The sequence below is a fragment of the Streptomyces sp. NPDC015171 genome, assembly GCF_043079545.1.
In the GTDB taxonomy this organism is placed as follows: domain Bacteria; phylum Actinomycetota; class Actinomycetes; order Streptomycetales; family Streptomycetaceae; genus Streptomyces.
This window is the reverse complement of sequence record NZ_JBIBUO010000004.1, coordinates 173,638-401,139: the sequence shown is the minus strand read 5'-3', so window position 1 is coordinate 401,139 and position 227,502 is coordinate 173,638. Positions and strand designations below refer to the sequence as shown.

Here is a 227,502-nt window from a genome sequence, read left to right as displayed (position 1 = left end):
CAGCACGTGCGGGACCTGCTCGGCGAGCCGGGCCAGCAGGCCGTCGGGCGCGTGCAGGGCGGGGGTGTCGGCGACGGAGTCGACCACGGCGACGACGGCGTCGAAGCCGCCGCCCGCCACGTTGTAGGCGTAGCGCTCGCCGGGGCCGTCGGCCGGGTCGTCATGGGCGGGGAAGGCCAGGCGGGTGCGGATCGCGTACCCGGGGTCGTCGACCGCGAGGACGGGCGAGCGGGTGGTGGTGGAGAAGCGGACCTCGGCCGGTGTCAGCCGCTCCAGCTCGCCGGCGAGGCGCAGCGGGGCGTACATCAGCTCCTCGGAGCCGAGGACGAGGACGCGGCGGGCGCCGGCGGGCAGCGCCTCGGCCAGGCGGTGGCCCAGGGCGGGCAGCGCGGCCTCCAGCCGGGCCCGGTGGGCGGGGGTGAAGCCGTGCCGGCCGCCGTCGGGGAGGGCGCGGGGCCAGTCGAGGCCGACGCGGACCACGGGGGCCGGGGCGACGGCCCCGCTCCCGGCGGCCGGGCCGTCGGCGGCGGGCGCGTAGCGCGCGACCAGTTCCTGCCCCTTCTCCAGGACGCCCTCCGGCAGGAGCACCGTCCCGGAGGCGGTGGCGATCACATCGATCCGCGCCCCGGTCCGCGCCGCGAACCGCTGGAGGCGTGCCGTGTCCCGCGGCGAGCGCATGTCGATCAGCGCGACCACCACATAGCGCCCTCGCGGATACCGTCCGTGCAGGTCGCGGATGGTGTTGAGGACGGTGTTGCCGGTGGAGAACTCGTCGTCGACCAGGACCAGCGGCCCGTCTCCGGCCAGCAGGGCGGGGTCTTCCGGCAGCAGCAGATGGGAGGTGGCGTGGGAGTGCGACTCCTCGAAGCCGCCCGCGGGGGTGACCCCGGCCACCGGGCGCCGCGTGGAGTGCAGGTACGGCGCCGTGCCGAGGCCGTCGGCGACCGCGTGGCCGAGACCGGTGGCGGTCTCCGCGTAGCCGAGGACCACCGCGGTGTCCGCGTCCTCGCCGAGCAGCGCGGCGACCTCCCGGCCCAGGCGGAACCCATGGCCGTAGACCACGGACGGCGACTGGGGGACGTGCTTGCCGAGGACGTTCGAGACCAGCAGGTGGGCCCGCTTGGGGTTGCGCCGCAGCGCGAGCCCGAGCAGGGCCGGCAGTCCGTCGTCGCCCACCAGCTCGACCCCGAGTCGCTCGGCGACCCAGCTGCCGGACCAGACCCCGTCGTTCACTGCGTTGTTCATGCGTTCCTTGGAGAGGTGGAGGAAGGTCAGCCGGGTATTCCGGCGGCGAGCAGTTCCACGAAGCCGACGTCCTCGTGGGCGACACCGAACGCCTCGGCGCGCAGCAGGGTGCGCGCCGCCCAGGCGCGGTGCGGCTTCACCTCGTTCATCTTGTTCGTGTAGGCCGACCGGAGTACACCCCCGCCGCCGCGTTCCGGCCGCAGGATGTCCTGGGCATCGCTGTACTCCTCGTGGCTGACCACGGAGAGCGCGTGCACGGGCAGGACGTGGGAGGGATGGATGCAGGTCTTGCCGAGCAGGCCGTTGGCCTGGTCGAGGGAGATCTCCCGGAGCAGCCCGTCCATGGCGTGTTCGATGAGCTTCTCGCGCAGCTCGACGGCCTGCACCTCCAGGAAGGGGCTCTGCCTCAGCTGCGGCTTGAACATGCGCTCGGAGACGCGGAAGTACTCCCAGACCGGGCCGGTGACGGTGTAGCCGGTGCCGTCGGCCCGGCCGAGCATGTTCACGACGTCGGCGATCACGGAGGCCACGACCTGGACGTCGTAGGCGGTCATGTCGGGGGCGCGGCGCAGGCCGTAGGAGGAGCAGAAGTCGGTCACGCCGAGGCGGAGGGCGAGCACCCGGTCGCGGTACTTGCCGACCGCGCGGGAGATGCCCTCCAGGGTGTCCACGCGCGATTCGCGGTAGAGCAGCTCGGGGGATTCCAGGACGGGCATGGCGAAGAGCCGCCGGCCGCTCGCCTTCTCGGCCGCGGTCAGGGCCTCCAGGAAGGGGATGCCGCGTTCCTCGGTGAATTTGGGCAGCACGAATCCGGACAGCAGGCGCACGGCCGGGCCGAGGCGGCGGACCAGGTCCGGGATCTGCTCCGGGGTGCGCACCCGGACGAACAGCAGGGGCGGCTCGGCTCCTGGGCGGTCGGCGAGGTCGGCCAGCTGCCGGACGAGGTTCTCCTCGCCCGCGACGACGTCCGCGTCGTCGATCGAGTCCTCCAGGCACAGCACCATCGAGACCACGCCGCCGCCGGCCTGTTTGACGATGTCGTCGGCGAGCCGCGGCCGGGTCGCCGGGCTGTACAGCGTGGCGCCCAGGGCCGTGGCGAGCAGCCGGGCCGGGGCATCGGCGGTGAACGCACACGGCTCCCGGTGGAAGAGGCGCTGCCGCGCCTCGGGGGCGATGTGCCCGAAATGACGCATAGGACTCCCTCGGAGAGCGAGCCGAACCTCTGGGTTCGGTAAAGGGTGGCCGGTAATAGTACGTATGGATCCATGTCCGGGGTTCCCGGCGGGCATGAATTTCCGGTGACCCGCCCATGTCGGCGGCATCACCGCCCTGCATTGTCGTGACCAGGACCGAGAGGGCAGGATGACCGCATGACGCACGCGATGCTGAAGGGGTCGAACGTCCCGCTGGAGGCCACCACGGTGCGCGCCGTGCTGCGCTGGACACCCGGCCAGGAGGTGCCGGACGTGGACGTGTCGGCGCTGCTGCTCGGCGCCGACGGCCGTGTGCGCTCCGACGAGGACTTCGTCTTCTACAACCAGCCCCGGCACCCCTCGGGGAAGGTGTGGCGCCTCGGCAAGAAGCGGGTCGCCGAGGGGCTGACCGACACCGTCCAGGCGGACCTCACCGGTGTGGAGCCCGGCGTCGGCCGCATCCTGCTGGTGGCCTCGGCGGACGGGGTGCCCTTCGACCAGGTGCCGGCGCTGTGCATCCAGCTGTACGACGCGGCGGACGCGGGCGGGGAGCCGCTGGCCCTCTTCGAGATCACGCCGGAGACGGGCGCGGAGACGGCGCTGATCTGCGGCGAGCTGTACCGGCGCGGGGAGGGCTGGAAGTTCCGGGCGCTGGGCGAGGGCTACTCGAACGGGCTGAAGGGCCTCGCCACGGACTTCGGCATCTCGGTGGACGAGTCGGAGGCGGCTCAGGAGGAGCGGGCGTCGTTCGCGTCGTTCGACCCGACGTCGTCCCAGCCGCTGCCGCCGGAGCAGCCGACGTCCGTGGTGCCGCAGCAGCCGCCCGCGTACGGCTATCCGCAGCCGGCGTCCGCCCAGCCGTCGTACGGGTACCCGCAGCCGGCGTCCGCGCCCGCCTACGGGTATCCGCAGCCGGTGCCCGTGCCGGTGGGGGCGGATCCGCATTTCCGGCTGCCGCCGCAGGGGCCGCAGTTCCTCGGGCGGTAGCCCCGCCGGACGGTCCGGGCGGGCCGCCCCGCGGGGTGCCTAGCGGTCCGCCTTGCTCTTGTATCCCCTGCCCCACTGCAGGCCCCAGCCGTACAGGCGGTCCAGCTCGCCCTGGAAGCCGTAGACGAACTTCACCTCGCGGCGGACGATCAGTTCGCCCTTGATGTTCTCGATCATCACCACGGCGCAGGAGCGGGCCTGGGGATGGCGTTCGTCCAGTCCTATCTCGATGCGGGGGCCGTTGCTGGGGTAGAGCGTGACGATGGCATGCGTACGGTCGAAGGCGGGGGTCTGGTCGTAGATGTAGACGAAGACCAGCATCCGCTTGATGGCATCCCGGTGGTCGAGATTGACGTACATCGTCTCGCCGGAGCCCGAGCCGAACCGGTCGTCCCCGCTGAGCTTGATGTACGGCGGTGCGTTGACGTCCCCGAGATAGCCGCCGAGCGGCTGTACGACCCCCTTGGTGCCGTCGGTCAGCTCGTACAGGCAGCCGAGGTCGAGGTCGACGTTGACCATGCTCTGCCCGTGGCCGAGCACCTCCGGCGGCTTCAGCGCCTTGAAGGGGTGCCGGAACAGGCTGGTGCGCTGGGTGCTGTCGAAGTCGGAGGTCCGCATCCGCCAGGCGAGATTGACGCGCAGATTGCCGGTGGCCGCGTCCTGCTTGGTCAGCGACACCGTCTGGTGCCGCTTGGTCAGCTCGATGGCGTTGGTGGACGCGCTGCCCGAGTCGAAGTCCGCGGCACGCCCGCCCAGCAGTCCGTCGAAGAAACCCATTCCCGCCCCCAGGTACCCGTTGTGACGCCGACGGGGCGGCCGACCGTGTCCGCCGCCCCGCTCAGAGCGTTCCTCGCCGCCGGGGGTGTCACACCCCGGAGGAGACCTCGGCCTTCTCGCCGGTGCCCTCGCCCGACGCGGCGAGCGCGCGGTTGCGGCGGACCGAGGACAGGAAGGACCAGCCGATCAGGACGACACCGATGAGACCGGTGATGACCTCGTGGATCTCGTACTGGATGGTGATCATGAGGATCACGGCGAGGGCGCCGATGGCGTAGTGGGCGCCGTGCTCCAGGTAGACGTAGTCGTCCAGGGTGCCCTGGCGGACCAGGTACACGGTCAGCGACCGCACGTACATCGCGCCGATACCGAGGCCGAGGGCCATCAGGACGATGTCGTTGGTGATGGCGAAGGCGCCGATCACACCGTCGAAGGAGAAGGACGCGTCCAGGACCTCCAGGTAGAGGAACATGAAGAACGCGGCCTGCCCGGCCAGGACGATCGCCGGGCGCTGCTTGCCGCTGCGGGCGGCCTCTTCCTCCTCCTCGTGCTCCCGCTCCTCCTCTTCCTCCAGCTTGTCCTCGAAGTATCCGGAGAGACCGCCGACGATCATGTAGGTGATCAGGCCGGCGATACCGGCGATCAGCACCGTCTGGGCCTTGTCGGCATGGCCGCCGCCGTGCTGGTGGGCGTGGGTGGCGAAGGTGAAGGACGTGATCAGCAGGACGATCAGGGCGATGCAGACCGACAGCATGTCGACCTTGCCGAGCTTGGCCAGGGGCCGCTCGATCCAGCGCAGCCACTGGATGTCCCGGTCCTCGAAGATGAAGTCGAGGAAGATCATCAGCAGGAACATGCCACCGAAGGCCGCGATCGCCGGGTGGGCGTCCGTGACCAGCTCCTGGTAGCGGTCCTTGTTGTTGAGCGCGAGGTCGACGGCCTCGACCGGGCCCATCTTGGCGCTGATCGCGACGATGACGACGGGGAAGACCAGCCGCATGCCGAAGACGGCGATGAGGACGCCGACGGTGAGGAAGATCTTCTGCCAGAAGGCACTCATCTTCTTCAGGATCCCGGCGTTGACCACCGCGTTGTCGAAGGACAGCGAGATCTCCAGGATGGCCAGGATCGCCACGACTCCGAAGGCGGTCCACCCCCCGTAGAACGCGGCAGCGACCAAGCCGAGCGCGGTGACCGCGAACGACCAGCCGAAGGTTTTGAGAAGCACTGGCTACCCCATCGTGTTAGGGGGGTACCTCCCAGACGAAGTCTGGGGGAGGGTCTCCCCCGCGCCGTACTCGGCTTTACGAAACGTTGACTCCGAAGTCTAGAGCGATGCCCCGCAGCCCCGACGCGTACCCCTGACCCACCGCACGGAACTTCCACTCCCCCTGGTACCGGTACAGCTCGCCGAAGATCATCGCGGTCTCGGTCGAGGCGTCCTCGCTGAGGTCGTAGCGCGCCAGTTCCTGGCCGTCGGCCTGGTTGACCACACGGATGAAGGCGTTGGAGACCTGGCCGAAGGTCTGGCCGCGCTCGTCCGCCATGTGGATCGAGACGGGGAAGATGATCTTCTCGCACTGCGGGGGGACCTTGGCGAGGTCCACCAGGACCGACTCGTCGTCTCCCTCGCCCTCACCGGTGAGGTTGTCACCGGTGTGCTCCACGGAGCCGTCGGGGCTCTTGAGCTGGTTGTAGAACACGAACCACTCGTCGCCCAGCACCCGGTTCCCGGCGTCGCACAGCAGGGCGCTGGCGTCCAGGTCGAAGGGGGCGCCGGTGGTGGAGCGCGCGTCCCAGCCGAGCCCGATCAAGACGTTGGTGAGGTTCGGTGCGGCCTTGGAGAGGGAGACGTTGCCTCCCTTGGCGAGTGTGACGCCCATGATGCTGGTCCTCCCCTGGTGGTGCTTCCCTGGTTGTCCTGCGCGTCCGGCGCCGCCCCTAAACGGGACGGCGCCGGACTCGAAGGCCGTGCCGCGTCAGACGTTGACGCCGAAGTCCTGCGCGATGCCGCGCAGGCCCGAGGCGTAGCCCTGGCCGATGGCGCGGAACTTCCACTCCGCGCCGTTGCGGTACAGCTCGCCGAAGACCATGGCGGTCTCGGTGGACGCGTCCTCGCTGAGGTCGTAGCGGGCGATCTCCGCCCCGCCGGCCTGGTTGGCGACGCGGATGAACGCGTTGCGGACCTGGCCGAAGGACTGCTGGCGGTTCTCCGCGTCGTAGATCGACACCGGGAAGACGATCTTCTCGACGTCGGCCGGCACGCCGGCCAGGTCCACCTTGATCTGCTCGTCGTCGCCCTCGCCCTCACCGGTGATGTTGTCGCCGGTGTGCTCGACCGAGCCGTCGGGGCTCTTGAGGTTGTTGAAGAAGACGAAGTGCTGGTCGCTGATGACCTTGCCGGCGGCGTTCAGCAGCAGCGCGCTGGCGTCGAGGTCGAAGTCCGTGCCGGTCGTCGTGCGCACGTCCCACCCCAGGCCCACGATGACGGCGGTCAGGCCCGGGGCCTCCTTCGTCAGCGATACGTTGCCGCCCTTGCTGAGGCTGACTCCCACGGGTCCTCCATGTGGTGTTCAGGGGCGGGGAGCCCCGTCGTGCTTCGGATATGGGATCAACGTGCCGATCCTAGTGACGGGTTCCCGCGCCCCGCAGACCCTGGAGCCGAAGAATCACAGGTGTCGGCGCGCGGCCGGCTCACAGGGTGTCGAGCGCCTTCACGTACTCGCCGAGGTCGCGGGCGTCCGGCAGGCCGTTGACCACGGTCCACCGCACGACGCCGTCCTTGTCGATGATGAAGGTGCCGCGCACGGCACAGCCCTTGTCCTCGTCGAAGACGCCGTACGCGCGCGAGACGTTGCCGTGCGGCCAGAAGTCGCTGAGCAGCGGGTACTCCAGCCCCTCCTGCTCGGCGAAGACGCGCAGGGTGTGGATGGAGTCGTTGGACACGGCGAGCAGCTGGGTGCCGCGGTCCGCGAACTGCGGCAGGTTGTCGCGCAGCTCGCACAGCTCACCGGTGCACACACCGGTGAAGGCGAAGGGGTAGAAGAGCAGGACCACGTTCTTCTCGCCGCGGAAGTCCGAGAGCTTCACGGAGCGGCCGTGGTTGTCCTTCAGTTCGAAGTCGGGTGCCTTCTCGCCGACCTGGATCGCCATTGTCGTGCATCCCTTCGGTGGGCCGTTCGGAGAGGAACAGCCTACGGCGGCGGGAACGGCGGTCCTCCGGAGGGGACCACCGCCCCCGATGCACTCACCGGCAAAGGGAAGTCACCGCTTGGACGCCTTGGGCGTCAGCAGCCTGCTGCCGTTCCAGTCCTTGCCCACGGTGATGCTCTTGGTCTGCGACAGGCCGGCCGTCCGTGCGGCGTCGTTGATGTCGCTGGGCTCGATGTACCCGTCCCGGCCGGTCTTCGGCGTGAGGAGGAGGATCTGGCCCGACTCTTCGAGGAAGCCGATGGCATCGACCAGCGCGTCCGTCAGGTCGCCGTCCTCGTCACGGAACCACAACAACACGACGTCAGCCACGTCGTCGTAGTCCTCGTCCACCAGCTCGCTGCCGGTGGTTCCCTCGATGGACTCGCGGAGTTCCTGGTCCACGTCTTCGTCGTAGCCGATCTCCTGGACCACCTGGTCGGGCTGGAATCCCAGCCTGACGGCCAGGCTCGTCTCCGCGTGGTCCGCGGTCGCGCTCACGGTCTGCCTCCTGATCATGTTTTCGGGAATAACTCGCCACGCGCGTGCGCGGGGCGCTTGGCCGTAGTCCACACGTGCGGGACGGATCGCGCAAGTACCCGGCCCTGCGGACCGTCGAAACGGTGACGATCCGGGCCGTGTCGTCGCAACTCCTGGCACCGTATCTCGTTTCCGCGCGGCCCACATCACACGCATGTGCCCGATTTGCCCGAATAAGAATCATCCGCTCTTACGTCACTCGAACACCTATGCCAAGCCCGTCACACCCCGGGCGTATCGTTGCGTTTTGACCGGAGCGGACGGCCCCGGCCAGGACGACCCGATGGAGATGACGTACACCTTCCCGAGGTGGACCATGGGGAACGGTGTAGGCAGGTGCAGAAAAAGCGGCCCTCTGACAGGTAAGGAACAGCGTGCCTTCCGGATCCGATCGCAACCCGATCATCATTGGCGGCCTCCCGAGTCAGGTTCCTGACTTCGATCCCGAAGAGACACAGGAGTGGCTCGACTCCCTCGATGCCATCGTCGACGAGCGCGGCCGGGAGCGGGCCCGCTTTCTCATGTTGCGCCTGATCGAGCGGGCCCGCGAGAAGCGCGTGGCCGTGCCCGAGATGCGCAGCACGGACTACGTCAACACGATCCCCACCAAGAGCGAGCCGTTCTTCCCCGGCAACGAGGAGATCGAGCGGCGGATCCTGAACGCGACCCGCTGGAACGCGGCCGTGATGGTCTCCCGCGCCCAGCGCCCGGGCATCGGCGTCGGCGGCCACATCGCCACCTTCGCCTCCTCGGCCTCGCTGTACGACGTCGGCTTCAACCACTTCTTCCGCGGCAAGGACGAGGGCGACGGCGGCGACCAGGTCTTCTTCCAGGGCCACGCCTCCCCTGGCATCTACGCGCGCGCGTACCTGCTCGACCGGCTCTCCGCCGAGCAGCTCGACGGCTTCCGCCAGGAGAAGTCGAAGTACCCGGAGGGGCTGTCCAGCTACCCGCACCCGCGCTCGATGCCGGACTTCTGGGAGTTCCCGACGGTCTCCATGGGCCTCGGCCCGCTCGGCGCGATCTACCAGGCCCGGATGAACCGGTACATGCAGGCGCGCGGGATCGCCGACACCGCGAAGTCGCACGTGTGGGCGTTCCTCGGCGACGGCGAGATGGACGAGCCCGAGTCGCTCGGCCAGCTCACCCTGGCCGCCCGCGAGGGCCTGGACAACCTGACCTTCGTGGTCAACTGCAACCTCCAGCGGCTCGACGGCCCGGTGCGCGGCAACGGCAAGGTCATCCAGGAGCTGGAGTCGGTCTTCCGGGGCGCCGGCTGGAACGTGATCAAGCTGATCTGGGACCGCTCCTGGGACCCGCTGCTCGCCCAGGACCGGGACGGCGTCCTGGTCAACAAGATGAACACGACACCGGACGGGCAGTTCCAGACCTACGCCACCGAGTCCGGCGACTACATCCGCCGGCACTTCTTCGGCGACGACCACCGGCTGCGCGCGATGGTCGAGAACATGACCGACGACCAGATCCTGCACCTGGGGCGCGGCGGCCACGACCACCGCAAGATCTACGCGGCGTTCAAGGCGGCCAAGGAGCACAGGGGCCAGCCGACGGTCATCCTGGCCAAGACGATCAAGGGCTGGACGCTGGGCCCGAACTTCGAGGGCCGCAACGCCACGCACCAGATGAAGAAGCTGACGGTCGACGACCTCAAGCGCTTCCGCGACCGGCTGCACCTGCCGATCTCCGACCGGGAGCTGGAGTCCGGCCCGCCGCCGTACTACCACCCGGGCCGGGACTCGGAGGAGATCCAGTACATGCACGACCGCCGCACCTCGCACGGCGGTTACGTGCCGACCCGTGTCGTGCGCTCCCAGCCGCTCGCCCTGCCGGGTGACGAGACGTACGCGACCGTGAAGAAGGGCACCGGCCAGCAGTCCATCGCGACGACCATGGCCTTTGTGCGTCTCCTCAAGGACCTCATGCGGGACAAGGAGATCGGCAAGCGATTCGTGCTGATCGCGCCGGACGAGTACCGCACGTTCGGCATGGACTCCTTCTTCCCGAGCGCGAAGATCTACAACCCGCTCGGCCAGCAGTACGAGTCCGTGGACCGGGAACTGCTGCTCGCGTACAAGGAGTCGCCGACCGGCCAGATGCTGCACGACGGCATCTCCGAGGCGGGCTGCACGGCCTCGCTGATCGCGGCGGGCTCGGCGTACGCCACGCACGGCGAACCGCTGATCCCGGTGTACGTCTTCTACTCGATGTTCGGTTTCCAGCGCACCGGTGACCAGTTCTGGCAGATGGCCGATCAGCTGGCGCGCGGATTCGTCCTGGGTGCGACCGCCGGCCGTACGACCCTGACCGGTGAGGGGCTCCAGCACGCGGACGGCCACTCCCAGCTGCTGGCGTCGACCAACCCGGCGTGCGTGGCCTACGACCCGGCGTACGCCTACGAGATCGCGCACATCGTGCAGGACGGCCTGCGCCGGATGTACGGCGGCTCGCAGGAGCACCCGCACGGCGAGGACGTCTTCTACTACCTCACCGTCTACAACGAGCCCATCCAGCACCCGGCCGAGCCGGCGAACGTGGACGTCGAGGGCATCGTCAAGGGCATCCACAAGATCGGCGAGGGCACCGGCGGCGGGGTCCCGGCGCAGATCATGGCGTCCGGTGTCGCGGTGCCGTGGGCGCTTCAGGCGCAGAAGATCCTCGCCGAGGAGTGGAACGTCAAGGCGGACGTGTGGTCCGCGACCTCCTGGAACGAGCTGCGCCGCGAGGCCGTGGCCTGCGAGGAGCACAATCTGCTGCATCCGGAGGAGGAGCAGCGGGTGCCGTTCGTGACCCGGAAGCTCGGCGGCTCGGAAGGCCCGTTCGTGGCCGTCTCCGACTGGATGCGGTCGGTTCCGGACCAGATCGCGCGCTGGGTGCCCGGCACCTACCAGTCCCTGGGGGCCGACGGGTTCGGCTTCGCCGACACCCGGGGTGCCGCGCGCCGCTTCTTCCACATCGACGCCCAGTCGATCGTGGTGGCGGTACTGACCGAGCTGGCGCGCGAGGGCAAGGTCGACCGGTCCGTGCTGAAGCAGGCCATCGACCGGTACCAGCTGCTGGACGTCACGGCCGCGGACCCGGGGGCGGCGGGCGGCGACGCGTGACGCCGCGCCCGAGGTGAGCGGCGGCTGAGCCGTCGAGGGCGATGGAGGCGATCGGCGCAGGGCCGACCCTCCATCGCCCTTACGCTTTCTTTACGATTGCGTCATGGAGCGACTGTCGGCGCAGGCACGGTGGGAGCGGCGCACCCAACGGCCGCTGTTGGCGCTCGCGGTGGCCTTCGCCCTGGCGTACGCGGTGCCGATCGTGGAACCCTCCGCCGGCCACACCCTGACCGCCGTGTGCACGGCGGTGGAGTGGGTGGTGTGGGCGGGGTTCGCCGTCGACTACCTGGTGCGGCTGGCGCTCGCCCCGCGCCGCAAGGAGTTCGTACGGCGGCACTGGCCGGACCTGTGCGCGGTCGTCCTGCCCGTGCTCCAGCCGCTCCGGCTGCTGCGGCTGGTCTCGACGCTGCTGCTGGTGGGCCGGCGGGCGCGGATGGCCCCGCAGATCCGGCTGACCACGTATGTCGTCGGGGCCGTGGTCGGGCTGCTGATGTTCGGCTCGCTCGCGGTGCTGTCCGTCGAACGGGAGTCGCCGCACGGGAACATCAGGACGCTGGGTGACGCCGTCTGGTGGTCCTTCACGACGATGACGACCGTGGGATACGGGGACCACGCGCCGACGACCGGACTCGGCCGGATGATCGCGGTCGGGCTGATGCTGTCGGGGATCGCGCTGCTGGGTGTCGTCACCGCGAACATCGCCGCCTGGTTCATCTCGCGGTTCGAGAAGGACGATGTGGAGGAGCGGCGGCAGACGGAGGCGATCGCCTCGCTGACCGAGGAGGTCCGGCTGCTGCGGGCGGAGGTCGCCCGGCTGACCGGGGACCGGGAGGAGCAGCGCCGCTGACCGGGGACCGGGAGAAAGAGCGCCGGTGACCGGGGACCGGGAGGAGCAGCGCCGCTGAGCGGCGGCCCGGCGCCCGGCCGCGTTTCGTGCGGCCGGGCGCCGTCGGCTACAGCAGGCCGTTGCCCCAGGCGGCAGCTCCCGCCAGGGCGACGACGGCCAGCAACGTGTCGATCGCGCCCAGGACCAGCGCCACCACGGCCGGGATGTTCCGGTCACCGGACCACTTCCGGCCCAGCGACTGCCAGCCGCAGAACACCGCCACCGGGCCCAGCACGATGCCCAGCGCGAAGAAGCCCGCCACGGCACAGACCGTGCCGATGATTCCGAGCGTCGCCCGGTCCGGCCCGGTCCGCCGCCACGTCCGGCCGCGCGACCGGGGGTACCCGCGCGTTCCCTGCCCGAAGGCCGCCATCATCAACTCCCTGAGGTTCTCGGAAAGTTCGGCTTCGGTGTGCGGGTACCCCGGTTCGGCGCGGGCAGACCCGCGCGCGCCACCCCCCTCCAGCGGCGCGCGCCGCGGCCCCAGTGGCCCTCCCATGCCCTGCGGAGGACTTGACCCACTGTGACCTGCGGCGCGTGCCGAGGGCGAGGAATCTTTAGCGGAGTCACCCTGATAGGGGAACTCCGCCGGAGAACGGCGGGAAACGCGGCGTCAGATGTGACCCACGCCGGCGCCGGCCTCCGCGTTCGCGCCCCGCTTGGTGAACAGCGCGACGAGGACGGCGGCCAGGGCCACGCCGGCCGCCACCAGGGAGGCCAGGCTCATACCGGAGATGAAGGTGTCGTGGGCGACGGCGGTGACCTTCGCGGCGATCGGCTCCGGCATGGCCTTCGTCACCGGGGCCACACCGACCTGGACCGCCTCGGAGGCCTGGTCCAGCTGAGCGGGGGTCAGCTTCGGCAGCCCGGCGTCCTTCCAGTTGCCCGGCAGGTCGCTGTCGACCTTGGAGGCCATCACGGCGCCCAGCACCGCCGTGCCGAGGCTGCTGCCGATCTGCATGCCCGCCTGCTGGAGGCCGCCGGCCACACCGGACAGCTCGATCGGGGCGTTGCCGACGATGACCTCGGTGGCGCCGACCATGACCGGCGCGAGGCCGAGGCCGAGGAGGACGAACCAGAGGGACAGCAGGCCGCTGCCGGTGTCGGCCTCCAGCGTGGACATGCCCCACAGTGCGACTCCGGTCACCGCCATGCCGAAGGCCAGCGGGATGCGCGGGCCGAGCCGGGTGATCGCGGAGCCGGCCAGCGGTGAGCCGACGATCATCATGCCGGTGAGCGGCAGCAGGTGCATGCCGGCGTCGACCGGGCTCATCCCGTGCACGTTCTGCAGATAGAAGGTGACGAAGAACAGGCCGCCCATGAAGGCGATGGCCATCAGGACCATCAGCACCACGCCCGCCGACAGCGGGACCGAGCGGAACAGGCCCAGCGGGATCAGCGGTTCGGCGACCCGCGTCTCCCAGAAGGAGAAGACCGCGAAGAGCACGACGGACCCGGCGATGAACATCCAGGTCTTGCCGTCGCCCCAGCCCCAGCTCGGCGCCTTGATGAGCGCCCAGACCAGGCAGAACATCGCACCGGACAGCAGGGCGATGCCGAGGATGTCGAAGGAGCGCGGGGCGTTCTCGGCCCGGTGGTCGAGCAGGATCAGCCAGCCGAGGACCAGCGCGAGCGCGCCCACCGGCACGTTGATGAAGAACACGGACTGCCAGTTGACGTGCTCGACGAGGACACCGCCGAGGATCGGGCCGCCCGCCGTGGACGCGCCGATCACCATGCCCCACACGCCGATGGCCATGTTGAGCTTCTCGGCCGGGAAGGTGGCCCGCAGCACACCGAGCGCGGCCGGCATCAGCAGCGCGCCGAACAGGCCCTGGAAGACCCGGAAGGTGACCACCGAGGCGATGCTGCCGGACAGCCCGATGGCGCCGGAGGCGACGGCGAAGCCGGCCACTCCGATGAGGAAGGTCTGCCGGTGGCCGAAGCGGTCACCGAGCTTGCCCGCGGTGATCAGCGTGACCGCGAGGGCGAGGAAGTAGGCGTTGGAGACCCACTGGACGTCGGCGAAGGAAGCCTTCAGGTCGTCGCGGATCGCCGGGTTGGCGATGGCCACGATGGTGCCGTCCAGGGCCACCATCATGACCCCTACGGCGACGGTGATGAGGGTGAGCCACGGATGGCCGCGCAGGCCCGAGGCGCGCCGCGGGCCCGACGGGGCTCCCGGCGCTTTGTCCCCCGGCCCCGTCGCGTCGATGGTCTGACTAGTCATAATCTCAGGTTAGTGACAGCCGCTGACAATTGACAAACTGATTCACAAGTCGGTTACTGACACGACCACGGGGCCCGGGCCGGGCCGGCCGGACACGCACAGGAGAGAGGCCATGGAGACGCTGCGCGAGCGCAAGAAGCGGCACACACAGGAGTCGCTGCTGCGGGCCGCTCTCGAACTGTTCACCACACAGGGGTACGAACGGACGACCGTCGACGAGATCGCCGAGGCCGTCGACGTCTCGCAGCGCACCTTCTTCCGCTACTTCGCCGGCAAGGAGGACGTGGCCTTCGCCGTGCAGCAGATGACGGAGGCGGCCTTCGTGGCGGCCGTACGCGCGCGTCCGCCGCACGAGGCGCCCATGGAGGCACTGCGGCAGGCGTTCCTGGAGGGCTGGGACGCGATCCGCGAGACCGTCGAGTCGGTCGTCCCGGTCGAGCTCCACCTCCGCATGTACCGGACGATCGACTCCACGCCCGCGCTGCTCGCCGCCCATCTGCGCCGCTCCACGGCGACGGAGGACACCCTCGCGCGCCTGCTGGCCGAGCGGGAGGGCGTCGACGTGGACACCGACCCGCGGCCGCGGATCGCGGTGGCCGTCTTCGGCGCGGTGATCCGCGTCACGGAACGGCAGTGGTGCATGGGCGAGGACCTCAGCCCGGAATCCATCCGGACGCTCACCGCCGCGTACCTCGATCAGGTGGGTTCCGCGCTCACGGGAAACTGGCGTACCGCCCGAGGTCGTTGACAGGGCGTCCGACGGACCGCCGGCGCCGGAGGTCAACCCCGCACCGAAACGTGATACCTGTCACTCGGTTACCCCGAGACCCGCTCGTTCTCCTAGTGTGTCCTCCCAGTGACTTCCTTCGACACCTCCCCGCAACTGAACGTCTGGCGCGCACTGCTGGCGCTGGCCGTCGTGTTCGTGATGCTCGCGACCACCGGCTGGACCGCCCTGCGCAGTCACCGGGAGTCGACCGCACTGCAGACCTCGCTCGCCAAGTGGGAGCACGGCCACCTCCACGGGCTGCGCCTGCCGGACCCCGAGTCGGCGCCGACCCTGCTGAGCCGCTTCTTCGTCTCGCTCTCCGCCCAGGACCGCGACCGCCTCGCCCACCGCTACCCGCTCGCGGTCGGCAACATGAACGGCGCTCCCGTCCCCCTGCGCTACCGCGCCAACCACATCGCGCTGGAGCAGGCCCGCAAGGCCGAGAAGAAACGGATGCACGACAACCGGCTCAGCACCGCCGGCCAGCAGGACGCCGGCCGCCGGATGCACCGGTACGAGTCCTTGCTGAGCCCCGGCCGGCAGATCCTGGCCTTCGACCCCGAGAGCTCGGGCCGGGTCGCCGAGGTGTTCGGCGACCTCCCCTCCGCCCAGCGGATCTCGGTCGTCGTCCCCGGCGTCGACACCGACCTGCTCACCTTCCAGCGGACGAACCGCAGGTACAGCGCCCCGGTCGGCATGGCCAAGGCCCTGCGGGCGGCGGAGCACACGGCGAGCCCGAAGACCCGGACGGCCGTGATCGCCTGGGCCGACTACACCTCACCCGACGGGCTCGGGGTGGAAGCGGCCACCGGGCTGCGCGCCGAGGAGGGCTCCGTCCGGCTGAACGCGCTGCTGCGCGCCCTGCCCGGCCGGGCCCCGGTGTCGATGTTCTGCCACAGCTACGGCTCGGTGGTCTGCGGCGTCGCCGCGCGCGGCATGCCCCGCCGGGTCGCCGACATAGCGGTGGCGGCGAGCCCCGGTATGCGGGTCCCCAGCGCCGCCCACCTGGGCACGACGGCCCGGGTGTGGGCGATGCGGGACGCCAGCGACTGGGTGCAGGACGTGCCCTATCTGGAGCTGGGCGGCCTCGGTCACGGCGCCGACCCGGTCTCCGCTGAGTTCGGCGCGCGGGTGCTGTCGGCCCGGGACGCCCAGGGGCACAGCGGTTACTTCCAGCCCGGCACGGACAGCCTGCGCAACCTCGCCGACATCGGCGTGGGCGCGTACGACGCGGTGACGTGCGCACGGGAGAACGACGCGTGCCGGTCCGGTCTGTCCGGCACAACGACGGCCGGACGCGCGTAGAGACAGCAGGAAGTGCGGTCTGCGCGGGTGGCGACGGAGGAGCACGTGCCGCATACGATGAGCCGCATGGGTGACGTACTGGCGGGTTTTCATGCCGTCTGGGAGTTCGAGTCCGACTCCGTGCTCATCCGCTACGAACGGGGGATCCGGACACCGAAGCTGTTCCAGGCGCTCGGCGAGCGGCGCATCCCGCTGGCCGCGGTCGAGGGCGTGACGCTCTCCCCCGGCAAGCGCGGCACGGTCGCCCTGCGTCTGGAGCCGCGGCCCGGCGCCGATCCGCTGATGGAGGCGGCCGACGGCCAGCTGAAGGAGGGCTCCGACCCCTACCGCCTGGTGCTGCCGGCGGAGCGGGAGACCCTCGCCGAGTACTACGCCGACGAGCTGAAGGGCCTGCTGACCGAGTCCGGGCCGGCCGAGCGCCACCTGGTGGCGGCCCCCGAGCCGCCGCTGCACTTCAAGGCGTACGACGGGAAGGCGTCCTTCGACGGGACGTCCGTGCAGTTCCGCTGGTCCTGGACGGGAGCGTCCTCGGCGAAGTGGAAGGCCGGCGACCAGAGCTTCCCGGTGTCCGAGCTGAGCGGTCTCGAGTGGCGGTCGCCGGAGATCTTCGAGGGGCATCTGCGGCTGGCGCGGCGCTCCACCGGCTCGGCCGCGCCCCTGCAGCCCGACCAGGACCCGGCGGCCGTCGTCTTCGGGCTCGGGTACGGGCCGGTGCACGAGTCGCTGCCGTTCGCCGCGGCCGTACTGGCGGCGGTGCGCGCCCGCGGGCCGGTGCCGGCGGCACCGGCCCCGCCCCGCCGCGACCCCGCCGACATCGCCGAGCGGATCCGGCACCTCGGCGAGCTGCACCAGGCCGGTCTGGTGACCGACGAGGAGTTCGCCGGCAAGAAGGCCGAGCTGCTGTCCGAGCTGTAGCGGGCCGCCGTGCGGCAGCGGGGCGCGGGTCCCGGACGGCCCCCGCGCCCCGGTGGGGCGGCCGCTACTCCCGGCCGGCGGAGGCGAAGCTCATGTCCGCGTAGCGGGTGCCCGCCACCTTGGCCGCGATCGGCTCCAGCCGGGCCAGTTCCTCTTCGCTCAGGGTGATCCGGGTCGCCGCCACGTTCTCGGTCACCCGGGACGGCTTGCGGGTGCCGGGGATGGGGACCACCGTCAGACCGGCGACCGTCGCCCGCTGCTGCACCCAGGCGAGGGCGATCTGGCCGAGGGTGGCGCCGCGGGCCTCGGCGATCGCGCGCAGCGGCTCCAGGAGGGCCGCGTTGGCGGTCGCGTTGTCACCGGTGAAACGGGGGTGCTGGCGGCGGAAGTCGCCGCTCGTGAGGTCCTGCTCGGCGTGGGTGAAGGAGCCGGTGAGGAAGCCGCGGCCGAGCGGCGAGTACGGCACCAGGGCGACGCCCAGGTCCCGCGCCGCCGGTACCACCCGGGCCTCGATGTCCCGGCTGAACAGGGACCACTCCGACTGCACGGCCGCGATCGGGTGCACGGCGTGCGCGGCGCGCAGCTCGTCGGCGGTGACCTCGCTCAGGCCCAGGTGCTTGACCTTGCCCTCGCGGACCAGCTCCGCCATCGTGCCGACCGTCTCCTCGATGGGGACGTTCACATCGCGGCGGTGCATGTAATAGAGGTCGATCACGTCGACCCCGAGCCGCTTCAGGCTGGCCTCGGCGGCCTCGCGGATGTACGGCGCGTCGTTGCGGATGATCCGCTTGGACGGGTCGTCCGGCGGGATCGCCAGGGCGAACTTGGTGGCGATGACCACCTCGTCGCGGTGCGCCGTGAAGAAGGGGGACAGGAAGCGCTCGTTCTCCCCGTCGCCGTAGGCGTCCGCCGTGTCGTACAGCGTCACGCCGAGCTCCAGCGCCCGCTCCAGCGCGGCGCGCGCCTCGCCGGCGTCCGTCGGACCGTAGGCGAAGCTCATGCCCATGCAGCCCAGGCCCTGTACGCCGGCCTCCGGTCCGTCCGTGCCCAGCCGTGCCGTCGGAATCCTGGCGTCGGTCATCGAGTGGTTCCCTCCGTTGCGTAGAAACTGATCTTCCGGTCGAGCACGGCGAGCGTGTCGCGGAGTTCGGCGATGCGGGTCAGTACGTCCCTGCGGGTCGACTCCAGCAGGGCCCGACGGTCCCCGTACGTGTCCTCGCCCTGCCTGACCAGCTCCGCGTACCGGACCATGTCCGCCACCGGCATGCCGGTCAGCCGGAGCTTGGTCACGAAGTCCAGCCAGTCCAGGTCGCGGTTGCGGTAGCGGCGCTGGCCGGTGTGCGAGCGGTCGATGTGCGGCATCAGGCCGATCCGCTCGTACCAGCGCAGGGTGTGCGCGGTCAGACCGGTGAACGCGACCACCTCGCTGATCGTGTAGCGGTCCTTGCCGTCGGGGCGCGGATGGCGCCGGGGCGGGGCGGAGCAGATGTCCGCGGGGGTGGCGTCCTCGATGGCCGCTGGTGGCGTGGTCTGCATCACCGTCATGCCTCCACGCTATGACCTTGGAGTGCACTCCAAGCAAGCCGCACCGGTGAGAAAACCGGGAGACGGGCCGAGAGCCGGTGACTAGCGTGCGGCGCATGAGTCTCGCACGCCGGGCCGGGCCCGAGGACGCCGCCGAAGTACTGCGGCTGCGCCAGGTGATGATCGATTCCCTGTGGAGCGCGGGAGGCTCCGGACCGACCGAGTGGCACACCGAGTCGCTGCGGACGCTGCGTGAGCGGCTCGCCGACGGGGACGGGGACTTCGCCGCGTTCGTCGTGGACCACCCCGACCGGCCGGGCGCGCTGGCGGCGCTGGTGGCGGGGACGGTGGACTACCGCATCGGCAAGGCCGGCAATCCGCGGGGCCGGGTCGGACAGGTCTTCAGTGTGGCGACCGACCCCGACGCCCGGCGGCGGGGGTACGCGCGCGCGTGCATGGTGGCGCTGCTGGACTGGTTCCGGGCGCGGGACGCCGGGCACGTGCTGCTCAACGCCTCGCCGGAGGCCGAGCCGCTGTACAGCGCGCTCGGCTTCACCCGGGATCCCGACCCGGCCATGCGGCTGCTGCTGTGAGCCGCATAGGCTCGGCCGCATGTCGTTGCAGAGCCTGGCGCTGATCGAGAACTGGCCCGTCCCCACCGCCGCGGCGGGTGTCGTACGAGCCGACGGGACCGTCCTCGGGACGCACGGCCCCGTCGGGCACCGCTTTCCGCTCGCCTCCGTCACCAAGCCGCTCGCGGCCTACGCGGCGCTGGTCGCGTACGAGGAGGGTGCGATCGAGCTGGACGAGCCGGCCGGTCCGCCCGGGGCGACGGTCCGTCATCTGCTCGCGCACACCTCCGGGCTCGCCTTCGACGAGCACCGGGTGACGGCCGCGCCCGGTGAGCGGCGGCTGTACTCCAACGCCGGGTTCGAACAGCTCGGGGACCACATCGCCGAGGCGACGGACATTCCGTTCGCGGAGTATCTGCGGCAGGCCGTGCTGGAGCCGCTGGGCATGACGGCGACCTCGCTGGCGGGTTCCCCGGCGAAGGACGGGGTGTCGACCGTGGCCGATCTGCTGCGGTTCGCCGCCGAGGTGCAGGCGCCGCGGCTGCTGGACCCGCGGACGGTGGCGGCGGCGATGACGGTGCAGTATCCGGGCACGAAGGGGGTGCTGCCCGGCTACGGCCACCAGAACCCGAACGACTGGGGGCTGGGCTTCGAGATCCGCGACGGCAAGTCGCCGCACTGGACCGGGACTTCGTCCTCGCCGCGCACGTTCGGGCACTTCGGCCAGTCCGGTACGTTCCTGTGGATCGATCCCGCCGCCGGGGTGGCGGGCGTCGCCCTGACGGACCGGGCGTTCGGGCCCTGGGCGGTCGAGGCGTGGCCGGTGTTCACCGACGCGGTGCTGGCCGAGGTGCGCGGCTGAGGTCCGCCGCTGCGGCTACGGCGCCATCTCCCACAGCAGCAGCTCCGCCGCGGTCAGCGCCGTCGCCTCCAGCCCCTCGGCCCCGGTGACGCGCGCCGCGTCCCCGGGGCCGAGCCGCTCCCGGCCCAGCCGGATCTCGCCGCGCACCACGTGCGCGTACACATGGGCCGCGTCGGGGACCGCCGTGCGTTCCCCGGGGGCCAGGCGGCGCACGTGCAGCATCGCGCCGGCTCCCGGCACCGCGTACGGGGTGGAGTCGGCGATGCCGGGGACGAGGTCGTACGAGGGGTCGCCGCCCGGTTCCCGCGGGGCCAGCCACGTCTGGACGAAGGTGAGCGGGGTGTCGCCGTCGTTGCGTTCCACATGGCGGACGCCCGCCGCCGCGCTGAGGTGCTGGACGTCCCCGGGGCGCACCCGCGTCTCGTGGCCCGCGGAGTCGCGGTGGGTCAGTTCGCCCTCGACCACCCAGGTGACGATCTCGGTGTGGCTGTGCGGGTGCTCGTCGAAACCGGCGCCGGGGGCGAGCCGCTCCTCGTTGCAGGCGATCATCGCGCCGAAGCGCAGATTGTCCGGGTCGTAGTGCGGGCCGAAGGAGAAGGCGTGCCAGGTGTCGATCCCGGCCCCCGGATCCCCTCCGCGGTAGCGCTCGCCGGCGTGCCGTACGTCCATCACGGGCACCACCGTAGACCGCCCGCCGGACCTGCCGCCGCCCCGCCCCCGGGGGCCGCCGGGCAGCTCAGCCCCCACCCCCGGCGCACGGGCACGTCCCGATAAGGCAGTCTTGTCCCCGTGCCCGAACCCGAATCCCACAGCGGCGGTCCCGCAGCCCGCGACGTCCACCCGCACTCCGCGACCCTGAAGCGGCTGGAGAAATCCTCCGGGAGTCTCGCCGCGCAGGCCATCGCCCGCATGGACGAGACCCTGCCGTGGTACCGGGCCATGCCCCCGGAGAACCGTTCCTGGATCGGCCTCGTCGCCCAGGCGGGCATCGCGGCCTTCACCGAGTGGTTCCGGCGTCCGGACGCGCCCCAGGCGATCTCCACCGACGTCTTCGGGACGGCGCCGCGGGAGCTGACCCGGGCCATCACGCTGCGGCAGACCGTGGAGATGGTGCGCACCACGATCGAGGTCATGGAGTCCGCCATCGACGAGGTGGCGGCGCCCGGGGACGAGAGCGTGCTGCGCGAGGCGCTCCTGGTGTACGCCCGGGAGATCGCCTTCGCCACCGCCCAGGTGTACGCCCAGGCCGCCGAGGCACGGGGTGCCTGGGACGCGCGCCTCGAGTCGCTGGTCGTCAACGCCGTACTGAGCGGGGAGGCGGACGAGGGGGCCGTGAGCCGGGCCGCCGCCCTGGGCTGGAACTCTCCCGAGCACGTGTGCGTGGTCCTCGGGACCGCGCCCGACGGCGACAGCGAGCTGACCGTGGAGGCCATCCGGCGGGCCTCGCGGCACGCCAAGGTCCAGGTGCTCACCGGGGTGCTCGGGGACCGGCTCGTCGTCATCGCCGGCGGCAGTTCGAATCCGCTCGCCGTCGCCAAGTCGCTGATCGGGCCGTTCGCCGCGGGGCCGGTCGTCGCCGGGCCCGTCGTACCCGATCTGCTGGCCGCCACCCGGTCCGCGCAGGCCGCCGCCGCGGGGCTGAAGGCGTGTTCGGCCTGGCAGGACGCGCCGCGGCCGGTACTGGCGGACGATCTGCTGCCGGAGCGGGCCATCGCGGGCGATCCGAGCGCGCGTGAGCAGCTGGTGGAGGAGATCTACAGACCGCTGGAGGAGGCGGGCTCCGCGCTGCTGGAAACCCTGAGTGTCTACCTGGAGCAGGCGAGCAGCCTCGAAGGCGCGGCGAGGATGCTCTTCGTTCACCCGAACACCGTGCGCTACCGGCTCCGACGTGTGACTGATGTCACCGGCTGGTCGCCTTCGGATGTACGATCCGCGTTCACACTGCGGATCGCGCTCATCCTGGGGCGTCTGGCCGATGGTGAAGCCCAGCCCTAGGGTTTTGTCGAGGGCCCACAAAAGCCCTTCGTGTTCTTCGTCCCTGTCCCCACGGGCGGCCGTGCCCGTCCCCAAGAGAGAGTGTGAGAGTGCTCGTACTCGTCGCTCCCGGCCAGGGCGCCCAGACGCCCGGCTTCCTGACTCCTTGGCTCGAACTGCCCGGTGCCGCCGACCGCGTCGCCCAGTGGTCGGACGCCCTCGGACTGGACCTGGTGCATTTCGGCACCCAGGCCGACGCCGACGCCATCCGTGACACCGCGGTGGCGCAGCCGCTGCTGGTCGCCGCCGGCGTCCTGTCCGCCGCGGCACTCGGTGACATCTCCGGGATCGGCCCCGGTGCCGTCGCCGGCCACAGCGTCGGCGAGATCACCGCCGCCGTCTCCGCCGGTGTGCTGGACGACACCGCCGCGCTCGGCCTCGTGCGCGAGCGGGGCAGGGCCATGGCCGAGGCCGCCAAGGTCACCGAGACCGGTATGGCGGCGCTGCTCGGCGGGGACCCGGACACCACCGTCGCGCACCTGGAGAAGCTGGGCCTGACCCCGGCGAACATCAACGGCGCGGGCCAGATCGTCGCGGCCGGTACCGCGGAGCAGCTGGCGGCGCTCGCCGAGGACAAGCCCGAGGGCGTGCGCAAGGTCGTCCCGCTGAAGGTGGCAGGCGCTTTCCACACCCGCCACATGGCGCCCGCGGTCGAGGCGCTGGCCAAGGCCGCCGCCGAGCTGGCGCCGGCCGACCCCAAGGTCACCTACGTCTCCAACAAGGACGGACAGGTCGTCGCGTCCGGTGCCGAGGTGCTGCAGCGGCTGGTCGGCCAGGTCGCCAACCCGGTCCGCTGGGACCTGTGCATGGAGACCTTCCGCGAGCTGGGCGTCACCGCCGTCGTGGAGGTGTGCCCGGGCGGCACCCTGACCGGTCTGGCCAAGCGCGCCCTGCCGGGCGTCAAGACGCTGGCCCTGAAGACCCCCGACGACCTCGACGCGGCTCGCGAGCTCATCGCCGAGCATGCCTGACAAGGAGCCCGAGAGCATGTCGAAGATCAAGCCCAGCAAGGGCGCCCCGTACGCGCGCATCCTGGGGGTCGGCGGCTACCGCCCGGTCCGGGTGGTGCCGAACGAGGTGATCCTGGAGACGATCGACTCGTCCGACGAGTGGATCCGTTCGCGCTCCGGCATCGAGACCCGGCACTGGGCGGGCCCCGAGGAGACGGTCGCCGCGATGTCGATCGAGGCCGCCGGCAAGGCGATCGCGGACGCCGGCATCGGCGCCGAGCAGATCGGTGCCGTGGTCGTCTCGACCGTCTCGCACTTCAGCCAGACCCCGGCCGTCGCCACCGAGATCGCCGACAAGCTCGGCACCGACAAGGCCGCCGCCTTCGACATCTCGGCCGGCTGCGCGGGCTTCGGCTACGGCCTGACGCTCGCCAAGGGCATGGTGGTGGAGGGTTCCGCCGAGTACGTGCTCGTCATCGGCGTGGAGCGGCTGAGCGACCTGACCGACCTGGAGGACCGGGCCACGGCCTTCCTGTTCGGTGACGGCGCCGGCGCGGTCGTGGTCGGCCCCTCCAAGGAGCCGGCGATCGGCCCGACCGTGTGGGGCTCCGAGGGCGACAAGTCCGAGACGATCAAGCAGACCGTCCCCTGGGACCGGTTCCGGCTCGGCGACGTGTCCGAGCTGCCGCTCGACAAGGACGGCAACATCAAGTTCCCTGCGCTCACGCAGGAGGGCCAGGCGGTGTTCCGCTGGGCCGTGTTCGAGATGGCGAAGGTCGCCCAGCAGGCGCTGGACGCGGCCGGCATCACCTCGGACGACCTGGACGTCTTCATCCCGCACCAGGCCAATGTGCGGATCATCGACTCGATGGTGAAGACGCTGAAGCTGCCGGAGCACGTCACGGTCGCCCGTGACATCCGCACCACCGGCAACACCTCGGCCGCCTCGATCCCGCTCGCTATGGAGCGGCTCCTGGCAACCGGGGAGGCGAAGAGCGGCGACACCGCGCTCGTCATCGGATTCGGGGCGGGTCTCGTCTACGCCGCCACGGTCGTTACCCTCCCCTAGGCACTCCGTGCCGGATCATGCGATCCGGAACGGACAGAACTGCCACAAACCGTCTGGAATATCGAAGAAGGAGCGCCTGACATGGCCGCCACTCAGGAAGAGATCGTCGCCGGTCTCGCCGAAATCGTGAACGAGATCGCCGGCATCCCGGTTGAGGACGTCCAGCTGGACAAGTCCTTCACCGACGACCTGGACGTCGACTCGCTGTCCATGGTCGAGGTCGTCGTCGCCGCTGAAGAGCGCTTCGACGTCAAGATCCCGGACGACGACGTCAAGAACCTCAAGACCGTCGGCGACGCCACCGACTACATCCTCAAGCACCAGGCCTGAGCCACCCTGTAGGCCGTAGGCCGCATGGCCCCGCCACCCGGCGGTGGCGCCGTAGAATCCCGCATCCGTTGGAGAAAGAATTCCCGTGAGCCCGACCAATCGCACCGTGGTCGTCACCGGTATCGGCGCAACCACACCGCTGGGTGGCGACGCAGCATCGACCTGGGAGGCCCTCGTCGCCGGCACGTCCGGCGTCAGCCGCCTGGAGCAGGAGTGGGCGGCGGACCTGCCGGTCCAGATCGCCGCGCAGATCGCCGTCGAACCCGGCGAGATCATCCCCCGTCCCAAGGCCCGCAAGCTGGACCGGTCCGCGCAGTTCGCGCTGATCGCCGCTCAGGAGGCCTGGAAGGACGCCGGTTTCACCGCCAAGGCCGGTGAGGACGCGTCCGTCAACCCCGACCGTCTCGGTGCGGTCATCGCCTCCGGCATCGGCGGCGTGACGACCCTCCTGGACCAGTACGACATCCTCAAGGAGAAGGGCGTACGCCGCGTCTCCCCGCACACCGTGCCGATGCTGATGCCCAACTCCCCGGCGGCCAACGTCGGGATCGAGCTGGGTGCCCGCGCCGGTGTGCACACCCCCGTCTCGGCCTGCGCCTCCGGCGCCGAGGCCATCGGGTACGCGATCGAGATGATCCGCACCGGGCGTGCGGACGTGGTCGTGGCCGGTGGCACCGAGGCGGCCATCCACCCGCTGCCCATCGCCGCGTTCGGCAACATGATGGCGATGTCCAAGAACAACGACGACCCGCAGGGCGCCTCGCGTCCCTACGACGCCGGCCGGGACGGCTTCGTGCTCGGCGAGGGCGCCGGTGTGATCGTCCTGGAGTCCGAGGAGCACGCGAAGGCCCGCGGCGCCCGGATCTACGTCGAGGCGGTCGGCCAGGGCATCTCCGCCGACAGCCACCACATCACGCAGCCCGAGCCGTCCGGCAACGGCATCGCGCACGCGCTGCAGAACCTGATGGACAACACGGACCTGAAGCCGGCCGAGATCGTGCACGTGAACGCGCACGCCACCTCGACGCCGCAGGGTGACGTGGCCGAGATCAAGGCGCTGCGGAAGGTGTTCGGCGACGACGTCGACCACATGGCCCTCTCCGCTACCAAGTCGATGACGGGTCATCTGCTGGGCGGCGCCGGCGGTATCGAGACCGTCGCGTCGATCCTCGCCCTGGTGAACCGTACGGCGCCGCCGACCATCAACGTGGAGAACCTCGACCCCGAGGTCAACGCGGACGTCGTGGTCGGTGAGGCGCGTCAGCTGCCCGAGGGGCGGATCGCCGCGCTGAACGACTCGTTCGGCTTCGGCGGGCACAACGTGGTGCTCGCGTTCCGCACCATCTGAGCAACGCGACGAAAGGGCCCCCGCCGGCAGGCGGGGGCCCTTTCCCGTGTCCGTGTCCTGGTCCGTCACACCACCTGGTGCAGCCAGCGCACCGGTGCGCCCTCTCCCGCGTAGCGGAACGGCTCCAGTTCGTCGTCCCAGGGCTTGCCCAGCAGCCGGGAGAGTTCCGCCGCCAGGTCGGTCTCGCCCTTCTGGCTGCGCAGCAGGGCGGCGCGCAGGCGGTCCTCGGGGATCAGGATGTCACCGTGCATGCCGGTGACGGCGTGGTAGATGCCGAGGTCGGGGGTGCAGCTGTAGCGCTCGCCCTCGGCGGTCGGGCAGGGCTCCGCGGTGACCTCGAAGCGCAGCAGGTGCCAGCCGCGCAGCGCGGAGGCGAGTTTGGAGGCGGTACCGGCCTCGCCCTGCCAGGAGAATTCCGAGCGCCAGGTGCCGGGGGCCGCGGGCTGCCTGATCCAGTCGAGGTTGACGCGCGTGCCGAGCACCCCCGCGACGGCCCACTCGACGTGCGGGCACAGCGCGCGCGGCGCGGAGTGCACGTACAGAACTCCACGTGTCGTCACCGGAACCTCCGGGCAGAGCGGGACATCTTGCGGACTGGCTGGGCGGCTGTGGCACGACGGCCGCGTTGATGGCGAGGCTACCCTGCGGCGGCGCAAGGAGTGTGACGTACCGTCGGTCCCGGTGCCAGGAAACCGCCGCCATTCACCCAGGGGGACGCTTGTACGGGGGTCCGCCGTTCCCGGGCGCCCGGCCGGGAACCCTCGCACGTTGTTATGTGAGGGAGTGCGGACCGTCGAGCGAGGGGAACAGCAGGGATGCTGAAGCGAAGCCACCGTGCGCGGGCCGTGCTCGCCGTCGTGGCGGCCGTGTTGCTGGGCGTCGCCGGCTGTGACGGCGGGGGCGGGGCGGCACCGGAGGCGACCAGGGCGCGGGGGGCCCGGCCGCCGGTGTGGGACCGCAGTCCGGACTCGATCGCCGCGGTGGGCGACTCCATCACGCGCGGCTTCGACGCGTGCACGGTGCTGTCGGACTGCCCGGAGGTGTCCTGGGCGACGGGTGTCGACGCCGGGGTGGACTCCCTGGCGGTGCGGCTGCTCGGGGTGACGGGCGCGGCGGAGCGCAGCTGGAACTACGCGGTGACCGGGGCCCGCGTGTCCGACCTGAACGGGCAGATGGAGCAGGCGGTGACGCGCCGCCCGGAGCTGGTGACGGTGATGGTGGGCGCGAACGACGCCTGCCGGTCCTCGGCGTCGGCGATGACCTCGGTGGCGCGGTTCCGCGCCGACTTCGAGAAGGCGATGGGCACGCTGCGCTCGGCGCTGCCGAAGACGCAGGTGTACGTGGCGAGCGTGCCGAATCTGAAGCGGCTGTGGTCCGAGGGCCGGACGAACCTGCTGGGCAAGCAGGTGTGGAAGCTGGGCATCTGCCCGTCGATGCTGGCCGACGCGGACGAACTGGCGGGCGCCGCGGCGGTGCGCCGGGACAGCGTGCAGCGCCGGGTGGTGGCGTACAACGAGGTGCTGCGGGAGGTCTGCGCGAAGGACCGCCGCTGCCGCTCCGACCGCAACGCGGTGTACGACTACCGCTTCGGCACGGGCCAGCTGAGCCAGTGGGACTGGTTCCACCCCAGCAAGGACGGCCAGGCGCGGCTCGCGGAGATCGCGTATCGGAGGATCACCGCGCAGGGCGGGTGACCTAGGGTTTCCCGCATGAACGAACTTTTCGGCACACTTTCCGACGGGACCCCGGTGCACCGGTGGACGCTGGAGCGCGCCGGGGTGCGGGTGCGGGTGCTGTCGTACGGCGGGATCGTGCAGTCGGCCGAGGTGCCGGACGCGGCCGGGCGGACGGCGGACGTGGTGCTGGGATTCCCCGGCCTCGACGGCTATGTGAAGCATCCGGAGCCGTATCTGGGTGCCGTGATCGGGCGGTACGCGAACCGGATCGCGGGTGCCCGCTTCCCGCTGGACGGCCGGACGTACGCGCTGGCGCCGAACGACGGCCCGCACGCGCTGCACGGCGGGGAGCGCGGCTTCGACAAGCGGGGGTGGGACATGGCGCCGGTGCCGCACGGGGTGCGCCTGGGCCGGGTGAGCCCGCACGGCGAGGAGGGTTTCCCGGGGCGGCTGGCGGTGACGGTGACGTACACGCTGACGGCCGCGGGTGCGCTGCGGATCGCCTACGAGGCGGTCACCGACGCGCCGACGGTCGTGAACCTGACCAGTCACTCGTACTGGAACCTGGGCGGGTCCGGCGACGCGGGCGGGCACGAGCTGCGGCTCGCCGCGTCCCGGTACACCCCGGTGGACGCCGGTCTGATCCCCGCCGGGCCGCCGGCGGACGTGTCGGGTTCGCCCTTCGACTTCCGTACGGCCCGGCGCACCGGGTCCGGCTACGACCACAACTTCGTGCTGGACAAGGGGGTGACCGAGGCCGCCGAGGAGGTGGCCGAGCTGTACGACCCGGGGTCCGGGCGGACCCTGACGGTGGCGACGACCGAGCCGGGCCTCCAGCTGTACACCGCCGACCACCTGTCCGCGCCGTTCGCGCCCGGCGCCGGGATCGCCCTGGAGACGCAGCACTTCCCCAACTCCCCGCACCGGCCGGACTTCCCGGACACGGTGCTGCGGCCCGGGGAGGTCTTCCGCTCCGAGACGGTGTACGGCTTCGGCGTACGGGACCGGCGGCCCGTCCCGTAGGGGCCCCGAAGCCCCGGTCCAGGGGTCAGGTCCCGGACCGGGGCTGCTCGCGGGGGCCTGTCCCCGGCGCTGGGGGACTTGTCCCGGATCAGACGTTAATCGGCGCGGTCAGCCTGCGGTCCGTGATCGAGCGTCCGGCGGCGATCTCGTACGAACCCTTCACACACACCCACGCCTTCGCCGTCTCGTCCCAGACCTCGAAGGCCCGGCGCGGGAGTTCGACGGTGACCTCGGCGCTCTCCCCCGGCCCGGCCTCGACGGACGCGAAGCCGGCCAGCCGGCGGGCCGGGCGCTCGGGGCCGGGTCCGGCCGGCGAGACATAGATCTGGACGACCTCACGGCCGGCCCGCTCGCCGGTGTTGCGGAGCCGGACCCGGACGGTGCCGCCGTCGGTGTCCAGCGACTCGTAGGCCCAGTCGGTGTAGCCGAGGCCGTGGCCGAAGGGGTACGCCGGGGTGCGGCCGGCCCGTTCCCAGGCGCGGTAGCCGATGAACAGGTCCTCGGTGTAGGCCAGCTCGCCGCCGGCCGGGACGACCTGGGTGACCGGGGCGTCGGCGAGGGAGCCCCAGGTGGTGGGGAGCCGGCCGCCGGGCTCGTGGGCGCCGGTGAGGACGTCGGCGAGGGCGGCACCGCCCTCCTGGCCGGGGAACCAGGTCAGCAGCACGGCGGCGACCTCGTCGCGCCAGGGCAGTTCCACCGGGGAGCCGGAGTTGACGACCACGACGGTGTTCGGGTTGGCGGCGGCGACCGCGCGGACCAGGTCGTCCTGGCGGCCGGGGAGCCGCAGGTCGCCGCGGTCGAAGCCCTCGGACTCCACGCGGTCGGTGGTGGCGACCACGACCACGGCGGTGTCGGCGCCGCGGGCGGCCTCGACGGCCTCGGCGATCAGCTCGTCCGGGTCGCGCTGCGGTCCGCGGTGGGCGAGCGCGAAGGTGATGACCTTCATGGGGAGGTCCTCGGAGAGCCGGACGACGTAGGAGAGGGAGACGTCGACCGTCTCCCCGGCGGTGAGTTCGGCCCGGGCGCGGGGCACGGGGGCGCTGAAGAGCGCCTCGAAGGGGCCTTCCTTGGCGGGGCGCTGGGCGTCGTCGAAGTAGGTCGTCCCGCCGACGGTGAGGGTGAAGGCGCCCGCGCCCTTGATGCCGAAGGTGTGCGGCCCGGACTCGCGCGGGGTGAAGGTGCCGGTCAGCTCGATGCTGTGGAGGGTGGCGGGGGTCTCCCCCGGCCGGGCGGAGCCGGGGGCCTCGGCGAGGGTGACGCCGTCGGGGAGGTCCGTGCCCGTCCACTGGATCAGGCCGTTCGGGGCGGAGCGGGTGCCGATGATCTCGCCGGCGGCGTCGCGGCAGACGGCGCGCAGGGTGAAGCCATGGTCGGCGACGGCCAGTTCGGTGGCCGGGTCGGCGCCGACGGCGTAGCGGAGGGCGCCGTCGGGGAGGGCGGCGGTGAGGCCGTCGAGCGGGGAGACGGTCCGGGCCGGGAAGACGGTGGCGGAGCCGCCGCCGAGCACCCGGGCGTCGCGGGCGGCGGCGCCGATCAGGGCCACGGTGCCGGGCTTCAGCGGGAGGGCGGCGCGCTCGTTGCGCACGAGGACGAAGGAGCGGCGGGCGATCTCGCGGGCCAGGGCCTCGCCGTCGACCGGGGCGGGGAGTTCGGCGACCGCCGGTTCGGCGCCGTCCAGGATGCCGACGCGGGCGGCGAGGCGCAGCACCCGGCGCACGGCCGCGTCGACCGCGGCCTCGGCGACCTCGCCGGCCCGGACGGCCCGGGCGAGGGCCGGGCCGTAGACGGTCCGCGGCCCCGGCATGGCGACGTCGAGGCCGCCTTCGAGGGCGGCGACCGTGTCCCGGGCGGCCATCCAGTCGGAGACGTTGAAGCCGTCGAAGCCCCATTCGCCGCGCAGGACCTCGTTGACCAGGTGGTGGTGCTCGGTCATGGTCGTGCCGTTGACCTGGTTGTAGGCGGTCATCACGCCCCAGGGGCGGGCGTTCGCGACGATCGCCTCGAAGGGGGCCAGGTACAGCTCGCGCAGGGCGCGTTCGGAGACCAGGTTGTTCACCGTGAAGCGGTCGGTCTCGGCGTCGTTGGCGACGAAGTGCTTGACGGTGGTGCCGACTCCGCCGGACTGGACGCCCGAGACATAGCCGCCGCCGATCACGCCGGTCAGGTACGGGTCCTCGCTGTAGCACTCGAAGTGGCGTCCGCCGAGCGGGGAGCGGTGCAGGTTGACCGTGGGGGCGAGCAGCACGTGGACGCCCTTGCGGCGGGCCTCCTGGGCGAGCAGCACACCCGCGCGGCGGGCGAGTTCCGGGTCCCAGGCGGCGGCCAGCGCGGTCGGCGAGGGCAGCGCGACGGAGGGGTCGTCGGCGGTCCAGCGCACGCCCCGGACGCCGATCGGGCCGTCGGACATGACCAGGGAGTCCAGGCCGATCCCGGGCAGGGCGGGCAGCGTCCACATGTCCTGGCCGGCCAGCAGCCGTGTCTTGGCGTCGAGGTCGAGGGCGGCGAGGGCGGCCTCCACGACCGTCTCTCGGGCCTCGTCGGCCGGGGTGCGCTGGGATCCCGCCATCGCGGTTCCTCCTCATCGAGTCCGTGCAGGTGCCCCCCATCGTGCATCGGTCACCTGTAGAGCGGTAGGTTTCGTTATCTTGCTGTTATATTCGGCTGCCCGGGATGTCGTACGGTGACGTCATGAACGCGAGGGTCAGGAGCGAGGAGCGGCGTGCCGAGATCGTCGGTGCCGCCCTCGCGGTGATCGCCGAGCGCGGCTACCGGGGGGCGAGCCTGGCCGCGGTGGCCGAGCGGGTGGGGCTGACCCAGCAGGGCCTGCTGCACTACTTCCCCACCAAGGACGCCCTGCTGGTGGCCGTGCTCCAGGACCGGGACCGGTGGGACGCGGTGCCGGACACCCGGTGGCGGATGGATCTGCTGGCCTCGCTGGTCGAGTACAACGCGATGCGCCCGGCGATCATCCAGACCTTCTCCGCACTGCTCGGCGAGAGCGTGACCGAGGACCACCCGGCGCGCGGCTACTTCGGCGAGCGGTACGCCCGGGTCCGGGAGTCCATGGCCGCGGTCCTGCGCGCCGAGTACGGCGACACGCTGCCGAGCGGCCTCACCCCGGAACGCACCGCCCCGCTGCTCGTCGCCGTGATGGACGGCCTCCAGTACCAGTGGCTGCTGGACCCGGAGTCGGTCGACATGCCGGGGGCGTTCCGGGACTTCCTGCGGCTGCTGGGCGAGCCGTAGCGGCCCGCCGGGCGGGGGGGAACGGCTCGATCAGGCAGGCCCCCGCCGCCCGGCTGCCGGGTACGGTGGCCCCCGTCACGGCACGCAGCACGGAGCGACACGGCACCACCGCGCCCACAGCGACGGAAGGACCCGAACTCCCTTGACCCGTTCACGTCTTCGCCTCGGCGCCCTCGGCCTGGCCCTGCTGACCGGCCTGTCCGCCCCCGCCACGGCCCGCGCCGCGCCGGGGCCCGCGCCCTCCGCAACCGTGGAGGAGCAGCGGCTCGACCAGGCCGTCCCGCGGGAGATCCTGCGGCGCTCCGGATTCGACGCCGCGGCCGCAAACTTCCATCGCGCGCTGGGGCGCGCGCACTCCGCGGCACAGGCCCGCCGTGTCGTCGTACGGGAGGGGTCCGCGCTGTGGCGGCGGGCCGTGGACCGGGCGCAGGGGCGGGGCCCGGCGGCGGCGGAACCGGCGGGCCTCTCCCGGGACGACGACCGGCCGCTGTACTGGGCGCGGCTCGCGATGACCCGGGAGATGCGCACCTGGGAGCCGGGGTTCGGGCTCACGGACGCCCAGCGCGCGGAACTGCTCGACCGGCTGGAGCGGACCTCGCGCGGCCAGACCGACATCCGCTACCCGGGCGGGCACCGGCTGCGCCGGGTCCTGCTCACCGGCTTCGACCCCTTCACGCTCGACCGGGACATCCGCATCTCCAACCCGTCCGGGGCGACCGCGCTCGCCCTGGACGGCACGGTGATCGAGACGGCCCAGGGGCCGGCGCGCGTGGAGACCGCCGTCTTCCCGGTGCGCTGGCAGGACTTCGCCGAGGGCACGGTGGAGCGGACGCTGCGGCCGTACCTGCCGGCGATCGACCTGTTCACGACGGTGAGCCAGGGCCGCGCCGGCCGGTTCGACATCGAGCGCACCAATGGCGCCTGGCGCGGCGGCTTCCCGGACAACGACAACGTCTCGCGGACCGGGACCGTGCCGGTCGCCGAGCCGGCGTCGCAGCCGCAGTGGACGGGCACGACCCTGCCGTACGCGGCCGTCGTGGCCGCGCGGACGGGGCGCTTCCCCGTCTACGACCACACGGAGGTCACCGAGATCCCGGCGCAGGGCACCGGTCCGGTCGTACGGCCGGACGGGCCGAGCCCCGGCTCCGCCGCGCGGGCCGGGGGCGGCGGCGACTACCTCTCCAACGAGATCGCCTACCGGGCCACCCTGCTGCGGGACCGGCTCGGGCTGCACGACACCCTGCCCGGCGGGCATGTGCACACGCCCGTCCTGCGGTTCGGCGAAGGCAACACGGACCCGGCCACCGGTACGGTCACCGACCCCGAGTTCGTGCGGAACCGGCTGGACATCATCGCCCAGGTGCGGTCGATCGTGACCGCCGCGCTCGGCGCGGGCCGGTGACGGCGGGGGTCCGGGTCAGGGGGTGACGTGCTCCGCGTCGGGCCGGTCGCCGCGGGCGGCGCAATCATCGCCCGCGCTCTCCTCGCCCAGCAGGTCGCGGGCGAGGAGCGTGGCGCCCGCGACCGCGCCCGGCATCAGGAAGACCGCCACGAACGGCACCAGGAAGGCCAGGCCGAGAGGCGTGCCGAAGCCCCAGACCAGGGTCTTGCGGGAGCGCAGCAGGGTGAGGCGGGAGCGCAGGTCGACGCCCCGGCGCTGCAGGGCCACGGCGGCGAGCTCCTCGGTGAGGAAGAAGCCGGTGACGAAGAAGCCGATCACGGGTACGGCGGTCTGCCCGACGACCGGCAGGAATCCGAGGGCGAAGAGCAGCACGCCCCACAGGCCGGCCCGGACCAGGACGCGCAGGCTGTCCCGGGCCGAGATCCACAGCTCGCGCCAGAGCGGGAGCTCGGAGTGCGGTGCGGTGCCGTCGGGCGAGACGTCGGCGTCGACCCGCTCCGAGAGGCTCTCGTAGAAGGGCTGGCCGACCAGCAGGGTGACGGCCGTGAAGGTCAGCACGGCCAGCAGCAGGCCGAGGGCGAAGAGGACGGCCGTCACGAAGCCCCGGAACAGGCCCTGCCAGGGGCTCGGCCAGTCGTCGGCGAACGGGGTCGCCCAGCCGACGAGGTCCTGGCCCCACACGGCGAGCGCGACCAGCGCCGCGGCGTACAGCACCAGCGTGATCAGTCCGGGCAGCAGCCCGAACCCGTACTGGCGCCCGTGCCGGGCCACCCATCGCTGGCCCTTCAGCAGATAACCGAAACCCACCCCGAGATCGCGCATGGCGAGGACTTTACTGGCACGGGGTGACGGGGCGGCCTCCCGCCCTTCGGCGGCCGGCGCTCAGCCGTCCAGCATGCGGCGCAGCAGGTCGCGCAACGAGCGGCGCTCCTCCTCGGACAGGCCGGCGAGCGGCTCGCGGGCGAAGTGCAGGCCCTCGCGCAGGTCCCGGGCCACCTCGCGGCCCTCCTCGGTGGCCGCGGCCACCTTCACCCGGCGGTCGGCGGGGTCCGGGCGGCGCTCCACCAGGCCGCGGGTCTCCAGACGGTCCACGATCCCGGTCACGTTCGACGGCTCGCACTTCAGCTTCTGCGCGAGCTTGCGCATGGGCAGCGGCTCCAGCGAGAGCAGGCTGAGGAGGCGGGCCTGCGCCCCGGTCAGCGTGTGCTCGCCCGCCGCCTTCTCGTAGTCCGCGTAGAAGCGGGCCACGACGTCTCCGATCAGCTCGACGACCTCCATGGTGAGGGCGTCGGGGCGGCGGGGCTTCGATGGGGTGGACATACCCGCCAGGATACCCGGTTACTTGACATCATGAAATATTCAGGCGCATGGTTGTTTCAGGTACTGAAGTAAATCTGAAAGGCACTGTCATGATCAACCGCGAGTGGCACCTGCTCAGCCGTCCCGTCGGCTGGCCGAAGCCCGAGGACTTCGCCCTCGTCGAGACGCCCGTCCCGACGCCGGGCGAGGGCCAGGTGCTGGTGCGGAACAAGTACCTCTCCGTCGACCCGTACATGCGCGGCCGGATGAGTGCCGCGAAGTCGTACGCCGCCCCCTTCGAGCTGGGCAAGGTCATGCAGGGCGGCGCGGTCGGCGAGGTGATCGAGTCGAACGCCGAGGGCATCGCGGCCGGCGACCACGTCCTGCACTTCTTCGGCTGGCGCGAGTACGCGGTCCTGGACGCGAAGCACGCCGTCAAGGTCGACCCGGAGGCCGCGCCCCTGTCGACGTACCTCGGCGTCCTCGGCATGACGGGCCTGACCGCCTACGCCGGCCTGCTGCGCACCGCGTCCTTCAAGGAGGGCGACGTGGTGTTCGTGTCGGGCGCCGCCGGGGCCGTGGGCAGCCAGGTGGGCCAGCTCGCCAAGCTCAAGGGCGCCTCCCGGGTCATCGGCTCGGCCGGCTCCGACGAGAAGGTCGCGCTGCTGGTGGACGAGTACGGCTTCGACGCCGCGTTCAACTACAAGAACGGCCCGGTCGCCGAGCAGCTGCGGGCGGCGGCGCCCGACGGCATCGACGTCTACTTCGACAACGTCGGCGGGGACCACCTGGAGGCGGCCGTCGGCTCGCTCAACCAGGGCGGCCGGATCGCCGTCTGCGGCATGATCTCGGTCTACAACAACACCGAGCCCGCCCCGGGCCCGAAGAACCTCGCCCGGCTGATCCAGACCCGCGGCCGGATCGAGGGCTTCCTGGTCGGCGACCACTACGACCTCCAGCCGCAGTTCGTCCAGGAGGTCGGCCCGTGGGTCGCCTCGGGCGCGCTGAAGTACCGGGAGACCGTGACCGAGGGCATCGACACCACCCTGGAGGCGTTCCTCGGGGTGCTGCGCGGCGACAACATCGGCAAGATGGTCGTCAAGCTCTGATCCTCTGGCTTGACTTTCCGGCATGCGGTAGCTTCTTTCCGAAATCCGTCGACGATCGCGGGCGCGAGTCGCGACGGACCGAGGAGGAAGAAACCGCATGCCCATCACGCAGTCCGAGGTCCTGTACACCGCCGTCGCCACCGCCGAGAACGGCCGCGACGGCCGGGTCGCCACCGACGACGGCAAGCTCGACGTCGTCGTCAACCCGCCCAAGGAGATGGGCGGCAACGGCGCCGGCACCAACCCGGAGCAGCTGTTCGCCGCCGGGTACAGCGCCTGCTTCCAGGGGGCGCTCGGTGTCGTCGCGCGGCAGGAGGGCGCCGACATCTCCGGCTCCACGGTCACGGCCAAGGTCGGTATCGGCAAGAACGACGAGGGCTTCGGGCTCATCGTGGAGATCTCGGCGAGCATTCCGAACGTCGACGCGGCCACGGCGCGGGAGCTGCTCGACAAGGCGCACCAGGTGTGCCCCTACTCGAAGGCGACCCGCGGCAACATCACCGTGACGCTCGTCTGACGTCCGTCGTTGCGCACAGCGGCAGCCGCATCCTAGGACGTGGGGTGCGGCTGCTCCGCTCTGTCCGGGGCCGGGGGCCCGCGCACCTTCAGCGCATGGCGAGCGCCGCCCGGTGGACGGCGGCCGCGAGCCGGCTGTTCTCCGGCGCCGCTCCCCGCGGGAACGCGAACCGCCGGCGTGTGTAGCCGTAGGCGAGCCGGCTGTGCGGGTCGGCGAAGGACTGGACGCCGTTGGCGCCGCTGTGGCCGATCGCGGCGGCGCCCAGGAACGGGTGCCAGATGTCGGCGGTCGCCTGGAAGCCGACGCCGAAGGACTTGTGGGTGCGGGCCACCACGTCGTACCCCACGGAGTGGATCTGGCCGAACTCCGCGAGCGTGTCCTCCTTGAGCAGCGGGGCCCTTCCGTCCACCTCGCTGATCATCGCCGCGTACATGCCCGCGAGGCCGCGTGCCGAGCCGACCCCGCCCACCGAGGCGGGCCCCTTGGCGCGGATCAGCCGCTCGTTCGTCAGGCTCTCCAGGTCGGTCGGCTCCGCGCCGTGCCGGTTGAAGGCGATCGACTCGAGCGTGTGCGGGCCGGCCGGCACGGCGTCGAGCTGGGCCTGCTGAGCGGGGGTCGGCCGCGCCGGCTGCACCGTGCGGAAGCGCGGCTCGTGCGCCTCCGGCAGGCCCAGATGCAGATCGAGGCCGTGCGGGGCGCGGACCCGCTCCTCGTACACCTCCTGGAGCGTGCGGCCCGTCGCGCGGCGGACCACCTCGCCGGTCAGCGCGCCGATCACCAGCGCGTGGTAGCCGAAGGCCGCGCCCGGCCGCCAGAACGGTCGCTGGTCGGCGAGGCGTTCGGCGACGACCCGGTCGTCCGCCAGCTCGGCGAGGCTGAACCCGCTGTCGGTGCCGATCAGCCCCGCCCGGTGGGCGAACAGCTCCCGCAGGGTCAGCGCGCCCTTGCCCTCGGCGGCGAACTCCGGCCAGTAGTAGGTGACCTTCCGGTCCAGCTCCAGGGTGCCCTCCTGCACGAGCAGCGCCGCGACCAGGTGGGCCGCGCCCTTCGTGGCCGAGTACACGCCGTACAGCGAGTCACCGGTCACCTCCGCGCCGGCCCACAGGTCCACCACCCGGCGGCCCTGGACGTACGCGCACAACTGGCCCTCGTAGTCGCCCCGTTCCCCGGCGACGAAGGCCGCGAACTCCTCGCGCACCGGCTCGAAGCCGTCGGCGACCGTGCCCTGGACGGTGATCTCCTGTGTCATCCGCTCTCCTCACTGAGCCGCTGTTCGCTGCTGCCCCTCGGCACAACGCCCCTCCCGACCCCGGACGTTCCCGGGATCGGTACGGCGAGCAGTGCCTGTTCGACTCAACCGCCGCGGCGTCCCGTGGATGTCATGGATGCCCCGGATGGCCGATGGCACGGGGTGGTACGGGGTGCGCCACGTGCGGATCCGGTGCGGATCCCGTGCGGATCCCGTGCGGATCGGGCCCGAAGCCGCTGCGGGAGGCCCGGGCCGGCCGCGGTGCGAGGAGGTCAGGTGCACCACCACAGGAAGCGGTCGCAGGTCTTGGTGGGCGACGGCTCGGGGGTGGGAACGGCGCTCGTCGGGGCCGCGGTCGCACTGGCGGGCGGGGTGGTGGCCGGGGCGGCGGGGGTCGTGGGGGCCGCACCGGATCCCGTCGTGGCCGACTGCTGGGCCGTGCCGGTGTCCTGGGCGGAGGGGGAGGCGGACTCCTCGTCCTCGGGGGACTTCGAGGCGGACGCGGAGGCCGAGGCGCTCGGGACCGCGGAGGCGTCCGTGCTCGGGAGGGCGCCGGTGGAGGCGGCTATCGGGTCGGCGGTGCGGTCCGGCGCGGGGGACGCCGCTCCGCCGTCCGCCGAGGTGTCCGCACCCGGGGCCGAGGCGTCCCCGGCGAAGGGCGAGAAGGGGGCGTCCGTGCCGAGTTCGGCGATGCTCAGCCCACCCGCCGCGAGCACGAGGCCGGCCGCGATCAGCACGGTGCGGCGCCTGCGGCGCCGGTGCACGGCGGCCTTGCGGTCCCGCCGGCTGCCCTCGGCACGGGCGCCGCGGCGGCCCGCGGGGGCGGCTTCCCCGGGCGTCCCGTCGTCGTCCTCGTCGGACTCCGCCGGCCGCTCGGGCCCGCCGGGAGCGTCCGGGCCCTCGTACGGCGCCGCGTATGACCCGTCGTACGTGTCGTCGTACGTCTCGTCATAGGGCTGCTCGTAGGGGGCGGCGTACGGCTGCTCGTACGCGGTCCGGTCCCCGTACCCGGCCGGTGGCCGGGGGTGGCCGTGGCCGGGCCCGTGCGCGTGCGGCGCCGCCGCCGCGGGGGCGGCGGTGGCGGCGGCCAGCCGGTCGGCCGGAGTTCCGCACCCCGGGCAGGCCAGGGCGCCGTTGAGGTGCCGTCGGCACGGGAGGCAGTAGTCCATGACGCGGGAAGACTAGAGTCCGTTCGAGTCGGGTTCCAGGCACGACTGTGAAGGTTTGGTGCGAGGTCGAGAGAGTTCTCCGCAAGCCTTGCCGAAACCGTTGTCTGTCGGACCCCATGGACACCGGCGCAGCGGCCTCCGGCCGCGTCAAGGCGTACGCCGGCGGGTGGTACACGACCGAGCGAACGCCACAGCCGGACCACAGGGCCGGGCGGGCGTTGAACGCCGCTGCCGGCCCCTCCGTATCCAAGGTCGGCCCGCGCTCCCCCGCGCGGGCCACCCGGAACGGAGGACCTCTTGGCCGGCAACGTCACCTCGTTGTTCCGCGGCACCGCCGCGCACAGCCCCTCCATGGCGGCGCTGACGCGAGAGGGCGGCGACGGAACCGGCCCGGTGGACTTCTGCATCCCGTGCAACCCCTACTTCCCGACCCCCGCCATGTTCGACGAGCTGGCGGCCCGGCTGCGCGACATCATCACGTACTACCCGAGCGGCGCCGACACGATCGCCAGCGAGCTGTGCGGCCTGCTCCAGCTGCCGCCCCAGTGCGTGGCGATGGGCAACGGCTCCACCGAACTGATCACCTGGATCGACCATCTGCTGGTCCGCGAGTCGCTGGCCGTCCCGGTGCCCACGTTCGGCCGCTGGACCGACCAGCCGATGGAGACGGGCAAGCGGGTCGACATGTTCCCGCTCCAGGAGGCGAGCGGCTTCGCCCTCGACCTCGCCCGGTACGCCGCGTTCATCCGCGCCCGCGGCACCCGGGTGGCCGTGATCTGCAACCCGAACAACCCCGACGGCGGATATCTGCGCCGCCAGCAGGTGGTGCAGTTCATGGACGCGATGGCGGACCTCGACCTGGTGGTGGTCGACGAGTCGTTCCTGGAGTTCGCCGACGCCGAGGCCGAGCCGAGTGTCGTCCAGGAGGCCATGCTCCGCCCCAATGTGATCGTGCTGCGCAGCCTCGGCAAGAACTTCGGCCTGCACGGCGTCCGCTTCGGCTATCTGGTCGCCAACCCCGCGCTGGCCGGCAAGGTCCGCTCGATGCTGCCGAAGTGGAACCTCAACTCCTTCGCCGAGTACGTGGTGTTCATGCTGAAGGAGCACGGTCCCGAGTACGCGCGGAGCCTCCAGCAGGTCCGCCGCGACCGGCTGGAGATGACCAGCCGCCTCTCCGCGCTCCCCGGCCTCACCGTCTACCCCTCGCAGGGCAACTTCCTCTTCGTGCGCCTTCCCGTCGGCGCCGAGGGCACGGTGGTCCGGGACCGGATGCTCACCGAGCACCGGATCCTGGTCCGCGAGTGCGGCAACAAGATCGGATCCTCCAGCCGCTTCCTGCGGCTCGTGGTGCGCCCCCAGGTCGACGTGCGTCGCCTGGTGTCCGGCCTGGAACAGGTGCTCTACGAGCCCAGGAGGGGAGCCGCCGTACCCGAGCTGGGCGCCGGGACCAGCTACAGCTCGGGTACGGCGGCGGTCGACCGGCTGGTCAGCGAGACCAACGGGGCCGGACTGCAGCTCACCGCCGCCGGCCCCGCCCCGGCCGCCGGCACCGGCATGCCGCTCCCCGCCGCCGTCACGCCGGCCGGCGGCGGGATGCCGATGCCGGCGGCAGCCCAGCCCCTGGCCGCTCCGGCCGCGCAGCCGGCGTTCCCCCGGATGCCGGCGCCCTCGCAGAATCCCCTGCCGAATCCCCCGCCGACTCCTGTACCGACCCCCGTACCGGCGCCTGCCGCCGTGGCCGTACCGCCGCCCGTTCCCGTACCGCCGCCCGCGCCCGTTCCGGTGCCCGTGCCGATGCCGCCCACGCCGGTGACGGCCCCCGCGCCCCCGCCGGTCGCACCCGCACCCGTGCCGATGCCGGCCATGCCGTTGGCGGCCCCCGTGCCGGCGTCCATGCCCGTACCCGCGTCGACGCCCGTGCCGGCCGCCGCCGTGTTCGACGCCCCCACCCCGCCCGGTGTTCCGGCCCGCGGCGGGCTCACCGCCGCCCAGGTCCGCGGGATGACGGCACCCGGCACCCCGGCTCCGCCCGCCGGACTGACCCCGGCACCGGCGACGGGCTGGCCCAACGCGCAGAGCTGGCCGAACGCGGCGGGCATGGGGCAGGCCGGATAGCGGCTGCCGGCCGCGCCGCGCGCGGGTGTCCGGTGCCGGGTCAGCCGGTCCAGTCCAGCTCGGGGTCGAGCACGCCCTCGCGCGTCAGCAGCCAGCGCTTCACGGCCATCCCCTCGGCGCCGCCGCCGAATCCGCCCAACCCGTCCGCCGCCACCACCCGGTGGCACGGCACGAGCAGCGAGATCGGGCAGGACCCGGCGATGGAGCCCACCGTCCGCGCCGGGGCCCCGGCCGGCAGCCCCGGCTCGAACGCCCCGCTCAGGTCGGCGAGTCCGCCGTAGGTGATGGTCCGGCCCCAGCCGACGGACCGGTGCAGGGTCCGCAGCACCGTCCGCTGCACTCCGGAGGTCAGCCGCCAGTCGACCGGGAGGTCGAGGTCCTGCCGCCGGCCCGCGAAGTAGTCGGCGAACTGCGCGGCGACGGCCGCCGCGCGCCGGTCCCCCGCCGGGTCGGCGAGTTCCGTGCCCGGCGGCAGCCCGACGGATTCCCGCGGGTTGAACGCGGCCGCCGCCACGCCCTGCGCGGTCACCGCCACGCGCATGCTCCCGGTGGGAAGCGGAGTGCTGACGGTGAACCACTCCAGTTCCATCATTCCGTCATACTGGCACGCCGCCCGGCGCCGGTCCGACGGCCGGGCGGCGAACTCACCTGCCGGGCCCGCTCACTTCGGCGGGCACTGCTGCCAGGCCAGGTGGTACACGGTGCTGATGTCCCCGTCGGTCGAGTCCATCGTCATGAAGCTGACCTTGTCCGGGGAGGTGGTCCCGGCGTTCACCCGCAGTTCGGTGTTGATGTTGAAGTTGCGCAGGACCCCGCAGGGCGCCCAGACGAGCTGGGCCCAGTCGGTGTCGTCGGTGGCCTGCCAGTCGTCGCTGTAGGGGCCGGTGAGGGGGTGGTTGCGGGGCACGGTGCTCGGCGAGCCCTGGAAGTAGTACGACGCCTTCTGCGTTCCGGAGGCGCCCTTCTGGAGCGAGGCGAAGCCCCGGTAGTCGGCGCTGGCGATCGCGTAGGTGAAGCCCTGGGGCACATGCACCACCAGGTTGAGCTGACAGTTCTTGCGGAAGGCCGTGGGATCGGAGCCGCCGCCGGCCTTGGCCATGTACTCGCTGTAGGTCACGGTGAAGGCCGTGTTGTCCGGGGAGACCGCCACGGCGGCCGTGCCCGCGGGGCAGCCCGAGCCGTTCACGGTCGCCACATCGATGACGATCTTGTCCGGGGGCGGGTTGTCGAAGACGGAGGAGGGACTCTGGGCGGGTAGCACGGTGGTGACGAGAGCGGCCACCGCGCCGCTCAGGAGGAGTCCGCCGGCCATGGTTTCTCCCGGTTGTCGAGTGGGGGGTGAACCTCCGCCGGAACCGTTCAAAGGTGAAGAACCTGTGTGCCACCTGTGAACCAGCGATGGAGGCGTGGGCATCGTAGGAAGCCGCGCACGGGCCCGGGAGGGGGAACTCCGGCCATTCACATCGGGGTTTTCACGGGCAGAGGAGAGAGGGTGCCGGGGGGGGACGGGGCCGGGGGCGTGCCTCAGGGGTTCTCCCAGGCCGCCGGTTCCGCCGCCAGCGCCCGGACCGGCTCCGGCAGCGCGTCCGCCGCGAGGTCGGCGATCGTGACGCCCTCCAGGATGCGCCGCACGTTCGCCCGCAGCGCGATCCACAGCGGCAGCAGCGGCTGGGCCGTGCCCGTGTAGGCGAGGCCCGTCGGGCGTTCGCCGCGCACCGACACGATCGGGCCGTCGACCGCCCGGATGACGTCCGCCACGGTGACCGAGGCCGCTTCCCGGGCGAGCCGGTAGCCGCCGCCCCCGCCACGCCGGCTGTCCACGATCCCGGCCCGCCGCAGATCGCCCAGGATGCCTTCGAGGAACTTGTGCGGGATGGCCTGCACGGCGGCGATTTCCTCTGCCTTCACCGGGCCGTTACCCTGCCGTACGGCCAGCTCGAGTACCGCCCGTACCGCGTAATCCGCCCGCGCCGAGATCCTCATGTGTCCATTGTGGGGCGTCGCGCCATGGAGAATGGCCGCGCCCGCGCCCCGTAAGATCGCCGGGAGGATCCACCTTGGCGCTCAGCAGACGTACCTTCAGTGCCCTGGCCGGCTCGGCCTCGCTCGGGCTCGCCCTGGGCGGCAGCGGCGGCCCCGGGGCCCCCTCGGCGTTCGCGGGGGGCAGTACGCCCACCGGTCCCGCGCCGGCCCCGCCCGGCGCCGACGGCGAGCGGCACACCATCGGGTACGACCGTTACTCGCTGCTCGTGGACGGGCGCCGGCTGGTGGTGTGGTCCGGCGAGATGCACCCGTTCCGGCTGCCGAGCCCCTCCCTGTGGCGCGACGCGCTGCAGAAGATGCGCGCCCACGGCTACAACGCCGTCAGCATCTACGTGGCCTGGAACTACCACTCCCCCGCACCCGGCACCTACGACTTCACCGGCGTCCGGGACCTCGACCTGTTCCTGCGCACGGCCGCCGAGACCGGTCTCTACGTCATCCTGCGGCCCGGCCCCTACATCAACGCCGAGGTGGACGGCGGCGGCTTCCCCGGCTGGCTCTCCGCCACCAGGGGCACGGCCCGCACCGACGACCCGACGTACCTCTCGCACGTCGACGCCTGGCTGACCCAGGTGAACCGGATCGTCCGCCGGCATCTGTTCACGCACGGCACCGGCACGGTCCTGCTGTACCAGATCGAGAACGAGTACGACGCCCATGTGCACGAGGCCGCCGGCCGCACCTACATGTCCCGCCTCTACAAGAAGGTGCGGGCCGACGGCATCGACGTCCCGCTGTTCCACAACGACAAGGGGCGCAACGGCTACTGGGCTCCCGGCTCCTTCGACACCGGCGGGGACAAGCGCGGCTGGCTGTACGGGTTCGACGGGTACCCCTCGCCGTCCAAGACCCCGCCGGACTGGGGCCACTACGGTCCCGGCGGGCTGACGGGCGGGGCCACCGCCTCGCCCGACACGCCCGGGTTCGTGCCCGAGTTCGGCGGCGGCTGGTTCGATCCGTGGGGCGGGGCCGAGTTCGACGGCAAGGGGTACGCCGAGTCGCGGCGCACCCGGGACGCCGCCTACGAGCGCCGCTTCTACCTCACCAACCTCGCCAACGGGATCACCCTGCACAACGTGTACATGACGTTCGGCGGGACCTCGTGGGGCTGGCTGCCCGCACCGGTCGTCTACACGTCGTACGACTACGGCGCCGCGATCGACGAGGGCCGGGGCGTCACCGCCAAGATCGCCCCGATGCACCAGCTAGGGCACATGCTCCAGCGCGTGCCGGACTTCGCCAAGCTGGACCGGGCGGCGGACGTGACGGCGCCGGGGCTGAAGGTCTACCACCTGAGCAACCAGGACACCGGCACCCACGTGTACATCGCCCGCAACGACGGCGACCGGGCGGTCACCGCCGATCTGCCGACCGAGGCGGGCGAGCTGCACGTCACCGTGCCGGGCCACGACGCCAAGCTGCTGACCACGGGGCTCTCGCTGGGCCGGCGGACGCTGAAGTACTCCACCGCCGAGCCCATGCTGGTCCTCACGGCGGGCCGGCAGGACATCGCCGTGTTCACCGGGCGGCGCGAGGAGATGGCCGAGCTGGTGCTGGCGTGCCCGGCCGAGCCGTACGTGCAGCGGCTGGACCCGGAGGGCGGCTGGGTCTACGACCGGGGCGAACTCCATGTGAACGCGCCCCTCGGGACGGCCGGTCTGACCCGGGTGCTGGTGCAGAAGGGCGAGACGGACACGCCGCTGCTGCTGCTCTTCGCCGACGACGCCACCGCCGTCCGCCTGTTCCCGTACGACACCCCGTCCGGGACCCTCCTGGTCTACGGCCCGGCGCTGCTGCGGCACGTCGAGCTGCGCGGCTCGCAGGTCCATCTGACCGGTGACGTCACCGAGGGGACGCCCCTGGAGGTGTGGGGCCCGCGCGGCATCGACTCCCTGGTGTGGAACGGACGCGAGGTGCCCACCCGGGTCACCCTCTCCGGCAGCCTGATGACCGCCGGGGACCTGCCGGGGGTGCCCGAGGTGCGGCTGCCCGAGCTGGGCGGCTGGCGGATGCGCACGGAGAACCCGGAGGCGGGCCCCGGCTTCGACGACTCGTCGTGGCGACGGGCCGACAAGACCTCCTCGTTCAGCACCACGGCGGTCCCGGACGGCCAGCCCGTGCTGTTCGCGGACGACTACGGCTTCCACTACGGCGACGTCTGGTACCGGGGCGCCGTCAGCGGCACGACCGGCGTCGAGGAGGTCTCGCTCGCCTACAGCACCGGCACCCAGGGCCTGCTGATGGCCTGGCTCGACGGCGAGCCGCTGGGCACGCACCGGATGCCCGTGCCGGACAAGCACACGGTCCGCCAGGGGAGCTGGACGGACACGGCGGTCTTCCCGGTGCGCGAGCGGCTGCGCTCCCCCGGCCGGCACGTGCTGTCGGTGCTGGTCCGGCGCATGCAGCACGACCAGGACGGCAAGGGGCTCGACACCCACAAGGCGGCCCGCGGCCTGACGGCGGTCACCTTCGGCGGGGCCGCTGTGCGGGTGAGCTGGCGCATCCAGGGCGAGGGCCCCGCGGACCCGGTGCGCGGGCCGCTGAACAACGGCGGCCTGTACGGCGAGCGGGAGGGCTGGCATCTGCCCGGGTTCCGGGACCGGGACTGGGAGCGGGTGAGCTTCCCGCGTGCCGAGCGGCGGCAGGGCGTGACCTGGTACCGGACCACGTTCCGGCTCTCGGTGCCCGGCGACGTCGACGCGTCGGTCGGGCTGACCCTGGACGACGACCCGTACCGGGCCTACCGCGCCCAGATCTTCCTCAACGGCTGGAACCTGGGCCAGTACATCAACAACGTCGGCCCCCAGCACACCTTCGTGCTGCCGAACGGCATCCTGCGCACCCGGGGCGGCAACACCCTCGCGCTGGCGGTCCTCTCGGAGTTCACCACGCTGTCGGGCCCCGGGACGGCACGGCTGACGCTGCTCGGCCGGGCGTCCGGCGGAGTGCCGGTCACGCCGGTCTGACCGCGTTCCAGGGGCCGGTGGCGGGGCCGCGGCGCACCGGTCGTTCCCCGTTGAACCACGGTCAGGGAACGCATGACGTGGGCACAACGTGGCGCGTACCCTCGGACCAGCCGTGACCGGCCCGACGTCGGCGGCGGAAAGGGGACCGATGAGCATCGCGGGCGCGCGACAGCGGGCCGCACGGCTCGCCTCGCGGCTGCGCCGCCCCCGCCCCGGCTCGGCGATGCGCACCCTGGCCGGCGATCTCGCCGCCGCCGTCCGCGGCAGGACCGAACAGCCCGACGGCGTACGGCAGGTGTGCCGGGCGCTGTGCGAGGAGATGAGCGCGCTGCGCGGCGGGCGGCCGGTGGAGCTGCGCTTCGAGCGGTTCCCTGACGAGATCGAAGTCACCGGCCTGTGGGTGGAGTTCGCCGACTTCGATCTGGTCATCGTGGAGGAGCGGGCGGAGGCCGTGCAGCAGCTCGTCATCCTGGGGCACGAGCTGTGGCACCTGCACGCCGGGCACCGGCACCACCACCTCGCCGGCGCCGCCGCCGCGCGCGCCCTCGCCGAGTCGCCGGGCTGGCGGGACGCGGCCCTCACGATCGCCGCCCGCAACGGCTCGCGGGAGGCCGACGAGGCCGAGGCCGACGACTTCGGACACCGCCTCGCCACCCTCTTCCGGGACCGGCTCTCCGGGCCCCGCCCCCTCGCGCCCGACCCCGTCCAGCGTTCCCTCGGCTACCGCGGACGCGAGCGGACCGGCCCCCCGAAGGCGCACCCGGCGCCCGGCGGATGAGGCACCGCGCGGTGACCCTGCTGGCGCTGGACCCGTCCGGATTCCTCGGCCAGCTCTACATCTCCTTCTGGATCCCCGCGGCCGTGCTCACCGCCGCCCTGCTGATCAAGCTGCCCTCGATCATCCGGCTGTGGCGGGACCCGCTGCTGCGCGCGGTCGGCGGACTGCTGCTGCTCGCCTGCGCGGTGTTCGTCTTCTGCGCCCCGTCCGTCATCGCCGGGGTCAACCGGCTGACCGGCGTGCCCAACATCTCGGCGCCCTGGTGCTATTCGCTGATCACCGCGTTCTGCGGCTCCGGTCTGCTGCTCATCATCACCTGGCGCAACGGCCTGTCCGGCCGCCCGGCCGCCACCCGGCGCGCGAGACGCTGGGTGATCTCGGTGTACTCGGGGGTGATCGTCGCCCTGTGGGTGCTGTTCCTGCTCGGCGACGCCGCCACGGAGCGGCTGCGGGACCTGGACACCTACTACGCCGGCACGCCGTTCCTCCGCGAGGAGATCCTGCTCTACCTCGCGGCGCACACCGCGGCCTGCGTGATCACCGCCCGGCTGATCTGGAGCTGGGTGCGCGCCGAGGGCCTCGACGCCTGGCAGCGCTGCGGCCTGAAGCTGCTGTACGCCGGGTACCTGCTGAACCTGGTCTTCGACGCGGCCAAGCTGACCGCGGTGGGGGCGCGCTGGTCGAGGCGGGACCTGGACTGGCTGAGCACCGATCTCGCGCCGCCCGTCGCCGCGCTCTCGGCCATCGTGATCGCCGCCGGCTTCATCCTGCCGCACGCCGGCCAGTATCTGCGCGACCGCTGGCGGATCCGGCTCGCCCACCGCGAACTGCGGCCCCTGTACCGGCTGATGCGCGCCGCGAGCGGCGCGGGCGTGCCGTTCGTGCTGCGGGCCGCGCCGGAACTGCGGCTCACCCGGCGCGAGACGTTCATCCGGGACGTGCTGCTGCCGCTGGTCCGGCACATCGACGCCGGCCTGCACGGGCGCGCGTACGACGCCGCGCTCGGGCTCGGCCACCCGCCGGAGCGGGCCCGGGCGCTGGCCGCGGCGGTGAGCGTCCTCGACGCCCTGGAGGGCGGGGCCCGTCCACCGGAGCCGTCCGTGCCGGCCGCCGGGCCCGACACCACGTGTCTGCTCCGGGAGATCGGGGCCGTCTCCCGGGCCCTGCGCAGCTCCGACGAGCTGCACGCGGTGCGCGCGCGGGCGGCCGTCCTCGCGGGAAGCGCCGCCGTTCACGAGTGATCACGGGCCCACCGCCGCCGTGCTCGGCGGCCGTCTCGCCGGGCCGCCGCCGGGCGCTGCCGGGCGTCTCCCGCGTCAGCGCAGCGCGGGCTCGCCGGTGCGGACGGCACGCAGGGCGCGCTCGACGGTCTCCTGGAGTTCGCCGACCGGGGCGACATAGCCGAAGACCTCGCGGACGGCGTCCTCGCCGAGCGTCCGGGCGATCACCCAGGTGGCCAGGTACTGGGAGGCCAGGCAGCCGCCCGCCGTGGCGATGTTCCCCTCGGCGTGGAACGGCGCGTCCAGCACGGTGACGCCCTCGGCCTCGACGAAGGGCCGGCTCTTGCGGTCCGTGCTGACCGGCATGGACCCCAGCAGGCCGAGACGGGCCAGCACCAGCGCGCCGGAGCACTGCGCGCCGATCAGCTGGCGCGCGGGGTCGAGGGGCAGCTGGGCGAGCATCCGGTCGTCGGCGGCCACGTCACGTGTCCTGACCCCGCTGCCGATCAGCACGACGTCGGCCTCGGTGACGAACTCCATCGGGCGCTGCCCGGTCACCTCGACGCCGTTCATGGACGTGATCACCGGCGCGGGTGTGGTGAGGAAGGCCTCCAGGCCGTCCTTGCGGCACCGGTTGATCAACGCGGAGGCGATGAAGCTGTCGAGTTCGTTGAACCCGTCGAAGGTGACCACGGCTACCTGCATCACAGCTCCTTGACCTAGGGCGACAGGCGCCCAGTGTCCCTCGCGCGCCGCTCCGGGTCGAGGGCAGGGCCGTGCGCACGGTGCCGTCCCCGGTCAGCCGGGACGGCGTGCCGCCGCCCGCACCGGGACCTCGTACCCCGTCTCATCCCGCGCCCCGGTGGCCCAGCCGCTCCGACAGCTCCGCCGCGCCCCTCGCGGCCAGCTGCTCCAGCTCGGCCCGGCGCTCCTCGCTCCAGCGGATCATCGGCACCGAGACGGACAGCGCGGCCACCACGAGGCCGGTGCGGTCGCGGACCGGTGCGGCCACGCAGGAGACGTCCGGGTTGGACTCGCGGCCCTCGACCGCGATCCCGCGCCGCCCGATCTCCGCCAGCGCCTCGCGCAGCGCGGCCGGGTCGGTGATGCTGTCCGGGGTCATCGCCACCAGCTCGGTCCCGTCGGGGATCCGTACGGCCAGCTCCGGTTCGGGCAGCGAGGCCAGCAGCATCTTGCCGACCGCGGTGCAGTGCGCGGGCAGCCGGCGCCCCGCGGCGGAGACCATCCGGACCGCGTGCGTGGAGTCGACCTTGGCGATGTAGATGACGTCGGTGCCCTCCAGGATCGCCACGTGCACCGTCTCGTCACAGGTCTCGGCGACCGAGCGGGCCACCTGCTCGCCCTCGGCGGCGAGGTCGAGCTGCTCGGCGTACCGGCTGCCGAGCTGGTAGGGGCGTACGCCGAGCCGGTACCGTCCGGGCCGGCCCGGCACCGCCACGATGTACGACCGCGCGGCCAGCGTGGTGACCAGCTCGTGCACGGTGGTGCGCGGCAGCTGGAGCGTGCGCACGATGTCGGGGGCGGAGAGCGTGCCGTCCCCGTCGAGGAACAGCTCCAGAATGTCGAGAGCGCGGGTCACGGCAGGCACGAGGCGTCCCACGTCCGGCCCCCTCCCTAGGATCTGAGCGCCCGTTCGCGATCCCGCCCGCGAGGCGTTCGGGATATCAGCGGGCGATCGGCATGGCGAACACACAGGCTAGTCAGGGAAGGGTGCCCCGGCAATGGCCGGCTACGGGCGGGGCGGCGGCCGGGCACCATGGTTGCCATGGACCTCGACTTCCAGCTGGTGCTGCTGCGCCGCATGGCCGACCACAACCCGGACCTCGTCGAGGACGCCCGGCGGCGGCTCGGCGCCTCGGTCGCGGACATGCGGGAGGCCAACAAGCGGTGGCAGGCCATGGTCCGCTCGCCGCGCGCCCGGGGTGCCGCGGCCCGGTACCGCTCGGTCCTCGGCGAGCCCGAGTCCGTCCTGCCCCGCCGCCTCGGCGACGCCGCCTGCGAGGCCCGGCGGTGGCTCCTGCCGCTCTGGCCCGACCTGCGCTTCGAGGTGCTCGTCGGGCCCGGCGGCGCGGTCTGGAACGAGTGGCTGGTGCGGGCGCCGGGCGCCCCCGCCCCGCGGCTGCGCACGCTGGCGGACCTGACCCCGTGGTCCTGCACGGTCGACGAGGCCGCCCGCGCCTTCGCCCCGGCCCGTCCGCTGGAGGGCACCGCCCCCGGCCGGTGGGGGCTGGCCCTCACCGCGCCCGGCCAGGACGGCGTACGGCGGGAGGTGGTCGCCGAGTTCACCTGGGGGCTGCTCCAGCGGACGGCGGTCGTCGGCTGACCCCTAGGGGGTGCCGAGCCCCTCCCGCGCCGCTGTCAGGATCGCCTCCGTCACGCGCGGCAGCGAGTCCGGGTGCAGCCACAGGAACAGGTTCGGCTCGACCAGTTCCAGTTCCATCAGCCGGGGCTCGCCGTCGGCGCCGTCCACCAGGTCCACGCGCGCGTACAGCAGCCCGGAGGTGCCGGGCACGGCACCCAACGCCTTCTCGGCCACCGCGAGTTCGGCGTCCGTGGGCCGCCAGCGCTCCAGGCCGGGGTGGGCCACCTTGTCGGCGTCGTACGGGGTGCCGGGCGCGAGGACGGCGCCCTTGCGGCTGGCGTGCAGCAGCCGCCCGCCGAAGAACTGCATCGCCCGCTCCCCGGTCACGTCTATGCCCGGCATGTACGGCTGCACCATCGCCGTGCAGCCCTCCGCGTGCATGCGCGCCAGCTGCCGCAGCGCCGTGTCGTGCTCGGCGGGCGTGTAGCGGGCGGCGAACCGGGCGCCCGCGCCCGAGGTCGGCTTGATCACGAACTCGTGCCCGGCGGGCAGGGCGGCCGGTTCACCGGGCGCGAGGTAGCGGGTGGGGACGGTGGGCACACCGGCCGCCGCCAGCTCGCCGAGGTAGCGCTTGTCGGTGTTCCAGCGCACCACGGACGCCGGGTTGGCCAGCCGGGTCAGCGCACCGGTCCGCTCGACCCAGGCGCCGAACTCGGCGGCCCGCCAGCTGTAGTCCCAGGTGGAGCGGATGACCACGAGGTCGTATCCGCCCCAGTCCGCCGCCGGGTCGTCCCAGTGCCGGGCCTCCGCCCGGGCACCGGCGTCCCGGAGCGCCTGGACCAGCACGGGCAGGTCGGCGTCCTTGCTCGGCGCGGCTCCGGGGTCGTAGGTGGCGAGGGCGATGCGGGGCACGGCGGGCTCCCTGTCGTACGACGGCACGGCGGTCGGTGCGCTGTGAGGCTAACAAGCGGCGCGCGGGCGGGGACAGTCCGTTTCGCCTGCCCGCCCGCCCGTCCCGGCCGGATAATCGAGGTGTCGTTCCCCGACAGCTTTTCCGACAGCCAAGGAGTACGCCGCGTGTCCTCTCTCTTTCCCGCCCTGGCGGACGGTCCGGCCGAGCGCAGCGCGACGGGGGTCCCCCCGGGCGACGTCCGGGGGAGGGTCGCCCTGCGGTTCGGCGAACGGTCGTTGACGTACGGCGCGCTCGCGGACGCCGCGGGTGCCGTCGCCGCCCGGGTCGCGGGTGCCGGCCGGGTCGCCGTGTGGGCCACCCCGGAGCTGGAGACCGCCGTCGCGGTGACCGGTGTGCTGCTCGCCGGGGCGGCGGCGGTGCCGCTCAACCCCAAGTCGGGCGAGAAGGAGCTGGCGCACATCCTCTCCGACAGCGCGCCGGCCCTCGTCCTCGCCTCGCCCGGCGCCGGACTGCCGCCCGTCTTCGGCGACCTGCCCCGCGTCGACGTGGACGCGTCCGCCGCCGCGCCCGCCCCCGAACAGCGGGCGGCCGACGGCGACCCGGCGCTGATCGTCTACACCTCCGGCACCACGGGGCCGCCCAAGGGCGCGGTGCTGCCCCGCCGGGCCCTCGCCGCCACCCTGGACGCGCTCGCCGACGCCTGGCAGTGGACCGCGGACGACGTGCTGGTGCACGGGCTGCCGCTGTTCCATGTGCACGGCCTGGTGCTCGGTGTCCTCGGCCCGCTGCGCCGCGGCGGCTCGGTGCGCCACCTCGGGCGGTTCTCCCCTCAGGGCGTGGCCCGCGAGCTGACCGACGGCGCGACCATGCTGTTCGGGGTGCCGACGATGTACCACCGGATCGCCGAGGCCCTGCCGGACGACCCGGAGCTGGCCAAGGCGCTCGCGCGGGCCCGGCTGCTGGTCTCGGGCTCGGCCGCGCTGCCGGTCCACGACCACGAGCGGATCGCGGCGGCGACCGGCCGGCGCGTGATCGAGCGGTACGGCATGACGGAGACGCTGATGAACACCAGCGTGCGGGCCGACGGGGAGGCCCGCGCCGGGACGGTCGGCGTACCGCTGCCCGGTGTGGAGCTGCGGCTGGTGGAGGAGGACGGCACGGAGATCGCCGTCCACGACGGGGAGAGCGTCGGCGAGATCCAGGTGCGCGGCGCGAACCTGTTCACCGCCTATCTGAACCGGCCCGACGCCACCGCCGCCGCGTTCACCGCCGACGGCTGGTTCCGCACCGGGGACATGGCCGTGCGCGAGAGCGACGGCTATGTGCGGATCGTCGGGCGCAAGGCCACCGACCTGATCAAGAGCGGCGGTTACAAGATCGGGGCCGGTGAGATCGAGAACGCGCTGCTGGAGCATCCGGGGGTGCGGGAGGCCGCGGTCACCGGGGAGCCGGACGCCGACCTGGGCGAGCGGATCGTGGCGTGGATCGTCCCGGCGGACCCCGGGGCCCGGCCCGGTGCCGAGGAGCTCGCGGACCACGTGGCCCGGCGGCTCGCCCCGCACAAGCGCCCCCGGGTGGTCCGCTACCTGGCGGCGCTCCCCCGCAACGACATGGGGAAGATCATGAAGCGGGCCCTCGCCGATGCCTGAGCGGCTCTCGGCGCGGGAGATACTCGCGCTGGTCGCGGACGCCGGCAGCTACCGCGACCTCCCCGGGCCCCCCGCCCCGCAAGCACCGCCGAAGCCTGACGGCCCGCTCGGCTGGCAGGGCTACGACGCCTCCCGCGCCCGCGCCGCCGAGCGCACCGGCGAGGGGGAGTCGGTCGTCTGCGGCACCGCGCGCGTCCAGGGCGCCCGGGCGGTGCTGATCGCCTTCGAGTTCGGCTTCCTCGGCGGCTCGCTGGGCGAGCGCACCGGGGACCGGCTGGTGGCGGCGTACACCCGGGCCCGTGAACTGCGGCTGCCGGTCGTGCCGTTGATCGCCACCGGCGGCAGCCGCATGCAGGAGGGCATGCTCGCGCTGGTCCAGTTGCAGCGGGTGGCCCGGCAGTCGGCGCTCACCCGGGAGGCGGGGCTGCCCCAGATAGCGGTCCTGCGGGACCCGACGACCGGCGGCGGCTGGGCCACGCTCGGCGCGGGCGCGGATGTCGTCCTGGCCCTGCCCGGCGCCCAGGTGGGCTTCGCCGGCTCCCGGGTCAGGCCGCCCGGCGCCGACCCGGCCGCGTACACGGCGGAGGCCCAGGTGGCGGCGGGCTCGGCGGACGCGGTGGTGGAACCGGGCGAGCTGAGGGAGGTGCTGGGCAGGTGGCTGCGGCTGCTGTCGCGCGGCACGGTGTCCGCGCCGCCCGCCGGCGGAACCGGTACGCGCGCGCCGCGCGTCGATCCCGTGCCCGTACCGGCGGCGCTCGGCGGTACCGGGCTGCCGGTGACCGGCTGGGACGCCGTGCGCCGGGCGCGGTCGGCCAGACGGCCGCGCGCCCGGGCCTATCTGGACGCCTTCCTCTCCCACCGGGTCGCCCTCAGCGGCGACCGGTGCGGCGGTGCCGATCCCGGCGGGATGCTCTGCGGGTTCGGCGAGCGGGACGGCCGTACCGTGGCCTACGCGGCGCAGACCGGGACGGCGACCCGCCCCGCCGGGTACCGCACCGCCGCCCGGCTGATCCGTCTCGCCGACCGGCTCGGCATCCCCGTGCTGACGCTGGTGGACACGCCGGGTGCCGCGAACGACGCGGAGGCGGAGCGGCAGGGGGCCGGCGCGGCGATCGCCGAGGTGTTCGGCGCGGTGGCCGCCGCCCGGGTGCCGGTCACCACCCTGGTCATCGGCGAGGGCGGCTCCGGCGGCGCCCTCGCGCTGGCCGCGCCCGGCAACACCTGGGCCACGCCCGACAGTTATTTCTCGGTGATCGCCCCGGAACTCGCCGCGGCCATCCTGAAGCGCCGGCCGCAGGAGGCGGAAGCGACCGCGGGGCAGCTGTGCATCCGGCCGCAGGACCTGGTGGAGCTGGGGGTGGTCCGCGGCATCGTGGACCACGCCCAGCCCGGGGTCACTTCACCGCCACCGCCCGGATGATCTCCTGGGTCACCGAGCCGCCCTTGTCGTCGCGGGCCGAGGCCCGCAGCGAGACATGGGCGGCGGCGCGGGGCACGGTCAGCGTGCCGTGCCAGGAGGTGCCCCGGCCGGCGGTCAGGGGCACCGCCCGCCAGGACGTGCCGTCGTCGTAGGACACCTCCAGCTTCGCGCCGCCGAGGGTGCCGGTGCCGGCCGCGCCCGCCACGTAGGCGGCACCGAGCCCGACCGGGATCCGCTGCCCGCCGCGCACCCGGCCCGCGAGGTCGGTGCCGATGTCGTAGGAGAGGTTGACCAGCGGCAGATACGTCCAGCGGTCCTCGGGGACGGCCGCCGAGCGGAAGGTCCACTCGGTGTGCCCCTTGGTCGCGGGCTGCCAGCTGCCGGCGTCCAGGGCGGTGTCGGTGACCACCTTGTAGGCGTGCTCGTCGGCGGGCGCGTCCCACACGTAGGCGGCGGAGCCGGTCCGCTTGTCGACGAGCGTGCCGTCCAGGTAGACGGCGGTGGTCTGGCTCATCCCGCTGTCCTGGCTCCACACGTCGCCGAAGCCGGTGTGGTCGGGCCCTGAGTCGCCCCAGCCGGGGGTGTTCAGCTGGATCTGGTTCCCGGACCGCTGCTGCCCCCAGCCGAGTCCGGTGCCCAGCCACGGGTGCCACACGGGACGGAACCAGTTCAGCTTCGGCCGTGACCCGCCGTCGTAGCGGACCAGGCCGCCGCGCTCCTCCAGCGCCCCGTCGCGGGCGGTGACGGACTCGTGCCACAGCTGGCCGGGGCCGGTGGAGACGTAGTCGGTGCGCTCGGCCGGGAAGTCGGCGCGCTGCGGGAAGCCGAGGCCGATCCCGAAGGTGTCGGTGAGCGAGTACCGGAACTCGCCGCCGCTCACCGGCCGTGCGGCGTGGAACCTGACGCGGACGGCGGCGAGTTCCCGCTCGCCGGGGGCGTAGGTGAGGTTCCGGTCCGGGATCGCGCCCCGGTGGCCCTCGGACAGGTCGTACACGTAGGGCGCGTTACGGGTGCCGGTCATGTCGACCCGGCGGGCCGCCCGCAGCCGCGCCGCGTCCGCCTTGTCCACGGTGGCGATCTGCAGGGGCCGGTCGGCGTTGTCGTCGGTGCCCCACCAGCGCATCAGCCGGCCGGGCGCGTCGTCCGTGACGAACAGCGCCCTTGCGCCCGCGTCCTGCGCGGCCCCGGCCAGCTCGGCCGGGTCGGTGCCGTCGGCGAGGTGTGCGAGGACCGCCTTGCCGGACACTCCGGTGAAGGGGCCGTCCCCGACGTCGACGAGCGGCAGCCGGGTCCGGCCCTCGATCGGCGTGCCGCCCGCCTGCACGGTCGCCTCGCCGATCCCCTCGACCTCCAGCAGCGGCTTGGCGAGGCGCCACACGGTCCGGTACTCGAAGGAGCCCTGGGTGACTTTCCGGGTGGGTGCGGCGAAGACGCTGTCGTAGGCGAGCGGGACCTGGACGGCGTCGAACAGGTCGGCGCCGTTCGCCTTCCGGTCGTACTCCATGATCAGCTGCCGGGTCTCGGTGCGCCGGCCGACGTCCGCCCCGACCTCGCGCAGTGTCCGGCCGTCCAGGGTGATCTCGCGGTCGCGGTCGAGGGTGACCTCGGGGGCGGCGAGGAGGCCGAGCCCCAGCGAGTCGGCGCCGCGGCTGCCGCGCACGTCGAGGAAGGAGGCGATGCTGTAGGTGCCCGGCGCCAGGCGCAGCTTGAGGGTGCCGGAGTCGCCGACCTGCGCCGGGACGGGGTCCTGGCCGGCGGCGAGCCGCTGCACGGCGAGGCCGGCGGCGGCGGGTGCGCCGTCGCGGTCCTTGACGTGGACGGTGAGCGTGTACCGCTCCTCCTCCTTCACCAGTCCGAACACGGTGTGCGCGAGCGGGGTGCCGTCCGCCCCCGCGGCCACGACCTGCCCGCTGCTCTCGCCGACCGGCGCCTTCGACCCGTCACCGGTGACGGTGGTGGACGCGGTGCCGTGCGCGGGCACGGTGAGGGAGGAGTCCGCGAGCGTGGCGACACCGTCCGGAGCGCCCTGGACGGAGAGGGCCAACCGCACCTCCCGGTCGGAGGAGTTGCGGTAGGCGAGGGTCCGGGTGACCGGCCGGTCCTCCTCGTAGGGCCAGCTGTGGAAGCCGAGGTCGGCGCTGCCGGTGGCGGTGATGTCCGCCGTCACGGCGCCGGGCACGCTCACCCGCCCCGCGCCCAGCTGGTAGGCGGACGCCGTGAGCTGCTTCGAGCTGGACATCAGGGCGTCCTTCAGCTGCGCGCCGGTCCAGTCGGGGTGCTCCTCGGCGAGCAGTGCCGCGACCCCGGTGATCTGCGGGGTCGCCATGGACGTGCCGCTCATCGAGGTGTAGTAGCCGGTGCCGGACAGCAGTTGGGAGCGGGCGGCGAGGATGTCGACGCCGGGCGCGGAGATGTCGGGCTTGAGCGCGTTGTCGCCGTACCGGGGGCCGGCGGAGGTGAAGTAGGCGGGCTGGTCGGCGGAGTCCACCGCGCCGACGGTGAGGGCGGCGTCGGCGGCGCCGGGCGAGCCGATCGAGGAGGGTGCGCCGGTGTTGCCCGCTGCGACGACGAACAGTGCGCCGGTCTCCTTCGAGAGGGTGTTCACGGCCTGCGCCATCGGGTCGGTGCCGTCGCTGGGCTCGGTCGACCCGAGGCTCATGGAGACGATGCGGGCGCGCACGTCCCGGGCCGCCCACTCCATGCCGGCGATGATCTGGGACTCGCTGCCCGAGCCCTGGTCGCTGAGCACCTTGCCGACGGCGAGCGCCGCGCCGGGCGCCACCCCCTTCTCCTTGCCGTCGGAGGCGGCGCCGCTGCCGCCGACGGTGGAGGTCACATGGGTGCCGTGGCCGTTGCGGTCGGCGACCGCCTGCCCCTCGACGAAACTCCTGGAGGCGCTCACCCGGTCGGCGAGGTCGGGGTGGCCGAGGTCGGCGCCGGTGTCCAGGACGGCGACGGTGACGCCCTTGCCGGTGAGTCCCGCGTCCCAGGCGGCCGACGTGCCGATCTGGGCGTTGCTCTCGGCCAGGTCGGCCGTGACCCGTCCGTCCAGCCACACCTTGTCGATGCCGGACGCCCGGGTGAACGACCGCCAGAAGGTGCGCCCCTTGTCCGCCTCGACCGCGGCGCCGCGCAGGCTGGGCAGCGTGCGGGTCTTCTCGGCCCCGGCCGGGGTCGCGGCCCGCGCGCTCCCGTCGTAGGTGACGATCAGCGGCAGCGCGCGGGCGTCGGCGTCGGCGAGCCCCTGCCGGATCAGCCCGCTGACGTCGAACAGCCGCCGGTCCAGCGTCCCCGCGCGCAGATACGGAAGCGCCTCGTCCGGTACGACGGTGAGGTCGCCGTCGCTCCGCCGGGTCCGTACGGCACCGGTGGCCCCGCGCGGGCGCCGCACGGTGACCGTCTGCTTCCCGCCCCCGAGATCGGTGACGGTCACCTTGTCGCCGGTGACCAGGGTGACGGTCGCGGCGGTGCCGGTTGCCGCGGTACTGGTCGTGACGGTGCCGGTCGCGGCGGTGCCGGTTGCCGCGGTGCCGGTCGTGACGGGGTCCGGGCCGGGGGCCGGGGAGGCCGTCCGCGCGGCTGCCGGGCCCGCCGGGAGCAGGGCGCCCACCAGTGCCGCCGCCAGCAGTGCCGTACCGCGTCCGACTGGTCTTCCTGTCCTCATCCACGCCTCTTCTCGTGTGTGTCGAGCGGGTCGCGTGCTGGGACGAGTGTGAGGTGCCGCCCGCCGTACCGGAGTTGACCGCTCCTGACGGAAAGTCGCCCTGGCGGGTTCTCGCCAGCCGTACACCGGGCGCCGGGCGCCGCCCCGCACGTCCGGCGATGTGACATCTGAAGCACCGTCCGTAACATGGGCGTTGACAGAAGTCGCGGACCACGGGGAGCGAGCATCGTCATGGACGGATTGGTCGAGTTCAGGACCGAGGACGGTGCGCTCGTCACGGTGGAGGGCGTCAGCACGAGGTCGGGCGCCCGGCTCGTCTCGCGCGGCGACGGCCCCGCACAGGCGGCGCGCACCTTCGAGAGCGCGCTGGACGGGGTGCGGGCGGCGGCGGAGGCCGCGCTGCGGGTCTTCCGGGACGGCAGCCTGCGCCCCGACGGGGTGGAGATCGAGTTCGGCGTACGGCTGTCCGCCGAGGCCGGTGCCGTCATCGCCAAGGGCTCGGCGGAGGGCCACCTGGTGGTCAAGCTCAACTGGAGCCCGGGACAGGACGGCCCTGAGCAGGGCACACCGGCGCGGGCCACTGCGGAACCGGCTGTTCCGGCCCAGGCCGCGCCGGGTCAGGAGTCCGCGGAGCGGTGAGGCGGAGCGCCGCCTGGCACGCCAGGATCGCCTGCGGCCCCGAGGTGGGTGCCGGATTCCTGGTCACCGCCCGCCGGGTGCTGACCTGTGCCCATGTCGTCGAGGGCAGCGACCGGGCGGCGGTGACGGTCTCCTTCCCGCACGCCAGGGAGCTGGGCGAGGTGCCCGCCCAGCAGCTCGGCCTCCGCTTCGTCGGCCACGCGCCCACCGCCGCCGGACGCCGTGCTCTCGGCGAGGGCGGCAGCGAGGTCACCGTGCCCTCCCTCGAACCGCTGTTGGAGGCCATCGCGGCCCTCTGACGCGTACGACACTCCGGTGAGGCCGGGAAATACGCCCGTTCAGCGGCACCCCGCCCGGCCGCCCACAGCGGGCGCCCGCTCCGGGCCCGGCGCAGGATTCCAGTGAGGCCGCCGACCCGGCGGGGAAGCTCAAGCCCGCGTACTCGGGAGGACCGCCGTGACCGTCAGTCTGGAGCAGTTGCGCCGCTGCCACTTCGCCGTCGACCTGGGTGCGGCCCGTACCCGGGTGTATGTGAAGGGCGCCGGCCTCGTCGTGGACCAGCCCTCGGTGGCCGCCGTGAACACGCGCACCGGCGCGCTCATCGCGGTGGGCGAGTTCGCGCAGAAGATGACGGGACGCACCCCCGACTACATCAAGGTCGTACGGCCCGTCTCCGGCGGCACGGTGGTCGACATCGAGCTGGCCCAGCGCATGCTGCGGCATCTGCTCGGCGACAAGATGCGCCGCAGCCTGCGCCGCAAGCCCCGGCTGCGCGCGGCGGCCTGTGCCCCGTACGACGCCGATCCGCTGGCCCAGCGGGCGACGATCGAGACGCTGGTGGGGCTGGGGGCGCGCAGGGTCGAGCTGGTGGACACGCTGATCGCCGCCGCGGTGGGGTGCGGGCTGCCGGTGGAGCGGCCCGAGGCCACCATGATCATGGTGTGCGGGGCGGCGGCCACCCAGGTCGCGGTGCTCTCGCTGGGCTCCATCGTCACCGCCGAGCGGATCCCGGTGGGCGGCGAGGCCGTGGACCACGCGATCGTGCAGCATCTGCGGCACCAGCACAAACTGATGCTGCCCAGCCAGTCGGTACGCCCGCTGCAACTGGCCCTGTCCGGCAACGGCCTCACCCCGCACGGCCCGGCGTCGACCGAGATCCACGGCCGGGACGTGGCCACCGGGCTCGCCCGCAGTGTGCGCGTGGACACCGCCGCCGTGCGCGACGCGATCCAGACCCCGCTGACGTCCGTGCTCGACGCCATCGGCAAGGTGCTGCGCGACTGCCCGCCCGACCTGGTGGCCGACCTCGGCGACCGCGGGATCATGATGGTCGGCGGCTCGGCGCTGCTGCCCGGCTTCGACCAGATGCTGCGGCAGGCCACCCGGATGCCGGTGCACATCGCCGAGCGGCCCGACATCTGCGCGGCCCAGGGCCTGGGCGCCATGCTGGAGGGCCGGATCGAGCCGCTGGTCCTGGACCCGCTGGCCGCCTGAGCCGGGCCGAGGACCGTCCCGCCGCATGACCGGCGATCCCGTACCCCATCTCCCGCCGCTGCTGGAGGCCGTCCTCGGAGTCGGCTCCGAGCTGGAGCTGCGCACCACCCTGCGGCGGATCGTGGACGGCGCCGCCGAGCTGACCGGCGCCCGGTACGCGGCGCTCGGCCCCGCGGACCCCGGCCCGGAGGGCCTCGCCGCGATCCGCACCACCGACGTGCCCCCGGCGGATTCCGAGAGCGTCCTGGACGTGCCGATCCTGGTCGGCGACGAGCCGTTCGGCCGGCTGCATCTGGCCGGAAAGCGCGGCGGCGGGCCGTTCACCGCCGAGGACGAGCAGCTGCTGCGGGTGCTGGCCACGCAGGCGGGCATCGCGATCGGCAACGCGCGGCTGTACGAGGCGGCCCGGCAGCGGGAGCGCTGGATCGAGGGCGCGGCGGCGGTGACCACGGCGCTGCTGTCCGGGGAGAGCGCGGCGGACGCGCTGATGACGGTCGCGGAACGGGCCCGGCTGCTCGCCGACGCCGCGGCGGGGGTGATCCTCCAGCCCACGCCGGAGGGCGGCATGGAGATCGTGACCGCGTCGACGTACGACGACCCCCGGGACCTCGTCGGTACGACCATCGCGCCGGGCAGCCCCGTGCTGGAGCAACTGCTCGGCGGCGAACCGGTGTTCATCGCGGACTCGGCGACCGACCCGCGGATGACGACGCGGGTGAGGCACCGGTTCGGGCCCAGCATGATGCTGCCGTTGCAGGCGGAGGGGCAGCTCATCGGCACGCTGGCGCTGCCGCGCAGGCGCGGCGGCCGTCCGTACACCGCCGTGGAGCGGCGCCTGGCCGGCCAGTTCGCCTCGCAGGCGGCGCTGGCCCTGGTCCTCGCGGGCGCCCGGCACGGCCGGGAGCGGCTCGCGGTGTACGAGGACCGGGACCGGATCGCCCGCGATCTGCACGATCTGGTCGTCCAGCGGCTGTTCGCGACGGGGATGATGCTCCAGGCGGCGGGGCGGCGGGCCCAGGTGGCGGCGGTGCGCGAGCTGCTGGGCAGGGCGGTGGACGAGCTGGAGTCGACCATCCAGGAGGTGCGCACGGCGATCTTCGCGCTCCAGCAGCCGCCGGCGGAGGCGCCGGCCACCGTGCGGGGCAGGGTGCTGCGCGAGACGGCCGGCGCTGCGGCGGTGCTCGGCTTCCCGCCGGCCACGCGGTTCCTCGGCCCGGTGGACAGCCTGGTCCCGGAGCGCACCGCGGGCCAGCTGCTGACGGCGCTGCGCCGGGCCCTCGCGACCGCGGCCCGCCGCCGCGGCATCACCCGCGTCACGGTCACCGTGGACGCGACGGCGGCCCTCCCGGACGGGCGGGCCGCGGTACGGCTGACGGTGTACGACGACGGCGAGAGCGGCACGGACCCCGCTGGTACGACGGTGACCTGGCAGGCGCCTCTGTGAGCCCCGGCCGCCGGTGCGGGCGGGGCCGGGCGGGCCCGCTCAGTAGGGCAGGATGCGGCCCGAGGGGGTCCTGCGGTCGATCTCCTGCCCGCGTGGGGCGGCGGGCCGCCGGCTGACACGTACCCGGATCCTGCGGTCCATGACGCCCTCCTGCTGCCGACCTCGTCCGGCTGGACGCCGGTAGGAGGTCCGTGCCCAGGACATGACCGGTTCAAGCCTGGGCGGGGGCAAGTCGTCGTCCGCGGCAGGGGCGTTGCCGCCCCCGGACCGCGCCCCGGAGGGTCAGGCCGGAGTCAGCCGGACCGGCAGTGCCCCGTGTCCGTTGCTGATCAGCGAGCCCACCGGCGTCAGCGCGTCGGCCGGGACCGCGAGGGCCAGGTCCGGGAAGCGGTCGAAGAGCTGCCGGAGGGTCTCGACGACCTCCAGGCGGGCCAGCGGGGCGCCGAGGCAGAAGTGGACGCCGTGCCCGAACGCCAGGTGCTCCTTGAGGGTGCGGGTGAGGTCGAAGGTGTCGGCGTCGGCGCCGTGCCAGTCGGGGTGGCGGTTGGCGGCGGCGTACGCGGCGAGGATGGCGTCGCCCCGGGCGATGGTCCGCCCGTCGGGCAGCTCGATGTCGGTGACGGCGTAGCGCAGCGGCAGGTACCGGACGGCGGGTTCGTGCCGCAGGGTCTCCTCGACCACGTCGTCCCAGCCCGCCTTGCCGGCGCGGACGAGGTCCAGCTGCCCGGGCAGGGTCAGCATCGCCACGATGGCCTGGTCGATGACGTTGACGGTGGTCTCGTACCCGGCGCTGATCATCAGCAGGAGCGTGTCGCGCAGCTCCTCGCCGGTGAAGCCGGTGCCGTCGCTCTCCTCGTCCCGGGCGGCTATGAGCAGCGAGGTCATGTCGTCGCCGGGCGTGGCGGTCTTGGCGGCGATCAGCTCGTCCAGGATGCCGTACAGGCGGACGGCGTTGGCCTGGGACTCCTCCGGGGTGAGCGTGGTGTCGAAGACGCCGTCCACGAAGTGCCGGAAGTCGGCCCGCTGTTCCTCGGGCACGCCCATCAGATGGCCGATGACGGCGATGGGCAGCGGGTAGGCCAGCTGTTCGCGCAGGTCCACGACCTCACCGGCGGGCCGGGCGGCGAGCGCGTCGACGAGGTCGGTGACGATGGCCTCGACGGCGGGCCGCAGATGGGCGATGCGCCGGGCGCTGAAGGCGGGGGCGACCATCCGGCGCAGCCTGCGGTGGTCGGCGCCGTACGCGGTGAACATGTTCTTCACCGCGATCCACAGGGCGAGCGGCCAGGTCGCGGCCCGCTGCTCGAACTCGGGCCAGTGGGCGCGGGCGTCCTTGGAGACGTCCGGGCTGGTCAGCAGCCGCTTGAGCAGGGCCGGGTCGGTGACGGCCCACGCCTGGACGCCGAGGATGTCCACCCGGGCGGCCGGACCCTCGGCGCGCAGTGCCCGGTGCTCCTGGTGCGCGGCGGCGCCGGTCGGGTCGAGGACGAGCGGGGTGTGCTGGGACATACCGGGGTCTCCTTCAGTCGACAGCGGGGAAGCGGACGGGAAGGGCTTCCAGGGCGCGGTGGAACGGGCCCGGCCGCCAGGCCAGTTCGGACTCGGGGCAGGCCAGGTCCAGTTCGGGCAGTGCGTCCAGGAGGCAGGCGATGGCCGTCTCGGCGATCAGGTAGGCGTGCGACCTGGCCGGGCAGGTGTGCGGGCCGATGCTCCACGACAGATGGGCGCGGTTGCCGCTCATGTAGGACGCGTCGGCGCCGACGGTGATGGCCGGGTCGTTGTTGCAGGCGGCCATGGAGATGACGACCGGCTGGTGGGCGGGGAGCAGCACACCCTCGACGTCGATGGCGTACGGCGGGTAGGAGATGCAGTAGTTGGCCAGCGGCGGGTCGGTGTACAGGACGGTGTCGAGCGCGTCCCGGACGGGCTGGCCGGCGTGCAGGCCGGCCGAGAACTGCTCGTCGGTGAGGATCCTGAGCACGGTGTTGCTGATCAGGTTGGTCAGCGGCTCGATGCCGGCGCCGTACATGGTGACGAGCTGGTGGGACATCTCGATGTCGTCCAGGGCCGCGGCGTGCGCGATCAGCCGTGATGTGACGTCCTCGCCCTGCTCCCGGCGGCGCAGCTGGACGAGTTCGGCGACGGCCAGGCCGAGGATCTCGTTGCCGAGGGCGGCCGTCTCGGCCTCCGCCTCGAAGATCTTGGCCATGCCGTCGGCGATGCGCTGCCCGATCTCGTCCGGGCAGCCCAGCAGCGCGCTGAGCACCCGGAAGGCGATCGGCCAGGAGTACTGCACGAGCAGGTCGGCGCGGCCGAGGGCGCTGAACTCGCCGATGGCCGCCGAGGCGACCTGCTCCACCAGGGCCCGCAGTTCGTGCTGGTCGACCCCTTGCAGGCTCGCGGTGTTGGCCGACCGGTAGCGGGCGTGCTCGACGCCGGCCGAGCGCAGCGCGTTGGGCCGCCACTCCATCATCGGCAGCACCGGGCAGGTCTGCGGCACGGACTGCTGCCAGATGCGCGGGTCGGCCGGGAAGTGCAGCGGGTCGTTGAGGATGCGGCGGGCCTGGTGGAAGCCGATGACCAGGGTCGCGGGCACGCCGGGCGCGAGGTCCACGGGTACCAGGGGGCCGTGCTCGCGGCGCATCCGCTCGTACGCCGCGTGCGGTTCTGCGGCGAACGCGGCGTCGTACAGGGCGGTACGGGCCGGGCTCGCGGTGTCCGCGCCGTTCGAGGTGGTCTCGGCGCCGGGGGCGGGGGAGGTCATGAACGGGGCTCCACAAGAGGGGCGGGGGCATGACGGGTGGTCAGGAACTCGGTGAGCGCGATCAGCGCGTACACGCAGGAACGGCGGTCCCGGGCGTCGCACTCGATCAGCGGGGTGTCGGGGTCCAGTGCGAGCGCCTGCCGTATCTCGTGCAAGGGGTAGGAGGGGGCGTCCGGGAAGACGTTGATCGCCACGGCGTACGGCGTCTGCTGCTCCTCCAGCAGGCTCAGCACCTCGTGGCAGCCGTCCAGGTCCCGGGTGTCGACCAGGACGAGAGCGCCGAGGGCGCCCTCGGTCAGCCCTTCCCACAGGGGCCGGAACCGGGTCTGGCCGGGGGTGCCGAACAGATAGAGCACCAGCCGGTCGCCGAGCAGGTGGATGCGGCCGAAGTCCATGGCGACCGTGGTGGTCGTCTTGTGCGGCAGGCCGCGCAGATCGTCCACACCGACGCTCGCCTCGGTGATCGGCTCCTCCATGCGCAGCGGTGTCACCTCGGAGACGCTGCCGACGAAGGTGGTCTTGCCGACGCCGAAGGCCCCGGCGACGACGATCTTCGCGGAGCGGGTGACCCCGGGGGCCAGGTAGTGGGGGGCGGGCCGGTCAGACCAGTTCGCGGAGTCCACGCAGCACCTCCTGTAGCAGATCGGGTCCGGGGCCCTCCTCGACGGGGGCCGGGCTGGTGAGGTGGCCGCTGTCCATCAGCGCGGAGACGATGATCCGGACGGTGGAGGGCGGCAGTTCCAGCGCGGCGGCGATGTCCGCCACGGCCAGCCCGCCGCGTCCGCCGCCGCCGAACAGGCGCATCACCCGGCGCGCGTCCGGCCCCAGCGTGTCGGTGGGCCCGGACGCGGCGATGACCACCGTCTCGAGGCGCACGTCCCGGCTGGGGCGGTTGCGTCCGCCGGTGCGCACATAGGGCCTGATCAGGTCCGGGTCGTGCCGCGGACCGCTCATGCCGGCAGGCCGCCTTCCCCGGCGGGACGGCGTTCGGCGACCTCCAGCTCGTGTCCGAGCCGGGTCGCGAGCCGCACCATGTGGTGGGTGATCAGGCCGACGTCGGCCTCCGGGCCGGTGGTGACCACCGACAGCATGGAGTTGCGCGCGGCCGCCGTGGTCAGGCCGATGCGGCCCTGCGACTCGATCAGCAGCTGGCACATGCCCTGTCCGCCGACGTGCTCGTCCCAGGCCTTGCCGGCGGCGCGCAGCGACGCGGTCACGGCGGCGAGCTTCTCGGCGCCTTCCTGGCCGATCGTCTGCGTGCGGGCCTGCAGCAGTCCGTCGCTGCTCATCAGCACCGCGTACGCGACGCCCGCGACGGAGCCGAGTTCCTGGTCGAGCAGCCAGCCCAGGCTGTTGCTGTGCGTGTCGCGCATGGTCACTGTCCTTCGGTGGATCCGGTGTTTTCCTCGGTCTGGCGTCCCAGGCGGGTGCCGGCCGCCCACGCGGCGGCGACGCTGGGCCGGCCCGGCACGGCAGGCGCCTCGCCCGGCGCCTGCGCCGGGGCGGTGCGCGTGCGGGCCGGACGGCGGCGCACGGCCAGACCGCTGGCGGTGGTCGTGGCGGGTGCCGGGGTGTCCGGCAGGGCCGCGGGCTCGGTCGGGGAGGCGGGCTCGGGCATGGCGGCGGGCTCCCGTACCGTGGCGGGTCCTCGGGCGGCGGCGGGTGCGGGAGCCGTGGCGTCGGCGAAGACCAGCAGGTTCTTCGGCAGGACGAGGACGGCCCGGGTGCCCTGGTAGATGTTCGGCGCGGTCAGCTCGACGCGGAAGCCGTAGTTCTCGGCGAGCTGCGAGGCGACGCGCAGGCCGGTCTGCGGGTGGGCGCCGAGCCGGGTGATGTCGTCGCGGTTCCTGCCGGACATGATGTCGCTGGCCCACAGCAGGCGTTCGTCGTCCATGCGCAGGCCGGCGTCGTCGACGATGAGGAAGCAGGCGTGATGCCCCTCCTCCACGGAGACGTGCACGCGCGCGGCCGGCGGGGAGTAGCGCAGGGCGTTGTCCAGCAGCAGCGCCAGGCTGTGGATGACGGCCTCGACGGCCCGGCTCTGTACGGTGATGCCGTCCTGCTCGGGGTGGACGACGCGCTGGTAGCCCTCGATCCGGCCCATGGCGGCGCGGATCACGTCGGTGAGGGAGGTGCGCGGCCAGCGCCGGGACAGCTTGTCGCCCGCCAGCACCGCGTAGCCCTGTGCGGTGAGCAGCATCTGCTGGGCGATGTGGTCGATGTGCACCAGGGTGGCGTAGGCCTCGTCGCCCTGGTGGGAGCGCACGCCCTGGCTGATCTCGCGGCTGAGCCGGGCCGCGCGGGCCACCACGTTGGAGGCGAAGCCGCGGACGGCGGCGCGGGTGGCGTCCTGCGACTCCTGGCGGGCCTTGGCGATCTCCTGCTCGGTGGCGGTCCGGACGCCGGCGATGTGCTGCTCGGCGGCGGACAGCGTGGTCTCGCGCACCTGGGCGACGGTGGCGGTCACCTGGCCGGTGAGGTCGCGCAGCCGGTCGGCGAGGGCCGTGTGGTTCAACGGCGGGGGCAGCGCGAGGGCTCCGCCGCGCGCCTCGCCGGGCCGGGCGGAGCCGGCGGCCAGCGCGGGCAGGTCGGCGACGAGTTGGCCCACGACGTACTCGGCGGCCCGCAGCTGCTGGGCGAGTTGGTCTCCCTGCCCGTGGAGCTGGTCGGCGCGGGCGCGCTCGCGCCGGTACAAGCGGTGGAAGCGCCAGGCGGTCCCGGCGGCCACGAGGGTGACCACGGCACCGACGGCCAGTATCAGATCGGTCATCAAGTCCTCTCCAAGGTGTCCGGCTCACGACCCGGCCGGCGCGGGGCGCCGGAGCCGGGCGGGGAGGTGCCCCCGGCTGTCGGGACGGCATCACTGTGGATGCGCGCACGACAGTAAGAGCGCCGGAAACCTCGCGAACCCGCTGTGCCGCGGGTGACGGTGGAAGGTGCCCGTACGGCGCGGTACGGACCGGCGGCGCCGGCTGGAGGGAGGGCCGCGGCGGCGGACACGACGGCGCGGGTACGGCCGTGGTGAACGGGCCTGCCGGGTAAGGCAGGGAGGGCGGCGGGCACTGTGTCCTCCGGGTACGCGGTCCTGTCGTCCTGCGTCACATCCGCGACGCCCGGTGGCCGTTTCCGGTCGCGACCGAGCTTATCCACAATCCACGAGCGTGTTCGACTGCCTCCCTGTGAAGGAACGATGACGGCCTGTACCGAAGCCTCTTCCAGGCCGGTCATTGCGCTCCGTGTGCCCCGAACACGCCTGATATGGAAGGGCCTTGGAGAATCGGGGAGGCAGGGGTAATAGGATTCCGGTCACATCCGCCGACCGCCCGGACACCCCGACGGCCTTGTGCGGTTCTGCCGGATATCGGCGCCCGCGCCGCGCCGCCCCACGGCGGTCCTACCGGGTCAGGTAGCGGGCGAGGACCGGGTCGAGCTGGGCCAGCCAGGCGGTGAGCCGGGCCCTGCGGCGGGCGTTCAGCTCGCAGGAGTAGACCCCGCCGTTCCACAGCCGCACGGTCAGGGTCAGCCGGTTGCCGTGCCAGACGCGTTCCACATGGGCGATCTCGTTCCACGCGAAGTCCGCGCTGGCGCCGCCGACTTCGAGCAGCACCCCGGCGGCGCCCACGACCACACCGGAGTCCGCGTCGGCGAGCACGGCCTCCGGGGCGCCGTAGGGCATCGGCGGCCCGAAGCCGTAGGGGGCGGCCTGCGCGGGCAGCTGCGGCGGGGTGGCGGGCTGCACCGGCAGCCGCGGGGGCGTGACGGGCGGCGGGGGCGCGGAAAAACCCTGCGGCGCGGCGGCGAGCGCCTGCGGCCGGGGCGGCACGGGGTACGCCTGCGAGGGCCCGGCGGGGGCCTGCGCGGGCGTGACGTGGCCCTGCGGAGGCGTGGCGGGGGCCTGCGGGAGTGGGGTGTGCGCGTGCGCGGGCGTGACGTGGCCCTGCGGAGGCGTGGCGGGGGCCTGCCGTGCGGTGTGCGCGTGAGTCGGGACGTGGCCCTGCGCGGGCGTGGCGGGTTCCTGCGGGGATGCGGTGTGCGCGTGCGGCGGCACGTGGCCCTGCGCGGGCGTGGCGGGTTCCTGCGGGGATGCGGTGTGCGCGGAAGGGGGTGCGGTGTGCGCGGGCGGCGGCGCGGGGTGCGCCTGCGGGTACGGGGGTGCCGGCTGCCACGCCGGCTCGGCCGCCGGGTCCGTCAGCCGGTCCAGCAGCGCGGTGGGGGTCGGCCGGCCGGCGGGCTCCTTCGCCAGGCACTCCTCGACCACTTCCCGCAGCCCGGCGGGTACGGCGGACAGGTCGGGCAGCTCGTGCACCGAGCGGTACATCAGCCCCATCGGCGTGCCCTCGCCCCAGGCGCTGCCGCCCGCCGCCGCGACCAGCACGGCTCCCAGCGCGAACACGTCGGCGGCGCCGGTCACATCGTTGCCGAGGGCCTGCTCGGGGGCGAGGAAGCCGGGCGTGCCGAAGGCGGTGCCGGTGGCGGTGAGACGGGTGGACTCGACGGCCCGGGAGATGCCGAAGTCGAGGACGCGCGGCCCGTCGGCGGCCATGATGATGTTGCCGGGCTTGAGATCGCGGTGCACGAGCCCGCAGGAGTGGATGGACTCCAGCGCCTCGGCGAGCGCGGCGGCCAGCGAGCGCAGCCGCCGCTCGTCCATCGCGCCCTCGGCGGCGAGCCGCTCGGCGAGGGTGGGCCCGGGTATATAGGCGGTGGCCAGCCACAGCGGATCGCCTTCGACGTCGGCGTCCACCACCGGTGCCGTGTGGAAGCCGCCGACCGCGCGGGCCGCCTCGACCTCGGTGCGGAACCGCTCCCGGAAGACCGGTTCGGCGGCCAGCTCGGCCTTGGCGACCTTCAGCGCGACGGCCCGGCCGCCGCGCGTACGCGCGAGATACACCGTCCCCATGCCTCCCTCGCCGAGCTTGCGTTCGACGAGGTACCCCCCGATACGTTCCATGCGGACCAGTATGGCCGCCGGGCACGACCCGCCCATGCCCGGCTTCCCGGTCCCGGCCGCCCGTCCGGGCCGTAGCCGCGGGCGGCGTGCCCCCGGTGGTCGGTGTGTGCTCACCCGGTACGTGCCCAGCATCGAGAGATGGGCCGAGCAGGTGGGCCCGGCGCCCCTTCTCGCCTACGGGGGGGAGGGGCCCCTTCGTCTCTGACAGCCCGTCGAGCACGACGTCAGCTCCCGCACCTCGTAGATCAGCCACTGAGGTACGACCGATGGCCACCGGTCTGTTTACTCCTCAGGGAACCAGCAGCCCCAACCGAACAACGACCGGCCGGGCCCGTCGGCCGTCCGCGATGATCGCCTGAACTTCGGTCGAGCCTCGGCTGAGCCAATGATCTTCAGAGACGCCGTAACCCCCTCCAGCCGGAGGGGGTTAACGCTGCGAAGCAGCTGAAAACGTATCTGCACCGAAGCGCTTCGGTGGGGCGGGTGGGACTCGAACCCACGGCCGACGGATTATGAGTCCGCTGCTCTAACCGGCTGAGCTACCGCCCCATAGCGGCGTGTCGCGTACATGTGTGCGCGCCGTCTGCCGCAGCATAGCCGCTCATACGATCTCCTGCCTCGGATGGTCGGCTTCCGCGCTGCTCATGACCTTGAGGACATCCGCGCAGGCACGGCGGTTCCCCCGGACATGAAAAAGGACCCCTGAGGGGTCCTCGTTCAGCGCTCCCCCGACTGGACTCGAACCAGTAACCTGCCGGTTAACAGCCGGCTGCTCTGCCAATTGAGCTACGGAGGACCGAAGCTCCCCCGACTGGACTCGAACCAGTAACCTGCCGGTTAACAGCCGGCTGCTCTGCCAATTGAGCTACGGAGGATTGCCTCGTTGCATCGAACGTACCTACCTGGGTATTCGCCAGGGGGCGTGCGCTCGCTGCGACACATACATTAGCGCAAGCAGGGGGGTGCTCCGCCAATCGGTTCCCTCCGGCGCCAGCGCCGCACCAACGACCTACGCACGGGAAGGGTGGCAGCCATGCGCTACCGGTTCACGTTCCTCGCCGGACTGGCCCTCGGTTACGTACTGGGCACGAAGGCCGGACGGGAGCGCTACGAGCAGCTGAAGAAATCGGCCCGGCAGATCGCGCAGAACCCCGCGGTCCGCAACACCGCCGAATCGGCCGCCCAGCAGGGCCGGGTCTACGCCGGCAAGGCCTTCCACACGGTCAGCGACAAGGTCGGCGACCATGTCCCGGCGTCCGTGGCCCAGCGGGTGCGATCCCTACGGGAGCGCGGGGTCAACGGCGCGGGCGGGGACGACTGGGGTACGAGCACCACCTGAGCGGCACCCGCAGGACCCTCCCTGCGCCGGCGTGCGGCGCCCCTCGGGCGGCTTGGGCCGACGCATGCGCAGGGATGCTGCAAAATTCTCCGTATGGGGATAGTCGCCGGGTTGGACAGCTCGCCCGATTTCACGCGCATCGTGGTCTGCGACACGGACACGGGAGCCGTACTACGGCAGGGGTACGCCCCGCACCCGGTGGAAGGTCGCCCGAGTGACGTGGACCCGCAGGCCTGGCTGCTCTCCCTCGGCGAGGCCGCGGGGGGCGGCCTGCTGGAGGGCGTGCAGGCCATCGGTGTCTCCGCGCAGCAGAACGCGCTGGTCCCGCTGGACGCCCAGGGCAACACGGTCCGCCCTGCCCTGACCGGCGGCGACAAGCGCGCCCAGGTCGCCGCCGCCGATCTCGTGGACGCGCTCGGCGGCCGGGAGGCCTGGGCACAGGCGGTCGGCAGCGTCCCGCAGGCGGCCCAGCCGGTCACCAAGCTGCGCTGGCTCGCGAAGAGCGAGCCGGAGAACGCGCAGCGCACGGCCGTCCTGCTGCAGGCCCACGACTGGCTCGTCTGGCAGCTGCTCGGGCGGCCCGTGCGCCGGACCACCGACCGCGGCGGCGCCTCCGGAACCGGCTACTGGTCGGCGGCCACCGGCGGCTACCGGCCCGATCTGGTCGAGCTGGCGCTCGGCCACCAGGCGATGCTGCCGGAGGTGATCGGCCCGTCCGACGCGGCCGGCACGACCCCGGAGGGGCTGCTGATCTCGGCCGGCACCGGCGAGACGATGGCCGCCGCCTTCGGGCTCGGGATCGGCCTCGGCGACGCGGTCGTGTCGCTGGGCGCCTCCGGCTCGGTGATGGCCGTGCACCCGGAGGCCCTCGCAGACCAGTCCGGGATGATCACCTCCCTCGCCGACGCCACCGGCATGCACCTGCCCGTCGTCACCACCCTGAACGCCGTACGCACCCTGCGCGGCACCGCCGAACTCCTCGGCCTGCCGGATCTGGAGAGCCTGTCCGAGCTGGCGATGAAGTCCACGCCGGGGTCGCACGGGCTGGTGCTGCTGCCGTACCTGGAGGGCGAGCGGACGCCGAACCTGCCGCACACCGCGGGGACCCTGGCGGGGCTGCGGCGGGAGTCGATGCGGCCCGAGCACCTGGCGCGGGCCGCGTTCGAGGGCATGCTGTGCGGGCTCGCGGACGCGCTGGACGTGCTGCGCGCACGGGGCGTGGACGTGCGACGGATCTTCCTGCTCGGCCCCGCGGCGGAGCTGCCCGCCGTGCAGGCAGCGGCGCCCTCGCTGTTCGGCGCGCAGGTCGTCGTGGTGCAGCCGGCGGACTACGCGGCGATCGGCGCGGCCCGGCAGGCGGCCTGGGCGCTCGGCGTGTCGCAGGGCACCCTCGATCCGCGCACCCCGCCGGCCTGGCAGGGCGCGGCGGCGCAGGTGCTGGAGCCGGGCGAGGAGCTGGCCGTGGGGCAGGCGGTACGGCAGCAGTTCACATCGGTGCGGGAGCAGGCCCACCCGGGAGCATTTCACTCGTAAGTTGACGCAGTGGGACGCAACACCGCGAAAGCGGGCAGCTGCGGGCGCGGGCCGGGCCGGGTAAATCGGTTGAGGTAACGCGGGTGGAGTGTCCGACGATAGGGGCCAGGGGCAACCGTTCCTGCCCCTGTCGCCGACTCCGAGAGACGTAGCGTGCTCATACGACTTCTGCGGACCTATCTCAGGCCCTACAAGAAACCCATCGCCCTTCTGGTGCTGCTGCAGCTCCTGCAGACCTGCGCCACCCTCTACCTGCCCACTCTGAACGCGGACATCATCGACAACGGTGTGGTGAAGGGTGACACGGGCTACATCCTGTCCTTCGGTGCCCTGATGATCGGCATCTCGCTCGCTCAGGTCGTGTGCAACATCGGTGCCGTGTACTACGGCGCCCGGACCGCCTCCGCGCTCGGCCGGGACGTGCGGGGTGCCGTCTTCGACCGGGTGCAGTCCTTCTCCGCGCGTGAGGTCGGTCACTTCGGTGCGCCCTCGCTCATCACCCGTACGACGAACGACGTCCAGCAGATCCAGATGCTGGCCCTGATGACGTTCACCCTGATGGTGTCGGCGCCCATCATGTGCGTGGGCGGCATCGTGCTGGCGCTCGGTCTGGACGTGCCGCTGTCCGGGGTGCTGGTCGCGGTCGTGCCGGTCCTCGGCATCTCCGTGACGCTGATCGTGCGCCGGCTGCGCCCGCTGTTCCGGTCGATGCAGGTCCGGCTGGACACGGTGAACCGGGTGCTGCGCGAGCAGATCACCGGCAACCGGGTGATCCGCGCCTTCGTCCGCGACGAGTACGAGAAGGGCCGGTTCGGCGGGGCCAACGCCGAGCTGACCGAGATGCAGCTGGCCACCGGCCGGATGCTCGCGCTGATGTTCCCGATCGTCATGACGGTGGTGAACCTGTCGTCCATCGCGGTGGTGTGGTTCGGCGCCCACCGGATCGAGAGCGGCGGCATGGCCATCGGCGACCTGACCGCGTTCCTCGCCTATCTGATGCAGATCGTCATGTCCGTGATGATGGCCACCTTCATGTTCATGATGGTGCCGCGCGCGGAGGTCTGCGCCGAGCGCGTCCAGGAGGTCCTGGACACCTCGTCGAGCGTCGTACCGCCGACGGCCCCGGTCACGGAGCTGCGCGCGCACGGGCACCTGGAGATCCGGGGCGCGGGCTTCCGCTACCCGGGTGCCGAGGAGGCCGTGCTGAAGTCCATCGACCTGGTGGCCCGGCCGGGCGAGACGACCGCCGTGATCGGCTCCACCGGCAGCGGCAAGTCCACGCTGCTCGGGCTCGTCCCCCGGCTCTTCGACGCCACCGACGGCGAGGTCCTGGTGGACGGCACGGACGTCCGGCAGGTCGAGCCGGGACTGCTCGCCAGGACGGTCGGGCTGGTGCCGCAGAAGCCGTACCTGTTCGCGGGCACCGTCGCCACCAACCTGCGCTACGGCAACCCGGACGCCACCGACGAGGAGCTGTGGCACGCGCTGGAGGTGGCGCAGGCCAAGGACTTCGTGCGGAAGCTGGAGGGCGGCCTCGACGCGCCGATCGCGCAGGGCGGTACGAACGTCTCCGGCGGTCAGCGGCAGCGGCTCGCCATCGCGCGCACGCTGGTGCAGCGCCCGGAGATCTACCTCTTCGACGACTCCTTCTCGGCGCTCGACTACGCCACCGACGCGGCCCTGCGCGCCGCGCTGTCCCGGGAGACCGCCGAGGCGACCGTCGTCATCGTCGCCCAGCGGGTGGCGACCATCCGGGAGGCGGACCGGATCATCGTGCTGGACGAGGGCCGGGTGGTCGGCTCCGGCCGGCACTCCGAGCTGATGGCGGCCAACGAGACCTACCGGGAGATCGTGCTCTCCCAGCTGACGGAAGCGGAGGCCGCCTGATGGCCGGTCCCATGGGACGCATGATGGCGCAGGGACCCGACCAGCGCTCGATGGACTTCAAGGCGTCGGGCAGGCGGCTCGTCGCCCGGTTCCACCCGGAGCGGCTCACGATCTACGGCCTGCTGCTGTGCGTGGTGGTCAGCGTGGGCCTGAACGTGGTCGGCCCGAAGATCCTCGGCAGGGCCACCGACCTGGTGTTCTCCGGCATCATCGGCCGGGGGATGCCGGCCGGTGCCACCAAGGACCAGGTGCTCGACTCGATGCGCGAGCGCGGCCAGGGCCGGATGGCGGACATGCTGGGGGGCACCGACTTCACCCCCGGCAAGGGCATCGACTTCGGTGCCGTCGGCGATGTCCTGCTCCTCGCGCTCGGCACGTTCCTGGTCGCGGGTCTGCTGATGGCGATCGCGACCCGGCTGGTCAACCGGGCCGTGAACCGCACGATGTACCGGCTGCGCGAGGACGTGCAGACGAAGCTGTCGCGGCTGCCGCTGTCGTACTTCGACAAGCGCCAGCGCGGTGAGGTGCTGTCCCGGGCGACGAACGACATCGACAACATCGGGCAGACGCTCCAGCAGTCGATGGGCCAGCTGATCAACTCCGTGCTGACCGTCGTCGGCGTGCTCGCGATGATGTTCTGGGTCTCCTGGCTGCTGGCGCTGGTCGCGCTCGTCACCGTGCCGCTGTCGTTCGTGGTCGCCACCCGGGTGGGCAAGCGCTCGCAGCCGCACTTCGTGCAGCAGTGGCGCACCACCGGCAAGCTGAACGCCCACATCGAGGAGATGTACACCGGGCACACCCTGGTGAAGGTGTTCGGGCGGCAGGAGGAGTCGGCGCAGCAGTTCGCCGAGCAGAACGAGGCGCTGTACGAGGCCGGGTTCAGGGCGCAGTTCAACAGCGGTGTCATGCAGCCGCTGATGATGTTCGTGTCGAACCTGAACTATGTGCTGGTGGCGGTCGTCGGCGGCCTGCGGGTCGCTTCCGGCTCCCTGTCCATCGGTGACGTCCAGGCGTTCGTCCAGTACTCGCGGCAGTTCTCCATGCCGCTGACGCAGATCGCGTCGATGGCGAACCTGGTGCAGTCGGGCGTCGCCTCGGCCGAGCGGGTCTTCGAACTCCTCGACGCCGAGGAGCAGGAGGCGGACCCGGTGCCGGGCGAGCGGCCGGCCGAGCTGCGCGGACGGGTGCGCCTGGAGCAGGTGTCCTTCCGGTACGACCCGGAGAAGCCGCTGATCGAGGACCTGTCGCTCACGGTGGAGCCGGGGCACACGGTGGCGATCGTCGGCCCGACCGGCGCGGGCAAGACCACGCTGGTGAACCTGCTGATGCGGTTCTACGACGTCTCCGGCGGCCGGATCACTCTGGACGGCGTGGACATCCGGAAGATGTCCCGGGACGAACTGCGCTCCGGGATCGGCATGGTGCTCCAGGACACCTGGCTGTTCGGCGGCACCATCGCGGAGAACATCGCGTACGGCGCCGCGCGCGAGGTCACGCGCGGCGAGATCGAGGAGGCGGCGCGGGCCGCGCACGCGGACCGCTTCGTCCGTACGCTCCCCGACGGGTACGACACCGTGCTCGACGACGAGGGCACGGGCGTCAGCGCCGGTGAGAAGCAGCTGATCACCATCGCGCGGGCGTTCCTCTCCGACCCCACGATCCTGGTGCTCGACGAGGCGACCAGCTCCGTCGACACCCGGACCGAGGTGCTGATCCAGAAGGCGATGGCCAAGCTGGCGTCCGGCCGTACGTCGTTCGTGATCGCGCACCGGCTCTCCACGATCCGGGACGCGGACACGATCCTCGTGATGGAGAACGGTTCCATCGTCGAACAGGGCGCGCACACGGAGCTGTTGGCGGCCGACGGGGCGTACGCCCGGCTGTACAAGGCCCAGTTCGCGCAGGCGGTGGCCGAGGTGGACTGAGCGGTTGCCGGGCATCGGGGTGCCACCGCCGACGGCGGCACCCCGATGCTCAGTCCAGATAGCCCCGCAGCTGGTCGGCGAAGGCGTGGTCCCTGAGCTTGTTGAGGGTCTTGGACTCGATCTGCCGTATCCGCTCGCGGGTCACCCCGAAGATGCGGCCTATCTCCTCCAGGGTGCGCGGGCGGCCGTCGGCCAGGCCGTAGCGGAGCTGGACGACCTTCCGCTCGCGCTCCCCCAGCGTGGACAGCACCGCCTCCAGGTGCTCGCGCAGCAGCAGGAACGCCGCCGATTCGACCGGGCTCGCGGCGTCGCCGTCCTCGATGAGGTCACCGAGGGCGACATCGTCCTCCTCGCCGACCGGGGCGTGCAGCGACACCGGTTCCTGGGCCAGGCGCAGCACCTCGCCGACCCGCTCGGGCAGCAGGTCGAGCTGGGCGGCGACCTCCTCGGCCGAGGGTTCGTGGCCGCGTTCCTGGAGCATCCGGCGCTGGACGCGGACGACCCGGTTGATCAGCTCCACCACATGGACCGGGACCCGGATGGTGCGGGCCTGGTCGGCCAGGGCGCGGGACATGGCCTGGCGGATCCACCAGGTGGCGTACGTGGAGAACTTGTAGCCGCGCGCGTAGTCGAACTTCTCCACGGCCCGGATCAGGCCGAGGTTGCCCTCCTGGACCAGGTCGAGCATGGTCAGGCCGCGGCCGACGTACCGCTTGGCGACGGACACCACGAGCCGTAGGTTCGCCTCGATGAGCCGGCGCTTGGCCATCCGGCCCATGACGACGAGCCGGTCGAGGTCGAGCGCCAGCTCGCTGTCCAGGTCGGGGGTGCTGCCGAGCTTCTCCTCCGCGAAGAGGCCGGCCTCCACCCGGCGGGCGAGGTCCACCTCCTCGGCCGCGGTGAGCAGCGGGATGCGGCCGATCTCGCGCAGGTACTGGCGGAAGAGATCGGCCGAGGGCCCGGCGGAGTCGGCTCGGGCCGCGGCCCGCCTCCCGACGGGCTCGGCGGCCTCGTCGATCTCCGCGGGGGCGTCGCCCTCCCCGGCTTCCTCCGCGAGGGCCTCGGCGGGCGGTTCCGCCGGGTCGCCGGCCGCGGTCTCCGGGTGCGCGCCGGCACGGCTCTGCGGGGGCACGGCCACGAGGACGTCCGTCTCCGCGTCCGGCTCGTCAGCGGCGGTGCCGGTGGTGCTCGTGGCGCTGGTGGTGCTCGTGGCGCTGGCGGTGCTCGTGGCGCTGGTGGTGCTCGTGGCGCTGGTGGTGCTGGTGGTGCTGTCGGTCTGAGTGAGGGTCTGGGTCTGCACGGGGGCGACCTCCAGGATGATCGCTGCTGAAGGTGTGCGGCAGCGGTACTTCGGGAGCGGAGAGTCGACGGCCTGCGCTCCGAGGACTCGGGCACCGCCCTCAGTGTGGGGTACGACACAACCCCGCCACGAGGGGCGTGCGGTGACTTTTTGCATCCGTTCCGTGACCGGCTGGTGGTCCGGGTCGGGAATCCGGGCGCGTCCCTCCGCTCTGATCTGCGATGATCCGGCGGATGTCCGGACTTCTGTACGAAACCCATGTGACCGTCCGCTGCGCCGACCGCGCCGAGGCGGAGCGGCTGCGCGGCTGGGCGGGCGCGGCCGGGCTGAAGCTGACGCACATCGTGCTGGCCCGCGGCCGGATGCGGGAGCAGCCGATGCTCACGCTGGCCGGCTCCGGGTCGTACGCCGAGCAGTCGGCGCGGGCCGCCGCGACGGCGGCCCGGCTGCGGTCGGCCGGGTTCGCACCGGTCCGGGTGAAGACCGAGTCGGTGCCCTGGGCGCCGGAGGTCCCGGCCGGGCCGTGCGGGGACGACGGCCGGTATTTCGAGCACCATGTGAAGCTGCTGCTCGACCCGGACACGGACCTCGGCGCGCTGGCCGCCCGGGTCGTCCCGCACGGCGCGCACCTGTCGTGGAACGCCCGCCGGGTGGGCGGGGACGGGCGGCACGAGCGGTTCGTGACACAGCGCTGCCGGGGCGTTCGCGCCGCGGAGGCCGGACGGGCGCTGGAGCGTCTGCTGGCCGGCCTGGACGGGCTGGAGGTGCTGGACGTGGAGCGGGAGTTCGTGCTGTACGACAGCGACGAGTCCGTGGACGACGGGTGGATCGAGGAACGGGAGGGGCACGGATGAGCGGGACGTGGGAGAGCTTCGGATGGCGCAGCGAGGAGATCCCGCACGGGCCGCTGGACGAGGCGACCCGGCGGGCGAACGACCTGCCGCGCACCCTGGCCCCGGTGCCCGGCGCCGACGTGACCCAGCGGCCCGTCTTCGAGCCCGCGCTCAAGCAGTACCAGAACGCGTACCGGGCCACCGACCCGGTCTTCGCCGACCCGGAGCGCGGCGCCGCCTGGCACACGGCCAGGCGCCGGGCCCTCGACACGGTCCTGGCCGCGACGGCCGGTTCACCATGGGCCGGTTCGCTGCTGCTGCGCGGCAGCGTGCTGATGGCGCTGTGGTTCGGTCCGGCCGCCCGCGAACCCGGTGACCTGGACTTCGTCGTCGTACCGGAGAGCTGGAGCATCGAGGAGGAGCGCACGGCCCGGATGCTCGACGGCATCGCGCGGGCCGCCCAGGCGCGTCCGGGCGAGGTCTCCTTCTCGGCGCGGGACGCGGTCGTGGAGGACATCTGGACCTACGACCGGGTGCCCGGCCGCCGGATGGTCCTGCCCTGGTCGGCACCCGGCCTGCCCGGCGGGCACGTCCAGCTCGACTTCGTCTTCAACGAGCGTCCCGCGCGGGAGCCGGAGCCGGTGGAGCTGCCGGGCGGGGGCGTGCTGCTCGCGGCCACGCCCGCGCTCTCGCTGGCCTGGAAGCTCATGTGGCTGATCGACGACGCGCACCCGCAGGGCAAGGACCTCTACGACGCCGTGCTGCTGGCCGAACGCCACGCCCTCCCCTACGACCTGCTGCTGCGCGCCTTCCGGCTCTCGGGCAGCGAGACCCTGGCCGGCCGGCACCGCGCGGAGATCACCCTCGCGGACGTGGAGCGGGCGGCGGAGTGGGTCGAGTGGGACCACTTCGTCACCGAGTACCCGCGGTTCGGCGGCCGGGCGCGGGAGTTCGCGGACCGGCTGGTCCGCGCGGTGGGCCCGACCTTCCGGGCCGGGGCCGCGCCCGCCGGGTGACCGGCCCGCGCGGGGCCGCCGCTACAGCGCTTCGGCGCCCCGCGCCCGCAGCGACTGGTCGTACTGCTGCAGGACCCACATCTCGTTCTGTACGGCCGCCAGTTGGGCCGGGTCGCCGCCGGTGGACAGGCGGGTCATCTGGAACTGGATGTCGTGGATGCGGCGCTCGACCGCGCGGCGGCGGATCTGGACCAGGACCGTGCCGGCGTAGGTCTCGTCCACCGAGCGGCGCAGGATCGGCTCGACGGCCAGTTCGGTGACCATGGCGCGGACGGCGTCGTCGGGCGCGGCCTCGCGGACCCGGACCAGGTACTCCTGCGCGTCCTGGACGCCGGACTCGGCGCCGCCCGCCTCCGCGATCGCCTGGCGCACGGCGGCGTAGGGCGGCGCGGTGAACTCGTCCATGCCGTAGGCGTCGAAGGCCGGGGAGACCAGCTCGGGCCGCTGCAGGGCGAGTTTGAGCAGTTCGCGCTCGGCGGCGTAGACGGGATTGCGCAGGGTCAGCGCCGGGCCGGAGGCGGCGCGGGGCGCGGCCCCCGCCCACTGCTGCTCCGCGCCGCGCGAGCGGTCCTGCTGCGGGCCGCCCTTGCCGCCGCGGTCCCGGGCCCAGCGGGCCAGCTGGGCGACCCGGCGGACCACGAACTGGGTGTCGAGGATGCCGAGCATGCCGGCCAGTTCCACGGCGACCTCGTGCTGGGCGCCGCTGTTCTTGATCCGGGCGACGATCGGGGCGGCCTCGTCCAGGGCGGCGGCGCGGCCCGCCGGGGTGTCCAGGTCGTAGCGGAGCACGATCTGGCGCAGCGCGAACTCGAACAGGGGCGTGCGGGGTTCCGCCAGGTCGGCGACCGCCTCGTCGCCCTTGGCCAGCCTGAGGTCGCACGGGTCCATGCCGTCGGGGGCGATGGCGATGTACGTCTCGGCGGCGAACTTCTGGTCGTCCTCGAAGGCGCGCAGGGCGGCCTTCTGGCCGGCCGCGTCGCCGTCGAAGGTGAAGATCACGCGGGCCGAGCCGTTGTCCATCAGGAGCCGGCGCAGGATCTTGATGTGGTCGGCGCCGAAGGCCGTACCGCAGGTGGCGATGGCCGTCGTCACACCGGCCAGATGGCAGGCCATGACGTCGGTGTAGCCCTCGACGACGACGGCCCGGCTGCTCTTGGCGATCTCCTTCTTCGCCAGGTCGATGCCGTACAGCACCTGGCTCTTCCGGTAGATCGCCGTGTCGGGGGTGTTGAGGTACTTCGGGCCGGTGTCCGCCTCGTACAGCTTGCGGGCGCCGAAGCCGACGACCTCGCCGCCGATGTCGCGGATCGGCCACATCAGCCGCCCGCGGAACCGGTCGATGGGGCCGCGGCGGCCTTCCTGGGAGAGGCCGGAGAGGATCAGTTCCTTGTCGGTGAAGCCCTTGCCGCGCAGATAGCGGGTGAGGTGGTCCCAGCCCTGGGGGCTGTAGCCGACGCCGAAGTGGACGGCGGCGGCCTGGTCGAAGCCGCGCTCGGCGAGGAAGATCCGGCCGGTCTCGGCCTCGGGGCCCGTGGCGAGCTGCTCCGCGTACCACTGGGCGGCGATCTTGTGTGCCTCGACCAGGCGGATGCGCTCGCCGCGCTGGTGGGCCGGGTTGTACCCGCCCTCCTCGTACCGCAGGGTGATGCCGGCCTGGGCGGCGAGGCGCTCCACCGCCTCCGAGAAGGAGAGGTGGTCCACCTTCATGACGAAGGTGATGGTGTCGCCGCCCTCCTGGCAGCCGAAGCAGTGGAAGAGTCCCTTGCTCGGGCTGACCTGGAAGGACGGCGACTTCTCGTCGTGGAACGGGCACAGGCCCTTGAGGTTGCCGCCGCCCGCGTTGCGCAGCTGGAGGTACTCGGAGACCACGGCGTCGATCGGGACCGCGTCCCGTACCGCCTTCACGTCCTCGTCGTTGATCCGTCCTGCCACGGGTGAATTCTACGGGGGTGCCGGGGCAGTGCCGGTGCGCGCGGGGGTCAGGGGACGAGGCTGTCGAGGGGGACGTGGGGCGCCGCGAGTGCCTCGGTGTTCACCCGGGCCCCGGAACGGATGAGGTTCTGGATCTGTTCTGTGACATCCCACACGTTCACGTTCATCCCGGCCAGCACCCTGGCTTCCCGCAGCCAGAACGCGATGAACTCCCGCTTGCCCGCGTCGCCCCGGATCACCACCTCGTCGTACGACCCGGGCGGCGCCCAGCCGCTGTACTCCATCCCCAGGTCGTACTGGTCGGTGAAGAAGTACGGCACCCGGTCGTAGACCACGTCCCTGCCGAGCATCGCGCGGGCCGCGGCCGGGCCGCCGTTCAGGGCGTTCGCCCAGTGCTCCACGCGCACCCGGGTGTCGAACCGGGCGAGCCGGGCGAGCGGGAAGCTCGCCACGTCACCGGCCGCGTGGATGTCGGGGTCGGAGGTGCGCAGCCGTTCGTCCACCACGATGCCGCCGCCGTGCGCCCGGTCGGCGATCTCCAGGCCCGCCGCCTCGGCGAGCGCGGTCCTCGGCGCGGCTCCGATGGCGGCGAGGACGTCGTGCGCCGGGTGCTCCTCGCCGTCGTCCGTGCGGACCGCGAGGACCATGCCGTCCTGGCCGACGATCTCGGTGAGCCGGGCGCCGAAGTGGAAGCGGACGCCGTGCTCGCGGTGCAGCTCGCGGAAGACGTTGCCCAGCTCGGGGCCGAGGGCGCCGTACAGCGGGGTCGGCTCCGGCTCGATCACCGTGACCTCGGCACCGTACTCCCGGGCCGCCGCCGCGACCTCCAGGCCGATCCAGCCGGCGCCGGCGATCACGAGGTGCCCGTTGTCCCGGCCGAGGTGCTGCAGGACGCCCTTGAGCCGCTCGGCGTGCGCGAGCCGGCGCAGGTGGTGGACGCCCGCCAGGTCGGTGCCGGGGACGTCGAGGCGGCGCGGTTCGGCGCCGGTGACCAGCAGCAGCTTGTCGTAGCGGACGATCGTGCCGTCGTCGCCGAAGCGGACGGTCTTCGCCGTGCGGTCGACGCGGTCCACGGTCTGGCCGAGGTGCAGCTCGATGTCGTTTCGCGCGTACCAGGCGGGCTCGTGCACGAAGACGCTGTCCCGCTCCTCCTTGCCGAGCAGATAGCCCTTGGACAGCGGCGGCCGCTCGTAGGGGTGGTCGCGTTCGTCGCAGATCAGTATCACCCGGCCGGTGAAGCCCTCCGCCCGGAGCGTCTCGGCCGCCTTGGCGCCGGCGAGACCTCCTCCGACGATGACGAACGTCTGATCCGCGTCGACCACTTGATGCCTCCTCGTAAGGGTGTCGCCACATGCGAGCGTCCCGCACGCGGCGTGCTGCGGGAAGAGGGAGTGACCCGATCAGGCCACGGCGGGTCACGTACCTCTCACATATGCCCCGTCAGTCTGTCGTGCAGGGAGAGGGCCGAGGCGTCGGTGAGCGAGGCGATCTGGTCGACGATCACCCGCTTGCGCGCCCGGTCGTCGCCCGCCGCGTCGAACAGCGCCCGGAACTGGGGTTCGAGTCCGTCGGGCGCGCGGACGGTGAGCGCCTCGGCCAGCTCCGCGACGATCACCCGCTGGTCGGCGCGGAGCTGCTCCTGCTCGGCGCGCTGCATCACATAGCGGTCGGCGACCGCCTTGAGGACCGCGCACTCCATCCGGGCCTCGCGGGGTACGACCAGCTCGGCGCCGTAGCGGGTGAGCCGGCCCGTGCCGTACGCGGCGCGTGTCGCGGTCTCGGCGGCCAGGCAGAAACGGCCGATGAGCTGGCTGGTGGCGTCCTTCAGACGGGCCTGGGCGCCCGCGGTGCCGTCGTAGCCGTGCGGCCACCAGTCCTCGTCCTGGAGGCGGTCGAGGGCCGCGGCCAGCTCGGCGGGGGCGGTGTCCGCGGGGACGTACCGGCCGACGGCGACCTCGAACACCGCCTGCCGCTCGGGTTCGGCGTGCAGGCAGTTGGGGTCGACGTGGCCGGCGTGCAGGCCGTCCTCGACGTCGTGCACCGAGTAGGCGACGTCGTCCGCCCAGTCCATGACCTGGGCCTCGAAGCAGGTGCGGGTGCCGGGGGCGTGCGCCCGGACCCAGTCGAAGACCGGGCGGTCGTCCTCGTACACGCCGAACTTCCGGGAGGCCGGGTCGGTGGGGTGCGTGCCGCGCCGCCAGGGGTACTTGGTGGCGGCGTCGAGGGTGGCGCGGGTCAGGTTGAGGCCGACGGACCGCTCCTCGGTGAAGCGCTTGGGCTCGATGCGGGTGAGGAGCCTGAGGGACTGGGCGTTGCCCTCGAAGCCGCCGCAGTCGTCGGCGAACTCGTTCAGCGCGGTTTCGCCGTTGTGGCCGAAGGGCGGGTGGCCGAGGTCGTGGGAGAGGCAGGCGGCCTCCACCAGGTCGGGGTCGCAGCCGAGGGCCGCGCCCAGCTCCCGGCCGACCTGGGCGCATTCGAGGGAGTGGGTGAGGCGGGTGCGGGGGGTGGCGTCCCAGGCGGGGCTGCGGGTGCCCGGGGTGACGACCTGGGTCTTGCCGGCGAGCCGGCGCAGGGCGGCCGAGTGCAGGATCCGGGCCCGGTCGCGCTGGAAGGCGGTGCGGCCTGGGCGTTTGTCGGGCTCGGGGGCCCAGCGTTCGACGGAGGTCGGGTCATATGCGGTGGTGAGTGCGGCGCCTTCCATGATGCGACAGTAATCCCAGTCGCCCGCCGCGTTCGGTTCCGGGTCGGCGGCGGGTGCGTTGGGGCCGGCCGAGCCCACGGCTCGGGGGATGTCCCGTTTCACATGGCGGCCTCGGCCGAGGAGGGGCGGGACGTGGTCGCGGCCGGGGCGCCTTCCGTGCCGTCGCCGGGGGCGGACACGGAGTGTGAGGCGAACCGGAAGGGTTCCGGTGACGTCCTCCTTGGTCGGAAGCCATCTCTGGGGGGCCGTATGAGGATCCGTCGACCGCGGTGGCCGCGGACGCGCACCGGGCAGCGGCGGCTGGTGCAGGCCGTGATGGCCGCGTGCGTGCTGGGCCTGCTGCCGGTGACCTGGCTGTACGTGTCCACGGCGGACCGGCTGCGCACGAGCGCGGACGTGCCGCGTACCGAGGTCGCGATGGTGTTCGGGGCCGGGCTGTGGAAGGGGGACGAGCCGTCGCCGTACCTGGCCCACCGGCTGGACGCGGCGGCCGGGCTGTACCGCGAGGGGCGGATCGAGGTCGTCCTGGTCACCGGGGACAACAGCCGGGAGGACTACGACGAGCCCGACGCCATGCGCGCGTACCTCACCCGGCACGGGGTGCCGGACGCGCGGATCGTCAGCGACTACGCCGGGTTCGACACCTGGGACTCCTGCGTCCGGGCCAAGAAGATCTTCGGGGTGGACCGGGCGGTGCTGATCAGCCAGGGCTTCCACATCCGGCGGGCGGTGGCGCTGTGCGAGGCGGCGGGGGTGGACTCCTACGGGGTCGGGGTCGACGCCGTGCACGACACGACCTGGTACTACGGCGGGACGCGCGAGATCTTCGCGGCGGGCAAGGCCGCGCTCGACGCGGTGTTCCGCCCGGACCCGCGATTCCTCGGCCCCAAGGAGCCGGGGGTGTCGCGAGCACTGGCGGCCGGACGGTGAGGGGTCCGGCCGCCGCACGGCGGCGGCGGGCGCCCGACGGCGGACACCACCGGTAACCGCGAGGGCGCCGCCTCACGGCGGGCGCGGCCGAGGAGGCGGCCCGGCGCCCGGCTCGGCAGGCGCACACCGGCGGCCGGGACGCACACGTCGGGGCCCGCCCCTGCCCCCCGTACCCCGCCCCGCAGTGAGCCGGGGTGCCCCCAGGGCCGCCGGGTCCGCCGCCCGCGCGGTGCCCGTGGGGGCCTAGGGCCAGAGGCGTAGCGCTGTTCCGTCCGCCGTACGCGGTGCGGGCGGGGCGGCTCGCGTAGGTTCGAAGGCATGTCCGACACCGAGCAGTACGACCTCGACGCCTATCTCGACCGCATCGGCTGGAAGGGCGAGCGCCGCGCCGACCTGGCCACCCTGCGGGGTGTGCATCTCGCGCACGCGCTGTCGCTGCCCTTCGAGAACCTGGACCCGCTGCGGGGCTCGGCCCCCTCCCTCGACCCCGCCGACCTGCTGGCCAAGATGATCCACGGCCGGCGCGGGGGCTACTGCTACGAGCACAACACCCTGCTCCGGCTGGCACTGGAGGCGCTCGGCCTCCGGGTGACCGCGCTGGCCGCCCGGGTGACGGTGGGCGCGCGGACACCGGAGAGCCGTCCGCGTACGCACGCGATGCTCCAGGTCGAGACGGAGGAGGGGCCGTATCTCGCGGACGTCGGCTTCGGGGCGTCCGGCGCGCTGCTGCTGCCGGTGCCGCTGGTGACCGGCACCGAGTTCGAGGGCGCGGGCCGCCGGCACCGGCTGACCCCGCTCTCCCACGAAGGGCCGCTGGAGCTGTGGGAGTTGCAGGCGTACGAGCGGCGCGACGGGGAGTGGGCCGGCCAGTACGCGTTCACCCTCGAACCGTTCGCCGCGCCCGACTTCGAGGTCTTCAACTGGTTCGTGGGCACCCACCCGCGCTCCCCGTTCACCCGCCGCCCCTATCTGCAGCGGACCACCGCCGAGCGCCATCTCGCCCTGGACGGCGCCCTGTTCACCGAGACCCTGGCCGACGGCACGGTGACCGAGCGCACGCTGACCGGGGAGGCCGAGGCGCGGCGCGTGGCGGCCGAGGAGTTCGGCATCGAGGTGCCCGCCGGGCTGGCCCTGCTGGGCTGAGTCAGCGCCGGTCGAGCCAGTCGCCGCCCGCGATGCGGGTGCCGGCGTGGCGCAGCCGGGCGGCGACGCGCGGGGCGGCCAGGTAGACCCAGGCCCGCACGGTGCCGCCGGCGGCGCGTACGACGTCCCGGGCGGTGCGCTCGTAGAGGCTGCGGGGGTCGCCCGGCGCGTACTCCTCCAGCCGGTCGAGCGCGGCGAGCAGTTCCTCGTACGCCTCGGGCCGGGCGGTCACCAGCTCCCCGCGCACCGTCGCGCCGGGTTCCTCGACGGCGTAGGGGTAGCCGGGGCCGTCGTACAGCGCGGCGCCGGCGAGGTGTCCCGGTTCCTCGGCGAGGGTGCGGCCGCGCAGGAGCAGATCGTGGTTCGCCTCGCCGGGGCGGAGCGTGCCGTAGACGAAGAAGGGCAGCGGGCAGAGGTCCTCGGCGATCACGGAAACGATTCTCTACCCTCGCCCGCTCCCCACACATCTCCGCAAAGAGGCTATGGACATGACATGTCATGGCCACTTAAATCTCGGGCATCAGCGCCACCCCCACGCCTAGCCTGGCGCCTTCCCGAGGAGACAGATGAGCCGGATACGGCACCACGTCCGAGGAACCCGTCGTACAGCCACCGCCGGTGTCGCCCTCACCACCGCGACCCTGCTGGCCCTCAGCCTCTCCCCCGCCGCCCACGCCGACGGCAGACCGACCCGGGCCGCCGCGATCGAGAACGCGGCCTCGGCACTCCTGGCCCACGCCACGGCCCTGGGCCTCGCCCCGGCCCAGGACACCAGCGTCCGGGACGTGATCGTGGACAAGGACGGCACCCAGCACGTCCGCTACGACCGCACCTACCGCGGACTCCCGGTCCTGGGCGGCGACTTCGTCGTCCACCTGGCGGCGGACGGCGCCTACCGCGGCGCCGACCGCGCCACCCGCCGGAAGGTCTCCGTGCCCTCCGTCACCCCGGAGGTCTCCGCGCCCAAGGCCGCGCGGCTCGCGCTGAACGCGCTGCGCGCGGCCGACCCCGGCGACCGGCTGGGGCAGGTCAAGGCCAAGCCGGAGCTGGTGGTCGACGCCCTGCACGGCAGCCCCAGGCTGGTGTGGCGCACCAACGCCGCCGGCCTCGACTCGCTCGGCAACCCCGTCGCCCGGACCGTGCTGACCGACGCGCGCACCGGGGCGCAGATCGACGCCTGGGACAGCATCGAGACGGCCGCCGGCGACGGAAAGTCGCTGTACAGCGGGACGGTGCCGCTGGAGACCACCCAGTCCGGGGCGTCGTACCAGCTCAAGGACCCGACCCGCGGGAACACCTACACCGGTGACGCGGCGGGCAAGACGGACCTGTGCATCTTCGGCATCTGCATCAGCCGGGCCCCCGCGACCCTGTTCACGGACGCCGACAACCACTGGGGCACGGGCACCACGGCGGACCGCGCCTCGGCCGCCGTCGACGCCCAGTACGGCACCGACGAGACCTGGGACTACTACAAGAACGTCCACGGCCGCAACGGCATCGCCGGTGACGGCAAGGGCTCGTACAACCGCGTCCACTACGGAAGCAACTACAACAACGCCTTCTGGGACGACAGTTGCTTCTGCATGACGTACGGCGACGGGGACGGCACCACGTTCGGTCCGCTGGTCGCCCTCGACGTCGCCGGGCACGAGATGTCGCACGGCGTGACGTCCAAGACGGCCGCGCTGACCTACTCGGGCGAGTCCGGCGGCCTGAACGAGGCCACCTCCGACATCCTCGGCACCATGGTCGAGTGGTACGCGAACAACTCCTCCGACACCGGTGACTACCTCATCGGCGAGAAGATCGTGAAGCCCGGCTTCGGCAAGGCGGCCCTGCGCTTCATGGACAAGCCCTCCAGGGACGGCAGTTCGGCGGACTACTGGAGCTCGTCGGTCGGGAACCTGGACGTGCACTACTCCTCCGGCGTCGCCAACCACTTCGCCTACCTGCTCGCCGAGGGCAGCGGCGCGAAGACCGTCAACGGCGTCGACTACGACTCGCCGACGTCCGACGGCTCCACGGTCACCGGCATCGGCCGGGACAAGGTCGGCAAGATCTGGTACCGGGCGCTGACGGTCTACATGACCTCGTCGACGAACTACAAGGGGGCGCGGACGGCGACCCTCAGCGCGGCCAAGGACCTCTACGGCGCGGGCAGCGCGGAGTACGCCGCGGTGGCCGCCGCCTGGAGCGCGGTCAACGTCAGCTGACCACCCGGGGACAGCGGAGGGCCGGCGCCCCGGACGGGCGCCGGCCCTCTCCCGTGCGCGACCGTCCCGGAGCCGGCGGGCTGACGTCCCGTCACCCGTTCACCGGTATCGCCGCGCCATTCGTGTGTTTTTCGTACCACTGTCTTCCGGTGTCCCCGTTCCCGCCCTTGACCTGCCGGAACGCCACGCCTCCTAGCCCGTGCGGGTGGCGGGGCCGCCACCCGTTCACCGCAGTCCTGACGTTCTCTCAGCAAGCGGACACCGCCCGGAGCCACTTACCTCGGAAGGGCAGGGGCGCACCCCTGGACGAGTCGGACAAGCTCTGGGGAGCACCATGCGACGCACTGCCCGTCTGCTGGCCGGTACCGCGCTCGCCGTGGCCGCCGCGGCACCCGCCCACGCCGTCGACACCGGCCGTCTGGACGTGTACCCGTCCACCGTGACACCCGGCGGCCAGGTCACGGTGAACACGGCCGCGTGCGGCGATCCGGGCGCCGCGACCGGGGACGCGGGCGCGGTCGGCGCCGGCGTCTTCACCCTGGCGCCCACCGCGCACGAGGGCGAGGCCATCGGCCAGTTCCAGGTGCCGCCGAGCGCACAGCCGGGGACGTACGAGATCCTCGCCAAGTGCGCCGAGGGCGACCGGCAGGTGGCGGGCGATCTGGTGGTGGCACTGACCGCGGCACAGCAGGTGCAGCCGCGGGGAAGCGTGAAGACGGGGGTCGGCGGCGGACTCGACCGCGACCCCGTACAGACCGCGGCGGGTGTGGCGGCGCTGGCCGTCGCCGCCGCGGGCGGTACCTGGCTCCTGCATCGCCGGGCGAGAGGCGACGGGATCTGACGGACACCCTCCGCTGTCCGTCCGCCGGTACCGCACATCCCGCCCCCTCCGGGTCCGACGCCCCTCGCGGCCCGGAGGGGGAGGGGACCTTGCAGGGGGGTTCTCCGGGAGAGGGGTCTCGTATGCGCAGGAGCGCCTCGGGGGCCGGGCGCGGCCGGAGCGCCCGGCTCGGCGACGCCGCCATAGCCGCCGTCACCGTCGTGGCCCTCGGTTCGGGGGTGTGGCTGCTGGACGGCACCGGACCGCACAGGCCACCGCAGCCGACGGCCGCCGAGGGCCGTTTCGATCCCGGCGGCGGACGCTCCGCGGCCCCCGGTCTCCCCCCGTCCCCGCCCCTGCGCATCCGCGTCCCCGCGATCCGGGTGAACGCGCCCCTGACGGGCCTGGCCCTCACCCCCTCCGGCAGCCTGGACGCACCGCCCGCCAAGGAGATGAACCTGGCCGGCTGGTACGAGGCGGGCACCACCCCCGGCGAGACGGGCACCGCGATCGTCGCCGGACACGTCGACAACGCCGACGGCCCCGCCGTCTTCTACGACCTCGGCGCGCTGAAGCGGGGCGCCCGTATCGAGGTGGACCGCCGGGACGGCACCGTCGCCGTCTTCACCGTGGACGCGGTGGAGGTGTACTCCGCGCGCGACTTCCCGGACGCCAAGGTGTACGGCGCGGCGCCCCGCCCCGAACTCCGCGTCATCACGTGCGGCGGCGGCTACTCGAAGACCACCGGCTACCAGGGCAACGTGGTGGTGTTCGCCCATCTGACGGGCAGCCGGTGAGGCTCAGTGCGGCGCCGGCTCCCCGCCCAGCACATGGCGTGCGCCCCACGCCCCGAGCGGCGCCAGCGCCTCGTTCAGCTGTCTGCCGACCCCGGTCAGCGAGTACTCGACCCGCGGCGGCACCTCGTCGTACTCCTCGCGGTGCACGATCCCGTCGGCCTCCAGTTCGCGCAGCTGCGCGGCGAGCACCTTCTCCGTGACGCCCGGCAGCAGCCTGCGCAGCTCGCCGAAGCGGCAGACGCGTTCGCCGAGCGCCCACAGGATCGACACCTTCCACTTGCCGTCGATGATCTCCATCGCCGCGTCGGTCCCGCAGACGTACGCCCCGGGCCGCCGTCCCACCGGCATGCTCAGTCCCCCTCCGGCCTGCACCCTTTCCTTCGGGTAACCACCCACATCGAAGTGCGTACTTCTGTCCGGCGGTTCCCCGGGCGAGCCTAGTCGCCATGACCGACACCTCTTCTTCCTCCGTTCCCCGTATCCCCCTCACCCTGCTCGGCACCGGTGCGATGGGCACCGCGCTCGGGCGGGCCTGGCTCGCCGCCGGGCATCCGCTGACCGTCTGGAACCGCACGGCCGCGCGGACCGCCGCGCTGACGGCCGAGGGGGCGGTGGCGGCCCCGGACGCGGCGGCGGCGGTGGCCGCGAACCGGCTCGTCGTGGTCTGCCTGCTGGACGACGCCTCGGTGGGCGAGGCGCTCGCGGGTGCCGACCTCACCGGCCGGGACCTGGTGAACCTCACCACCGGCACCCCCGCCGACGCCCGCTCGCGCGCGGCCTGGGCCGAGGAGCGCGGCGCCCGCCTCCTGGACGGCGGGATCATGGCTGTACCCCCGATGATCGGCACGCCCGGCGCCTTTGTCCTCTACAGCGGCGACCGCGTCCTGTTCGAGGAGTACCGGGACGTCCTGGCCGTGCCGGCCGGCCCCGCGTACGTCGGCGCGGACCCCGGGCTCGCCGCGCTGCACGATGTGGCGCTGCTGAGCGGGATGTACGGCATGTTCGCCGGGATCACGCACGCGTTCGCGCTGGTCCGCGAGGCGGAGGTGGCGCCGAAGGAGTTCGCGGCGCTGCTCGTGCCGTGGCTGGAGGCGATGGCGTCCATGGCGCACGGCGCGGCCGAGCGGCTGGCCGACGGCGACCTGACCACCGGCGTGGTGTCCAACCTGGCCATGCAGGTCGCGGGCAGCGGCACCCTGGTGCGCACGGCGGAGGAACAGGGGGTGAGCACCGAACTGCTGACCCCGTTCCTGGATCTGATGCGGCGCCGGCTGGCCGACGGGCACGGCGATGAGGACACCACCGGCCTGGTGGAGCTGCTGCGGACCCGGTGACCGCCGCGCCGCGGCGGGCCCGCCCGCCCGGGTCCTGCCGCCCGTGGCGCCCCCACCCCCGCCGCTCGAGGCCGCCGCTCAAGGCCGTCCCTCACGTCGGGTCCCCCACCTCAGGTCCCTCAGGTCAGGTCCGTGCGCAGGACGGCCCGGCGGCCCCGCAGCTCCCCCCGTTCCATCCGCGCGTGCGTCTCGGCGGCGGCGCTCAGCGGGAGCACCTCGATGTGCCGGGGGCGCAGCAGGCCCCGCCCGAGCAGGTCGCCCACGGCGGTGGCGGCCTCGGCGAGTTCGACCGTCGTCGCGTGCGAGATGACGAACCCCACGACGGAGCGGTCGTTCATGTACAGAGCGCTCGCGGGCAGCACCGGCCGGGTGCCGGCACCGGCCAGCAGCACCACCCGGCCGCGGCGGGCGAGCAGGCCGAGCGTGGTCTCCAGGTCGTTGACGCCCGCCGTGTCCAGGTACAGGTCGACGCCCTCCGGTGCCGCCCGGCGGATCGTCCCGGCCAGCTCCGGGTCCCGGTAGTCGAACACCTCGGCCGCGCCCAGCTCGGCGCAGTACCCGGCGTCCCGGGCGCCGGCGGTGGCGAGGACCCGGGCGCCCGCCCGCGCCGCGAAGGCCACCAGGGCGCTGCCGACATTGCCCGCCGCGCCCGCGACCAGCACGGTCTCGCCCAGGCGCAGGCGGCCGTGGACGAACAGCGCGAGATGGGCGGTGGCGGCGGGGTGGACCGCGGCCACCGCGGTGTCCGGATCGACGCCCTCGGGCAGCCGGTAGAGCCGGTCGGCGGCGACGACGGCCCGCTCTGCGGCGGCGCCCTGCCGCCCCCCGTGCCCGAGGCTGTTGCACCACACCCGGTCCCCCGCCCGGAAGCCGCCGGCGCCCGGACCCGTCCCGGCGACCGTGCCCACCAGGTCCCGGCCGATGACGAACGGGAAGTCCACGGGGGTGCGGAACACCCCGGACCGTACGTAGGCGTCCACGGGGTCCACGGCGGTGGCCAGCACGTCCACCAGGACGTCGGTGGGACCGGCCAGGGGCGCGGGCAGTTCGCCGTACCGGATGACGTCCGGGGGACCCAGCTGCTCGATGTACGCGGCCCGCATGACACCTCATGCTGCCACCGGCGGCCGGGACGCGCGCGGGCGGATCCGCGCCACCCCGGCCGATCTTTCTTGACCGATCGGTTTCGAATATCTAGGCTCTACGGCATGGCCAGGACCAAGGAATTCGACCCGGACGCCGTACTGCAGTCGGCCATCGACCTGTTCTGGCGGCGCGGCTACGAGGCGACGTCGCTGGCCGACCTGGTCGAGCACCTCGGCATCGGCAGGGCGAGCCTGTACGCCACGTTCGGCAGCAAGCACGAGCTGTACCTGCGGGCGCTCGACCGGTACGGGCAGGCGCAGAACCCGCGCCTGACGCGGGAGCTGTCCCAGCCCGGCCCCGTGCTGCCCGCGGTGCGCGCCCTGGTCCGGCGGTTCGCCGCCGAGGCCACCGCCGAGGCCACCCGGGAACAGGGCTGCCTGGTCACCAACACGGCCGTCGAGCTGGCCCCGCACGACCGGGAGGCCGCCCGCCGGGTGGAGCAGAACTGGGACACCATGGAGACCCTGCTGCACTCCGCCCTCGTGCGGGCCCGGGCCCAGGGCGAGCTGCCCGCCGACCGCGATCCGCTGGCCCTCGCGCGAATGCTGCTGGTGCTGCTCCAGGGCCTGCGGGTAGCCGGCAAGGCGTCGACGGACCCGGCCCGGGTCCGGGACGCGGCGGAGCAGGCCCTGGCACTGCTGGACTGAGCACCGCTCGCCGGACCGGGCGACCGGCGGCCGTTTTTCGGCCCTCAAACTGAACCGATCAGTCAAGAAAAGGATCCCTCATGACGCACCGCTTCTCCGGCCGGACCGCTCTCGTCACCGGCGCCGGCTCCGGCATCGGCCGCGGGGTGGCGCTCGCCCTCGCCCGGGAGGGCGCCCAGGTCGTCGTCGCCGGCCGGCGGCGCGAGCCGCTCGACGAGACCGTGGCGCTGATCGAGGGCGCGGGCGGCAAGGCGCTCGCCGTCACCGCCGACGTGTCCCGCGCCGAGGAGCTGCGGGCCCTGGTGGCCGCCGCCGTCGACCGGTTCGGCTCCCTGGACGTGGCCGTGAACAACGCCGGCGTCCTCACCGGGCGGGGCCGGGCCGTGGGCGACCTGGCCGAGGATGACTGGCACCGGATGCTCGACACCAATGTCACCGGTGTCTTCCTCGCCCTCAAGGCCGAGATCGCCCAGATGCGCACCCAGCCGGACGGCGGCGCCATCGTCAACATCTCCTCCCGGATCGGCACCCACAGCCGGCTGCCCGGCACCGCCGGCTACGCCGCGAGCAAGGCGGCCGTCTCGGTCCTCACCCGCGGCGCCGCCCTGGACCACATCGCCGACGGCGTGCGCATCAACGCCGTCAGCCCCGGCGCCACCGCCACCGACATGTCCTTGGGGCAGGGCGAGACCGAGGCCGGCCGGGCCACGCGCATGCGCTCCGAGGTGCCGCTCGGCCGGGTCTCCACCGTCGAGGAGGTGGCCGCCGCGGTGCTGTACCTGGCCTCGGACGACGCGGCCTCCGTGGTCGGCGCCGACCTGGTCGTCGACGGCGGCTCCACGGCCTGAGCCGGCACACCGGCCCCCGCCCCGCCCTGCCGTGGCCCCTGCCGGGCTCAGTCGATCCCGGAGCGCTCCACCCCGGCCACGATCCACCGCTGGAAGCACAGGAACACCAGCAGCAGCGGCAGGACCGACACGGCCGCCGCGAGGAACAGCTCGTGCAGCCGTACGACCTGGGCGGTGGTGAACGAGGACAGGGCCACCTGCACCGTCCAGGCGCTCTGGTCCTGTCCGATCACCAGCGGCCACAGGAAGGAGTTCCACGCGCCGAGGAACACGATCGTCCCGACGGCCGCGAACACCGGACGGGCGTTGGGCACCACGACGAGCCAGTACGTGCGCCAGTACCCGAGCCCGTCCACCTGCGCCGCGTCCTCCAGCTCCCGCGGGAAGCCGAGGAAGTACTGGCGGAAGACGAAGCAGGCGAACGCCGAGAACAGGGTCGGGACGATCAGACCGCGCAGCGTGGAGATCCAGCCGAGCGACGACACCAGCACGAAGCTCGGCACGAAGGTGACGGCCGCCGGGACCAGCAGGGTGCCCAGGATGCCGTAGAAGACCTTGTTCGCGTGCCGGTAGGGGATGCGGGCCAGGCCGTAGCCGGCGAGGGAGGCCAGCAGCAGGGTGCCCAGCGTCGTCGCGACGGCGATCAGCGCGGAGTTGAGCAGCGAGCGGGCGAACGGGACGGACGGATCGCCGAACAGCTCCTGGACGTTGTCCCACCGGATCTCCCGGGGGAAGAAGGTCCAGCCGGGCGAGGTGATGTCCCGCTCGTCGGCCAGGCCGTTGCGCACGAGCAGGTAGAAGGGGATCAGGAAGAGCAGGGCGAGCACGATCAGCAGCACCAGCCTGAGCGCCCGCCCGGCCCGCACCAGGGCGTCATCCATCGCTCTCACCCATCGCCGTCCGTCCTTCCCAGCCGCAGCCAGCGCGCCTGCCCCACCGTGACGACGGCGATGACCAGCGCGAGGATCACCGCGCCCGCGCTGCCGAGCCCCAGGTTCTGCCCCTGCCCGAGGGCGGTGTAGTAGAGATAGACCAGCGGCGGGCGGGCGTACGGCGGATAGCCCCTGGCGTCGGAGAGCAGGTTGTAGAACTCGTCGAAGGCCTGGAAGGCGTTGACGACGAGGAGCAGCAGCACCGCGACCGAGGTGGCCCGCAGCTGGGGCAGCGTGATGTGCCGCAGCACCGGCCAGCCGGGCCTGGCACCGTCCACGGCCGCCGCCTCGTACAGCGCCGGGTCGATCCGCTGGAGCCCGGCGAGGAACAGGATCATGTAGAACCCGGCCTGGAGCCAGAGCCGTACGGTCACGATGACCAGCCAGTACCAGGGCGGTTCGGAGGTGGCGAGCCAGGCGACCGGGTCGGCGCCGAACCAGCCGAGGACGGTGTTCGCCAGCCCGAACCGCACCCCGTTGAACAGGGACATCTTCCAGACGAGGGCCGCGACGACATAGCTGCACGCGGCCGGCAGGAAGAACACGGACCGGAAGAAGGCGCGGGCCCGCCGGACCCGGTTGACCATCAGGGCGAGGGAGAGCGAGCACACGTAGGTGACGGGCACGATGAAGACGGTGAAGAGCAGGAACGTCTTCAGGCTGGCGCGGAAGGCGTCGTCGCGCAGCATCGCCGTGTAGTTGCCCAGCCCGACGAAGTGGGTGGGCGTGACGGTGTTGTGCGCGTCGAAGAAGCTGAGCCACACGCTCCACAGCAGCGGGACGTAGGTGAACAGCGCGAGCCCGAGCGCGAACGGCCCGACGAACACCCAGAACCACAGGGCCCTGTTGCGCCTCACGGCGTCTTCCTCTTCCGCCTCACCCGGTCGAGTTCGGCCGACACCTTCCGTACGACGCCCCGCAGTTCGCTGTCCGGGGCGGCCCCGCTCCTGATGATCCGGCTGAGCGCGTCCTGATAGGCGGTCTGCGCGGCCGGGGTCCACAGCAGCGGCTGGCTGTACCCGTGGTCGGTGCCGAACCGCACGGCGTCGGCCGCGGCTCCCTTCCTGAGCTTCGCGGCCTTCCGGGCGAGGGAGATCCGGGCGGGGATGTGGAAGCCGTAGGACAGCGCGAAGTCGGCCTGGTAGTCGGTGCGTTCCACCCACAGCCACTTCACGTACTCCTTGGCGGCCTCCTGGTGTCGGCCGCGGGCGCTGACGGCGGCGCCGTAGGCGCCGACCGGTACGGACGGCCGCCCGTGGTCGCCGTCCCTCGGGAAGGGCAGCACCCCGAAGTCGTCGCCCAGCTCCTTCTGGACCTGCGGCAGCGCCCACAGCCCGGACCACTGCATGGCGGTGAGCCCCTGGACGAAGGCCGCCGGGTCGGACCAGTCGGAGGGGGCGCCCAGGAGCAGGGACTTGTCGGCGTAGAGCCGGTGCAGCTTGCCGAGGGTGCGGGCGGCGGCGGGATCGTCGAAGCCGGCCTTTCCGTCATCGGTGACGAGCTGGAGTCCGGCCGCGTACAGCGGAGTTCCGCCGAGCACGCCCGCGCCGCCGTCGTTGCCGAGGAAGAGCCCCTTGACCTTGCCGTCGGTGAGCGCGCGGGCGGCTTCGACCAGGGCGTCCAGGGTGGCGGGCGGCTCGACGCCCGCGTCCGCGAGCAGACTTTTGCGGTAGTAGAGCAGCTGCATGTCGATGACCTGCGGAATGCCCCACACCTTGCCGTCGTACGTCTTGGGTGCGAGCACGGCCGGGTTGAAGTCCTCCTTCACCCCCGCCAGCAGCTCGGTCAGGTCGAGCACCTGGCCGCCCTGGATCTGGTCCAGGGTCGGGCCGTTGACCTCGAAGACGTCGGGCCCGGCGTCGGTCAGCAGCGCGGCGGCGGTCTGCTGGTCGTAGTTGCCCGGCCGCCACTGCACCTCGACGCGCGCCTTGCGGTAGGCGCGGGCGTACCGCTGGACCGCCTGCTCGGTGCCGGCCTCGCCGTACTGGTGGTACCAGTGCGAGAGGCCGGGCCCCGAGCCCCCGCCGCCGTCACCGCCCCGACCGGTGTTCGACCCGCAGGCGGTGAGCAGTCCGGCCCCCGCGCCCGCCGCCAGCAGTGCCCTGCGGCTCATGGTCATCGTCTGTGCCCCCTGACGTCGGTCATCGCTGCACGGCCCAACGATCAACCGTAGGCGCGGATTACGAAAGGCGAGTTTCGGCGGTGTGGCATCCCCCGGGCGCGCGGAACGACGAGAAATTCACACAACTTTTCCGGGTCCCGGCGCATCCAACCAAGTGACCTGCATCCACCCATGTGCCCTGATGGAGGCGGATTCGCCATGTCCACTCATCCGAACGGTCCGAGGATCCTGCGTACATCGACCAGGCGCGGCGCGGCCACCATGTGCGCCGCGACGCTCGTGGGCCTGACGGCCGCCGGAGCGGCCTGGGCCACGACCCCGACGACAGCGCACACGAAGGCCGCCCCGCGGACCTGCGCGGCGAGCGAGCTGTACCTCTCCATGGGCCGCCAGGAAGGGGCGGCCGGATCCCTGTACTGGCCGATACAGTTCACCAACACCAGCACGACCAGCTGCGCCCTGCGCGGCTACCCGGGCGTCAGCGCCCTGGACACCGCGCACCACCAGATCGGCCCGGCGGCCGCCCACAGCGGCACCTCCTACGGCACGGTCACCCTGGCCCCGGGCCACTCGGCCTCGGCGGTCGTCCGCACCACCAACGGCCCGGTCGGCGGACCCTGCCTGCGCACCGGCGCCTACCTGCGCGTCTACCCGCCGGCCTCGCGCACCGCGATCCTGGTCCCGGCCCCCTGGAAGACGTGCTCCGGGGTGTTCCGGACGGGGCCGGTGAACACGGAAGGGGCGATCTGAGAGAGCACCGGCCGAGTCCGCCGACGACATCCCGAGGTCGCCGCCGGCCGCCGGCGCGTCTCCGGCTCAGGTGACTAGCCCCGCCCGTCCGGTTCTGTGGACGGCGGGCCCTCGGACGGCGGCCGGATCAGCGTCCCGATGCCGGCGCAGAGCAGGTCCAGGCCGCGGGTGAACTTCTCGTCCGGCCCGTACGCGGCCGCGGCGGCCACCGTCCGGGGGAAGCCGCGGTGGAGGGCGGCGGCGTCCTCGGCGGCGACCGGCACCGCGGGCGGCTCGCTCTGCTCCTGGAGCACGTAGCCGGTGACGTGGCTGAGCACGGTGTCGGCGGCGGTGCCTCGGTGCTCCGGGGGCACGCCGGCCTCGGCGAGGGTGGCGAGGAGCCGCTCCATCAGCGAGAGCGCGCCGGGGCTGAGGGTCTTCGGGCTGCCGGCGAGCATGATCGCCCCGCCGGGGTGCTGCCGGATGCTCTGCCGCAGGGCGACGGCCTGCGCGGTGACCCTGGCCTGCCAGCCCGCCTGCGCGGGCAGGCCGGCCAGGGCGGCGGTGCCGGCCTCGTACGCCTGCCGGACCACCCGGTCGGCCATCAGCTGGAGCAGCGCGGCCTTGCTGGGCACGTGGTAGTAGAGGCTGCCGGCGTGCACTCCGAGCCGGTCCGCGACCTGGCGCACGGAGAAGCCGTGGTAGCCGGTCCGGGCGAAGACCGCCATCCCCGCGTCGATGATCCGGTCTGCGGTGAGCTTCACGGCGGGAGTCTAGCGAGTCGCACCAGCTTTCAAACACTGTTTGAAAATCCCCCCGGCCGCACTAAGGTCATGATCGGCAATATCGCGGACGGCTCGGAGGGGGGTGGTGACGATGGGCATCGTGCTGTTCAACGTGACCACGGCGGCACTGATGGCGCTGATGTTCAAGGGCGGTCTGGCCCTGGTCGGCCAGGACACCCTGGGCCGGCGGCGGATCCCCTGGGCGGCCGTCGCCCTGACCGGGCTCGCGCTCGCCGGGGTGGCCCTCCAGCTCTGCTGGTCGGGGGCGATGGGCGCGCTCGACGCCGACCCGTCGAAGTCCGGCGGGTGGCGCGTGGTCACCTCGGTCTTCATGCAGAACGGCGGCTTCGGCGGGGCGGCCTGGAACATCGCCACCCTTGCCGCCGTCGCCGCCTTCGCCGACTGGTTCTGGGGTGCGCCGCTGACGCTCGCCCTGTTCGCCGCCGGCATCCTGCTGCCGGAGCAGATCGACAAGCTGTGGGGCCAGACCTCCCACAGCACCGACCCCCGCAACTTCGCGGGCAGTTCCGGCGCGACCTACTTCCTGGGCGCGACGCTGGCCGCGGCCCTGCTGCTGCGCGGCGGCGCGGCGGGCCGGGAGGCCGAGCAGAGCTCCGACGGCCAGGGCGCGGGCCGCGGCAGGGCCGTACGCGACAACCGGCTGCTCGCGCTCGGCGTGCCGGTGCTCGGGCTGGCGATGTGGTTCGCGCAGGAGAACGGGCACGGGCTGGTCTCCTGCTACGGCTTCGCCCTCGGCGCGGTGGCCTGGGCCGCGTTCCGCACCGTCCTGCACCCGGACCGCGACCTGCGGCAGCCGCCGCGCACGACGGTCGCCTCACTGACCGGCCTCGTCGTCCGCCGCACCCGCAGCACCGGCTAGCCGCAGGCCGCCTCCGCACCGGGGCGCCGCGGCCGGGAGCGGACGCCCCGGCGGCGCGGCTGTGCGGCCTGTTGCAGGATGTCGCCCCTCAGACGGGGTTCGCCCACTCTTCGCGGAGCATCCCGAAGAGCACGCGGTCGTAGCGCTCTCCCTCCACCAGCACCGCCGACCGGCGGCGGCCTTCCTCACGGAAGCCCAGCCTGGTGAAGGCGCGTACGGCGCGCTCGTTGCCGCTCCAGGTGTCCAGCTCCAGCCGGCTCAGGCGGTACGCGCCGAACAGGTGGTCCACGAGCAGCCGCAGGGCGTCACTGCCGTGACCGCGGCCCCAGAACTCCCGCTCGCCGATGGTGATTCCCAGCGTGGCCACGGAGGCGTACGGGTCCAGGTCCCGGTAGTCGGCCATGCCTATCACCCTGCCGCCCGCCAGCTCCTCGACCGTGAACACGGCCGACTCCTTCGGGGCCAGGCGCAGCATGGTGTCGAAGCCGAGCCTGATCGCCTCCGCTGTGACCGGCCCGAAACACGGATCGCCGGCCGCGGCCCAGCGCACCACTTCCGGGTCGTTGCGCCACCGCAGATGGTGCTCCGCGTCTTCGGAGCGCAGCGCACGCAGTCTTACCGAACTTCCTTCGAACATCGCGCCACTGTAATCGCGCACGGAACCGCTCCCGGCCGGCGGTCCCGGCACGGATGTCCTCGGCCCGTCTCCGGCGGTGCCCTGTGCGGCGGTGCCCGAAGAGGCGGCGCCCCCGCACAGGGCGCCGCCTCTTCTCTTTCGTGCGCCGGAGCCGTCGTCGATCGGTGAGGGTCGGGGACCGTCGGCGGCTCCGGGGTCACGGGCCTAGCGGTGGTCGCTGCCCGTCGACTGCGTGGCCGCGCGGCCCGCTTCCAGGCGGGCGACCGGGATGCGGAACGGGGAGCAGGAGACGTAGTCCAGGCCGACCTCGTGGAAGAAGTGGACCGACTCCGGGTCGCCGCCGTGCTCGCCGCAGACACCCAGCTTGAGGTCGGGGCGGGTGCGCCGGCCCGCCTCCGCGGCCAGCTTCACCAGGGAGCCCACGCCGTCCCGGTCGATCGTCTCGAACGGGGAGACGCCGAAGATGCCCTTCTCCAGGTAGGCCGTGAAGAAGGAGGCCTCGACGTCGTCGCGGCTGAAGCCCCAGACCGTCTGCGTCAGGTCGTTCGTGCCGAAGGAGAAGAACTCCGCCGCCTCGGCGATCTGGCCGGCCGTCAGGGCCGCCCGCGGGAGTTCGATCATCGTGCCGATCGCCAGCTTGAGCCGCGTACCGGTCGCCGCCTCCACCTCGGCGATGACCTGGTCCGCCTCCTCGCGGACGATCTCCAGCTCCTGGACCGTGCCGACGAGCGGGATCATGATCTCGGCGCGCGGGTCGCCCTTGGCGCTCTTGCGGGCCGCCGCCGCCTCCGCGATCGCGCGGACCTGCATGGTGAACAGACCGGGGATGACCAGGCCGAGGCGGACGCCGCGCAGACCCAGCATCGGGTTCTGCTCGTGCAGCCGGTGCACCGCCTGGAGCAGGCGCAGGTCGTTCTCGTGCGGCTCCTGGCGGGACTCCGCGAGGGCCACCCGGACCGAGAGTTCCGTGATGTCCGGGAGGAACTCGTGCAGCGGCGGGTCCAGGAGGCGGATCGTGACGGGCAGGCCGTCCATCGCCTCGAACAGCTCCACGAAGTCCTTCTTCTGGAGCGGGAGGAGGGCCTTCAGCGACTCCTCGCGCTCCTCCTCCGTGTCCGCCAGGATCAGGCGCTCGACCAGCTCACGGCGGTCGCCGAGGAACATGTGCTCCGTACGGCACAGGCCGATGCCCTGGGCGCCGAAGCGGCGGGCGCGCAGCGCGTCCTCGGCGTTGTCCGCGTTGGCGCGCACCCGCAGCCGGCGCTTGCGGTCGGCGAAGGCCATCATGCGGTGGACCGCCTCGACCAGCTCGTCCGCGTCGTCGGCACCGGGGTGCATCCGGCCCTCGAAGTACTCCACGACCGGGGAGGGGACCACCGGGACCTCGCCCAGGTAGACCTTGCCGGACGAGCCGTCGATGGAGATGAGGTCGCCCTCCTCCACGACGTGTCCGCCGGGGACCGTCATACGGCGGCGCTTGGTGTCGACCTCCAGCTCCTCCGCTCCGCAGACACAGGTCTTGCCCATGCCGCGGGCGACGACGGCCGCGTGGGAGGTCTTGCCGCCGCGCGAGGTCAGGATGCCCTCGGCCGCGATCATGCCGTCCAGGTCGTCGGGGTTGGTCTCCCGGCGGACCAGGATCACCTTCTCGCCCGAGCGGGACCACTTGACGGCGGTGTACGAGTCGAAGACCGCCTTGCCGACCGCGGCGCCCGGCGAGGCCGCGATGCCCCGGCCGACCTGCTCGGTCCTGGCCTCCTCGTCGAAGCGCGGGAACATCAGCTGGGCCAGCTGGGCGCCGGTGACGCGCTGGAGCGCCTCGGTCTCGTCGATCAGGCCCTGGTCGACCAGCTGGGTGGCGATGCGGAAGGCGGCGCCGGCGGTGCGCTTGCCGACGCGGGTCTGCAGCATCCAGAGCTGGCCGCGCTCGATGGTGAACTCGATGTCGCAGAGATCCTTGTAGTGGTTCTCCAGGGTCTCCATGATCTGCATCAGCTGGTCGTACGACTTCTTGTCGATCGACTCCAGCTCGGCGAGCGGGACCGTGTTGCGGATGCCCGCGACCACGTCCTCGCCCTGCGCGTTCTGCAGGTAGTCGCCGTAGACGCCCTGGTGGCCCGAGGCGGGGTCGCGGGTGAAGGCGACGCCGGTGCCGGAGTCCGGGCCCAGGTTGCCGAAGACCATCGAGCAGACGTTGACGGCCGTGCCCAGGTCGCCGGGGATGCGCTCCTGGCGGCGGTACAGCTTGGCCCGGTCGCCGTTCCAGGAGTCGAAGACCGCCTTGATGGCGAGGTCCATCTGCTCCCGCGGGTCCTGCGGGAACTCCCGGCCGGCCTCCTTCTTGACGATCTTCTTGAAGGCGGTGACCAGCTTCTTCAGGTCCGCGGCCTCCAGGTCGGTGTCGACCGTGACCTTCTTGGCCGTCTTGGCGGCCTCCAGGGCGTCCTCGAACAGCTCGCCGTCGACGCCGAGGACGGTCTTGCCGAACATCTGGATGAGGCGGCGGTAGGAGTCCCAGGCGAAGCGGTCGTCGCCGGCCTGCTTGGCCAGGCCCTGCACCGACTTGTCGGAGAGGCCGATGTTCAGGACGGTGTCCATCATGCCGGGCATGGAGAACTTGGCGCCGGAGCGGACGGAGACCAGCAGCGGGTCGTCGGCCTGGCCGAGCTTCTTGCCCATCTTCTGCTCGAGTGCGTCGAGGTGTGCACTCACCTCGTCACGCAGTGCCGCGGGCTCCTCGCCGCTCTCCAGGTAGACCTTGCAGGCCTCCGTGGTGATCGTGAAGCCGGGAGGGACCGGCAGGCCGAGGTTGGTCATCTCGGCGAGGTTGGCACCCTTGCCACCCAGGAGGTCCTTGAGGTCCTTGTTGCCCTCGGTGAAGTCGTAAACGAACTTCGCTACGTGGGGTTCTTTGTTTTCCGACACGGGTCTCGACTCCTTGAGGCCACGGTGCTGCCCTGACGGCCAGGAACATACCCAGATCGAAGGTCTCTGGGTATGTCTACTTACGCGTCATGCGCCTGTAACCACCCGTCCGCCAGCGGATCGAAAGTCAAAGCTTGGCAACGGTTGAACGAGTTATGTGTTCACTTCTTGAACGCACAGACCTTCCAGGGTGCGGTATTTCGCTCATATGAGCGGTACTCATGCACGTCTGATTTCGATCGATGAACGATCAAGGGGTGGCACTCGGTGCCACCCCTTGGAGAAGTGCAGTCGCGCTTGATCCGCTCATCTGAGCGCAACCCTTATCAAGGGTGGCGAGAATCACGCTGCCACAGCGCGTCGGATTTCACCATGCGGACCGCTCTCATGTGCCGGAAACGCCCGCGTCACACCCCCAGCGCGCGCAGCCGTTCCTCCACCCGCTCGGGCGCGTACAGGTGCTCCACCACCAGCGCTCCGGCGCCGATCAGCCCGGCCCGCTCGCCGAGCCGCGAGGTGAGGACGTCCAGGTGGGCCGTGGAGCGGGGCAGCGCCCGCTGGTAGAGCAGCTCGCGCAGCCCGGTCAGGAAGGGGGTGCCGGCCAGGTCCCCCGCGATCATCAGCACCCCCGGGTTGAGCAGGGTCACGACCGTGGCCAGCACGTCCCCGACCCGGCGCCCGGCCTCCCGGGCCAGCGCGGCGGCCTCCGGGTGCCCGGCGGCCAGCAGATCCCGTACGTCCGAGCCGGAGGAGGCCGGCACCCCGGCGGCGGCCAGCCGCCTGGCCACGGCACCGCCGCTCGCCACCGCCGCGAGGCAGCCGTACGAGCCGCACCGGCACAGCGCGTCGGCGTCCACCCTGATGTGCCCGATGTCGCCCGCGCCGCCGTCGACGCCCCGGTAGATCGAGCCGTCCACGACGACCCCGGCGCCGATGCCGGTGGACACCTTGACCAGCACGAAGGCGGTGCAGTCGGGGTGGCCGGTGCGCTGTTCGCCGTAGGCCATGAGGTTGGCGTCGTTGTCGACCAGGACCGGGACGGCGCCGGCGCCGGTGCGCTCGGTGAAGGCGCGCGACAGCCGGCCCCGTATGTCGTAGCCGTCCCAGCCCGGCATGATCGGCGGCTGGACCACCCGCCCCGTCCCGGTGTCCACCGGGCCCGGCACCGCGAGCCCGATCCCGCACACCTCGTCGGCCCGGTGCCCGGCCTCGGCCAGCAGCTCGGCGAACCAGCTGGCCAGCTCGCCGAGTACGGTCTCCGGGCCGTCCTCGATCACCAGCGTGCCGGCCGTCTCGGCGAGGAGCTCGCCGGTCAGCGAGAGGACGGCGGCGCGGGCGTGCCGGGTGTCCAGGTCGGCGGCGAGGACCACCGCGTGGGAGCCGTCGAACTCCAGGGTGATGGAGGGGCGGCCGCCCAGCGGTGAGTCGACGGGGCCGCCGGCGCCCTCGCGCAGCCAGCCGGCCCGGAACAGCCGGTCGAGGCGCTGGCCGACGGTGGCCCGGGACAGCCCGGTGGCCTGCTGGAGCGCGCCGCGTGTCACGGCCCTCCCGTTGCGCACGAGTTCGAGCAGATCGCCGGCTCCCGCCTGGCTTCCGCCCCTGCCGGTTCTTCCCGGACGTCCGGTCATGCTCACCCCCTTGTGTTTCTCAAGCTTGCATTACATATTGGGTTTTGTGTGTTAAATAGACGTAACCCTATGGTGGCCGCAGCCAAACCCGCCGCCGGAACCGGTCGGCCGGACGTCTTCGGGGAGCCCCGAGTGGATCGCACCGCCCAGCTCACTGCCCGTCCCAGGGAGTACGAGATCGCATACGATCCGCCCGCCGCACCCCCGGCCCCCCCTTCGGCCGCGTCCTCGTCCGCCCTCGCGGCCCCTGCGACGGCCCCGGCATCCCTGCACGTCAGAGCGGCCCGGGTGCTGGAGGCGAACTGGACGGGGGCCTCGACGGTGCCGTCCCGGAACCTGTATCCGCACCAGTGGTCCTGGGACTCCGCGTTCATCGCCGTCGGGCTGCGGCACGTCTCGCCGCTGCGGGCCCAGACGGAGCTGGAGACGCTGCTCTCGGCCCAGTGGGGCGACGGCCGCGTCCCGCACATCGTCTTCAACCCCTCCGTACCGCTCGACGCGTACTTCCCGAGCCCCGACTTCTGGCGCTCCGCCACCGCGGGACGCGCCGCGGGCGCCCCGCGCACCGTACAGACATCGGGCATCGTGCAGCCGCCGGTGCACGCGCTGGCGGCCCTGCTGGTGCACCGGGCCGACCCCGTGCTGTCCCGGGCCCGCGGCTTCCTGGCCCGGGTGTACCCGCGGCTGGCCGCCTGGCACCGCTATCTGCTGCACCGACGGGACCTGGGCGGCGCCGGTCTGGTCTCCGTGGTCCACCCGTGGGAGCAGGGCATGGACAACAGCCCCTGCTGGGACGCCCCGCTCGCCCGGATCACCCCGGCTCCGGCCCGCTCCTTCCGCCGCGCCGACCTCGACCACGGGGCGCCCGAGGACCGGCCGACGGATCTGGACTACGGGCGGTACGTGCGGCTGGCCGCCGACTACCGGGACGGCGGATACCGGGACGGCGGCCGGCGGGACGGCGGACGGCGGGCGGGGGAGGCCGATGGCGGGCAGGCCGGTGGCGGGCAGGCCGGTGGCGGGGAGTTCGCCGTGGAGGATCCGGCGTTCAACGCCCTCCTCATCGCCTCCGAGCACGCCCTCGCCCGGATCGCCGAGGAGCTGGGCGCGGCCGGCGCCGCCCGGCGGGCCCGTGCCGGGCGGCTGACGGCGGCGCTGGTGGCGCGGCTGTGGGACCCGGAGGCCGGCCTGTTCCGCTGCCGGGACCTGCGCGGCGGCGAGGCCCTCCTCCCCGAGCGCGGCGTCTGCGGGCTGATCCCGCTGCTGCTGCCCGGACTCCCCCGCGAGATCGCCGCCGCCCTCGTGCGCACGCTGCGCGGGCCGCACTTCTCGCTCGGCGACCGCACCCGCCTCGTGCCGAGCTACGACCTGCTCGGCGAGGCATTCGACCCGCACCGCTACTGGCGCGGCCCGGCCTGGTTCAACACGAGCTGGCTGCTGGAGCGCGGACTGCGCACGCACGGCGAGCCGGCGGCGGCCGACGCCCTGCGCGCGGCGGTGCTGGACCTGGCCGACGCCACCGACTTCGCCGAGTACGTCGATCCGTACACGGGCGAGGCGTGCGGCGCGGCCGGCTTCGGCTGGACGGCGGCGCTCGCGCTCGATCTGTGGCACCGGGGGGATGCGCCGCACGATCGTCAAAAGCTGGACAAGAACGTACAAAAGGTAGTGTCCCTCGCGGACACCGGCACGTTCGGCAAGAGTGACTGAGGAGGGGACCGGGGATGACGGACCGGCATCATCTGCTTGTGCACGGCGCCACCTTCGCCGCCGTGGGCGACCGCGGTGACATCAGCGGGGTGCGCGGCGGCAGTTCCCCGGACGGCTTGTTCGTCCGGGACGCCCGGCACCTGAGCCGCTGGCAGCTCACCGCCGACGGCGCGGTGCCGGAGGTGCTCACCCCGGTGACGGACGGCGACGCGGCCCGCTGCGTGCTGGTCCCGCGCGGCGGCCGGCAGGAGCCGCCCGCCCACACGCTCTTCCGTGAACAGGCCGTCGGGGACAGCTCGTTCGCGGAGTCGGTGAAGGTGACCAGCAACCGCCCGGTACCCAGCACGGTCCGGCTCGCGCTCACCGTCGACGCCGACTTCACCGACCAGTTCGAACTCCGCTCCGACCACCGCACCTACGTCAAGGCCGGCGCCGTACGCTCCCGCCAGGTCCTCGACGACGGCATCGAGTTCAGCTACCACCGCGCCGAATGGCGGTCCTGTACGACGATCACGGCCGACCCGGCCCCGGAGGCCGTGGAGGAGACGGGGACCGGCGCGCGCCGCCTGGTGTGGACCCTCGATCTGGCCCCGCACGGCACGACCGAGCTGCTGCTGCGGGTGATCGCCCGCCCGCACGGGGACAGACGCGCCCTGCGCGTGCCCCGCGACCCCGCCGCCATACACGGTCAACTCCGCGCGCGGGAAGAGGAGTTCATGGAGGGCGTGGCCTTCCCGACCGGCTGGCCCGAGCTGGCCGCCGCCTGCGCCCGGGGCCTCGCCGATCTGGCGGCGCTCCAGGTCCCGGCCACCGGTCCGGACGGCGAGGAGCTGCGGGTGCCGGCCGCCGGCGTGCCCTGGTTCCTCACCCTGATCGGCCGCGACGCGCTGCTGACCTCCCTGTTCGCGCTGCCCTACCGCTCCCGGCCGGCCGCCGCCACGCTGCTCGCCCTGGCCGCGACACAGGCGACCGGCGCCGGTCCGTCACGAGCCGCCCAGCCCGGCAAGATCGTGCACGAGGTGCGGCACGGGGAGCTGGCCCACTTCGGCCAGGTGCCGTTCGGCCGCTACTACGGCTCGGTCGACGCCACCCCGCTGTTCCTGATCCTGCTCGGCGCGTACGTCGAGCAGACGGGGGACACCGCGCTGGCCCGCCGTCTCGAACCGCACGCCCGCGCGGCGATCGGCTGGATGCTGGACCACGGCGGGCTGACCTCGCGCGGCTATCTCGTCTACCGCGCCGACGAGGGCGGCCTCGCCAACCAGAACTGGAAGGACTCCCCCGGCGCGATCTGCTGCGCCGACGGCAGCCGGCCCACCGGCGCGGTGATGGCGGCGGGCGCCCAGGGCTACGCGTACGACGCGCTGCGCCGCACGGCGGGGGTGGCCCGCGCGGTGTGGGCCGACGAGACGTACGCCGCGCTGCTGGAGCAGGCCGCGGCCGACCTCCGGGACCGCTTCCAGCGGGACTTCTGGATGCGGGAGCGGTCCTTCCCGGCGCTGGCCCTCGACGGGCGGGGCCGGCAGATCGACGCGCTGGCCTCCGACGCCGGGCACCTGCTGTGGTCGGGGCTGCTGGACAAGGAGTACGGGGAGGTGGTCGGCCGGCGGCTGCTGGAGCCGGACTTCTTCTCCGGCTGGGGTGTGCGCACGGTCGCCTCCGGCCAGCCGGCGTTCCATCCGCTCTCCTACCACCGGGGCTCCGTCTGGCCCCATGACAACGCGCTGATCACCCTCGGTCTCGCCCGGTACGGGCTGCACGACGAGGCCCGTACGGTCGCCCGCGCGCTGGTCGACGCGGCGACGGCGGCGGGGCACCGGCTGCCGGAGGTGCTGGCCGGATACGGGCGCGTCCCGCACGGCTCGCCGGTGCCCTATCCGCACGCGTGTGGGCGAGGGGCACGGTCGGCCGCCGCGCCGCTCGCCCTGCTGACGGCGGTGGGGGGCGTCTAGGGGGCGGGCGGTACGTCCGCCGGCGGACGGGTGCGGACCGCCCGCGAACGGATGCGGACCGCCCGCGAACGGATGCGGACCGCCCGCGAACGGATGCGGACCGCCCGCGAACGGGTGCGGACCGCCGATGGACAGATGCGGGCCGCCCGCGGACGGGTGCGGAGCACCCGGAAACGGGTGCGGGGCCGCCGACGGACAGGTGCGGACCGCCCGCGGACGGATGCGGAGCACCCGGGAACGGGTGCTGGGCCGCCGACGGACAGGTGCGGGCCGCCCGCGAACGGGTGCGGAGCACCCGGGAACGGGTGCGGGGCCGCCGACGGACGGGTGCGGACCGCCCGCGGACAGGTGCGGACCGCCGACGGACAGGTGCGGACCGCCGACGGACAGATGCGGACCGCCCGCGGACGGGTGCGGAGCACCCGGGAACGGGTGCGGGGCCGCCGACGGACGGGTGCGGACCGCCCGCGGACAGGTGCGGAGCACCCGGGAACGGGTGCGGGGCCGCCGACGGACGGGTGCGGACCGCCCGCGGCTGAGCGCGCGGTGCCCGCGACCCTTCGGGCGCCTCGGCCGCCCTGTTGACCAGGTGTTTGCCTTGGCCGCGTGAACGGTGTCTCCCGGCGGCCCGTACGGGAGGGCATGAGCGCGCTCCAGTCGGCCGAGGAGACGGTCCCCGAAGAGACCTCCGCACCCGCCCCCCGCCCCTTCCGGCGGCCCTGGACCGTCTGGTCGGCGTGGACGCGGCGATGGCGGGAGCGGTATCCCGCCGCCGCCCGCACCCTGTCCGTCGCCGTCACCGTGCTCGCCGCCGTCCTCGTGGTCGCCGCGCTCGTGATGCCCGACACCGTCGTCCGGCTCGGGCCGGCCGAGTTCCTGCGGATACCGGCGGAGGCCGTCATCGGGGCCGCCGTGCTGCTCGCGCTGCCGCGCCGGCCGCGGGTGGCGGTGGCGGCGGCGACCGGGGTGCTGCTCGGCGCCACCACCGTGCTCAACGCGCTCGACATGGGCTTCGACCAGTACCTGGGCCGCAAGTTCAACGTGATCCTCGACTGGAGTCTGCTCACCGACGCGGAGTCGTATCTGGAGGACTCGCTCGGCCGCGGCGCCACCCTCGCCGCCGTGGCCGCGGTGATCGCCCTGGTCCTGCTGGTCTTCACCCTGCTGGCGCTGGCCGTGGTCCGGCTGAGCAATCTGCTCGCCCGGCACCCGGGCACCGCGACCCGGGGCACCCTGGTCGCCGGGGTCGTCTGGATCACCTGTTCCTCGCTCGGCCTGCAGATAGGGGGCGTGCCCATCGCCTCCGACAGCACCGCGACCGCGCTGAAGGCGCAGGCCCGCCGGGTCTCGGACACGCTCCGGGACGAGGCGGAGTTCCGGAAGGTGGCCCGGGTGGACGCCTTCGGGAACACCCCGGCCGGCCAGCTGGTGCCCGATCTGCGCGGCAAGGACGTGGTGTTCACGTTCATCGAGAGCTACGGCCGCAGCGCCATCGAGGACCCCGTGATGGCGCCCGGCGTGGACCGGACGCTCGACGTCCGCACCAGGGCCCTGGCCAAGGCCGGCTATCACGCCAAGAGCGGCTGGCTGACCTCGGCGACCTACGGCGGCAGCAGCTGGCTCGGCCACTCCACCACCATGTCCGGCCTGTGGATCAGCAACCAGCAGCGCTACCGCACGGTCATGGCCAGCGACCACATGAGCCTGACGGACGCGTTCAAGAAGACCGGCGCCTTCGACACGGTCGGGGTCATGCCGGGCGTGCAGAAGGGGTGGCCGGAGCAGAAGTGGTACGGCCTGGACAAGGTCTACAACGCCTTCCAGCTCGGCTACCAGGGACCGAAGTTCAGCTGGTCGACCATGCCCGACCAGTACGCGCTCCAGCAGTACCAGGAACGGGTGCACAGCAAGCGGCCGGCCGACGGCAGGTCACGGATGTCGCTGCTGATCCTGACCTCCAGCCACCAGCCCTGGGCGCCCATCCCGAAGATGGTCGACTGGGACCGGCTCGGGGACGGCTCGGTGTTCAAGGGCATCGAGGCGGCCGGCAACAAGTCGGCCGACGTGATCGCCGACACCACCAAGTCCCGCGAGGAGTACGGCAAGTCGATCCAGTACTCGGTGACCGCGCTCACCGAGTGGCTCCAGCGCTACGGCACCGAGAACACCGTGCTGGTCTTCCTCGGCGACCACCAGCCGATCGCCCGGGTCAGCGGCAATCACGCCAGCCGGGACGTGCCGGTGTCGGTCGTCGCCAAGGACCCCAGGATGCTGGACAAGATCGCCGACTGGGGCTGGACGGACGGCCTGCGCCCCGCCCATGACGCCCCGGTGTGGAAGATGAGCTCCTTCCGGGACCGCTTCCTGACGGCGTACGGCTCGACCCCGCACCCGAAGAAGGGCTGATCAGCCGCCGGAGGTGTCCAGTTCCGCGTCCTCGCCGACGCCCGCGCAGTCGTAGGGGTCCTTCAGCCAGCCGTCCGGCAGCACCACCCGGTTGTTGCCGGACGTACGCCCGCGCGGCCCGTCGGCGCCGGCGGGCCATGCCTGGTCGAGGTCCAGCTCGTCGAGGCCGGCGCGCAGCTCCGCCAGCGAGGACGTGACGGCGAGCCGCTTGCGCATCTCGGAGCCGACCGCGAAGCCCTTCAGGTACCAGGCGACGTGCTTGCGGAAGTCGATGACGCCCTTGGCCTCGTCGCCGCTCCACTCGCCGAGCAGCCGGGCGTGGCGGACCATGACGTCGGCGACCTCGCGCAGGGCCGGACGGGCCGTGTCCTGCGGACGCCCCTCGAAGGCCGCCACCAGGTCCGCGAACAGCCACGGCCGGCCGAGGCAGCCGCGGCCCACGACCACCCCGTCGCAGCCGGTCTCGCGGACCATCCGCAGCGCGTCCCCGGCCGACCAGATGTCGCCGTTGCCGAGCACGGGGATCTCCGGGACGTGCTCCTTCAGACGTGCGATGGCCTCCCAGTCGGCCGTGCCGCCGTAGTGCTGGGCGGCCGTGCGGCCGTGCAGGGCGATGGCCGTCACCCCCTCCTCCACGGCGATCCGGCCGGCGTCGAGGTAGGTGATGTGATCGTCGTCGATGCCCTTGCGCATCTTCATGGTCACCGGCAGGTCACCGGCGCCGGAGACGGCCTCGCGCAGGATGGACCGCAGCAGGTTGCGCTTGTACGGCAGCGCGGACCCGCCGCCCTTCCTGGTGACCTTCGGGACCGGGCAGCCGAAGTTCAGGTCGATGTGGTCGGCCAGGTCCTCCTCCGCGATCATGCGGACGGCCTTGCCGACGGTCGCCGGGTCGACGCCGTACAGCTGGATCGAGCGCGGCTGCTCGCTCGCATCGAACCTGATCAGCTGCATGGTCTTCTCGTTGCGCTCGACCAGCGCCCGGGTCGTGATCATCTCGCTGACGAACAGCCCCTTGCCGCCGCTGAACTCCCGGCACAGGGTGCGGAAGGGCGCGTTGGTGATCCCCGCCATGGGTGCGAGCACGACGGGCGGCACGACGGCGTGCGGGCCGATGGTGAGCGGGTGGGTCATCGCGGGTCTCCGGGACGGATGTACGGCACAGGGCAAGCACCCATTGTCCCTCACTCCTGCGGCAGCCCGGCCAGCAGCTCCAGCCGCCGCTCGCTCTCCTGGTCGGCGGGGAGGTAGGCGACCACCCGGTGGGCCGGACTCTGCGGGGCGAGCCACATGTTCCGGTGCTCCAGCCTGATCAGCCCGACCAGCGGGTGCAGGTACCGCTTGACGTGCGGGGACATCGGCGCCACCTCGTGCCGCTCCCACAGCGCGCGGAACTCGGCGGAGGCCCGCAGCAGCCGCTGCAGCTGCTCCTTCCAGGCCGGCTCGGCCATGTGCTCGGCCATGCCGGCCCGGTACTTGGCGATCAGGTCGCGCAGCATCTCGTCCCGGTCGAGGAAGTCCCGCTTCCAGCGCTCGCTGGTGGCGAGCAGCCACAGGCAGTTCCGGTCGGCCGGCGGCAGCTCGGCCGGGTCGCCGAAGATCCGCGCGAAGGGGCGGTTGGCGGCGAGGACGTCGTAGCGGGCGTTCTGCAGGGAGGCCGGGTAGGGGGCGAGGCGTTCGACGACCTTCAGCGCGGACGGGGCGGCGACCGGGCACTCGGCCTCGGCGCGCGGGTCGGCGGTCCCGGCGAGGGCGAACAGATGGGCGCGCTCGGCGGGGTCCATGAGCAGGGCGCGGGCGACGGCGTCCAGCACCTGCGCCGAGACGTGGGCGGCCCGGCCCTGCTCGATCCACGTGTACCAGGTGACCCCGACCGCGGAGAGCTGGGCGACCTCCTCGCGGCGCAGTCCCGGGGTGCGGCGGCGGGGGCCGCGGGGCAGGCCCACCTGTTCCGGGGTGATCCGCTCGCGCCGGCTGCGCAGGAAGGCGGCCAGTTCCCGGCGCCGGATCCGGGTGGTCTGCTCGGGCGCTGCCGTGGTCATGGCACCCAGGGTGCCGTCCGGCCGGGCTCCTGTTCCAGTTGGTGCCGGTACCTGGATGACTGCCGCCTGGTACCCGGCTGGGCGGCGGCGCAGGGTCGGGTGCGTGACCACGACGACCTCTTCCGTGACCGCCCCGCAGCGGGCGGCCCTGCGCCCGCTCGGCCTGCTCACCCTCCTCCTCGGCACCGCGCTGCCGATGATCGACTTCTTCGTGGTGAACGTGGCGCTGCCGGCGATCGAGCACGATCTGCACGCGTCCCCGGCGACCCTGGAGACGGTGGTGGCCGGATACGCGGTGGCGTACGCCGTGCTGCTGGTGCTGGGCGGCCGGCTCGGGGACTCCTACGGCCGGCGGCGGCTGTTCCTGTGGGGCGTGGCGGGCTTCGGGCTGACCTCGCTGGCCTGCGGTCTGGCGCCCGGTGCCGGCTGGTTGGTGGCGGCGCGGACGGCACAGGGCGCCGCGTCGGCGGCGCTGCTTCCGCAGGTGCTGGCCACGATCCACGCCACGACGTCGGGCGAGCGCCGGGCCCGCGCGGTCGCGCTGTACGGCTCGGTGGGCGGGGTGTCCGTCGTGCTCGGGCAGGTGCTGGGCGGGGTGCTGGTCGCGGCGGACGCGGCGGGTACCGGCTGGCGCGCGGTGTTCCTGGTGAACGTGCCGGTGGCGGTGGCCGCGTTCGGCTGTGCGCTGCGGTCGGTGCCGGACAGCCGGGCGGAGCGGCCGGCGCGCGCGGACCTGGCCGGTACGGCGCTGCTGGCGGCGGCGCTGAGCGCGCTGCTGCTGCCGCTGACCGAGGGCCGGGCGGCGGGCTGGCCGCTGTGGTCGGTGCTGCTGCTGGGCGCGGCGCCGCTGCTCGCCCTGGGCTGCCGCGCGGTGGAGCGGCGGGCGGAGCGTGCCGGGGGCAGCCCCCTGCTGCCGCCGTCACTGCTGGCCACCGCGGCGGTGCGGCGGGGCCTGCTGCTGGGCCTGCCGGTGTTCACCGGTTTCGCGGGCTGGATGTTCGTGACCGCGGTGACCCTGCAACAGGGCCTCGGGTACGGGGCGTTGCGGGCGGGGCTGACGCTGGTGCCGATGGGCGTGGCGCAGTTCGCCGCGTCGATGCTGGCCCCGCGCGCGGTGCGGCGGTTCGGCGGGCGGGCGGTGTCGCTGGCGGCGGTGGTGCACCTCGCGGGCCTCGCGACGATGGCGGCGACCGTGCTGTCCGGTCCCTGGCCTCGGCTGAGCCCGCTCGCGCTGACCCCGGGTCTCGTGCTGTGCGGCGTGGGGCAGGGCCTTGAGCTGCCGCTGTACTTCCGGTTCCTGCTGGCCGCGGTCCCGGACCGGCTGGCCGGCGCGGGCAGCGGGCTCGCGGCCACGCTGCAGCAGGCGTGCCTGGCGGTCGGGGTGGCGACGCTCGGCTCGCTGTTCCTGTCCCTGGTACCCGGCACGGGGATGCGCGGGGCGCTGGCGGTGGTGCTCGCGGTGCAGGCGGCGGGGCTGGCCGGGCTCGGGCTGCTCGGCCTGCGACTGCCCCGGGTGCCGGGCTGAGCCGGGCGGGCGGGGAACGGCCGCCGTCAAAGATCATGTAACAGTCATTAGTTAGATGCACTATCGAAATCGTCGTAGGATGGACGGATGCCGGACCTGAGCCCTCGCCGACGTCTGCTCGTCCTCGCGATCTGCTGCATGAGCCTGCTGATCGTGAGTCTCGACAACACCGTGCTCAACGTGGCGCTGCCCTCCATGCAGCGCGACCTGCACGCCACCACCTCGGGGCTGCAGTGGACGATCGACGCCTACACGCTCGTCCTGGCCTCGCTGCTGATGCTCGCGGGCTCCACGGCCGACCGGATCGGGCGCAAACACGTCTTCATCGCGGGCCTCGTGGTGTTCTCCGTCGGCTCGCTGCTCTGCTCCGTGGCCCCCAGCCTCGACCAGCTGATCGTGTTCCGCATGGTCCAGGCCGTGGGCGGTTCGATGCTCAACCCGGTCGCGATGTCGATCATCACCAACACCTTCACCGACGCCCGGGAACGCGCCCGCGCGATCGGCGTCTGGGGCGCGGTGGTCGGCATCTCGATGGCGGCGGGTCCGCTGGTCGGCGGCCTGCTCGTGCAGTCGGTGAGCTGGCGCGCGATCTTCTGGATCAACCTCCCGGTCGGCATCGCCGCGATCCTGCTCACCCTCCGCTTCGTCCCCGAGTCCCGTGCGCCCAGGGCCCGCCGCCCCGACCCGCTCGGCCAGCTGCTGGTGATCGCCCTGTTCGGCTCGCTGACGTACGCGATCATCGAGGCGCCGGACGCGGGCGCCGGCACGGTCGCCCCCTTCGCCGTGATCGCGGCGGCGGCGTTGCTGACCCTGCTGTGGTACGAGCCCCGGCGCACCGACCCCCTCATCGACCTGCGCTTCTTCCGCTCGGCCCCGTTCAGCGGCGCCACCGTGATAGCGATCAGCGCGTTCGCGGCCCTGGGCGGCTTCCTCTTCCTGTCCACCCTGTACCTGCAGAACGTGCGCGGCCTGGACGCCCTGCACGCCGGCCTGTGGATGCTGCCGATGGCCGTGCCGACGTTCCTGTGCGCCCCGCTCTCCGGCCGCCTGGTCGGCAGCCGCGGCCCCCGCCTCCCCCTGCTCGTCGCCGGTACGGCGATGACCGCGAGCGGCGTCCTCTTCGCGGTCTTCGAGGCGGAGACGGCCGACGCCACCCTCTTCGCCGGCTACGCCCTCTTCGGCATCGGCTTCGGCTTCGTGAACGCGCCGATCACCAACACGGCGGTGTCGGGCATGCCCCGCTCCCAGGCCGGTGTGGCCGCCGCGGTCGCCTCCACCAGCCGGCAGCTGGGCCAGACGCTCGGTGTCGCGGTGGTCGGCGCCGTGCTGGCCTCCGGCATCGGCTCCTCGCCGTACCGGCAGGCGTTCGTCTCGGCCGCCCGCCCCGGCTGGTGGATCCTCACCGGCTGCGGTCTCGCCGTCCTCGTCCTCGGCCTGCTGACCAGCGGGCGCTGGGCCCGCCGGACCGCCGAGCGGACGGCCGGGAGCCTGGAGTCGGCGGAGATCCGCGAGGCCGTGGGCGCGGCGGAGCGGACCTGACGCCCGCGCCGGTCAGCTCACCGGCGCCGCGGACGCCAGCGCGTGCAGCCGCTCCACGCGCTCCCAGGTGTCGTCGTCCACCGGCGTGTACGTCACCATCCGGGCACCCAGCCGGGGGCCGAGCCACAGATCGGTGTGCTCCACGGTGAGGTGGCCGACGTACGGGTTGAGGAACTCCTTGGTCTTGGAGCGGGTGCCGACCACCTCGTAGCGCTCCCAGTTCTCGCGGAACTCCGGGATCTCCTCGAGGCGCCCGAGGAGCACCTTCCAGGCGGGCTCGCCGAGGTGGCCGGCCAGGGAGGCGCGCAGCCGGGCCGCCATCAGGCGCCGGGTCTCGTCCAGGTTGACGACGGCCGCCTGCCAGTCCTTGTCGGTGTGGACGAGGAGCAGGCAGTTGCGGTCCTCGGGCGGGATCGCGTCCAGGTCGCCCATGAGGCGGCCGTAGGTGCGGTTGTAGGCGAGGATGTCGTACCGGCTGTTCTGGATGCAGGCCGGGATGGGTTCGAGACGGGTCAGCATCGCGCGCAGCGCGGGGGTGACGTTCGGGCAGCTCGCGGCCGGGGTCGGGTCGGTGGCGCCGGCCAGCTGGAAGAGATGGGTGCGTTCGCTGGCGTCCAGCCGCAGGGCGCGCGCGAGGGCGTCCAGGACCTGCACGGAGACCTGGATGTCGCGGGCCTGTTCCAGCCAGGTGTACCAGGTGACCCCGACGGCGGAGAGCTGGGCGACCTCCTCGCGGCGCAGTCCCGGCGTACGGCGGCGGGCGCCGCGCACCAGCCCGACCTGCTCGGGCGTGATGCGCTCGCGCCTGCTGCGCAGAAAGGCGGCCAGCTCGTGCCGCCTGATCTCCGAGCCCCTAGCGGTCGGCGGGGCGGCGGTCTGCCGGGCCATGGTCGTCATACCTCCAGGGTGCCGCCGGGCCGATCCTGTTGCCAGGTGGTCCTTGTACCAGGATCAGAACACTCTGGTACCCGGCTCGGCGATCCCGCAGGCTCGGGGCATGAGTGAAACCGTCACCGTCCCGGCCGCCTCGAAAACGGCCGCACCGCCCGCGCTCGGCGGGCCCGGGCTGTTCACCGTCCTGCTGGCCGCCGCGCTGCCGCTGGTCGACTTCTTCATCGTCAACGTGGCCCTGCCGGCCATCGGCACCGATCTCACGGCCGGCGAGGCCGTGCTGGAACTGGTCGTCGCCGGGTACGGCGTCGCGTACGCCGTGCTGCTCGTGCTGGGCGGCCGGCTCGGGGATCTGTTCGGCCGGCGCCGGCTGTTCCTCGGCGGCATGGCCGCCTTCGGGCTCACCTCGCTGGCCTGCGGACTGGCGCCGGGCGCCTGGACCCTGGTGGCGGCCCGGGTCGCCCAGGGCGCCTCGGCCGCCGCGATGCTGCCCCAGGTGCTCGCCACCATCCAGGCCGCCACGAGCGGCCCGCGCCGCGCCAAGGCCATGAGCCTGTACGGCGCCACGGCCGGGCTGTCCATGGTGGCCGGGCAGATACTCGGCGGGGTGCTGGTCGCCGCCGACCTCGCCGGGACCGGCTGGCGGGCGATCTTCCTCGTCAATGTGCCGGTGGTCGTGCTGGGCCTGGTGCTCGCCGCGCGGTTCGTGCCGGAGACGCGGTCGCACCGCCCGGAGCCCGTGGACGGGCCGGGCACGGTGCTGCTCGCGGTGTCCCTGCTGACGCTGCTCGCGCCGCTCACCGAGGGCCGGGCCGCCGGCTGGCCCCTGTGGACCTGGCTCTCGCTGGCCGCGTTCCCGTTCGCCGTGGCCGCCTTCTGGACGGTGGAGCGGCGGGCGGACCGCGCCGGGCGCACCCCGCTGGTGCCGCCGAGCCTGTTCCGGGTGCCGTCCATGCGGCGCGGTCTGGAGCTGATGGTGCCGTTCTCCATCGGCTTCAGCGGGTTCATGTTCATGATCGCGCTGGCGCTGCAGCGGGGCGCCGGGCTCGGTCCGGTGCCGGCCGGACTGGCGCTCACCCCGATGGCCCTCGCGTTCCTGTTCGTCTCGCTCGCCGGGCCCCGGCTGATCTCCCGGTACGGCACCCGGGTGGTCACCGCCGGAGCCGTGCTCCAGGGCGTGGGCGTGCTGCTGATCGTGCTGGCCGCCCTGCGGTACTGGCCGCACCTGGGCCTCGGCGCGCTGCTGCCGGGCGCGGCCGTGGCCGGTGCCGGGCAGGCGCTCCAGCTGCCCAATGTGCTGCGGATCGTGATGTCCGAGGTGCCGCCCGCCCGGGCCGGCGTCGGCAGCGGTGTGATGGTCACCACCCAGCAGGCGGCCCTGAGCCTGGGCGTGGCCACGCTCGGCACCCTGTTCCTGACCCTCGTCCCGCATCTGGGCATGCGGGACGCGCTGGTCACCACGCTGCTGGTGCAGCTGGCCGGGATCGTGCTGACCGGCCTGCTGAGCCTGCGGCTGCCCCGGACGGTCGGCTGAGACGGGCCGGGCCGAGGCCACGGCTCGGCCGGCATCCCGTGAACCGCCTCCTGCCGAGGCCGGTCCTGCTGCACACTCCTTGCGGTCGGGTGTGCCGGACACGGGGAGGCGTCATGCCGCAGGACAACAGCACGAGCAAGGTCAGCCGCTGGGACGGGCACGGCCGGGAACACGTGGTCCGGGTGGAGCGCACCGGGATGCAGCGCACGATCAGGTGCGACACCTGCGGCTGGCGCAAGGGCGCCCAGTTCCTGCCCTGGCTGAAGGCGGAGGAGCACCTGGCCGAGGCCCATCAGGCGACGGTGGACCCGGCCGCACCCCGGCAGCCCGCACGCCGAGGACCCCGGCCGCCGTCGGGCAGCCGTCCCGCCGAGGGCCGAGGGTAGGAGCGCGGTGTGCGTACGGAAACCGTTCCACCCGTTCCGGCCTGCGGTTCTCACCGCAATCCGAAGCTCCGGCCGGCCGTCCCGAGTGGCCGGGTCCCCGGGCGGGCGCCAGCCTGGGAAGGTCCATCGAGCGACAGGACGGGAGACACACATGACCTCCGTACTCCGTCACCACTGCCTGCGCGCGCTCGGCACCGGCGCCCTGTCCATGGCGCTGCTCGCCGGCGGGACGGCCGGAGCGCTCGCCGCCGGCTCCGCCGCGAGCCCCGCCGACGGCACGGCCACGATCAGCGCCAAGGCGGACAAGTCCGAGGTGAAGGCCGGTGACCAGGTCGTGTTCACCGGGCGCACCAAGGGCCTGAAGATCGGCGACCCGCTGGTGCTCCAGCACGAGAAGTCCGGCAAGTGGACCTCGCTGCGGGCGACTTCCAAGATCAAGAAGGGCAGCTCGTACGCCCTGATCGCCAGGCTCAACACCAAGGGCACCGAGCATCTGCGGGTCGCGAGCCTGCACTCGTCCGGGAAGGTCTACTCGCCCACCGTGACGGTCAAGGTGAACTGAGCCCGCGCACCAGCAGGTTCACGACCGCCTCGAACTCCTCCTGGACGCCGGGCCGCTGCCACTCCCGGGCGTAACCGGGGTCGTGGAAGCGGCCGGTGGCGTGGAAGACGGCTCGGGCAGCGGCGGCCGGGTCGGGCGCGTCGAAGGCGCCCGACCCGGCACCGTCCTCGATGATCCGGGTCAGCTGCCCGGTCAGGTCGTCGATGTGCTCGCCGACCGCCGTGACGTTCTCGTCGGTCAGCACCGTGTAGGTGGCGAACAGCTCGGGATCGTCGCCGGCCTTGTGCCGCTTGGCCTCGAACAGGGCCGCGAGCCAGGCCCGCAGCCGCTCCTCGGGGCTGCCGCCGGCGACGACGATCCCGGCGAGCTTCGCCGACGTCCGGTCGAGCCAGCGCTTGGTGACCGCCTCGCGCAGCACCGCCTTGGTCCGGAAGTGCCGGTAGACACTGCCGTGGCTGACGCCGAGCGCGCGGGCCACGTCGACCACGGTGGCCTTGGCCGGGCCGTGCCGGCGCAGCACCTCCTCGGTGGCTTCGAGGATGCGCTCGGCGGTCAGGGTCTCGCTGGTCGGTGGCATGCCTAGACCGTACCCGTCACCGGGAAGGGCGCTCGCTGTCGAGGTGTGCCATCTGCGCCGAGGGGTAGCGGTCGCCGGCCGCCGCGTCCGCCGGGACGGCCTGCTCGATCGCCGCGAGGTCGGCCGCGTCCAGCGTGACCTCCAGCGCGCCCAGCGACTCGCCGAGCCGCTCGCGGGTGCGGGCGCCGACGAGCGGCACGATGTCCTCGCCGCGGGAGAGCACCCAGGCGATGGCGGTCTGCGCGACCGTCGCGCCCTTCTCTTCGGCGATCTTGCGCAGGGCCTCGACCAGGTCCAGGTTGTGCTGGAGGTTCTCGCCCTGGAAGCGGGGCGAGTGGGCACGGAAGTCGTGCGCGGCCAGCTGCCGGTCGCGGGTGAAGTGGCCGGAGATCAGGCCGCGGGAGAGCACTCCGTAGGCGGTGATGCCGATGCCCAGCTCGCGGGTGGTCGGCAGGATCTCGCGCTCGATGCCCCGGGAGATCAGCGAGTACTCGATCTGGAGGTCGGCGATCGGGGCGGTGGCGGCGGCCCGGCGGACGGTCTCGGCGCCGACCTCGCTCAGGCCGACGTGCCGGACGTATCCCCGCTCGATCAGTTCGGCGATGGCGCCGACGGTCTCCTCCACCGGCACGTCCGGGTCGAGGCGGGCGATCCGGTAGACGTCGATGTGGTCGACGCCGAGGCGCTGCAGGGAGTAGGCGGCGAAGTTCTTCACGGCCGCCGGGCGGCCGTCGTAGCCGCTCCAGCCGCCCTCGGGGTCGCGGAGGGCGCCGAACTTGACGCTGGTCAGGGCCTGTTCGCGCAGGGCGGGGGGCGCGCTGCGCAGGGCTTCGCCGATGAGCATCTCGTTGTGGCCCATGGCGTAGAAGTCGCCGGTGTCCAGCAGGGTCACGCCCGCCTCCAGGGCGGCGTGGATCGTCGCGACGGACTCCGCGCGGTCGGCGTCGCCGTAGAGCGCGGACATGCCCATGCAGCCGAGGCCGAGGGCGGAGACACGGGGGCCGGTGGTTCCGAGGTTTCGGGTGTGCGTCGTCATGCCTCCACCATGACATGACGGCTGACAGATTTCAATATCTGTCATTCCATAGCTGTCAGCGGGTGCGCCCAATTGGTCCAGACCTATTGACGACAGGTCTGGACCAAGAGCAGTGTCATGTCTACGACACCTCGCCGATTCCCCCACCGGGAGGCCCGATGCTCCGCCGCACCCTCCGCCTGCTCACCGCCGCCCTGACCACCGCCGTGCTCGCCCCGCTCGCCATCGCCGCCGCGCCCGCCGCCTCCGCCGCCGACACCTGCGCGGTGAAGTCACGGCCGGCCGGCAAGGTGCTCCAGGGCTACTGGGAGAACTGGGACGGCTCCGCCAACGGCGTCCACCCGCCCTTCGGCTGGACCCCGATCACCGACTCCCGCATCCCCGCCCACGGCTACAACGTGATCAACGCGGCCTTCCCGGTGATCCGCTCCGACGGCACGGCGCTGTGGGAGGACGGCATGGACGCCGGCGTGAAGGTGGCCACGCCCGCCGAGATGTGCGCGGCCAAGGCGTCCGGCCAGACGATCCTGCTCTCCATCGGCGGCGCGACGGCCGGCATCGACCTGAACTCGTCCGCCGTCGCCGACCGCTTCGTGGCGACGATCGTCCCGATCGTGAAGAGGTACAACTTCGACGGCATCGACATCGACATCGAGACGGGCCTGACGGGCAGCGGGAACATCAACCAGCCCTCCGCCTCCCAGGCCAACCTGATCCGCATCATCGACGGGATCCTCGCCCAGATGCCGTCGAACTTCGGCCTGACGATGGCCCCCGAGACGGCCTACGTGACCGGCGGCAGCATCACCTACGGCTCGATCTGGGGCGCCTACCTGCCGGTCATCAAGAAGTACGCCGACAACGGCCGCCTGTGGTGGCTGAACATGCAGTACTACAACGGCAGCATGTACGGCTGCTCCGGCGACTCCTACTCGGCCGGCACGGTGCAGGGCTTCACCGCGCAGACCGACTGCCTGAACAAGGGGCTGGTGGTCCAGGGCACGACGGTGAAGGTGCCGTACGACAAGCAGGTGCCGGGCCTGCCCGCCCAGTCCGGCGCGGGCGGAGGCTACATGTCACCGTCCCTGGTCTCCCAGGCGTGGAAGCACTACGGCACCTCGCTCAAGGGCCTGATGACCTGGTCCGTCAACTGGGACGGCGCGAAGAACTGGACCTTCGGCGACAACGTCAAGGCGCTGCAGGGCCGCTGAGCGCGGGCGGACACACGGATGCCGGGCGGGCCGACATCGGCTCGCCCGGCATCCGGGGTGGGTGACTAGGCGCCCAGCAGACGCTGCGCCAGGTAGCCCTCGATCTGGTCGAGGGAGACGCGCTCCTGCTTCATCGAGTCACGCTCGCGCACGGTGACGGCGTTGTCCTCGAGCGTGTCGAAGTCGACGGTCACGCAGTACGGCGTACCGATCTCGTCCTGGCGGCGGTAGCGGCGGCCGATGGCGCCGGCGTCGTCGAACTCGATGTTCCAGTTCTGCCGCAGCGCCTGGGCGAGACCCTTGGCCTTCGGGGACAGCTCCGGGTTGCGGGACAGCGGGAGCACCGCCACCTTCACCGGGGCGAGGCGGTGGTCGAGGCGCAGCACCGTGCGCTTCTCCATCTTGCCCTTGGCGTTCGGCGCCTCGTCCTCGACGTACGCGTCGAGCAGGAAGGCCAGCATGGTGCGGCCGACACCGGCGGCGGGCTCGATGACGTACGGCGTCCAGCGCTCCCCGGCCTCCTGGTCGAAGTAGGAGAGGTCCTGGCCGGAGGCCTTGGCGTGGGCGCCGAGGTCGTAGTCGGTGCGGTTGGCGACGCCCTCGAGCTCGCCCCACTCACTGCCGCCGAACTGGAAGCGGTACTCGATGTCGGCGGTGCGCTTGGAGTAGTGGGAGAGCTTCTCCTTCGGGTGGTCGTACCACCGCATGTTCTCCTCGCGCAGGCCCAGGCCGGTGTACCAGTTCCAGCGCTGCTCCATCCAGTACTCCTGCCACTTCTCGTCCTCGCCCGGCTTGACGAAGAACTCCATCTCCATCTGCTCGAACTCGCGGGTGCGGAAGATGAAGTTGCCGGGCGTGATCTCGTTGCGGAAGGACTTGCCCATCTGCGCGATGCCGAACGGCGGCTTGCGGCGCGAGGTGGTCTGCACCTGGGCGAAGTTGGTGAAGATGCCCTGGGCGGTCTCGGGGCGCAGGTACGCGACGGAACCGGAGTCCTGGGTCGGGCCGAGGTGCGTGGAGAGCAGGCCGGAGAACTGCTTGGGCTCGGTGAACTGGCCCTTGTTGCCGCAGTTCGGGCAGTTGATGTCCGCCAGGCCGTTGGCCGGGGCGTGGCCCTTCTTCTCCTCGTACGCCTCCTCCAGGTGGTCGGCGCGGAACCGCTTGTGACACGAGGTGCACTCGGTCAGCGGGTCCGTGAAGGTGGCGACGTGGCCGGAGGCGACCCACACCTCGGAGGCCAGGATGACGGACGAGTCGATACCGACGACGTCCTCGCGCGACGTCACCATGTAGCGCCACCACTGACGCTTGATGTTCTCCTTGAGCTCGACACCCAGCGGTCCGTAGTCCCAGGCGGCACGCTGTCCGCCGTAGATCTCACTGCACGGGAAAACGAAGCCACGGCGCTTGCTCAGGCTGACGATGGTGTCGATCTTGTCGGCGGCCACGGTGCTCTCTTCATTACGACGACGGGCGTTGAAGCGAGATGCTTCCAGCGAATGATTCAGGTTACCGGCGCAGGCTCCCCCACGACCAAATCGGCCCCCGCTCAGACCACCTGATGAGCGTTGTTGACAACGGTTTCCATATTTGTTGAAAATGACTGTCATGAACGTACGACGACGCCTCATACCCGCCGCCGCGGTCGCCGCGGTCACCGCACTCGGGATCGGCACGCTCTCCGCCTGCTCGGGCGAGAGCACCGCAGCGACCGGCACCGGCAAGTTCGACGTCGTCGCGTCGTTCTATCCGATGGCCTTCCTCGCCGAGCGGATCGGCGGGGACCACGTCCACGTCACCACGCTCACCTCCCCCGGCCAGGAACCGCACGACCTGGAGATCAGCCCCCGGCAGATCGCCTCGCTCGAGGAGTCCGACGCGGTCCTGTACCTGAAGAACCTCCAGCCCTCCGTCGACGACGCGGTGGCCCAGTCCCCGGTCGCCACGAAGATCGACGCGGCCTCCCTGACCGCGCTGGAGGAGCACGGCAACGAGGTCGGCGGCCACGCGGCCGAGCACGACACCCACGCCGGCGGCGAAGGCTCGGGCAAGGACCCCCACATCTGGCTCGACCCGGTGAAGTACGCCCAGGTCGCCGAGGGGGTCGGCAGGGCCTTCGAGAAGGCCGACCCCGAGCACGCCGCCGACTACAAGAAGAACACCGCGGCCCTGGTGAAGCGGCTGGACGAGCTGAACGCCCGGTTCGAGAAGGGGCTGGCGCACACGGAGAGCAAGGTCTTCATCACCACGCACGCCGCCTTCGGCTACCTCGCCGAGCGCTACGGACTCACCGAGGAGGCGATCAACGGCCTCGACCCCGAGTCGGAGCCGAGCGCCGCCCGGGTCAGGGACCTGGAGAAGATGGCCGCGGCCGACGGTGTCACCACCGTCTTCTACGAGACCCTGGTCAGCGACAAGACCGCGCGGACCGTCGCAGCCGACGCGGGCCTGAGGACCGACGTCCTCGACCCCCTCGAAGGCATCACGGACAAGTCCCGCGGCAAGGACTACTTCGCGGTCCAGGAGGCCAACCTCAAGGCGCTCCAGCAGGCCCTGGGCGCCAAGTGACCGGCACGGAGGACACCACCATGAAAGAGCCCGTCATAGCCCTGCGCGGGGTGACCGCCGAACTCGGCGCACGTCCCGTGCTGCGCGGCATCGACCTCACCGTCGGCCGCGGCGAGGTCGTCGCGCTCCTGGGCGCCAACGGCTCCGGCAAGTCCACGGCGATCCGCGCGATCATCGGCCAGGTGCCGGTCAGCGGCGGCACGATCGAGCTGTTCGGCGCCCCGCGCCGGTCCTTCCGGGACTGGGCGCGCGTGGGCTACGTACCGCAGCGCACGACGGCCGCGGGCGGCGTTCCCGCGACGGTGGCCGAGATCGTGTCCTCCGGGCGCCTGTCCCGCACCCGCTTCGGTGTCTTCCGCAAGAGCGACCGGGAGGCCGTGCACCGGGCCCTCGACCTGGTCGGCATGGCGGACCGCGCCAAGGACTCGGTGGGCGCCCTCTCCGGCGGCCAGCACCAGCGGGTGCTGATCGCCCGCGCGCTGGTCGCCGAGCCCGAACTGCTGATCATGGACGAGCCGATGGCGGGCGTCGACCTGGCCAGCCAGGAGGTACTGGCCCGCACGCTGCGCGGGCAGGTCGAGGCCGGTGCCACGGTCCTGCTCGTCCTGCACGAACTGGGCCCGCTGGAGCCGCTGATCGACCGGGCGGTCGTCCTGCGGGACGGCTGTGTGCTGCACGACGGGCCGCCGCCGCGCGCGGTCGGCCAGCACGCGCTGCCCGGCCACGACCACGTACACCCGCACGCACCGGCGGGCACCGAACCGATCCGCACGGGACTGCTGAGCTGATGGACTTCCTGAACTACGCCTTCATGCAGCGGGCGCTGCTGGCCGCCGTGCTGGTCGGCATCACCGCGCCCGCGGTCGGCATCTACCTGGTCCAGCGCCGCCAGGCCCTGATGGGCGACGGCATCGGGCACGTGGCCATGACCGGTGTCGGCCTCGGCTTCCTCCTCTCCACCTCCCCGGTGTGGACGGCGACGGCCGTCTCCGTCCTCGGCGCGGTGCTGATGGAGCTGATCCGCTGGTACGGCAGGACCCGCGGGGACATCGCCCTGGCGATGCTCTTCTACGGCGGCATGGCCGGCGGTGTGATGCTGATCAACCTCGCGCCGGGCGGCTCCAACGCCAACCTGACGTCGTACCTGTTCGGCTCGCTGTCCACGGTCTCCCCGTCCGACGTGAACGCGATCTGCGTGCTGGCCGCGTTCGTGCTGCTGGTCACGCTCGGCCTGCGCCGCCAGCTGTTCGCGGTCAGCCAGGACGAGGAGTTCGCCCGGGTCACCGGTCTGCCGGTGCGCGCCCTGAACCTGCTGACGGCGGTCACCGCGGCGGTGACGGTGACGGTCGCCATGCGGGTCGTGGGCCTGCTGCTGGTGTCCGCGCTGATGGTCGTCCCCGTGGCGGCGGCGCAGCAGCTCACCCGCAGCTTCACCGTCACCTTCGTGCTCGCGGTGGTGATCGGGATCGCCGTGACCGTCAGCGGCACGATCACGTCGTACTACCAGGACGTCCCGCCGGGCGCCACGATCGTGCTGCTGACGATCGCCGCGTTCATCGCGCTGACCGCGCTGGCCGCCCCGCTGGCCCGGCGACGCGCCCGCGCGGCGGCCGCCGCGCAACCCGCGGGCGACCCGGCGGAGTGCTCGATTCCGGCCTCGCGCGGGGCCGGCGACGAGGTCGGCGTCTGACCGCCGGTGGCCCGGGCTGGCACAATGGCCCGGGCACGAGCGATCGAAGGAGGCAACGGTGACGACCGCTGGACCGCCCGTGAAGGGCCGCGCGACCCGCCAGCGTGCAGCCGTGGCGGCGGCCTTGGACGAGGTCGACGAGTTCCGCAGCGCGCAGGACCTGCACGACATGCTCAAGCACAAGGGCGACTCGGTCGGGCTCACCACCGTCTACCGCACGCTCCAGTCCCTCGCCGACGCCGGCGAGGTCGACGTCCTGCGCACGTCCGACGGCGAGTCCGTGTACCGCCGCTGCTCGACCGGCGAACACCACCACCACCTGGTCTGCCGCGCCTGCGGCAGGGCGGTGGAGGTGGAGGGTCCGGCGGTGGAGAAGTGGGCCGAGGCGATCGCCGCGGAGCACGGGTACGTCAATGTGGCCCACACCGTGGAGATCTTCGGCACATGCGCCGAGTGCGCGTCGGGAACCGCCTGAGGCGCTACACCCTCGGCAGACGGCTGTCGAGCAGGGCGCGGAGGCGGTCGATGTCGGCCGGGTCCCCCGCGCCCCGTTTGACCAGGACGTTGGCGCAGCTGCCCGCGCGGTCGGGGCTGCGCAGCACGAACACGCGGTCCCCCTCCGCGTAGCTGCCGAAGTTGCTCCACAGCATCCGTGCGTCCCCCTTGGCCCCCGCCGTCCGCACCCCTTCCTCGTCCACGGTCACCCGCAACGGCCCCTGGTGCGCGACGGCCTTCATCATCTGGCGCCCGGCGAGGCGCGGCCAGAAGTACAGCAGCACGGCGTACAGGACGATGCCGAACGGATAGACGTCCAGATCGCCCGTCCCCGCCTCCAGCGCCAGCAACGCCACGCCCAGCAGCCCGAGGGTGATGATGACGGGCGGCCGGAAGACGAGGCCGGACTTCCTCTTGCGCACGATCAGCGCGATCGCTTCCGCCAGGTCGCCCTGCTGCTGCTCGTACTCCAGCACGACGTCGCTCTTCGGCCGCTCCGCGGCACGCTCCTCGGTCATGGCCCCTCCCCGGTCCGACGACACTGAGCGGTGATCGTAACCGCGGCCCGCGGCGGTCTCAGCCGCGTCCGAAGCAGCGTTCCAGTTCGTCCAGGTCGTAGAAGGCGCTGCCCCTCGTGATCGGGCGGCAGCCCGCCTTGAAGGCCGTCTCCTTCTCGTTGTAGAGCATGCGCAGCAGGTAGCGGTCGCCCTTCTTGAACACGTCCCACTGGATGTTGGCGCCGAGCGGAGCCACGGACGCGCCCCGCCAGGGGTTGCCGGCGTAGGTGTACGGCTCGCCCGGCGCCGCGGGCCGGGTGCTGCCCGGCAGGCCCATCAGCGCGGCCAGCGGGATGATCTCCTCGGCGTGGGTGAAGCGGAGTTCGGCGCCGAGGTCGCTGGTGCCGTTCCGCTTGGCCTCGACCTGCCGGAAGAGGTCGTCGAGGAGGACGCCGGCCATCCGGTACGTGATGTCGCTGCCGGCGAAGCCGGGGCCCTTCTCGTAGAAGTCCTCGGCGTCGCCCAGGTACCCGAACCAGGCGGCGTCGGTGCGGGAGAGGTAGCGCTCCATGCCCCAGCCCTGGCCGTCCGGGCTCTCCTCGCTCATCGCCGGGGCGATGGCGTACAGGTTGTAGACGGCCCGGGCGGCGCCGGCCTGGTCCGGGATCCGCGCGACGAAGGGCTCCGTGAAGATCCTCCGCAGGACGCTCCGGGCGGCCTTACGGGTCCTCGGCTGGTCGGTGATGCCCTTCAGGGTGTCCTTGAGGCGCTGGTCGTTCTCGATGTAGTCGCGGTAGGCGGCGCCGCCCGCCGCCTTGTGGAAGTACAGCAGGTCCTTGTCGGTGCGGGCGGGACCGATCAGCGGCTCGAGGCCGGGGGCGGCAGCGGCGAGCGCGTGCGTGAACTCGGTGCCGCTGTCCACGGCCCGCCCCTGCCCGGAGCTGACGACGTCGATCTTCTCGCCGGTGTCGGCGATCTCCGCGAACAGCGACGGCAGCCGCCGCTCCATGCGCACGGCCGCGTCCGCCAGCTCCTGCCGCCCGCGTCCGCTCAGGCTGCCGTAGCCGGCCTTCGCCATGGCGGCCTGCAGGGCGCGTACCTTCGGCCCGAACTCCTCGCCCCCGCGGGTGAGTTGCCCCGCCTCCTCGGCCTTGTCCCACAGGGCGAGGATCAGGTCCCCGTCCTCGCTGTCGGTGGCCGTCCGGGACCCGTGCCGGGACACGTTCTCGGTGAAGACCGGGGCGAAGCCGGCCGGGGCCTTCTGATAGCCGCGCGGGTTCTGCCGGGGCGCGTACGGCGCCTTCGTGCCGTAGCTCTCGCGGTGTGCGGGGCCGTCGGCCGCGTGCGCGGGCAGGGCGGTGAGCAGCAGGGCGCCGAGGGCGAGGGCCGGAGCGAGTCGTCTCATGAGTCCCGCATCCTCGGCGGCCCGGGTGAATCCCGCGTGGCTACGAGGTGGAATCACCCTTCATCGCGGCCTCCATCGCGAGGAGTTCCTCGTTCGGGACGGCTCCGCCGAAGCGGCGGTCGCGGGAGGCGAACTCGAGGCAGGCCCGCCACAGGTCACGGCGGTCGAAGTCGGGCCACAGCACGTCCTGGAAGACCATCTCGGCGTACGCGCTCTGCCAGAGCAGGTAGTTGGAGGTGCGCTGCTCGCCGCTCGGGCGCAGGAACAGGTCGACGTCCGGCATGTCCGGGTAGTACAGGTACTTCTGGATCGTCTTCTCGTTGACCTTCGACGGGTCGAGCCGGCCCGCCTTCACGTCCTCGGCGAGGGCCTGCGCCGCGTCGGCGATCTCGGCACGGCCGCCGTAGTTCATGCAGAAGTACAGGGTGAGCAGGTCGTTGTCCTTGGTCTGCTCCTGGGCGACCTGCAGTTCCTTGGCGACCGACTTCCACAGCCTGGGCATCCGGCCCACCCAGCGCACCCGGATGCCGAGGGCGTCGAGCTGGTCGCGGGTCTTGCGGATGAAGTCGCGGTTGAAGTTCATCAGGAAGCGGACCTCGTCGGGCGAGCGCTTCCAGTTCTCGGTGGAGAAGGCGTACAGGGAGATGTTGCGCACACCGATCTCGATCGAGCCCTGGAGCACGTCCAGCACGCGCTCGGCGCCGATCTTGTGCCCCTCGGTGCGCGGCAGGCCGCGCTCCTTGGCCCACCGTCCGTTGCCGTCCATGACGATCGCGACGTGGCTCGGCACCAGCTCGCCCGGGAGCTTGGGCGCGCGGGCGCCGGACGGGTGCGGCTCCGGAGCCTCGTACTCGCGCCGCTGACGCCCCAGGATCCCGCGTACGACCATGTCCTTCTCGTCTCCTCGACCGTGAACTACTTCTCTACGTACCGCAGGGAGCGCAGGCCGCGCTCCAGATGCCAGTGCAGGTAGGCGGACACAAGTCCGCTGCCCTCGCGGACGTACCGCGCCTCGCAGGCGTCCGCCGTCTCCCAGTCTCCCGTAAGCAGCGCGCCCAGCAGCAGCAGGGTCTGCGGGGACGGTACGACGCTGCCGGGCACCCGGCAGTCGGCGCAGACACAGCCGCCGGAGCCCACCGAGAAGAACCGGTTCGGGCCGGGCATCCCGCACTTGGCGCAGTCGGTGAAGCTGGGCGCGTAGCCGTTGACGGCCAGGGACCGCAGCAGGAAGGCATCGAGGACGAGATGGGGGGCGTGCTCGCCCCGGGCGAGCGTCCGCAGGGCCCCGACCAGCAGCAGGTACTGCTGGACGGCCGGCTCGCCCTCATGGTCCGTGAACCGCTCGGCCGTCTCCAGCATGGCCGTCCCGGCGGTGTACCGCGCGTAGTCGGTGACGATCCCGCCGCCGTACGGGGCGATCGTCTCGCTCTGGGTGCACAGCGGCAGCCCGCGCCCGATCAGCTCGCTCCCCCGGGCGAAGAACTGCACGTCGACGTGGGAGAAGGGTTCCAGGCGGGCGCCGAACTTGGACTTGGTGCGCCGCACGCCGCGCGCGACGGCGCGTACCCGCCCGTGACCGCGCGTGAGCAGCGTGATGATCCGGTCCGCCTCACCCAGCTTCTGGGTGCGCAGCACGATGCCGTCGTCGCGGAACAGGCTCATGGCCACCATTCTCGCCCATGCCGGAAGCGGTCAGAGCGCCTCTCCGCGGCTGCGGGCGTTGGCATGGGCGGTCGCCGCGCTCAGCCGCTCGGCGGCGGTCGCGCCGCGCAGCGCGGCCGGCTCCGCGTCCCACTCCCGCCCTCCGCCGTACGGCCGCAGCTGTACGTACGGTCCCTCGTGCCCCATGACGATGCCGACCCTCCCGGTCCGGGTGTCCATCACATGGCTGCCGACGGAGGGCTTCACCGCCCCGCCCCCGACGGGAGAGCGACCCCGGCCTGTTCGAGAGCCGACCGCGATTCCTTCAACGTCTCCTCCGCCTCTCAGGCACACGGCGCCGCGCGGGTGGTGCGCCGCGCCTTCAGCCTGGCTCCCCGTCCTCTCCGAGTTTCACGCTTCGCGCATCCGGCGTGACGCTGCGCCTCTACACTCTGCGGGATCCCGGTGCGACCTGCGAGCTGCGCCATTCGTGTGCGCTGTCTTGACCGCCCTCACAGCCCCTCCTATGGTCGCGCTACTGACCGGACGTAGGACGTAGGACGTCGTATCTCCCACCCCTCCCCTCTCCCACTTGCTGGAGGACCCGTGCGCGACGACGTGGCCCCCGACGTACCGGCACCGCGCCGCCGGTCGTTCCTGAAGTACACCGGTGCCCTGGGCGCGGCCGCCGCTGTGCCGCCCGCGCTGGCGGGCTGTTCCGCGGGACCCGAGTCCACGAACGACACCGGGGACGGCGGCAGCGGCAAGGACCGCACGCTGACCGCCGTCATCGGCTACGGAAACGACGGCAGCTGGGATCCGACGCAGACCGCCTCGGCGTTCGCGATGGCCGCCAACAACCACATCTACGAGGGGCTGCTGGACACCGACCCGATCACCCGGGTGCCGTATCCGGCGCTGGGCACCGAGGTGCCCGCGGACCCGCACGCCACCACCTGGCGGTTCACGCTCCGGCCGGGCGCCACCTTCCACGACGGCAAGCCCGTCACCGCCGACGACGTCGTGTTCGTCTTCGACCGGATCCTGGACCCGAAGACCCAGACCCTCGCCAAGGGATTTTTCGCCAGCTGGCTTCAGAGCGTCCGGAAGGTCGACCCGGGCACCGTCGAGCTGAGGCTCAGGTACCCCTTCCCGGACGGGCTCGCCCGGCTCACCCTCGCCAAGATCATGCCGAAGCACGTCTACTCCCGGCCCGGCGCCTGGGACGACGCGATCAAGGGGCTCGCCGTGGGGTCGGGGCCGTACCGGCAGACCGCGCACCACCCGAAGTCGAACACCACCTTCGAGGAGTTCGCCGCCTACAACGGTCCGCGCAAGCCCGCCTTCCGCAGGATGAACTGGCTGACCATCGTGGACGCGGCTCCGCGCGTCGCGAAGATCTCCGGTTCCGGCGCCGGCGCGCAGATCTCCGACAACATCCCCTACGCCAATGTCTCCCGCCTCCAGCAGGGCGGTCTGAAGGTCGCGGGCGGCGCCGGGATGAACAACCTCTTCCTGATGTTCAACACCCGGCACAAGCCGTTCGACGACGTCCGGGTGCGGCAGGCGCTGCACTACGCCATCGACACCGAGAAGATGGTGCGGGTCGCGCTGAAGGGGCACGGCAGGCCCGCGTCCTCGTTCCTCGACGAGGGCAATCCCGGCTACCGGCGGGCCAGGACCGTCTACGACCACGACCCGGCGAAGGCGAAGGCCCTGCTGAAGGCCGCCGGGGTGACGGACCTGGAGGTCGAGATCCTCGCGGTCAACGTCAGCTGGATCGTGGACTGCCTGCCGACCGTCAAGGCCTCCTGGGACGCGATCGGCGTGCGGACGACCCTGGCCCCGCAGGAGACCACGGCCGTCTTCACCAAGATGGACCAGAAGCAGGACTACCAGGTGGTGGCGGCGGCCTCCAACCCCAATCAGTTCGGGCTCGACGCCGACCTGATCATGCACTACAACTACGGCCCCGAGAACCTGTGGATGCAGTACACGCGGTGGGCCGGCCACCCCGTCGCCAAGCGGCTCTTCACGGACATGGACCGGGCGAGCCGGGAGCCGGACCCCGCGCGGAAGAAGGCGATGGTCCAGGACTACATCGACGTCGTCGCCGAGCAGGCCGTGCTCTACCCGGTCGTCCACAACGAGCTGATGACCGCCTGGGACGCGCACAAGCTCAGCGGGATAAGGGCGCAGCCGTACCCGGGGATCAATCTGCTCCAGGCCAAGTGGGTCTGACGGCATGACGACCGTCGCACGGATCCTGCTCCGCCGGATCGCCCTGCTCGTACCGCTGATGCTCGGCATCGTGCTGTTCGTGTTCCTGGTGATGCGGTTCTCGGACGTCGACCCGGCGTCCGCGTTCTTCCAGGGCGCCAATCCGACCCCGGGGCAGCTGCACGACTTCCGGGAGCGCAACGGGCTGCTGGATCCGCTGCCGGTGCGCTACCTCCACTTCGTCGGCGATCTGCTCCACGGCGACCTCGGGACCAGCGCCCTCACCCGCGCCCCCGTGGTCGACCAGGTCACCACCGCCCTGCCGCTCACCCTCCAGCTGACCTTCCTCGGCCTGTTGACCGCGGTCGTGCTGGCGCTGGCCGGCGGGGTGACGGCGGCGGTGTACCGGGACCGGCTGCCGGACCAGACCATCCGGATCGTCTCGCTGGTCGGGGTCGCGGCGCCGGGGTTCTGGCTGGCGCTGCTGATGATCCAGTACCTGGCCGTGGACCAGGGCTGGTTCCCGACCGGCGGTTACATCAACCCGGCCGACTCGGTCACCGGCTGGCTGAAGACCATGGCCCTGCCCGCGCTCGCCCTGTCCTTGCCGGTGGCCGCCCAGCTGACCCGGATCGTGCGGACCTCGGTGGTGGAGGAGCTGGACAAGGACTACGTGCGGACGGCGATCGGGAGCGGGCTGCCGCCCTGGGTGGTCGTCGGCCGCAACGTCCTCAGGAACGCCCTGGTCAATCCGCTGACCGTGCTCGGTCTCCGGGTCGGCTACCTGCTCGGCGGCGCGGTCGTCATCGAGACGATCTTCTCGCTGCCCGGCATGGGCAAGCTGATGATCGACGCCGTGCAGAACGGCGACCCGGCGGTGGTGCAGGGCGTCGTCCTCACCACCGCCACCGGGTTCGTCGTCGTCAACCTCGTCATCGACATCCTGTATCTGCTGGTCAACCCACGACTGAGGGCGGGCTGATGGTCACGCGCGCGAGCCTCACCGAGCGGCTGTCCCGGCCCGGCGTCCGGCTGCGCGGCTGGCGCCGGCTGCCGCTGCTGTCGAAGGGCGCCGTCTGCTTCCTGGCCGTGGTGGTCCTGGTCGCCGCCCTGGCGCCGCTGCTGGCCCCGCACGATCCGCTCGACCAGCAGGACCCGGCGGGCGGCAGCGGGGCGCCCTCGGCCTCCCACTGGATGGGGCAGGACAGCCTGGGCCGGGACATCCTGAGCCGGCTGATGTACGGCGCCCGGTGGTCGCTGGCGATCGGGCTCGGCGCGACCGCGCTGGCGCTGGTCGCCGGGGCGCTCGTCGGGGCGCTCGCCGCCACCTCCCGCAAGGCCGTCGACGAGACGCTGATGCGCTGTCTCGACGTGGTGATGGCGTTCCCGGGCATCGCGCTCGCCGCCGTGCTCGTCGCCGTGTTCGGCGGCGGGATCGGCGTGCTGATCTGCGCGATCGCCTTCCTGTTCACCCCGCCGGTGGCCAGGGTCGTACGGGCCAATGTGCAGGACCAGTACGGCGAGGACTACGTCACCGCCGAGCGGGTCATCGGCGCCCGCACCCCGCACATCGTGCTGCGGCACGTGGCCGTCAACTGCGCCGCGCCGGTGCTGGTGTTCTGCACGGTCCAGGTCGCCGAGGCCATCGTCTTCGAGGCCTCGCTGTCCTTCATCGGCGCGGGCGTGCGGCCCCCGGACCCCTCCTGGGGCAGTGTCATCGCCGACGGCAAGAACATGGTGCTGACCGGCGGCTGGTGGGCGACCGTCTTCCCGGGGCTGCTGATCCTGCTCACCGTGCTGTCGCTGAACATCCTCTCCGAGGGCGTGTCGGACGCCTGGGCCGCGCCCGCGCCGCGCGAGGTGCGGACCCCGCACGAGCGTGTGCGGGACGGTCTGGAGACGCCCGAGCCCGGCACCGGCGAGGTGCTCCCGCTGCCCGGCCTCGCCCAGGGCGCCCGGCGGCTGCGCTCCCGGGCCCGGCCGCTGCCCGACCGGTCCGGGCAGCCGGTGCTCGCCGTGGAGAACCTCGCCATCGGCTTCCCGGACCGGCACCGGGGCGTGGACATCGTCGCCGGGGTCAGTTTCGAGGTGTACGCCGGCGAGGTGCTCGGTCTGGTGGGCGAGTCGGGCTGCGGCAAGTCGCTGACCGCGCTGACGGTCATGGGGCTCCAGCCGAAGGGCGCCCGGATCCGGGGCCAGGTGCGGTTCCGGCAGCGGGATCTGCTCACCGAGCCGATGCGGGCGCGGCGGCGGCTGCTCGGCCACGAGATGGCCATGGTCTACCAGGACGCCCTGTCCTCCCTGAACCCCGCCATGACCATCCGCGCCCAGCTGGGGCAGCTCGTGCGGCGCGGTGGCCGGCGCAGCGCGCGGGAGCTGCTGACGCTGGTCGGTCTCGACCCGGAGCGCACCCTGCGCAGCTATCCGCACGAGCTGTCCGGCGGGCAGCGCCAGCGCGTGCTCATCGCTATGGCCCTCTCCCGCGACCCGAAGCTGATCGTCGCCGACGAGCCGACCACCGCTCTGGACGTCACCGTGCAGGCCCAGGTCATGGAGCTGCTGCTGCGGCTGCGGGCGGAGCTGGGCTTCGCGCTGGTCCTGGTCTCGCACGATCTGGCGCTGATCGCCGACATCACCGACCGGGTGGTGGTGATGTACGGCGGGCAGATCGTGGAGACCGGGGTGACCGCCGACCTGGTGGCGGCACCGGCCCACCACTACACGCGCGGCCTGCTCGGCAGTGTGCTGTCGCTGGAGTCCGCCGAGGTGCGGATGACGCAGATCAAGGGGGTCGTGCCGGCCCCGGCCGACTTCCCGGCGGGGTGCCGGTTCGCCGACCGCTGCCCGCTCGCCACCGAGGTGTGCCACACGACCGCCCCGGTCCTCACGGGCACCCCCGTGCACACGGCCGCCTGCCACCACCCGGCGGTGGAGCTGACGTCCGCCGAGAGCGAGGAGGCCCTGCAGTGACCGCTGTCGTCCAGGTGCGGGACGCGCACGTCGTCCACAAGGCGCGCAGCGGCGGCCTGTTCCGGCGGGACCGGGTGTACGCCCTGACCGGCGCCGAGCTGTCCGTCGCCCCCGGCGAGACGGTCGGTGTGGTGGGCGAGTCGGGGTGCGGGAAGTCGACGCTGGCGAAGGTGCTGGTGGGCATCCAGCGGCCGACCTCGGGGGCGGTGTCGTACCAGGGCCGCGACCTGTGGACGATGCCGCCGGGGGAACGCCGGGCCGCGGTCGGCGCGGGCACCGGCATGATCTTCCAGGATCCGTCGACCGCCCTGAACCGCCGGCTGACCGTCCGCCGCGTCCTGCGCGACCCGCTCGACGTCCACCGGCGCGGCACCCGGGCCCAGCGGGAGGAGCGGGTGCGGGAGCTGATGGCCCTGGTGGGGCTCCCCCCGGTGCTCGCCGACGCCCTGCCCGGGCAGCTGTCGGGCGGCCAGCGCCAGCGCGTGGCCATCGCCCGGGCGCTCGCCCTCGACCCGGCGCTGGTGGTCGCCGACGAGCCGACCAGCGCCCTGGACGTCTCGGTGCGGGCGCAGATCCTCAATCTGCTGCTCGACCTGAAGGAGCGCCTCGGGCTCGCCCTGGTCTTCGTCTCGCACGACATCCAGACGGTACGGCGGATGAGCGACCGGGTGATCACCATGTATCTGGGCCGGATCGTGGAGGAGACCCCGGCCGACCGGGTCACCGACGCCGCCCGGCACCCGTACACCCGTGCCCTGTTCTCGGCCACGCCCGGTCTGCTGGACCCGATCGACCCGATCCCGCTGTCCGGCCCGGTGCCCTCGGCGACCCGGCCGCCGAGCGGCTGCCCGTTCCGCACCCGGTGCTGGAAGGCCGACGGGGCGTGCGCCGAATCGATGCCGGACTTCACGGCCGCGTCACGGCCCGGACACCGCTACCGGTGCCACCATCCTGTGGAGGAGGACATGCCGACCCGCGATCTAGCTCGCCAGGAGCCCTGAATGACCTTCCCCGCCCCGCTCACCGGTGTCGTCCCGCCCGTCTGCACCCCCCTGACACCCGAGCGCGAGGTGGACGTCCCTTCACTGCTGCGCCTGGTGGACTTCCTGGTGGAGGCCGGGGTGCACGGGCTGTTCCTGCTCGGCTCCACCTCGGAGGCGGCCTTCCTGACGGACGCGCAGCGCCGCCAGGTGGTGGCGGCCGTGACCGCGCACGTGGGCGGCCAGCTGCCCGTCCTCGCGGGCGCCATCGACATGACCACGCCGCGTGTCCTCGACCATGTCGCCGCGGTCACCGCGGCCGGCGCGCAGGCCGTCGTCGTCACCGCCCCCTTCTACGCCCGCACCCACCCCGCGGAGATCGTCCACCACTACCGCCGGATCGCCTCGGCGAGCCCGGTCCCGGTGATCGCCTACGACATCCCGGTCGCCGTGCACAGCAAGCTCCCCGCCGATGTGGTGCTGGGGCTCGCCGGGGACGGTGTGCTGGCCGGGATCAAGGACTCCAGCGGGGATCTGGCGGCGTTCCGGGAGATCGTCACGGGCGCCCGCGCCCACGCGGGGTTCAGCGTGCTCACCGGATCCGAGCTGTTCGCCGACGCGGCGCTGGCGCTGGGCGCGGACGGCGCCGTGCCGGGCCTGGCCAATGTCGACCCGCACGGCTATGTCCGGGTGTACCGCCTGTGCCGGGCCGGGGACTGGGCGGGCGCGCGGGCCGAACAGGAGCGGCTGTGCGCGCTGTTCGGGATGGCCGGCGCCGGGGACCCGGCGCGGATGGGCGGCAGTTCGTCGGCGCTGGGCGCGTTCAAGGCCGCGCTGCACCTGCGCGGCGTCATCGACTGCCCCGCGACCGCCGAACCACAGGTCCCCCTGTCCGGCGAGGAGACCGAGAAGGTCGGCAAGCACCTCGCGACGGCCGGCCTGCTGGGCCTCGGCCCGCACCGGCGCTGACGCGGCGGTCAGGGCGTGGTCCGGCGGCTCTGCCGGAGTTCGCGGTGGACCGCCCAGGCGTCCCCGACCGGGCCCAGGTGCCCGAGCTTGTCGGGGTTGACCACCAGGCGGATCGTCTGGATCCGCCCGTCGAGCACATCGAGCGCCATGGTGTGCAGCAGCCTGCCGTCCCGGTCGCGGAAGACGGCGCCGGGCTCGCCGTTGACGTCGTGCGGTTCGCAGGTGACGTCGAGGCCGGCCAGTCGCGGGAAGACGGTGGCGAGCAGCCGGGACACGTTGCCGGCGCCGAGGACGGCGCGGGCCAGCCGCGGTGCCTTGCCGCCGCTGTCGCCGACCATCGACACATCGGCGGCGAGCAGTTCCCTCAGCCCGCCGACGTCGCCCTCGCGGAGCGCGCCGAAGAACCGCGCGGCCAGCTCCGCCCGCGCGGTGCGGTCCGCTTCGAAGCGGGGCCGGCCCTCGGTCATATGGCGCCGGGCCCGCACCGCGAGCTGGCGGCAGGCCGGCTCCGAGCGGCCCACCGCCGAGGCGATCTCGGGGAAGCCGAAGTCGAAGACCTCGCGCAGCACGAAGACCGCGCGCTCCAGCGGGCTGAGCCGTTCGAGCAGCAGCAGGGCGGCCGTGGACACCGAGTCGGCCAGCTCCGCCGAGCGCGCCGGGTCCTCGTAGGGGTCGGCGAGCAGCGGCTCGGGGAACCACGGCCCGACGTACTCCTCCCGGCGGACGCGGGCCGAGCGCAGCACGTCGATGGAGAGCCGGGTCACCGTGGCCGACAGGAAGGCCCTGACCGACCGGGGCTCGGCCGGTGAGGCCGAGAAGCGCAGCCAGGTCTCCTGGACGGCGTCCTCGGCCTCGCCCACGCTGCCGAGGATCCGGTAGGCGATCGAGAACAGCAGGGGCCGCAGCTCCTGGAACTCCTCGGTCCTGCTCATGCGAAGCGCCCCCAGGCGACGAATGCGGCGACGGCCGGACAGCAGAGGTTCGGCAGCACGGACGCGGACTCGCCGCGCCGGCCATGAGTGATCATCGCACCGGCCGTCAGCGGCACCCGGCACAGGGCGGTCACCGGCACCCGTACCGGTGCGAGACCGGGCGCGGCCGGCACTCCGGCGGCCGTCCACAGCACGAGGTTCATCGTCCGCTCCTTGATCGGGGTCCGTACCCCGTAGGACGAGACAGCGCCCCCTCCTGTGACACCGGGCCGGTGCGGAACCTACGACAGGCGGACCCTGCGGAACTCCAGGGCCTCGTACGGGCCGTGCACGCCGGTCTCGAAGAGGACGCCGACCGTGTCGTGGGCGAGCTGGACGAGGTCGGAGTAGGCGGCCCGGTGGTCCGTGAGGGTGCCGAGGCGGGTGAAGGTGCGGCCGGCGTCCGCGCTGGACCACAGGGCGAGGGCGCGGCGGGCGGTCGGCACGGAGGGCGCGGAGAACAGCAGCGGGGCGCCCGGCAGCCGGAGCTGGAGCACGCTGCCCTGGACCACCGGGACGGCGTGCAGGGCCGGCTGGACGGTGTAGGGGCGGTCCAGAGTGCGCCCGCCGTCGCTGGAGTAGGCGTCGAGCCGGTTGCCGGGCGCGCGCCCGTTCTGGTCCCGGGCGCTGAAGTAGACGCGGCCGTCCGGGAGCTGGGCGGCGCTGGTCTCGTTGGCGTTGGTCCAGCCGTCGTAGCCGTCGTCCACGAAGCCGAGGTGCCAGCTGCGCCCGCTGTCGTCGCTGTAGAGGGCGTGGCCGCCGTAGTACTTGGCCTCCTGGCCGGTGTCGTGGGAGCCGGGGGGCGGGGCCGCGGAGTGGTCGGCGGGGATGAGCAGGCGGCCGGCGTGCGGGCCCCGGGTGAGGGCGACCGCGTGGCCGGGACCGGTGGCGTACCAGCGCCAGCCGGGCCGCTTCACCTCGGCGGTGATGTCGCACGGCGCCGAGAAGCGCCGGCCGTCGTCCCAGCTGCGCTGCACGAACACCCGGCGGCCCCGCGCCGGGGTGACCTCGCCGCGCATGATCTGCCCCTCCGTGACGGTCCCGGCGTTGGCGCTGGTCACCAGGACGACGGCGCCGGTGCGCGGGTCGATCACGGGGGCCGGGTTGCCCCGGGTGTGTCCCTGGCCCGCGGCCACCACGGTGAGCCGGCCCCAGGTGCAGCCGCCGTCGGTGGAGCGGCGCAGGACCACGTCGATGTCGCCGGTGTCGGCGGCCCCGCCGCGCCGGCCCTCGGCGAAGGCCAGGACGGTGCCGTGCCGGGTCTTCACCACGGCCGGGATGCGGTAGACGGCGTAGCCGCCCTGCCCGGAGACGTACGGCACGGAGGTGCCGCAGCCGCCGGGGGCGGCGTGCGCGGGCAGCCGCCCGGTGAGCGAGGTGAGGAGCGCCAGGCTGGTGAGGAGCGAGCGGCTGCGCGTGTTCACGCCCTGATGCTCCCCGCATTCCCGGGGGCGGTCTTCCTCCGTCCGGGGGAAACGCCGCAGGGCCACTCTCCCTGGCGGACCACCGAACACCGGTGCGCATTCAGGGCGTGCCGAGCGTCAGGACGGTGTGCGCGCCGCCGCCAGCAGCCGGGTCACGTCGTCCGCGCAGATGGTGAGGGCGGCGCCCACCGTCGCCAGGGCGTCGCGTTCGGCGGGGGTGTAGGGGCCGTCGGCGAGGGCGATGCGGGCGGCCTGCAGGAGCAGGGACTCGCGGCCGGCCGGGGCCAGATGCGGGGCGAGCGGGTCCAGCGCCTCGTGCAGCTCTATGGTCAGCCCGGCTCCGCAGGGCTGCTCGAAGAACCGGCCGGTGTCGGCGGCGAGGGCCTCGACCAGGGCGGCCAGCTGTTCCTCGGTGCAGTCGGCGAAGCCGGCCGCGCGGACCGCGGCGGCGGCCGTCTCCAGGGCGGTGCGGGAGCAGGTGCCGCCCGCCGCGAGGACGGCGAGGGCGACGGTGTGCACGGCGTCGCGCAGCATCGCGGAGAAGCGGCGGGTGGTGGGGTGGTCCAGGACCTCGGTGCCGAAGTGCTGCAAGCAGGCCGCGCACTCCACCACGGGTCCGGTCGTGCCGCGGGGCAGCACCGGCACGCCGAGCAGGGTGAGCCGGCGCCGGCCGGTGAGCCGCTGGTAGTTGCGGTCGCCGCCGCAGCCGGGGCAGTAGAACTCGCCGTCCCCGACGGGCGTCCATGCGGTGCGGGTGCCCAGGATGCACGCAGCCCTGGTGGCACGGCCGTCTCGTCCCCGTACTGGCAGCACGTCGCACCTCCGTAACCGCGCGGCAACATCGCCGCGCTGGCGTGATGTTAGCCACATCCCGGAGGCTGAGTCAGTACCCCGTAAGAGACCTTTCCGTGACCTGAGGGGCGCACTGGCCGAGAAGTGACGGCGCCCCGGCCGCCGTGTGCGGCGGCCGGGGCGTCGAAAGAGCCGGTCAGACGGGGTCAGCGGGTGGCGCGGTTCACCGCGGAGACGACCGCCTTCAGCGACGCACGCGTCGTGTTCGCGTCGATGCCGATTCCCCACAGAACCTTGTCGCCGATCGCGCATTCGATGTAGGAGGCGGCCTGTGCGGAGGCGCCCTCGCTCATCGTGTGCTCCTGGTAGTCCAGCAGGCGTACGTCGATGCCCAGGCCCTGCAGCGCGCCGAAGAAGGCCGAGATCGGACCGTTTCCGGAGCCGGTCAGGACGGTGTCCTGGCCGTCCACGGTGGCCTCGACGGTGAGGGTGTCCACGCCGTCGGTGTCGGTGGTCGACTGGCCGGTCCTGACCTGGATGCGGCCCCACGGGTTGTGCGGGTTCGGCAGGTACTCGTCCTGGAAGACCGCCCAGATCTCCTTCGGCGTGATCTCGCCGCCCTCGGCGTCGGTCTTCGCCTGGATGAGCCGGGAGAACTCGATCTGCATCCGGCGCGGCAGGTCCAGCTTGTGGTCGTTCTTCAGGACGTAGGAGATGCCGCCCTTGCCGGACTGCGAGTTGACCCGGATGACGGCCTCGTAGGAGCGGCCGACGTCCTTCGGGTCGATCGGCAGGTACGGGACCGCCCACTCGATGTCGTCGACGGTGACGCCCTTGGCGGCCGCGTCGGCCTCCATGGCGTCGAAGCCCTTCTTGATGGCGTCCTGGTGGGAGCCGGAGAAGGACGTGTAGACCAGGTCGCCCACGTACGGGTGGCGCGGGTGGACCTCCATCTGGTTGCAGTACTCCCACGTGCGACGGATCTCGTCGATGTCGGAGAAGTCGATCTGCGGGTCGACGCCCTGGGAGAACAGGTTCATGCCCAGGGTGACCAGGTCGACGTTGCCGGTGCGCTCGCCCTGCCCGAACAGGCAGCCCTCGACGCGGTCGGCGCCGGCCATCACGGCCAGTTCGGCGGCGGCCACGGCCGTGCCGCGGTCGTTGTGCGGGTGGACGGAGAGCACGACGTGCTCGCGGCGGGACAGGTTGCGGTGCATCCACTCGAAGCGGTCCGCGTGCGTGGACGGCGTCGAACGCTCCACGGTGGCGGGCAGGTTGAGGATGATCTCGCGGCCCGGACCCGGCTGGTAGACGTCCATGACCGCTTCGCAGACCTCCAGCGCGAAGTCCAGCTCGGTGTCGGTGAAGATCTCCGGCGAGTACTGGTAGCCGAACGTCGTCCCATCAGCCTCCGGGCCCAGCAGCTTCTCGGCGTACTCCATCACCAGGCGGGTGCCGTCGACGGCGATCTGCTTGATCTCGTCCTTCGAGCCGCGGAAGACGACCCGGCGGAAGACCGGGGCGGTGGCGTTGTACAGGTGGACGGTGGCCCGCCTGGCGCCCTTCAGGGACTCCACGGTCCGCTCGATCAGGTCCTCGCGGGCCTGGGTCAGTACGGAGATCGTGACGTCGTCCGGGATCGCGCCCTCTTCCTCGATGATGGAGCGCACGAAGTCGAAGTCGGTCTGGCCCGAGGCGGGGAAGCCGACCTCGATCTCCTTGTAGCCCATCGCGACCAGCTGGTCGAACATCCGGCGCTTGCGCTCGGGCGACATCGGGTCGATCAGGGACTGGTTGCCGTCGCGCAGGTCGGTGGAGAGCCAGCGCGGGGCGGCGGTGATCCGCCGGTCCGGCCAGGTGCGGTCCGGGATGTCGACCTGGTCGTACCGGCCGTACTTGTGGATCGGCATGGGGCTGGGCTGCTGGCGATTGGCCATGATGCGTAAGGCTCCTCAGGAGGTCCGGAAGGACGGCCGACGACGCAACGCCAAGCTCCGCGGGGAGGGAGTCGGCCTCGACTACAGGCCCTCGCCGCGGCAGCTAAGAAGAAGCAGCCAGAAACGCATGATGCTGCGCAGCCTAGCCGAGCCGTTCCGGGGGCGCGGGCCTGTCCCAGTATGCGGGACCACCTGATAAATATGGACAAAAGGTGCGCCACACCACATCGCCGTACCACATCGTCACTGACCGTCGCGTTCCGTGTCCCGGTATTTCACCAATCATGGTGGCAGCTAGTGACATGCGTGTCACACAGTGCGATGGTGCCGGGCATGACGACCAACGGGGGCTTCACGCCCGTCTTCTGCACGATCGTGCCGCCGCACGTCCTCGACAAGCTCGCCCGCAACGAGGACCCCGCGCTCTCCGGCCCGGCCCGCCGGTCCCTGGAGCACGACGCGTACCAGCGCACCAAGCGGCGGCTGACCACGGTGATCGGCGCGGCCTCCGCCGCCGCTCCGGCCGGCGCCGCCGCCGACCAGCCGCAGCGCACCATCTACGACGCCGGCCACACCCAGGACCTGCCCGGCGCCAAGGTGCGCGAGGAGGGCTCCGAGCCCGGCTCCGACGCCACCGTCAACCGCGCCTACGCGGGCCTCGGCGCCACCTTCGAGCTGTATCTGAAGGCGTACGGCCGGCACTCCATCGACGACAACGGGCTGCCGCTGGACGCCACCGTCCACTTCGGCGAGGGCTACGACAACGCCTTCTGGAACGGCGAGCAGATGGTGTTCGGCGACGGGGACAACGAGATCTTCCTCGACTTCACCCTCCCGGTGGACGTCATCGGCCACGAGCTGACCCACGGCGTCACCCAGCACACCGCCAACCTGGCCTACTTCGGCCAGTCCGGGGCGCTCAACGAGTCCCTCTCCGATGTCTTCGGCTCGCTGATCAAGCAGTACACGCTGGGCCAGACCGCCGCCGACGCCGACTGGCTGATCGGCGCCGGGCTGCTCGCGCCGCGCGTCACCGGCACCGCCCTGCGCTCGATGAAGGCCCCGGGCACGGCGTACGACGACGACGTCCTCGGCAAGGACCCGCAGCCGGCGACCATGGACGACTACGTCCGCACCGGGCGCGACAACGGCGGCGTGCACATCAACTCCGGCATCCCCAACCACGCCTTCTACCTCGCCGCCACCGCCCTCGGCGGCTACGCCTGGGAGAAGGCCGGCCGGCTCTGGTACGACGTGCTCACCGGCGGGGCACTGAAGGAGGACGCCGACTTCGCCGCGTTCGCCACGCTGACCGTGAAGGCGGCACGGGAGCGGTTCGGCGCCGGGGACGAACTGGAGGCCGTGCAGAAGGCGTGGGAACAGGTCGGGGTGCGGACGCTGTAGTTCCGTACTACACAGGGACCCATGCGAATTCGAGTACGGCGCACCGGCGGTTTCGCGGGCATCGAGCGCCGGGCCGAGGTGGACACCGCCGGCCGGCCCGACGCCGACGAGTGGCGGGCCCTGGCCGAACGCGCCCTCGCGTCCGGCCGGGACACACCGGCGGCCGGCGTCCCGGACGGCTTCCACTACGAGATCACGGTGGACGGCCGCACGGTCCACGCCGCCGATCCCCGGCTGACCGACGCCCAGCGGGAGTTGGTGTCCCGGCTGCTGAAGGAGGGCGCCTAGGCACCAGTTCCGGCCGGGGCGTTGACTTCCGTTACCGGGGGTACGGATGATCCGGCCATGGCGACTGACACAGGCGGCGCGATCCCCAGGTTCCCGGCCGGCTTCGTGTGGGGCGTGTCCACCTCGGCCCATCAGATCGAGGGGGCGGCCGGGGAGCGGGAACCGTCCGTCTGGGACGTGTTCACCGGCGAGCCGGGACGGGTGAAGGACGGCTCGACGGCGGCGGTGGCCTGCGACCACTACCACCGCTACCGCGAGGACGTGGCCCTGCTGGCCGGCCTCGGCGTGGACGCGTACCGCTTCTCGGTCTCCTGGCCCCGGGTGAACTCCCCCGGCGGCCTCGACTTCTACGACCGGCTGGTGGACGAGCTGTGCGCGGCGGGCGTACGGCCCGTGCCCACCCTCTTCCACTGGGACCTGCCCGCCGCGCTGGACTGGCTGGAGCGGGACACGGCGGCCCGGTTCGCCGACCATGTGACGGTGGTCGCCGAGCGGCTCGGCGACCGGGTCGGCAAGTGGATCACCCTCAACGAGCCGGCGGAGCACACCCTGCTGGGGCACGCGCTCGGCGCCCACGCCCCCGGCAGGCGGCTGCTCTTCGACGCCCTCCCGGCCGCCCACCACCAGCTCCTCGCCCACGGCCTCGCGGTACGGGCCCTGCGCGCGGCCGGCGCAACCGACATCGGCATCGCCAACTCCCACGGCCCCACCTGGCCCGCCTCCGCCGAGCCGGCCGACACGGCGGCGGCGGACCTCTACGACGTGCTGCTCAACCGGCTGTTCGCCGATCCCGTCCTGCTCGGGCGGTACCCGGACGGCATGGGCGAGCTGATGCCGCCGGACGCCGAGTCCGATCTGAAGGTCATCGCCGAGCCCCTCGACTGGTACGGCGTCAACTACTACGCGCCGGCCCGGGTGGGGGCGCCCGGAACCGGCGGCGCCGAGTACGGCGGCCTCGCGCTCCCCGCCGAACTCCCTTTCTCGGTGCGGGAGATCGAGGGCCGGCCGGTGACCGATTTCGGCTGGCCGGTCGTCCCGGAGGGGCTGACCGAACTGCTCACCGGCTTCCGCGAGCGCTACGGCGACCGGCTGCCGCCCGTCGTCATCACCGAGAACGGCTGCTCCTACGAGGGCGTCGACGACCAGGACCGGATCGCCTACCTGGACGCCCACATCCGGGCCCTGCACGACGCGCTGGCGGCCGGGGTGGACGTGCGCGGCTACTTCGTGTGGTCCCTGATGGACAACTTCGAGTGGGCCGAGGGCTACGCCCGCCGGTTCGGCCTGGTGCACGTCGACTTCGCGACGCTGCGGCGCACGCCCAAGGCGTCCTACCACTGGTTCCGGGAGCTGCTCCGGGCGCAGAGGTGACCACCGGGCGTGCCCCGGCCGCCCTCGCCGAGCCGGCCGAACCGGTGGGGCGGGGCTGGACGGCGGCGCTGGCGCTGGCCAACGGGGCGATCTGGGTGGGCTGGTTCGGCCCGCTGCAGATCCTGCTCGCCGCCCAGGCGAGGGACTTCGCGCCCGGCTCCGGGATGTCGAAGGAGACGCTGCTCGCGTGGGTGACGGGCGCGGGCGCGGTGGTCTCCCTGCTCGCCAACCCGCTGTTCGGCGCCCTGTCGGACCGGACCACCGCCCGCCGGGGCCGCCGGGTCCCGTGGCTGGTGGCCGGGACGGCGGGCGGCGCACTGTCCCTGCTGCTGCTCGCCGGGGCGGGCGGACCGTGGACGATGACGCTCGGCTGGTGCCTGGCGCAGCTCACGCTGAACGCGGCCTTCGCCGCGGTCACGGCGGCCGTGCCGGACCGGGTGCCGCGGCTCCAGCGGGGCGCCGTGGGCGGCTGGCTGGGCGCCGCGCAGATCCTGGGCGTGGTCGCGGGGACCGGACTCGCCGCGGCGGCGGGCGGCATCGGCGCCGGGTACGCGGCCTGCGCGGTGTGCGCGGTGGCCGGGGTGCTGCCGTACGTGCTGTGCCACGAGGATCAGCGGCTGGCCCGGGAGGACCGGCCGCCCTGGTCCGCGCGGGCCTTCCTCGCCGGGTTCCGGCTGAGCCCGCGCCGGTATCCCGACCTGGGCTGGGCCTGGCTGACCCGCTTCCTGATCAACCTCAGCAACTCGCTGGTCCTGCTGTATCTCCTCTACTACCTCCGCGACCGGCTGCACCGCCCCGACCCCGAGCAGGGCGTGCTGGTCCTGACCGCCGTCAACAGCCTGACGCTGGTGGCGACGGTGGTGGCGGGCGGGATCTGGTCGGACCGGACGGGCCGGCGCAAGCCGTTCGTCCTCTGGTCGGGCGTGCTGATGGCGGTGGCCACGGCGGCCCTGGCCGGCTGGCAGACCTGGCCGGGCGCGATCGTGGCGGCGGCGGTCCTCGGGGTCGGCTTCGGCGTCTTCACCTCCGTCGACTTCGCGCTGATGACGGACGTCCTGCCGGCGGCGCTCGACCGGGGCAAGGACCTCGGTGTGATCAACGTGGCCAACGCCCTGCCGCAGGTCGCGGCCCCCGCCCTGGCCGCCCCGGTCGTCACCCACCTCGGCGGCTACCGGGTGCTCTACCTGGCGGCGGCGGCGATCGGCCTCGGCGGGGCACTGCTGGTGGGCCGGATCAGAGGGGTCGACTAGGCCGGCACCCCGGCGTCCCCACGGCCCGGCGCCCCGGCGAGCCGTCGGCTGGAGGACCGGCTTCGAGCCGTCGGCTGGAGGACCGGCTTCGAGCCGTCGGCTAGAAGCCCAGCTTGCGGAGCTGCTTCGGGTCCCGCTGCCAGTCCTTCGCCACCTTGACGTGCAGGTCGAGGAAGACCGGCGTGCCCAGCAGCGCCTCGATCTGCTTGCGGGACTTGATGCCGACGTCCTTCAGGCGCTTGCCCTTGGGGCCGATGATGATGCCCTTCTGGCTGGGGCGCTCGATGTAGACGTTGGCGTGGATGTCCAGCAGCGGCTTGTCGGCCGGGCGGTCCTCGCGCGGGAGCATCTCCTCCACGACCACCGCGATGGAGTGCGGCAGCTCGTCCCGGACGCCCTCCAGGGCCGCCTCGCGGATGAGCTCCGCGATCATGACCTGCTCGGGCTCGTCGGTGAGGTCGCCCTCGGGGTAGAGGGCCGGGCTCTCCGGCAGCAGCGGGACGAGCAGATCGGCGAGCAGGTCCACCTGCTTGTCGCCGACCGCCGACACCGGCACGATCTCCGCCCACTCGAAGCCCAGCTCCTTGCCGAGCTGGTCGATCGCGATCAGCTGCTCGGCGAGGGTCTTGGAGTCCACCAGGTCGGTCTTGGTGACGATGGCGACCTTCGGGGTCTTCCGGATCCCGGCCAGCTCCTTGGCGATGAAGCGGTCGCCGGGGCCGAGCTTCTCGTTCGCGGGCAGGCAGAAGCCGATCACGTCGACCTCGGCCCAGGTGGTGCGGACCACGTCGTTCAGCCGCTCGCCGAGCAGCGTGCGCGGCTTGTGCAGACCGGGGGTGTCGACCAGGATCAGCTGGGCGTCCGGCCGGTGCACGATGCCCCGCACCGTGTGCCGGGTGGTCTGCGGACGGTTGGAGGTGATCGCCACCTTCTGCCCGACCAGAGCGTTCGTGAGGGTGGACTTGCCCGCGTTGGGGCGGCCCACGAAGCAGGCGAAGCCGGCGCGGTGGACGGGCTCGGCCGGCTGTTCGGATGACGGGGTACGAACGCTCATGGCGTTCATTGTCCCTGATCCACGAGGCTCCGCGTACAACCCGGGCGCACGCCCCTTCCACGGGCGGCCGAGCGGGCGCCGACGGGCCGCCGGTCCCGGCGTTCCGGCGCGCGCCGGGACGGCATACGATCACGGCGTCCCGGGCCGTGCGCCCCGGTCGGCGCGTCCCTCTCCTCCCCCGTTCCTCCCCCGCCCAGAAGGTCAAGAGCCGGTATGCAGCTCATCACCGCGATCGTCAGGCCGTCCCGTCTGGACGAGGTCAGGACCGCCCTCCAGGAGCTGGGGGTGCACGGGCTGACCGTGACCGAGGCGAGCGGCTACGGCCGGCAGCGCGGCCACACCGAGGTGTACCGGGGGGCCGAGTACCGGGTCGACCTGGTGCCGAAGACGCGCGTCGAGGCCGTGGTGGAGGACGCCGTCGCCGGCGAGGTGATCGACGCGATCGTCAGGGCCGCGCGGACGGGGAGGACCGGGGACGGGAAGGTGTGGTCCGTCCCCGTGGAGACGGTCGTCCGGGTGCGGACCGGCGAGCGCGGACCCGACGCGCTCTGACCGGCAGCGCCCCGGTCAGCGCTCCGGCGGCGAACACCAGCGCCAGCAGCGGCCAGGGCAGCGCGAGGAAGGACGCGCTCGCCGACTCCCGGGTGTCCGGGGCGCTCGCGGTGAGCGTCACGGCACCCCGGTCGAACTGGGGCGCCCCGCGCCAGGTCTCGGTGAGCCGCACCCGCTGCCCCGGCAGCAGTTCGGCGGGGACCCGGGTCAGCTCCCGGTCGAGCAGCGTCCGCCCGAACAGGCCGCGCGCCTTCAGCTCCACCTTGGGGCTGAGGCTGACGTTCCCGGTGTTGCGCAGGGTGTAGGAGATGGTCGCCGTGCTGTCGCCGAGGCCCGGGACCAGTGGCTGGTGGTGGCTGATCCGCACCTGTCCGACGGCGAGCGCGGGGAGTACGGGCCCGCCGACCCGCAGATAGACGCGGGCGCCGACGGCCCGCCGCACCCCGAGCGCGACCCGGCCGCTGCCGGGGTCGGTCCGCTCGTCCAGGGCGACGATGGCGCCCGGGTGGTCGCCGGGTACGGCGCCCTCGGGCACCCGCAGGGTGAAGGGCACGGTGACCGTCCGGTGGCCCGGGACGGTGATCCGGGGCCGCGCGGGCCTGGCCCAGGCGCCCACCCCGCGCATGCGTTCGTCCGCGGTCCGCACGGCGAAGCCGCCGTCCCGGACGGTGTTGTAGGCGTCGGCCGCGTACAGCCGGAAGGTGAGCGGCCGGCCGGTCTTGTTCTGGACGGCGACCTTGTCGGTGAGGGTCTGGCCGGGCTCGGCGGAGAGGGTGAAGTAGGGCCGCGCGGCGATCTTCGAGGCGACCGGGTAGACGGACCAGCTGCCGTTGTCGGCGGCGCGGGCCGTGCCCGACGGCAGCTGGAGGAGGCAGAGCAGGCTCAGCAGGAGGACGTACGGCTTGCGCATGGGTGCGGACCCCCCACGGGCTCGGGGTGGCGGCGGTCGGGCGGGTGCGGCCCGGTCGTGCGGCGGGGCGCCCGGCCACCGGTGAGGGCGTGCGGTGGGTCAGGTGAGCGTGAGGGTCAGGACCCCGGAGTACGCGCCCGGAGGCGTGAACGCCGGTACGTCCAGGGAGAGGCCGGCGTCGACGGTGAACTCACCGCCGGTGAGCGTGCCGTTCGGGGTGGACGCGAGGGTCGCCCCCGAGGTGCCCACGGGGCCCGCGGAACCGGCCTTGCAGGTGCTCGGGCTGCCCGCCTTGGTCGCGCAGTCCGGCGTCCAGCTCAGCCGGCCCGCGTCGATCCGGGCGCCGGGGCCGCTGAAGTCGGTGACCTTGCCGGTCAGGGACCAGCCCGCGGGCCCGCCGCGGAAGTCCTTGACGGTCACCGTGTTCAGGCTGCCGGTCGAGGCGCCGCCCTGGCCGAAGTCGACCGCCGACAGGGCGACGGCGTCCCCGGCCTGGGACATGGACAGGGAGCCCGCCTTGACGGTGGTGGTCAGCTTCTGGCTGCCGTCGGGGACGGGCGTGGTGTCGTTGACGACGTAGGCCGCGGGTCCGGCGCCCTTGTCCGCGTTCCAGGAGCCGCCCTCGTAGGCCACGATCCCGGTCGTCGTCGTGTCGTTGACGACGAGCGAGCCGCTGAAGGCGCCCTGGGCGTTCGCGGTCACGGTCGCGGTGTCCGCCGTCTGGGTGTCGCCCGAGCGTCCGGCCAGGGTGACGGCCGCGCCCGGGGTGAAGTTCGTCCCGCTGACGGTGACCCCGGCGCCGGGGTCACCGGAGGCGGAACTCAGCGAGATGGCCCGGGTGTTGGCCGGGGTGCCGTCGGTCGCGGTGATGGTCTGCGAGACCGGGGCGGGCGGGGTGATGACCGTGCAGGGGGTGTCCAGCTCCAGGATGTAGCTGGTGTGGATGTTGTAGTCGCCGGGCGAGAGGGTGATCCGGCCGGGCTTGGTGACGGTGAACGTGCCGGTCATGGAGAAGGACGGGAAGGCGGCCCGCCCCGGCACCGGCGGGTTCTTCTTCGGTCCGGCGACGGTGACGTTCCCGGTCTGGGCGCCGCCGAGGGTGACCTTGCCGGTCGGGGTCATGATGTCGGCCGGCAGGGCCAGATCGGTGGGGTTGCTGGCCGCGGCCGTGACCACGGTGTACGTCACGGAGACCGTGTCACCGACCTTGGGAGTGGTGTTGTCCACCGACACACTGGCGGTGGTGGTGCCGTCGATCGGCGGGATGCCCGCGACGGCCGGCGGAATGCAGTGCGTGGCGAAGTCCACGTTCGCCCCGGCGGCGCCGGCCGGACAGGCCAGCGCGCCGCCCGCGGTGACCGCGAGGGCGGTCGCCCCGAGCAGTGACGCCCAGCGCCACCGTCGGGATCTTCGGGGTGTCGAACCCATGGGCCCCCTCCTGAGGGTTGCGGGCGCAGCGGCTCGTCTGCGCCGACAGGGGGCATTGATGTGGAGCGGGGGTGAGAAGTCAATGGAGATGCCGCAGAAAACTGACGGATCATCAGTTTCTGCGGCATCCGGAACAGATCGCTCAGGTCGGTCAGCTGAAGACGAACGGGCCGGGAGCCTGCTTGGCCGTCGCCGTACAGGTCACGGTGATGCCGAAGATCACCATCTTCAGCGAGCCGCCGTAGGCGTCCAGGCTGGCGCCGGAGGTGACGGTGCCGGGGAGCGGGCCGACGCTGACCGAGGAGCCGGCGCTCATGGCCGGGTTCTTCGTGCCGCTGAAGACGACGGTGCCGCCGCCGGCCTTGGCCATGGTGAGGGTGGAGGTGATCGAGTCCTGGGCGACCGCGACCGGTGTGGTGATCGCGGAGGAGGTGAGGGTGAGGGTGGCCGAGGTGCCGTTCTGGGTGGCGGTGAGGGTTGCCGCCCCGCCGCCGAAGATGCCGCAGCTCGCGTTGATGGTCGCCGTCTGGGGAGTGACGGCGGCCGCGGTGGGCGCGAAGGCGAGTCCGGTGACCGCGAGGGCCCCGGCGGCCAGTGCCGCACCTGTTGCCGTGCGCTTGCCTCTCATGGGGATCCGCTTCCCTTTCCTTGGGGGGAGGTGCCATGTGGGGACGCCGACGGACGGGGAGGCCTGAGCAGGCGGGTGCGGGCACACTGCACGGCGGTGCGGATCTGACGGTCCGTCGGAACCTATGGCCCATTGACGCGCGCCACGGAGGACCCAACAAGGTTGAATTCCAGCCGACCTTCTGTTCGGCCGGCGCCCGCTCAGCCGGCGGAGACCGTACTGCGGACCGTCCCGTCGGCCCCGGCGAGCAGCACCGGTGTCCCGGCACCGCCGAGGTCGGCGACGGCGGCCAGGTCCTCGGCCGGCAGCGACTCCGCCTCGGTCACCACGGCCGCCGCCTCCAGGGAGGCGGCGCCGGACGCCACGGCCATGGCGACGGCCGTACGCAGCGCGCTCAGCTTCAGCGAAGCCAGCTCCACCGACCCGGCGACGTACGTGCGCCCGGTCTCGTCCCGTACGGCCGCCCCCTCGGGCACACCGTTGCGGGCGCGCGCGGAACGCGCCAGGGTGACGATCTTGCGGTCCTCGGGGTCAAGCGCGGTGCTCTCGGTCATGCCCAGAGCATACGAAGCCGTCGCGGGTTCACCCCGCCACGGGGTACATCGCGCCCCGCCGCCCCTCGGGGGAGGCCAGCCACTCCAGCTTCGCCGCGGTGTTCGCCTCGCCCAGCGGGGTGTGCAGCACGATCAGCAGGTCCGGCCGGGCCGGCACCTTCATCACGGTCGACTCCACGACCAGCAGCCCGGCCGCCGGATGGTCCAGCTCCTTGCGGATCTGCCCCTGGTCCTCGATGTCGCGCTGCGCCCACATCTGACGGAACTCGGCGCTGGCCGCGCTGACCTCGGCGAGCACCGACCGGAACCCCTCGTCGTCCGGGCGGGCCGCGCACGCGGCCCGGAACTGCGCCACGACCGTGCGCGCGTTCCGCTCCCAGCTGTTGCTGCGCGACCGGTACAGCGGGTCGACGAAGAAGTCGATCAGGCAGTTCTGCGTGTTGTCCGGCCGCATCCCGAGCACGACCGCCGCCGCGTCGTTGTACATCACGCAGTTGTAGTACAGGTCCATGATGTGCGCCGGGTACGGCATCCAGGTGTCGATCAGCCGGCGCAGCCCCTCGCACATGTCCCGCCGGTCGGCCACGACTTCGGGCGCGGGCGGGTTCAGCCCGGCCAGCAGGTACAGGTGCCGGCGTTCGGCGTCGCTGAGCCGGAGCACCCGGGCGACGGCGTCGAGGACCTGCGGGGAGACGGAGATGTCCCGCCCCTGCTCCAGCCACTGGTACCAGGAGGCGCCGACACCGGCGAGCACCGCGACCTCCTCCCGGCGCAGTCCGGGCGTACGGCGCCGGCCGCCGCCGCCCGGCAGTCCGGCGTCCTCCGGACTGACCCGGGCCCGCCGGCTCATCAGGAACTCGCGCAGCTCGGAATGCCGTCGACTCCTCGTCGCCCCCACAGCAGGCACGTACCGCTCCTCCCCCGTCGTCGCTGGTGGTACCACCACCACCATAAGTTCCGACTCCCCAGGATTGTTCCGGCCGCCGCACGCTCGTGCCATGGCGATCGACACCACCACCCAATCCACCGCCCCCGCGGGCGAATCGCTCGGCACCCCCCGGCTGTCGACGCGCGACAAGCTCGTCCTGTTCGTCCTGTGCGCGGCCCAGTTCATGGTCGCGCTGGACTTCTCCGTGCTCAACGTGGCCCTGCCCGTCCTCGGCGGCGACCTCGGTATGAGCCGCTCCGCCCTGCAGTGGGCGGTCACCGCCTTCGCGCTGCCCTCGGGCGGGTTCCTGCTCCTGTTCGGCCGCGTCGGCGACCTGTACGGGCGGCGCAGGCTGTTCCTGATCGGCCTCGCCCTGTTCGGCTCGGCCTCGCTGCTGGCGACGCTGGCCTGGAACCCGGCGTCCTTCCTGGCCGGGCGCGCGCTGCAGGGCATCGGCGCGGCGGCGATCGTGCCGACCGGCATGTCCCTGCTGACCACCACCTTCCCGGAGGGCCCGGCCCGGGACCGCGCCCTCGGCATCTCCGGCACGCTGCTGTCGCTGGGCTTCACCGTCGGCATGGTCGCGGGCGGGGTGCTGACGGACACGCTCGGCTGGCGCTCCACGATGGCCCTGCTCACGGTGTTCGCGCTGATCGTCCTGCCGCTGGCGCCCGGTCTGCTGCCGGAGTCCCGCACCCCCCGGCGCCCGCGGCTCGACGTGCCCGGAGCGGTCACCGTCACCACCGGTCTGCTGTCGCTGATCTACTCCCTGTCCACGGCCGCCGACCACGGCTTCGGCCACGCGGACGTCCTGGCCACGCTGGTCGCCGGCCTGCTGCTGCTGACCGCGTTCGCCGTGATCGAGTCCCGCTCGGCGGCCCCCCTCGTCTCGCTCCCGATGCTGCGCCGCCGCACGGTGGCCTGGGGCAATCTGGGCGGCCTCGTCACCTTCTCGATGATGTCGACGGTGATCTTCGTCCTGACCCTGTACCTGCAGGAGGTCCTGCGTCTGTCGGCCTTCGAGACCGGTCTGGTCTTCGGTGTCCAGGGCGTCCTGTCGGCCGTCGCCGGCGCGCTCGCGGCCAGGGTCATCGGCAGGTTCGGCACCCGCCGCACCCTGGTGGGCTCGCTGGCCGGCCAGGGCGCGCTGGTGGCGGCCCTGCTCCTGCTGAACGCCCACACCTGGTCGGTGTGGCCGGCCACGGCGGCCCTGTCCCTCGCGAGCATGTGCCACCTGGGCGCGATCGTCTCGTACGGGCTCACCGTCACCTCCGGCGTGCCGGACGAGGAGCAGGGCCTGGCCACCGGCCTGGTGACCTCCACCCAGCAGGTGGGCCTCACGGTCGGCATCCCGCTGCTGGGCGTGCTGGCCACCACCTCGGACGACCTGCTGGCCGGGACGCGCACGGTGCTCGCCCTGGACGCGCTGGTGGTGCTGGCGGCAGCCGTCCTGATCGGCCTCGGCCTCAGGTCACGGACGGTCGAGGCGCAGCCGCTCGGCGCGCGGTAGACCGGCGACGACCAGGTCGTACGAATCCTCGATCAGCTCCCGGACCAGCCGGTCCGGGAGCCGGCCGTCGGCCGTCACGGTGTTCCAGTGCCGTTTGTTCATGTGCCAGCCGGGGACGACCAGCCCCTCGTGCTCGCCGCGCAGCCGGATCGCGTCCTCCGGGTCGCACTTGAGGTTGACCGTCAGGGGCCGCCCGTCCAGGGCCGTCAGGGCGAACATCTTGCCCAGCACCTTGAAGACCGAGGTCTCCGGGTTGAACGGGAAGTCCTCCACGGCGGCGTTGAAGGACAGGCACAAGGCACGCAGCTCCTTCGGGGTCACTCCGGTGCGGCCTCCTCGGCGACGGATGCGGACAGGGGCTCCACCAGCACCGTGACGATCTTGTTCCGGCGGCCGGCCGCCGCCTCCGCCGTCAGCCGCAGCCTGCGCCCGTCGGGCAGTTCGACCTCGGCCGAGGCACCGGCGATGGGCACCCGGCCGAGCGCCTTGGCGAGCAGCCCGCCGACCGTCTCCACGTCCTCGTCGTCGTACTCCTCCAGGCCGTACAGCTCGCCGAGGTCGGTGATGTCCAGGCGGGCCGTGACCCGGAAGCGGTCCTCGCCGAGGTCCTCCACCGGCGGGAGTTCCCGGTCGTACTCGTCGGTGATCTCGCCGACGATCTCCTCCAGGATGTCCTCGATGGTGACGATCCCGGCGGTGCCGCCGTACTCGTCGATGACGACGGCGACGTGGTTGCGTTCCTTCTGCATCTCGCGCAGCAGGTCGCCGGCGTTCTTGGTGTCGGGCACGAACACGGCCGGGCGCATGGCCGTGGAGACCAGGTCGCCCTCCGCCTCCCGGCTGATGTGCGTCTTGCGGACCAGGTCCTTCAGATACACGATCCCGACGATGTCGTCCTCGCTCTCGCCGGTGACCGGGATCCGGGAGAACCCGGAGCGCAGGGCGAGGGTGAGGGCCTGCCGGATGGTCTTGTACCGCTCGATGACGACCAGGTCGGTGCGCGGCACCATCACCTCGCGCACCAGGGTGTCGCCCAGCTCGAAGACCGAGTGCACCATGCGGCGCTCCTCGTCCTCGATCAGCGACTCCTTCTCGGCCAGGTCGACCAGCGCGCGCAGCTCCGCCTCGGAGGCGAAGGGGCCGCGCCGGAAGCCCTTGCCGGGGGTGAGCGCGTTGCCGATGAGGATCAGCAGGGACGGGACGGGCCCCATGATCCGGGCCAGCGGCAGCAGCACGTACGCCGCGACGGTCGCCGTGTTGAGCGGGTGCTGGCGGCCGATGGTGCGCGGCGAGACGCCGACGGCGACGTACGACACGAGCACCATCACGCCGATGGCGACCAGCAGGGCCTGCCAGGTCTCGGTGAACTCCTGCAGGCAGGCGTAGGTCACCAGGGCGGCGGCGGCCATCTCGCAGGCCACCCGGACCAGCAGGGCGACGTTGAGATAGCGGGTGGGGTCGGCGGCGATCTGGGCCAGCCGCGCGCTGCCCCGGCGCCCCGACTTCACGGCCTCCTCGGCCCGGAAGCTGGAGACGCGCGCCAGGCCCGCCTCCGCGCAGGCGGCGAGCCAGGCGACGACCACCAGCGCGATCGCGCCGATCACGATCTGCACAGACATCGGCCGGCTACGAGACCGTCGGCGCCGGGGACGGGCCGGTCAGGCCGTGCTCGGCCCGCCACCCGTCCACGATGGCGGCCTGCAGCCCGAACATCTCCGCCTTCTCGTCGGGCTCCTCGTGGTCGTACCCGAGCAGGTGCAGCACGCCGTGGACGGTGAGCAGCTGGAGCTCCTCGTCCATGGAGTGCTGCGTGGGCGCCTCGGCCCCCTGCCTGGCGGCGACCTCCGGGCAGAGCACGATGTCGCCGAGGAGGCCCTGCGGAGGCTCCTCCTCGTCCTTCGACGGCGGACGCAGCTCGTCCATCGGGAAGGACATGACATCGGTGGGCCCCGGCAGGTCCATCCACTGGATGTGCAGCTGCTCCATGGCGTCGGCGTCCACGACGATCACCGAGAGCTCGGAGAGCGGGTGGATGCGCATCCGCGCGAGCGCATAGCGGGCGATGTCGAGGATCGCCTGCTCGTCTACCTCGGTACCGGACTCATTGTTGACGTCGATCGACATGGCCGTACTGGTCTACTTCCCCTTGGAGCCCTTGGCGCCCGTTCTGCCACGGCCGCCCTTGTGGGTGCCGTTCTCGGTGCCGTTCTTGCTGTCGTACTGCTCGTACGCGTCGACGATACGGCCCACCAGCTTGTGCCGGACGACATCCTGGGACGACAGCCGGGAGAAGTGGACGTCCTCCACGCCCTCCAGGATCTCCTGGACCTGCCGCAGACCGCTCTTGGTGCCGTTCGGCAGGTCGACCTGCGTCACGTCACCGGTGATCACGATCTTCGAGTCGAAGCCGAGGCGGGTGAGGAACATCTTCATCTGCTCGGGGCTCGTGTTCTGGGCCTCGTCCAGGATGATGAAGGCGTCGTTGAGCGTACGGCCGCGCATGTACGCGAGCGGCGCGACCTCGATCGTGCCGGCCGCCATCAGCCGGGGGATCGAGTCGGGGTCGAGCATGTCGTGCAGCGCGTCGTACAGCGGGCGCAGATACGGGTCGATCTTCTCGTAGAGCGTGCCCGGCAGGAAGCCGAGGCGCTCGCCGGCCTCCACCGCGGGACGGGTCAGGATGATGCGGTTGACCTGCTTGGACTGCAGGGCCTGCACGGCCTTGGCCATGGCCAGGTAGGTCTTGCCCGTACCGGCGGGGCCGATGCCGAAGACGATCGTGTGGTGGTCGATCGCGTCGACGTACCGCTTCTGGTTGAGGGTCTTGGGGCGGATCGTGCGGCCCCGCGAGGACAGGATGTTCTGCGTCAGCACCTGCGCCGGGGTCTCCGGGCCGTCGCTCGTCCCGTTCTCGCTCGCCTTGAGCATGGCGATCGAGCGTTCCACTGCGTCCTCCGTCATCGGCTGCCCGGTGCGGAGCACCAGCATCATCTCATCGAACACGCGCGAGATCAGGGCGACGTCGGCCGGATCGCCGACCGCGCTGACCTCATTGCCCCGGACGTGGATGTCGGCCGCCGGGAAGGCCTTCTCGATCACGCGCAGGAGGGAGTCGCCGGAACCCAGGACGGTCACCATGGGGTGCTGGGCGGGGACGGTGAACTGCGCTCTCGCCTGCTCCTGCGCGGGGGTATGAGCTGTGGGTGTCTGTGTCATGGGCCGGCTCTGAAGGGCCTGCGCTTCCTCCTGGTCATGGCCGCCTGGCTGAGGGCGGCCTCGCACCACCAAGAGTACGACGGGGGGCTGACAAGCCAGTAGGACTTTTGCGCGGGGCCCTGCCCGGCCGGCGGTCCCGGCCGGCCGGGCGGGACGGGGCCCGGGGAAGTCCCGCTGGTCCGCCCCGGTACGTCAGCCGGAGCGGCGGAATCCGATGGTCGGCACGGCACGGCGCAGCGGCCAGGGCCGGTCCAGCTCTTTCGGCACGAGACCGTCCAGGAACGCGTACCGCTCCAGCGCCTTGGGGTCCTGCCCCGGCAGCGACTGCACGCGCCGCCACCAGGCCCCGATCTCCGACCACCCCGGCGCGGACAGGGACCCCCCGAACTCCTGCACCGACAGCGCGGCCGTGAGCCCGGCGAAGGCCAGCCGGTCGGCCAGCGGCCACCCCGCCAGGGACCCCGTCACGAACCCGGCGACGAAGACGTCGCCCGCCCCCGTCGGATCCAGTGCCTCCACCGCGATGGCCGGCACCTCCGCCGTCTCCCCCGTCCGCCGGTCCACCGCGTACGCCCCCTCCGCCCCCAGGGTCACCACGGCCACCGGCACATGGGCGGTCAGGGCGTGCGCGGCGAGCCGCGGGCAGTCGGACCCGGTGTACCGCTTCGCCTCCTCCGCGTTGGGCAGGAACGCCTCGCAGTGCTCCAGCTCGGCGAGGCCGGCCAGGTCCCAGGCACCCGTCTCGTCCCAGCCGACGTCGGCGAAGATACGGGCGCCCTCGCGGGCGGCCCGCGCGATCCACGGCGCGCTGCGGCCCGGTGTGAGGGAGGCGACGGCGGCCCGGGCCCGGGGCGGGGCCTGCGCGGCCTCCTGGATGAACACGGCCTGCGAGGGCGGCTCGTGGCCGTGCGAGACCATCGTCCGCTCGCCCTCGTAGGCCATGGAGACGGTCACCGGGGAGTGCCAGCCGGGCACGGTCCGCGAGGCCGAGAGATCGATGCCCTCGCCCCGCTCCAGCGCGTCCCAGCAGTACTCGCCGTAGTGGTCGTCGCCGAAGGCCGCGGCGAGGGCGGTGCGCAGGCCGAGCCGGGCCAGGGCGGCGGCCATGTTGGCGACCCCGCCGGGGCTCGATCCCATGCCCCGGGCCCAGGACTCGGTGCCGCGCACCGGCGCGGAGTCCAGGCCGGTGAAGATGATGTCGAGGAAGACCGTGCCGGTGAGGTAGACGTCCCAGGGGGGATCGCCCGGGGCGCGCCGCGCCGCGAGCGGGTCGACCTGCGCCTGGCAGCGCGCTGCCTGCGTGAGGTGTTCCGGTTCCTCTCCGGTGAGGGTGTGCGACGGCGTCACGGTGCGCTCCCTGGCGTGGTGCGGTTCTCGCCAGTGTGCACCAGGTCACGCACCGGGATCCCGCGCGGCGCCGGTCACCGGCGGGGCAGCGCCGGTGACCGGGCGCGTCGGGCACCGCGATCCGGGCGGCCGTGAAGGCGGGACGCCCGGTGTTCACATCCATGACCGGCCGGCGGCCGGGCCGGGTCCGGACACCGGGTGTCGCCCAGGGCCTCACCGAGCCCGGCGGCCACGGGTCACAGGGCGGCTCCCACGAGGTCGAGCCCGGCGGCGAGCAGGGTCCGCAGCTCGGCGAGGTCGGCGGGCGCGGGGTCGGCGAGCGGGGCGCGCACGGGGCCGACGCGCTGCCCGCGCAGCCGGGCCGCCGCCTTCACCAGGGACACGGCGTATCCGGGCGCCCGGTCGCGGAGTTCGACGAACGGGACGTAGAAGTCGCGCAGCAGCTTGTCGGCGGTGCCGTGGTCCGCGTCGCGCAGCGCGGCGAAGAAGGCGCCGGCGATCTCGGGGGCGAAGGCGTGCACGGCGGAGGAGTAGGCGGGGACGCCGACGGCGGCGTAGGCGCGGGCCTGGATCTCGGCGGTGGCGGCTCCGTTGAAGAACAGGAAGCCGTCGGGGGCGGCGAGGGTGAGGCGCTGGAGCCGGTCCAGGTCGCTGTGCCCGTCCTTGAGGCCGATCAGGGTGGGGATGCGGGCGACCCGGCGCAGCGCGTCCACGGAGTAGGCGACCCGGCCGCGCTGATAGGCGATCAGCGGCAGCCGGGTGCGGGCGGCGAGCCGCTCCAGCTGCGCGGCGAGGCCGTCCTGAGGGGCGTCGGCCAGATAGTGCGGCAGCACGAGCAGCGCGTCGGCGCCGGCCTCCTCGGCGATCCGCGCGAACCGGGCGGCCTGCGCCCAGCCGTATCCGGTGCCGGCCACCACCGGCACCCGTCCCGCCGCCTCCTCGACGGCGACGGTGACGACGGTCCGGTACTCCTCCTCGTCCAGCGAGAAGAACTCGCCGGTGCCGCAGGCCGGGAAGAGCGCGCCGGGCCCCGCCGCGAGCCGGCCGGCCACATGGGCGCGCAGTCCCTCGGGGTCGAGGGTGCCGTCGTCGTGGAAAGCGGTGAGCGGGAAGGACAGCACACCGCGCGCCATCCCCTCCCGCAGTCGTCGCACCAGGTGCCGCGGAGCCGGGTCGCCGCCCACCAGATCATCTCCTCTTGTGAATGCCGTCCACATATGCGAACAGCGCCGCATCGCTTCTACCCCCCTTCACTACCGACAAACTCAACTGTGGCCCGGATCACATCTTTCGGACTCCCCGTCACCCTTCTTCCGGTACCGCGTGCTTGATACAACTTGCTCGCGCGTTCCTGTCCGTCGACGGTCGTCGCCCCCTCCCCCCGCACCGCCCTCACTCCGAGGCGCGGTCTCCGCCTGCCCTGGGAACGCCCGTGTCCGCCCCCCGCACCCTGCCCTGGCCCCTCGTCGCCCTCTTCACGGCCGGGTACCTCGCCCCCTATCTGCTGCCCACCACCGTCGGCAGACTCGACAGCGGGCTCCCGCTCACCGCCACCCAGGCCGGCGCCATCGGCAGCGCCCTGCTGCTGAGTTCGGCCACCGCGGGCTTCCTGCTGGCCTCCCGGGTGGACCGGACCGGCCCCCGCACCCTCGCCCGCGCGGGCCTCGCGCTCGCCTTCCTCGGCTACGGCGCCGCCGCCGTCACCGCCTCCGTACCGGCGGTCGTCGCGGGCGCGGTGGTCGGCGGTTTCGGGTCCGGCACGGTCACGGCGGTGGCCGCGAGCGGCATCGCGGCCGTGGGAGCGGCCCCGGCCGGGGCGGCGCCGAGGGGGTGGGCGAACGACCCGCACCGGGTCACCACGCTCGGCCTGCTCGGCGTCTCCGCCCTCGCGGGCGCCCTGTACCTGACAATCCCTCATCTCGGCCCCGGCCACGGCCTCCCGCCCGCCGCGCTCGCCCTGACCGCGCTCGCCGTCTGGCCGCTCACCGGCCGGCTGTCCGCCTGCCCGGCCGCGACCCGCGCCGCCGTCGGCCACGACCGCCTCCCCCACCCCCGCGCGGGCCTGCTGCTGGCGGCCGCGCTGGCCTTCTGGTCCCTCGCCCAGAACTCCCTGTGGGGCGTCAGCGGCCGGATCGGGCTCGACCAGGCCCATCTCGGCGAGGTCACCGTCGGCGCGGTCTTCGCGGTCGCGCTCGGCGCCGGACTGCTCGGGGTCGTCGGCGCCGGCGCGCTCGGCCGGCGGCTGGGCCGGGCCGTGCCCATCGGCGCCGGTACGGTGCTGATCGCGGGCTGTATCGCGCTCAGCGCGGCGGCGACCGACCTGCGGGCGTTCGCGGCCGGCGAGATCGCCTGGAACCTGCTCTACCCGGTCGTGCTGTCGTACGTCATCGCGCTGGCCGCGTCCCTGGACCCGCGGGGCCGCTGGACCGTGCTGGTCGGCTCGGCGTCCTCGCTGGGCACGGCGGCGGGCCCGCTGACCGGGAGCGTGCTCGCGGACCGGGCGGGCTTCCCGGCGATGGGCGGGGTCCTGGCCGCCGGACTGCTGCTGGTCGCCGTGCCCATGACGGCGGTGGCCCTGCGCCACGGCAGGCGCCCCGGTCCGGTCAGGGAGTTCGCCGTGGTGGAGATCCCGGTCGGCGAGGTCCCCGCGAGGGAACTCCCGGTGCGCCAGATCCCCGTCGTGGAACTCCCGGTGGAAACGCCCGCCGTCCCCGCCCAGCGCGCCTACGACACCGCGTCCCCGAACTCGTAGGCGTCGACCTCGGCGAGGTACCGGGCCCTGCGCTCCTCGTCGTCCTCCAGGAAGGAGGCGAGGAAGGAGTTGCGGGCCAGCTCCCGCAGGCGGTCCTCGCCCAGGTCCAGGGTCGTGCGCACGGCGTCGAAGTTGTCGCCCGCGTACCCGCCGAAGTACGCCGGGTCGTCGGAGTTGACCGTGCACAGCAGGCCCGCGTCGAGCATGGCGGGCAGCGGGTGGTCGGCCAGGGTCTCCACGGCGCGCAGCCGGACGTTGGACAGCGGGCACAGGGTGAGCGGGATCCGTTCCCGGACCAGCCGCTCGACCAGCACCGGGTCCTCCAGGCAGCGCAGCCCGTGGTCGACGCGCTCCACACCGAGCACGTCCAGCGCCTCGGTGATGTACGCCGGCGGCCCCTCCTCACCCGCGTGCGCGACCCGGCGCAGGCCGAGCGCGGCGGCCGCGTCGTACACCTCGCGGAACTTCGCCGGCGGATGCCCGACCTCGGCGGAGTCCAGGCCGATCCCGGTGATCCGGTCCAGATACGGCGTCGCGGCCTGCAGCGTCTCCAGCGCCCAGTCGGCGGACTCGTCGCGCAGGAAGCACATGATGAGCTTGGTGGAGACGCCGTGGTTCTGCTCGCTGTCGCCGAGCGCCCGCCACAGCCCCTCCACGACCGTGCCCAGGCTCAGTCCCCGCGCGATGTGGGCCTGCGGGTCGAAGAAGATCTCCGCGTGCCGCACGCCCTGTGCGGCGGCCCGGGCCAGATAGGCGTTGGCCAGGTCGGTGAAGTCCCGCTCGGTGCGCAGGACGGTCATCAGCTCGTAGTACAGGTTCAGGAAGGACTGGAGGTCCTTGAACCGGTACGCCTCGCGCAGGGCGTCGGTGTCCGCGTGCGGGAGGGTGACACCGTTGCGGGCGGCCAGCTCGAAGGCCAGCTCAGGCTCCAGGGTGCCTTCGATGTGCAGGTGCAGTTCTGCTTTCGGGAGGGGCATCAAAGCATCGTACGGGCGCTTTACCGCCGTTTCGGAACCGGCACTCGCTGCAGGTCGTACGCCACCGTCAGCTCCCCGGCGAATCCGGCCGCCCGCGCCTGCCGCTCGAACTCCTCGGGGTCGGAGTAGCGCTGGCTGAAGTGGGTGAGGACGAGGTGCCGCACGCCGGCGTCCCGGGCCACGGCGGCGGCCTGCCCGGCCGTCAGATGCCCGTGCTCGACGGCCAGTTCGACGTCCTCGTCGAGGAACGTGGACTCGATGACGAGCAGGTCGCAGCCGTCCGCGAGCGCGTGCACGCCCTCGCAGAGCCGGGTGTCCATGACGAACGCGAACCGCTGCCCGCGCCGCACCTCGCTGACGTCCTCCAGGGTCACCTCGCCGAGCCGGCCGGTGCGCTGGAGCACGCCCACGTCCGCGCCCCTGATCCCGTGCGCGGCGAGCCGCTCGGGCAGCATCCGGCGGCCGTCGGGTTCGATCAGCCGGTAGCCGTAGGACTCGACGGGGTGGGAGAGCCTGCGGGCCTCCAGGGTGTACGACGGGGTCACCGCGAGGACGCCGTCGGTATCGACCGGGGCCTCGGTGAGGCGGACCGTCTCCCGGTAGGCGGTGGCGTACCGCAGCCGGTCGAAGAAGCGCCGGCCGGAGCGCGGGTAGTGCGCGGTGACCTCGTGCGGCACCCGGTCCAGGTTGATCCGCTGGATGACTCCCGCGAGACCGAGGCAGTGGTCGCCGTGGAAGTGCGTGACGCAGAGCCGGTTCAGGTCGTGGGCGGCGACCCCGGCGCGCAGCATCTGCCGCTGGGTGCCCTCGCCGGGGTCGAACAGGAGGCCCTCGCCGTCCCAGCGCAGCAGATAGCCGTTGTGGTTGCGGTGCCGGGTCGGGACCTGGCTCGCGGTGCCGAGGACCACCAGTTCACGGACGGACATGGTGCGCTAGCCGGGCGGCCACTGCAGGCCGCGGCCGCCGAGGACGTGGGCGTGGGCGTGGAAGACGGTCTGGCCCGCGCCGCTGCCGGTGTTGAACACGAGGCGGTAGCTGTCCAGCTTCTCCTCGTCGGCGACGGCCTGCGTCGCGGCGAGGACGTCGGCCGCGAGCTGCGGGGCGCCGGCGGCCAGCGTCGCGGCGTTCTCGTAGTGGGCCTTGGGGATCACCAGGATGTGGGTCGGGGCCTGGGGATTTATGTCCCGGAAGGCGACGGTGGTCTCCGTCTCGCGGACGATCGTCGCCGGGACGTCCCCCGCGACGATCTTGCAGAACAGGCAGTCGTCCTGCGGTTCTCCGGCCATGCGTGTGCCTCCTGTGATCAATTCCGTGGGCATCGTAGTCTCCCGGCCCCGCGCTCCGTCAGCCCGGCAGGTCCGGCAGGTCCGGCGGAGTCTTCGCGGGCCGCTCCTCCAGGGCCGCGAGCGCGAGCCTGACGGCCTCGTCCAGCTGGGCGTCGCGGCCCGCCGCCCAGTCCTGCGGGCGCTGGACGACCTCGACGTCCGGGTCCACCCCGTGGTTCTCCACGTCCCAGCCCAGGCCCTCCAGCCATATCGCGTACTTGGGCTGGGTCACCAGCGTGCCGTCGACCAGGTGGTAGCGGCTGTCGATGCCGATGACACCGCCCCAGGTGCGGGTGCCGACGACCGGGCCGATACCGAGGGCCTTGATCGCCGCGTTGACGATGTCGCCGTCGGAGCCGGAGAACTCGTTGGCCACCGCGACCACCGGGCCGCGGGGCGCCTCCAGCGGGTAGCTGGTGGGGCGCAGGCCGCGCGCGAGGTCCCAGCCGATGATCCGGCGGGCCAGCTTCTCGACCACGAGCTGGGAGGTGTGGCCGCCCCGGTTCTCCCGCACGTCGACCACCAGGCCCTCTCGGGCCACCTCCACCCGCAGGTCGCGGTGGAGGTGGGCCCAGCCGGGGGCCTGCATGTCCGGGACGTGGACATAGCCGAGCCGGCCGGCGGAGGCCGCGTGGACGTGGGCCCGGCGGCCGGCGACCCAGGCGTGGTAGCGCAGGGGTTCCTCGTCCGCGATCGGGACGACGACCGTGTGCCGGGGTTCGCCGCCGCCCGCCGGGGAGACGGTCAGCTCGACGGCGTGGCCCGCCGTGCCCACGAGCAGCGGCCCGGGGCCCGTCACCGGGTCGACCTGGTGGCCGGCCACGGCGATGATCGCGTCCCCGGGGCGTACGGCGACACCGGGCGCGGCGAGCGGGGAGCGGGCGTCCGGGTCGGAGGTCTCCGAGGGCAGGATGCGGTCGATGCGCCAGCTGCCGTCCGCGTGGCGGGACAGGTCGGCGCCGAGCAGCCCCTGTCCGGCGCCGCCGGCGCCGCCGCGCGGCGTGACATAGGCGTGCGAGGTGCCGAGTTCGCCCTGCACCTCCCAGAGCAGGTCGACCAGGTCGCCGTGGGTGGCGAGGCGGCCCAGCAGCGGGCGGTAGCGGGCGAGGACGCCGGTCCAGTCCACGCCGCCCAGGTCGGCCCGCCAGAAGTGGTCGCGCATCAGCCGGCCGGCCTCGTCGTACATCTGCCGCCACTCGGCGGCCGGGTCGACGGTCTGCCGGATCCGGCCGAGGTCGACGGTGACGCTGGTGTCGCCGTCGTCGTCGGTGCCGGTGCGGCGGTCGGCGGGCACGACCCGCAGCCGGCCCTCGCTCCACAGCAGGACGCGTTTGCCGTCGCCGCTGACCTCGAAGTGGTCGGCGGCGGAGGCTAGGTGTTCCAGGCGGCGCTGGGCGAGGTCGTACCGCTCCAGTTCGGTCCCCGGGTCCGGGTCCTCGGGGTGGGCGCGGGAGGCGCCGAGGAGGCCCCGCACGGGGTGGCGCAGCCAGAGGACGCCGTCCTTGGCGGCGCGCAGGGTGGAGTAGCGGCCGGCCTCCACCGGGAAGGGCACGATCCGGTCGGCGAGCCCCTCGGGGTCGATGCGGGTGGCGGGGGTGCCCTCGCTGTCGGGGGTCTCGTCCTTGTCGGGGGTCTCGAAGGGGCGGCCGTGGCGCTGCGGGCCGAACGGCGAGGGGGTGGTGGCGGCCAGGGTGATCAGGTGCGGGCGGGCGCCGACCACGAAGGCGAGATCGAAGACGTGCTCGTCGTAGACCGGGTCGAAGGCGCGGTTGGAGAGGAACGCGAGGTGCTTGCCGTCGAGGGTGAAGGCGGGCGCGTAGTCCTGGAAGCGCAGGGGGGTCGCCTCGGTGACCGAGAGGTCGGTGGTGTGGGCGATGCGCAGCTGGGAGAGCGGGCGGGGGCCGGGGTGCGCCCAGGCCAGCCAGCCGGAGTCGGGTGAGAAGGCGAGACCGGAGACCTCGCCGTCGTCGCTGCGGTCGACCTCGCGGACCTCGCCGGTCTCCCGCTCGACGAGCAGCAGCCGGCCGTCGTGCGCGGCGACAGCGGCACGGCTGCCGTCGGGAGCCATGGCCAGTTCGAGGACCCGGCCGAGCTGCCCGGCGGCGAGCCGGCGCGGCGGGGAGCCGGGCACCGTGCCGGTCGCGGGGGCGAACTCCAGGGCGTCCTCGCCCTCGGCGTCCGTCACCCACACCACCCACTCCTCGCCCTCGGCGCGGAAGGCGCGGGGCATCCGGGCGCGCACGCCCGAGGCGGCGGCCAGCGCGCGGGCGGGCCCGGAGCGGTGGGTGACCCAGTGGATCCCGCCGCGCACGGAGACGGCGCTGCCGCGCGCGGTGTGGTCGGGGGACGCCTCGCCGAACCAGTGGGCGGCGTCCAGCGGACAGGGCCGCAGATCGAGGCGGGGTCCGCCGAGCCGCACGTCCAGGCGGCGCGGCTCGGCGCCCTCCAGGTCGTCCAGCAGCCAGAGTTCACCGCCCGAGCTGTAGACGACCCGGGTGCCGTCGCCGGCGGCGTGCCGGGCGTAGAAGCCGCCCAGCGGGGTGTGCCGGCGCAGGTCGGAGCCGTCGGCCAGGGAGGAGTACAGCGCCCCGGTTCCCTCGTGGTCGGAGAGGAACGCGATGCGCTCCCCCGCCCACACCGGGTACTCGATGTTCCCGGCGAGGTCCTCGTGCAGCCGAACGAACTCCCCGGTGCCCTCCCCGCCTTCGGCGGCCCGGTCGATCCACAGCCTGCCCGCCGTGCCGCCCCGGTAGCGCTTCCAGTAGGCGGCCTCGCGGCCCATCGTCACGGAGAGCAGCACGGTGGCCGGTCCGTGCGCGACATCGCCGACCGGGCCGTACGGCAGGGCCTCGGCCGGTCCGCCGTCCAGCGGGACGGCGTGCGCCCAGGTCTGCCGGAAGCTGGGCCTTCCGTGCGCGCCGAGCGCGAGCACCCGCCCGTCCGGCGTCCAACCGCGCACCTCGGTACGGCGGTTGCCCCAGTGGGTCAGCCGCCGGGCGGGGCCCCCGTCGACGGGGGCGAGATGCACCTCGGGGGTGCCGTCCCGGGTGGAGGTCCAGGCCAGATGCGCGCCGTCGGGGGAGATCCGGGGCAGCGTCACCGGCGTGTTGTCGGCACTGACCCGCCAGGCCCGGCCGCCGTCGAGCGGGGCGAGCCATACGTCGTCCTCGGCGACGAAGGCCACCAAGTCGCCGCGCAGATGGGGGTATCGGAGATAGGCGGAGACCGCCGCGGTTCCCTTCGAAGCACCCTGAGTCACAGCCTCACTCTACGCAGCCCCCGGAGGGCCACGCCCCCGGTTCCGATCACTTCCCCCGCACCGGGCCGCGGGCGGGATCGCCCTGGCACCCGACGGTGCGGGTGACGGTGACGGTCACGGCCGGCCTCGGCGGTACCAGGGTCGGCGGGGCCGGCTCCGGCCGCCACGTCGCCGAAGGCCTCTGGCACACGGGCGGTGTGGCGGACGGCCGCGGCAACCTGCTCGACCTGCGCGAACCCGGGGTCGTCCGGGCGCCGGCCGACGATGCCGGGCGGCGCGGCCCGCTGACCGGGCGGTGCGAGGCGGACGGCTGGGAGCTGTTCGGGCCGGTCGCCGAGGCCGTCGACGCCGCCCGCGCGGCGGACGTCAGCCGCGCAGCAGCAGCCACTCCTGCAGTTCGACCAGATTGCCCTCCGGGTCCTTGAGGTGCGCCACCCGCATCCGGTCGGTCAGGAGGGCCGGGCCGTGCAGCAGGGTCGCGCCCCGGGCCGTGATCTCCGCGCAGTAGGCGTCGAGGTCGTCCACGCGCAGGACGACGAGGGACCGGTGGCCCGCGGCCGCGTCGTCCAGCTCGGCGAGGATCTCGGCCATCGCCGCGCGGTCCTGCAGCGCGATCCCGGCGGACCCGGCGTGCGGGCTGAACTTCTCGTACGGTCCGCCCGTCGCACCGGACTGCGGGGTCAGGCCGAGGGTCTCGGCGTAGAAGCGGTAGCAGGTGGCGAAGTCGGAGACGAAGAGGCGGACTTGGGCGAGTTCCACGGTGTCCCCCAGGCGGGTCAGGACCAGCGGCCGGAGCGGCCCAGCAGCAGGGCCGCGGCGGCGGTGCCGGCGGTGGATGTGCGCAGTACGGTGGGCCCGAGGACATAGGGCTCGGCACCCGCCTCGGCGAAGAGCGCCAGCTCCTCGGGCGAGACACCGCCCTCGGGGCCGACGACCAGCACGATCTCACCCGCGGCGGGCAGTTCGGCGGTGGCCAGCGGCGCGTCGCCGCTCTCGTGCAGCACGGCGGCGAAGTCGGCCCCGGCGAGCAGCGCGCCCACCTGCTTGGTCGTCGCCGCGTCCGCGACCTCGGGGAAGCGGACCCGGCGGGACTGCTTGCCCGCCTCGCGGGCGGTGGCCCGCCACTTGCCGAGGGCCTTCAGCCCGCGGTCGCCCTTCCACTGGGTGATGCAGCGGGACGCCTGCCAGGGCACGATCGCGTCGACACCGACCTCGGTCATGGTCTCGACGGCGAGCTCGCCCCGGTCGCCCTTGGGCAGGGCCTGTACGACGGTGATCCGGGGGGCGGCCGGCGGCTCGTCACGCACCGGTCCCAGCTCCACGACCAGCCGGTCCTTGCCCTCTGCGGCCTTGACGACCCCCTCGGCCCAGCGTCCGCGCCCGTCGGTGAGGACCACGTCCTCGCCCGCCCGCAGCCGCTTCACGGACACGGCGTGCCGGCCCTCGGGGCCGTCCAGCACGAACTCGGGGCCGGCCCCGTCGAGCCGGTCCACGACGAAGACGGGAGCGGTCATCGCTGCTCGCCCCCGGGCCGCGGCCGGTCCGGCCACGCCGACAACGCTGTCCGGGCCTCGGCGAGTTCGGCCGCCAGCACCTCGACCAGCTGTCCGGCCGGCAGCTCCCGGGCCATCCGGTGGCCCTGTCCCGCCCACAGCGACATGCCCTGCGCGTCCCCGGCCTTGGTCGCGGCCTTGCGCAGCGGGGCGGTGAGGTGGTTGACCTCCGGGTAGGCGGCCGGTGCGTACGGCCCGTGCTCGCGCAGGAAGCGGTTGACCAGCCCGCGGGCCGGGCGGCCGCTGAAGGCGCGGGTCAGCTCGGTCCGCGCGAACAGGGGATTGGTCAGCGCCTGCTTGTGCAGGGCGTGCGCGCCGGACTCGTGGGCGGCGACGAACGCGGTGCCCAGCTGGGCCGCGCTCGCGCCCGCCGCGAGGACGGCGGCGATCTGGCCGCCGCGCATGATGCCGCCCGCCGCCACGATCGGGATGCGCACGGCCTCCCGGACCTGCGCGACCAGCGCGAGCAGCCCGAGGCCGGAGCCGTCGTTCTCCGGCAGGTCCCGGTGGGTGCCCTGGTGCCCGCCGGCCTCCACGCCCTGGGCGATCACCGCGTCCGCGCCGGCCCGCTCCACCGCGCGGGCCTCCTCCGCGGTGGTGGCGGTGACCAGGGTGAAGGTCCCGGCCCTGCGCAGCTTGTCGAACACCTCCCGGCTCGGCACACCGAAGTGGAAGGAGACCACCGGCACCGGGTTGTCGAGCAGCACGGCGAGCTTGGCGTCGTAGCCGTCGTCCCGGCCGCCGTCCGGGTCGCCCAGTTCGGTCTCGTACCAGGCGGCCTCGCCGGCCAGCTGGTGCGCGTACACCTCGACGGCACCCGACTCGGCGTGCTCGGGCTGCGGCATGAACACGTTCACGCCGAAGGGACGGTTCGTGAGCCCGCGTAGCTGCTTGATCTCCTGGTACATGCCGTCGGCGGTCTTGTACCCGGCGGCGAGGAACCCGAGGCCGCCCGCCTCGGAGACGGCGGCGGCGAGCTGCGGGACGGCGACGCCGCCCGCCATGGGGGCCTGCACGATCGGGAGGGGGAAGAGATCGGTCAGCGCGGAGGACATGACCGCATGTTGTCACGTCCTCCGTACAAGTCCGAATCCGGGCTTCCCCCGGCACCGGACCACGGCGTACGGGGTGCCGGAGCACCCCGCAGCCATGGCCCGACAGCGGTCCGGGGCATCGCCCGGCCGGTGTCAGCGGCCGTTGAAGGCGTCCTTCAGCCGGGAGAACAGGCCCTGCTGGCCGGGCTGGAACTGCCCCTGCGGGCGCTCCTCGCCGCGCAGCTTGGCCAGCTCGCGCAGCAGCCGCTCCTGCTCGGGGTCCAGCTTGGTCGGGGTGGTGACCTCGACGTGCACGATCAGGTCGCCCCGGCCGCCGCCGCGCAGATGGGTCACGCCCCGGCCGTGCAGCGGGATCGACTGGCCGGACTGGGTGCCGGGCCGGATGTCGACCTCCTCCATGCCGTCCAGCGTCTCCAGCGGCACCTTGGTGCCGAGGGACGCGGCCGTCATCGGGATGGTGACCGTGCAGTGCAGGTCGTCGCCGCGCCGCTGGAAGGTGGAGTGCGGCAGCTCGTGGATCTCGACGTACAGATCGCCGGCCGGGCCGCCGCCGGGGCCGACCTCGCCCTCGCCGGCGAGCTGGATCCGGGTGCCGTTGTCGACACCGGCCGGGATCTTCACCGTGAGCGTGCGCCGCGAGCGGACGCGGCCGTCGCCGGCGCACTCCGGGCACGGGGTCGGCACGACCGTGCCGAAGCCCTGGCACTGGGGGCAGGGCCGCGAGGTCATGACCTGGCCCAGGAAGGACCGGGTGACCTGGGAGACCTCACCGCGGCCGCGGCACATGTCACAGGTCTGGGCGGAGGTGCCCGGGGCCGCGCCCTCGCCGCTGCAGGTGTTGCAGACGACGGCGGTGTCGACCTGGATGTCCTTGGTCGTCCCGAAGGCCGCCTCGTCCAGCTCGACCTCGATCCGGATCATCGCGTCCTGGCCGCGCCGGGTGCGCGAGCGCGGGCCGCGCTGCGACGCCGTGCCGAAGAACGCGTCCATGATGTCGGAGAAGTTGCCGAAACCGCCGGCCCCGAAGCCGCCCGCGCCGGCGCCGCCGGACTGGGAGAGCGGGTCGCCGCCGAGGTCGTAGACCTGCTTCTTCTGCGGGTCCGACAGCACCTCGTAAGCGGCGTTGATCTCCTTGAACCGCTCCTGGGTCTTCGGATCCGGGTTGACGTCCGGGTGCAGCTCGCGAGCGAGCCGACGGAACGCCTTCTTGATCTCATCCTGCGACGCGTCGCGGCGCACGCCGAGAACGGCGTAGTAGTCCGTGGCCACTTACGACTCCGCCAGGATCTGTCCGACGTACCGTGCCACTGCGCGTACCGCTCCCATCGTTCCCGGGTAGTCCATGCGGGTCGGTCCGACCACGCCGAGCTTGGCAACCGCCTCGCCGCCCGAACCGTAGCCCACCGACACGACGGAGGTTGAGTTGAGTCCCTCGTGGGCGTTCTCGTGGCCGATGCGCACGGTCACGCCGGGATCCTTCGCCTCGCCGAGGAGCTTGAGGAGCACGACGTGCTCCTCGAGGGCCTCCAGGACGGGCCGGATCGTGAGGGGGAAGTCGTGCCCGAAGCGGGTGAGATTGGCCGTACCGCCGATCATCAACCGCTCCTCGTTCTCCTCGACGAGTGTCTCCAGGAGGGTGGAGAGCACCGTGGAGACCGTACCGCGGTCCTCGATCTCGAAGGCGTCCGGCAGGTCCTCGACCAGCCTCGGCACATCCGTGAACCGACGGCCCGCGACCCGGCTGTTCAGCCGCGCCCGCAGATCCGCCAGCGAGGCCTCGCCGAACGGCGCGGGACAGTCGACCATCCGCTGCTCGACCCGGCCGGTGTCCGTGATCAGCACGAGCATCACGCGCGCCGGGGCGAGCGAGAGCAGCTCCACGTGCCGGACCGTGGACCGGGTCAGCGAGGGGTACTGCACGACGGCGACCTGGCGGGTGAGCTGCGCGAGCAGCCGGACGGTCCGCGCCACGACGTCGTCGAGGTCGACGGAGCCGTCCAGGAAGTTCTGGATCGCCCGCCGCTCCGGCGCCGTCATCGGCTTCACGCCCGCCAGCTTGTCCACGAACAGGCGGTAGCCCTTGTCGGTGGGGATGCGCCCGGCACTGGTGTGCGGCTGCGCGATGAACCCCTCGTCCTCCAGGGCCGCCATGTCGTTGCGGACGGTCGCCGGGGAGACGCCGAGGTTGTGCCGCTCGGTGAGCGCCTTGGAACCGACCGGCTCCTCGGTGCCCACATAGTCCTGGACGATGGCGCGCAGCACCTGAAGCCTGCGTTCACTCAGCATCCGCGCGCACCTCCAGCACGTCGTCCTCGCCCCTCACGGGTCGTCCGCCTCGTCTGCCTGGCACTCTTCGCATGCGAGTGCCAGTACTCCCCGGCCCAGTGTACGGCCGTCGGGTGCACCCTGGGCAAGGTCGGGCCGCCGTACCGGCTCGTACCGCTAGCGTCGCCGGTATGACGGTGACTTGGGAAGAGCTGGGCTGGGAACGGCTGTCCTCCGGGGTGGGGAGGTGCCGGCTGCCCGGCTGGGACTGCACCGCGGGCCTGGTGCTCGGGGCGGGGACGGCGCTCGTGGTGGACGCCGGGTCGAGCCTGGCCGAGGGGGCGCGGCTGCGCGCGCAGGCGCAGGAGCTCTCCGGCGGCCGTGTGACCCATCTCGCGCTGACCCACCCCCACTTCGACCATGTCCTCGGGGCGCCCGCGTTCGCCGGCGCCCAGGTGTACGGGGCGGTGGGCCTGGACGCGGTGCTGGCCTACGAGCGCGAGGAACTGCGGCTCGACGCGCTCCGGCACGGGCTGCCGCCCGAGGCCGCCGAGGAGGCCACGGACGCCCTGGTCCCGCCCGGCCACCTGGTCTCCGGCGAGTGGACCCTCGACCTCGGCGGGGGCCGGCAGGTGCTGCTGGCCAACGTGGGCCCCGGCCACACCGCCTACGACCTCGCCGTCCTCGTCCCCGGCTCGCCCGGCTCCCCCGAGGTGGTCTTCTGCGGCGACCTGGTGGAGGAGTCCGGCCGGCCCCAGGCGGGCCCGGACGCGCTGCCGTCCCGCTGGCCGGACGCCCTGGACCGGCTGCTCGCGCTCGGCGGCGAGGACGCGCTGTACGTACCCGGTCACGGAGCGGTGGTGGACGCCGCCTTCGTACGCCGCCAGCGGGACGCCCTGGCGGCACGGTTCGACGTGAGCTGAATCGCCACGACGAGTGACGTACGGCGTGTCGTGCACACCGCCGGGCGGCTTCTCCTATCGTCATCCGAATGCGCCAGTACGCCGCCGACCTGACCCCGCCCTGGAAGAAGCCGAAGCCCGCGCCGGAGGTGCCGGCCGAGCCGGGCCTGGTGGTGGAGGAGCCCGGCACCGGCTTCTGCGGCGCGGTGATCCGCTGCGAGGCGGGCACGGTGACCCTGGAGGACCGCTTCGGCAAGCACCGGGTGTTCCCGCTGGAGCCGCGCGGCTTCCTGCTGGAGGGGCGGGTGGTGACGCTGGTGCGGCCCTCGTCGGCTCCGGCACGCCCCGCCCGCACCGCCTCCGGCTCGGTCGCCGTGCCCGGCGCCCGCGCGCGCGTGGCCCGCGCCGGCCGGATCTACGTCGAGGGCCGGCACGACGCCGAGCTGGTCGAGAAGGTGTGGGGCGACGACCTGCGCGTCGAGGGCGTGGTCGTGGAGTACCTGGAGGGCGTGGACGACCTGCCGTCGGTCGTCGCCGAGTTCGCGCCGGGCCCGGACGCGCGCCTCGGCGTGCTCGTGGACCATCTGCTGCCGGGCACCAAGGAGTGGCGCATCGCACAGTCGGTGACCAGCGAGCACGCGCTGGTCGTCGGGCACCCGTACATCGACGTCTGGCAGGCGGTGAAGCCGTCGGCACTGGGCATCGACGCCTGGCCGGACGTGCCGCGCGGACAGGACTGGAAGACGGGCGTGTGCCGGGCGCTGGGGTGGCCGGCGGAGAACACCGGGGCGGTGTGGCAGGCGATCCTGCGCCGGGTCGGGTCCTACAAGGACCTGGAGCCCGAGCTGCTGGGGCGGGTGGAGGAGCTGATCGACTTCGTCACGGCCGGCGCCCCGGCGTGACACCGGCGCGGCGGCCGGACGCGGCGGGCCGCGGCGGTCACCCGCCGCGGTGATCAGTCCACCAGGTCCCGCACCACCGCGTCCGCCAGCAGCCGCCCCCGCAGCGTCAGCACGGCCCGCCCCGCCTCGTACGGGCCGGTCTCCAGCAGGCCCTGAGCCAGCGCCCGCCGGGACGCCGCGAGCCCGTCCTCCCTCAGCAGCGCCAGCGGTACGCCCTCGCGCAGCCGCAGCTCCAGCAGGATCCGCTCCACCCGCCGGTCCTCGTCCGGCAGCAGCTCCCGGCCCGCGCCCGGTGAGCGGCCGGCGGCGAGGGCCGCCGCGTACGCCCCCGGGTGCTTGACGTTCCACCAGCGCACCCCGCCCACATGGCTGTGCGCGCCGGGGCCCGCGCCCCACCAGTCGGCGCCGCGCCAGTACAGCTCGTTGTGCAGGCAGCGCGCGGCCCGGGAGGTCGCCCAGTTGGACACCTCGTACCAGTCGAAGCCCGCCCGGCTCAGCATCTCCTCGGCGATCAGGTACCGGTCGGCGTGCACGTCGTCGTCGGTCATCGGGACCTCGCCCCGGCGGATCCGGCGGGCCAGCTGGGTGCCCTCCTCGACGATCAGGGCGTAGGCGCTGACGTGGTCCGGGCCCGCTCCGAGCGCCGCTTCGAGGGAGGCCCGCCAGTCGTCGTCGGACTCGCCGGGGGTGCCGTAGATCAGGTCCAGGTTCACGTGCTCGAAGCCCGCGGCCCGCGCCTCGGCCACGCACGCCTCGGGGCGGCCGGGCGTGTGGGTGCGGTCGAGGACCTTCAGCACATGCTGTCTCGCGCTCTGCATGCCGAAGGAGATCCGGTTGAAGCCGCCCTCGCGCAGGGCGGTGAGGTAGGCGGGGCCGACCGACTCCGGGTTCGCCTCGGTGGTGATCTCCGCGTCCGGGGCGAGCCCGAACTCGTCCCGGATCACGGCGAGCATCCGCACCAGGTCGTCGGCGGCCAGCAGCGTCGGCGTGCCGCCGCCGACGAAGACCGTGCGGACCTCCCGCGGGTCGTCGCCCAGCACCTTGCGCGCCAGCCGGATCTCGTCCGCCAGCGTGTCCGCGTAGTTGTCCCGGGAGGCGAGCACGCCGCCGGAACCGCGCAGCTCGGTCGCGGTGTAGGTGTTGAAGTCGCAGTAGCCGCAGCGGGTCGCGCAGTACGGGACGTGCAGGTAGAAACCGAGCGGGCGGCCCGCGGCCCCGGCGAGCGCGTGCGCGGGCAGCGCGCCGTCGGCGGGGACGGGCTCGCCGTCGGGGAGTGCGGAAGGCATGCCTTCCATTGTCCAGCACCGCGGGGGTTACTCCGCCTGGAGCACCAGCAGCGCCAGATCGTCCTCGGGCAGGCCGCCGCCGAAGTCGTGGACGAGGCGGCGGATCCTTTCCGCGATCAGCTCGGCGCCGAGCCCGGCGCAGCCGGACAGGGCGCGGGCGAGACCGTCGCCGTCGTCGAACTGACGGGAGCCGGAGCGCCGCTCGGTCACCCCGTCGGTGACGCACAGCAGGCTGTCGCCGGGCCACAGCTCCAGGGTCTCGCTGGTGTACGTCTCGTCCTCCACGACGCCGAGGAGGGTCTGCGGACGGGCGGCGGTGCGCACGGTGCCGTCGGGGCTGAGGACGAGCGGCAGCGGATGGCCGGCGGAGGCGAGGGTGCAGCGGACCCCGCCGTCGTGCGGTGTCAGCTCGCCGTACAGGAGGGAGAGGAACCGGGTCTGCGGGCCGTCCCCGGAGGCCAGCGGCCGGCCGCCGGCGGTGACCAGGGCGCGGGCGGCGGCGTCGGCGGCCTCGGTGGCGTCGTCCAGGAGGAGCTGGTTGAGGCGGTCGAGGACATCGGCGACCCGGTAGCCCTCGCGGGCCAGGAGGCGCAGCCAGGGGCGGGCCAGACCGATCACCACGGCCGCCTCCGGGCCCTTGCCCTGGACGTCGCCGACGGCGAAGCACCAGCGGCCGTCGCCCGCCGGGAACACGTCGTAGAAGTCACCGCTGGGGCCGCCCTTGTCGCAGGGCTCGTAGACCAGTGCGCTGCGCATGCCGGGGATCTCGGCGACCGCGCCGGGCAGCAGGCCGCGCTGCAGGACGGCGCTGATGGTGGCCTGGCGGGCGTACTGGCGGGCCGCGCCGATGGCCAGGGCGACCCGCCGGCCGAGGTCCTCCACCAGGCCGGTGATCTCGTCCGGGAAGCCCGCGGCGCCGCACCGGCCGGTGACCAGTGTGCCGAGCGGCCGGCCGCCCGCGATCAGCCGGTACGACAGCGCCGTCCCGTCGGCGCCCTGCGGGCCGAGCGCGTGGCCGGGCCAGGGATAGGGCTCGGGTCCTGAGCGCAGCCCGTCGGGCGGGCACGGCGGTTCCTTCTCCAGGGCGCAGCGCAGTTCCTCGATACGGGCCTCGCTGGCGTGCCAGACCCGGGCGGGTCCGCCGCCGGCACCGCCGCGCACGGACGCCTCGTCCTCCAGCCAGATCGCGCACCAGTCGGCGAGCCGGGGCACGATCAGCTGGCCGGTGAGCGCGGCGACCAGGTTCTCGTCCAGCTGTCCGGCGAGCAGGTCGGAGGCCTCGGCGAGGAAGGACAGGGCGCCCCGGCCGAGCCAGTCCCGGTCGCCCTCGGCGCGCTGCGGCTGCGGGGCGAGGTCCTCGGCGACCTCCAGCGCGGGATCGGCGGCGGGGCCGTCCAGGGCCTCGCTGCCGCCCGGGGGCAGCCGGGCCCATACGGTCTTGGCGCCGGTGCGGTAGGTGACGCCCCAGGACTCGGCGAGCGTGGCGACGAGGCGCAGGCCGCGCCCGTACTCGGGGGTGTCGTACGGCCCCTCGCCGCCCAGCGCGTCGCGCGGGGCCCGGGAGGGGTGCTGGTCGCGGACCTCGATCACGAGCGCGCCGGTCTCCTCAAGGCGCCACTCGATCTGCACCTCGGTGCCGGCGTGCACGACGGCGTTGGTGACCAGCTCGCTCAGTACGGCCATGGCGTCGTCGGCCAGCCGTGCGCAGACCCCGGGCGCCGTGTCCAGTGCGGCACGCACCAGCGCGCGGGCCGAGCCCGGGGCGAGGGGGCTTCCGGGCAGCGTGGCCCGGCCCCCCGCCCCACCGGGCCGGGGCTCGCTCTCCCGCTGCGTCGGTATGGCCGCCATGTCCATACCGTCAGAGTGACAGACCGGGGGCGCGCAGAAGCGGTCAGTCACGGAAGCGGACAGAAGACGGAAACTTTCGAGCGCTGGTGGGCATCAAGCGCTGGTGAGCATCAAAGGGGCGCCAGGAACCGCACGAGAAACCACGGACCGCCCGCGGCCGGCCCGCGGCTCCCGCGCCCCGCTGGAAGGCTCTAGGACTCCCTGGCCCCGGCGTACATCTCGTCGATGAGGTGCTTGTACTCCCGCTCCACCACCGGCCGCTTCAGCTTCAGGCTCGGCGTGATCTCCCCGTGCTCCACATCGAGGTCCCGCGGCAGCAGCCGGAACTTCTTGATGGTCTGCCAGCGCTGGAGCCCCTCGTTGAGCTGCCGCACATAGCCGTCGACCATCTCGACCGTCTGCGGGGCGGCCACGATCTCCGCGTACGACTTGCCCTCCAGGCCGTTGTCCTTGGCCCAGCCCTCGATCGCGAGTTCGTCCAGGGCGATGAGAGCGGTGCAGTAGTTCCGGTCGGCGCCGTGCACGAGGATGTTGGAGACGTACGGGCACACCGCCTTGAACTGGCCCTCGACCTCGGCCGGCGCGACGTACTTGCCGCCGGAGGTCTTGATGAGGTCCTTCTTGCGGTCGGTGATGCGCAGATAGCCGTCGGGCGACAGCTCGCCGATGTCCCCGGTGTGGAACCAGCCGTCCGACTCCAGCACCTCGGCGGTCTTCTCGGGCTGCTGGTGGTAGCCCTCCATGACGCCGGGGCCGCGCAGCAGGATCTCGCCGTCGTCGGCGATGCGCACCTCGGTGCCGGGCAGCGGCTTGCCGACCGTGCCGGTGCGGTACGCCTCGCCCGGGTTGACGAAGGAGGCGGCGGAGGTCTCGGTGAGGCCGTAGCCCTCCAGGATGTGGATGCCGGCGCCGGCGAAGAAGTAGCCGATCTCCGGAGCGAGCGCGGAGGCGCCGGAGACACAGGCGCGCAGCCGGCCGCCGAAGGCCTCGCGGAGCTTGCCGTAGACGAGGGTGTCGGCGACCTTGTGCCGAGCGGCCAGGCCGAGGGGGGCCGAGGCGGTGCCGGTGCGGCGGAAGTTGTCCTGGGTGACCTTGGCGTACTCGCGGGCGACCTCGGCGGCCCACTGGAAGATCTTGTACTTGGCCGCGCCGCCCTCCCGGGCCTTGGCCGCGACGCCGTTGTAGACCTTCTCGAAGATGCGCGGCACGGCCGCCATGTACGTCGGCCGCACCACCGGAAGATTCTCGATGATCTTGTCGACGCGGCCGTCGACGGCGGTGACGTGCCCGACCTCGATCTGCCCGGAGGTCAGCACCTTGCCGAAGACATGCGCGAGCGGCAGCCACAGGTACTGCACGTCCTCGGTGCTGATCAGCCCGGTCCCGGCGATCGCCTTGGCCATGTACGACCAGTTGTCGTGCGGCAGGCGCACGCCCTTGGGGCGGCCGGTGGTGCCGGAGGTGTAGATGAGGGTGGCGAGCTGTTCCCTGGTGATCGCGCCGACCCGCTCCTTGATGAGCTGGGGGTGCTTCTCCAGATAGGCGGCGCCGCTGCGCTCCAGCTCGGCGAGGGTGGTCACCCACTCGCCCGGCTCGACACCGGCCGGGTCGATCACCACGACCTTGGTCAGCTCGGGCAGCTCGGGGCGCTTCTCCACGGCCTTGGCCAGCTGGGCCGCGTCCTCCGCGATCAGCACCCGGCTCTCGGAGTCGGACAGGATGAACGCGGACTCGTCGGCGTTGGTCTGCGGATACACGGTGGTGGTGGCACCGCCGGCGCACATGATGCCGAGGTCGGCGAGGATCCACTCGACGCGCGTGGAGGAGGCGAGCGCCACCCGCTGCTCGGGCCGGACACCCAGTTCGATGAGTCCGGCCGCGATCGCGTACACCCGGTCCGCCGCCTGCGCCCAGCTGAGCGACTTCCAGTCGTCGGGGCCCTGCCCGTCGGCCGGCGGGACCGGGTAGCGGTAGGCCTCGGCGTCCGGTGTGGCCGCCACGCGCTCCAGGAAGAGGGCCGCCACGGACGGCGGACGGTTCTCGATCAGGTTCTGTGTGTCGCTCACGACATCCTCCGGGGGCCCGCGACGGTGCGGCTGACTCGGTGCGGCTGGGTTAACTCACGGGGTGGTTTCGGGCTGTTGTTTAACTCGCGAGTAACTATCGAGCAGGCATCAGGGTAAGGCGCGACCGCCCGCTGCGTAAGGGGCATCGGCCTGTCACTTTCGACGCAGAGCGACGCTACGCACGCGTAGGGCCCGCCGCGCTTTCGCACGGCGGGCCCCCTCATGCCCGGTTTGCGCACTCCGCCGGCCGTTGCCTCCGGTTACTTCTTGCCCTTGGCCGACCCCGCGCCGTCATCACTGGACAGAACGGCGATGAAGGCCTCCTGCGGAACCTCCACGGAACCCACCATCTTCATCCGCTTCTTGCCTTCCTTCTGCTTCTCCAGCAGCTTGCGCTTACGGGAGATGTCACCGCCGTAGCACTTGGCGAGGACGTCCTTGCGGATGGCACGGATGGTCTCGCGGGCGATGACCCGCGAGCCGATGGCGGCCTGGATCGGCACCTCGAACGCCTGCCGCGGGATCAGCTCGCGCAGCTTGGCGACGAGCCGCACCCCGTACGCGTACGCGGCGTCCTTGTGCGTGATCGCCGAGAAGGCGTCCACCTTGTCGCCGTGCAGCAGGATGTCGACCTTGACCAGGCTGGAGGTCTGCTCGCCGGTGGGCTCGTAGTCGAGGGACGCGTAGCCGCGGGTCTTGGACTTCAGCTGGTCGAAGAAGTCGAAGACGATCTCCGCGAGCGGGAGGGTGTAGCGGATCTCGACCCGGTCCTCGGAGAGGTAGTCCATGCCCAGCAGGGTGCCGCGCCGGGTCTGGCACAGCTCCATGATCGAGCCGATGAACTCGGTGGGCGCCAGGATGGTGGCGCGCACGACCGGCTCGTACACCTCGCCGATCTTCCCCTCGGGGAACTCGCTCGGGTTGGTGACGGTGTGCTCGCTGCCGTCCTCCATGACCACCCGGTAGACCACGTTGGGCGCGGTGGCGATCAGGTCGAGGCCGAACTCGCGCTCCAGCCGCTCCCGGATCACGTCCAGGTGCAGCAGGCCGAGGAAGCCGACGCGGAAGCCGAAGCCGAGCGCGGCGGAGGTCTCCGGCTCGTAGACCAGCGCGGCATCGTTGAGCTGGAGCTTGTCCAGGGCCTCGCGCAGCTCCGGGTAGTCGGAGCCGTCCAGCGGATACAGACCGGAGAAGACCATCGGCTTCGGGTCCTTGTAACCGCCGAGCGCCTCGGTGGCGCCCTTGTGCTGGCTGGTGACCGTGTCACCGACCTTGGACTGGCGCACGTCCTTCACACCGGTGATGAGGTACCCCACCTCACCGACGCCGAGGCCGTCCGCCGGCAGCATCTCCGGCGAGCTGACGCCGATCTCCAGCAGCTCGTGGGTGGCGCCGGTCGACATCATCTTGATGCGCTCGCGCTTGTTGAGCTGGCCGTCGATGACACGGACGTACGTCACGACACCCCGGTAGGAGTCGTAGACCGAGTCGAAGATCATGGCGCGGGCGGGCGCGTCGGCGACTCCGACCGGCGCCGGGATCTCCTTGACGACCTTGTTCAGCAGCGCGTCCACGCCGAGGCCGGTCTTCGCGGAGACCTTGAGCACATCCGCCGGGTCGCAGCCGACCAGGTTCGCCAGCTCCTCGGCGAACTTCTCCGGCTGGGCTGCCGGCAGGTCGATCTTGTTCAGCACCGGGATGATCGTGAGGTCGTTCTCCATCGCCAGGTAGAGGTTGGCGAGGGTCTGCGCCTCGATGCCCTGAGCGGCGTCGACGAGGAGGATGGTCCCCTCACAGGCGGCCAGCGACCGCGAGACCTCGTAGGTGAAGTCGACGTGCCCCGGGGTGTCGATCATGTTGAGGATGTGCGTCGTGCCCTGGTCGGGCCCCTCCGTCGGGGCCCAGGGCAGACGCACCGCCTGGGACTTGATCGTGATGCCGCGCTCGCGCTCGATGTCCATCCGGTCGAGGTACTGAGCACGCATCTGCCGCTGCTCGACCACGCCGGTCAGCTGGAGCATCCGGTCGGCGAGCGTGGACTTGCCGTGGTCGATGTGCGCGATGATGCAGAAATTGCGGATCAGAGCCGGCGCGGTACGGCTCGGCTCGGGCACATGGTTTGGGGTCGCGGGCACGCAGGGTCCTGTCTCTTGAGGCGCCTTATGCCTCGGGTCGGATCGTTACGTAGTCTCCATGGTCCCACGGGCAGGGACCGGGGGCCGTTTTGGGCCGTCCGGAGGGCCACTGGTACTGTAGATGGCTGTGCCTCATGCCCTCTCAGCGCGAGGTACGACCGGAAATTTCGGATCACCGGTACGGGACCCGCACGGGCCCGTACCTGAACCTGTAAAGGCTCCTTCGTGGCGAACATCAAGTCCCAGATCAAGCGGATCAAGACCAACGAGAAGGCTCGGCTGCGCAACAAGGCCGTCAAGTCCTCCCTGAAGACCGCGATCCGCAAGGCCCGTGAGGCCGCTGCCGCGGGTGACACCGAGAAGGCCACCGAGCTGCAGCGCGCTGCCGCGCGTGCGCTCGACAAGGCCGTCTCCAAGGGTGTCATCCACAAGAACCAGGCCGCCAACAAGAAGTCGGCGCTTGCTTCCAAGGTCTCGTCCCTCAAGGGCTGAACTCCTTTCTGATCTGATCGCCGGAGGGACCCAGAGCGGGCCCTCTCTCTCCGCTCCCGTCCGGCACCCACGAGCCTGTTCGCGGCCTGCGTTCGCCACGCGGGAACGGGCTCAGCATCTTGATCCAAAGGCCCCGGCTCCTCCCTTCCCCAAGGGAGGGGCGGGGCTTTTGGCATGTCCGGGCCGGGGGCTCAGGGTTCTGGACTCTGGGTCCTGGGCTCTGGGTCCTGGGCTCTGGGTTCTGGGCTCTGGGTTCTGGGCTCGCCCTGGCAGGTGGTGATGCCTCCGGGAGGGCCTTGGGCGTGTCTGGGGTCGGGTGCGAGTCCGCGGAGGGCCGTGGGTGGGCGTGGGTGGGGTGGCTGCCGGGTGGGGTGGCTGCCGGGTGGGCTCGGTTGCGCGTGGGAGTCGCTCAGTCGGGTCAGGTAGGTCGCTCATGGGCTCCGGCTGCGTGCGGGAGCGGTCGATTGAGCTGCGGCTGTGCACGGAGGGCTAGTCCTGCGCGGAGGTCGGGGCCTACGCGGGGGTCTGGTCCTGCGCGGAGGTCGGGGCCTACGCGGGGGTCTGGTCCTGCGCGAGGGTCGGGGCCTGCGCGGGGGTCGGCCGTGTGTAGGGCCTGGGCCCGCGCAGGATCCGGCAGGGCCCGGATGGGGCCGTGCCGCCTCCTACTGCTTCCCCGAGCGGCGGTCGGGGTACGACCGGGTCAGCCCCGGCCCCTGGAGCGCGCGGCCCTGGCGATGATCACGACCGCCTTCTCCAGCGCGTACTCGGGATCGTCGCCGCCGCCCTTCACGCCCGCGTCGGCCTCGGCGACCGCTCTGAGCGCCACCGACACGCCGTCCGGTGTCCAGCCCCGCATCTGCTGCCGCACCCGGTCGATCTTCCACGGCGGCATGCCCAGCTCGCGCGCCAGATCAGCCGGCCGTCCGCCCCGGGCCGAGGACAGCTTGCCGATCGCCCGCACGCCCTGCGCCAGCGCGCTGGTGATCATCACCGGCGCCACGCCCGTCGCCAGCGACCATCTCAGCGCCTCCAGCGCCTCCGCCGTACGCCCCTCCACGGCCCGGTCGGCGACCGTGAAGCTGGAGGCCTCGGCACGACCGGTGTAGTACCGCCCGACGACCGCCTCGTCGATCGTCCCCTCCACGTCGGCGACCAGCTGCGAGACCGCCGAGGCAAGCTCCCGCAGATCGCTGCCGATGGAGTCGCAGAGCGCCTGGCACGCCTCGGGGGTGGCCGACCGTCCGAACGAGCGGAACTCCCCCCGCACGAAGGCCAGCCGGTCCGCCGGCTTGGTCATCTTCGGGCAGGCCACCTCCCGCGCCCCCACCTTGCGCGCGGCGTCCAGCAGTGCCTTGCCCTTGGCGGCGCCGGCGTGCAACAGCACAAGCGTGATCTCCTCGGCGGGCGAGCCGAGGTATGCCTTCACGTCCTTGACCGTGTCGGCGGACAGGTCCTGCGCGTTGCGTACGACCACGACCTTGCGCTCGGCGAAGAGCGACGGGCTGGTCAGCTCGGCGAGCGTGCCGGGCTGCAGCTGGTCCGGGGTCAGGTCACGTACGTCCGTGTCGGCGTCGACGGCCTTGGCGGCGGCCACCACCTCCTGCACGGCACGGTCGAGCAGGAGGTCCTCCTGGCCCACGGCAACGGTCACCGGGGCGAGAGGGTCGTCATTCGCAGTCTTCCTGGCCATCACCCAAAGCATCCCACGCGGCACTGACAAGGAACCGGCCCCGGCACCCTGACCGGTCCCGGAGCGGCCCCCGAGCCCGCCTCGGGGTCACGGCTCCTCGCGCCAGCCGTCCCACTCCCCCGCGAACGCGTCCAACTCCGCGGGATCGAGCCGCTCGCGCCGGTCCCGCAGCACGAGCAGCCACTGCGCGTCCTCGGCGTCGTCCTCACCGGCCAGCGCGTCCCGGACGAGCTGGGGCTCCTCGTCGAGCCCGAACCGCTCCCCGAGCGCCTCGGCCGCCTCCTCGGCGGCGTCACGGTCGGGCAGCACCAGCACATGTCTCACATCGCTCACGGGTCCATTCTCCGGCACGCCACGGGGGGCGTTCCTCGGCACGGGACGGGCCGCGTCCGCGCTCGGATCAGGCCGGCATCCAGAGCGATCCGGGTGTCAGCCCTTCGGCACGATCTGCACGTCCAGGCCGACCTGGATGCTCGGTCCGATCGCCGCGATGCCCCGTGCCAGCATGGACTGCCAGCTGATCGTGAAGTCGTCCCGGTGCAGTTCGGTGGTGGCCCGGCAGGCACCGCGCGTCTCGCCCTCCATGCCGTTGCCGAGTCCCAGGTACTCCGTGTCCAGCGTCACCGTGCGGGTGACGCCGTGCAGCGACAGCGCGCCGGTGACCGCCCACCGGCTGCCGCCCTTGTGCACGAAGCGTTCGCTGTAGAACTCCAGCGTCGGAAACCGCCGCACGTCCAGGAAGTCCGCCGAGCGCAGGTGGTCGTCCCGCATCCGGACCCCCGTGTCGATGGACGCCGCGTCGATCACGACGTGCATCGCCGACTGCTCCACCCGCTCCGCGATCCGCAGCACCCCGGCGAAGGAGTTGAACCGCCCGTGGATCCGGGCCAGCCCGATGTGCCGCGCGGTGAACCTGAGCGAGGAGTGCATGGACTCGATCTCCCAGTCGCCCGGCGCCGGCGGCTCCGGCGGATGGGCCACCTGCAGGGTCACATCGCCCAGCGAGGCGAGGGAGTTCTCGCCGACCAGCGCGGCGGCCCGGTAGGGCGCGTAGCCCTCCGCCGACACCGCGAGCCGGTAGTCCCCCGCGGGCACCGTGGCCACGAACGAGCCGTAGGGGTCCGTACTGCCGGCCACCACCCTGCGGCCCGTGGAATCGCTGACCGCCAACTCCGCGCCCACGACCGGCTCGTTGACCGGGTCGACCACCCGGCAGCTGAGCACTCCGGCGCCGGGCGGTGTGCGGACCGCCGCCAGGGGACTCATCCGTTGCATCCGGTTCACCCGGTTCATCCGGTTACCCAGCCAGCGGCCGAACATCTACGACACCCCTGTACGCCTCGACATCATCTGTTGCCGAAGGTTCATTCGATCACTGATGCGGCTTTCGAGGCAACACGGAACTACATCGCGGGAAAGCAGCGTATGCGCCGGGACTGCGGTGAATCAGTCGTTCAGGAGGGGTTTCGCACCGTCGGTACACAGCCCAACTCGAGCCCGAAGCACTCCTGGTAGACCGCCAGCACCTCCTCGTCCGTCTCCAGCTCCCGCGTCTCGCGCGTGCCGTCCGCGGCGGTCGATTTCAATGTGCGCCCGCTGAGCGTGATCCGCCCTCCGTCCTCGGTGATCCGTGAGCAGACCAGCGAGCGGGTGAAGTGCGAGCGCGGCGAGGTGCTGTGCCACCAGGCACCGGCCATGAAGTCCCCGAGCGCACGCGGCCGGATCTCCAGCCGGTACTGCGGTGCGCCGTTCCGTAGGACGTCCAGGTCCCCCGAGCCCGGCGCGTCACCGCCGCGCACCCCTGCCGGGTCCGGCCCGGCCTCCACCACCTGGAAGCTGCCGCCGGGGTCTTCCTGCTCCCCGCGCTCCGCGAAGGCCAGCGGGTAGTGGCTGTGCGTCCCGAAGCCGACGTCGGCGAGCCAGACGCCCCCCTCCGCCGTCCGCACCCGCAACGCCATGTGGTCATACGGGATCCCGAGCCGCCCCTCGTCGTCGTACACGCGTCCGGCGAGGAACTCCACCTCGTAGCCGAGGGCCGCGAGCAACGTTCCGAAGGCGCCGTTCAGTTCGTAGCAGAAGCCGCCCCGCCGGGCCTCGGTCACCTTGTCCAGCAGCCGTATCCCGTCCAGCACGATCTCCTCTCCGAGGTGGATCGAGAGGTTCTCGAAGGGGACGGTCCGCAGATGGAGCAGATGCAGCTCGCGCAGCGCCTCGCCGGTGGGCCGCGGCGGACGGGCGAGACCGAGTCGGTGGAGATAGGCGTCGACCTGTGCTGATGTCATGATCCCAGTCTGGGCGCCTCCCGGGGTTGGCACCCCCTGCCGCGCCCCCGTTCCTACTCGGTCCTTCCCGGTCCTTCCCGTTCCTTCTCAGTCCTTCCCGCTCGTCCCCGCTGGTCGTCACTGGTCGTTGCTAGTCCTCTCTCATCACCCGTAGTTCGCCGTGCCTCCCTCCGGTGCCGGTGACCGCGAGAGCCCCGTCCCGGTCCGTGCGCAGGACCACCGCACCGCCGGTCCGCAGCGCGGTCGTCGTCGACGGCGCCGGGTGACCGTAGAGGTTGTCGGCACCGACGGAGACCAGCGCCACCCGGGGCGCCGCGAGGCGTATCAGTTCCGGGTCCTGATAGGCCGAGCCGTGGTGGGCCACCTTCAGGACGTCCACCCCGGCCAGGTCGGCTGCCGCCGGGGACCGTAACAGAGCCTGCTGGGAAGGCGGTTCGAGGTCTCCGAGCAACAGCAGCCGCAAGCCGCCCGTGCGCACCAGCAGCGCGACGCTGGCATCGTTAGGACCCTCGGGTTCGAATACGGTGCCCGGCCAGGCAGGAGGCTGTCGCGCGCTGGGGGCCGGCCCGGTGCTCCGCGGCGGGGGCCACAGAACCCGCCAGGCGAGTGGCCCGGTGCGCCGTTCCTCTCCCGCGGCGGCCGTCGTGACCGGGATGTGCCGCCGAGCCGCCTCTCTGCGGACGAACGCCGCCTGGTCAGCCGGTTCCGCGAACCCCGTGGTCTCGATCGCGGCCACCGAGCGGCCCCGCAGAACCCCGGGCAGACCCGCCACATGGTCGGCGTGGAAGTGGGTGAGGACGAGAAGGGGGACGCGGGTGATACCCAGTCGCCGCAGGCAGTGGTCGACCAGCGCCGGATCGGGTCCCGCGTCCACGACCACCCCGGCTCCCTCGCCCGCCGCCAGCACGGTCGCGTCGCCCTGACCGACATCGCACATCGCGAACCGCCAGCCCGGCGGCGGCCAGCCCGTGATCACCCGGGTCAGCGGCACCGGCCGGGTCACCAGCAGCACGACCAGCACACCCAATAGCCCGCACCACACCGGGTGCCGCGGCAGTCGGCGGCCGGCCAGGAGGACGGCCACGGTGACCGCCGCCAGCGCCAGTGCGCCCGGCCAGCTCCCCGGCCAGTCCACTCCCGCTCCGGGCAGCGCCGCCCCGGTCCGGGCGACCCCGGCGATCCACCCGGCCGGCCAACTCGCGCGCCACGCAAGCCCCTTCGCGATGGGCATCGCCACCGGCGCGGTCCCGAGCGCCGCGAAGCCCAGCACCGTGGCCGGTGCCACCGCCATCTCGGCGAGCAGGTTGCACGGCACCGCCACCAGGCTCACCCGGGCCGACAGCACCGCCACGACCGGCGCGCACACGAACTGCGCGGCGGCAGCGGCGGCCAGCGCCTCAGCGAGTCGCGCGGGCACCCGGCGTCCGCGCAGCGCCTCGCTCCAGCCCGGCGCCAGCACCAGCAGCGCGCCGGTGGCCAGCACCGACAGCAGAAAGCCGTAACTGCGGGCCAGCCACGGGTCGTACAGCACCAGCAGCAGGACGGCCGTGGCCAGCGCCGGGATCAGGGATCTCCGACGCCCGGTGGCCAGGGCGAGCAGCGCGACCGCACCGCAGGCCGCGGCCCGCAGGACACTGGGGTCGGGCCGGCAGACGACCACGAAGCCCAGCGTCAGCGCCCCCGCGACCAGGGCCGTCGCCCGTAGGGAGAGACCAAGGCGCGGGGCCAGGCCCCGGCGCTCTGCGCGTTGGGCAAGCCCCGGCGGCCCGATGAGCAACGCGAGCAGGACGGTGAGGTTGCTGCCGGAGACGGCGAGCGTGTGCGCCAGGTCCGTCTCCTCGAAGGCGTGGTCCAGTTCGGGTGTGATCCGCGAGGTGTCCCCTACGACCAGCCCGGGAAGCAGTGCCCGCGCGTCAGCCGGCAGGTCCTCGGTCGCTTCCCGCAGGCCGGCCCTGAGCCGTCCCGCCAGCCGTTGCGGCCCGCTCGGCCCCGCCACGATCCGCGGCTCCGGCCAATCGCGCACCCGCAGCACGGCCGCGGTCCGGTCGCCGCCCGTCAGCGCGGGTGCCAGCCTCCCGCCCAGCCGTAGCCGCGTGGACGGCAGCAGCCCGAGCCAGCCGGCCCGGCCATCCGGTCTCCGCCGCTCGGCGGCCGTCGGCGGCGGCGCGGGGCTCCGGCTCGCCCCCGCGGTCCCGCCCGGTGCCGGGACATCCGGGTCGACGATCATCAGTACGGGGGTCCTGGTCCGCACACGCCTCCCGTCCGTCTCCTCGACGCTTCGCACCTCGGCCCGCGCCAGGACCGCCGCGGGCGCCGGGTGGTCGCCGCGCATCCGTGGCCTGCTCAGCCAGGGATCGCCGCTGACCTCGACCTCGGCGGTCACGGTCGTGAACCGCCGGGCCAGCTCGGGCACGGGACCGCGCCGCAGGTCGGCGCCGTGCAGCCCGGCGGAGGCGGCTGCCGCGGCCACACAGAGCAGCACCGCGGCGACAGCGGCACGCGCCCAGCCGAACCGACCGCACATCCACCCGACCCACCCGGACCGGCCGACCCACCCGGACCGGCTGACACACCCGGACCTGCCGAGCCACCCGGACCGGCCGACCCACCCGAATCGTCCGAGCCGTCCGGGCCACCCAGCACAGCCGGCCCGTCCAGGCCGTCCCCGTCGCCGCACCGACAGCAGGAGTACTCCGCCGAGTGCGCAGACGGCGGCCGTTCCGGCGGTCAAAGCCGGTGGTGCGTCCACGGTCAGGGCCGCCGTGGCCCAGGCCGCGAGCGCGGGCGGCACCAACCGCAGGTCCATGGGGGCGTTCCGGCCGGTGTGCGTGGGCTCGTGCCGCTCGGGCACGGTGCGGGGCGCGTCCCGGACGGGCTGGGGCTCCGGATCGAGCGCGCGGCTCATGGCCGTACCAGGTCGCGTAGATCGGTGAACCGGCGGTCGCCGATGCCGTTGACCTCGCGCAGTTCGTCCACCGAACGGAAACCGCCGTGCTGGGTGCGGTAGTCGATGATGTGCTGGGCCAGTACCGGGCCGACGCCGGGCAGGGTGTCGAGCTGCTCCGCGGTGGCCGTGCCGAGGGAGACCGGCGCCGTCGGGCCGGCGCCGGCGGGGCCGGAGAGCGACCCGGCCGTCGGCGGTGGCGCAGCGGGGGCTCCGGCGGGTGCGCCGACGACGACCTGCTCGCCGTCGACCAGGAAGCGGGCGCGGTTGAGTCCCGCTGTGCTCACGCCCGGCCGGACCCCGCCCGCCGCCCGTAGCGCGTCGGCCACCCGGGCCCCGGCCGGCAGCCGCCGGATCCCCGGTTTCCGGACCTTGCCGCTGACGTCCACGACGATCTCCGGTCCTGGTGTCGCCGACGCGCCCACGGCCGCTCCGGCCGCCGCTCCCTTGTCCTTCTTGACGAAGGGCGCCCCCGCACGCACCACCTGAGGAGCGGTCACGGACTGCGGCCGCCCCGTCCAGAAGTGCTGCACGGCGAATGCGGCGGCGGCCACGAGCACCACGACGAGCGCCACGACTCCTCGCCGCTCCACTCCGCACCGTGCCTGCAGCCACACCGGCAGCCGCTCCCGAAGCGCCAGCCCGGCCCGCGCCCGCCAGTCCGGGGCCCCGTAAGCCCCATCAGCCACAGCAGACTCAGCGGGCTCGACGGGCTCAGCAGGCTCAGCAACCTCCGACGAGACAGCGGTCACTTTCCCCACCGAACTCACCGAACTCACGGAACTCACCGAAGTCATCGACCCCGCAGCCCCCGCAGCCCCGTCCCGCCCCGGCGGTGCGTTCCCCGACTCCCGCCACTGCGCGGCCCGTTCGCCGAAGAGGACTTCCGCCCGGCGGCGCAGTTCCTCCGCCGAGGGGGACGGGCGGCGGCGGGCGCCAGGGTGGCCGGTGGGCCGGGAGCGTCCGGTGGACCGGCGGTTCCGGACACGGCCGTCGGAGGCAGGGCCACGGCCCGGGCCGCTGGTCGGAGTCGCTGTGCGGGAACGAGATCGAAGTGCCATGCGACGAGGATGGGGCATTCCGGCACATCGCGATGATCTTGGTCAATTCCCGTGGATCACCAGCCGGTTGTGGAAAACTCCGTCACCCACATGAGTGAGATCCACGCGAGCGAGATCCACGTGAAGGAGATCCGCGTGAGCGGAATCCACATGCGTGCGATCCATCGGCCCCCGCGACGAACAGGGAAAGACGGACCAGCAGATCCCGGAGTCAGCGGGGCGAGACGACCGCGCCCAGCAGTCCGGGGCCGGTGTGTGCTCCGATCACCGCGCCGACCTCGCTGACATGCAGGTCGGCCAGGCCCGGGACACGCCCCCGCAGCCGGTCGGCGAGCGCGGCGGCGCGGTCGGGAGCGGCCAGGTGGTGGACGGCGATGTCGACCTCCGCGTTGCCGGCCCGCTCGGCGGCGAGCTCCTCGAGGCGCGCGATCGCCCTGGACGCCGTACGGACCTTTTCGAGCAGCTCGATACGGCCGCCGTCCAGTTGGAGGAGGGGCTTGACGGCGAGCGCGGACCCCAGCAGCGCCTGCGCGGCCCCGATACGGCCGCCGCGGCGCAGATAGTCGAGGGTGTCGACGTAGAAGTACGCGGACGTGCCCGCGGCCCGCTTCTCGGCCGCCGTGACGGCTTCGTCCATCGTGCCGCCCGCCTCCGCAGTCTCGGCCGCGGCGAGCGCGCAGAAGCCGAGCGCCATCGCGACCATTCCGGTGTCCACGACCCGTACCGGCACCGGCGCCTCGCGCGCCGCGAGGACCGCCGCGTCGTAGGTGCCGGAGAGTTCGGCCGACAGATGCAGGGAGACGATGCCGCTCGCGCCGGACTCGGCGACCCTGCGGTAGGTGTCCGCGAACATCTGCGGGCTGGGGCGGGACGTCGTGACGGATCGCCGCTTCTGGAGCGCTTGCGCCAGGGAGCGGGTGGAGATCTCGGTGCCCTCTTCGAGAGCCTGGTCGCCGAGGACCACCGTCAGCGGGACCGCGGTGATGCCGTGACGCTCCATCGCCCGGGCCGGCAGGTAGGCCGTTGAATCGGTGACGATCGCGACATGGCGGGACATGAGCTGGAGGTTACCTGGCGTAGCTCTCACCCGGCAGCCCGGCCCCTGTCCTGCGGTTCCGGAGCGGTTCGCTCATGTGGTGCTCTCGGGGCGGGGCTTCTTCTGCCACGGGGGTGCGGGGCGCCAGGACGGCGGGGCGATCGCCTCGGGTGCGGGGTCCTCGGTGGCCCGGGCCCCCGCGTCCTTCGGCCAGGCCCGGTCCGTCGGCGGGCCGTCGGCGGGAGTGGCGGCCGGTGCGTCGGGCCACTCCGGGGGCGCCTGGCCAGTCTCCGTCCGCGTCCAGTGGCGCAGGGCACCCGCCTCGATGTCGATCTGGGCGCTGAGCGTGCCCAGATCGTCGTCGGCGAACTGACGGGCCCGGTCGCGGGCCGCCCAGCGCAGGGAGTCGGCGGACCGGGTGATGCGCTCGGTGCGGCTGCGCAGCTGGGGCAGCCGCTCGGTGAGCGTGGCCCGGTCCGGCTCGGACTCCAGACGCTTGAGGTCGGCGTCCAGCTCGTGTCCGTGCGCGCTGAGCCGCTCGAAGAGGCTCAGGGACTCCTTCAGTGACTCGTCCTCGGCCACGCCCGCGTGCAGCGCGTCCTGTGTGGCGCGCATCGAGGTGCGCAGCGCCAGCCGCAGCTGGGCGATCTCGCCTGCCGGGCCGCCCTGGGCGAAGGACTTGGCGCGCAGGGTGTGGTCCTCGACCGTGCGGCGGGCCTGTGTGATGGTGCGGTCCACGCCCCGCTTGGCGGCGCCGACCGCCTTGACCGTGGCGTACGCGCCCAGACCCACGAAGACCAGGAAGAGCAGGGCGAACACGGTCAGTACCAGCTCCATGACGCTCCTCCTCCGGCCGCTGCGGCACCACGCCGCTGCGCTCTCCACGGTAAACGCAGCGGGCAGGCCCGGAGTTCCAGAAGAACCCCGAACCTGCCCGTAGGGGACTACCCCGACACCGCAACCGGAACCACAACCGCAACCGATACCAGCACCGAAGCCGCCACCGACGACGTCATCAGGTCATCAGGCCGTCGCGTCATCACGCCGTCGCGTCATCACGCCATCGCGTCATCACGCCGTAACGATGTTCACCAGCTTCGGCGCCCGCACGATCACCTTGCGGATACCCGCGCCGCCCAGCGCGGCCACGACCTTCTCGTCGGCCAGCGCCGCCTTCTCCAGCTCTTCCTCCGAGATGGCGGGCGGCACCTCCAGCCGGGCCTTGACCTTGCCCTTGATCTGCACGACGCAGGTCACGGTCTCGTCGACGACGTAGGCCGGGTCGGCGACCGGGAAGTCCCGGTGGACGACCGAGTCGGTGTGGCCCAGCCTGCGCCACAGCTCCTCGGCGATGTGCGGCGCCAGCGGGGCGACCATCAGCACCAGCGGCTCGGCCACGGACCGCGACACCGCGCCGCCGGCCTTGGTCAGGTGGTTGTTCAGCTCGGTGACCTTGGCGATGGCGGTGTTGAAGCGCAGGGCCTCCAGGTCCTGGCGCACCCCGTCGATCGCCTTGTGCAGGGCACGCAGCGTCTCCTCGTCGGCCTCGGCGTCGGTGACGGTGACCTCGCCGCTGTCCTCGTCGACGATGTTGCGCCACAGCCGCTGCAGCAGCCGGAACTGGCCGACCACCGCGCGCGTGTCCCACGGGCGGGAGACGTCCAGCGGGCCCATGGCCATCTCGTACAGGCGCAGCGTGTCGGCGCCGTACTCGGCGGCGATCTCGTCCGGAGTCACCGCGTTCTTCAGGGACTTGCCCATCTTGCCCAGCAGGCGGGAGACCTTCTCGCCCTGGTAGAAGAACTCGCCGTCCCGCTCCTCGACCTCGGCGGCCGGAACGGCGATGCCCCGGCTGTCGCGGTAGACGTAGGCCTGGATCATGCCCTGGTTGAACAGCTTGTGGAACGGCTCGGCGGAGGAGACGTGCCCCAGGTCGAACAGGACCTTGGACCAGAAGCGCGCGTACAGCAGGTGCAGCACGGCGTGCTCGGCGCCGCCGACGTACAGGTCGACACCGCCGTGCGGCTGGCCCTCGCGCGGGCCCATCCAGTACCGCTCGATCTCCGGGTCGACCAGCTTCCGGTCGTTGTGCGGGTCCAGGTAGCGGAACTCGTACCAGCAGGAACCGGCCCAGTTGGGCATGGTGTTGGTCTCGCGGCGGTACTTCTTGGGGCCGTCGCCCAGGTCCAGGGTGACGTTGACCCAGTCCTCGTTGCGCGACAGCGGCGTCTCGGGCTGGGTGTCGGCGTCGTCCGGGTCGAAGGTGCGCGGGCTGTAGTCCTCGACCTCGGGCAGCTCCAGCGGCAGCATCGACTCGGGCAGCGCGTGGGCGACGCCGTCCTCGCCGTAGACGATCGGGAAGGGCTCGCCCCAGTAGCGCTGGCGGCTGAACAGCCAGTCGCGCAGCCGGAAGTTGACGGTGCCCTCGCCGATGCCCTTGCGCGCCAGCCACTCGGTGATGCGCGCCTTGGCGTCGGCCACGCCCAGGCCGTTCAGCTTCACGTCGTCGCTGTCGGAGTTGACGATCTTCGCGTCGTAGGAGACGAAGGCGTCGTCCCAGGCCGACGTGTCGGTGCCGCGGCCGTCGGTCGGCTCGACCACACAGCGGATCGGCAGCTCGAAGGCGCGCGCGAAGGCGAAGTCGCGGGTGTCGTGGCCCGGAACGGCCATGATCGCGCCGGTGCCGTAGCCCATCAGGACGTAGTCGGCGATGAAGACCGGGACCCGCTCGCCGTTGACCGGGTTGGTCGCGAAGGCGCCGGTGAAGACGCCGGTCTTGTCCTTGGCCTCGGCCTGCCGCTCGACGTCGGACTTCGCGGCGGCCTGCGCGCGGTAGGCGGCGACGGCCTCGGCCGGGGTGGCGTGGCCGCCGGTCCACGCCTCGTGCGTGCCCTCGGGCCAGGCGGCCGGGGTGAACTTCTCGACCAGCGGGTGCTCGGGCGCCAGCACCATGTAGGTCGCGCCGAACAGGGTGTCCGGGCGGGTGGTGAAGACCGTGATGCGTTCGCCGTCGATCGGGAAGTCGACGCGGGCGCCCTCGCTGCGGCCGATCCAGTTGCGCTGCTGCAGCTTGATGGCCTCGGGCCAGTCCAGCTCCTCCAGGTCGTCCAGCAGCCGGTCGGCGTAGGCGGTGATGCGCATGTTCCACTGGCGCAGCTTGGCCTTGAAGACGGGGAAGTTGCCGCGCTCGGAACGGCCGTCGGCGGTGACCTCCTCGTTGGCCAGCACCGTGCCCAGGCCCGGGCACCAGTTGACGGGCGCGTCGGAGGCGTAGGCCAGGCGGTACTCGCCCAGGACGTCGGAGCGCTCGGCGGCGGTCAGCTCGTTCCACGCGCGCGTGGAGCCCGGGACGGCGCGCTCACCGGACTCGAACTGGGCGATCAGCTCGGAGATCGGGCGGGCCTTCCCCGCCTCGTCGTCGTACCAGGAGTTGAAGATCTGCAGGAAGATCCACTGGGTCCACTTGTAGTACTCCGGGTCGATCGTGGCGAACGACCGGCGCTTGTCGTGGCCCAGGCCCAGCCGGCGCAGCTGGGACTTCATGTTCTCGATGTTGGCCTCGGTGGACACGCGCGGGTGCGTGCCGGTCTGCACCGCGTACTGCTCGGCGGGCAGGCCGAAGGCGTCGAAGCCCAGGGTGTGCAGGACGTTGTGGCCGGTCATGCGCTGGAACCGGGCGTAGACGTCGGTCGCGATGTAGCCCAGCGGATGGCCGACGTGCAGGCCCGCACCCGAGGGGTACGGGAACATGTCCATGATGAACTTCTTGGGCTTGGCGGCCAGCTCGGGGTCGCCTGCCAGGTCGCCCTCGGGGTTCGGGGCCGCGTAGGTGCCGTCCGCGTCCCAGAAGTCCTGCCAGCGTGCCTCGATCTCGGCTGCCATGGCGGCCGTGTAGCGGTGCGGCGCGGTCTCCGCCGACGCGGAAGCGGGGGCAGCGGGGTTCGTCTCGCTCATGATCCTCAAAGCTCCATCGATCGTCTCTGCCTGCGGCTGCGGCATCCGAAGAAACGAAAAAGCCCCTCGCACAGGAGGGGACGCCGCGCTGATGCCGACCTCGCGGTCTTGACCGGGGTCGGTACTGATCAGCGCGGCCCGCTAAGCAGAAGGCGTACGGCACGCATGGCGCTAGGGTACCGCAGCCCCCGCGCGGGCCGCGACGCTGAGTAAGCCGCGACGCGCGTGCGTATCCCTGATGGACATGTCACGAAGCCCGCCGGAACTGAACAAAGGTCAGTAATTACTTCGCGTACCGTCCCCTACGGGACACCGCCCCCGTCGCATTGTCTGTTGATAACAACGCAATAACTCAAACCCCGTACTGATCGGTATGGCGCCACTTAGAGTGCGGCAGCGGGACCGCTTTCCCGAAACTGCTCGGAGTTGCCCCCATGAACCCTCGTCGTAGTACCCGCTCGCTCCCCAAGTCCGGCCGCTCGGCCTACGGGGTGGCGTCCGCCGCCGTCCTGCTGCTCATACCCGTGGCCGTGGTGGTCGGAGGCAGCCAGTTCCGTGAATTCCTGAACTTCGGCGCGGGCGTGCTGTCCCTCGTCTCGCTGAGCTGCTCGGTGATCTGGGGTCTCTTCGCCCAGGACCGGATCTTCCTGAACACACGGCAGCGGATCATCGGCCAGGCCGTGCACCGGACGACAGCGGTCGCCTCGATCGCGTTCCTGCTGCTGCACATCACCGCGAAGATCGCGCTCGGCCACACGCAGCTGATCGCCGCGATCATCCCGTTCTCGCTCGGCGTCTCCGGGATCGGCGGCCTGATCGGACTGGGCTCGCTCGCGGGCCTGCTGATGATCTTCGTGGGCATCACCGGTGCCCTGCGCAGCAACTTCGCCACCCCGGCCCCGGTCGCCGCCCGCTGGCGGGCCATGCACATGCTGGCCTACCCGGCCTGGTGCGCGGCGCTGGTCCACGGCCTCTACGCGGGCCGTTCGGCCAAGCCGGTCTTCGTGATCCTCTACAGCCTCTCCCTGCTCGGCGTGATGGGCGCGCTCGCGCTGCGCGCCGCGCCGCGCCCGGTCAAGCGCAAGGTCGCCGACCGCCTCGTGGCCCTGTTCGGCAGCTCGGAGCGGCCCGGCCTCGACGATCTGGACGCGAGCCGCTCCCGGGCGGCCGAGCCGGCGCCGCCGGGCTTCGAGAGCCGGCGCGAGCCGAGGCGGTCGGCCGCCGGGGCGACCGCGCCGCTCTACCAGACCCCGGCCGGCCCGGCGGCGGAGCCCGCCTCCGGTTTCGCGGCGGCCTACCGCGCGGTCTCCACGCCGGGGCGCGCCCAGCAGCCCTTCGCGGCCGACCGCACGGCCCGCATGGACCTGCCGCTCGACCTCCAGCCCACGGAGGCCGTCCCGCGCGTGGACGGCCCCTCCAGCACCTCGGGCAGCTGGCCGATCCCGTCCCCGCCGCCGGTCGGCGAGGCCCCGCCGTCCGCGTACGACCCGCTCCAGGACACCGGATACACCATCCCGGCCTATGGCAATCCGGGCGCGGCCGGGTACGGCGGAAGTGACGTGTACGACACCGGTGAGACAAACGGCCGCTATGGCACGTACAACCCGAGTGACACGTTCAACAGCGGTCCCGCCACCGAAACGCTGCCCGGCTCGTCCTACGACGCGCCGGGTTCGGGCGAACCTTGGAACACGCCTTCCGGAGGCTTTTAAGTGAACGAGGCCCTGCCCGACGTCCCCGAAGTCCGCGTGGTCGGACTTCCCCAGCTCACGTCGGGCTTCGACCTTGTGGAGCGGCTCGACCTGCCCATGCACCTGAAGGTGCACGGGCCGCTCGAACCGCTGGGCGGCGAGCAGCTCGCCCAGCTCGCCGAACGCATCAGCCTCAAGGGCCGCGGCGGCGCCGGCTTCCCCTTCCACAAGAAGCTGCGCTCGGTCGCCGAGTCGGCGATCAAGCGCGGGGTGCGGCCCGTCGTCGTGGTCAACGGCAGCGAGGACGAGCCGGCCTGCCGCAAGGACACGGTGCTGATCAACCGGGCCCCGCACCTCATCCTGGACGGCGCCCTGCTGTGCGCCGAGGCGCTCGGCGCGCGCACGCTCGTCATCGGCGTCACCCGGGAGTCCACCCAGCGCTCCATGGAGGCCGCGCTCGCCGAACGCGGTCTGAGCAACAGCCGCAGATCGGCTCTACGCGCGTGGGTGCAGCGCAATCCGGTACGTATGGTCACCGGTGCCGCCGCCTCGCTGGTCCGCTCGATCGACGGCGGCCCGGCGGTTCCGCCCGGCCGCAAGATCAGCGCCTCGCAGACCGGCGTCGGCGGGGCGCCCACCCTGCTGTCGAACGCGGAGACGTTCGCGCAGCTGGCCATCGCCGCCCGCATCGGCCCGGAGCGCTACGGCAACACCGGCCTCTACGACGAACCGGGCACCGTGATGCTCACCGTGTCCGGCGCGGTCGCCCGCCCGATGGTGCTGGAGGTCCCCACCGGCGTGCCGCTGCGCTACGTGCTGCAGCTGGCGGGCGCCCCGCCGGTGCCGCAGGGGGTGCTGACCGGCGGCTATCACGGCAAGTGGATCGACGCGGCGACCGTCGACGAGGCGGTCGTCTCCCGCAACTCGCTGGACGCCGTGGGCGGTTCGCTCGGCGCCGGCGCGATCCTGCCGATCAGCCAGGACACCTGCCCGCTGGGCGAGTCGCTGCGGGTCGCGCAGTGGCTGGCCGAGGAGAGCGCCGGCCAGTGCGGGCCGTGCTACCTCGGGCTGCCCGCCGCCGCGCGCGGCCTCGAGGACATCCTGAACGGCGGCGGACCGGCCGCCCTGGAGGCGCTGAAGCAGGTCGCGAAGAACGTGAAGCGGCGCGGGGCGTGTTCGCATCCGGACGGCTCGGCGATGTTCCTGGAGTCGACCATCAAGGCGTTCACCGACGACCTGGCCGCGCACGTCCTCGGCAACGGCTGCGGACGGCGCGTGGAGGGCGTTCTGCCGCTCTTCGAGGGAGGCAGAACGCCCACGGGCGTCCCGGGCGGCGCGGAGCCCGAGGAGACCGGCGGCAGCCGCCAGAAGATCTACGTCGACTGGACGCTCTGCCGGGGCCACGGACTGTGCGCGGACATCCTCCCGGAGGTGTTCGAGCTGGGCGCCGACGGCTTCCCGACCGTCGCCCAGGCGCAGGTGCCCCGGTACGCGGAGGCGAAGGCCCTGCGCGCGGTCCGCCGCTGCCCGGCCCTCGCCCTGCGCATCGAGGAGGACACGCGCGGGCAGGCGCCGTCGCGCAATCTCCCGGTCGTCTCCCAGGGACGCGGCCGGCGCGCGCTCGGCCGCTGAACCGCACGCAGGGGTGGCCGCCCGGACTCGGGCGGCCACCCCTGCGCTTGGCCGTGCTTTCTTCCACAACACGCCGAAGGCGGACCATCCATCGGATGATCCGCCTTCGATTTCTGTGGAGCTAAGGAGAATTGAACTCCTGACCTCCTGCATGCCATGCAGGCGCTCTACCAACTGAGCTATAGCCCCTTGTTTTGTTGTTTCGCCCGGTTCCCCCGGCGACGACGTAAACATTACAGGGCCGGGGACGCAGCACCAAATCGGTTTCGGCTTCGCACCGATACGACAGCTAATGTCGGTTTCATGACCGTGATCGCGCCGTCCGCAGCCCGCCGCCGGGTCCCGGTCGCCCTGGTGGTGTGCCTGGTGTCGTTCACGGCCTTCTGGGCCGCTCAGCGGGCCGCGCACGTGTCGATGATCGACCTGATGGTCTACCGGGCGGAGGGCTCCGCCGTACGCGCCGGGGACGACCTGTACGCGCTGCGCGCGACGGCGGCGCACCTGCCCACCACCTACCCGCCGTTCGGCGCCCTGCTGTTCACCCCGCTGCCGCTGTTCGACACCGCCCTCCTGCGCGTACTGGCGACGGCCGGGAACCTCGCGCTGCTGGTGGTGTTCGTCCGGCTGTCGCTGAAGCTCGTCGGCCACGCGCGCGTGGAGACCGTCTGGTGGGTCGCGGCGCCGGCCGTGTGGTGCGAACCGGTGTGGACGACCCTGCGCTACGGCCAGATCAACCTGCTCCTGGCCGTCCTGGTGCTGTGGGACCTGACCCGCCGCCCCGCCGGGGGGTGCGACCGCTGGACGGGGGTGGGCCTCGGGCTGGCCGCCGCGGTCAAGCTGACGCCCGCGCTGTTCCCGGTGTTCCTGCTCACCACGGGCCTCGTGGCCCGGCTGCGGGGCGGGCACGGGGGGCCGTGGCTGCGGCAGGCGCGCGGGGCGGCCGTCGCGTTCGCGGGGGCGACCCTGCTGGCGGCGGCCGTCCTGCCGTACGACTCCTGGCGGTTCTGGACGGACATGGTGTTCCGCGCGAACCGGGTCGGCCATGCCGAGGACACCGCCAATCAGGCCCTGCGCGGCGCCCTGGCCCGCTTTCTGCACACACCCGACCCGGGAGCCGTCTGGGGGGTCCTCGCGGCCGTGGCGGCCGTCCTGGGCCTCGCGGTGGCCGTGCGGGCGGAGTTGCGGGGGCGGCGCCCCTGGGCGGTGTGCGCCTGCGCGGTCACCGCCCTGCTGATCAGCCCCGTGTCATGGACCCACCACTGGGTGTGGTGCGTGCCGCTGGTCCTGCTGCTGTGGACACGCGGCCACCGGGCGGCGGCACTGGCCACCCTGCTGGTCTTCTGCTCGTACGCCCCCTGGTGGGTGCCGCACGGCGCGGGCCGGCCGGAACTGCATCAAGGAGGTGCGCAGTTGACCCTGTCGGCCGGCTACGCGGGGGCCGCCGCGCTGTTCCTCGCACTGGCCCGGACATCGTTGCCGAGGACCGGGACCGGTGGCGTCCGCGTCAAGCCGTGACGAACTGGTAGAACCTCTTGAGCGTGCAGTGCTCCTCCAGGAGGCGGCCGTAGATCGGCTCGCCCTCCAGCTCCCGGTACGTCTCGATCGGGTCGCCTTTTATGATCAGCGCCCGTGCGCATTCCTCGCACCAGTACTGGTAATCGGGATTGATCGGCTCCATGTCCCGGACGATCGGCGTACCGCTCCCGCACCAGTCGCACTTTCGCCTGTGTGCACCCATCGATCAGCTCCAGCTGTGGCCGCAGGCCGTGCACACGTAGGAGATCCCGCCGTTGTCGCCGAGGACTTGCGCGACATGTGCGGAACCGCAGGAAGGGCAGCTCAGCCGGGTGGTCGTATTCCGTGTCAACGCCGCACCGAGGAGGTGGCCGACCTCCTCGAGGATGCTCGCAGGCATCGCTACTCCCTCCCGTCGGGCCGCGCCCCCTTCCGGCCGTTTGATTCTGCCACGGCCGGACCAATACGGTCAGCGACGCCTCAGTACCAGTCCGGACACGGCTCCCGCCGCGGCCGTCCGGCCTGCGCCCATGCGCAGGCAGAGAGCGCCCACGCGGAGGTATACGAGCCGGGGGCACCGAATGACTCAAGCCGGTCGGGGACAGTGTGCCGAACGCCACGAGACCGGTCGGCGACCGAGTCGCGCGGCCGTCGCCGGCAGGGCGCCGGACACAGAAGATCCCGCCCCCCGGAGGGGACGGGATCATCATCACCGATCTTTGACCACTCGACAGAGTGTCGATCAGTGGAGCTAAGGAGAATTGAACTCCTGACCTCCTGCATGCCATGCAGGCGCTCTACCAACTGAGCTATAGCCCCTTGCGTTCTTCCCGCTCGGCGGGGCGAACAAGAAGAACTTTAGCCTGTGACCTGCCGGAAAGTGAAATCCGGGGGCCGACGGCCGCGGTGCGGTCAGTCGTCGTCGCCGAGGACGGGCTCCGGGAGGGTGCCGGCGTTGTGCTCCAGCAGGCGCCAGCCGCGGGCGCCCTCGCCGAGCACGGACCAGCAGCAGTTGGAGAGGCCGCCGAGGCTCTCCCAGTGCCGGGAGTCGAGGCCGAGGAGCCGGCCGATGGTGGTGCGGATGGTGCCGCCGTGGCTGACGACGACGAGGGTGCCGTCCTCGGGCAGCTTCTCGGTGTGCCGCAGCACGACCGGGGCGGCGCGGTCGGCGACCTCGGTCTCCAGTTCGCCGCCGCCGCGGCGGACCGCCTCGCCGCGCTTCCAGGCGGCGTACTCCTCGCCGTGGCGGGCGATGATCTCCTCGTGCGTCAGCCCCTGCCAGACGCCCGCGTAGGTCTCGCGCAGTCCCTCCTCGCGGGTGACGTCGAGGCCGGTGAGGGTGGCCAGCTCGGCGGCCGTGTGCGCGGCCCGCCGCAGGTCCGAGGAGACGATCGCGTCGGGGCGCAGCGAGGCGAGCAGCCGGGCCGCGCGGCGGGCCTGGCCGATGCCGGTCTCGGTCAGCTCGACGTCCGTGGTGCCCTGGAAGCGGCGCTCGACGTTCCACGACGTCTGGCCGTGCCGCCACAGGATGACGCGGCGGCCCGCGCCCTTGCGGTCGGTCACCTCACCTGTGGCGCTCATCACCACTCCCCGCCCGGCTCCTGCTCGGCCTCTGCGGCCAGCAGCTTGGCGTGCTCCTGGGCCTTGCCGCGGGTGGCCTTGGCCTCGGCGGGCAGTTCGAGCTCGGGGCAGTCCTTCCACAGCCGCTCGAGGGCGTAGAAGACACGCTCCTCGCTGTGCTGCACGTGGACGACGATGTCGACGTAGTCCAGCAGGATCCAGCGGGACTCGCGGTCGCCCTCGCGGCGGACCGGCTTGGCGCCGAGCTCCTTCTGCAGGCGCTCTTCGATCTCGTCGACGATGGCCCTGACCTGGCGGTCGTTCGGCGCGGAGGCCAGCAGGAAGGCGTCCGTGATCGACAGCACGTCGCTCACGTCGTAGGCGATGACGTCGTGGGCGAGCTTGTCGGCCGCCGCCTGGGCGGCGGTGTTGATGAGCTCAATGGAACGGTCGGTGGCGGTCACTACATGGCTTTCCGTCGGCGGTCTTTTGCCATCAAGGGTCTCACGGACCGCCCGGCGCACCCCACGTGATTACGGCTGCACGTGGGGTGGCCCTCCTCGCGCCGCTCCCGGCGGGGGCGGCGCGAGGTCAGGACGAGGGCGGCCGGTAGTCGCTGCCGAGGACCACCGAGACGTCGGCGCCGGAGGAGACGCTGCCCTTGGTCACGGAGCCGGCGGGCAGGCCGAGGGTCTTGGCGACCTCGGCGGCGTCCGCCTTGCCGGCGGCGTCCGCGTAGATCACCTTCGAGGTGGCCTCGGTGCCGGCCGCGCTGCCGCCCTCCAGGAAGGTGAAGCCGCCGTTCAGCAGCACCACCCGGGCCTTGTCGGTGTCGCCCTTCACGCCGGTGGCGTTCTGGACGGAGACCCGGACCGCCGAGCCCGCCGCGGGGCTCTTGGCGGTGCCGCCGAGGATGTCCTTCACCACGCTGTCGCTGGTCCGCGCGCTCAGCGTGCCGTCGGCCTGCACGGGCAGCAGGGCGGTCTTGTAGCTGCCACTCTTGGCCAGCTCGGCGAGCTTGGCGAGGAAGGCGCCGAGGTCCTTGTCGGTGAGCGGCGGGTCCAGGATCTGCGCGAGGGTCTGCACGGTGGTGGTGGCGGACGGCGCGTCGGAGGACAGCTTGCGCAGCACGCCCTGCATCACCTGCCCGAACCGCTCCAGCTGGGCGTTCTGGGACTCGCCCGCGGCGCGGTAGGTGGCGTAGGCGACGGCCATCTTGCCGCTGAGGGTCTGGCCCCGGCCCTTGTGGACCAGCGGCGCCGCGCCCTTCTTCGCGGAGTCCGGGTCGGGCACGTCGGTGTCGGTGTCGATCTCGATGTTGCCGACGAGTTCGACGAGGTTCTGCAGGTAGGGGGTGTCGAGCCGCCAGGTGCCCTGGATGTCGGTGCCGAGGACCGTGTCGAGCTGGTCGCGGGTGCCGGAGGTGCCGTCCGCGTCCACGGACTTGGCGAGGGTCGTGGCGGAGCCGTCGTCGCCGCTCAGCGCCAGCGAGTTGGGCAGCAGGACCGTGGTGCCCCGCTTGGTGGTGGTGTTGTCGACCAGCAGCGCCGTGGAGGTGCCGCCCTTGGCGGTGTTGTGCAGGTGGACGACGAGCACGTCGCGCTTCTGGGCGGCGGCCGGCGTGCCGGTGCCCGTCCCGGCGTCCGAGGAGGACAGGCCGGGCAGCTTTCCGGCGAACCACAGGTAGCCGACACCGCCGGCCGCGACGAGGGCGAGGACGACGACGAGGGCGATGATCCGGCTGCGGGCGCGGCGGCGGGCCTCCTCGCGGCGCTCGGTGCGGTTCTCGGTGAACTTCAGCCAGTCGATGACGTCCTCGGAGTCGCCGTCCGGCTCCTCGACGAAGGCGAACTGCTCCGTGCCGTGGTCCCGGTCGTCCGGCTCGGGCCCGGTCCCCTCCGGGCCGGGTGCCTCCTCCGCGGGGCCCGACTGCTGCGGGATGTAGGCGGTCTGCTCGGCGACCCGGGGCTGCTGCCCGCTGCTCGCCGCCTGCCCGTAGGGGTCGTGGCCGGAGGCGTCCTGGGGGGTGGCGTACGGGTCGTACGGGGCCTGGGAACCGTAGGGGTCGTAGGCGGACGGCTGCTGGACGGAGCCGTACGAGGACGCCGGGGCCTGCCCGCCGGTGGCGTAGGGGTCGTAGCCGTAGCCCTGCTGCTGGGCGTACGGGTCGTAGGTCGCCTGCTGGGACTGCGGAGCCTGCTGTGCCGGGCTCTGCTGCCCCTGGGAGGACTGCTGTGCCGGGACCTGCCGGTACATGGGCCGGCCGTACTCGTCGTAGCCGACGAGTTCGTACGGGCCGTCTCCGTACCCCGCGTCGTATCGGTCGTTCACCGGTGCCCCTCTCGGCTCACTCGCCGCGGTACAGCTCGCGCTTGTCGATGTAGCGCACGACTCCGTCCGGCACCATGTACCAGATGGGGTCTCCCTTGGCGACTCTCGCACGGCAGTCGGTGGAGGAGATGGCGAGCGCCGGCACCTCGACGAGCGAGACACCGCCTTCCGGCAGGCCCGGGTCGGTCAGGTTGTGGCCGGGGCGGGTGACGCCGATGAAGTGCGCGAGGGAGAAGAGCTCCTCGGAGTCGCGCCAGGTCAGCAACTGGGCGAGGGCGTCGGCGCCGGTGATGAAGAAGAGATCGGTGTCAGGGTTGAGGGCGCGCAGGTCGCGCAGGGTGTCCACGGTGTAGGTGGGGCCGCCGCGGTCGATGTCGATGCGGCTGACGGAGAACTGCGGGTTCTCGGCGGTCGCGATGACCGTCATCAGATAGCGGTCCTCGGCCGGGGAGACCTTGCGGTGGGACTTCTGCCACGGCTGGCCGGTGGGGACGAACACCACCTCGTCCAGGTGGAACTGCGCGACGACCTCGCTGGCCGCCACGAGGTGCCCGTGGTGGATCGGGTCGAAGGTTCCGCCCATGACGCCCAGCCGCCGTTTGCCCGTGCGGGCGGGGCCGTCGGCCGGGCCGTGCTGCGGGTGCTTCACCGTGTCGTCGGCCGTCTCGTACGCCGGACCGGTAGGCATGTCCTGCTCTCCCATGCGTGCAGACCCTACCGGCCCGGCTTCGGACGTCCGTCCGGGGACGGGGTCCCTGCTCGGCGAACGCGGTTCAGCGGTCGCGGTTGAAGCGCGTGGTGATCCACAGCAGCAGGAGCAGGATGAGCAGGGCGCCGCCGCCGGTGACGGCCGGGTTCAGGCTGTTGTGGTTTCCGCCGTGCTCGCCCTCGGCGGCAAGGGTGACCAACTGGGCTGCTGCGCTGTGGAGGCTCATCTTCGGCAGGACCTATCGCGTGTGGGCGGAATAAAGATGTCGGCTCATCGTAAGCGGGGGACCCCGCGGCGATCACGCCGACTCCGCCGTCGGGGACGGCGGGCGGGCGGTGCGGCCCCGGGGCGGAGGGTCGCGGCGGGCCGGCCGCGGGTGATCGTCCGGCGCCGCGCCGCGGGGAACTTCCGCCGCGCGTCAGTCGTCCTTCTGCTTGTAGCCGCGCAGCAGGAACCAGGCGGTCAGGACACACCCGAGGACCATCACGATCAGGACGACGCGGAGCAGGTTTCCCGCCCCGTGCTGCTGGACGGCACTGGTGGTGGCCTCGGACAGCCACGCGGCTGCGGGGTGGTGCTCCATGGCATGGACTCCTTCGGGTGTACTGCCCGTCCACGGTATCTCCGCCTAGGCTGGGCCCCGCCTCGGGGGCACAGTGGACACACATACGCACTTGGGGGAAGACATGTCCGACGGCCACCAGCACACGGGGCACGAGCGCGTGCCGAGCAGGCAGCGCAGGCGCTTCCCGGAGATCTCCTCGCGCGCGTACGAGCACCCGGCCGACCGCTCGGCCCTGGTCGCGCTGCGCAAGCTGAGCGGGTTCGACACCGTCTTCAAGGCGCTCAGCGGGCTGCTGCCGGAGCGGAGCCTGAGGCTGCTGTTCCTGTCCGACTCGGTCCGCGTCTCCGACCGGCAGTTCGCGCACCTGCACGACATGCTGCTGGACGCCTGCTACATCCTGGACCTGGAGAAGGTCCCGCCGATGTACGTCACGCAGGATCCGCAGCCGACCGCGATGTGCATCGGCCTGGACGAGCCGATCATCGTGGTCAGCACCGGGCTGGTGGAGCTGCTCGACGAGGAGGAGATGCGGGCGGTCGTCGGGCACGAGGTGGGCCACGCGCTCTCCGGCCACTCGGTGTACCGCACGATCCTGCTCTTCCTGACGAGTCTCGCGCTGCGGGTCGCCTGGATCCCGCTGGGCAATCTGGCGGTCATGGCGATCGTCACGGCGCTGCGGGAGTGGTTCCGCAAGTCGGAGCTGTCGGCGGACCGGGCCGGCCTGCTGGTGGGCCAGGACATCCAGGCCTCGATGCGGGGTCTGATGAAGATCGCGGGCGGCAACCACCTGCACGAGATGAACGTGGACGCGTTCCTGGAGCAGGCCGAGGAGTACGAGTCCGGGGGCGATCTGCGCGACTCCGTGCTGAAGATCCTGAACGTGCTGCCCCGCACGCACCCGTTCACCACCGTGCGCGCGGCCGAGCTGAAGAAGTGGGCCGAGTCCCGGGACTACCAGCGGATCATGGACGGCCACTACCCGCGGCGCGGCGCGGACAAGGACACCTCGGTCAGCGACTCCTTCCGCGAGTCGGCGGCCAGCTACGCGAGCGATGTGAAGACCTCCAAGGACCCGCTGATGAAGCTGGTATCCGACCTCGCGGGCGGCGCCGGCGACCTGGGCGGCCGGGTCCGGCGCGGCTTCGACGGCTTCAGGAGCCCGTCGGCGGGCAAGGACGACACCCCGGGCCCGGACGAGGAGTAGGCCCCGCACCGGCGCCGGGGGGCCTCCGGGGAGGCCCTCCGGGGGCGGCAGGCCGCCGTGGGCTCCCCTGGGGCCGGCAGGAGGGCTCCGCAGGCTGTGGCGGGGCTCCGGGGCCCCGCGGCGGCCCGGGCTCCCAGGGGCGCCACGGCGGCCCGTCGGTGCCGGGCGCTCACACCTTCGGCTGAGCCTCGCGTGCCAGGGTGCCGCACAGCGGCGTGACGCCGTCCGTCTCGTAGGGGTTGGTGCCCGCGGGGCCGCCCGACCTGGCCGTCTGGCCGGCCAGCAGGGGGCGGAGGTAGGCCGAGGAGTCCTCGGCGCAGGCCAGGGGGCCGGCCTGGACGTAGGACGTGACCAGCTGGACCTGGCGGGTGCGCAGGTCGTCGTGGTCCAGGTGGAAGGTCAGCTCGCGGCGGACCGTGAAGAGCGAGGCGGGGGCGGCGGAGGCGGCGCCGATGGCGCGCAGGGCGTAGACGAAGGTGTGGTCGGCGGTGACCTCCAGCGTCGCCGGATCCGCCTCGGCGGCGTGCAGGCTGCCGGAGACGCGGATCCGGTCGTCGGCAAGCCGGGCGCGGGCGGGGTCGATGCGGACCACCCAGCCCGTGGGCGCGTGCCGGCCGTCCGCCGCCGGGTGGTCGAAGCTCTGGTCGAACTGGTCGAGCTGGTCCGGGTCGATCAGGGCCCGGGCGGGGCGCACCTCTCGGCCGGTGAGCACCTCGGGGTAGAGCGAGGAGCGGACGATGTAGTCCTTGACGGTGGTGAGGGCGGTCACCACCTGGCTGTCGGAGAAATGGGCGGTGCCGCGCGCGGCGGGCAGGGGTATGCCCTCGGCGCCGGCCTCGAAGGGGGCGGCGGGACTGTGCGCGTACAGGCGCTCGGCGTCGGCGGCGCCCGGCACCCTGCCCTGGGGGGCCAGCGGGATGACCGTCATCCGCAGGGCCTCCACGGCCCGCCGGCCCTGCGGGGAGCCGTAGGGGTGACGGATGCCCAGGTAGATCGCGGTGCCGAAGGCCATGGCGATCAGCACGACGAGGACCAGGGCCTGCCGGGTGAGCCCGCGGTGCAGGTGCGGGCGGCGGCGCACGGCGGGGGCGTGGTCGGCCATCCGTTCCGCGGCGGAGAACTCCTGGAGGCGGGCAGCGCGGACGAACGACTCGTCGAAGACGACGGATCGGTATTCGTCCTCAGCACCGCCGGGGCCGCCCTCGGGTGTCCCCTCCGGTGGGTCTCCAGGCCCGCCCATACTTTCAGAGTAGGTCTCGGGGGCCTCGGGTAAACGCCCTGCTGTGCGACAAGTTCTGACAGGTTCTCACCACGTCCGGCGGGGCGCTCAGGGAGCGGGCGGCACGGCCGAGACGGCGGGGCGGGGCTGGTCGGCGGAGGCGGCGGGAGCGGACGCGCTGCCCTGTCCGAGACCGGTCGAGGCGGGGGCGGGCACCCGGTCGCGGGTGCCGGCGGAGCTGCCCCGGTAGACGGCGGCGAAGGCGAGGGCGACCATGCCGATGCCCATCACGACGGCGAGCACCCAGGCCACGGGCCGGTGCCAGCGGACCTGCTTGCCGTAGGGGCCGAGGGCGCCGTCGCCGAGGACGTAGGTGTCGTCCAGGTCGTCGTCGCGATCTTGGCCGAATGCGGTGCCCTCGGGGCCGTAGCCGTCGTCGTAGCGCTCGCCCCGGGAGCGGGCGCGGCGGGCTTCCGCCTCGGATGCCTCGGCTCTGGCCTGCGCGGCCGCCAGGAGGCGTTCGACGGCGGTCGGCTCATGGACCGTGGCCGCCTGTACGAAGGCCTCGTCGAAGACCACGGAGGCGAACTCTTCGTCCGGCACCCCGTGGTCGTGGTCGTCGTCGGGCTCCCAGCCGTCAGGGAACGGCGTGCCCCCCACGTCCTCCGGCACGGATCCAGAGTAGACCTGGGGGGTCAATTTGGGCAGACGGTATGGAAATTCGTCTGCCTGGTGAGACGTCTTCAGGCCGCGGTGCCCGAGACCGGGCACTGGGCCGAACGGGTGAACCTCAGCGGCGTACGTGCCCGTCGCCGGTGACGATGTACTTCGTGCTGGTCAGCTCCGGCAGGCCCATGGGGCCGCGGGCGTGCAGCTTCTGGGTGGAGATGCCGATCTCGGCGCCGAAGCCGAACTGGCCGCCGTCCGTGAAGCGGGTGGAGGCGTTCACGGCGACGGTGGTGGAGTCGACCAGCTGGGTGAAGCGGCGGGCGGCTTGCTGGGAGGTGGTGACGATGGCCTCGGTGTGGCCGGAGGTCCACAGCCGGATGTGCTCGACGGCCTTGCCGAGGGAGTCGACGACGGCGGCGGCGATGTCGTGGGAGAGGTACTCGGTCTCCCAGTCCTCGGCGGTCGCCTCGACCACGGTGGCCTCGGTGTTCTTGGCGTAGGCCATGACCCGCTCGTCGGCGTGGACGGTGACGCCGGCCTCGGCGAGGGCGTCCAGGGCGCGCGGCAGGAACTCGCGGGCGATGTCCTGGTGGACGAGGAGGGTCTCGGCGGAGTTGCAGACGCTGACCCGCTGGGCCTTGGAGTTGATCAGGATCTCGACGGCCATGTCGATGTCGGCGTGGGCGTCGACGTAGACATGGCAGTTGCCGGTGCCGGTCTCGATCACGGGGACCGTGGACTCGTTGACCACCGTCCGGATCAGGGAGGCGCCGCCGCGCGGGATGAGGACGTCGACCAGGCCGCGGGCGCGCATCAGCTCGCGGACGGACTCGCGGCTCTCGCCGGGCACCAGCTGGACGGCGTCGGCGGGCAGCCCCGCGCCGCCGACGGCGTCCCGGATGACCCGGACGAGGGCGGCGTTCGACGCGTAGGCGGAGGCCGAGCCGCGCAGCAGGACGGCGTTGCCGGACTTCAGGCAGAGGGCGGCGGCGTCGACGGTGACGTTCGGGCGGGCCTCGTAGATGATGCCGACGACGCCGAGCGGGACGCGGACCTGGCGCAGGTCGATGCCGTTGGGGAGGGTGGAGCCGCGGACGACCTCGCCGACCGGGTCGGGCAGCTTCGCGACGTCGCGGACGTCGGAGGCGATGGCGCGGACCCGCTCGGGGGTGAGGGTGAGCCGGTCGACGATGGCCTCGCTGGTGCCGTTCTCCCGCGCCTTGGCCACGTCCTTGGCGTTGGCCTCGACGATCTCGACGGTCCGGACCTCCAGGGCGTCGGCGATGGCGAGCAGCGCGTCGTCCTTCGCGGCGCGCGGCAGCGGCGCGAGGTCGGCGGCGGCGGCCTTGGCCCGGTAGGCGGCCTGGGTGACCGGGGACATCGAGTCGTACGGCGAGAGCGTGGTCATGAGGGAAGGGTAGTGCGCGGTGCGGGGCCCTCACCGCTCATCCCACCCCCCGAGACAAGGTCTCAGGAAGGCTCAGAAGGGATGGACCCCCACCGGCGTCGCGGGTGCCGGGCCGTAGCCCTCGGCGATGCGCTGGTGGTAGGTCTCGCGGTCGATGACCTCCAGGCCGACGATCTCCCAGGGCGGCAGGCCGGCGCTCTGCCGGTGCTCACCCCACAGGCGCAGCGCCACCGCGGCGGCGTCGTGCAGGTCGCGGGCTTCCTCCCAGTACCGGATCTCGGCGTGGTCGGTCGCGTATCTGCTGGTCAGCAGGAAGGGATGGTCGTGGGCGAGCTGTTCGAGGGCCCGCCGCAGCTCGGGCAGGGGGACCTTCTCCCCGGAGACGCTGAGGGTGACGTGCCACAGCCTGGGCAGGTCCTTGGGCTCCTCATAGGTGTCCCCGGCCGCGACGCTCGTCAGAGCACCGCGGGACGCCGCCCCAGGGCGCGCTCGTCTCACGACGGCCTCCTTCACGCATGGCTGGCATGGCTCATATGGCTCGCATGGCCCCTTGACGGAATGTGTCCCGTCAAACATGTCCCGAGACAAAGTTGAGCAGGCCGCAGGGCTCGGCGTGGGGGTTTTACGGAACGTCCCCCACCGGAGGCGTTCCGTACGTCCTGGTTTACGAGCGGTTTTGCGAGCGTCACGCGTGCAGGAGCACCAGGTCGTCCCTGTGTACGACCTCGCGTTCGTACCCGGGGCCCAGCTCGCGTGCCAGCTCGTGGGTCGAACGCCCGATCAGCCGGGGGATCTCCTTGGCGTCGAAGTTGACGAGCCCCCGGGCCACCGCGCGGCCCGCCGCGTCCCGCAGCTCGACGGGGTCGCCGGCGCTGAACTCGCCCTCCACGGCGGCGATTCCGGCGGGCAGCAGCGACTTGCGCCCCTTCACGACGGCGTCCACGGCCCCGTCGTCCAGGGTCAGGGCGCCCTGCGGGGTGGAGGCGTGCTGGAGCCACAGCAGGCGGTCGGCGGAGCGCTTGCCCGTGGGGTGGAAGTAGGTGCCGGTGTCGCCGCCCGCCAGGGCCTCCGCCGCGTGGACGGCGCTGGTCAGCACCACGGGGATGCCCGCCGCCGCGGCGATACGGGCGGCCTCCACCTTGGTGACCATGCCGCCGGTGCCGACGCCCGCCTTGCCCGCGCTGCCGATCTCGACACCGGCGAGGTCCTCCGGTCCCTTCACCTGCGCTATCCGCGAGGTGCCCGGCTTGCTGGGGTCGCCGTCGTAGACGCCGTCGATGTCGGAGAGGAGGACCAGCAGGTCGGCGTGGACGAGGTGGGCGACGAGGGCGGCGAGGCGGTCGTTGTCGCCGAAGCGGATCTCGTCGGTGGCGACGGTGTCGTTCTCGTTGACGACGGGGAAGGCACCCATGGCGAGCAGCTTGTCGAGGGTGCGGGAGGCGTTGCGGTGGTGGACGCGGCGGCTCATGTCGTCGCTGGTGAGCAGGACCTGGCCGACGCGGACGCGGTAGCGGGCGAAGGAGGCGGTGTAGCGGGCGACGAGCAGGCCCTGGCCGACGCTGGCCGCGGCCTGCTGGCGGGCGAGGTCCCTGGGGCGGCGGCGCAGGCCGAGCGGGGCGAGGCCGGCGGCGATGGCACCGGAGGAGACGAGGACGATCTCCTTCTCGCCGCCGCTGCGGAGCCCCGCGAGGACGTCGACGAGCGCGTCGACGCGGTCGGCGTCCAGGCCGCCCGCGGCGGTGGTCAGGGAGGAGGAGCCCACCTTGACGACGATCCTGCGGGCCTCGCCCACGGCCTGCCTTGCCCTTGCCACGGTGCGTTCCGTCCCCTCGCGCGCTGTCCGACTGCTGACCGGCAATCTACGCGAAGCGGATCGGCCGGTGCGCACCGGTCCATCCCCCGGACAGGCGCGGCGTAATCGTTTGCTCACCGTTCGCGTACGGCAAAAAGGTTGTGTTGGTTGCCCGTAGAAATTAAATACTGTTCCAACATAAGTTGAACTTTGTGTCACATACCGTTCGCCCCGTTCGTCCTGTGAAGCGCATTCTGCTGCGGTCGGGCAAGAGCCCGTACGACGTGGTCTCCCTGGAGGAGGCCCTTCACCGGGACGTCATCGCCACCAACTCCGGCAACCTGATCTTCAGCGATGCCGCGCACAAGATCCTCCAGACGCCGGAGACCGAGGTGGTCTCCAACGGCATCGGTACGGATCTGTCCGCCGCGGCCCGGATCAACGCGGAGTACGACGCGTTCGTCGTGCCGCTCGCCAACGCCTTCCGTCCCTCGTTCGAGGGCCGGCTGAAGCGGCTGACCCGGCTGATCGGCAAACTGCGGATCCCCGTGGTGGTGCTGGGCGTCGGCGCGCAGACCGGCCTCGGGTACGACCCGGCGCGGCTGAAGCCGATGGAGCAGACCGTGCGCGAGTTCTGCGCCGCGGTGCTGGAGCGCAGCGCCTCGATCGGGGTGCGCGGCGAGTTCACCGAGCGGTATCTGCGGGACATGGGCTTTAGCGACGTCGAGGTCATCGGCTGCCCGTCGCTCTTCCTGCACGGCCGCGAGCTCGACGTGCGCAAGCGGGTGCCCGAGCTGACCGCGCAGTCGCGGATCGCGGTGAACGCCTCGCACAGCGCGGTGCAGAAGCAGGGCCTCGACCGGATCATCACCCAGGCCCACGCCCGCTACCCGAACCTGTGCTTCGTCGGGCAGAACATCAGCGACGCGCGGCAGCTGCACTGGCGCGACCTCAGCGACCCGAACGCCCGGGTACGGGCGATCCCGACCCACCCGGACCACCCGATGTACCGGGAGGGCAAGGTGCGGGTGTACATCGACCCGGTCACCTGGATCGAGGATCTGCGGTCCTTCGACTTCTCCTTCGGCTCCCGCATCCACGGCAACATCGCGGCACTGCTCGCGGGCACGCCCGCGACGGTGCTGTGCGGGGACTCGCGCACGCTGGAGCTGTGCCGGTACTTCGAGATCCCGCACCGGCGGCTTGACCAGGTCGCCAAGGACCCGGAGGCGGCGGATCCGGTCCGGCTGTACGAGCAGGCGGACCTGAGCGGGCTGGTCGGGGGCCACGCGGAGCGCTTCGACCGGTTCACGGGGTTCCTGGACCGGAACGGGCTGCGGAACACCTTCACGCACGGCGACGGCGGCGCGGCCTTCGAGCAGAGCATGCGCTCGCTCGCGTTCCCGCCGGGCGTCCGGCCGTGGAACGACACCGATCTCGACTCACTGACCAGCCGGTTCGGCTGGCTGCACACCCAGGTGACCGAACTGGCCCAGGACAACGCCCAGTTGCGGCGGGAGCTGGCGAAGGCGCAGAAGATGAAGCAGAAGGCAGCGGCGGCGATACCGGCCCCCGCCGCCTCCGTCTACCGCCGCGCGCGGCGCGTGGTGGGCCGGCCCCTGCGGCGCGCGCTGCAGTCGGGCAGGCAGTAGGACGCCGGCGGGAGGGGCCCCGGGCCGGTGTGCCCGGGGCCCCTCCCGTCCAGGGGCGGTCCGGTCAGGCCGCCGCCGCTCCGAAGCCCTTGCCCGGCAGCAGCCGGCGCAGTATCCGGCGGATCTTGCGCAGCGCACGGCGCGGGACGGAGTTGGCCACCGCCTCGCGGTACCCCTCGAAGGCGCGGGCCTCGCGGGCATCGGCGAGGTAGATCTCGTCGGGGACACCGGCGGTCCGGGACCGGAAGTGCGGGTACACCAGGTACAGACGCGTACCGCGCTTCTCCAGCACGGCCGCCGCCTGCTTCTTCGCCTTGACGAACTTCACGACGTCCAGCAGCAGGTCGGCGCGCTGCATGGCGACCAGATGCAGCCGCAGCCGCTCGTGCACCTTGAGCCGGCGGGCCACCCCGGGCGTCCAGTGGGCGTCCATCAGCGGCTTGGCCAGCTCGAACTTGTGCCGGCGGACCTCTTCGCTGTCGGTGAGGAACTTGGGCCCGAACTGCGGCAGCAGCGTGATCAGGAACGGCCGGACCATGAGCAGGTCACGCTTGTCGCCGGCCGGGACCATGTCGGTGATGAGCTTCATCAGGGCGCGTGCGGAGTCGAAGCGCAGGGTGTAGCCGCCGGACTTGGTGACCTGCTTGCCGTCGTCGCGGCCGACCAGGTAGTAGCAGGTGTAGTCGGCGACCACGGAGACACCGTCCGCGCGCAGGTACGCCTCCAGCGTGAACAGCGCGTCCTCGCCGGTGAACAGCGACTCGTCGAAGCGCATGCCGTGCTGGTCGAGCAGGGCCCGGCGGAACAGCTTCTGGGCGCTGAGCGTGAACTTGATGTTCGAGGTGTAGATGTCGGCCCGGTCGAGCGACTTGCCCCACATGGACTTCGGCGCGCTGCGGTTGACGCCCTCGACGCGGCCGAGGACGACGTCCGTGCCGTTCTTGTCGGCCATGGCCACCATGCGCTCGAGCGCCTCGGGGCCGAGCCGGTCGTCGGCGTCGAGGAAGAAGACGAAACGTCCGGCCGCCTTGCCGAGACCGACATTGCGGGGCCCGCTGGGGCCGCCGGAGTTCTCCTGCCGGATGACGGTGACCGACATGGGAGCGCGCGCCGCGAACTCCTCCAGGCACTCCCCCGTGCCGTCCGTCGAACCGTCGTCGACCGCGATGACCTCCACGCGTGCCGGGTCGATGGTCTGCGCCTCGACGGATGCGAGGCATTCGACCAGGTACGGCATCGCTTCGTACGCCCCGATGATCAGACTGACATCAGGCTGCGGCACGACGGTCACTCTTCCCCCTTGTCACGGAAAATTTCCCCCTTGTCGCCTCAATCGCAATTTGTTAGACGGACCTTCAGGGGAAGCGGTTGCCTCCGGACGGGTGAGGCGTGGCACACATCACAGACAGGTCCCTCACAGACAGTACGCGTGCCCGGTAAGAGCCGCTCACCGCTGGTGAGAGGGAGGCAAGACGATGCCCCCGAGGAGTGCTCCTCGGGGGCCAGGTGATCGCGCGGGGCGGGTCAGCCCGCGGTCACGCCGTCCGTCTCGCCGGCCGTCTCGCCGTCCGTCTCGCCGTCCGTGGCGGCGCGCTGGCCGGGCAGCGCGGTGGTCAGCTCGGTGGCCAGCTCGGCCGCCTCGGCGGGGTCGGCGTTCGCCGCGCCCAGCCGGGTCTCCTGGCCGACGTTGCGGGCGTCGGCCTTGCGGGCCAGGTCGGCGACCGCGGCGTTGAACTGGTCGATCGACTTCGGCTCGGCCGGGCCGAGCAGGTACTGCTTCAGCTCCGTGCGCTCGTGCGCGAGCGGGTCGGCCGACGGGTCGCGCACGGCGTCCAGCAGGCCGCCCAGCTCGGCCGCGCTGTTGGACAGGATGACCGCGGCGCGCACCGCCGTGTTGTGCCGCTTGAACTCCTCGACACCCACCTCGGCGGAGTCGGTGACGGCGTACGGCTTGCCGCTCGCGATGAAGTCGGAGACCACGGAGGAGATGTCGGAGACCATCGCGTCGGAGACGTTGAAGCAGTCGTACAGGCGCGGCTGGGCGCCCGAGATGACCCGGTGCTCGTACGACGGGAAGGAGCGCCAGTAGGCGTCGTTCCACTCGGTGCGCAGCCGGGCGATCTCCTCGTGCCGCCGCACGTCGACCATGCCGTCGCGGGTGGCCTCGGCCTCGTCGCCCCGGCTGCCGCCGGTGCCGGACAGTTCGGCGAGCCGGGCCTCGATCCGGGTCAGCTCGGCCTTGGCCCGGTCCAGGGCGGCGCTGTCGGCGGCGAAGCGCGGGTCGGCGGCGCGCTCGGCCGCCGACTTCTCGACCAGGGCGGCGATGCGCTGGTGGGCGGCCTTGGCGTCCTTGCTGACGGTGCCGGTGAACGGGTGCGGCTTGTACAGGACGCGGACCGGCGGGTCGGCCGTGATCAGCCGCTGCACGATGTTCTCGCCGGCGAGCACGATGGAGGTGTTGCCGGGGTTGCCGTCCCAGCCCTCCCAGGTGGGCGCGTACAGGACGGTCGGGCAGCGGCCGTCGGCGGCGGCGCCGCGGGGGCCCTCGGGCACGCCGTGCCAGGTCTGGATGGGGGCGAGCTGCGGGCGGCCGACCTCCACGATGTCGTCGTCGCGGACGCCGACATCGGCGATGGCGTAGCGGTCGCGGCCGGCCCGGCCGGCGGTCCACACCTCGTCGTACACCTTGCTGTACGGGTTGACGCTGGCCAGCTTGTCGCTGTCGCCGTGGCCGATGAAGACGTGCTTCATGGTGGGCACGCGCAGCAGGTGGATGTTCTTGCCGACGTTGGCCGCGTACAGGGCGACGCGCACGGTCGACAGGTCCAGGTTCATCAGGTGCACCCCTCCGGGCACGCAGATGACGGGGACCGTGGTGGGCGCGAGGTTGTTCAGGATGGCGCGCTCGCGGAGGATGATCAGCGGCCGGGTGTCCAGCTGCTCCATCGTCTCCAGCCACATGTTGACCTGGTAGGCGGAGTCCCTGGAGCCGGAGAAGTACAGGACCGTCTCCGGCTTGTAGCCGGCCAGCCAGTCGTCGACGGCGGCGAGGACGGCGTCCGCCCGCGGCGGGATCTTCCGGCCGCGCACGTACGGCATCAGGAACAGGACGTACAGGCAGCCGAGGCCGAAGGTGAGGCCGATGCCGGTGAAGCCGGCGGCGGCGGAGTCCGCCTCGGTGGAGATCAGGATGCCGACGACCGCGAACAGGTCGAGGTGCAGCATCTTCTCGGCGGAGCGGTGCAGCAGCCGGCGCGGCGGGGCGTCCGGGATGCGGATGCGGGACTTCAGGTCGATGTTGCGGGTGGCGACCGGCATCCGGCGGCGGTTGCGGATGAGCGTGACCAGAGCGCCGTGCGGGGCCTGGAGGCCGTAGAAGGCGATGAAGCAGGCGACCGCGCCGTAGAAGATCAGGTCGTCCGAGAGGTCCAGGCGGGCCAGCAGGAGGATCAGCAGCAGCTGCCGGATCAGGAAGCGGATCGACAGACCCGCCCGGACCTTGCTGAGGCGGTTGATCAGGTAGCTGCCCTTGCGGTGCAGATAGTGGTCCGCCAGGTACGTCACGGCGGCCAGGGCCGCGAAGGCGGGAACGCTCGGGACGAGCGCGGCCAGCATGAGCGCCGGGAAGCCCAGCATCACGAGGGCCGCCGCGGCCAGCTCGGCCGCGCTGCCCACCCGGGCGACGCGAATAGCGGTGGATATCACGGAGAAACCTGCTCTGGGAGGGGGAGTGCCGGTTTTGTTCGGTAATGGCTGCGATGCCGGATGTACCGGCGTTTCACAGGATTCGCGGACAGGCGCGGTGTACGGATTCAGGCCCCTGCGAACGCCCGGTGAATGGACGCCCGCAGAGGCCTGAATTCCTAAAAGCTATTTACCCGCAATTATTACACGCCGTCCTGACGGTCCAGCACCGTGGCCAGCGCCTGCTCGAAGCCGGAGGCCTGGGCGGCGCCCGCGGTCGGGTCCTGCTGGCGGACGTCGATGACGTGCCCGGTCAGCTCCGACAGCAGCACGTCCAGGGAGGTGCGGGCCACGGCCTCGGAGGAGAGCAGGCTGCCCGCCGGCTCCTGGCCGAAGGCCTTGGTGCGCATCGGGGTGGCGGTGCGCTCGGGGTTGACGCAGTTGACGCGGATGCCGTCGCCGGCCCACTCGTCGGACAGCGCCTGGGTGAGGTTCACCATGGCGGCCTTGGTGGAGGAGTACAGGGAGTACTCGGCGCGGCCGCGGGTGTAGCTGCTGGAGGTGTACAGCAGCAGCTGGCCCTTGGTCTCGGACAGGTACTTGTACGAGGAACGGGCGATCTGCACCGGGGCCAGGTAGTTGACCTTCAGCGCCTCCTCGATGGTGGCGTTGTCGGTCTCCGCGAGCTTGCCGATGCGCAGCACGCCGGCGGTGTTGACGACGTAGTCGATCCGGCCGGTCTCGGCGTACGCCTTGGACAGCGCGTCGTCGACCTCCTCCGGGTTCTCCACATGGGTGCCGGTGGTGGAGCGGCCCAGGGCGTAGACGTTCGCGCCGTAGGACCCGGCGAGTTCGGCGATGTCCTTGCCGATGCCGTAGGAGCCGCCGAAGATGACGACGGTCTTGCCGGTGAGCAGCTCGCGGTAGGCGTCCTCGTCCTTCTGCTCGGGCGCGGCGGTGGAGGCGAGCTGGAACAGCTTGTCGGCGATGAAGACGTCGACCGGCTGGGTGACCTTCATGTTGTACTCGTCACCCGCGACGACGTGGATCGGCACGTCCGGCAGGTACTTGAGGACCACCGAGCAGTCGTCCGTGGCCTGGAAGTTGGGGTCGCCTGCGGCGACCTCGTAGGCACGGCGGATCGTGGACAGCTTGAAGGCCTGCGGGGTCTGGCCGCGGCGCAGCCGGGAGCGGTCCGGGATCTCGGTGATGAACTCGCCGTCCTCGCCGTGCGTGCGCGTGACGATGATGGTGTCGGCGGACGGGATGGCGACGTCCACGGCCTGGTAGCGCTCGAGGGCGGCCACGCAGTCGTCGATGACGCGCCGCGAGAGCAGCGGGCGTACGGCGTCGTGGAAGAGGACGTTGCGGTCCTCGCCCTCGGCCAGGCCCTCGCCCAGCGCGGAGATGGCGCGCTCGGTGGTCTCGTTCCGGGTCGAGCCGCCCTCGATGATCTTCTTCACCTTGGTGAAGCCCGCCTTGGCGACGATCTTCTCGATGTCCGGTACATAGCCCGGGGCCATCAGCACGATGACGTCGTCGATCGAGTCGGCGTCCTCGAAGGTGGTCAGGGTGTGCTCGATGACGGCCTTGCCGGCGATCTTCAGCAGCTGCTTGGGGATCGACAGACCCACCCGCTGACCGGTGCCACCGGCCAGGATCACTGCGGTGGTACGGGGCTTGGCTATGTGCTGGGACACAGGCTGACCTACCTTGGGGCGACAGGGAACCGTGAAATGGTCCCACTTCCGGTTACCGCAGTGCAAGGTGAGTGACCTCCGCTGCATATGTGCGCGCAACCTGTCATTCACCTGGCACTCCTGGTGATTGGCGGCGGCCGGTGTGAACCCCCGTGAATTTGCTGTGAGTAACTCCACAAGTGCCCGGGAGCCGGTTCCGGCGGCCAGCGGCGGCTTCGGGCGGCGGTGCCGGATCACCGGGCCCCAAGGCCCGGCGGAGCGCGCGGGGTCTTCACATCCCCGGTCACGGGAGTGCACGCGTTCCTCATATGCGGCACGGTGCCACTCCCGGACAAGACGGAAATACAGCTCGCCCGGGAGTCCATTGCCATGGAATTCCCATCAAGATTCCGCAGCATTTCGGTCTCGGTCAGGGTGGGTGACCGAATCGGTGAGTGACCGAATCGCGGTGCCCGGGGCCGGCCGCGGCGCAATTTCCGGCGGGTCCGCCGGGTGCGGACAGCGAAAAGCCTGGGACCCAGCTGGGCCCCAGGCTCACCCGGGTGTCACACGAGCCGCACGCCCGGCTCGTCGGACTCCACCCGCAGCCGGGCCAGGGTGGAGGCCGTGGCCTGCTGCTTCAGCACGGTGTCGACGACCCGGACCCGTGCGTCGATGCCGTCGCGGCGGATGTCGAACAGGTGGTAGCCGCGGTGGGCGTCGATCAGCTTCCAGTGCGGGTTGTCCGCCATCAGCGGGTCCCACTGCCGGTGGAAGGCGTCCTGGTCCTGGTCGCCGCTGCTGGAGATGGAGGTACCCACGAACTCGGCGCCGACCACGTCGGAGTCCGGGTCGGCGTAGTCCGTCCTGAGGTCGCTGATCATCGTCAGGTGCCGGTCGCCGCTGAGCACGACCGGGTTGCGGATGTCGGCGAAGTCCTCCAGCAGGGCGTTGCGTTCGACCTGGTAGCCGTCCCAGGCGTCGTAGTACCAGAGCTTGCCTTCGCCGGGCAGCAGGTCGGTCTCGGCCATCATGATCTGCGAGGCGATGAGGTTCCAGCGGGCCGGGGAGTCCTCGAGGCCGTCCAGCAGCCACCGCCTCTGCTCGGCGCCGAGCATGGTCTGCGCGGGCGACTGGGCGCCCTCCTGCGTGGTGGCCTGGTCGCTGCGGTACTGCCGGGTGTCGAGGACGTTGAGCCGGGCCAGCCGGCCGAACTCCAGACGGCGGTACATCTGGATGTGCGGGCCGTTCGGGACGGCGGCGGCACGTACCGGCATGTGCTCGTAGTACGCCTGGTAGGCGGCGGTCAGCCGGGCCACGAAGGCGTCGTGCGACTGCTTGTCGGGGTCCTGCGGGATCTCCCCGGCGAAGTCGTTGTCCACCTCGTGGTCGTCGAAGGTGACCACCCAGGGGGTGCTGGCGTGTATCGCGGCGAGGTCGGGGTCGGTGCGGTACTGCGCGTACCGGTTGCGGTACTGCGTGAGGGTGTACGGCTCGCCCTTGCCCTCGTGCCGCCGCACGGCCGTCGCCGAGGGCGAGGACTCGTAGATGTAGTCGCCGACGAAGAGCACGAAGTCGGGGTCCTGGGCGAGCATGTCGGCGTACGGCGTGAAATAGCCGTGCTGCCAGTTCTGGCAGGAGGCGAGGGCGACGCGCAGCGAACCGCCCCGCTGGTGCGCGGCGGGCGCGGTGCGGGTGCGGCCGGCGGGCGAGAGCTGGCCGCCGGCCCGGAAGCGGTACCAGTACGGGCGGTCCGGGCGCAGACCGCGGACGTCCACATGGACGCTGTGGCCGAGTTCGGGGCGGGCCGCCGCGGTGCCCCGGCGGGCGGTACGGCGGAACCGCTCGTCCTCGGCGATCTCCCACTCCACCGGGAAGACCGCGTCGGGCATACCGCCACCGTTCAGCGGGTCGGGCGCGAGTCTGGTCCACAGCACGATGCCGTCGGGAAGCGGATCGCCGGAGGCGATACCGAGGGTGAACACCCCGTCGGGCAGCGGGGTGTCGGCGGCGCGGGCGGTGCCGGGCAGCCACAGTTGGGCGGTCGCCGCGGCCGAGAGGACGGCGGCACCGGCGGTCAGAAAGCGGCGGCGGTCGGGCGATGGTGCGGTCATGCGCAGACTCCCTTGCCACAGTGGCCACTTGGACTGATCTGTTCGGCCATTCGGAAGTTCCCACGGCCGGACGGTCCGCCTGCTGAACCGCGCCCATCGCGAGCATGACAAATGGGCAGACAACAGAAGACCCGCCGCGGCACAGGAACACCCTCGCGCCGCAACGGGTCTGACGGTAGGTCGGAATCCGTCCCACCGCCTACGTCAGGAAACCGGCCCGGAAGCCGGGGGCGGCCCCGGAAGCCGGGGGCGGCCCCCAGCCGGCCGCCCGCTCAGGAACCCGGGCCCGGCCCGGACCGCCGCCCGCTCAGGAACCCGGGCCCGGCCCGGACCGGCCGCCCGACTCAGGAACCGAAGCCCGACCCCAGCCGGCCGCCCGCGGCCACCGTGCCGAGCGTGCCGCTCGCGAAGGTGAACGAGCCGCTCGCGGTGACCCCGGACGCGGTGCCGCGCAGCACCCACACCGAACCGGCCCCGGCGTTCTCCCCCGGGGCGCCGACGGCCAGATCGGCCCGCCCGTCCCGGTTGCCGTCCACCAGGCGGACGGCCGAGCCGAACGCGTCGCCCTGCTCGCCGACGCCGGGCACGCCCGCGGTGTCCTGGCCGAGCGCCTTCGCGCCGGTGCCCGTCGGGCCCTTGGCGGTGCCGCGCAGGACGATCACCTGTCCGCCGCCGGGGACACCGGGCGTACCGACCGCGATGTCCGCGTAGCGATCGCCGTCGATGTCGGCCACCGAGACGGCGGAGCCGAAGCCCGAGCCCCGCTTGGCCGTGCCCGGCACCCCGGCGGTGTCCAGGTTGACCAGCACCGCCCTGGTCCCGTCGGGCCCGTTCGCCGTGCCCGGGATCCAGGCGATCCGGCCGCCCTTGGCGAGCGGGGTGTCCACATCGCTGTCGGCGCCTTCGACGGCCCGGCCCACCACGAGGTCGGCACGGCCGTCCCGGTTCACATCGCCGGCGGCGAGGTGCTCGCCGCCTTCGAGCCGGCTGCCCGCCTCTTTGCCGCGGACCACCTTGTACGGCGTGAGCCCCGCGGGCGTGCCCGTCCAGAACAGGACGCGGCGGGCGTCCCACTCGTCGCCGTCGTTCGCCACCGCGGCGACATCGGTGATGCCGTCCCCGTCGAAGTCGCCGCTGGTCAGGTCGAGATACCGGCTGTCGAAGTCGTCCTTGACCACCTGCGTGCCGTGCGCGGAGCCGGTCCGGGTGAACGGCCCGTTCCGCACCCGCAGATCGTGCGCGCTCACAACGGTGACGAGATCCGCCGCGCCGTCCCCGTTCACGTCCCCGACCGTGAGGTGTCCCCCCTCGCCGAGCCCGTCGGCCAGGGACGCCCCGCCGGCCAGTCCCTTCTTCCCGCCCCAGAGCACCACCACCGACTCGGCGTCGGTGCCGGCCGTGGTGTCCTCGCCGCCCGCTCCGACGATCAGGTCGGCATAGCCGTCCCGGTCGAGGTCGGCGGTGGCGACGGCGCTGCCGAACCGGTCGCCGGCCTCCGCGCTGCCCGGCACCCCGGCGCTGTTCTGGCTGAAGACCTGCTTGGTCGAGGTCTTCAGCCCGCTCGCCGAACCGTAGAGGACGGCGACATAGCCGGCGCCCTTCTTGCCGCTCACGCTCGCCGAGGGCGCCGTGACCGCGAGGTCGGCGTACCCGTCGCCGTTGAAGTCGTCGTGCGGCTTCGCGGCACGGCTCGTGCCGGCCGCCGACGCCGGTACGGCGGGCAGCGCGACCGCGCCGGTCACGGCGAGCGCGACGGCGAGCCCGGCGCTCCAGGCTGTTCCGCGTCTGTTCATGTCCCTACTCCGTCGCGAGAAAAATGCGGTACAGAAAGAAAAATGCGGTACGAAGAGGACCAAGATCCTCTTCGTACCGCACGGTTCGACTCACCAGGGCGGGCCGGGGTTGCCCTCACGGCCGCCGGCATTCTTCCCGGCGTTCACCTCGCCGGATCGCCGCGGGCCGGCTGCTCGCCCGCCGGCGCGGCGCGTTCCTACTCGAACGGGTCGAAGTCGTCGTACTCCCGCAGCGACTCGTCCCGCTCCGCCTGCTTGTCCCTGCGGCGCTGTGCCGCCGGCCGGGGCTCTTCGAAGCGGTGGTCCTCGCCGCGGCGGCCGAGCATCTCGGCGCCGGCCATGACCGTCGGCTCCCAGTCGAAGACGACCGCGTTCTCCTCGGGGCCGATGGCGACGCCGTCGCCCGAGCGGGCGCCCGCCTTCATCAGCCGCTCCTCGACACCGAGGCGGTTGAGCCGGTCGGCGAGGTAGCCGACGGCCTCGTCGTTGTTGAAGTCCGTCTGGCGGACCCAGCGCTCGGGCTTCTCGCCGCGCACCCGGAACAGCGGCTCGCCGTCGACGTCCTCGCGGACCACGGTGAAGCCCGCGTCGTCCACGGCCTTGGGCCGGATGACGATCCGGGTCGCCTCCTCCTTCGGCTTCGCTGCGCGCGCCTTGCCGACCAGGTCGCCGAGGGCGAAGGACAGCTCCCGCAGCCCGATGTGGGCCACGGCCGACACCTCGAAGACGCGGTAGCCGCGGGCCTCGAGGTCGGGGCGGACCATCTCGGCGAGGTCCTTGCCGTCCGGCACGTCGATCTTGTTCAGGACGACGATCCGGGGCCGGTTGTCGAGACCGCCGTACTGCCGCAGCTCCTCCTCGATGATGTCGAGGTCGGAGACCGGGTCGCGGTCGGACTCCAGCGTCGCGGTGTCCAGCACGTGCACCAGGACGCTGCACCGCTCCACGTGCCGCAGGAACTCCAGGCCGAGGCCCTTGCCCTGGCTGGCACCCGGGATCAGGCCGGGCACGTCGGCGATGGTGTAGACGGTGGAGCCCGCCGTCACCACGCCCAGGTTCGGGACCAGCGTGGTGAAGGGGTAGTCGGCGATCTTCGGCTTGGCCGCGCTGAGCACCGAGATCAGCGAGGACTTGCCGGCGCTCGGGTAGCCGACGAGGGCCACGTCGGCGACGGTCTTCAGCTCCAGGACGATGTCCCGCAGGTCACCGGGCACGCCCAGCAGCGCGAAGCCGGGCGCCTTGCGGCGGGCGCTCGCGAGCGCCGCGTTGCCGAGGCCGCCCCGGCCGCCCTGCGCGGCGATGTACGAGGTGCCGTGGCCGACTAGGTCGGCGAGCACGTTGCCGGCCTTGTCCAGCACCACCGTGCCGTCCGGCACGGTCAGGACCAGGTCCTCGCCGTCCTTGCCGGAGCGGTTGCCGCCCTCACCGGGCTTGCCGTTGGTGGCGCTGCGGTGCGGGGAGTGGTGGTAGTCGAGCAGCGTCGTGACCGACTGGTCGACGGTCAGGATGACGTCGCCGCCACGGCCGCCGTTGCCGCCGTCCGGGCCGCCGAGCGGCTTGAACTTCTCACGGTGGACGGAGGCACAGCCGTGGCCCCCGTTACCCGCGGCGACATGCAGTTCGACGCGGTCCACGAAGGTGGTCATGGTTCAGTGCCTCCAGAAACTCACGGGTATTACCTATGTCAACACGCGAAAGGCGGACCCGCCTTCCCGATCGGGAAGTGAGGTCCGCCTCGCGAAAGCGTTCGGTGCTGAATCAGTCGATTCAGGCAACCGGAACGATGTTCACGACCTTGCGGCCACGGTGGGTACCGAACTCCACCGCACCGGGCTGCAGCGCGAACAGCGTGTCGTCGCCGCCACGGCCGACGCCGGCGCCGGGGTGGAAGTGGGTGCCGCGCTGGCGGACGAGGATCTCACCCGCGTTGACGACCTGACCGCCGAAGCGCTTCACGCCGAGCCGCTGGGCATTGGAGTCGCGACCGTTCCGGGTGGACGATGCGCCCTTCTTGTGTGCCATGTCTCCTCAGTCCCTTACTTCGCAGCCGCGGGGATCGACGTGACCTTGATCGCCGTGTACTGCTGGCGGTGGCCCTGCCGACGACGGTAGCCGGTCTTGTTCTTGTAGCGCAGAATGTCGATCTTCTGGCCCTTGTGGTGGTCCACGACCTCGGCCTGGACCTTGATGCCGGCCAGCACCCACGGGTCGCTGGTCACAGCGTCGCCGTCGACAACGAGCAGGGTCGAGAGCTCGACCGTGTCGCCAACATTGGCGGTGGAAATCTTGTCAACCTCAACGATGTCGCCGACAGCAACCTTGTGCTGGCGACCACCGCTGCGCACGATGGCGTACACGCGGATCTCACTTTCGCTCGTTCAGAACCGGCACCCCCGCAGGCCAGCCGCCCAGCAATGACACAGACGACCTCTCCCGGCCAACCGGGTGCCCGGGAGGAAGAGGTTTACGGGGATGTGGCGTGTTCGATGGACACGCCGACGGTCAAGGTTACGGGTCCAGGACCGAGAGGGTCAAACCGGGCCCTGGGGATGTGCGGCCCGTCACGTGGAACGGGCCCCACAGGTGTGCGGCCGGTCCGGTCCCGCAGGACCGGACCGGCCGCACACCGCGGGCGTCAGCCCTCGTCGCCGGCGGTGGAGACCGTGGTGGTCTTCTTCGCCGTCGACTTCGCGGCGGCCGTCTTGGCGGTCTTGGTGGCCGCCTTCTTGGCCGTCGTCTTCTTGGCGGCCGTCTTCTTGGCCGCGGTCTTCTTGGCGGCGGCGGTCTTCTTCGCCGGAGCCTTCTTGGCCGCCGCCTTGCGGGCGGTCTTCTTGGCCGGCGCGACCTCCTCGGCCACCGTCTCCGCGGCCGCAGGGGCCTCGGCCACCGGGGCCTCGGCCACCGGGGCCTCGGCCACGGGAGCCTCCGCCGCCGGGGCCTCCGCCGCCGGGACGACCACGACGGCCGTCTCCTCGGACGCGGTCGGCGCGGTGGCCTTGCGCACCGCACGGCGGCGCGGGCGGGCCGGCGCCGCCGGCTCCTCAGCCGGGGCCGGGGCTTCGGCGACGGCGACGGGCTGCTCGGCCGGTGCCTCGGCGGCCGGCGCGGACTCGGGCACCGTCACCACGGCCGCCTCGGCGCCCGCGGGGGAACCGGCCGGAGCCGACACCTTCCGGGTCGCCCGACGGCGCGTACGGCCCTTGGGCGCGGCCTCCTCGGCGGCCGGCTCCTCGGCCTGCGGCGCCGGGACCACCTGGTCCTCGGCGGCGGCGGGCTGGGCCAGCGCCTCGCCGGCCGGCTCCGGCCGCACCGGACGGGCCGCGGCTTCCTCGGCGGTGACGTCCTGGGCGGTCGGCGCCTCGGCCGGCACCGCCTGCTCGGTCACCGCGGCGGACCGCTCGGCCTTCTCGGACCGCTCGGCCCGGGAAGCCCGCTCGCCCTTGGGAGCGCCCGCCGGAGCGGACGCCCGGCGGCTCGCCCGGCGCCGCGAGCGGCCGCGGCCGGCCGCGGCCTCCGCCTCGGCGACGCTGCTGTACAGCTCCTCGTCCGGCGCGAACTCGGGCGCCGGCAGGGCCATCGGCTCGGCGACCTCGGCGGCCACCTCGGAGACGGACTCCGCCTCGGCCTCGGCGGTCTCGGTCTCCACGGCCGCGGCGGTCTCGTGCGTGTGCTCGTGCACGTGCTCCGCCGCGTCGGCGCCCCGGCCGCGCTTCTTGCGCTTGCCGCCGGCACCGCCGCCACCGTTCGCCGCGGGCTGGTCGAGGTGCACGATGACACCCCGGCCGTTGCAGTGGACGCAGGTCTCGGAGAAGGACTCCAGCAGGCCCTGGCCGACCCGCTTGCGGGTCATCTGGACGAGCCCCAGCGAGGTCACCTCGGCCACCTGGTGCTTCGTACGGTCCCGGCCCAGGCACTCCAGCAGGCGGCGCAGCACCAGGTCGCGGTTGGACTCCAGGACCATGTCGATGAAGTCGATGACGATGATGCCGCCGAGGTCACGCAGCCGCAGCTGGCGCACGATCTCCTCGGCCGCCTCCAGGTTGTTCCTGGTGACCGTCTCCTCCAGGTTGCCGCCCTGGCCGGTGAACTTGCCGGTGTTGACGTCGACGACGACCATCGCCTCGGTCCGGTCGATCACCAGCGAACCGCCGCTGGGCAGCCAGACCTTGCGGTCCAGCGCCTTCGCGAGCTGCTCGTCGATGCGGTACGTGGCGAAGACGTCGACCTCGGAGGTCCACCGCGACAGCCGGCCGGCGAGGTCCGGGGCGACGTGCGAGACATAGCCGTGGATGGTCGACCAGGCGTCGTCGCCGCTGACGACGACCTTGGTGAAGTCCTCGTTGAAGATGTCGCGGACGACCCGGACGGTCATGTCCGGCTCGCCGTACAGCAGCGTCGGGGCGTTGCCGTTCTTCGACTTCTTCTGGATCTCCTCCCACTGCGCCTGGAGCCGTTCGACGTCACGGCGCAGCTCGTCCTCGCTGGCGCCCTCGGCGGCGGTGCGCACGATGACGCCCGCGTCCTCGGGGACGATCTTCTTGAGGATGGTCTTCAGCCGGGCCCGCTCGGTGTCGGGCAGCTTGCGGCTGATGCCGGTCATCGAGCCCTCGGGGACGTACACGAGGTAGCGGCCCGGGAGGGAGACCTGGCTGGTCAGACGCGCGCCCTTGTGACCGATCGGGTCCTTCGTCACCTGGACGAGGACGGACTGGCCGGACTTCAGCGCGGACTCGATGCGGCGCGGGCCGTTGGCCATGCCCAGCGCCTCGAAGTTGACCTCACCGGCGTACAGCACCGCGTTGCGGCCCTTGCCGATGTCGATGAAGGCGGCCTCCATCGACGGCAGCACGTTCTGGACCTTGCCCAGGTAGACGTTGCCGACGTACGAGGTCGACTGCTCCTTGTTGACGTAGTGCTCGACGAGCACGCCGTCCTCAAGGACGCCGATCTGGGTGCGGTCGCCGTGCTGGCGGACGACCATCACGCGCTCGACGGCCTCGCGGCGGGCCAGGAACTCGGCCTCGGTGATGATCGGGACGCGCCGGCGCCCCTGCTCACGGCCTTCCCGGCGGCGCTGCTTCTTGGCCTCCAGACGGGTCGAGCCCTTGATGGACTGCACCTCGTCGGACGGCTCGCTGGGCTTGCGCGGCTCGCGGACCTTGACGACCGTGCGCTCCGGGTCGTCGGCGGACGGCTCGGAGTCGACGCCGGAGTCACCGGCCCGGCGACGGCGGCGCCGGCGGCGCCGGCTGCTGGAGGAACCGGCCTCGTCGCGAGCGTCGTCGGCGTCCTCCTCCTCCTGCTCGGCGGTGTCCTCGGCGTCCTGGGACGCCTGCTCGGCGGCCAGCTCGCCGCCCTCGGCGTCCAGGCCGTCGCCGGACTCGCCGTCGGCGGCGTCACCGCGCCTGCGGCGGCGTCCGCCGCGGCGACGGCGGCGGCGCGAGCCGGACTCCTCGTAGCCGTCCTCGGCGCCGTCGGTGTCGTCGCCGTCCTCGCCGTCGGTGTCGGCGAGGTCTTCCGCGGACTCCGGCTCGGCCTCCTCCGGCTCCTCGGCCTCGGCGGCGGGCCGGGTCTCCTCGGCGGCACCGCGGCGGCGCCTGCGGCGGCGGCCACCGGTCTCGGCGCGCTCCGGCGTGTACTCCTCGGTCTCCTCGGGCGCCTCGGGTGCCTCGGGCTCCTCCGTCCCGGCGGCCTCGGCGGCGGCCAGGGCGGCGGCGCGCTCCGGGGTCTGGAACCGGGGCTCGGCGAAGACCGGCGCCTGGAAGACGGCGACGGCGGGGCGGGCCGGCCGGCGCGGGCCGTCGGCCTCGGACGCACCGGTGTGCGGCGCGGGCGCGGAGAACCCGGACGCGGCCCGCACGGCCCGACGCCGGGCACGGCGCGGCGCGGCTGCCTCGGCGGCCGGCGCGGGAGCCTGGGGCGCCTCGGCGGCGGCCGGTTCGGCGGCCGCGGCGGGAGCCGGGGCCTCCTCCGCCGTCACCTCGGCACTCTCCTCGGCAGCGGCGGCGGGCGCCGACACCCGACGCGTGGCACGACGACGCGTACGACGCGGAGCGGCCTCCTCACCAGCAGCCACCTCAGGCACCTCCTCGACCACAGCGGCCTCCACGACGGACGGCTCGACGGCCGCGGCGGGAGCCGGGGCCTCCTCCGCCGTCACCTCGGCACTCTCCTCGGCAGCGGCGGCGGGCGCCGACACCCGACGCGTGGCACGACGACGCGTACG

The 227,502-nt window shown here is 72.7% G+C and carries 198 protein-coding genes and 5 tRNA genes (1 of these 203 only partly in view); 79 read left to right on the top strand and 124 right to left on the bottom strand.

Translation table 11 applies throughout. The features are described 5' to 3' along the window. Positions 1-1,245, bottom strand: the 5' portion of a protein-coding gene (locus ACF073_RS13965) for a phosphoribosyltransferase (RefSeq protein WP_392069577.1). Its footprint begins 1,215 nt before the window's first position; 1,245 of the gene's 2,460 nt are visible here — the first part of the coding sequence; its start codon is at positions 1,243-1,245; its stop codon lies beyond the left edge, outside the window. A gap of 26 nt (positions 1,246-1,271) precedes the next feature. Continuing rightward, on the bottom strand, positions 1,272-2,438 hold the full coding sequence (locus ACF073_RS13960) for an HpcH/HpaI aldolase/citrate lyase family protein (protein ID WP_392069575.1): 1,167 nt from the start codon (positions 2,436-2,438) through the stop codon (positions 1,272-1,274). Between the two features lie 177 nt (positions 2,439-2,615). On the opposite strand from ACF073_RS13960, the gene ACF073_RS13955 reads away from it, so the two are divergent. Then, positions 2,616-3,425, top strand: a complete 810-nt coding sequence (locus ACF073_RS13955) for a TerD family protein (RefSeq protein ID WP_392069574.1) — start codon at positions 2,616-2,618, stop codon at positions 3,423-3,425. 39 nt (positions 3,426-3,464) lie between these two features. Here ACF073_RS13955 and ACF073_RS13950 read toward each other — a convergent pair whose 3' ends face one another. The 6 genes from ACF073_RS13950 to ACF073_RS13925 all read right to left on the bottom strand — a co-directional run bounded on the left by ACF073_RS13950 (position 3,465) and on the right by ACF073_RS13925 (position 7,892). Further along, positions 3,465-4,202 (bottom strand): Tellurium resistance, encoded by a 738-nt coding sequence (locus ACF073_RS13950; protein ID WP_392069572.1) that lies wholly within the window; start codon positions 4,200-4,202, stop codon positions 3,465-3,467. A gap of 88 nt (positions 4,203-4,290) precedes the next feature. Then, positions 4,291-5,430 carry a DUF475 domain-containing protein gene (locus ACF073_RS13945; RefSeq protein ID WP_392069570.1) on the bottom strand — a complete coding sequence of 380 codons (1,140 nt, stop codon included), beginning with the start codon at positions 5,428-5,430 and terminating at the stop codon, positions 4,291-4,293. A gap of 76 nt (positions 5,431-5,506) precedes the next feature. After that, positions 5,507-6,085, bottom strand: coding sequence for a TerD family protein (locus ACF073_RS13940; protein WP_392069569.1), 579 nt, complete (start codon positions 6,083-6,085; stop codon positions 5,507-5,509). Between the two features lie 96 nt (positions 6,086-6,181). Then, positions 6,182-6,757 carry a TerD family protein gene (locus ACF073_RS13935; protein ID WP_392069567.1) on the bottom strand — a complete coding sequence of 192 codons (576 nt, stop codon included), beginning with the start codon at positions 6,755-6,757 and terminating at the stop codon, positions 6,182-6,184. Between the two features lie 139 nt (positions 6,758-6,896). Beyond that, positions 6,897-7,355 carry a peroxiredoxin gene (locus tag ACF073_RS13930; protein WP_392069566.1) on the bottom strand — a complete coding sequence of 153 codons (459 nt, stop codon included), beginning with the start codon at positions 7,353-7,355 and terminating at the stop codon, positions 6,897-6,899. Positions 7,356-7,466: 111 nt separating this feature from the next. Further along, a complete protein-coding gene (locus tag ACF073_RS13925; RefSeq protein ID WP_392069564.1) occupies positions 7,467-7,892 on the bottom strand; it encodes a DUF3052 domain-containing protein in 426 nt (141 codons plus the stop codon). 413 nt (positions 7,893-8,305) lie between these two features. Between ACF073_RS13925 and aceE the strand changes: the two genes are divergently transcribed. Together aceE and ACF073_RS13915 are read left to right on the top strand one after the other, a co-directional pair. Beyond that, positions 8,306-11,053 (top strand): pyruvate dehydrogenase (acetyl-transferring), homodimeric type, encoded by a 2,748-nt coding sequence (gene aceE / locus ACF073_RS13920; protein ID WP_392069561.1) that lies wholly within the window; start codon positions 8,306-8,308, stop codon positions 11,051-11,053. Between the two features lie 103 nt (positions 11,054-11,156). After that, on the top strand, positions 11,157-11,900 hold the full coding sequence (locus tag ACF073_RS13915; RefSeq protein WP_392069559.1) for a potassium channel family protein: 744 nt from the start codon (positions 11,157-11,159) through the stop codon (positions 11,898-11,900). A gap of 106 nt (positions 11,901-12,006) precedes the next feature. Here the strand turns inward: ACF073_RS13915 and ACF073_RS13910 are convergent, their stop codons facing one another. Continuing rightward, positions 12,007-12,315 carry a small hydrophobic protein gene (locus ACF073_RS13910; RefSeq protein WP_392069557.1) on the bottom strand — a complete coding sequence of 103 codons (309 nt, stop codon included), beginning with the start codon at positions 12,313-12,315 and terminating at the stop codon, positions 12,007-12,009. 237 nt (positions 12,316-12,552) lie between these two features. Continuing rightward, a complete protein-coding gene (locus ACF073_RS13905; protein ID WP_392069555.1) occupies positions 12,553-14,169 on the bottom strand; it encodes an MFS transporter in 1,617 nt (538 codons plus the stop codon). 112 nt (positions 14,170-14,281) lie between these two features. On the opposite strand from ACF073_RS13905, the gene ACF073_RS13900 reads away from it, so the two are divergent. The 3 genes from ACF073_RS13900 (at position 14,282) to ACF073_RS13890 (ending at position 17,158) form a co-directional block, all read left to right on the top strand. Continuing rightward, entirely contained in the window at positions 14,282-14,917 is a 636-nt protein-coding gene (locus ACF073_RS13900) for a TetR family transcriptional regulator (protein ID WP_392069553.1), read from the top strand. 108 nt (positions 14,918-15,025) lie between these two features. Further along, positions 15,026-16,243, top strand: a complete 1,218-nt coding sequence (locus ACF073_RS13895) for an alpha/beta hydrolase (RefSeq protein WP_392069550.1) — start codon at positions 15,026-15,028, stop codon at positions 16,241-16,243. A 66-nt stretch (positions 16,244-16,309) separates the two neighbouring features. Further along, positions 16,310-17,158, top strand: a complete 849-nt coding sequence (locus tag ACF073_RS13890) for a DUF4429 domain-containing protein (protein ID WP_392069548.1) — start codon at positions 16,310-16,312, stop codon at positions 17,156-17,158. A gap of 64 nt (positions 17,159-17,222) precedes the next feature. Here the strand turns inward: ACF073_RS13890 and ACF073_RS13885 are convergent, their stop codons facing one another. Both ACF073_RS13885 and ACF073_RS13880 read right to left on the bottom strand, forming a co-directional pair. Beyond that, a complete protein-coding gene (locus tag ACF073_RS13885; protein ID WP_392069546.1) occupies positions 17,223-18,239 on the bottom strand; it encodes an aldo/keto reductase in 1,017 nt (338 codons plus the stop codon). After that, positions 18,236-18,703: a MerR family transcriptional regulator gene (locus ACF073_RS13880; RefSeq protein WP_392069545.1), complete on the bottom strand. Its 468-nt coding sequence runs from the start codon at positions 18,701-18,703 to the stop codon at positions 18,236-18,238. Before ACF073_RS13880 ends, ACF073_RS13885 begins: the two co-directional genes overlap by 4 nt. A gap of 95 nt (positions 18,704-18,798) precedes the next feature. Here ACF073_RS13880 and ACF073_RS13875 point away from each other — a divergent pair, with 95 nt between their 5' ends. Both ACF073_RS13875 and ACF073_RS13870 read left to right on the top strand, forming a co-directional pair. Next, on the top strand, positions 18,799-19,275 hold the full coding sequence (locus ACF073_RS13875; RefSeq protein WP_392069543.1) for a GNAT family N-acetyltransferase: 477 nt from the start codon (positions 18,799-18,801) through the stop codon (positions 19,273-19,275). Between the two features lie 19 nt (positions 19,276-19,294). Next, entirely contained in the window at positions 19,295-20,116 is an 822-nt protein-coding gene (locus tag ACF073_RS13870; protein WP_392069542.1) for a serine hydrolase domain-containing protein, read from the top strand. Between the two features lie 15 nt (positions 20,117-20,131). Here ACF073_RS13870 and ACF073_RS13865 read toward each other — a convergent pair whose 3' ends face one another. Beyond that, positions 20,132-20,785 carry a pirin family protein gene (locus tag ACF073_RS13865; RefSeq protein ID WP_392069989.1) on the bottom strand — a complete coding sequence of 218 codons (654 nt, stop codon included), beginning with the start codon at positions 20,783-20,785 and terminating at the stop codon, positions 20,132-20,134. Between the two features lie 120 nt (positions 20,786-20,905). Here ACF073_RS13865 and fasR point away from each other — a divergent pair, with 120 nt between their 5' ends. From fasR to fabF, 5 genes are all read left to right on the top strand, one after another. Continuing rightward, complete coding sequence (gene fasR / locus ACF073_RS13860; protein WP_392069541.1) at positions 20,906-22,111, top strand: fatty acid biosynthesis transcriptional regulator FasR; 1,206 nt, start codon at positions 20,906-20,908, stop codon at positions 22,109-22,111. A gap of 89 nt (positions 22,112-22,200) precedes the next feature. Continuing rightward, on the top strand, positions 22,201-23,121 hold the full coding sequence (locus tag ACF073_RS13855; RefSeq protein ID WP_392069539.1) for an ACP S-malonyltransferase: 921 nt from the start codon (positions 22,201-22,203) through the stop codon (positions 23,119-23,121). A gap of 16 nt (positions 23,122-23,137) precedes the next feature. Continuing rightward, the gene (locus ACF073_RS13850; RefSeq protein ID WP_392069537.1) at positions 23,138-24,169 is read left to right on the top strand and encodes a ketoacyl-ACP synthase III; all 1,032 of its coding nucleotides are present in this window, start codon (positions 23,138-23,140) and stop codon (positions 24,167-24,169) included. An 81-nt stretch (positions 24,170-24,250) separates the two neighbouring features. Further along, positions 24,251-24,499, top strand: a complete 249-nt coding sequence (locus ACF073_RS13845) for an acyl carrier protein (protein WP_004931691.1) — start codon at positions 24,251-24,253, stop codon at positions 24,497-24,499. Between the two features lie 85 nt (positions 24,500-24,584). Next, the gene (gene fabF / locus ACF073_RS13840; RefSeq protein WP_392069535.1) at positions 24,585-25,847 is read left to right on the top strand and encodes a beta-ketoacyl-ACP synthase II; all 1,263 of its coding nucleotides are present in this window, start codon (positions 24,585-24,587) and stop codon (positions 25,845-25,847) included. Between the two features lie 65 nt (positions 25,848-25,912). Here fabF and ACF073_RS13835 read toward each other — a convergent pair whose 3' ends face one another. Next, positions 25,913-26,407, bottom strand: coding sequence for a DUF3145 domain-containing protein (locus ACF073_RS13835; protein WP_392069533.1), 495 nt, complete (start codon positions 26,405-26,407; stop codon positions 25,913-25,915). Positions 26,408-26,662: 255 nt separating this feature from the next. On the opposite strand from ACF073_RS13835, the gene ACF073_RS13830 reads away from it, so the two are divergent. Continuing rightward, complete coding sequence (locus tag ACF073_RS13830; RefSeq protein WP_392069530.1) at positions 26,663-27,541, top strand: SGNH/GDSL hydrolase family protein; 879 nt, start codon at positions 26,663-26,665, stop codon at positions 27,539-27,541. 15 nt (positions 27,542-27,556) lie between these two features. Next, complete coding sequence (locus tag ACF073_RS13825) at positions 27,557-28,546, top strand: aldose epimerase family protein (protein ID WP_392069528.1); 990 nt, start codon at positions 27,557-27,559, stop codon at positions 28,544-28,546. Positions 28,547-28,634: 88 nt separating this feature from the next. Here the strand turns inward: ACF073_RS13825 and ACF073_RS13820 are convergent, their stop codons facing one another. Then, positions 28,635-31,112 carry a glycoside hydrolase family 3 protein gene (locus ACF073_RS13820; RefSeq protein ID WP_392069526.1) on the bottom strand — a complete coding sequence of 826 codons (2,478 nt, stop codon included), beginning with the start codon at positions 31,110-31,112 and terminating at the stop codon, positions 28,635-28,637. Positions 31,113-31,216: 104 nt separating this feature from the next. Between ACF073_RS13820 and ACF073_RS13815 the strand changes: the two genes are divergently transcribed. After that, on the top strand, positions 31,217-31,792 hold the full coding sequence (locus ACF073_RS13815) for a TetR/AcrR family transcriptional regulator (RefSeq protein ID WP_392069524.1): 576 nt from the start codon (positions 31,217-31,219) through the stop codon (positions 31,790-31,792). Positions 31,793-31,934: 142 nt separating this feature from the next. Beyond that, positions 31,935-33,194, top strand: a complete 1,260-nt coding sequence (locus ACF073_RS13810; RefSeq protein WP_392069522.1) for a pyroglutamyl peptidase — start codon at positions 31,935-31,937, stop codon at positions 33,192-33,194. A 15-nt stretch (positions 33,195-33,209) separates the two neighbouring features. Here the strand turns inward: ACF073_RS13810 and ACF073_RS13805 are convergent, their stop codons facing one another. Both ACF073_RS13805 and ACF073_RS13800 read right to left on the bottom strand, forming a co-directional pair. After that, positions 33,210-34,016: an EI24 domain-containing protein gene (locus ACF073_RS13805; RefSeq protein ID WP_392069520.1), complete on the bottom strand. Its 807-nt coding sequence runs from the start codon at positions 34,014-34,016 to the stop codon at positions 33,210-33,212. A 60-nt stretch (positions 34,017-34,076) separates the two neighbouring features. After that, positions 34,077-34,514 (bottom strand): MarR family winged helix-turn-helix transcriptional regulator, encoded by a 438-nt coding sequence (locus ACF073_RS13800; protein ID WP_392069518.1) that lies wholly within the window; start codon positions 34,512-34,514, stop codon positions 34,077-34,079. 89 nt (positions 34,515-34,603) lie between these two features. On the opposite strand from ACF073_RS13800, the gene ACF073_RS13795 reads away from it, so the two are divergent. After that, complete coding sequence (locus ACF073_RS13795; protein WP_392069517.1) at positions 34,604-35,602, top strand: NADP-dependent oxidoreductase; 999 nt, start codon at positions 34,604-34,606, stop codon at positions 35,600-35,602. A gap of 97 nt (positions 35,603-35,699) precedes the next feature. Then, a complete protein-coding gene (locus tag ACF073_RS13790; RefSeq protein ID WP_392069515.1) occupies positions 35,700-36,119 on the top strand; it encodes an organic hydroperoxide resistance protein in 420 nt (139 codons plus the stop codon). Between the two features lie 88 nt (positions 36,120-36,207). On the opposite strand, the gene ACF073_RS13785 is transcribed toward ACF073_RS13790, so the two are convergent. After that, on the bottom strand, positions 36,208-37,368 hold the full coding sequence (locus ACF073_RS13785) for a serine hydrolase domain-containing protein (RefSeq protein WP_392069513.1): 1,161 nt from the start codon (positions 37,366-37,368) through the stop codon (positions 36,208-36,210). A 272-nt stretch (positions 37,369-37,640) separates the two neighbouring features. Further along, positions 37,641-38,537: a hypothetical protein gene (locus ACF073_RS13780; RefSeq protein ID WP_392069511.1), complete on the bottom strand. Its 897-nt coding sequence runs from the start codon at positions 38,535-38,537 to the stop codon at positions 37,641-37,643. A gap of 297 nt (positions 38,538-38,834) precedes the next feature. On the opposite strand from ACF073_RS13780, the gene ACF073_RS13775 reads away from it, so the two are divergent. Further along, entirely contained in the window at positions 38,835-40,652 is a 1,818-nt protein-coding gene (locus ACF073_RS13775; protein WP_392069509.1) for an aminotransferase class I/II-fold pyridoxal phosphate-dependent enzyme, read from the top strand. Between the two features lie 40 nt (positions 40,653-40,692). On the opposite strand, the gene ACF073_RS13770 is transcribed toward ACF073_RS13775, so the two are convergent. From ACF073_RS13770 to ACF073_RS13760, 3 genes are all read right to left on the bottom strand, one after another. After that, a complete protein-coding gene (locus ACF073_RS13770; protein ID WP_392069507.1) occupies positions 40,693-41,244 on the bottom strand; it encodes a methylated-DNA--[protein]-cysteine S-methyltransferase in 552 nt (183 codons plus the stop codon). Positions 41,245-41,313: 69 nt separating this feature from the next. After that, positions 41,314-41,964 (bottom strand): DUF4360 domain-containing protein, encoded by a 651-nt coding sequence (locus ACF073_RS13765; RefSeq protein ID WP_392069505.1) that lies wholly within the window; start codon positions 41,962-41,964, stop codon positions 41,314-41,316. Between the two features lie 212 nt (positions 41,965-42,176). Then, a complete protein-coding gene (locus tag ACF073_RS13760) occupies positions 42,177-42,635 on the bottom strand; it encodes an RrF2 family transcriptional regulator (protein WP_392069503.1) in 459 nt (152 codons plus the stop codon). A gap of 74 nt (positions 42,636-42,709) precedes the next feature. Between ACF073_RS13760 and ACF073_RS13755 the strand changes: the two genes are divergently transcribed. The 3 genes from ACF073_RS13755 to ACF073_RS13745 all read left to right on the top strand — a co-directional run bounded on the left by ACF073_RS13755 (position 42,710) and on the right by ACF073_RS13745 (position 47,680). Further along, a complete protein-coding gene (locus ACF073_RS13755) occupies positions 42,710-45,661 on the top strand; it encodes a beta-galactosidase (RefSeq protein WP_392069501.1) in 2,952 nt (983 codons plus the stop codon). 148 nt (positions 45,662-45,809) lie between these two features. After that, positions 45,810-46,439 carry a toxin-antitoxin system, toxin component family protein gene (locus tag ACF073_RS13750; protein WP_392069499.1) on the top strand — a complete coding sequence of 210 codons (630 nt, stop codon included), beginning with the start codon at positions 45,810-45,812 and terminating at the stop codon, positions 46,437-46,439. A gap of 11 nt (positions 46,440-46,450) precedes the next feature. Then, positions 46,451-47,680 (top strand): MAB_1171c family putative transporter, encoded by a 1,230-nt coding sequence (locus ACF073_RS13745; RefSeq protein WP_392069497.1) that lies wholly within the window; start codon positions 46,451-46,453, stop codon positions 47,678-47,680. 75 nt (positions 47,681-47,755) lie between these two features. Here the strand turns inward: ACF073_RS13745 and ACF073_RS13740 are convergent, their stop codons facing one another. Continuing rightward, positions 47,756-48,364: a DJ-1/PfpI family protein gene (locus tag ACF073_RS13740; RefSeq protein WP_392069495.1), complete on the bottom strand. Its 609-nt coding sequence runs from the start codon at positions 48,362-48,364 to the stop codon at positions 47,756-47,758. A 142-nt stretch (positions 48,365-48,506) separates the two neighbouring features. Continuing rightward, positions 48,507-49,280: an IclR family transcriptional regulator gene (locus ACF073_RS13735; RefSeq protein ID WP_392069493.1), complete on the bottom strand. Its 774-nt coding sequence runs from the start codon at positions 49,278-49,280 to the stop codon at positions 48,507-48,509. A gap of 156 nt (positions 49,281-49,436) precedes the next feature. Between ACF073_RS13735 and ACF073_RS13730 the strand changes: the two genes are divergently transcribed. After that, on the top strand, positions 49,437-50,003 hold the full coding sequence (locus ACF073_RS13730; protein ID WP_392069491.1) for a hypothetical protein: 567 nt from the start codon (positions 49,437-49,439) through the stop codon (positions 50,001-50,003). 3 nt (positions 50,004-50,006) lie between these two features. Here the strand turns inward: ACF073_RS13730 and ACF073_RS13725 are convergent, their stop codons facing one another. Further along, complete coding sequence (locus tag ACF073_RS13725; RefSeq protein WP_392069489.1) at positions 50,007-50,894, bottom strand: RimK family alpha-L-glutamate ligase; 888 nt, start codon at positions 50,892-50,894, stop codon at positions 50,007-50,009. 165 nt (positions 50,895-51,059) lie between these two features. Between ACF073_RS13725 and ACF073_RS13720 the strand changes: the two genes are divergently transcribed. Then, positions 51,060-52,544 (top strand): acyl-CoA synthetase, encoded by a 1,485-nt coding sequence (locus ACF073_RS13720; RefSeq protein ID WP_392069487.1) that lies wholly within the window; start codon positions 51,060-51,062, stop codon positions 52,542-52,544. Next, positions 52,537-53,964, top strand: a complete 1,428-nt coding sequence (locus tag ACF073_RS13715; RefSeq protein ID WP_392069486.1) for a carboxyl transferase domain-containing protein — start codon at positions 52,537-52,539, stop codon at positions 53,962-53,964. Before ACF073_RS13720 ends, ACF073_RS13715 begins: the two co-directional genes overlap by 8 nt. Here the strand turns inward: ACF073_RS13715 and ACF073_RS13710 are convergent. Continuing rightward, entirely contained in the window at positions 53,939-57,628 is a 3,690-nt protein-coding gene (locus tag ACF073_RS13710) for a S8 family serine peptidase (protein WP_392069484.1), read from the bottom strand. The genes ACF073_RS13715 and ACF073_RS13710 overlap by 26 nt on opposite strands. Before the next feature lie 231 nt (positions 57,629-57,859). Between ACF073_RS13710 and ACF073_RS13705 the strand changes: the two genes are divergently transcribed. From ACF073_RS13705 to ACF073_RS13690, 4 genes are all read left to right on the top strand, one after another. Then, entirely contained in the window at positions 57,860-58,267 is a 408-nt protein-coding gene (locus ACF073_RS13705) for a CU044_2847 family protein (protein ID WP_392069482.1), read from the top strand. Beyond that, positions 58,264-58,566: a hypothetical protein gene (locus ACF073_RS13700; protein ID WP_392069481.1), complete on the top strand. Its 303-nt coding sequence runs from the start codon at positions 58,264-58,266 to the stop codon at positions 58,564-58,566. Before ACF073_RS13705 ends, ACF073_RS13700 begins: the two co-directional genes overlap by 4 nt. A 157-nt stretch (positions 58,567-58,723) precedes the next feature. Continuing rightward, positions 58,724-59,761, top strand: coding sequence for a rod shape-determining protein (locus ACF073_RS13695; RefSeq protein WP_392069480.1), 1,038 nt, complete (start codon positions 58,724-58,726; stop codon positions 59,759-59,761). Positions 59,762-59,786: 25 nt separating this feature from the next. After that, positions 59,787-61,205: a GAF domain-containing protein gene (locus ACF073_RS13690; RefSeq protein ID WP_392069478.1), complete on the top strand. Its 1,419-nt coding sequence runs from the start codon at positions 59,787-59,789 to the stop codon at positions 61,203-61,205. 282 nt (positions 61,206-61,487) lie between these two features. Here the strand turns inward: ACF073_RS13690 and ACF073_RS13685 are convergent, their stop codons facing one another. The 10 genes from ACF073_RS13685 to ACF073_RS13640 form a co-directional block, all read right to left on the bottom strand. Further along, positions 61,488-62,714: a cytochrome P450 gene (locus tag ACF073_RS13685; RefSeq protein ID WP_392069476.1), complete on the bottom strand. Its 1,227-nt coding sequence runs from the start codon at positions 62,712-62,714 to the stop codon at positions 61,488-61,490. 13 nt (positions 62,715-62,727) lie between these two features. Further along, the gene (locus ACF073_RS13680; protein WP_392069474.1) at positions 62,728-63,969 is read right to left on the bottom strand and encodes a cytochrome P450; all 1,242 of its coding nucleotides are present in this window, start codon (positions 63,967-63,969) and stop codon (positions 62,728-62,730) included. Beyond that, entirely contained in the window at positions 63,966-64,592 is a 627-nt protein-coding gene (locus ACF073_RS13675; RefSeq protein ID WP_392069472.1) for an ATP/GTP-binding protein, read from the bottom strand. The genes ACF073_RS13680 and ACF073_RS13675 overlap by 4 nt, the downstream gene beginning before the upstream one ends. Beyond that, positions 64,570-64,923 (bottom strand): DUF742 domain-containing protein, encoded by a 354-nt coding sequence (locus tag ACF073_RS13670; protein ID WP_392069470.1) that lies wholly within the window; start codon positions 64,921-64,923, stop codon positions 64,570-64,572. The genes ACF073_RS13675 and ACF073_RS13670 overlap by 23 nt, the downstream gene beginning before the upstream one ends. Continuing rightward, complete coding sequence (locus ACF073_RS13665) at positions 64,920-65,342, bottom strand: roadblock/LC7 domain-containing protein (RefSeq protein WP_392069468.1); 423 nt, start codon at positions 65,340-65,342, stop codon at positions 64,920-64,922. Before ACF073_RS13665 ends, ACF073_RS13670 begins: the two co-directional genes overlap by 4 nt. A gap of 2 nt (positions 65,343-65,344) precedes the next feature. Next, the gene (locus ACF073_RS13660; protein ID WP_392069466.1) at positions 65,345-66,739 is read right to left on the bottom strand and encodes an ATP-binding protein; all 1,395 of its coding nucleotides are present in this window, start codon (positions 66,737-66,739) and stop codon (positions 65,345-65,347) included. Positions 66,740-67,363: 624 nt separating this feature from the next. Next, complete coding sequence (locus ACF073_RS13655) at positions 67,364-68,920, bottom strand: protein kinase (RefSeq protein WP_392069465.1); 1,557 nt, start codon at positions 68,918-68,920, stop codon at positions 67,364-67,366. Positions 68,921-69,395: 475 nt separating this feature from the next. Next, positions 69,396-69,469 (bottom strand) — tRNA-Ile (locus tag ACF073_RS13650). Positions 69,470-69,643: 174 nt separating this feature from the next. Then, positions 69,644-69,716: transfer RNA gene (locus tag ACF073_RS13645), tRNA-Asn, on the bottom strand. A 6-nt stretch (positions 69,717-69,722) separates the two neighbouring features. Further along, positions 69,723-69,795 (bottom strand) — tRNA-Asn (locus ACF073_RS13640). A 158-nt stretch (positions 69,796-69,953) separates the two neighbouring features. Between ACF073_RS13640 and ACF073_RS13635 the strand changes: the two genes are divergently transcribed. From ACF073_RS13635 to ACF073_RS13620, 4 genes are all read left to right on the top strand, one after another. Next, entirely contained in the window at positions 69,954-70,259 is a 306-nt protein-coding gene (locus ACF073_RS13635) for a YtxH domain-containing protein (protein ID WP_392069463.1), read from the top strand. A 93-nt stretch (positions 70,260-70,352) separates the two neighbouring features. Then, positions 70,353-71,792, top strand: a complete 1,440-nt coding sequence (locus ACF073_RS13630) for an FGGY family carbohydrate kinase (RefSeq protein ID WP_392069461.1) — start codon at positions 70,353-70,355, stop codon at positions 71,790-71,792. A gap of 153 nt (positions 71,793-71,945) precedes the next feature. Further along, complete coding sequence (locus tag ACF073_RS13625; protein WP_392069459.1) at positions 71,946-73,679, top strand: ABC transporter ATP-binding protein; 1,734 nt, start codon at positions 71,946-71,948, stop codon at positions 73,677-73,679. After that, the gene (locus tag ACF073_RS13620) at positions 73,679-75,604 is read left to right on the top strand and encodes an ABC transporter ATP-binding protein (protein WP_392069457.1); all 1,926 of its coding nucleotides are present in this window, start codon (positions 73,679-73,681) and stop codon (positions 75,602-75,604) included. Before ACF073_RS13625 ends, ACF073_RS13620 begins: the two co-directional genes overlap by 1 nt. Before the next feature lie 49 nt (positions 75,605-75,653). Here ACF073_RS13620 and ACF073_RS13615 read toward each other — a convergent pair whose 3' ends face one another. Then, the gene (locus ACF073_RS13615) at positions 75,654-76,904 is read right to left on the bottom strand and encodes an RNA polymerase sigma factor (RefSeq protein WP_392069455.1); all 1,251 of its coding nucleotides are present in this window, start codon (positions 76,902-76,904) and stop codon (positions 75,654-75,656) included. Positions 76,905-77,137: 233 nt separating this feature from the next. Between ACF073_RS13615 and ACF073_RS13610 the strand changes: the two genes are divergently transcribed. After that, the gene (locus ACF073_RS13610; protein ID WP_392069453.1) at positions 77,138-77,758 is read left to right on the top strand and encodes a hypothetical protein; all 621 of its coding nucleotides are present in this window, start codon (positions 77,138-77,140) and stop codon (positions 77,756-77,758) included. Continuing rightward, a complete protein-coding gene (locus tag ACF073_RS13605; RefSeq protein WP_392069451.1) occupies positions 77,755-78,753 on the top strand; it encodes a nucleotidyl transferase AbiEii/AbiGii toxin family protein in 999 nt (332 codons plus the stop codon). The genes ACF073_RS13610 and ACF073_RS13605 overlap by 4 nt, the downstream gene beginning before the upstream one ends. Positions 78,754-78,774: 21 nt before the next feature. On the opposite strand, the gene dnaG is transcribed toward ACF073_RS13605, so the two are convergent. From dnaG to ACF073_RS13590, 3 genes are all read right to left on the bottom strand, one after another. Further along, the gene (gene dnaG, locus ACF073_RS13600; RefSeq protein ID WP_392069449.1) at positions 78,775-80,685 is read right to left on the bottom strand and encodes a DNA primase; all 1,911 of its coding nucleotides are present in this window, start codon (positions 80,683-80,685) and stop codon (positions 78,775-78,777) included. A gap of 47 nt (positions 80,686-80,732) precedes the next feature. Then, positions 80,733-82,007, bottom strand: coding sequence for an NAD(P)/FAD-dependent oxidoreductase (locus ACF073_RS13595; protein WP_392069447.1), 1,275 nt, complete (start codon positions 82,005-82,007; stop codon positions 80,733-80,735). Between the two features lie 104 nt (positions 82,008-82,111). After that, positions 82,112-83,386, bottom strand: a complete 1,275-nt coding sequence (locus tag ACF073_RS13590; RefSeq protein ID WP_392069445.1) for a deoxyguanosinetriphosphate triphosphohydrolase — start codon at positions 83,384-83,386, stop codon at positions 82,112-82,114. A gap of 249 nt (positions 83,387-83,635) precedes the next feature. On the opposite strand from ACF073_RS13590, the gene ACF073_RS13585 reads away from it, so the two are divergent. After that, positions 83,636-84,316: a vancomycin high temperature exclusion protein gene (locus tag ACF073_RS13585; protein ID WP_392069444.1), complete on the top strand. Its 681-nt coding sequence runs from the start codon at positions 83,636-83,638 to the stop codon at positions 84,314-84,316. Between the two features lie 318 nt (positions 84,317-84,634). Next, on the top strand, positions 84,635-85,459 hold the full coding sequence (locus tag ACF073_RS13580) for an arylamine N-acetyltransferase (RefSeq protein ID WP_392069442.1): 825 nt from the start codon (positions 84,635-84,637) through the stop codon (positions 85,457-85,459). A gap of 1 nt (position 85,460) precedes the next feature. On the opposite strand, the gene ACF073_RS13575 is transcribed toward ACF073_RS13580, so the two are convergent. Beyond that, a complete protein-coding gene (locus ACF073_RS13575; protein ID WP_392069440.1) occupies positions 85,461-85,889 on the bottom strand; it encodes a gamma-glutamylcyclotransferase family protein in 429 nt (142 codons plus the stop codon). A 136-nt stretch (positions 85,890-86,025) separates the two neighbouring features. Here ACF073_RS13575 and ACF073_RS13570 point away from each other — a divergent pair, with 136 nt between their 5' ends. The 3 genes from ACF073_RS13570 (at position 86,026) to ACF073_RS13560 (ending at position 89,292) form a co-directional block, all read left to right on the top strand. Next, positions 86,026-87,675: a M4 family metallopeptidase gene (locus tag ACF073_RS13570; RefSeq protein ID WP_392069438.1), complete on the top strand. Its 1,650-nt coding sequence runs from the start codon at positions 86,026-86,028 to the stop codon at positions 87,673-87,675. Between the two features lie 334 nt (positions 87,676-88,009). Beyond that, entirely contained in the window at positions 88,010-88,516 is a 507-nt protein-coding gene (locus ACF073_RS13565; RefSeq protein WP_392069435.1) for a hypothetical protein, read from the top strand. 122 nt (positions 88,517-88,638) lie between these two features. Beyond that, positions 88,639-89,292 (top strand): class F sortase, encoded by a 654-nt coding sequence (locus ACF073_RS13560; protein WP_392069434.1) that lies wholly within the window; start codon positions 88,639-88,641, stop codon positions 89,290-89,292. A 3-nt stretch (positions 89,293-89,295) separates the two neighbouring features. Here the strand turns inward: ACF073_RS13560 and ACF073_RS13555 are convergent, their stop codons facing one another. Further along, complete coding sequence (locus ACF073_RS13555) at positions 89,296-89,640, bottom strand: winged helix-turn-helix transcriptional regulator (protein ID WP_392069432.1); 345 nt, start codon at positions 89,638-89,640, stop codon at positions 89,296-89,298. Between the two features lie 98 nt (positions 89,641-89,738). Here ACF073_RS13555 and ACF073_RS13550 point away from each other — a divergent pair, with 98 nt between their 5' ends. Then, complete coding sequence (locus tag ACF073_RS13550) at positions 89,739-90,626, top strand: NAD(P)-dependent oxidoreductase (protein ID WP_392069430.1); 888 nt, start codon at positions 89,739-89,741, stop codon at positions 90,624-90,626. Between the two features lie 119 nt (positions 90,627-90,745). On the opposite strand, the gene ACF073_RS13545 is transcribed toward ACF073_RS13550, so the two are convergent. Continuing rightward, positions 90,746-91,729: an NADPH:quinone reductase gene (locus ACF073_RS13545; RefSeq protein ID WP_392069428.1), complete on the bottom strand. Its 984-nt coding sequence runs from the start codon at positions 91,727-91,729 to the stop codon at positions 90,746-90,748. 105 nt (positions 91,730-91,834) lie between these two features. On the opposite strand from ACF073_RS13545, the gene ACF073_RS13540 reads away from it, so the two are divergent. Together ACF073_RS13540 and ACF073_RS13535 are read left to right on the top strand one after the other, a co-directional pair. Then, a complete protein-coding gene (locus ACF073_RS13540; RefSeq protein ID WP_392069426.1) occupies positions 91,835-92,419 on the top strand; it encodes a TetR/AcrR family transcriptional regulator in 585 nt (194 codons plus the stop codon). A gap of 80 nt (positions 92,420-92,499) precedes the next feature. Next, positions 92,500-93,267 carry an SDR family NAD(P)-dependent oxidoreductase gene (locus tag ACF073_RS13535; protein WP_392069424.1) on the top strand — a complete coding sequence of 256 codons (768 nt, stop codon included), beginning with the start codon at positions 92,500-92,502 and terminating at the stop codon, positions 93,265-93,267. Between the two features lie 47 nt (positions 93,268-93,314). On the opposite strand, the gene ACF073_RS13530 is transcribed toward ACF073_RS13535, so the two are convergent. Genes ACF073_RS13530 through ACF073_RS13520 form a run of 3 tightly spaced genes read right to left on the bottom strand, consistent with a single transcriptional unit; the run spans position 93,315 to position 96,318 of the window. Then, positions 93,315-94,148: a carbohydrate ABC transporter permease gene (locus tag ACF073_RS13530; RefSeq protein ID WP_392069987.1), complete on the bottom strand. Its 834-nt coding sequence runs from the start codon at positions 94,146-94,148 to the stop codon at positions 93,315-93,317. A gap of 5 nt (positions 94,149-94,153) precedes the next feature. After that, complete coding sequence (locus ACF073_RS13525) at positions 94,154-95,056, bottom strand: carbohydrate ABC transporter permease (RefSeq protein ID WP_392069422.1); 903 nt, start codon at positions 95,054-95,056, stop codon at positions 94,154-94,156. Continuing rightward, complete coding sequence (locus ACF073_RS13520; protein ID WP_392069420.1) at positions 95,053-96,318, bottom strand: ABC transporter substrate-binding protein; 1,266 nt, start codon at positions 96,316-96,318, stop codon at positions 95,053-95,055. Before ACF073_RS13520 ends, ACF073_RS13525 begins: the two co-directional genes overlap by 4 nt. A gap of 201 nt (positions 96,319-96,519) precedes the next feature. Here ACF073_RS13520 and ACF073_RS13515 point away from each other — a divergent pair, with 201 nt between their 5' ends. After that, the gene (locus ACF073_RS13515; protein ID WP_392069418.1) at positions 96,520-97,071 is read left to right on the top strand and encodes a DUF4232 domain-containing protein; all 552 of its coding nucleotides are present in this window, start codon (positions 96,520-96,522) and stop codon (positions 97,069-97,071) included. Positions 97,072-97,145: 74 nt separating this feature from the next. Here ACF073_RS13515 and ACF073_RS13510 read toward each other — a convergent pair whose 3' ends face one another. After that, positions 97,146-97,814 (bottom strand): TetR/AcrR family transcriptional regulator, encoded by a 669-nt coding sequence (locus tag ACF073_RS13510; protein ID WP_392069416.1) that lies wholly within the window; start codon positions 97,812-97,814, stop codon positions 97,146-97,148. 112 nt (positions 97,815-97,926) lie between these two features. Here ACF073_RS13510 and ACF073_RS13505 point away from each other — a divergent pair, with 112 nt between their 5' ends. Further along, complete coding sequence (locus tag ACF073_RS13505; RefSeq protein WP_392069985.1) at positions 97,927-98,715, top strand: hypothetical protein; 789 nt, start codon at positions 97,927-97,929, stop codon at positions 98,713-98,715. An 88-nt stretch (positions 98,716-98,803) separates the two neighbouring features. Here the strand turns inward: ACF073_RS13505 and ACF073_RS13500 are convergent, their stop codons facing one another. From ACF073_RS13500 to ACF073_RS13490, 3 genes are all read right to left on the bottom strand, one after another. Next, complete coding sequence (locus ACF073_RS13500) at positions 98,804-99,352, bottom strand: GNAT family N-acetyltransferase (RefSeq protein WP_392069415.1); 549 nt, start codon at positions 99,350-99,352, stop codon at positions 98,804-98,806. A 204-nt stretch (positions 99,353-99,556) separates the two neighbouring features. Further along, positions 99,557-102,277: a pyruvate, phosphate dikinase gene (gene ppdK / locus ACF073_RS13495; protein WP_392069413.1), complete on the bottom strand. Its 2,721-nt coding sequence runs from the start codon at positions 102,275-102,277 to the stop codon at positions 99,557-99,559. Between the two features lie 407 nt (positions 102,278-102,684). Next, positions 102,685-103,905, bottom strand: a complete 1,221-nt coding sequence (locus tag ACF073_RS13490) for an ROK family protein (protein ID WP_392069412.1) — start codon at positions 103,903-103,905, stop codon at positions 102,685-102,687. A 132-nt stretch (positions 103,906-104,037) separates the two neighbouring features. On the opposite strand from ACF073_RS13490, the gene ACF073_RS13485 reads away from it, so the two are divergent. From ACF073_RS13485 to ACF073_RS13475, 3 genes are all read left to right on the top strand, one after another. Then, complete coding sequence (locus tag ACF073_RS13485) at positions 104,038-105,615, top strand: hypothetical protein (protein WP_392069410.1); 1,578 nt, start codon at positions 104,038-104,040, stop codon at positions 105,613-105,615. A 14-nt stretch (positions 105,616-105,629) separates the two neighbouring features. Beyond that, on the top strand, positions 105,630-107,567 hold the full coding sequence (locus ACF073_RS13480) for a glycogen debranching N-terminal domain-containing protein (protein ID WP_392069408.1): 1,938 nt from the start codon (positions 105,630-105,632) through the stop codon (positions 107,565-107,567). 642 nt (positions 107,568-108,209) lie between these two features. Continuing rightward, on the top strand, positions 108,210-109,973 hold the full coding sequence (locus ACF073_RS13475) for a CDP-alcohol phosphatidyltransferase (protein ID WP_392069983.1): 1,764 nt from the start codon (positions 108,210-108,212) through the stop codon (positions 109,971-109,973). On the opposite strand, the gene dusB is transcribed toward ACF073_RS13475, so the two are convergent. Further along, positions 109,974-111,107, bottom strand: coding sequence for a tRNA dihydrouridine synthase DusB (dusB, locus tag ACF073_RS13470; protein ID WP_392069406.1), 1,134 nt, complete (start codon positions 111,105-111,107; stop codon positions 109,974-109,976). A gap of 50 nt (positions 111,108-111,157) precedes the next feature. Further along, positions 111,158-112,015, bottom strand: a complete 858-nt coding sequence (locus ACF073_RS13465; RefSeq protein ID WP_392069404.1) for a helix-turn-helix transcriptional regulator — start codon at positions 112,013-112,015, stop codon at positions 111,158-111,160. 55 nt (positions 112,016-112,070) lie between these two features. Here ACF073_RS13465 and ACF073_RS13460 point away from each other — a divergent pair, with 55 nt between their 5' ends. Together ACF073_RS13460 and ACF073_RS13455 are read left to right on the top strand one after the other, a co-directional pair. Then, the gene (locus tag ACF073_RS13460) at positions 112,071-113,540 is read left to right on the top strand and encodes an MFS transporter (RefSeq protein ID WP_392069402.1); all 1,470 of its coding nucleotides are present in this window, start codon (positions 112,071-112,073) and stop codon (positions 113,538-113,540) included. Positions 113,541-113,627: 87 nt separating this feature from the next. Further along, positions 113,628-115,079 carry an MFS transporter gene (locus ACF073_RS13455; RefSeq protein WP_392069400.1) on the top strand — a complete coding sequence of 484 codons (1,452 nt, stop codon included), beginning with the start codon at positions 113,628-113,630 and terminating at the stop codon, positions 115,077-115,079. Positions 115,080-115,091: 12 nt separating this feature from the next. Here ACF073_RS13455 and ACF073_RS13450 read toward each other — a convergent pair whose 3' ends face one another. Then, positions 115,092-115,976 (bottom strand): helix-turn-helix transcriptional regulator, encoded by an 885-nt coding sequence (locus ACF073_RS13450; protein ID WP_392069399.1) that lies wholly within the window; start codon positions 115,974-115,976, stop codon positions 115,092-115,094. Positions 115,977-116,076: 100 nt separating this feature from the next. On the opposite strand from ACF073_RS13450, the gene ACF073_RS13445 reads away from it, so the two are divergent. From ACF073_RS13445 to ACF073_RS13435, 3 genes are all read left to right on the top strand, one after another. After that, complete coding sequence (locus ACF073_RS13445) at positions 116,077-117,504, top strand: MFS transporter (RefSeq protein ID WP_392069397.1); 1,428 nt, start codon at positions 116,077-116,079, stop codon at positions 117,502-117,504. A 113-nt stretch (positions 117,505-117,617) separates the two neighbouring features. Then, positions 117,618-117,890 (top strand): hypothetical protein, encoded by a 273-nt coding sequence (locus ACF073_RS13440; protein WP_392069395.1) that lies wholly within the window; start codon positions 117,618-117,620, stop codon positions 117,888-117,890. Between the two features lie 151 nt (positions 117,891-118,041). Continuing rightward, on the top strand, positions 118,042-118,452 hold the full coding sequence (locus ACF073_RS13435; protein ID WP_392069394.1) for a hypothetical protein: 411 nt from the start codon (positions 118,042-118,044) through the stop codon (positions 118,450-118,452). Here the strand turns inward: ACF073_RS13435 and ACF073_RS13430 are convergent. Together ACF073_RS13430 and ACF073_RS13425 are read right to left on the bottom strand one after the other, a co-directional pair. Then, entirely contained in the window at positions 118,439-119,029 is a 591-nt protein-coding gene (locus ACF073_RS13430) for a TetR/AcrR family transcriptional regulator (RefSeq protein ID WP_392069392.1), read from the bottom strand. The genes ACF073_RS13435 and ACF073_RS13430 overlap by 14 nt on opposite strands. A 16-nt stretch (positions 119,030-119,045) precedes the next feature. After that, positions 119,046-120,065 (bottom strand): aldo/keto reductase, encoded by a 1,020-nt coding sequence (locus ACF073_RS13425; protein WP_392069390.1) that lies wholly within the window; start codon positions 120,063-120,065, stop codon positions 119,046-119,048. Positions 120,066-120,223: 158 nt separating this feature from the next. On the opposite strand from ACF073_RS13425, the gene ACF073_RS13420 reads away from it, so the two are divergent. Further along, the gene (locus tag ACF073_RS13420; RefSeq protein ID WP_392069388.1) at positions 120,224-121,276 is read left to right on the top strand and encodes a chitinase; all 1,053 of its coding nucleotides are present in this window, start codon (positions 120,224-120,226) and stop codon (positions 121,274-121,276) included. A 65-nt stretch (positions 121,277-121,341) separates the two neighbouring features. On the opposite strand, the gene ACF073_RS13415 is transcribed toward ACF073_RS13420, so the two are convergent. Continuing rightward, positions 121,342-122,724, bottom strand: a complete 1,383-nt coding sequence (locus ACF073_RS13415) for a glycine--tRNA ligase (protein ID WP_392069387.1) — start codon at positions 122,722-122,724, stop codon at positions 121,342-121,344. 160 nt (positions 122,725-122,884) lie between these two features. Here ACF073_RS13415 and ACF073_RS13410 point away from each other — a divergent pair, with 160 nt between their 5' ends. Genes ACF073_RS13410 through ACF073_RS13395 form a run of 4 tightly spaced genes read left to right on the top strand, consistent with a single transcriptional unit; the run spans position 122,885 to position 126,009 of the window. After that, positions 122,885-123,844 carry a metal ABC transporter substrate-binding protein gene (locus ACF073_RS13410; RefSeq protein ID WP_392069385.1) on the top strand — a complete coding sequence of 320 codons (960 nt, stop codon included), beginning with the start codon at positions 122,885-122,887 and terminating at the stop codon, positions 123,842-123,844. Between the two features lie 20 nt (positions 123,845-123,864). After that, entirely contained in the window at positions 123,865-124,632 is a 768-nt protein-coding gene (locus ACF073_RS13405) for a metal ABC transporter ATP-binding protein (RefSeq protein WP_392069384.1), read from the top strand. Then, entirely contained in the window at positions 124,632-125,534 is a 903-nt protein-coding gene (locus ACF073_RS13400) for a metal ABC transporter permease (RefSeq protein ID WP_392069382.1), read from the top strand. Before ACF073_RS13405 ends, ACF073_RS13400 begins: the two co-directional genes overlap by 1 nt. Before the next feature lie 58 nt (positions 125,535-125,592). Continuing rightward, positions 125,593-126,009, top strand: coding sequence for a Fur family transcriptional regulator (locus ACF073_RS13395; protein WP_392069380.1), 417 nt, complete (start codon positions 125,593-125,595; stop codon positions 126,007-126,009). A 4-nt stretch (positions 126,010-126,013) separates the two neighbouring features. On the opposite strand, the gene ACF073_RS13390 is transcribed toward ACF073_RS13395, so the two are convergent. From ACF073_RS13390 to ACF073_RS13370, 5 genes are read right to left on the bottom strand one after another with little or no spacing between them, the layout of a single operon-like run. Next, positions 126,014-126,547: a YcxB family protein gene (locus tag ACF073_RS13390; protein ID WP_392069378.1), complete on the bottom strand. Its 534-nt coding sequence runs from the start codon at positions 126,545-126,547 to the stop codon at positions 126,014-126,016. A gap of 58 nt (positions 126,548-126,605) precedes the next feature. After that, entirely contained in the window at positions 126,606-127,931 is a 1,326-nt protein-coding gene (locus ACF073_RS13385; protein ID WP_392069376.1) for a histidine-type phosphatase, read from the bottom strand. Between the two features lie 40 nt (positions 127,932-127,971). Next, positions 127,972-128,820: an isoprenyl transferase gene (locus ACF073_RS13380; protein WP_392069374.1), complete on the bottom strand. Its 849-nt coding sequence runs from the start codon at positions 128,818-128,820 to the stop codon at positions 127,972-127,974. Positions 128,821-128,846: 26 nt separating this feature from the next. Then, positions 128,847-129,593: a DNA repair protein RecO gene (gene recO / locus ACF073_RS13375; RefSeq protein ID WP_392069372.1), complete on the bottom strand. Its 747-nt coding sequence runs from the start codon at positions 129,591-129,593 to the stop codon at positions 128,847-128,849. Between the two features lie 30 nt (positions 129,594-129,623). Next, positions 129,624-129,839, bottom strand: a complete 216-nt coding sequence (locus ACF073_RS13370; protein WP_392069370.1) for a hypothetical protein — start codon at positions 129,837-129,839, stop codon at positions 129,624-129,626. 339 nt (positions 129,840-130,178) lie between these two features. Between ACF073_RS13370 and ACF073_RS13365 the strand changes: the two genes are divergently transcribed. From ACF073_RS13365 to ACF073_RS13345, 5 genes are read left to right on the top strand one after another with little or no spacing between them, the layout of a single operon-like run. Further along, positions 130,179-131,813, top strand: coding sequence for an ABC transporter substrate-binding protein (locus ACF073_RS13365; protein WP_392069368.1), 1,635 nt, complete (start codon positions 130,179-130,181; stop codon positions 131,811-131,813). A 4-nt stretch (positions 131,814-131,817) separates the two neighbouring features. Continuing rightward, entirely contained in the window at positions 131,818-132,774 is a 957-nt protein-coding gene (locus ACF073_RS13360) for an ABC transporter permease (protein WP_392069366.1), read from the top strand. Further along, positions 132,774-134,762, top strand: coding sequence for a dipeptide/oligopeptide/nickel ABC transporter permease/ATP-binding protein (locus tag ACF073_RS13355; protein WP_392069364.1), 1,989 nt, complete (start codon positions 132,774-132,776; stop codon positions 134,760-134,762). The genes ACF073_RS13360 and ACF073_RS13355 overlap by 1 nt, the downstream gene beginning before the upstream one ends. Beyond that, positions 134,759-135,763 carry an oligopeptide/dipeptide ABC transporter ATP-binding protein gene (locus tag ACF073_RS13350; protein ID WP_392069362.1) on the top strand — a complete coding sequence of 335 codons (1,005 nt, stop codon included), beginning with the start codon at positions 134,759-134,761 and terminating at the stop codon, positions 135,761-135,763. The genes ACF073_RS13355 and ACF073_RS13350 overlap by 4 nt, the downstream gene beginning before the upstream one ends. Then, a complete protein-coding gene (locus ACF073_RS13345; protein WP_392069360.1) occupies positions 135,764-136,711 on the top strand; it encodes a dihydrodipicolinate synthase family protein in 948 nt (315 codons plus the stop codon). It begins immediately after the preceding gene. Positions 136,712-136,719: 8 nt separating this feature from the next. On the opposite strand, the gene ACF073_RS13340 is transcribed toward ACF073_RS13345, so the two are convergent. The 5 genes from ACF073_RS13340 to leuA form a co-directional block, all read right to left on the bottom strand. After that, positions 136,720-137,643 carry an RNA polymerase sigma-70 factor gene (locus ACF073_RS13340; RefSeq protein ID WP_392069358.1) on the bottom strand — a complete coding sequence of 308 codons (924 nt, stop codon included), beginning with the start codon at positions 137,641-137,643 and terminating at the stop codon, positions 136,720-136,722. Continuing rightward, on the bottom strand, positions 137,640-137,846 hold the full coding sequence (locus tag ACF073_RS13335; RefSeq protein WP_392069356.1) for a hypothetical protein: 207 nt from the start codon (positions 137,844-137,846) through the stop codon (positions 137,640-137,642). Before ACF073_RS13335 ends, ACF073_RS13340 begins: the two co-directional genes overlap by 4 nt. Before the next feature lie 78 nt (positions 137,847-137,924). Further along, positions 137,925-139,106, bottom strand: coding sequence for an exo-alpha-sialidase (locus ACF073_RS13330; protein WP_392069354.1), 1,182 nt, complete (start codon positions 139,104-139,106; stop codon positions 137,925-137,927). A gap of 117 nt (positions 139,107-139,223) precedes the next feature. Beyond that, positions 139,224-139,919, bottom strand: a complete 696-nt coding sequence (locus tag ACF073_RS13325; RefSeq protein WP_392069352.1) for a TerB family tellurite resistance protein — start codon at positions 139,917-139,919, stop codon at positions 139,224-139,226. A 185-nt stretch (positions 139,920-140,104) separates the two neighbouring features. Further along, a complete protein-coding gene (gene leuA, locus ACF073_RS13320; RefSeq protein ID WP_392069350.1) occupies positions 140,105-141,835 on the bottom strand; it encodes a 2-isopropylmalate synthase in 1,731 nt (576 codons plus the stop codon). 333 nt (positions 141,836-142,168) lie between these two features. On the opposite strand from leuA, the gene ACF073_RS13315 reads away from it, so the two are divergent. Genes ACF073_RS13315 through ACF073_RS13300 form a run of 4 tightly spaced genes read left to right on the top strand, consistent with a single transcriptional unit; the run spans position 142,169 to position 146,148 of the window. Further along, positions 142,169-143,239 (top strand): M4 family metallopeptidase, encoded by a 1,071-nt coding sequence (locus ACF073_RS13315; RefSeq protein WP_392069348.1) that lies wholly within the window; start codon positions 142,169-142,171, stop codon positions 143,237-143,239. Between the two features lie 21 nt (positions 143,240-143,260). After that, a complete protein-coding gene (locus tag ACF073_RS13310) occupies positions 143,261-143,527 on the top strand; it encodes a protealysin inhibitor emfourin (RefSeq protein WP_392069346.1) in 267 nt (88 codons plus the stop codon). Positions 143,528-143,584: 57 nt separating this feature from the next. Beyond that, positions 143,585-144,898, top strand: a complete 1,314-nt coding sequence (locus tag ACF073_RS13305) for a GH1 family beta-glucosidase (protein ID WP_392069345.1) — start codon at positions 143,585-143,587, stop codon at positions 144,896-144,898. Next, positions 144,895-146,148: an MFS transporter gene (locus ACF073_RS13300; protein WP_392069343.1), complete on the top strand. Its 1,254-nt coding sequence runs from the start codon at positions 144,895-144,897 to the stop codon at positions 146,146-146,148. The genes ACF073_RS13305 and ACF073_RS13300 overlap by 4 nt, the downstream gene beginning before the upstream one ends. 100 nt (positions 146,149-146,248) lie before the next feature. Here the strand turns inward: ACF073_RS13300 and era are convergent, their stop codons facing one another. Beyond that, complete coding sequence (gene era / locus ACF073_RS13295) at positions 146,249-147,202, bottom strand: GTPase Era (RefSeq protein WP_392069341.1); 954 nt, start codon at positions 147,200-147,202, stop codon at positions 146,249-146,251. Positions 147,203-147,415: 213 nt separating this feature from the next. Here era and ACF073_RS13290 point away from each other — a divergent pair, with 213 nt between their 5' ends. Further along, on the top strand, positions 147,416-147,754 hold the full coding sequence (locus ACF073_RS13290; RefSeq protein WP_392069339.1) for a P-II family nitrogen regulator: 339 nt from the start codon (positions 147,416-147,418) through the stop codon (positions 147,752-147,754). On the opposite strand, the gene ACF073_RS13285 is transcribed toward ACF073_RS13290, so the two are convergent. The 5 genes from ACF073_RS13285 to ACF073_RS13265 all read right to left on the bottom strand — a co-directional run bounded on the left by ACF073_RS13285 (position 147,648) and on the right by ACF073_RS13265 (position 152,124). Beyond that, positions 147,648-148,664: a WxL protein peptidoglycan domain-containing protein gene (locus ACF073_RS13285; RefSeq protein ID WP_392069337.1), complete on the bottom strand. Its 1,017-nt coding sequence runs from the start codon at positions 148,662-148,664 to the stop codon at positions 147,648-147,650. The two genes, ACF073_RS13290 and ACF073_RS13285, sit on opposite strands and share 107 nt — an antisense overlap. Positions 148,665-148,763: 99 nt before the next feature. Next, a complete protein-coding gene (locus tag ACF073_RS13280) occupies positions 148,764-150,092 on the bottom strand; it encodes a beta-xylosidase (protein ID WP_392069335.1) in 1,329 nt (442 codons plus the stop codon). A gap of 151 nt (positions 150,093-150,243) precedes the next feature. After that, positions 150,244-150,720, bottom strand: a complete 477-nt coding sequence (locus ACF073_RS13275; RefSeq protein WP_392069333.1) for a hypothetical protein — start codon at positions 150,718-150,720, stop codon at positions 150,244-150,246. Between the two features lie 200 nt (positions 150,721-150,920). Beyond that, positions 150,921-151,274 (bottom strand): cytidine deaminase, encoded by a 354-nt coding sequence (locus ACF073_RS13270; protein ID WP_392069331.1) that lies wholly within the window; start codon positions 151,272-151,274, stop codon positions 150,921-150,923. A gap of 28 nt (positions 151,275-151,302) precedes the next feature. Beyond that, a complete protein-coding gene (locus tag ACF073_RS13265; RefSeq protein ID WP_392069982.1) occupies positions 151,303-152,124 on the bottom strand; it encodes a helix-turn-helix transcriptional regulator in 822 nt (273 codons plus the stop codon). Positions 152,125-152,272: 148 nt separating this feature from the next. Between ACF073_RS13265 and ACF073_RS13260 the strand changes: the two genes are divergently transcribed. Further along, positions 152,273-153,712, top strand: coding sequence for an MFS transporter (locus tag ACF073_RS13260; RefSeq protein WP_392069329.1), 1,440 nt, complete (start codon positions 152,273-152,275; stop codon positions 153,710-153,712). Here ACF073_RS13260 and ACF073_RS13255 read toward each other — a convergent pair. The 6 genes from ACF073_RS13255 to ACF073_RS13230 form a co-directional block, all read right to left on the bottom strand. Beyond that, positions 153,674-154,033 (bottom strand): MmcQ/YjbR family DNA-binding protein, encoded by a 360-nt coding sequence (locus ACF073_RS13255; protein WP_392069327.1) that lies wholly within the window; start codon positions 154,031-154,033, stop codon positions 153,674-153,676. The two genes, ACF073_RS13260 and ACF073_RS13255, sit on opposite strands and share 39 nt — an antisense overlap. Continuing rightward, positions 154,030-155,331 (bottom strand): hemolysin family protein, encoded by a 1,302-nt coding sequence (locus tag ACF073_RS13250; RefSeq protein WP_392069325.1) that lies wholly within the window; start codon positions 155,329-155,331, stop codon positions 154,030-154,032. The genes ACF073_RS13255 and ACF073_RS13250 overlap by 4 nt, the downstream gene beginning before the upstream one ends. A 7-nt stretch (positions 155,332-155,338) precedes the next feature. Then, a complete protein-coding gene (ybeY, locus tag ACF073_RS13245; RefSeq protein WP_392069323.1) occupies positions 155,339-155,836 on the bottom strand; it encodes an rRNA maturation RNase YbeY in 498 nt (165 codons plus the stop codon). A 12-nt stretch (positions 155,837-155,848) separates the two neighbouring features. Continuing rightward, positions 155,849-156,928 carry a PhoH family protein gene (locus tag ACF073_RS13240; RefSeq protein WP_392069321.1) on the bottom strand — a complete coding sequence of 360 codons (1,080 nt, stop codon included), beginning with the start codon at positions 156,926-156,928 and terminating at the stop codon, positions 155,849-155,851. Between the two features lie 192 nt (positions 156,929-157,120). Continuing rightward, entirely contained in the window at positions 157,121-158,275 is a 1,155-nt protein-coding gene (locus tag ACF073_RS13235; protein WP_392069320.1) for a carbohydrate kinase family protein, read from the bottom strand. Between the two features lie 236 nt (positions 158,276-158,511). Then, positions 158,512-159,459 carry a 5-dehydro-4-deoxyglucarate dehydratase gene (locus ACF073_RS13230; RefSeq protein ID WP_392069318.1) on the bottom strand — a complete coding sequence of 316 codons (948 nt, stop codon included), beginning with the start codon at positions 159,457-159,459 and terminating at the stop codon, positions 158,512-158,514. Positions 159,460-159,707: 248 nt separating this feature from the next. Between ACF073_RS13230 and ACF073_RS13225 the strand changes: the two genes are divergently transcribed. Beyond that, complete coding sequence (locus ACF073_RS13225; protein WP_392069317.1) at positions 159,708-161,027, top strand: MFS transporter; 1,320 nt, start codon at positions 159,708-159,710, stop codon at positions 161,025-161,027. Here the strand turns inward: ACF073_RS13225 and ACF073_RS13220 are convergent. The 9 genes from ACF073_RS13220 to hrcA all read right to left on the bottom strand — a co-directional run bounded on the left by ACF073_RS13220 (position 161,000) and on the right by hrcA (position 171,482). Continuing rightward, complete coding sequence (locus ACF073_RS13220; RefSeq protein ID WP_392069316.1) at positions 161,000-162,004, bottom strand: adenosine deaminase; 1,005 nt, start codon at positions 162,002-162,004, stop codon at positions 161,000-161,002. The genes ACF073_RS13225 and ACF073_RS13220 overlap by 28 nt on opposite strands. A 20-nt stretch (positions 162,005-162,024) precedes the next feature. Next, positions 162,025-162,930: a ribonuclease Z gene (locus tag ACF073_RS13215; protein ID WP_392069315.1), complete on the bottom strand. Its 906-nt coding sequence runs from the start codon at positions 162,928-162,930 to the stop codon at positions 162,025-162,027. A gap of 6 nt (positions 162,931-162,936) precedes the next feature. Next, positions 162,937-163,290 (bottom strand): histidine triad nucleotide-binding protein, encoded by a 354-nt coding sequence (locus tag ACF073_RS13210; RefSeq protein WP_392069314.1) that lies wholly within the window; start codon positions 163,288-163,290, stop codon positions 162,937-162,939. Positions 163,291-163,348: 58 nt separating this feature from the next. Next, complete coding sequence (locus ACF073_RS13205; RefSeq protein WP_392069980.1) at positions 163,349-166,516, bottom strand: S41 family peptidase; 3,168 nt, start codon at positions 166,514-166,516, stop codon at positions 163,349-163,351. 438 nt (positions 166,517-166,954) lie between these two features. Then, a complete protein-coding gene (locus ACF073_RS13200; protein WP_392069313.1) occupies positions 166,955-167,347 on the bottom strand; it encodes a VOC family protein in 393 nt (130 codons plus the stop codon). Positions 167,348-167,364: 17 nt separating this feature from the next. Continuing rightward, positions 167,365-168,102: a 16S rRNA (uracil(1498)-N(3))-methyltransferase gene (locus ACF073_RS13195; RefSeq protein ID WP_392069311.1), complete on the bottom strand. Its 738-nt coding sequence runs from the start codon at positions 168,100-168,102 to the stop codon at positions 167,365-167,367. After that, positions 168,099-169,196: a nitronate monooxygenase gene (locus ACF073_RS13190; RefSeq protein ID WP_392069309.1), complete on the bottom strand. Its 1,098-nt coding sequence runs from the start codon at positions 169,194-169,196 to the stop codon at positions 168,099-168,101. Before ACF073_RS13190 ends, ACF073_RS13195 begins: the two co-directional genes overlap by 4 nt. Before the next feature lie 132 nt (positions 169,197-169,328). Then, the gene (gene dnaJ / locus ACF073_RS13185; protein ID WP_392069307.1) at positions 169,329-170,465 is read right to left on the bottom strand and encodes a molecular chaperone DnaJ; all 1,137 of its coding nucleotides are present in this window, start codon (positions 170,463-170,465) and stop codon (positions 169,329-169,331) included. Beyond that, on the bottom strand, positions 170,466-171,482 hold the full coding sequence (gene hrcA, locus ACF073_RS13180; protein ID WP_392069305.1) for a heat-inducible transcriptional repressor HrcA: 1,017 nt from the start codon (positions 171,480-171,482) through the stop codon (positions 170,466-170,468). 170 nt (positions 171,483-171,652) lie between these two features. On the opposite strand from hrcA, the gene ACF073_RS13175 reads away from it, so the two are divergent. Together ACF073_RS13175 and ACF073_RS13170 are read left to right on the top strand one after the other, a co-directional pair. Beyond that, the gene (locus ACF073_RS13175; protein WP_392069304.1) at positions 171,653-172,384 is read left to right on the top strand and encodes an MBL fold metallo-hydrolase; all 732 of its coding nucleotides are present in this window, start codon (positions 171,653-171,655) and stop codon (positions 172,382-172,384) included. 68 nt (positions 172,385-172,452) lie between these two features. After that, a complete protein-coding gene (locus ACF073_RS13170; RefSeq protein ID WP_392069302.1) occupies positions 172,453-173,265 on the top strand; it encodes a DUF3097 domain-containing protein in 813 nt (270 codons plus the stop codon). Between the two features lie 53 nt (positions 173,266-173,318). Here ACF073_RS13170 and hemW read toward each other — a convergent pair whose 3' ends face one another. The 4 genes from hemW to lepA form a co-directional block, all read right to left on the bottom strand. Further along, positions 173,319-174,551 (bottom strand): radical SAM family heme chaperone HemW, encoded by a 1,233-nt coding sequence (hemW, locus tag ACF073_RS13165; protein ID WP_392069300.1) that lies wholly within the window; start codon positions 174,549-174,551, stop codon positions 173,319-173,321. Positions 174,552-174,578: 27 nt separating this feature from the next. Continuing rightward, positions 174,579-176,399, bottom strand: coding sequence for a SpoIIE family protein phosphatase (locus ACF073_RS13160; RefSeq protein ID WP_392069299.1), 1,821 nt, complete (start codon positions 176,397-176,399; stop codon positions 174,579-174,581). A gap of 191 nt (positions 176,400-176,590) precedes the next feature. After that, the gene (locus ACF073_RS13155) at positions 176,591-178,465 is read right to left on the bottom strand and encodes an AMP-dependent synthetase/ligase (protein WP_392069297.1); all 1,875 of its coding nucleotides are present in this window, start codon (positions 178,463-178,465) and stop codon (positions 176,591-176,593) included. A gap of 260 nt (positions 178,466-178,725) precedes the next feature. Continuing rightward, entirely contained in the window at positions 178,726-180,600 is a 1,875-nt protein-coding gene (gene lepA / locus ACF073_RS13150) for a translation elongation factor 4 (RefSeq protein ID WP_392069295.1), read from the bottom strand. Positions 180,601-180,825: 225 nt separating this feature from the next. Here lepA and rpsT point away from each other — a divergent pair, with 225 nt between their 5' ends. After that, entirely contained in the window at positions 180,826-181,092 is a 267-nt protein-coding gene (gene rpsT, locus ACF073_RS13145) for a 30S ribosomal protein S20 (RefSeq protein ID WP_392069292.1), read from the top strand. A 700-nt stretch (positions 181,093-181,792) separates the two neighbouring features. On the opposite strand, the gene holA is transcribed toward rpsT, so the two are convergent. From holA to leuS, 9 genes are all read right to left on the bottom strand, one after another. Beyond that, positions 181,793-182,782 carry a DNA polymerase III subunit delta gene (holA, locus tag ACF073_RS13140; protein WP_392069290.1) on the bottom strand — a complete coding sequence of 330 codons (990 nt, stop codon included), beginning with the start codon at positions 182,780-182,782 and terminating at the stop codon, positions 181,793-181,795. A gap of 87 nt (positions 182,783-182,869) precedes the next feature. Next, positions 182,870-183,115, bottom strand: a complete 246-nt coding sequence (locus ACF073_RS13135) for a hypothetical protein (RefSeq protein ID WP_392069288.1) — start codon at positions 183,113-183,115, stop codon at positions 182,870-182,872. Positions 183,116-183,211: 96 nt separating this feature from the next. After that, positions 183,212-184,102, bottom strand: a complete 891-nt coding sequence (locus tag ACF073_RS13130; RefSeq protein WP_392069286.1) for a YceI family protein — start codon at positions 184,100-184,102, stop codon at positions 183,212-183,214. Positions 184,103-184,236: 134 nt separating this feature from the next. Next, the gene (locus tag ACF073_RS13125; RefSeq protein ID WP_392069284.1) at positions 184,237-185,064 is read right to left on the bottom strand and encodes an arylamine N-acetyltransferase; all 828 of its coding nucleotides are present in this window, start codon (positions 185,062-185,064) and stop codon (positions 184,237-184,239) included. A gap of 130 nt (positions 185,065-185,194) precedes the next feature. After that, positions 185,195-187,969, bottom strand: coding sequence for a ComEC/Rec2 family competence protein (locus ACF073_RS13120; RefSeq protein WP_392069282.1), 2,775 nt, complete (start codon positions 187,967-187,969; stop codon positions 185,195-185,197). Beyond that, positions 187,966-189,087: a helix-hairpin-helix domain-containing protein gene (locus ACF073_RS13115; protein ID WP_392069280.1), complete on the bottom strand. Its 1,122-nt coding sequence runs from the start codon at positions 189,085-189,087 to the stop codon at positions 187,966-187,968. Before ACF073_RS13115 ends, ACF073_RS13120 begins: the two co-directional genes overlap by 4 nt. 193 nt (positions 189,088-189,280) lie before the next feature. Continuing rightward, positions 189,281-190,126: a DegV family protein gene (locus ACF073_RS13110; protein WP_392069278.1), complete on the bottom strand. Its 846-nt coding sequence runs from the start codon at positions 190,124-190,126 to the stop codon at positions 189,281-189,283. Between the two features lie 72 nt (positions 190,127-190,198). Beyond that, entirely contained in the window at positions 190,199-190,942 is a 744-nt protein-coding gene (locus ACF073_RS13105; RefSeq protein ID WP_392069277.1) for a hypothetical protein, read from the bottom strand. Between the two features lie 234 nt (positions 190,943-191,176). Then, the gene (gene leuS / locus ACF073_RS13100) at positions 191,177-194,059 is read right to left on the bottom strand and encodes a leucine--tRNA ligase (protein ID WP_392069275.1); all 2,883 of its coding nucleotides are present in this window, start codon (positions 194,057-194,059) and stop codon (positions 191,177-191,179) included. 434 nt (positions 194,060-194,493) lie between these two features. On the opposite strand from leuS, the gene ACF073_RS13095 reads away from it, so the two are divergent. Then, positions 194,494-195,771: a cytochrome b/b6 domain-containing protein gene (locus ACF073_RS13095; RefSeq protein ID WP_392069273.1), complete on the top strand. Its 1,278-nt coding sequence runs from the start codon at positions 194,494-194,496 to the stop codon at positions 195,769-195,771. Continuing rightward, positions 195,772-197,382 (top strand): NADH-ubiquinone oxidoreductase-F iron-sulfur binding region domain-containing protein, encoded by a 1,611-nt coding sequence (locus ACF073_RS13090; protein ID WP_392069271.1) that lies wholly within the window; start codon positions 195,772-195,774, stop codon positions 197,380-197,382. 116 nt (positions 197,383-197,498) lie between these two features. Here the strand turns inward: ACF073_RS13090 and ACF073_RS13085 are convergent. Next, positions 197,499-197,571 (bottom strand) — tRNA-Ala (locus ACF073_RS13085). 114 nt (positions 197,572-197,685) lie between these two features. Here ACF073_RS13085 and ACF073_RS13080 point away from each other — a divergent pair. Further along, positions 197,686-198,897, top strand: coding sequence for a glycosyltransferase 87 family protein (locus tag ACF073_RS13080; protein WP_392069270.1), 1,212 nt, complete (start codon positions 197,686-197,688; stop codon positions 198,895-198,897). Here the strand turns inward: ACF073_RS13080 and ACF073_RS13075 are convergent. The 9 genes from ACF073_RS13075 to ACF073_RS13035 form a co-directional block, all read right to left on the bottom strand. Beyond that, entirely contained in the window at positions 198,887-199,120 is a 234-nt protein-coding gene (locus ACF073_RS13075) for a hypothetical protein (RefSeq protein WP_030653820.1), read from the bottom strand. The two genes, ACF073_RS13080 and ACF073_RS13075, sit on opposite strands and share 11 nt — an antisense overlap. Positions 199,121-199,123: 3 nt before the next feature. Further along, positions 199,124-199,297 (bottom strand): hypothetical protein, encoded by a 174-nt coding sequence (locus tag ACF073_RS13070; protein WP_392069268.1) that lies wholly within the window; start codon positions 199,295-199,297, stop codon positions 199,124-199,126. A gap of 346 nt (positions 199,298-199,643) precedes the next feature. After that, positions 199,644-199,716 (bottom strand) — tRNA-Ala (locus tag ACF073_RS13065). Positions 199,717-199,809: 93 nt separating this feature from the next. Further along, on the bottom strand, positions 199,810-200,478 hold the full coding sequence (locus ACF073_RS13060; protein ID WP_392069266.1) for a histidine phosphatase family protein: 669 nt from the start codon (positions 200,476-200,478) through the stop codon (positions 199,810-199,812). Further along, the gene (rsfS, locus tag ACF073_RS13055; RefSeq protein ID WP_392069264.1) at positions 200,478-200,921 is read right to left on the bottom strand and encodes a ribosome silencing factor; all 444 of its coding nucleotides are present in this window, start codon (positions 200,919-200,921) and stop codon (positions 200,478-200,480) included. The genes ACF073_RS13060 and rsfS overlap by 1 nt, the downstream gene beginning before the upstream one ends. Before the next feature lie 127 nt (positions 200,922-201,048). After that, positions 201,049-202,788 (bottom strand): LCP family protein, encoded by a 1,740-nt coding sequence (locus ACF073_RS13050; protein WP_392069263.1) that lies wholly within the window; start codon positions 202,786-202,788, stop codon positions 201,049-201,051. A gap of 16 nt (positions 202,789-202,804) precedes the next feature. Continuing rightward, positions 202,805-203,491: a nicotinate-nucleotide adenylyltransferase gene (gene nadD / locus ACF073_RS13045; RefSeq protein ID WP_392069261.1), complete on the bottom strand. Its 687-nt coding sequence runs from the start codon at positions 203,489-203,491 to the stop codon at positions 202,805-202,807. A 70-nt stretch (positions 203,492-203,561) separates the two neighbouring features. Beyond that, positions 203,562-203,723, bottom strand: a complete 162-nt coding sequence (locus ACF073_RS13040; protein WP_392069259.1) for a hypothetical protein — start codon at positions 203,721-203,723, stop codon at positions 203,562-203,564. 192 nt (positions 203,724-203,915) lie between these two features. After that, positions 203,916-204,080 (bottom strand): hypothetical protein, encoded by a 165-nt coding sequence (locus tag ACF073_RS13035; RefSeq protein ID WP_392069258.1) that lies wholly within the window; start codon positions 204,078-204,080, stop codon positions 203,916-203,918. Positions 204,081-204,183: 103 nt separating this feature from the next. On the opposite strand from ACF073_RS13035, the gene ACF073_RS13030 reads away from it, so the two are divergent. Then, positions 204,184-205,266, top strand: coding sequence for a M48 family metallopeptidase (locus ACF073_RS13030; protein ID WP_392069256.1), 1,083 nt, complete (start codon positions 204,184-204,186; stop codon positions 205,264-205,266). 169 nt (positions 205,267-205,435) lie between these two features. On the opposite strand, the gene ACF073_RS13025 is transcribed toward ACF073_RS13030, so the two are convergent. The 5 genes from ACF073_RS13025 to proB all read right to left on the bottom strand — a co-directional run bounded on the left by ACF073_RS13025 (position 205,436) and on the right by proB (position 210,354). Then, on the bottom strand, positions 205,436-206,506 hold the full coding sequence (locus ACF073_RS13025) for a hypothetical protein (RefSeq protein ID WP_392069254.1): 1,071 nt from the start codon (positions 206,504-206,506) through the stop codon (positions 205,436-205,438). An 87-nt stretch (positions 206,507-206,593) separates the two neighbouring features. Next, complete coding sequence (locus ACF073_RS13020) at positions 206,594-207,184, bottom strand: hypothetical protein (RefSeq protein WP_392069253.1); 591 nt, start codon at positions 207,182-207,184, stop codon at positions 206,594-206,596. Positions 207,185-207,275: 91 nt separating this feature from the next. Then, positions 207,276-208,562, bottom strand: a complete 1,287-nt coding sequence (locus ACF073_RS13015; protein ID WP_392069252.1) for a glutamate-5-semialdehyde dehydrogenase — start codon at positions 208,560-208,562, stop codon at positions 207,276-207,278. A gap of 72 nt (positions 208,563-208,634) precedes the next feature. Next, entirely contained in the window at positions 208,635-209,060 is a 426-nt protein-coding gene (locus ACF073_RS13010; protein WP_392069250.1) for a hypothetical protein, read from the bottom strand. 187 nt (positions 209,061-209,247) lie between these two features. Then, the gene (gene proB, locus ACF073_RS13005) at positions 209,248-210,354 is read right to left on the bottom strand and encodes a glutamate 5-kinase (protein ID WP_392069978.1); all 1,107 of its coding nucleotides are present in this window, start codon (positions 210,352-210,354) and stop codon (positions 209,248-209,250) included. A 242-nt stretch (positions 210,355-210,596) separates the two neighbouring features. Between proB and ACF073_RS13000 the strand changes: the two genes are divergently transcribed. Beyond that, positions 210,597-212,006, top strand: a complete 1,410-nt coding sequence (locus ACF073_RS13000; RefSeq protein WP_392069248.1) for a polysaccharide pyruvyl transferase family protein — start codon at positions 210,597-210,599, stop codon at positions 212,004-212,006. 64 nt (positions 212,007-212,070) lie between these two features. Here ACF073_RS13000 and ACF073_RS12995 read toward each other — a convergent pair whose 3' ends face one another. The 9 genes from ACF073_RS12995 to ACF073_RS12955 form a co-directional block, all read right to left on the bottom strand. Next, positions 212,071-213,297 (bottom strand): glycosyltransferase family 2 protein, encoded by a 1,227-nt coding sequence (locus tag ACF073_RS12995; protein WP_392069247.1) that lies wholly within the window; start codon positions 213,295-213,297, stop codon positions 212,071-212,073. Positions 213,298-213,530: 233 nt separating this feature from the next. Then, positions 213,531-215,711 (bottom strand): hypothetical protein, encoded by a 2,181-nt coding sequence (locus tag ACF073_RS12990; protein WP_392069245.1) that lies wholly within the window; start codon positions 215,709-215,711, stop codon positions 213,531-213,533. A gap of 182 nt (positions 215,712-215,893) precedes the next feature. Further along, positions 215,894-217,390 carry an SDR family NAD(P)-dependent oxidoreductase gene (locus tag ACF073_RS12985; RefSeq protein ID WP_392069244.1) on the bottom strand — a complete coding sequence of 499 codons (1,497 nt, stop codon included), beginning with the start codon at positions 217,388-217,390 and terminating at the stop codon, positions 215,894-215,896. Positions 217,391-217,935: 545 nt separating this feature from the next. Beyond that, positions 217,936-219,483: an alkaline phosphatase D family protein gene (locus ACF073_RS12980; RefSeq protein WP_392069242.1), complete on the bottom strand. Its 1,548-nt coding sequence runs from the start codon at positions 219,481-219,483 to the stop codon at positions 217,936-217,938. Between the two features lie 344 nt (positions 219,484-219,827). Then, positions 219,828-221,276 (bottom strand): FG-GAP-like repeat-containing protein, encoded by a 1,449-nt coding sequence (locus ACF073_RS12975; protein WP_392069240.1) that lies wholly within the window; start codon positions 221,274-221,276, stop codon positions 219,828-219,830. Positions 221,277-221,473: 197 nt separating this feature from the next. Beyond that, positions 221,474-222,922 carry a GTPase ObgE gene (gene obgE, locus ACF073_RS12970; RefSeq protein WP_392069237.1) on the bottom strand — a complete coding sequence of 483 codons (1,449 nt, stop codon included), beginning with the start codon at positions 222,920-222,922 and terminating at the stop codon, positions 221,474-221,476. A gap of 121 nt (positions 222,923-223,043) precedes the next feature. Beyond that, entirely contained in the window at positions 223,044-223,298 is a 255-nt protein-coding gene (gene rpmA, locus ACF073_RS12965) for a 50S ribosomal protein L27 (protein ID WP_020940020.1), read from the bottom strand. Positions 223,299-223,312: 14 nt separating this feature from the next. Continuing rightward, positions 223,313-223,633 carry a 50S ribosomal protein L21 gene (rplU, locus tag ACF073_RS12960; protein WP_392069235.1) on the bottom strand — a complete coding sequence of 107 codons (321 nt, stop codon included), beginning with the start codon at positions 223,631-223,633 and terminating at the stop codon, positions 223,313-223,315. A 278-nt stretch (positions 223,634-223,911) separates the two neighbouring features. Then, positions 223,912-227,502 (bottom strand): ribonuclease E/G (locus tag ACF073_RS12955; RefSeq protein WP_392069233.1); only part of this gene is annotated, 3,591 nt, incomplete at its 5' end.

What these genes read in the sequence shown, in the direction of transcription:
- ACF073_RS13345 (WP_392069360.1), top strand. Translation starts at nt 135,764, where the DNA reads ATGACCTTCCCCGCCCCGCTCACCGGTGTCGTCCCGCCCGTCTGCACC.
- ACF073_RS13275 (WP_392069333.1), bottom strand. Translation starts at nt 150,720, where the DNA reads ATGAGAGGCAAGCGCACGGCAACAGGTGCGGCACTGGCCGCCGGGGCC.
- ACF073_RS13770 (WP_392069507.1), bottom strand. Translation starts at nt 41,244, where the DNA reads ATGATGGAACTGGAGTGGTTCACCGTCAGCACTCCGCTTCCCACCGGG.
- ACF073_RS13360 (WP_392069366.1), top strand. Translation starts at nt 131,818, where the DNA reads ATGACGACCGTCGCACGGATCCTGCTCCGCCGGATCGCCCTGCTCGTA.
- ACF073_RS13290 (WP_392069339.1), top strand. Translation starts at nt 147,416, where the DNA reads ATGCAGCTCATCACCGCGATCGTCAGGCCGTCCCGTCTGGACGAGGTC.
- ACF073_RS13765 (WP_392069505.1), bottom strand. Translation starts at nt 41,964, where the DNA reads ATGGCCGGCGGACTCCTCCTGAGCGGCGCGGTGGCCGCTCTCGTCACC.
- ACF073_RS13930 (WP_392069566.1), bottom strand. Translation starts at nt 7,355, where the DNA reads ATGGCGATCCAGGTCGGCGAGAAGGCACCCGACTTCGAACTGAAGGAC.
- ACF073_RS13280 (WP_392069335.1), bottom strand. Translation starts at nt 150,092, where the DNA reads ATGGGTTCGACACCCCGAAGATCCCGACGGTGGCGCTGGGCGTCACTG.
- obgE (WP_392069237.1), bottom strand. Translation starts at nt 222,922, where the DNA reads ATGACCACCTTCGTGGACCGCGTCGAACTGCATGTCGCCGCGGGTAAC.
- ACF073_RS13075 (WP_030653820.1), bottom strand. Translation starts at nt 199,120, where the DNA reads ATGGGTGCACACAGGCGAAAGTGCGACTGGTGCGGGAGCGGTACGCCG.
- ACF073_RS13660 (WP_392069466.1), bottom strand. Translation starts at nt 66,739, where the DNA reads ATGACCGATCTGATACTGGCCGTCGGTGCCGTGGTCACCCTCGTGGCC.
- ACF073_RS13215 (WP_392069315.1), bottom strand. Translation starts at nt 162,930, where the DNA reads ATGTCCGTCCGTGAACTGGTGGTCCTCGGCACCGCGAGCCAGGTCCCG.
- ACF073_RS13315 (WP_392069348.1), top strand. Translation starts at nt 142,169, where the DNA reads ATGACGACCAACGGGGGCTTCACGCCCGTCTTCTGCACGATCGTGCCG.
- ACF073_RS13880 (WP_392069545.1), bottom strand. Translation starts at nt 18,703, where the DNA reads ATGACGGTGATGCAGACCACGCCACCAGCGGCCATCGAGGACGCCACC.
- ACF073_RS13195 (WP_392069311.1), bottom strand. Translation starts at nt 168,102, where the DNA reads ATGACCGCTCCCGTCTTCGTCGTGGACCGGCTCGACGGGGCCGGCCCC.
- ACF073_RS13540 (WP_392069426.1), top strand. Translation starts at nt 91,835, where the DNA reads ATGGCCAGGACCAAGGAATTCGACCCGGACGCCGTACTGCAGTCGGCC.
- ACF073_RS13830 (WP_392069530.1), top strand. Translation starts at nt 26,663, where the DNA reads ATGCTGAAGCGAAGCCACCGTGCGCGGGCCGTGCTCGCCGTCGTGGCG.
- ACF073_RS13160 (WP_392069299.1), bottom strand. Translation starts at nt 176,399, where the DNA reads ATGGCGGCCATACCGACGCAGCGGGAGAGCGAGCCCCGGCCCGGTGGG.
- ACF073_RS13455 (WP_392069400.1), top strand. Translation starts at nt 113,628, where the DNA reads ATGCCGGACCTGAGCCCTCGCCGACGTCTGCTCGTCCTCGCGATCTGC.
- ACF073_RS13385 (WP_392069376.1), bottom strand. Translation starts at nt 127,931, where the DNA reads ATGAGACGACTCGCTCCGGCCCTCGCCCTCGGCGCCCTGCTGCTCACC.
- ACF073_RS13915 (WP_392069559.1), top strand. Translation starts at nt 11,157, where the DNA reads ATGGAGCGACTGTCGGCGCAGGCACGGTGGGAGCGGCGCACCCAACGG.
- leuS (WP_392069275.1), bottom strand. Translation starts at nt 194,059, where the DNA reads ATGAGCGAGACGAACCCCGCTGCCCCCGCTTCCGCGTCGGCGGAGACC.
- ACF073_RS13175 (WP_392069304.1), top strand. Translation starts at nt 171,653, where the DNA reads ATGACGGTGACTTGGGAAGAGCTGGGCTGGGAACGGCTGTCCTCCGGG.
- ACF073_RS13905 (WP_392069555.1), bottom strand. Translation starts at nt 14,169, where the DNA reads ATGACTAGTCAGACCATCGACGCGACGGGGCCGGGGGACAAAGCGCCG.
- ACF073_RS13490 (WP_392069412.1), bottom strand. Translation starts at nt 103,905, where the DNA reads ATGACCGGACGTCCGGGAAGAACCGGCAGGGGCGGAAGCCAGGCGGGA.
- ACF073_RS13955 (WP_392069574.1), top strand. Translation starts at nt 2,616, where the DNA reads ATGACGCACGCGATGCTGAAGGGGTCGAACGTCCCGCTGGAGGCCACC.
- ACF073_RS13825 (WP_392069528.1), top strand. Translation starts at nt 27,557, where the DNA reads ATGAACGAACTTTTCGGCACACTTTCCGACGGGACCCCGGTGCACCGG.
- ACF073_RS13170 (WP_392069302.1), top strand. Translation starts at nt 172,453, where the DNA reads ATGCGCCAGTACGCCGCCGACCTGACCCCGCCCTGGAAGAAGCCGAAG.
- ACF073_RS13405 (WP_392069384.1), top strand. Translation starts at nt 123,865, where the DNA reads ATGAAAGAGCCCGTCATAGCCCTGCGCGGGGTGACCGCCGAACTCGGC.
- ACF073_RS13040 (WP_392069259.1), bottom strand. Translation starts at nt 203,723, where the DNA reads ATGAGCCTCCACAGCGCAGCAGCCCAGTTGGTCACCCTTGCCGCCGAG.
- ACF073_RS13095 (WP_392069273.1), top strand. Translation starts at nt 194,494, where the DNA reads ATGAACCCTCGTCGTAGTACCCGCTCGCTCCCCAAGTCCGGCCGCTCG.
- ACF073_RS13015 (WP_392069252.1), bottom strand. Translation starts at nt 208,562, where the DNA reads ATGACCACGCTCTCGCCGTACGACTCGATGTCCCCGGTCACCCAGGCC.
- ACF073_RS13635 (WP_392069463.1), top strand. Translation starts at nt 69,954, where the DNA reads ATGCGCTACCGGTTCACGTTCCTCGCCGGACTGGCCCTCGGTTACGTA.
- ACF073_RS13605 (WP_392069451.1), top strand. Translation starts at nt 77,755, where the DNA reads ATGAGCGGGACGTGGGAGAGCTTCGGATGGCGCAGCGAGGAGATCCCG.
- ACF073_RS13115 (WP_392069280.1), bottom strand. Translation starts at nt 189,087, where the DNA reads ATGCCCCATCCTCGTCGCATGGCACTTCGATCTCGTTCCCGCACAGCG.
- ACF073_RS13590 (WP_392069445.1), bottom strand. Translation starts at nt 83,386, where the DNA reads ATGGAAGGCGCCGCACTCACCACCGCATATGACCCGACCTCCGTCGAA.
- dusB (WP_392069406.1), bottom strand. Translation starts at nt 111,107, where the DNA reads ATGACCCACCCGCTCACCATCGGCCCGCACGCCGTCGTGCCGCCCGTC.
- ACF073_RS13480 (WP_392069408.1), top strand. Translation starts at nt 105,630, where the DNA reads ATGACGGACCGGCATCATCTGCTTGTGCACGGCGCCACCTTCGCCGCC.
- ACF073_RS13570 (WP_392069438.1), top strand. Translation starts at nt 86,026, where the DNA reads ATGAGCCGGATACGGCACCACGTCCGAGGAACCCGTCGTACAGCCACC.
- ACF073_RS13110 (WP_392069278.1), bottom strand. Translation starts at nt 190,126, where the DNA reads ATGTCCCGCCATGTCGCGATCGTCACCGATTCAACGGCCTACCTGCCG.
- ACF073_RS13795 (WP_392069517.1), top strand. Translation starts at nt 34,604, where the DNA reads ATGATCAACCGCGAGTGGCACCTGCTCAGCCGTCCCGTCGGCTGGCCG.
- ACF073_RS13910 (WP_392069557.1), bottom strand. Translation starts at nt 12,315, where the DNA reads ATGATGGCGGCCTTCGGGCAGGGAACGCGCGGGTACCCCCGGTCGCGC.
- ACF073_RS13530 (WP_392069987.1), bottom strand. Translation starts at nt 94,148, where the DNA reads ATGGATGACGCCCTGGTGCGGGCCGGGCGGGCGCTCAGGCTGGTGCTG.
- ACF073_RS13210 (WP_392069314.1), bottom strand. Translation starts at nt 163,290, where the DNA reads ATGGCCGGAGAACCGCAGGACGACTGCCTGTTCTGCAAGATCGTCGCG.
- ACF073_RS13785 (WP_392069513.1), bottom strand. Translation starts at nt 37,368, where the DNA reads ATGACACAGGAGATCACCGTCCAGGGCACGGTCGCCGACGGCTTCGAG.
- ACF073_RS13430 (WP_392069392.1), bottom strand. Translation starts at nt 119,029, where the DNA reads ATGCCACCGACCAGCGAGACCCTGACCGCCGAGCGCATCCTCGAAGCC.
- ACF073_RS13465 (WP_392069404.1), bottom strand. Translation starts at nt 112,015, where the DNA reads ATGACCACGGCAGCGCCCGAGCAGACCACCCGGATCCGGCGCCGGGAA.
- ACF073_RS13450 (WP_392069399.1), bottom strand. Translation starts at nt 115,976, where the DNA reads ATGACGACCATGGCCCGGCAGACCGCCGCCCCGCCGACCGCTAGGGGC.
- ACF073_RS13585 (WP_392069444.1), top strand. Translation starts at nt 83,636, where the DNA reads ATGAGGATCCGTCGACCGCGGTGGCCGCGGACGCGCACCGGGCAGCGG.
- ACF073_RS13580 (WP_392069442.1), top strand. Translation starts at nt 84,635, where the DNA reads ATGTCCGACACCGAGCAGTACGACCTCGACGCCTATCTCGACCGCATC.
- ACF073_RS13950 (WP_392069572.1), bottom strand. Translation starts at nt 4,202, where the DNA reads ATGGGTTTCTTCGACGGACTGCTGGGCGGGCGTGCCGCGGACTTCGAC.
- ACF073_RS13130 (WP_392069286.1), bottom strand. Translation starts at nt 184,102, where the DNA reads ATGTTCGGCCGCTGGCTGGGTAACCGGATGAACCGGGTGAACCGGATG.
- ACF073_RS13805 (WP_392069520.1), bottom strand. Translation starts at nt 34,016, where the DNA reads ATGCGCGATCTCGGGGTGGGTTTCGGTTATCTGCTGAAGGGCCAGCGA.
- ACF073_RS13550 (WP_392069430.1), top strand. Translation starts at nt 89,739, where the DNA reads ATGACCGACACCTCTTCTTCCTCCGTTCCCCGTATCCCCCTCACCCTG.
- ACF073_RS13270 (WP_392069331.1), bottom strand. Translation starts at nt 151,274, where the DNA reads ATGACCGAGAGCACCGCGCTTGACCCCGAGGACCGCAAGATCGTCACC.
- ACF073_RS13340 (WP_392069358.1), bottom strand. Translation starts at nt 137,643, where the DNA reads ATGAGCAGGACCGAGGAGTTCCAGGAGCTGCGGCCCCTGCTGTTCTCG.
- ACF073_RS13475 (WP_392069983.1), top strand. Translation starts at nt 108,210, where the DNA reads ATGAGCGCGCTCCAGTCGGCCGAGGAGACGGTCCCCGAAGAGACCTCC.
- recO (WP_392069372.1), bottom strand. Translation starts at nt 129,593, where the DNA reads ATGAGCCTGTTCCGCGACGACGGCATCGTGCTGCGCACCCAGAAGCTG.
- ACF073_RS13940 (WP_392069569.1), bottom strand. Translation starts at nt 6,085, where the DNA reads ATGGGCGTCACACTCGCCAAGGGAGGCAACGTCTCCCTCTCCAAGGCC.
- ACF073_RS13355 (WP_392069364.1), top strand. Translation starts at nt 132,774, where the DNA reads ATGGTCACGCGCGCGAGCCTCACCGAGCGGCTGTCCCGGCCCGGCGTC.
- ACF073_RS13620 (WP_392069457.1), top strand. Translation starts at nt 73,679, where the DNA reads ATGGCCGGTCCCATGGGACGCATGATGGCGCAGGGACCCGACCAGCGC.
- ACF073_RS13750 (WP_392069499.1), top strand. Translation starts at nt 45,810, where the DNA reads ATGAGCATCGCGGGCGCGCGACAGCGGGCCGCACGGCTCGCCTCGCGG.
- ACF073_RS13730 (WP_392069491.1), top strand. Translation starts at nt 49,437, where the DNA reads ATGGTTGCCATGGACCTCGACTTCCAGCTGGTGCTGCTGCGCCGCATG.
- ACF073_RS13060 (WP_392069266.1), bottom strand. Translation starts at nt 200,478, where the DNA reads ATGAGCGCCACAGGTGAGGTGACCGACCGCAAGGGCGCGGGCCGCCGC.
- ACF073_RS13670 (WP_392069470.1), bottom strand. Translation starts at nt 64,923, where the DNA reads ATGAGCGGTCCGCGGCACGACCCGGACCTGATCAGGCCCTATGTGCGC.
- ACF073_RS13790 (WP_392069515.1), top strand. Translation starts at nt 35,700, where the DNA reads ATGCCCATCACGCAGTCCGAGGTCCTGTACACCGCCGTCGCCACCGCC.
- ACF073_RS13630 (WP_392069461.1), top strand. Translation starts at nt 70,353, where the DNA reads ATGGGGATAGTCGCCGGGTTGGACAGCTCGCCCGATTTCACGCGCATC.
- ACF073_RS13705 (WP_392069482.1), top strand. Translation starts at nt 57,860, where the DNA reads ATGGACGGATTGGTCGAGTTCAGGACCGAGGACGGTGCGCTCGTCACG.
- ACF073_RS13505 (WP_392069985.1), top strand. Translation starts at nt 97,927, where the DNA reads ATGGGCATCGTGCTGTTCAACGTGACCACGGCGGCACTGATGGCGCTG.
- ACF073_RS13685 (WP_392069476.1), bottom strand. Translation starts at nt 62,714, where the DNA reads ATGTCCCAGCACACCCCGCTCGTCCTCGACCCGACCGGCGCCGCCGCG.
- ACF073_RS13250 (WP_392069325.1), bottom strand. Translation starts at nt 155,331, where the DNA reads ATGTCTGTGCAGATCGTGATCGGCGCGATCGCGCTGGTGGTCGTCGCC.
- ACF073_RS13710 (WP_392069484.1), bottom strand. Translation starts at nt 57,628, where the DNA reads ATGAGGACAGGAAGACCAGTCGGACGCGGTACGGCACTGCTGGCGGCG.
- ACF073_RS13440 (WP_392069395.1), top strand. Translation starts at nt 117,618, where the DNA reads ATGCCGCAGGACAACAGCACGAGCAAGGTCAGCCGCTGGGACGGGCAC.
- ACF073_RS13890 (WP_392069548.1), top strand. Translation starts at nt 16,310, where the DNA reads ATGGGTGACGTACTGGCGGGTTTTCATGCCGTCTGGGAGTTCGAGTCC.
- ACF073_RS13030 (WP_392069256.1), top strand. Translation starts at nt 204,184, where the DNA reads ATGTCCGACGGCCACCAGCACACGGGGCACGAGCGCGTGCCGAGCAGG.
- ACF073_RS13800 (WP_392069518.1), bottom strand. Translation starts at nt 34,514, where the DNA reads ATGTCCACCCCATCGAAGCCCCGCCGCCCCGACGCCCTCACCATGGAG.
- ACF073_RS13780 (WP_392069511.1), bottom strand. Translation starts at nt 38,537, where the DNA reads ATGGACTACTGCCTCCCGTGCCGACGGCACCTCAACGGCGCCCTGGCC.
- ACF073_RS13460 (WP_392069402.1), top strand. Translation starts at nt 112,071, where the DNA reads ATGACTGCCGCCTGGTACCCGGCTGGGCGGCGGCGCAGGGTCGGGTGC.
- ACF073_RS13740 (WP_392069495.1), bottom strand. Translation starts at nt 48,364, where the DNA reads ATGCAGGTAGCCGTGGTCACCTTCGACGGGTTCAACGAACTCGACAGC.
- ACF073_RS13285 (WP_392069337.1), bottom strand. Translation starts at nt 148,664, where the DNA reads ATGCGCAAGCCGTACGTCCTCCTGCTGAGCCTGCTCTGCCTCCTCCAG.
- ACF073_RS13820 (WP_392069526.1), bottom strand. Translation starts at nt 31,112, where the DNA reads ATGGCGGGATCCCAGCGCACCCCGGCCGACGAGGCCCGAGAGACGGTC.
- ACF073_RS13380 (WP_392069374.1), bottom strand. Translation starts at nt 128,820, where the DNA reads ATGGTCGTACGCGGGATCCTGGGGCGTCAGCGGCGCGAGTACGAGGCT.
- nadD (WP_392069261.1), bottom strand. Translation starts at nt 203,491, where the DNA reads ATGGGAGAGCAGGACATGCCTACCGGTCCGGCGTACGAGACGGCCGAC.
- ACF073_RS13190 (WP_392069309.1), bottom strand. Translation starts at nt 169,196, where the DNA reads ATGTCCTCCGCGCTGACCGATCTCTTCCCCCTCCCGATCGTGCAGGCC.
- ACF073_RS13125 (WP_392069284.1), bottom strand. Translation starts at nt 185,064, where the DNA reads ATGACATCAGCACAGGTCGACGCCTATCTCCACCGACTCGGTCTCGCC.
- ACF073_RS13025 (WP_392069254.1), bottom strand. Translation starts at nt 206,506, where the DNA reads ATGGGCGGGCCTGGAGACCCACCGGAGGGGACACCCGAGGGCGGCCCC.
- ACF073_RS13105 (WP_392069277.1), bottom strand. Translation starts at nt 190,942, where the DNA reads ATGGAGCTGGTACTGACCGTGTTCGCCCTGCTCTTCCTGGTCTTCGTG.
- rpmA (WP_020940020.1), bottom strand. Translation starts at nt 223,298, where the DNA reads ATGGCACACAAGAAGGGCGCATCGTCCACCCGGAACGGTCGCGACTCC.
- ACF073_RS13515 (WP_392069418.1), top strand. Translation starts at nt 96,520, where the DNA reads ATGTCCACTCATCCGAACGGTCCGAGGATCCTGCGTACATCGACCAGG.
- ACF073_RS13655 (WP_392069465.1), bottom strand. Translation starts at nt 68,920, where the DNA reads ATGGAACGTATCGGGGGGTACCTCGTCGAACGCAAGCTCGGCGAGGGA.
- ACF073_RS13420 (WP_392069388.1), top strand. Translation starts at nt 120,224, where the DNA reads ATGCTCCGCCGCACCCTCCGCCTGCTCACCGCCGCCCTGACCACCGCC.
- ybeY (WP_392069323.1), bottom strand. Translation starts at nt 155,836, where the DNA reads ATGTCGATCGACGTCAACAATGAGTCCGGTACCGAGGTAGACGAGCAG.
- hemW (WP_392069300.1), bottom strand. Translation starts at nt 174,551, where the DNA reads ATGCCTTCCGCACTCCCCGACGGCGAGCCCGTCCCCGCCGACGGCGCG.
- ACF073_RS13665 (WP_392069468.1), bottom strand. Translation starts at nt 65,342, where the DNA reads ATGCGCGACACGCACAGCAACAGCCTGGGCTGGCTGCTCGACCAGGAA.
- ACF073_RS13680 (WP_392069474.1), bottom strand. Translation starts at nt 63,969, where the DNA reads ATGACCTCCCCCGCCCCCGGCGCCGAGACCACCTCGAACGGCGCGGAC.
- ACF073_RS13425 (WP_392069390.1), bottom strand. Translation starts at nt 120,065, where the DNA reads ATGACGACGCACACCCGAAACCTCGGAACCACCGGCCCCCGTGTCTCC.
- ACF073_RS13555 (WP_392069432.1), bottom strand. Translation starts at nt 89,640, where the DNA reads ATGCCGGTGGGACGGCGGCCCGGGGCGTACGTCTGCGGGACCGACGCG.
- ACF073_RS13265 (WP_392069982.1), bottom strand. Translation starts at nt 152,124, where the DNA reads ATGAGCCGGCGGGCCCGGGTCAGTCCGGAGGACGCCGGACTGCCGGGC.
- ACF073_RS13305 (WP_392069345.1), top strand. Translation starts at nt 143,585, where the DNA reads ATGGCGACTGACACAGGCGGCGCGATCCCCAGGTTCCCGGCCGGCTTC.
- ACF073_RS13310 (WP_392069346.1), top strand. Translation starts at nt 143,261, where the DNA reads ATGCGAATTCGAGTACGGCGCACCGGCGGTTTCGCGGGCATCGAGCGC.
- ACF073_RS13565 (WP_392069435.1), top strand. Translation starts at nt 88,010, where the DNA reads ATGCGACGCACTGCCCGTCTGCTGGCCGGTACCGCGCTCGCCGTGGCC.
- ACF073_RS13035 (WP_392069258.1), bottom strand. Translation starts at nt 204,080, where the DNA reads ATGGAGCACCACCCCGCAGCCGCGTGGCTGTCCGAGGCCACCACCAGT.
- ACF073_RS12975 (WP_392069240.1), bottom strand. Translation starts at nt 221,276, where the DNA reads ATGAACAGACGCGGAACAGCCTGGAGCGCCGGGCTCGCCGTCGCGCTC.
- ACF073_RS13535 (WP_392069424.1), top strand. Translation starts at nt 92,500, where the DNA reads ATGACGCACCGCTTCTCCGGCCGGACCGCTCTCGTCACCGGCGCCGGC.
- ACF073_RS13260 (WP_392069329.1), top strand. Translation starts at nt 152,273, where the DNA reads ATGGCGATCGACACCACCACCCAATCCACCGCCCCCGCGGGCGAATCG.
- ACF073_RS13435 (WP_392069394.1), top strand. Translation starts at nt 118,042, where the DNA reads ATGACCTCCGTACTCCGTCACCACTGCCTGCGCGCGCTCGGCACCGGC.
- holA (WP_392069290.1), bottom strand. Translation starts at nt 182,782, where the DNA reads ATGGCCAGGAAGACTGCGAATGACGACCCTCTCGCCCCGGTGACCGTT.
- ACF073_RS13885 (WP_392069546.1), bottom strand. Translation starts at nt 18,239, where the DNA reads ATGACCGACGCCAGGATTCCGACGGCACGGCTGGGCACGGACGGACCG.
- ACF073_RS12980 (WP_392069242.1), bottom strand. Translation starts at nt 219,483, where the DNA reads ATGACCGCACCATCGCCCGACCGCCGCCGCTTTCTGACCGCCGGTGCC.
- ACF073_RS13070 (WP_392069268.1), bottom strand. Translation starts at nt 199,297, where the DNA reads ATGCCTGCGAGCATCCTCGAGGAGGTCGGCCACCTCCTCGGTGCGGCG.
- era (WP_392069341.1), bottom strand. Translation starts at nt 147,202, where the DNA reads ATGAGCGTTCGTACCCCGTCATCCGAACAGCCGGCCGAGCCCGTCCAC.
- ACF073_RS13870 (WP_392069542.1), top strand. Translation starts at nt 19,295, where the DNA reads ATGTCGTTGCAGAGCCTGGCGCTGATCGAGAACTGGCCCGTCCCCACC.
- ACF073_RS13240 (WP_392069321.1), bottom strand. Translation starts at nt 156,928, where the DNA reads ATGACACAGACACCCACAGCTCATACCCCCGCGCAGGAGCAGGCGAGA.
- ACF073_RS13080 (WP_392069270.1), top strand. Translation starts at nt 197,686, where the DNA reads ATGACCGTGATCGCGCCGTCCGCAGCCCGCCGCCGGGTCCCGGTCGCC.
- ACF073_RS13400 (WP_392069382.1), top strand. Translation starts at nt 124,632, where the DNA reads ATGGACTTCCTGAACTACGCCTTCATGCAGCGGGCGCTGCTGGCCGCC.
- ACF073_RS13875 (WP_392069543.1), top strand. Translation starts at nt 18,799, where the DNA reads ATGAGTCTCGCACGCCGGGCCGGGCCCGAGGACGCCGCCGAAGTACTG.
- ACF073_RS13610 (WP_392069453.1), top strand. Translation starts at nt 77,138, where the DNA reads ATGTCCGGACTTCTGTACGAAACCCATGTGACCGTCCGCTGCGCCGAC.
- ACF073_RS13390 (WP_392069378.1), bottom strand. Translation starts at nt 126,547, where the DNA reads ATGACCGAGGAGCGTGCCGCGGAGCGGCCGAAGAGCGACGTCGTGCTG.
- ACF073_RS13715 (WP_392069486.1), top strand. Translation starts at nt 52,537, where the DNA reads ATGCCTGAGCGGCTCTCGGCGCGGGAGATACTCGCGCTGGTCGCGGAC.
- ACF073_RS13815 (WP_392069524.1), top strand. Translation starts at nt 31,217, where the DNA reads ATGTCGTACGGTGACGTCATGAACGCGAGGGTCAGGAGCGAGGAGCGG.
- ACF073_RS13960 (WP_392069575.1), bottom strand. Translation starts at nt 2,438, where the DNA reads ATGCGTCATTTCGGGCACATCGCCCCCGAGGCGCGGCAGCGCCTCTTC.
- ACF073_RS13220 (WP_392069316.1), bottom strand. Translation starts at nt 162,004, where the DNA reads ATGCCCCTCCCGAAAGCAGAACTGCACCTGCACATCGAAGGCACCCTG.
- leuA (WP_392069350.1), bottom strand. Translation starts at nt 141,835, where the DNA reads ATGGCCAATCGCCAGCAGCCCAGCCCCATGCCGATCCACAAGTACGGC.
- ACF073_RS13865 (WP_392069989.1), bottom strand. Translation starts at nt 20,785, where the DNA reads ATGGACGTACGGCACGCCGGCGAGCGCTACCGCGGAGGGGATCCGGGG.
- ACF073_RS13445 (WP_392069397.1), top strand. Translation starts at nt 116,077, where the DNA reads ATGAGTGAAACCGTCACCGTCCCGGCCGCCTCGAAAACGGCCGCACCG.
- ACF073_RS13850 (WP_392069537.1), top strand. Translation starts at nt 23,138, where the DNA reads ATGTCGAAGATCAAGCCCAGCAAGGGCGCCCCGTACGCGCGCATCCTG.
- ACF073_RS13560 (WP_392069434.1), top strand. Translation starts at nt 88,639, where the DNA reads ATGCGCAGGAGCGCCTCGGGGGCCGGGCGCGGCCGGAGCGCCCGGCTC.
- ACF073_RS13500 (WP_392069415.1), bottom strand. Translation starts at nt 99,352, where the DNA reads ATGTTCGAAGGAAGTTCGGTAAGACTGCGTGCGCTGCGCTCCGAAGAC.
- ACF073_RS13690 (WP_392069478.1), top strand. Translation starts at nt 59,787, where the DNA reads ATGACCGGCGATCCCGTACCCCATCTCCCGCCGCTGCTGGAGGCCGTC.
- ACF073_RS13120 (WP_392069282.1), bottom strand. Translation starts at nt 187,969, where the DNA reads ATGAGCCGCGCGCTCGATCCGGAGCCCCAGCCCGTCCGGGACGCGCCC.
- ACF073_RS13545 (WP_392069428.1), bottom strand. Translation starts at nt 91,729, where the DNA reads ATGCGGGCCGCGTACATCGAGCAGCTGGGTCCCCCGGACGTCATCCGG.
- ACF073_RS13900 (WP_392069553.1), top strand. Translation starts at nt 14,282, where the DNA reads ATGGAGACGCTGCGCGAGCGCAAGAAGCGGCACACACAGGAGTCGCTG.
- ACF073_RS13335 (WP_392069356.1), bottom strand. Translation starts at nt 137,846, where the DNA reads ATGAACCTCGTGCTGTGGACGGCCGCCGGAGTGCCGGCCGCGCCCGGT.
- ACF073_RS13760 (WP_392069503.1), bottom strand. Translation starts at nt 42,635, where the DNA reads ATGAGGATCTCGGCGCGGGCGGATTACGCGGTACGGGCGGTACTCGAG.
- ACF073_RS13520 (WP_392069420.1), bottom strand. Translation starts at nt 96,318, where the DNA reads ATGACCATGAGCCGCAGGGCACTGCTGGCGGCGGGCGCGGGGGCCGGA.
- hrcA (WP_392069305.1), bottom strand. Translation starts at nt 171,482, where the DNA reads ATGCTGAGTGAACGCAGGCTTCAGGTGCTGCGCGCCATCGTCCAGGAC.
- ACF073_RS13845 (WP_004931691.1), top strand. Translation starts at nt 24,251, where the DNA reads ATGGCCGCCACTCAGGAAGAGATCGTCGCCGGTCTCGCCGAAATCGTG.
- ACF073_RS13410 (WP_392069385.1), top strand. Translation starts at nt 122,885, where the DNA reads ATGAACGTACGACGACGCCTCATACCCGCCGCCGCGGTCGCCGCGGTC.